At 70.0% G+C, this 225,408-nt stretch carries 206 protein-coding genes, 2 tRNA genes, 3 pseudogenes and 3 riboswitches (2 of these 214 running past the window's edge); of the genes and pseudogenes, 122 read left to right on the top strand and 89 right to left on the bottom strand.

What is annotated here, in order from left to right:
- The 4 genes from B0A89_RS04935 to pdeM form a co-directional block, all read left to right on the top strand.
- Window positions 1-696 carry the 3' portion of a ligase-associated DNA damage response exonuclease gene (locus tag B0A89_RS04935; protein WP_085377184.1) on the top strand. Its footprint begins 300 nt before the window's first position, so the window shows 696 of its 996 coding nt (coding positions 301-996); the start codon falls outside the window, past its left edge; the stop codon is at window positions 694-696.
- A gap of 79 nt (window positions 697-775) precedes the next feature.
- Entirely contained in the window at window positions 776-2,476 is a 1,701-nt protein-coding gene (locus B0A89_RS04930; RefSeq protein WP_085377183.1) for a cisplatin damage response ATP-dependent DNA ligase, read from the top strand.
- A gap of 39 nt (window positions 2,477-2,515) precedes the next feature.
- On the top strand, window positions 2,516-5,092 hold the full coding sequence (locus tag B0A89_RS04925; RefSeq protein ID WP_240558643.1) for a ligase-associated DNA damage response DEXH box helicase: 2,577 nt from the start codon (window positions 2,516-2,518) through the stop codon (window positions 5,090-5,092).
- Entirely contained in the window at window positions 5,089-5,745 is a 657-nt protein-coding gene (gene pdeM / locus B0A89_RS04920) for a ligase-associated DNA damage response endonuclease PdeM (RefSeq protein ID WP_085377182.1), read from the top strand. The genes B0A89_RS04925 and pdeM overlap by 4 nt, the downstream gene beginning before the upstream one ends.
- 56 nt (window positions 5,746-5,801) lie before the next feature.
- On the opposite strand, the gene B0A89_RS04915 is transcribed toward pdeM, so the two are convergent.
- The 7 genes from B0A89_RS04915 to B0A89_RS04890 form a co-directional block, all read right to left on the bottom strand.
- On the bottom strand, window positions 5,802-6,488 hold the full coding sequence (locus B0A89_RS04915) for an outer membrane protein (RefSeq protein WP_240558642.1): 687 nt from the start codon (window positions 6,486-6,488) through the stop codon (window positions 5,802-5,804).
- Between the two features lie 269 nt (window positions 6,489-6,757).
- Window positions 6,758-9,196 (bottom strand): DNA topoisomerase (ATP-hydrolyzing) subunit B, encoded by a 2,439-nt coding sequence (gene gyrB, locus B0A89_RS04910; protein ID WP_085377180.1) that lies wholly within the window; start codon window positions 9,194-9,196, stop codon window positions 6,758-6,760.
- A 128-nt stretch (window positions 9,197-9,324) separates the two neighbouring features.
- Window positions 9,325-10,290 (bottom strand): ABC transporter permease, encoded by a 966-nt coding sequence (locus tag B0A89_RS04905; protein WP_085377179.1) that lies wholly within the window; start codon window positions 10,288-10,290, stop codon window positions 9,325-9,327.
- Entirely contained in the window at window positions 10,290-11,375 is a 1,086-nt protein-coding gene (locus B0A89_RS04900) for an ABC transporter permease (protein ID WP_085377178.1), read from the bottom strand. The genes B0A89_RS04905 and B0A89_RS04900 overlap by 1 nt, the downstream gene beginning before the upstream one ends.
- Window positions 11,372-11,653 (bottom strand): hypothetical protein, encoded by a 282-nt coding sequence (locus tag B0A89_RS14560; RefSeq protein ID WP_157115244.1) that lies wholly within the window; start codon window positions 11,651-11,653, stop codon window positions 11,372-11,374. Before B0A89_RS14560 ends, B0A89_RS04900 begins: the two co-directional genes overlap by 4 nt.
- Entirely contained in the window at window positions 11,650-13,260 is a 1,611-nt protein-coding gene (locus B0A89_RS04895) for an ABC transporter ATP-binding protein (protein WP_240558641.1), read from the bottom strand. The genes B0A89_RS14560 and B0A89_RS04895 overlap by 4 nt, the downstream gene beginning before the upstream one ends.
- 1 nt (window position 13,261) lies before the next feature.
- Entirely contained in the window at window positions 13,262-14,251 is a 990-nt protein-coding gene (locus B0A89_RS04890; RefSeq protein WP_085377176.1) for a BMP family lipoprotein, read from the bottom strand.
- Window positions 14,252-14,406: 155 nt separating this feature from the next.
- Here B0A89_RS04890 and bioB point away from each other — a divergent pair, with 155 nt between their 5' ends.
- From bioB to B0A89_RS04850, 8 genes are all read left to right on the top strand, one after another.
- Window positions 14,407-15,498 (top strand): biotin synthase BioB, encoded by a 1,092-nt coding sequence (bioB, locus tag B0A89_RS04885; protein WP_085377175.1) that lies wholly within the window; start codon window positions 14,407-14,409, stop codon window positions 15,496-15,498.
- Window positions 15,495-16,640: an 8-amino-7-oxononanoate synthase gene (locus B0A89_RS04880; protein WP_085377174.1), complete on the top strand. Its 1,146-nt coding sequence runs from the start codon at window positions 15,495-15,497 to the stop codon at window positions 16,638-16,640. Before bioB ends, B0A89_RS04880 begins: the two co-directional genes overlap by 4 nt.
- Entirely contained in the window at window positions 16,625-17,305 is a 681-nt protein-coding gene (gene bioD, locus B0A89_RS04875; RefSeq protein WP_085377173.1) for an ATP-dependent dethiobiotin synthetase BioD, read from the top strand. The genes B0A89_RS04880 and bioD overlap by 16 nt, the downstream gene beginning before the upstream one ends.
- Before the next feature lie 56 nt (window positions 17,306-17,361).
- Entirely contained in the window at window positions 17,362-18,603 is a 1,242-nt protein-coding gene (locus B0A89_RS04870) for an adenosylmethionine--8-amino-7-oxononanoate transaminase (RefSeq protein ID WP_085377172.1), read from the top strand.
- Window positions 18,604-18,767: 164 nt separating this feature from the next.
- Window positions 18,768-19,121 (top strand): hypothetical protein, encoded by a 354-nt coding sequence (locus B0A89_RS04865; protein WP_157115242.1) that lies wholly within the window; start codon window positions 18,768-18,770, stop codon window positions 19,119-19,121.
- Window positions 19,122-19,129: 8 nt separating this feature from the next.
- The gene (locus B0A89_RS04860) at window positions 19,130-19,399 is read left to right on the top strand and encodes an I78 family peptidase inhibitor (protein ID WP_085377171.1); all 270 of its coding nucleotides are present in this window, start codon (window positions 19,130-19,132) and stop codon (window positions 19,397-19,399) included.
- Window positions 19,400-19,495: 96 nt separating this feature from the next.
- Window positions 19,496-19,831 carry a DUF2794 domain-containing protein gene (locus B0A89_RS04855; protein WP_085377170.1) on the top strand — a complete coding sequence of 112 codons (336 nt, stop codon included), beginning with the start codon at window positions 19,496-19,498 and terminating at the stop codon, window positions 19,829-19,831.
- An 80-nt stretch (window positions 19,832-19,911) separates the two neighbouring features.
- Window positions 19,912-20,262 (top strand): hypothetical protein, encoded by a 351-nt coding sequence (locus tag B0A89_RS04850; RefSeq protein WP_085377169.1) that lies wholly within the window; start codon window positions 19,912-19,914, stop codon window positions 20,260-20,262.
- On the opposite strand, the gene B0A89_RS04845 is transcribed toward B0A89_RS04850, so the two are convergent.
- A complete protein-coding gene (locus B0A89_RS04845; protein ID WP_085378758.1) occupies window positions 20,259-22,118 on the bottom strand; it encodes an extracellular solute-binding protein in 1,860 nt (619 codons plus the stop codon). The two genes, B0A89_RS04850 and B0A89_RS04845, sit on opposite strands and share 4 nt — an antisense overlap.
- Window positions 22,119-22,462: 344 nt before the next feature.
- Here B0A89_RS04845 and B0A89_RS04840 point away from each other — a divergent pair, with 344 nt between their 5' ends.
- The 15 genes from B0A89_RS04840 (at window position 22,463) to B0A89_RS04770 (ending at window position 36,755) form a co-directional block, all read left to right on the top strand.
- On the top strand, window positions 22,463-23,245 hold the full coding sequence (locus B0A89_RS04840; RefSeq protein WP_085377168.1) for a 3-hydroxybutyrate dehydrogenase: 783 nt from the start codon (window positions 22,463-22,465) through the stop codon (window positions 23,243-23,245).
- 259 nt (window positions 23,246-23,504) lie between these two features.
- Window positions 23,505-24,224, top strand: a complete 720-nt coding sequence (locus tag B0A89_RS04835; RefSeq protein WP_085377167.1) for a response regulator transcription factor — start codon at window positions 23,505-23,507, stop codon at window positions 24,222-24,224.
- Between the two features lie 4 nt (window positions 24,225-24,228).
- Window positions 24,229-25,359 carry an FIST N-terminal domain-containing protein gene (locus tag B0A89_RS04830; RefSeq protein ID WP_085377166.1) on the top strand — a complete coding sequence of 377 codons (1,131 nt, stop codon included), beginning with the start codon at window positions 24,229-24,231 and terminating at the stop codon, window positions 25,357-25,359.
- Window positions 25,356-26,702 carry an ATP-binding response regulator gene (locus tag B0A89_RS04825; protein WP_085377165.1) on the top strand — a complete coding sequence of 449 codons (1,347 nt, stop codon included), beginning with the start codon at window positions 25,356-25,358 and terminating at the stop codon, window positions 26,700-26,702. Before B0A89_RS04830 ends, B0A89_RS04825 begins: the two co-directional genes overlap by 4 nt.
- A gap of 125 nt (window positions 26,703-26,827) precedes the next feature.
- Window positions 26,828-27,496 carry a hypothetical protein gene (locus B0A89_RS04820; RefSeq protein WP_205949775.1) on the top strand — a complete coding sequence of 223 codons (669 nt, stop codon included), beginning with the start codon at window positions 26,828-26,830 and terminating at the stop codon, window positions 27,494-27,496.
- Entirely contained in the window at window positions 27,493-27,825 is a 333-nt protein-coding gene (locus B0A89_RS04815) for a hypothetical protein (protein ID WP_085377164.1), read from the top strand. The genes B0A89_RS04820 and B0A89_RS04815 overlap by 4 nt, the downstream gene beginning before the upstream one ends.
- A 66-nt stretch (window positions 27,826-27,891) precedes the next feature.
- On the top strand, window positions 27,892-28,674 hold the full coding sequence (locus B0A89_RS04810; RefSeq protein WP_085378756.1) for an SDR family oxidoreductase: 783 nt from the start codon (window positions 27,892-27,894) through the stop codon (window positions 28,672-28,674).
- Window positions 28,675-28,756: 82 nt separating this feature from the next.
- Window positions 28,757-28,847: riboswitch (glycine riboswitch) on the top strand.
- A gap of 118 nt (window positions 28,848-28,965) precedes the next feature.
- Complete coding sequence (gene gcvT / locus B0A89_RS04805; protein WP_085378755.1) at window positions 28,966-30,066, top strand: glycine cleavage system aminomethyltransferase GcvT; 1,101 nt, start codon at window positions 28,966-28,968, stop codon at window positions 30,064-30,066.
- 9 nt (window positions 30,067-30,075) lie between these two features.
- A complete protein-coding gene (gcvH, locus tag B0A89_RS04800) occupies window positions 30,076-30,435 on the top strand; it encodes a glycine cleavage system protein GcvH (RefSeq protein WP_085377163.1) in 360 nt (119 codons plus the stop codon).
- Window positions 30,436-30,543: 108 nt separating this feature from the next.
- Entirely contained in the window at window positions 30,544-33,390 is a 2,847-nt protein-coding gene (gene gcvP / locus B0A89_RS04795) for an aminomethyl-transferring glycine dehydrogenase (protein WP_085377162.1), read from the top strand.
- A gap of 64 nt (window positions 33,391-33,454) precedes the next feature.
- Window positions 33,455-33,787 carry an excalibur calcium-binding domain-containing protein gene (locus tag B0A89_RS04790; RefSeq protein WP_240558640.1) on the top strand — a complete coding sequence of 111 codons (333 nt, stop codon included), beginning with the start codon at window positions 33,455-33,457 and terminating at the stop codon, window positions 33,785-33,787.
- Between the two features lie 79 nt (window positions 33,788-33,866).
- Window positions 33,867-34,310 (top strand): thioredoxin family protein, encoded by a 444-nt coding sequence (locus tag B0A89_RS04785; protein WP_085377161.1) that lies wholly within the window; start codon window positions 33,867-33,869, stop codon window positions 34,308-34,310.
- A 35-nt stretch (window positions 34,311-34,345) separates the two neighbouring features.
- Window positions 34,346-34,421, top strand: a tRNA-Ala gene (locus tag B0A89_RS04780).
- 131 nt (window positions 34,422-34,552) lie between these two features.
- Complete coding sequence (locus tag B0A89_RS04775; RefSeq protein ID WP_085377160.1) at window positions 34,553-35,995, top strand: aldehyde dehydrogenase family protein; 1,443 nt, start codon at window positions 34,553-34,555, stop codon at window positions 35,993-35,995.
- A 10-nt stretch (window positions 35,996-36,005) separates the two neighbouring features.
- A complete protein-coding gene (locus B0A89_RS04770) occupies window positions 36,006-36,755 on the top strand; it encodes an SDR family oxidoreductase (protein ID WP_085377159.1) in 750 nt (249 codons plus the stop codon).
- Between the two features lie 16 nt (window positions 36,756-36,771).
- On the opposite strand, the gene B0A89_RS04765 is transcribed toward B0A89_RS04770, so the two are convergent.
- Together B0A89_RS04765 and B0A89_RS04760 are read right to left on the bottom strand one after the other, a co-directional pair.
- Entirely contained in the window at window positions 36,772-38,022 is a 1,251-nt protein-coding gene (locus B0A89_RS04765) for an extracellular catalytic domain type 1 short-chain-length polyhydroxyalkanoate depolymerase (protein WP_240558639.1), read from the bottom strand.
- Between the two features lie 95 nt (window positions 38,023-38,117).
- Window positions 38,118-38,819, bottom strand: coding sequence for a glutathione binding-like protein (locus B0A89_RS04760; RefSeq protein ID WP_420814432.1), 702 nt, complete (start codon window positions 38,817-38,819; stop codon window positions 38,118-38,120).
- 106 nt (window positions 38,820-38,925) lie between these two features.
- On the opposite strand from B0A89_RS04760, the gene mscL reads away from it, so the two are divergent.
- Both mscL and B0A89_RS04750 read left to right on the top strand, forming a co-directional pair.
- A complete protein-coding gene (gene mscL, locus B0A89_RS04755; protein WP_205949801.1) occupies window positions 38,926-39,369 on the top strand; it encodes a large conductance mechanosensitive channel protein MscL in 444 nt (147 codons plus the stop codon).
- An 89-nt stretch (window positions 39,370-39,458) separates the two neighbouring features.
- Window positions 39,459-39,923 carry an Lrp/AsnC family transcriptional regulator gene (locus tag B0A89_RS04750; protein ID WP_085377156.1) on the top strand — a complete coding sequence of 155 codons (465 nt, stop codon included), beginning with the start codon at window positions 39,459-39,461 and terminating at the stop codon, window positions 39,921-39,923.
- A gap of 73 nt (window positions 39,924-39,996) precedes the next feature.
- On the opposite strand, the gene pncB is transcribed toward B0A89_RS04750, so the two are convergent.
- Together pncB and pncA are read right to left on the bottom strand one after the other, a co-directional pair.
- On the bottom strand, window positions 39,997-41,304 hold the full coding sequence (gene pncB, locus B0A89_RS04745) for a nicotinate phosphoribosyltransferase (RefSeq protein ID WP_085377155.1): 1,308 nt from the start codon (window positions 41,302-41,304) through the stop codon (window positions 39,997-39,999).
- Entirely contained in the window at window positions 41,301-41,894 is a 594-nt protein-coding gene (gene pncA, locus B0A89_RS04740; protein WP_085378752.1) for a bifunctional nicotinamidase/pyrazinamidase, read from the bottom strand. The genes pncB and pncA overlap by 4 nt, the downstream gene beginning before the upstream one ends.
- 82 nt (window positions 41,895-41,976) lie before the next feature.
- On the opposite strand from pncA, the gene trhO reads away from it, so the two are divergent.
- Both trhO and mutS read left to right on the top strand, forming a co-directional pair.
- Window positions 41,977-42,885 (top strand): oxygen-dependent tRNA uridine(34) hydroxylase TrhO, encoded by a 909-nt coding sequence (gene trhO, locus B0A89_RS04735; RefSeq protein ID WP_085377154.1) that lies wholly within the window; start codon window positions 41,977-41,979, stop codon window positions 42,883-42,885.
- Between the two features lie 200 nt (window positions 42,886-43,085).
- Window positions 43,086-45,751: pseudogene (gene mutS / locus B0A89_RS04730) on the top strand (DNA mismatch repair protein MutS).
- Here the strand turns inward: mutS and B0A89_RS04725 are convergent.
- From B0A89_RS04725 to B0A89_RS04715, 3 genes are all read right to left on the bottom strand, one after another.
- Window positions 45,740-46,624: a glycosyltransferase gene (locus tag B0A89_RS04725; protein ID WP_085378751.1), complete on the bottom strand. Its 885-nt coding sequence runs from the start codon at window positions 46,622-46,624 to the stop codon at window positions 45,740-45,742. The pseudogene mutS and the gene B0A89_RS04725 overlap by 12 nt on opposite strands.
- 165 nt (window positions 46,625-46,789) lie before the next feature.
- Window positions 46,790-48,181, bottom strand: coding sequence for a glycosyltransferase 61 family protein (locus B0A89_RS04720; protein ID WP_085377153.1), 1,392 nt, complete (start codon window positions 48,179-48,181; stop codon window positions 46,790-46,792).
- 30 nt (window positions 48,182-48,211) lie between these two features.
- Entirely contained in the window at window positions 48,212-48,949 is a 738-nt protein-coding gene (locus tag B0A89_RS04715) for a DUF1013 domain-containing protein (protein WP_085377152.1), read from the bottom strand.
- Between the two features lie 158 nt (window positions 48,950-49,107).
- On the opposite strand from B0A89_RS04715, the gene B0A89_RS04710 reads away from it, so the two are divergent.
- Window positions 49,108-49,752 (top strand): ribonuclease T2 family protein, encoded by a 645-nt coding sequence (locus tag B0A89_RS04710; protein ID WP_085377151.1) that lies wholly within the window; start codon window positions 49,108-49,110, stop codon window positions 49,750-49,752.
- Window positions 49,753-49,955: 203 nt separating this feature from the next.
- On the opposite strand, the gene B0A89_RS04705 is transcribed toward B0A89_RS04710, so the two are convergent.
- Entirely contained in the window at window positions 49,956-50,987 is a 1,032-nt protein-coding gene (locus B0A89_RS04705) for an NAD(P)H-quinone oxidoreductase (RefSeq protein ID WP_085377150.1), read from the bottom strand.
- On the bottom strand, window positions 50,984-51,673 hold the full coding sequence (locus B0A89_RS04700) for a COQ9 family protein (RefSeq protein ID WP_085377149.1): 690 nt from the start codon (window positions 51,671-51,673) through the stop codon (window positions 50,984-50,986). The genes B0A89_RS04705 and B0A89_RS04700 overlap by 4 nt, the downstream gene beginning before the upstream one ends.
- A gap of 101 nt (window positions 51,674-51,774) precedes the next feature.
- Between B0A89_RS04700 and rpsU the strand changes: the two genes are divergently transcribed.
- Complete coding sequence (gene rpsU / locus B0A89_RS04695) at window positions 51,775-51,981, top strand: 30S ribosomal protein S21 (protein WP_011748553.1); 207 nt, start codon at window positions 51,775-51,777, stop codon at window positions 51,979-51,981.
- A gap of 152 nt (window positions 51,982-52,133) precedes the next feature.
- Window positions 52,134-52,424 (top strand): GNAT family N-acetyltransferase, encoded by a 291-nt coding sequence (locus B0A89_RS04690; protein WP_085377148.1) that lies wholly within the window; start codon window positions 52,134-52,136, stop codon window positions 52,422-52,424.
- Window positions 52,425-52,463: 39 nt separating this feature from the next.
- Here the strand turns inward: B0A89_RS04690 and B0A89_RS04685 are convergent, their stop codons facing one another.
- Window positions 52,464-54,122: an NAD+ synthase gene (locus B0A89_RS04685; RefSeq protein ID WP_085377147.1), complete on the bottom strand. Its 1,659-nt coding sequence runs from the start codon at window positions 54,120-54,122 to the stop codon at window positions 52,464-52,466.
- Window positions 54,123-54,297: 175 nt separating this feature from the next.
- On the opposite strand from B0A89_RS04685, the gene B0A89_RS04680 reads away from it, so the two are divergent.
- From B0A89_RS04680 to uvrC, 7 genes are all read left to right on the top strand, one after another.
- On the top strand, window positions 54,298-55,938 hold the full coding sequence (locus tag B0A89_RS04680; protein ID WP_085377146.1) for an MORN repeat-containing protein: 1,641 nt from the start codon (window positions 54,298-54,300) through the stop codon (window positions 55,936-55,938).
- 531 nt (window positions 55,939-56,469) lie between these two features.
- Entirely contained in the window at window positions 56,470-57,042 is a 573-nt protein-coding gene (gene petA, locus B0A89_RS04675; RefSeq protein WP_085377145.1) for a ubiquinol-cytochrome c reductase iron-sulfur subunit, read from the top strand.
- A gap of 10 nt (window positions 57,043-57,052) precedes the next feature.
- Window positions 57,053-58,378, top strand: a complete 1,326-nt coding sequence (petB, locus tag B0A89_RS04670) for a cytochrome b (protein ID WP_085377144.1) — start codon at window positions 57,053-57,055, stop codon at window positions 58,376-58,378.
- Between the two features lie 749 nt (window positions 58,379-59,127).
- The gene (locus tag B0A89_RS15100) at window positions 59,128-59,955 is read left to right on the top strand and encodes a cytochrome c1 (protein ID WP_240558678.1); all 828 of its coding nucleotides are present in this window, start codon (window positions 59,128-59,130) and stop codon (window positions 59,953-59,955) included.
- Window positions 59,956-60,055: 100 nt separating this feature from the next.
- On the top strand, window positions 60,056-60,874 hold the full coding sequence (locus tag B0A89_RS04660; RefSeq protein ID WP_085377142.1) for a S49 family peptidase: 819 nt from the start codon (window positions 60,056-60,058) through the stop codon (window positions 60,872-60,874).
- Window positions 60,875-61,044: 170 nt separating this feature from the next.
- A complete protein-coding gene (locus B0A89_RS04655; protein ID WP_240558677.1) occupies window positions 61,045-61,782 on the top strand; it encodes an SDR family oxidoreductase in 738 nt (245 codons plus the stop codon).
- Window positions 61,783-62,085: 303 nt separating this feature from the next.
- Window positions 62,086-63,975 (top strand): excinuclease ABC subunit UvrC, encoded by a 1,890-nt coding sequence (uvrC, locus tag B0A89_RS04650; protein ID WP_085377140.1) that lies wholly within the window; start codon window positions 62,086-62,088, stop codon window positions 63,973-63,975.
- Window positions 63,976-64,120: 145 nt separating this feature from the next.
- On the opposite strand, the gene B0A89_RS04645 is transcribed toward uvrC, so the two are convergent.
- Together B0A89_RS04645 and B0A89_RS04640 are read right to left on the bottom strand one after the other, a co-directional pair.
- Window positions 64,121-64,987, bottom strand: coding sequence for an SDR family oxidoreductase (locus B0A89_RS04645; protein ID WP_085377139.1), 867 nt, complete (start codon window positions 64,985-64,987; stop codon window positions 64,121-64,123).
- Window positions 64,984-65,973 carry an LLM class flavin-dependent oxidoreductase gene (locus tag B0A89_RS04640; protein ID WP_085377138.1) on the bottom strand — a complete coding sequence of 330 codons (990 nt, stop codon included), beginning with the start codon at window positions 65,971-65,973 and terminating at the stop codon, window positions 64,984-64,986. Before B0A89_RS04640 ends, B0A89_RS04645 begins: the two co-directional genes overlap by 4 nt.
- 80 nt (window positions 65,974-66,053) lie before the next feature.
- On the opposite strand from B0A89_RS04640, the gene B0A89_RS04635 reads away from it, so the two are divergent.
- From B0A89_RS04635 to B0A89_RS04625, 3 genes are all read left to right on the top strand, one after another.
- Entirely contained in the window at window positions 66,054-67,538 is a 1,485-nt protein-coding gene (locus tag B0A89_RS04635; RefSeq protein WP_085377137.1) for an AMP nucleosidase, read from the top strand.
- Window positions 67,539-67,749: 211 nt separating this feature from the next.
- The gene (locus B0A89_RS04630) at window positions 67,750-68,055 is read left to right on the top strand and encodes an HU family DNA-binding protein (protein WP_085377136.1); all 306 of its coding nucleotides are present in this window, start codon (window positions 67,750-67,752) and stop codon (window positions 68,053-68,055) included.
- A 76-nt stretch (window positions 68,056-68,131) separates the two neighbouring features.
- The gene (locus B0A89_RS04625; protein ID WP_085377135.1) at window positions 68,132-69,448 is read left to right on the top strand and encodes an MFS transporter; all 1,317 of its coding nucleotides are present in this window, start codon (window positions 68,132-68,134) and stop codon (window positions 69,446-69,448) included.
- 36 nt (window positions 69,449-69,484) lie between these two features.
- On the opposite strand, the gene truB is transcribed toward B0A89_RS04625, so the two are convergent.
- From truB to rbfA, 3 genes are read right to left on the bottom strand one after another with little or no spacing between them, the layout of a single operon-like run.
- Window positions 69,485-70,381, bottom strand: coding sequence for a tRNA pseudouridine(55) synthase TruB (gene truB / locus B0A89_RS04620; protein ID WP_085377134.1), 897 nt, complete (start codon window positions 70,379-70,381; stop codon window positions 69,485-69,487).
- On the bottom strand, window positions 70,381-71,139 hold the full coding sequence (locus tag B0A89_RS04615) for a phosphodiester glycosidase family protein (RefSeq protein WP_085377133.1): 759 nt from the start codon (window positions 71,137-71,139) through the stop codon (window positions 70,381-70,383). The genes truB and B0A89_RS04615 overlap by 1 nt, the downstream gene beginning before the upstream one ends.
- Window positions 71,126-71,584 carry a 30S ribosome-binding factor RbfA gene (gene rbfA, locus B0A89_RS04610; RefSeq protein WP_205949774.1) on the bottom strand — a complete coding sequence of 153 codons (459 nt, stop codon included), beginning with the start codon at window positions 71,582-71,584 and terminating at the stop codon, window positions 71,126-71,128. Before rbfA ends, B0A89_RS04615 begins: the two co-directional genes overlap by 14 nt.
- A 75-nt stretch (window positions 71,585-71,659) precedes the next feature.
- Between rbfA and dapB the strand changes: the two genes are divergently transcribed.
- Together dapB and B0A89_RS04600 are read left to right on the top strand one after the other, a co-directional pair.
- Window positions 71,660-72,466 carry a 4-hydroxy-tetrahydrodipicolinate reductase gene (dapB, locus tag B0A89_RS04605; RefSeq protein WP_085377131.1) on the top strand — a complete coding sequence of 269 codons (807 nt, stop codon included), beginning with the start codon at window positions 71,660-71,662 and terminating at the stop codon, window positions 72,464-72,466.
- Between the two features lie 195 nt (window positions 72,467-72,661).
- The gene (locus B0A89_RS04600) at window positions 72,662-73,942 is read left to right on the top strand and encodes a D-amino acid dehydrogenase (protein ID WP_085377130.1); all 1,281 of its coding nucleotides are present in this window, start codon (window positions 72,662-72,664) and stop codon (window positions 73,940-73,942) included.
- On the opposite strand, the gene B0A89_RS04595 is transcribed toward B0A89_RS04600, so the two are convergent.
- On the bottom strand, window positions 73,939-74,154 hold the full coding sequence (locus B0A89_RS04595; RefSeq protein ID WP_085377129.1) for a DUF1674 domain-containing protein: 216 nt from the start codon (window positions 74,152-74,154) through the stop codon (window positions 73,939-73,941). The genes B0A89_RS04600 and B0A89_RS04595 overlap by 4 nt on opposite strands.
- 57 nt (window positions 74,155-74,211) lie before the next feature.
- Here B0A89_RS04595 and B0A89_RS04590 point away from each other — a divergent pair, with 57 nt between their 5' ends.
- From B0A89_RS04590 to B0A89_RS04555, 7 genes are all read left to right on the top strand, one after another.
- Window positions 74,212-75,747, top strand: a complete 1,536-nt coding sequence (locus B0A89_RS04590) for an RsmB/NOP family class I SAM-dependent RNA methyltransferase (protein WP_205949773.1) — start codon at window positions 74,212-74,214, stop codon at window positions 75,745-75,747.
- A gap of 150 nt (window positions 75,748-75,897) precedes the next feature.
- Complete coding sequence (locus tag B0A89_RS04585) at window positions 75,898-77,328, top strand: peptidoglycan-binding domain-containing protein (protein ID WP_157115241.1); 1,431 nt, start codon at window positions 75,898-75,900, stop codon at window positions 77,326-77,328.
- Between the two features lie 528 nt (window positions 77,329-77,856).
- Complete coding sequence (phnC, locus tag B0A89_RS04575) at window positions 77,857-78,687, top strand: phosphonate ABC transporter ATP-binding protein (RefSeq protein ID WP_085377126.1); 831 nt, start codon at window positions 77,857-77,859, stop codon at window positions 78,685-78,687.
- Between the two features lie 27 nt (window positions 78,688-78,714).
- Window positions 78,715-79,626: a phosphonate ABC transporter substrate-binding protein gene (phnD, locus tag B0A89_RS04570; RefSeq protein ID WP_085378749.1), complete on the top strand. Its 912-nt coding sequence runs from the start codon at window positions 78,715-78,717 to the stop codon at window positions 79,624-79,626.
- Between the two features lie 54 nt (window positions 79,627-79,680).
- On the top strand, window positions 79,681-80,541 hold the full coding sequence (phnE, locus tag B0A89_RS04565) for a phosphonate ABC transporter, permease protein PhnE (protein WP_085377125.1): 861 nt from the start codon (window positions 79,681-79,683) through the stop codon (window positions 80,539-80,541).
- Window positions 80,542-80,543: 2 nt separating this feature from the next.
- A complete protein-coding gene (phnE, locus tag B0A89_RS04560; RefSeq protein WP_085378748.1) occupies window positions 80,544-81,899 on the top strand; it encodes a phosphonate ABC transporter, permease protein PhnE in 1,356 nt (451 codons plus the stop codon).
- Entirely contained in the window at window positions 81,896-82,507 is a 612-nt protein-coding gene (locus B0A89_RS04555; protein WP_085377124.1) for an LbetaH domain-containing protein, read from the top strand. The genes phnE (B0A89_RS04560) and B0A89_RS04555 overlap by 4 nt, the downstream gene beginning before the upstream one ends.
- Here the strand turns inward: B0A89_RS04555 and phnF are convergent.
- Window positions 82,498-83,199 (bottom strand): phosphonate metabolism transcriptional regulator PhnF, encoded by a 702-nt coding sequence (phnF, locus tag B0A89_RS04550; protein WP_085377123.1) that lies wholly within the window; start codon window positions 83,197-83,199, stop codon window positions 82,498-82,500. The two genes, B0A89_RS04555 and phnF, sit on opposite strands and share 10 nt — an antisense overlap.
- 150 nt (window positions 83,200-83,349) lie before the next feature.
- Here phnF and phnG point away from each other — a divergent pair, with 150 nt between their 5' ends.
- From phnG to B0A89_RS04510, 8 genes are all read left to right on the top strand, one after another.
- The gene (gene phnG / locus B0A89_RS04545; protein WP_338045742.1) at window positions 83,350-83,745 is read left to right on the top strand and encodes a phosphonate C-P lyase system protein PhnG; all 396 of its coding nucleotides are present in this window, start codon (window positions 83,350-83,352) and stop codon (window positions 83,743-83,745) included.
- Window positions 83,742-84,311 carry a phosphonate C-P lyase system protein PhnH gene (gene phnH, locus B0A89_RS04540; RefSeq protein ID WP_085377121.1) on the top strand — a complete coding sequence of 190 codons (570 nt, stop codon included), beginning with the start codon at window positions 83,742-83,744 and terminating at the stop codon, window positions 84,309-84,311. Before phnG ends, phnH begins: the two co-directional genes overlap by 4 nt.
- Window positions 84,311-85,453: a carbon-phosphorus lyase complex subunit gene (locus B0A89_RS04535; RefSeq protein WP_085377120.1), complete on the top strand. Its 1,143-nt coding sequence runs from the start codon at window positions 84,311-84,313 to the stop codon at window positions 85,451-85,453. The genes phnH and B0A89_RS04535 overlap by 1 nt, the downstream gene beginning before the upstream one ends.
- Before the next feature lie 125 nt (window positions 85,454-85,578).
- Entirely contained in the window at window positions 85,579-86,412 is an 834-nt protein-coding gene (locus B0A89_RS04530; protein ID WP_085378747.1) for an alpha-D-ribose 1-methylphosphonate 5-phosphate C-P-lyase PhnJ, read from the top strand.
- Complete coding sequence (gene phnK, locus B0A89_RS04525; protein ID WP_085377119.1) at window positions 86,412-87,227, top strand: phosphonate C-P lyase system protein PhnK; 816 nt, start codon at window positions 86,412-86,414, stop codon at window positions 87,225-87,227. Before B0A89_RS04530 ends, phnK begins: the two co-directional genes overlap by 1 nt.
- Before the next feature lie 2 nt (window positions 87,228-87,229).
- Entirely contained in the window at window positions 87,230-87,913 is a 684-nt protein-coding gene (gene phnL / locus B0A89_RS04520) for a phosphonate C-P lyase system protein PhnL (protein ID WP_085377118.1), read from the top strand.
- Window positions 87,910-88,431 carry a phosphonate metabolism protein/1,5-bisphosphokinase (PRPP-forming) PhnN gene (gene phnN, locus B0A89_RS04515; RefSeq protein ID WP_085377117.1) on the top strand — a complete coding sequence of 174 codons (522 nt, stop codon included), beginning with the start codon at window positions 87,910-87,912 and terminating at the stop codon, window positions 88,429-88,431. The genes phnL and phnN overlap by 4 nt, the downstream gene beginning before the upstream one ends.
- The gene (locus tag B0A89_RS04510; RefSeq protein WP_085377116.1) at window positions 88,428-89,558 is read left to right on the top strand and encodes an alpha-D-ribose 1-methylphosphonate 5-triphosphate diphosphatase; all 1,131 of its coding nucleotides are present in this window, start codon (window positions 88,428-88,430) and stop codon (window positions 89,556-89,558) included. The genes phnN and B0A89_RS04510 overlap by 4 nt, the downstream gene beginning before the upstream one ends.
- 152 nt (window positions 89,559-89,710) lie before the next feature.
- Here the strand turns inward: B0A89_RS04510 and B0A89_RS04505 are convergent, their stop codons facing one another.
- Window positions 89,711-90,637, bottom strand: coding sequence for a LysR family transcriptional regulator (locus B0A89_RS04505; protein ID WP_085377115.1), 927 nt, complete (start codon window positions 90,635-90,637; stop codon window positions 89,711-89,713).
- A gap of 81 nt (window positions 90,638-90,718) precedes the next feature.
- Here B0A89_RS04505 and B0A89_RS04500 point away from each other — a divergent pair, with 81 nt between their 5' ends.
- Window positions 90,719-91,873 carry a CaiB/BaiF CoA transferase family protein gene (locus B0A89_RS04500; protein WP_085377114.1) on the top strand — a complete coding sequence of 385 codons (1,155 nt, stop codon included), beginning with the start codon at window positions 90,719-90,721 and terminating at the stop codon, window positions 91,871-91,873.
- Complete coding sequence (locus B0A89_RS04495; RefSeq protein ID WP_085377113.1) at window positions 91,870-93,009, top strand: acyl-CoA dehydrogenase family protein; 1,140 nt, start codon at window positions 91,870-91,872, stop codon at window positions 93,007-93,009. Before B0A89_RS04500 ends, B0A89_RS04495 begins: the two co-directional genes overlap by 4 nt.
- A 67-nt stretch (window positions 93,010-93,076) precedes the next feature.
- Here B0A89_RS04495 and cobS read toward each other — a convergent pair whose 3' ends face one another.
- Genes cobS through cobU form a run of 3 tightly spaced genes read right to left on the bottom strand, consistent with a single transcriptional unit; the run spans window position 93,077 to window position 95,345 of the window.
- The gene (gene cobS / locus B0A89_RS04490; RefSeq protein ID WP_085377112.1) at window positions 93,077-93,826 is read right to left on the bottom strand and encodes an adenosylcobinamide-GDP ribazoletransferase; all 750 of its coding nucleotides are present in this window, start codon (window positions 93,824-93,826) and stop codon (window positions 93,077-93,079) included.
- Window positions 93,823-94,824 (bottom strand): nicotinate-nucleotide--dimethylbenzimidazole phosphoribosyltransferase, encoded by a 1,002-nt coding sequence (cobT, locus tag B0A89_RS04485; RefSeq protein WP_085377111.1) that lies wholly within the window; start codon window positions 94,822-94,824, stop codon window positions 93,823-93,825. Before cobT ends, cobS begins: the two co-directional genes overlap by 4 nt.
- Window positions 94,825-94,838: 14 nt before the next feature.
- Complete coding sequence (cobU, locus tag B0A89_RS04480; RefSeq protein WP_085377110.1) at window positions 94,839-95,345, bottom strand: bifunctional adenosylcobinamide kinase/adenosylcobinamide-phosphate guanylyltransferase; 507 nt, start codon at window positions 95,343-95,345, stop codon at window positions 94,839-94,841.
- A 263-nt stretch (window positions 95,346-95,608) separates the two neighbouring features.
- Here cobU and B0A89_RS04475 point away from each other — a divergent pair, with 263 nt between their 5' ends.
- On the top strand, window positions 95,609-96,376 hold the full coding sequence (locus B0A89_RS04475; RefSeq protein WP_085377109.1) for a hypothetical protein: 768 nt from the start codon (window positions 95,609-95,611) through the stop codon (window positions 96,374-96,376).
- A 3-nt stretch (window positions 96,377-96,379) separates the two neighbouring features.
- Here the strand turns inward: B0A89_RS04475 and cobF are convergent, their stop codons facing one another.
- The 5 genes from cobF to cbiE all read right to left on the bottom strand — a co-directional run bounded on the left by cobF (window position 96,380) and on the right by cbiE (window position 101,297).
- Window positions 96,380-97,132, bottom strand: coding sequence for a precorrin-6A synthase (deacetylating) (cobF, locus tag B0A89_RS04470; protein WP_085377108.1), 753 nt, complete (start codon window positions 97,130-97,132; stop codon window positions 96,380-96,382).
- Window positions 97,133-97,166: 34 nt separating this feature from the next.
- A complete protein-coding gene (locus tag B0A89_RS04465; RefSeq protein WP_205949772.1) occupies window positions 97,167-98,678 on the bottom strand; it encodes a cobyrinic acid a,c-diamide synthase CobB in 1,512 nt (503 codons plus the stop codon).
- Between the two features lie 131 nt (window positions 98,679-98,809).
- Window positions 98,810-99,583 (bottom strand): precorrin-4 C(11)-methyltransferase, encoded by a 774-nt coding sequence (gene cobM / locus B0A89_RS04460; RefSeq protein ID WP_085377107.1) that lies wholly within the window; start codon window positions 99,581-99,583, stop codon window positions 98,810-98,812.
- Window positions 99,580-99,996: a cobalamin biosynthesis protein gene (locus B0A89_RS04455; protein WP_085377106.1), complete on the bottom strand. Its 417-nt coding sequence runs from the start codon at window positions 99,994-99,996 to the stop codon at window positions 99,580-99,582. The genes cobM and B0A89_RS04455 overlap by 4 nt, the downstream gene beginning before the upstream one ends.
- A complete protein-coding gene (gene cbiE / locus B0A89_RS04450; RefSeq protein WP_240558638.1) occupies window positions 99,993-101,297 on the bottom strand; it encodes a precorrin-6y C5,15-methyltransferase (decarboxylating) subunit CbiE in 1,305 nt (434 codons plus the stop codon). Before cbiE ends, B0A89_RS04455 begins: the two co-directional genes overlap by 4 nt.
- Here cbiE and B0A89_RS04445 point away from each other — a divergent pair.
- Window positions 101,296-102,033, top strand: a complete 738-nt coding sequence (locus B0A89_RS04445; RefSeq protein ID WP_085377105.1) for a cobalt-precorrin-6A reductase — start codon at window positions 101,296-101,298, stop codon at window positions 102,031-102,033. The genes cbiE and B0A89_RS04445 overlap by 2 nt on opposite strands.
- Here B0A89_RS04445 and cobJ read toward each other — a convergent pair.
- From cobJ to B0A89_RS04410, 7 genes are read right to left on the bottom strand one after another with little or no spacing between them, the layout of a single operon-like run.
- Window positions 102,006-102,752: a precorrin-3B C(17)-methyltransferase gene (gene cobJ, locus B0A89_RS04440; protein ID WP_085377104.1), complete on the bottom strand. Its 747-nt coding sequence runs from the start codon at window positions 102,750-102,752 to the stop codon at window positions 102,006-102,008. The genes B0A89_RS04445 and cobJ overlap by 28 nt on opposite strands.
- Window positions 102,749-103,483, bottom strand: a complete 735-nt coding sequence (locus B0A89_RS04435; protein WP_205949800.1) for a precorrin-2 C(20)-methyltransferase — start codon at window positions 103,481-103,483, stop codon at window positions 102,749-102,751. Before B0A89_RS04435 ends, cobJ begins: the two co-directional genes overlap by 4 nt.
- A gap of 23 nt (window positions 103,484-103,506) precedes the next feature.
- Window positions 103,507-104,133: a precorrin-8X methylmutase gene (locus tag B0A89_RS04430; RefSeq protein WP_085377102.1), complete on the bottom strand. Its 627-nt coding sequence runs from the start codon at window positions 104,131-104,133 to the stop codon at window positions 103,507-103,509.
- A complete protein-coding gene (gene cobG, locus B0A89_RS04425; protein WP_085377101.1) occupies window positions 104,120-105,262 on the bottom strand; it encodes a precorrin-3B synthase in 1,143 nt (380 codons plus the stop codon). The genes B0A89_RS04430 and cobG overlap by 14 nt, the downstream gene beginning before the upstream one ends.
- A complete protein-coding gene (gene cobN, locus B0A89_RS04420; protein ID WP_085377100.1) occupies window positions 105,259-108,531 on the bottom strand; it encodes a cobaltochelatase subunit CobN in 3,273 nt (1,090 codons plus the stop codon). The genes cobG and cobN overlap by 4 nt, the downstream gene beginning before the upstream one ends.
- Window positions 108,531-109,565 carry a cobalamin biosynthesis protein CobW gene (gene cobW, locus B0A89_RS04415; protein ID WP_085377099.1) on the bottom strand — a complete coding sequence of 345 codons (1,035 nt, stop codon included), beginning with the start codon at window positions 109,563-109,565 and terminating at the stop codon, window positions 108,531-108,533. Before cobW ends, cobN begins: the two co-directional genes overlap by 1 nt.
- A gap of 4 nt (window positions 109,566-109,569) precedes the next feature.
- Entirely contained in the window at window positions 109,570-109,911 is a 342-nt protein-coding gene (locus B0A89_RS04410) for a DUF1636 family protein (RefSeq protein ID WP_085377098.1), read from the bottom strand.
- An 83-nt stretch (window positions 109,912-109,994) separates the two neighbouring features.
- Window positions 109,995-110,202, bottom strand: a riboswitch (cobalamin riboswitch).
- A 49-nt stretch (window positions 110,203-110,251) separates the two neighbouring features.
- Here B0A89_RS04410 and cobO point away from each other — a divergent pair.
- On the top strand, window positions 110,252-110,878 hold the full coding sequence (cobO, locus tag B0A89_RS04405) for a cob(I)yrinic acid a,c-diamide adenosyltransferase (protein WP_085377097.1): 627 nt from the start codon (window positions 110,252-110,254) through the stop codon (window positions 110,876-110,878).
- On the opposite strand, the gene B0A89_RS04400 is transcribed toward cobO, so the two are convergent.
- Window positions 110,875-111,423, bottom strand: coding sequence for a histidine phosphatase family protein (locus B0A89_RS04400; RefSeq protein ID WP_085377096.1), 549 nt, complete (start codon window positions 111,421-111,423; stop codon window positions 110,875-110,877). The genes cobO and B0A89_RS04400 overlap by 4 nt on opposite strands.
- 69 nt (window positions 111,424-111,492) lie before the next feature.
- Window positions 111,493-111,579: riboswitch (adenosylcobalamin (AdoCbl) riboswitch) on the top strand.
- A 42-nt stretch (window positions 111,580-111,621) separates the two neighbouring features.
- Here B0A89_RS04400 and B0A89_RS04395 point away from each other — a divergent pair.
- The 4 genes from B0A89_RS04395 to cobD are packed head-to-tail and all read left to right on the top strand — an operon-like array spanning window position 111,622 to window position 114,656.
- Entirely contained in the window at window positions 111,622-111,840 is a 219-nt protein-coding gene (locus B0A89_RS04395; RefSeq protein ID WP_085377095.1) for a CbtB domain-containing protein, read from the top strand.
- Window positions 111,841-111,849: 9 nt separating this feature from the next.
- Window positions 111,850-112,767: a CbtA family protein gene (locus tag B0A89_RS04390; protein ID WP_085377094.1), complete on the top strand. Its 918-nt coding sequence runs from the start codon at window positions 111,850-111,852 to the stop codon at window positions 112,765-112,767.
- Between the two features lie 3 nt (window positions 112,768-112,770).
- Entirely contained in the window at window positions 112,771-113,703 is a 933-nt protein-coding gene (gene cbiB, locus B0A89_RS04385) for an adenosylcobinamide-phosphate synthase CbiB (protein ID WP_085377093.1), read from the top strand.
- Window positions 113,700-114,656, top strand: a complete 957-nt coding sequence (gene cobD, locus B0A89_RS04380) for a threonine-phosphate decarboxylase CobD (protein ID WP_085377092.1) — start codon at window positions 113,700-113,702, stop codon at window positions 114,654-114,656. The genes cbiB and cobD overlap by 4 nt, the downstream gene beginning before the upstream one ends.
- Here the strand turns inward: cobD and B0A89_RS04375 are convergent.
- The 4 genes from B0A89_RS04375 to B0A89_RS04360 all read right to left on the bottom strand — a co-directional run bounded on the left by B0A89_RS04375 (window position 114,653) and on the right by B0A89_RS04360 (window position 118,837).
- On the bottom strand, window positions 114,653-116,098 hold the full coding sequence (locus tag B0A89_RS04375; RefSeq protein ID WP_205949771.1) for a cobyric acid synthase: 1,446 nt from the start codon (window positions 116,096-116,098) through the stop codon (window positions 114,653-114,655). The genes cobD and B0A89_RS04375 overlap by 4 nt on opposite strands.
- A gap of 109 nt (window positions 116,099-116,207) precedes the next feature.
- The gene (locus B0A89_RS04370) at window positions 116,208-117,032 is read right to left on the bottom strand and encodes an ABC transporter permease (protein WP_085377091.1); all 825 of its coding nucleotides are present in this window, start codon (window positions 117,030-117,032) and stop codon (window positions 116,208-116,210) included.
- Window positions 117,025-117,792: an ABC transporter ATP-binding protein gene (locus B0A89_RS04365; protein WP_085377090.1), complete on the bottom strand. Its 768-nt coding sequence runs from the start codon at window positions 117,790-117,792 to the stop codon at window positions 117,025-117,027. Before B0A89_RS04365 ends, B0A89_RS04370 begins: the two co-directional genes overlap by 8 nt.
- A gap of 16 nt (window positions 117,793-117,808) precedes the next feature.
- Window positions 117,809-118,837, bottom strand: a complete 1,029-nt coding sequence (locus tag B0A89_RS04360; RefSeq protein WP_085377089.1) for an ABC transporter substrate-binding protein — start codon at window positions 118,835-118,837, stop codon at window positions 117,809-117,811.
- Between the two features lie 621 nt (window positions 118,838-119,458).
- On the opposite strand from B0A89_RS04360, the gene B0A89_RS04355 reads away from it, so the two are divergent.
- From B0A89_RS04355 to B0A89_RS04345, 3 genes are all read left to right on the top strand, one after another.
- Entirely contained in the window at window positions 119,459-119,848 is a 390-nt protein-coding gene (locus tag B0A89_RS04355) for a cytochrome P450 family protein (protein ID WP_085377088.1), read from the top strand.
- 112 nt (window positions 119,849-119,960) lie between these two features.
- On the top strand, window positions 119,961-120,278 hold the full coding sequence (locus tag B0A89_RS04350) for a 2Fe-2S iron-sulfur cluster-binding family protein (RefSeq protein ID WP_085377087.1): 318 nt from the start codon (window positions 119,961-119,963) through the stop codon (window positions 120,276-120,278).
- Window positions 120,275-121,435, top strand: a complete 1,161-nt coding sequence (locus B0A89_RS04345) for an NAD(P)/FAD-dependent oxidoreductase (protein ID WP_085377086.1) — start codon at window positions 120,275-120,277, stop codon at window positions 121,433-121,435. Before B0A89_RS04350 ends, B0A89_RS04345 begins: the two co-directional genes overlap by 4 nt.
- Before the next feature lie 591 nt (window positions 121,436-122,026).
- Here B0A89_RS04345 and B0A89_RS04335 read toward each other — a convergent pair.
- From B0A89_RS04335 to B0A89_RS04325, 3 genes are read right to left on the bottom strand one after another with little or no spacing between them, the layout of a single operon-like run.
- Window positions 122,027-122,917, bottom strand: a complete 891-nt coding sequence (locus B0A89_RS04335) for a polysaccharide pyruvyl transferase family protein (RefSeq protein WP_085377084.1) — start codon at window positions 122,915-122,917, stop codon at window positions 122,027-122,029.
- A complete protein-coding gene (locus B0A89_RS04330; RefSeq protein ID WP_085377083.1) occupies window positions 122,914-123,792 on the bottom strand; it encodes a hypothetical protein in 879 nt (292 codons plus the stop codon). Before B0A89_RS04330 ends, B0A89_RS04335 begins: the two co-directional genes overlap by 4 nt.
- 13 nt (window positions 123,793-123,805) lie before the next feature.
- Complete coding sequence (locus B0A89_RS04325; RefSeq protein WP_085377082.1) at window positions 123,806-125,290, bottom strand: lipopolysaccharide biosynthesis protein; 1,485 nt, start codon at window positions 125,288-125,290, stop codon at window positions 123,806-123,808.
- Between the two features lie 327 nt (window positions 125,291-125,617).
- On the opposite strand from B0A89_RS04325, the gene B0A89_RS04320 reads away from it, so the two are divergent.
- The 4 genes from B0A89_RS04320 to B0A89_RS04305 all read left to right on the top strand — a co-directional run bounded on the left by B0A89_RS04320 (window position 125,618) and on the right by B0A89_RS04305 (window position 129,504).
- Window positions 125,618-125,962, top strand: a complete 345-nt coding sequence (locus B0A89_RS04320) for a hypothetical protein (RefSeq protein ID WP_085377081.1) — start codon at window positions 125,618-125,620, stop codon at window positions 125,960-125,962.
- A 540-nt stretch (window positions 125,963-126,502) separates the two neighbouring features.
- Window positions 126,503-127,441 carry a glycosyltransferase gene (locus tag B0A89_RS04315; protein WP_169712134.1) on the top strand — a complete coding sequence of 313 codons (939 nt, stop codon included), beginning with the start codon at window positions 126,503-126,505 and terminating at the stop codon, window positions 127,439-127,441.
- 222 nt (window positions 127,442-127,663) lie between these two features.
- The gene (locus B0A89_RS04310) at window positions 127,664-128,356 is read left to right on the top strand and encodes a family 16 glycosylhydrolase (protein WP_240558637.1); all 693 of its coding nucleotides are present in this window, start codon (window positions 127,664-127,666) and stop codon (window positions 128,354-128,356) included.
- A gap of 47 nt (window positions 128,357-128,403) precedes the next feature.
- Window positions 128,404-129,504, top strand: coding sequence for an acyltransferase family protein (locus tag B0A89_RS04305; RefSeq protein ID WP_169712133.1), 1,101 nt, complete (start codon window positions 128,404-128,406; stop codon window positions 129,502-129,504).
- 38 nt (window positions 129,505-129,542) lie between these two features.
- Here the strand turns inward: B0A89_RS04305 and B0A89_RS04300 are convergent, their stop codons facing one another.
- On the bottom strand, window positions 129,543-130,787 hold the full coding sequence (locus B0A89_RS04300) for an O-antigen ligase family protein (RefSeq protein WP_169712132.1): 1,245 nt from the start codon (window positions 130,785-130,787) through the stop codon (window positions 129,543-129,545).
- A gap of 209 nt (window positions 130,788-130,996) precedes the next feature.
- Complete coding sequence (locus tag B0A89_RS04295) at window positions 130,997-131,716, bottom strand: sugar transferase (protein ID WP_085377076.1); 720 nt, start codon at window positions 131,714-131,716, stop codon at window positions 130,997-130,999.
- A 295-nt stretch (window positions 131,717-132,011) separates the two neighbouring features.
- Between B0A89_RS04295 and B0A89_RS15305 the strand changes: the two genes are divergently transcribed.
- The 6 genes from B0A89_RS15305 (at window position 132,012) to B0A89_RS04270 (ending at window position 137,733) form a co-directional block, all read left to right on the top strand.
- Window positions 132,012-132,146 (top strand): hypothetical protein, encoded by a 135-nt coding sequence (locus B0A89_RS15305; RefSeq protein WP_276207444.1) that lies wholly within the window; start codon window positions 132,012-132,014, stop codon window positions 132,144-132,146.
- Window positions 132,147-132,271: 125 nt separating this feature from the next.
- Window positions 132,272-132,496 carry a PqqD family protein gene (locus B0A89_RS04290; RefSeq protein ID WP_169712131.1) on the top strand — a complete coding sequence of 75 codons (225 nt, stop codon included), beginning with the start codon at window positions 132,272-132,274 and terminating at the stop codon, window positions 132,494-132,496.
- 3 nt (window positions 132,497-132,499) lie between these two features.
- Window positions 132,500-132,958: a lasso peptide biosynthesis B2 protein gene (locus tag B0A89_RS04285; RefSeq protein WP_085377074.1), complete on the top strand. Its 459-nt coding sequence runs from the start codon at window positions 132,500-132,502 to the stop codon at window positions 132,956-132,958.
- Window positions 132,955-134,922 (top strand): asparagine synthase-related protein, encoded by a 1,968-nt coding sequence (locus B0A89_RS04280; RefSeq protein WP_157115239.1) that lies wholly within the window; start codon window positions 132,955-132,957, stop codon window positions 134,920-134,922. The genes B0A89_RS04285 and B0A89_RS04280 overlap by 4 nt, the downstream gene beginning before the upstream one ends.
- Window positions 134,923-134,944: 22 nt before the next feature.
- The gene (locus B0A89_RS04275) at window positions 134,945-135,862 is read left to right on the top strand and encodes a hypothetical protein (RefSeq protein WP_085377072.1); all 918 of its coding nucleotides are present in this window, start codon (window positions 134,945-134,947) and stop codon (window positions 135,860-135,862) included.
- A gap of 11 nt (window positions 135,863-135,873) precedes the next feature.
- Window positions 135,874-137,733 (top strand): ABC transporter ATP-binding protein, encoded by a 1,860-nt coding sequence (locus B0A89_RS04270; RefSeq protein ID WP_085377071.1) that lies wholly within the window; start codon window positions 135,874-135,876, stop codon window positions 137,731-137,733.
- Here B0A89_RS04270 and B0A89_RS04265 read toward each other — a convergent pair.
- The 4 genes from B0A89_RS04265 to B0A89_RS15095 form a co-directional block, all read right to left on the bottom strand.
- Entirely contained in the window at window positions 137,709-137,948 is a 240-nt protein-coding gene (locus B0A89_RS04265; protein ID WP_085377070.1) for a hypothetical protein, read from the bottom strand. The genes B0A89_RS04270 and B0A89_RS04265 overlap by 25 nt on opposite strands.
- 85 nt (window positions 137,949-138,033) lie before the next feature.
- Window positions 138,034-140,439: a GNVR domain-containing protein gene (locus B0A89_RS04260; RefSeq protein WP_085377069.1), complete on the bottom strand. Its 2,406-nt coding sequence runs from the start codon at window positions 140,437-140,439 to the stop codon at window positions 138,034-138,036.
- Window positions 140,439-141,419, bottom strand: a complete 981-nt coding sequence (locus tag B0A89_RS04255) for a glycosyltransferase family 2 protein (RefSeq protein WP_085377068.1) — start codon at window positions 141,417-141,419, stop codon at window positions 140,439-140,441. The genes B0A89_RS04260 and B0A89_RS04255 overlap by 1 nt, the downstream gene beginning before the upstream one ends.
- A complete protein-coding gene (locus B0A89_RS15095) occupies window positions 141,416-143,791 on the bottom strand; it encodes a glycosyltransferase (protein ID WP_240558636.1) in 2,376 nt (791 codons plus the stop codon). Before B0A89_RS15095 ends, B0A89_RS04255 begins: the two co-directional genes overlap by 4 nt.
- Window positions 143,792-144,118: 327 nt before the next feature.
- Between B0A89_RS15095 and B0A89_RS15300 the strand changes: the two genes are divergently transcribed.
- The gene (locus B0A89_RS15300; protein ID WP_085377067.1) at window positions 144,119-147,529 is read left to right on the top strand and encodes a family 16 glycosylhydrolase; all 3,411 of its coding nucleotides are present in this window, start codon (window positions 144,119-144,121) and stop codon (window positions 147,527-147,529) included.
- Between the two features lie 18 nt (window positions 147,530-147,547).
- Here the strand turns inward: B0A89_RS15300 and B0A89_RS04240 are convergent, their stop codons facing one another.
- The 3 genes from B0A89_RS04240 to B0A89_RS04230 form a co-directional block, all read right to left on the bottom strand.
- Window positions 147,548-148,552: a glycosyltransferase gene (locus B0A89_RS04240; RefSeq protein WP_085377066.1), complete on the bottom strand. Its 1,005-nt coding sequence runs from the start codon at window positions 148,550-148,552 to the stop codon at window positions 147,548-147,550.
- A gap of 349 nt (window positions 148,553-148,901) precedes the next feature.
- On the bottom strand, window positions 148,902-150,089 hold the full coding sequence (locus B0A89_RS04235; RefSeq protein WP_085377065.1) for a nucleotidyltransferase family protein: 1,188 nt from the start codon (window positions 150,087-150,089) through the stop codon (window positions 148,902-148,904).
- A 453-nt stretch (window positions 150,090-150,542) separates the two neighbouring features.
- Window positions 150,543-159,074, bottom strand: a complete 8,532-nt coding sequence (locus tag B0A89_RS04230; protein ID WP_085377064.1) for a GH36-type glycosyl hydrolase domain-containing protein — start codon at window positions 159,072-159,074, stop codon at window positions 150,543-150,545.
- Window positions 159,075-159,230: 156 nt separating this feature from the next.
- Between B0A89_RS04230 and B0A89_RS04225 the strand changes: the two are divergent.
- From B0A89_RS04225 to B0A89_RS04205, 5 genes and pseudogenes are all read left to right on the top strand, one after another.
- A pseudogene (locus B0A89_RS04225) lies at window positions 159,231-160,867 on the top strand (alpha-D-glucose phosphate-specific phosphoglucomutase).
- A 169-nt stretch (window positions 160,868-161,036) separates the two neighbouring features.
- Entirely contained in the window at window positions 161,037-162,251 is a 1,215-nt protein-coding gene (locus B0A89_RS04220; protein WP_085377063.1) for an NAD-dependent epimerase/dehydratase family protein, read from the top strand.
- A complete protein-coding gene (locus B0A89_RS04215; protein WP_085377062.1) occupies window positions 162,251-162,613 on the top strand; it encodes a hypothetical protein in 363 nt (120 codons plus the stop codon). The genes B0A89_RS04220 and B0A89_RS04215 overlap by 1 nt, the downstream gene beginning before the upstream one ends.
- Window positions 162,610-163,437 (top strand): glycosyltransferase, encoded by an 828-nt coding sequence (locus tag B0A89_RS04210; RefSeq protein ID WP_157115238.1) that lies wholly within the window; start codon window positions 162,610-162,612, stop codon window positions 163,435-163,437. Before B0A89_RS04215 ends, B0A89_RS04210 begins: the two co-directional genes overlap by 4 nt.
- Entirely contained in the window at window positions 163,434-164,246 is an 813-nt protein-coding gene (locus tag B0A89_RS04205) for an NAD-dependent epimerase/dehydratase family protein (protein WP_085377060.1), read from the top strand. Before B0A89_RS04210 ends, B0A89_RS04205 begins: the two co-directional genes overlap by 4 nt.
- Window positions 164,247-164,277: 31 nt before the next feature.
- Here the strand turns inward: B0A89_RS04205 and B0A89_RS04200 are convergent, their stop codons facing one another.
- From B0A89_RS04200 to B0A89_RS04165, 9 genes are all read right to left on the bottom strand, one after another.
- Window positions 164,278-167,340 carry an efflux RND transporter permease subunit gene (locus tag B0A89_RS04200; protein WP_085377059.1) on the bottom strand — a complete coding sequence of 1,021 codons (3,063 nt, stop codon included), beginning with the start codon at window positions 167,338-167,340 and terminating at the stop codon, window positions 164,278-164,280.
- Window positions 167,337-168,311 (bottom strand): efflux RND transporter periplasmic adaptor subunit, encoded by a 975-nt coding sequence (locus tag B0A89_RS04195; protein ID WP_240558635.1) that lies wholly within the window; start codon window positions 168,309-168,311, stop codon window positions 167,337-167,339. The genes B0A89_RS04200 and B0A89_RS04195 overlap by 4 nt, the downstream gene beginning before the upstream one ends.
- Window positions 168,308-168,436: a hypothetical protein gene (locus tag B0A89_RS15295; RefSeq protein WP_276207443.1), complete on the bottom strand. Its 129-nt coding sequence runs from the start codon at window positions 168,434-168,436 to the stop codon at window positions 168,308-168,310. Before B0A89_RS15295 ends, B0A89_RS04195 begins: the two co-directional genes overlap by 4 nt.
- A gap of 29 nt (window positions 168,437-168,465) precedes the next feature.
- Window positions 168,466-169,500, bottom strand: a complete 1,035-nt coding sequence (locus B0A89_RS04190) for an efflux RND transporter periplasmic adaptor subunit (protein ID WP_169712130.1) — start codon at window positions 169,498-169,500, stop codon at window positions 168,466-168,468.
- A gap of 105 nt (window positions 169,501-169,605) precedes the next feature.
- The gene (gene kynU, locus B0A89_RS04185; RefSeq protein WP_085377058.1) at window positions 169,606-170,793 is read right to left on the bottom strand and encodes a kynureninase; all 1,188 of its coding nucleotides are present in this window, start codon (window positions 170,791-170,793) and stop codon (window positions 169,606-169,608) included.
- Between the two features lie 43 nt (window positions 170,794-170,836).
- Window positions 170,837-172,420, bottom strand: a complete 1,584-nt coding sequence (locus B0A89_RS04180) for a Na+/H+ antiporter (protein ID WP_085377057.1) — start codon at window positions 172,418-172,420, stop codon at window positions 170,837-170,839.
- A gap of 54 nt (window positions 172,421-172,474) precedes the next feature.
- The gene (gene glyS, locus B0A89_RS04175; protein WP_085377056.1) at window positions 172,475-174,787 is read right to left on the bottom strand and encodes a glycine--tRNA ligase subunit beta; all 2,313 of its coding nucleotides are present in this window, start codon (window positions 174,785-174,787) and stop codon (window positions 172,475-172,477) included.
- Window positions 174,784-175,263: a DUF6446 family protein gene (locus B0A89_RS04170; RefSeq protein ID WP_240558634.1), complete on the bottom strand. Its 480-nt coding sequence runs from the start codon at window positions 175,261-175,263 to the stop codon at window positions 174,784-174,786. The genes glyS and B0A89_RS04170 overlap by 4 nt, the downstream gene beginning before the upstream one ends.
- A complete protein-coding gene (locus B0A89_RS04165; RefSeq protein WP_085377054.1) occupies window positions 175,260-176,201 on the bottom strand; it encodes a glycine--tRNA ligase subunit alpha in 942 nt (313 codons plus the stop codon). The genes B0A89_RS04170 and B0A89_RS04165 overlap by 4 nt, the downstream gene beginning before the upstream one ends.
- A gap of 95 nt (window positions 176,202-176,296) precedes the next feature.
- On the opposite strand from B0A89_RS04165, the gene B0A89_RS04160 reads away from it, so the two are divergent.
- Entirely contained in the window at window positions 176,297-178,150 is a 1,854-nt protein-coding gene (locus tag B0A89_RS04160) for a peptidoglycan-binding domain-containing protein (RefSeq protein WP_085377053.1), read from the top strand.
- A gap of 211 nt (window positions 178,151-178,361) precedes the next feature.
- Here B0A89_RS04160 and B0A89_RS04155 read toward each other — a convergent pair whose 3' ends face one another.
- A complete protein-coding gene (locus B0A89_RS04155) occupies window positions 178,362-179,810 on the bottom strand; it encodes a TrkH family potassium uptake protein (RefSeq protein WP_085377052.1) in 1,449 nt (482 codons plus the stop codon).
- An 83-nt stretch (window positions 179,811-179,893) separates the two neighbouring features.
- Between B0A89_RS04155 and B0A89_RS04150 the strand changes: the two genes are divergently transcribed.
- Window positions 179,894-179,967, top strand: a tRNA-Gly gene (locus B0A89_RS04150).
- Window positions 179,968-180,223: 256 nt separating this feature from the next.
- On the opposite strand, the gene B0A89_RS04145 is transcribed toward B0A89_RS04150, so the two are convergent.
- From B0A89_RS04145 to B0A89_RS04135, 3 genes are read right to left on the bottom strand one after another with little or no spacing between them, the layout of a single operon-like run.
- Entirely contained in the window at window positions 180,224-181,681 is a 1,458-nt protein-coding gene (locus tag B0A89_RS04145; protein WP_085377051.1) for a PhnE/PtxC family ABC transporter permease, read from the bottom strand.
- On the bottom strand, window positions 181,671-182,336 hold the full coding sequence (locus B0A89_RS04140; protein ID WP_085377050.1) for an ATP-binding cassette domain-containing protein: 666 nt from the start codon (window positions 182,334-182,336) through the stop codon (window positions 181,671-181,673). Before B0A89_RS04140 ends, B0A89_RS04145 begins: the two co-directional genes overlap by 11 nt.
- Complete coding sequence (locus B0A89_RS04135) at window positions 182,333-183,193, bottom strand: putative selenate ABC transporter substrate-binding protein (RefSeq protein ID WP_085377049.1); 861 nt, start codon at window positions 183,191-183,193, stop codon at window positions 182,333-182,335. The genes B0A89_RS04140 and B0A89_RS04135 overlap by 4 nt, the downstream gene beginning before the upstream one ends.
- 751 nt (window positions 183,194-183,944) lie before the next feature.
- On the opposite strand from B0A89_RS04135, the gene B0A89_RS04130 reads away from it, so the two are divergent.
- Together B0A89_RS04130 and truA are read left to right on the top strand one after the other, a co-directional pair.
- Window positions 183,945-184,943 carry a 5-bromo-4-chloroindolyl phosphate hydrolysis family protein gene (locus tag B0A89_RS04130; protein WP_085377048.1) on the top strand — a complete coding sequence of 333 codons (999 nt, stop codon included), beginning with the start codon at window positions 183,945-183,947 and terminating at the stop codon, window positions 184,941-184,943.
- On the top strand, window positions 184,943-185,761 hold the full coding sequence (gene truA / locus B0A89_RS04125; protein ID WP_085377047.1) for a tRNA pseudouridine(38-40) synthase TruA: 819 nt from the start codon (window positions 184,943-184,945) through the stop codon (window positions 185,759-185,761). The genes B0A89_RS04130 and truA overlap by 1 nt, the downstream gene beginning before the upstream one ends.
- On the opposite strand, the gene B0A89_RS04120 is transcribed toward truA, so the two are convergent.
- The gene (locus B0A89_RS04120) at window positions 185,721-186,347 is read right to left on the bottom strand and encodes a sugar transferase (protein ID WP_085378742.1); all 627 of its coding nucleotides are present in this window, start codon (window positions 186,345-186,347) and stop codon (window positions 185,721-185,723) included. The genes truA and B0A89_RS04120 overlap by 41 nt on opposite strands.
- Before the next feature lie 240 nt (window positions 186,348-186,587).
- Between B0A89_RS04120 and B0A89_RS04115 the strand changes: the two genes are divergently transcribed.
- The 4 genes and pseudogenes from B0A89_RS04115 to B0A89_RS04100 all read left to right on the top strand — a co-directional run bounded on the left by B0A89_RS04115 (window position 186,588) and on the right by B0A89_RS04100 (window position 189,116).
- A complete protein-coding gene (locus B0A89_RS04115) occupies window positions 186,588-187,043 on the top strand; it encodes a universal stress protein (RefSeq protein ID WP_085377046.1) in 456 nt (151 codons plus the stop codon).
- A gap of 87 nt (window positions 187,044-187,130) precedes the next feature.
- Window positions 187,131-187,694 (top strand): NifU family protein, encoded by a 564-nt coding sequence (locus B0A89_RS04110; RefSeq protein WP_085377045.1) that lies wholly within the window; start codon window positions 187,131-187,133, stop codon window positions 187,692-187,694.
- A gap of 7 nt (window positions 187,695-187,701) precedes the next feature.
- Window positions 187,702-188,205, top strand: a pseudogene (gene tsaB, locus B0A89_RS15440) (tRNA (adenosine(37)-N6)-threonylcarbamoyltransferase complex dimerization subunit type 1 TsaB); the annotation flags it as partial.
- Between the two features lie 467 nt (window positions 188,206-188,672).
- Window positions 188,673-189,116, top strand: coding sequence for a GNAT family N-acetyltransferase (locus B0A89_RS04100; RefSeq protein ID WP_085377044.1), 444 nt, complete (start codon window positions 188,673-188,675; stop codon window positions 189,114-189,116).
- 223 nt (window positions 189,117-189,339) lie between these two features.
- Here B0A89_RS04100 and B0A89_RS04095 read toward each other — a convergent pair whose 3' ends face one another.
- The 10 genes from B0A89_RS04095 to B0A89_RS04055 all read right to left on the bottom strand — a co-directional run bounded on the left by B0A89_RS04095 (window position 189,340) and on the right by B0A89_RS04055 (window position 196,197).
- Window positions 189,340-189,702 (bottom strand): hypothetical protein, encoded by a 363-nt coding sequence (locus tag B0A89_RS04095; RefSeq protein ID WP_157115236.1) that lies wholly within the window; start codon window positions 189,700-189,702, stop codon window positions 189,340-189,342.
- Window positions 189,703-189,790: 88 nt separating this feature from the next.
- Complete coding sequence (gene flhB / locus B0A89_RS04090; RefSeq protein ID WP_085377042.1) at window positions 189,791-190,885, bottom strand: flagellar type III secretion system protein FlhB; 1,095 nt, start codon at window positions 190,883-190,885, stop codon at window positions 189,791-189,793.
- Window positions 190,882-191,403 (bottom strand): flagellar biosynthetic protein FliR, encoded by a 522-nt coding sequence (locus B0A89_RS04085; protein ID WP_240558632.1) that lies wholly within the window; start codon window positions 191,401-191,403, stop codon window positions 190,882-190,884. Before B0A89_RS04085 ends, flhB begins: the two co-directional genes overlap by 4 nt.
- Window positions 191,400-191,633 (bottom strand): hypothetical protein, encoded by a 234-nt coding sequence (locus B0A89_RS15075; RefSeq protein WP_240558631.1) that lies wholly within the window; start codon window positions 191,631-191,633, stop codon window positions 191,400-191,402. Before B0A89_RS15075 ends, B0A89_RS04085 begins: the two co-directional genes overlap by 4 nt.
- Entirely contained in the window at window positions 191,630-193,711 is a 2,082-nt protein-coding gene (locus B0A89_RS04080) for an FHIPEP family type III secretion protein (protein WP_085377041.1), read from the bottom strand. The genes B0A89_RS15075 and B0A89_RS04080 overlap by 4 nt, the downstream gene beginning before the upstream one ends.
- Window positions 193,708-193,977 carry a hypothetical protein gene (locus tag B0A89_RS04075; protein ID WP_085377040.1) on the bottom strand — a complete coding sequence of 90 codons (270 nt, stop codon included), beginning with the start codon at window positions 193,975-193,977 and terminating at the stop codon, window positions 193,708-193,710. The genes B0A89_RS04080 and B0A89_RS04075 overlap by 4 nt, the downstream gene beginning before the upstream one ends.
- Complete coding sequence (gene motA / locus B0A89_RS04070) at window positions 193,974-194,840, bottom strand: flagellar motor stator protein MotA (RefSeq protein ID WP_085377039.1); 867 nt, start codon at window positions 194,838-194,840, stop codon at window positions 193,974-193,976. The genes B0A89_RS04075 and motA overlap by 4 nt, the downstream gene beginning before the upstream one ends.
- Before the next feature lies 1 nt (window position 194,841).
- Window positions 194,842-195,381: a MotE family protein gene (locus tag B0A89_RS04065; protein WP_085377038.1), complete on the bottom strand. Its 540-nt coding sequence runs from the start codon at window positions 195,379-195,381 to the stop codon at window positions 194,842-194,844.
- Complete coding sequence (locus tag B0A89_RS04060; protein ID WP_085377037.1) at window positions 195,374-195,718, bottom strand: hypothetical protein; 345 nt, start codon at window positions 195,716-195,718, stop codon at window positions 195,374-195,376. The genes B0A89_RS04065 and B0A89_RS04060 overlap by 8 nt, the downstream gene beginning before the upstream one ends.
- Window positions 195,715-196,197, bottom strand: coding sequence for a flagellar basal body-associated FliL family protein (locus B0A89_RS04055; protein ID WP_085377036.1), 483 nt, complete (start codon window positions 196,195-196,197; stop codon window positions 195,715-195,717). The genes B0A89_RS04060 and B0A89_RS04055 overlap by 4 nt, the downstream gene beginning before the upstream one ends.
- A gap of 118 nt (window positions 196,198-196,315) precedes the next feature.
- Here B0A89_RS04055 and fliF point away from each other — a divergent pair, with 118 nt between their 5' ends.
- The 4 genes from fliF to fliP are packed head-to-tail and all read left to right on the top strand — an operon-like array spanning window position 196,316 to window position 199,501.
- Window positions 196,316-197,911 carry a flagellar basal-body MS-ring/collar protein FliF gene (fliF, locus tag B0A89_RS04050; protein WP_085377035.1) on the top strand — a complete coding sequence of 532 codons (1,596 nt, stop codon included), beginning with the start codon at window positions 196,316-196,318 and terminating at the stop codon, window positions 197,909-197,911.
- Between the two features lie 2 nt (window positions 197,912-197,913).
- Window positions 197,914-198,471: a hypothetical protein gene (locus tag B0A89_RS04045; protein WP_085377034.1), complete on the top strand. Its 558-nt coding sequence runs from the start codon at window positions 197,914-197,916 to the stop codon at window positions 198,469-198,471.
- Window positions 198,472-198,473: 2 nt separating this feature from the next.
- Entirely contained in the window at window positions 198,474-198,725 is a 252-nt protein-coding gene (locus B0A89_RS04040; protein WP_085377033.1) for a FliM/FliN family flagellar motor C-terminal domain-containing protein, read from the top strand.
- Entirely contained in the window at window positions 198,725-199,501 is a 777-nt protein-coding gene (fliP, locus tag B0A89_RS04035) for a flagellar type III secretion system pore protein FliP (RefSeq protein WP_085378741.1), read from the top strand. The genes B0A89_RS04040 and fliP overlap by 1 nt, the downstream gene beginning before the upstream one ends.
- Window positions 199,502-200,095: 594 nt before the next feature.
- Here fliP and B0A89_RS04030 read toward each other — a convergent pair.
- Window positions 200,096-201,055 carry an acetyl-CoA carboxylase carboxyltransferase subunit alpha gene (locus tag B0A89_RS04030; protein ID WP_085377032.1) on the bottom strand — a complete coding sequence of 320 codons (960 nt, stop codon included), beginning with the start codon at window positions 201,053-201,055 and terminating at the stop codon, window positions 200,096-200,098.
- Window positions 201,056-201,303: 248 nt separating this feature from the next.
- Between B0A89_RS04030 and B0A89_RS04025 the strand changes: the two genes are divergently transcribed.
- The 20 genes from B0A89_RS04025 (at window position 201,304) to B0A89_RS03930 (ending at window position 218,928) form a co-directional block, all read left to right on the top strand.
- Window positions 201,304-201,948, top strand: coding sequence for a histidine phosphatase family protein (locus B0A89_RS04025; RefSeq protein WP_085377031.1), 645 nt, complete (start codon window positions 201,304-201,306; stop codon window positions 201,946-201,948).
- Between the two features lie 183 nt (window positions 201,949-202,131).
- Window positions 202,132-202,632: a 50S ribosomal protein L15 gene (gene rplO, locus B0A89_RS04020; protein WP_085377030.1), complete on the top strand. Its 501-nt coding sequence runs from the start codon at window positions 202,132-202,134 to the stop codon at window positions 202,630-202,632.
- Between the two features lie 122 nt (window positions 202,633-202,754).
- The gene (gene secY, locus B0A89_RS04015; protein WP_085377029.1) at window positions 202,755-204,125 is read left to right on the top strand and encodes a preprotein translocase subunit SecY; all 1,371 of its coding nucleotides are present in this window, start codon (window positions 202,755-202,757) and stop codon (window positions 204,123-204,125) included.
- Window positions 204,126-204,162: 37 nt separating this feature from the next.
- Entirely contained in the window at window positions 204,163-204,843 is a 681-nt protein-coding gene (locus B0A89_RS04010) for an adenylate kinase (RefSeq protein WP_157115235.1), read from the top strand.
- Window positions 204,844-205,025: 182 nt separating this feature from the next.
- Window positions 205,026-205,394: a 30S ribosomal protein S13 gene (rpsM, locus tag B0A89_RS04005; protein ID WP_085377028.1), complete on the top strand. Its 369-nt coding sequence runs from the start codon at window positions 205,026-205,028 to the stop codon at window positions 205,392-205,394.
- Window positions 205,395-205,406: 12 nt separating this feature from the next.
- Entirely contained in the window at window positions 205,407-205,796 is a 390-nt protein-coding gene (gene rpsK, locus B0A89_RS04000; protein WP_085377027.1) for a 30S ribosomal protein S11, read from the top strand.
- A gap of 113 nt (window positions 205,797-205,909) precedes the next feature.
- A complete protein-coding gene (locus B0A89_RS03995) occupies window positions 205,910-206,926 on the top strand; it encodes a DNA-directed RNA polymerase subunit alpha (protein WP_085377026.1) in 1,017 nt (338 codons plus the stop codon).
- Between the two features lie 116 nt (window positions 206,927-207,042).
- Window positions 207,043-207,468, top strand: a complete 426-nt coding sequence (rplQ, locus tag B0A89_RS03990) for a 50S ribosomal protein L17 (RefSeq protein WP_085377025.1) — start codon at window positions 207,043-207,045, stop codon at window positions 207,466-207,468.
- Window positions 207,469-207,672: 204 nt separating this feature from the next.
- On the top strand, window positions 207,673-208,284 hold the full coding sequence (locus tag B0A89_RS03985; RefSeq protein ID WP_085377024.1) for an autoinducer binding domain-containing protein: 612 nt from the start codon (window positions 207,673-207,675) through the stop codon (window positions 208,282-208,284).
- 60 nt (window positions 208,285-208,344) lie between these two features.
- Entirely contained in the window at window positions 208,345-208,935 is a 591-nt protein-coding gene (locus B0A89_RS03980) for an acyl-homoserine-lactone synthase (protein WP_085377023.1), read from the top strand.
- Between the two features lie 56 nt (window positions 208,936-208,991).
- Window positions 208,992-210,323 (top strand): replication-associated recombination protein A, encoded by a 1,332-nt coding sequence (locus tag B0A89_RS03975; RefSeq protein ID WP_085377022.1) that lies wholly within the window; start codon window positions 208,992-208,994, stop codon window positions 210,321-210,323.
- 179 nt (window positions 210,324-210,502) lie between these two features.
- Window positions 210,503-210,859 carry a fluoride efflux transporter CrcB gene (gene crcB / locus B0A89_RS03970; RefSeq protein ID WP_085377021.1) on the top strand — a complete coding sequence of 119 codons (357 nt, stop codon included), beginning with the start codon at window positions 210,503-210,505 and terminating at the stop codon, window positions 210,857-210,859.
- Window positions 210,856-211,902, top strand: a complete 1,047-nt coding sequence (locus B0A89_RS03965; protein WP_085377020.1) for an RluA family pseudouridine synthase — start codon at window positions 210,856-210,858, stop codon at window positions 211,900-211,902. Before crcB ends, B0A89_RS03965 begins: the two co-directional genes overlap by 4 nt.
- Window positions 211,899-212,555 (top strand): HAD-IA family hydrolase, encoded by a 657-nt coding sequence (locus B0A89_RS03960; RefSeq protein ID WP_085377019.1) that lies wholly within the window; start codon window positions 211,899-211,901, stop codon window positions 212,553-212,555. The genes B0A89_RS03965 and B0A89_RS03960 overlap by 4 nt, the downstream gene beginning before the upstream one ends.
- Window positions 212,552-213,262 carry an ATP12 family chaperone protein gene (locus B0A89_RS03955; RefSeq protein WP_085377018.1) on the top strand — a complete coding sequence of 237 codons (711 nt, stop codon included), beginning with the start codon at window positions 212,552-212,554 and terminating at the stop codon, window positions 213,260-213,262. The genes B0A89_RS03960 and B0A89_RS03955 overlap by 4 nt, the downstream gene beginning before the upstream one ends.
- Window positions 213,263-213,408: 146 nt before the next feature.
- Window positions 213,409-214,434, top strand: coding sequence for an amino acid ABC transporter substrate-binding protein (locus B0A89_RS03950; RefSeq protein WP_085378739.1), 1,026 nt, complete (start codon window positions 213,409-213,411; stop codon window positions 214,432-214,434).
- 116 nt (window positions 214,435-214,550) lie between these two features.
- Complete coding sequence (locus B0A89_RS03945) at window positions 214,551-215,810, top strand: amino acid ABC transporter permease (RefSeq protein WP_085377017.1); 1,260 nt, start codon at window positions 214,551-214,553, stop codon at window positions 215,808-215,810.
- 1 nt (window position 215,811) lies between these two features.
- Window positions 215,812-217,263, top strand: coding sequence for an amino acid ABC transporter permease (locus B0A89_RS03940; RefSeq protein ID WP_085377016.1), 1,452 nt, complete (start codon window positions 215,812-215,814; stop codon window positions 217,261-217,263).
- A gap of 10 nt (window positions 217,264-217,273) precedes the next feature.
- Window positions 217,274-218,044, top strand: a complete 771-nt coding sequence (locus B0A89_RS03935) for an amino acid ABC transporter ATP-binding protein (protein WP_085377015.1) — start codon at window positions 217,274-217,276, stop codon at window positions 218,042-218,044.
- A gap of 26 nt (window positions 218,045-218,070) precedes the next feature.
- The gene (locus B0A89_RS03930; protein ID WP_085377014.1) at window positions 218,071-218,928 is read left to right on the top strand and encodes a calcium-binding protein; all 858 of its coding nucleotides are present in this window, start codon (window positions 218,071-218,073) and stop codon (window positions 218,926-218,928) included.
- A gap of 131 nt (window positions 218,929-219,059) precedes the next feature.
- Here the strand turns inward: B0A89_RS03930 and B0A89_RS03925 are convergent, their stop codons facing one another.
- Window positions 219,060-219,920 carry a D-amino-acid transaminase gene (locus tag B0A89_RS03925; RefSeq protein ID WP_085377013.1) on the bottom strand — a complete coding sequence of 287 codons (861 nt, stop codon included), beginning with the start codon at window positions 219,918-219,920 and terminating at the stop codon, window positions 219,060-219,062.
- Window positions 219,921-220,066: 146 nt separating this feature from the next.
- Here B0A89_RS03925 and B0A89_RS03920 point away from each other — a divergent pair, with 146 nt between their 5' ends.
- Window positions 220,067-221,029, top strand: a complete 963-nt coding sequence (locus B0A89_RS03920; protein ID WP_085377012.1) for an L-malyl-CoA/beta-methylmalyl-CoA lyase — start codon at window positions 220,067-220,069, stop codon at window positions 221,027-221,029.
- 217 nt (window positions 221,030-221,246) lie between these two features.
- Here B0A89_RS03920 and B0A89_RS03915 read toward each other — a convergent pair whose 3' ends face one another.
- The 5 genes in view from B0A89_RS03915 to B0A89_RS03895 are tightly spaced (at most 10 nt apart) and all read right to left on the bottom strand, a layout consistent with a single transcriptional unit that may run on beyond the window.
- Window positions 221,247-222,824, bottom strand: coding sequence for an ABC transporter ATP-binding protein (locus B0A89_RS03915; protein ID WP_085377011.1), 1,578 nt, complete (start codon window positions 222,822-222,824; stop codon window positions 221,247-221,249).
- Complete coding sequence (locus tag B0A89_RS03910) at window positions 222,821-223,639, bottom strand: ABC transporter permease (protein ID WP_085377010.1); 819 nt, start codon at window positions 223,637-223,639, stop codon at window positions 222,821-222,823. The genes B0A89_RS03915 and B0A89_RS03910 overlap by 4 nt, the downstream gene beginning before the upstream one ends.
- Window positions 223,636-224,574 carry an ABC transporter permease gene (locus B0A89_RS03905; RefSeq protein ID WP_085377009.1) on the bottom strand — a complete coding sequence of 313 codons (939 nt, stop codon included), beginning with the start codon at window positions 224,572-224,574 and terminating at the stop codon, window positions 223,636-223,638. Before B0A89_RS03905 ends, B0A89_RS03910 begins: the two co-directional genes overlap by 4 nt.
- A 10-nt stretch (window positions 224,575-224,584) precedes the next feature.
- Window positions 224,585-225,067, bottom strand: coding sequence for a GNAT family N-acetyltransferase (locus B0A89_RS03900; RefSeq protein ID WP_205949770.1), 483 nt, complete (start codon window positions 225,065-225,067; stop codon window positions 224,585-224,587).
- On the bottom strand, window positions 225,064-225,408 hold the final stretch of the coding sequence (locus B0A89_RS03895; RefSeq protein WP_085377008.1) for an MFS transporter. 1,287 nt of this gene lie beyond the right edge of the window; only the last 345 of its 1,632 coding nucleotides appear in the window; the start codon falls outside the window, past its right edge; its stop codon occupies window positions 225,064-225,066. Before B0A89_RS03895 ends, B0A89_RS03900 begins: the two co-directional genes overlap by 4 nt.

Below are 225,408 nucleotides of genomic sequence, written 5' to 3'. Positions count from 1 at the left end.
CTGGCCTGCGATGGCGGGCCGGTGATCGTTGTCTCGGGCGATTACTGCCGCACCCCCAATCCCGTCTGCCAGCCATGGGAGCCGGTCGCCTGCGACGTGTTCGTGACCGAGGCGACTTTCGGCCTGCCGGTGTTCAGACATCCGCCCCCCGCGGCGGAAACGGCAAGGCTGCTGTCCAGCATGGCCGAGTTTCCCGGCCGCAAGCATCTTGTCGGCGCCTATGCGCTGGGCAAGGCCCAGCGGGTCATCGCCCTGCTCCGCCAGGCGGGCTATGATGCGCCGATCCACCTGCACGGGGCCATGCAGCGCCTGACCGATTACCATGTCGCGCAAGGCATCCCCCTGGGCGATCTGCGCCCCGCCACCACCCCGAAGGAGATCGAGGGCCAGGTCGTGATCGCCCCCCCTTCGGCCTTTGCCAGCCCCTGGGTGCAGCGGTTCCGCGACCCGGTGATCGCCTTCGCCTCGGGCTGGATGGCCGTGCGTGCCCGCGCCCGCCAGCGCGGGGTCGAACTGCCGCTGGTCATCAGCGATCACGTCGATTGGCCCCAGTTGACGCAGACCCTGCAGGATCTGCGCCCCGAGGAAGTCTGGGTCACCCATGGCGCCGAGGATGCCGTGATCCGCTGGTGCGACCTGAACCAGCTGCGCGCCCGCCCCCTGCGGCTGGTCGGATATGAGGAGGAGGAAGAATGATCCGTTCTTCTGCACGGCAATATCCTCGGGCGATCAGGGAGGCCGGCGGCCCCCCGGCCCGGCTGCGCGGGGGCGCCCCGTGAAAGCCTTTGCCGCCCTGCTCGAACGCCTTGCCTTCACCCCGGCGCGCAATGCCAAGTTGCAGATCCTGCGCCATTACCTGGAACGCACGCCCGATCCCGACCGGGGCTATGCCCTCGCGGCGCTGACCGGCGATCTCAAGCTGCGGGCGGTGACGCCCGTGTTGCTGCGCGGGCTGGCCGAACAGCGCTTTGACGCCGAACTGTTCCGCCTCTCCTATGACTTCGTGGGCGATCTGGCGGAAACCATCGCGCTGATCTGGGAGGGCGATCCGCAGGGCGATCTGGCCCTTTCGGATGCCGTGCATCTGCTGGAGCGCACCGGCAAGGCCGGGCTGCCCGCTGTGATCGGGGCCACGCTGGACCGCCTCGGCCCGTCCGAGCGGCTGGCCTTCCTCAAGCTGGCCACCGGCAATCTGCGGATCGGGCTGTCGGCCCGCCTGGCGCGCACGGCGCTGGCGCAGATGGGCGGGCCGACGCTGGACCAGATCGAGGAGGTCTGGCACAGCCTCGTGCCCCCCTATCCCGAGGTCTTTGCCTGGATCGCGGGGGGGCCGCGCCCCGACCACGCGGCGCGCGCGCCATTCCGCCCGGTCATGCTGTCCACCGCGACCGATCTGGATGAGCTGCGCGCGCTGGACCCGGCCGAGCATGCGGCGGAATGGAAATGGGACGGCATCCGCGTGCAGGCGGTCAGCGAGGGCGGCCTCAGGCGGCTGTATTCCCGCAGCGGCGAGGACATCTCGGCCGCCTTCCCCGACCTTGTCGAGCAGATGAACTTCGAGGGAACGGCCGATGGCGAGCTGCTGGTGCGCCGCGCCGGCGGCGTTGCGACCTTCAACGACCTGCAGCAGCGCCTGAACCGCAAGACCATCGGGCGCGCCCTGCTGGCGAGCCACCCGGCCGGGCTGCGCGTCTATGACCTGCTGACCTGGCAGGGCGAGGACCTGCGCGCGCGGCCTTGGACCGAGCGCCGGCAGGTGCTGGAGGCGGCCGATTTCGGCAGCGAGGCCATCGACGTCTCGCCCCTGCTGGCGTTTCGCAGCTGGGACGAGCTTGCCGCGCTGCGCGCCGACCCCCCCGATCCCGTCATCGAGGGCGTGATGATCAAGCGCCGCGATTCGGCCTATGTGGGCGGGCGTCCGCGCGGGCCGTGGTTCAAGTGGAAGCGCGATCCGCGTGTGGTCGACGCGGTGCTGATGTATGCCCAGCGCGGGCACGGAAAGCGCTCGGGCTTCTATTCCGACTTCACTTTCGGCCTGTGGGACGGCGAGGCGCTGGTGCCGGTCGGCAAGGCCTATTTCGGCTTTACCGACGAGGAACTGCGCGAGCTGGACCGTTTCGTGCGAAACAACACCGCCGAGCGCTTCGGCCCGGTCCGCGCGCTTGTGCCGAGGCTGGTGGTCGAGGTTGCCTTCGAGGGGGTGGGCCGTTCTGCGCGCCACCGATCGGGCGTCGCCATGCGCTTTCCCCGCATCAGCCGCATCCGCTGGGACAAGCCCGCGGCCGAGGCAGACCACCTCGCCACGCTGGAATCGATGATCGACGATCCCAACGCCTTCGGCTCGGACGCCGCGCGGGCGGGCGTGCGCCACGGCCGCAAGAAGCGGCGCGAGGCGGGCGAAGACGGTGCCGGCGAGCCGGGGGTTTCGCACCCCCGGACCCCCGCGGGATATTTGCCGACCGAAGATGAGGGCTGAGGCTGGCGCTGCGGGCCGGGCGGGGTTAGATCGGCGGGAATGGAACAGGCCGCGAACATCCTGCCGCCCGCCTTTGCCGGCTGGTTTGCCGCGCAGGGCTGGGCGCCCCATCCGCACCAACTGGCGCTGCTGGCGGCGGCCGGGGACAGCCTGCTGATCGCGCCCACGGGCGGGGGCAAGACGCTGGCGGGGTTCCTGCCCTCGCTGGTCGAACTGGCGGGGGGCTGGCAGGGGCTGCACACGGTCTATGTCTCGCCGCTCAAGGCGCTGACGGCGGATATCGGGCGCAACCTCGCCCGGCCCGTGGGCGATCTGGGCCTGCCCATCCGCATCGAGGACCGGACCGGCGATACCAAAGCCGCCGCGCGGGCGCGCCAGCGCACCGATCCGCCGCAGATCCTGCTGACGACGCCCGAGAGCCTCGCGCTGATGCTGTCCTATCCCGAGGCGCCGCGCATCTTCGGCAGCGTGCGGCGGGTGGTGCTGGACGAGCTGCACGCCCTGTCGGAAAGCAAGCGGGGCGATCAGCTGATGCTGGGGCTGGCGCGGCTGCGCAGCCTGTCGCCGGGCCTGCGGGCGACAGGGCTGAGCGCCACGGTCGAGGATCCGCAGGCGCTGGCCGATTTCATGGGCGGGGCGCAGGTGATCCATGCCGATCCCGGCCCCGATCCCGACATCGCCATGCTGGCGACCCGGCGCCCCGCGCCCTGGTCGGGCGGTGGGGGGCATTACGCGGTGCCCGACGTTCTGGATGCAGTGCGGGCCGCAAACACGACGATCATCTTCATCAACACCCGCGCGCAGGCCGAGCTGTTCTTTCAGGCGATCTGGGCCGCGAACGAGGACAACCTGCCCATCGGCCTGCATCACGGATCGCTGTCGCGCGAGGCGCGGGCCCGGGTCGAGGCGGCGATGGCGGCCGGCGCGCTGCGCGCCGTGGTGGCGACCGGCAGCCTCGATCTGGGGATCGACTGGGGCAATGTCGATCTGGTGATCCAGGTCGGGGCGCCCAAGAACGTCAAGCGGCTGGTCCAGCGGATCGGGCGGGCCAACCACCGTTACAATGCGCCGTCGCGTGCCCGCATCGTGCCGGCCAACCGCTTTGAGGTGATCGAGTGCGAGGCCGCGTTGGAGGCGGTGCGCGAGCATGATCTGGACGGGGATGATCGGGGCGCGGGGCCGCTGGACGTGCTGTGCCAGCATATCCTGCTGACCGCCTGTGCGGGGCCGTTCGACGCAGAGGCGCTCTATGCCGAGGTACGGACCGCCGGCCCCTATGCGGGCTTGGCGCGCGCGGATTTCGACGACTGCCTGAATTTCTGCGCCACCGGCGGCTATGCGCTGCGCGCCTATGACCGCTGGCAGCGGCTGATGCAGCGGGGGGGGCTGTGGGGGCTGCGCGATCCGCGCGCCGCGCGCGATCTGCGCATGAACATCGGCACCATCGTCGAGGCCGAGATGACCAAGGTCCGCTGGAAGCGGGGCGGCGGCCTGCTGGGCGAGGTCGAGGAAGCCTTTGCCGCCACCCTTGTTCCCGGCGACACCTTCCTGACCGGCGGGCAGGTGGTGCGCTATGAATCCCTGCGCGAGATGGTGATCGAGGTCGCGCCCGACCCCTCGCGCGAGCCGAAGATCGCGGTGTTCAGCGGGCTGAAGCTGGCCATGTCCACCGAATTGTCGCACCGGGTGCTGGCCCTGATCGGCGATCCGGCGCGCTGGGATGCGCTGCCGCCGGACACCCGCGACTGGCTGGCCTTGCAGGCCGAGGTGTCGGCCCTGCCGCGCCCCGGCGTGCTGGTGGCCGAAACCTTCCCGCATATGGGCCGCTGGCACCTGGCCGTCTATGGCTTTGCCGGGCGCAACGCCTTGCAGACGCTGGGCCTGTTGCTGACGCGGATGATGGAACAGGCGGGGCTTGGCCCGCTGGGTTTTCTGGCAACCGATTATGCGCTGCTGATCTGGTCGATCGATCCGGTCGAGGATCTGGGCCCCCTGCTGGACCGGGCCGCGCTGCGCGAGGGGCTTGGCGACTGGCTGGCGGACAATGCGGTGATGAAGCGCACCTTCAAGAACGTCGCCATCGTATCGGGCCTTGTCCATCGCAACGTGCCGGGCGGGCGGCGGTCGGGCAAGCAGGCGACGTTTTCCACCGACATCCTCTATGACACGCTGCGCCGGCATGATCCGGGCCACCTGCTGCTGCGCATCACCGCGGCCGAGGCCGGGCGCGGCCTGGTCGATTTCGGCCGGATCGAGGAGATGCTGGACCGCAGCCCCCGGCTTGACCACCGCAGGCTTGACCGCCTGTCCCCCCTTGCCGCGCCGCTGATGCTGGAAATGGGGCGCGTCAGGATCGAGGGGCAGGGCAGGATGCGGCTGGCCGAAGCCGAGGCAGAGGCGATGATGCATGCCGCGGGTCTGACCCTGGCCGGTGCGGTGGCAGGGTCTGGCGCGCTGCCTGATCTATCGGTGGCACCTTGCATCCCCGCCGCCGCGCCCGACATTGCGCCTGCGCCTGCGCCTGCGCCTGCGCCTGCGCCTGCGCCTGCGCCTGCGCCTGCGCCTGCGCCGCGCAGCGGCAAGGGGCGCCCGCGCACCGTGCCCGTGCCGCGATGACCGGCTTTGCGTTCCGCTGGCAGGGCCTGCTGCTCGAGGCGCGCCGTTCGGGTGCGCTGTGGTGGCCCGAGGGGCGCTGGCTGGTCGTTGCAGACCTGCATCTGGGCAAGGCCGCGCGCATGGCGCGCCGGGGCGGGGCGCTGCTGCCGCCCTATGAAGGCGCGGAGACCCTGCGGCGCCTGCGCGCCGAGATCGCGGCGCTTGATCCCGCTTGCGTGGTCAGCCTGGGCGACGGCTTTGACGATGATCGCGCCGCCGCCGAAATCGACGCGGAGGTGGCGGCAGGAATTGCGGAACTGGCCGCGGGCCGGGACTGGGTATGGATCGCCGGAAACCACGACGCCGCGATGCAGGGCGAGCTGCCCGGACGGCGGTTTGACACATTGATGATGGGCGCGGCGGTGCTGCGTCACCAGCCCGCGGGCGAGGGGCCGGACATCGCCGGGCATTTCCACCCGGTCGTGCGCCTGGCGGGGGCGCGGCGGCGCGCCATGCTGATCGGGCCCGGGCATCTGATCCTGCCGGCCTTCGGGCAGTATACCGGCGGGCTGGATGCGGCAGACCCGGCGATCACGGCCTGGGTGCCGCGTGGGCTGGCGGTGGCCTGCCTGCACAAGGCGCTGCCCATTCCCTTGCCGGTGCGCGCCGCCTGACGCATGCAAAAGGCCGCCCGGTCGCCCGGACGGCCCATGATTAGCATGGCTGCCGATCAGAAGCGGAAGTTCAGGCCCATCTTGACGTTGCTGAAGGACGGCGTCGCCTTGCTGACCACATCGCTGAAAATCTCGACATCCGTCCTGCCGAAATCGGAATATTCATATTCGCCGGTCAGCGACAGGCGCTCGGTCAGCTTCTTTTCGACGCCGAGGCCGACGACATAGCCATCAGCGTCATAATCCCGCTCGACCCCGTCCAGGTCATAGGTGAAATCGCCCTTCTGCCAGCCGGCAATGCCATAGACCAGCATGTCCGGACGCATGAGATAGCCGGTCTTCAGCTTGAGCGCGATCGTGTGGTTCACCTGGGATTCGAAACGGCGGCCGGTTGCGTAATCCAGCTCGTCCTTGATGTCGCCGGCGGTATAGGACAGTTCGGGTCCGACGACCCAGCGGTCGCGCTGCCAGCGGTAACCGGCCCGCACGCTCAGGTTGGCGCCGCTGATTTCCGCCTTGCCCAGACTGGTGGCGCGGCCCGTCATGTTCAGGCCGATCTCGTCGTCGCCGCCGAAGGCATAGCCCAGCGCCGCGCCCGCATATCCGCCCTGCCAGGCCGCGGGGGGCGGCGTGACCGAGACGGGCAGGGGTTCGGCTTCGACCACCGGGGCGGCATAGCCGCCGGCCTGGGCGGCAGGAACGGCGAGGAGGGCAATGCCCGTTGCAAACAGCAAGCTGCGCATCGTTAATTCCTTGATCGTTAACTGCATGCGGGCACCAAGCCCGCTCTGCTGCGCCATGTTCCATAATCGGCCTAGCCGAAAAAGAGGCAGTGCCCCGTTTGGTCAAGGCCAGTCCGGCCCCGCGGCCTTGCCACGCGCGGATGCGGCATGCCCCGCGCAGGCACCGGCGGCGGCTAAGTATGGCGCTTTTCAGCGGATCGTGCATGGCCCTGGCCCCCTGATCCCGCCGGCAGGTTTCTGCCTGCCGGATCAGGGGTGTTGCACAGCGGTCACGTATCGAGATTTTCGACGTTCAGGGCATTCTGCTGGATGAACTCGCGCCGCGGCTCGACCACGTCGCCCATCAGCTTGGTGAAGATGTCATCCGCTTCGGCCACGTCCTCGACCCGCACCTGCAGCATGGTGCGCGCCACCGGGTCCAGTGTCGTTTCCCACAGCTGTTCGGGGTTCATCTCGCCCAGGCCCTTGTAGCGCTGCAGGTTGAGGCCCTTTTCACCTTCGGCAAAGATGGCATCGAGCAGCGACAGCGGGCCGGTGATCGGCACCGTGCGATCCTTGCGGACCAGCGCAGCGGGGCCGGCATAGATCTCGCGCAGGGCATCGGTCATCTGGCCCAGGCGCCGGCTTTCCCCCGATCGCAGCATCGGTCCGTCCAGCAGGCGGCTTTCCTCGACCCCGCGCAGCAGGCGCGACAGGCGGATGCCCCCGTCCTGCGTGGGCCGGGCGCTCCAGCCGCGTTCATATTCCTCGGCCACCATGTCCAGCCGTTCGGCGATGGCTTGCCCCACGCCTGCAGCGTCTGCATCGATCGCCCCCGCGACCATCGCCCCGGCGATCGCGGCCTGTTCGGTGATGTGGGGGGGATAATGCGTCGGATAGGACCGCAGGACGCGGCGCGCGGCGCGCGCCTCGTCCACCACGCGGGCCAGGTCGGCGCCGATGATCTCCTCGCCCGATCCCAGGCGCAGCGCCGCCTCGGCGATGCCCTGCTGGATCAGGTAATCCTCAAGCGCGCCCTGGTCCTTGAGATAGACCTCCGACCGCCCCCGCGCGACTTTGTAGAGCGGGGGCTGCGCGATATAGAGATGGCCGGCGTCGATCAGCTCGGGCATCTGCCGGAAGAAGAATGTCAGCAGCAGCGTGCGGATATGCGCGCCGTCCACATCGGCATCGGTCATGATGACGATCTTGTGGTAACGCAGCTTGGACAGGTTGAACTCGTCCCGGCCGATCCCGGTGCCCAGCGCGGTGATCAGCGTGCCGATCATTTCCGACGACAGCATCCGGTCGAAACGCGCCCGCTCGACGTTCAGGATCTTGCCGCGCAGCGGCAGGACGGCCTGGTTCTGGCGGCTGCGGCCCTGCTTGGCCGATCCGCCGGCGCTGTCGCCCTCGACGATGAACAGCTCGGCAAGCGCCGGATCCTTTTCCTGGCAGTCGGCCAGCTTGCCGGGCAGGCTGGCCACATCCATCGCCGTCTTGCGCCGCGTCAGCTCGCGCGCCTTGCGGGCCGCCTCGCGGGCCAGCGCCGCCTCGATGATCTTGCCGATGATGGCCTTGGCCTCGGCAGGATGTTCCTCGAACCACTCGGACAGCTTTTCGCTGACCAGGTTCTCGACCGCGGGGCGCACCTCGGACGAGACAAGCTTGTCCTTGGTCTGGCTGGAAAACTTGGGGTCTGGCACCTTGACCGACAGCACGCAGGTCAGCCCCTCGCGCGCGTCATCGCCGGTGAAATCGACCTTCTCGCGCTTGGCGATGCCGCTGGACTGGGCATAGCTGTTGATCACCCGCGTCAGCGCGCCGCGGAAACCGGCCATGTGGGTGCCGCCGTCGCGCTGGGGAATGTTGTTGGTGAATGGCAGGACGGTTTCGTGATAGCTGTCGTTCCACCACATCGCGACCTCGACCCCGATGCCGCCCCGTTCGCCGGTGATGAAGATGGGATCGGGCATGACCGCGTTCTTGGAACGGTCGAGATAGCGCACGAATTCGCGCACCCCGCCCTCATAGAACAGCTCGGTCCGCAGCGGCTCGGCGGGACGTTCGTCCTCAAGCACGATGCGCACGCCCGAATTCAGGAAGGCCAGTTCCCGCAGGCGGTTTTCCAGCGTCTTGAAGCTGTAATCGAGATTCGAGAACGTCCCGCCCTGCGGGTTTTCGCGGCTCGAGGCGAGAAAGCGCACCTCGGTGCCCCGTTCATGGGGGGGGGCGTCGCCCAGGACGCGCAGATGTTCCACCGTGTCGCCGTGTTCGAACCGGGCGAAATGTTCCTTGCCGTTGCGCCAGATGCGCAATTCCAGCCAGTCTGACAGGGCATTGACGACCGACACGCCCACGCCGTGCAGGCCGCCCGACACCTTGTAGCTGTTCTGGTCGAACTTTCCGCCGGCATGCAGCTGGGTCATGATGACCTCGGCCGCGCTCACGCCCTCGCTCGGATGCATGTCCACGGGGATGCCGCGGCCGTTGTCGCGCACCGAAACGCTGCTGTCGGCGTGGATCCTGACCACGACGGAATCCGCATGTCCCGCCAGCGCCTCGTCGATGCCGTTGTCCACGACCTCGTAGACCATGTGGTGCAGGCCAGAGCCGTCATCGGTATCCCCGATATACATGCCCGGCCGCTTTCGCACGGCCTCGAGTCCCTTGAGAACCTTGATCGATTCGGCGCCGTATTCGGCCTGCGCCGCAGTGGCTGCGCTCATGCGTCCGTTATCCTGCCATTGACCACCATCATATAGCGGGCAACTGACCCAATGTCACGGCAAACACACAAGATTTTGCGCGCAAACGGTGCCGTGGCAAGATAAGGGCGGCCAAGGCCGGGCCCCTGTCAGCGTTCCTTGACATAAGGCTGGCCCCCGGCCCGCGGCGGGGTGGCCCGGCCGATGAAGCCGGCCAGGATCACCACCGTCAGCAGATAGGGCAGGGCCGCCATGACCATGGACGGGATCATCACCGGGCCGAGGTCGATTTCGGGATAGCGGTTGGCGACAGCCTCCATCAGGCCGAACAGGAACGTCGCCCCCAGGGCGCGCCACGGCCGCCAGTTGGCAAAGATCAGCGCCGCCAGCGCGATATAGCCGCGGCCGGCCGTCATTTCCTTGACAAAGCCCGCCGAGAGCCCCGCGGCCAGATAGGCGCCGGCCAGCCCGCACAGCACCCCCGTGATCGCCACCGCCGCCCATCGCAGCCCCATCACCGACACGCCCGCCGTATCGACCGAGGCCGGGTTGTCACCCACCGCCCTGAGCCGCAGCCCGAAGCGGGTGCGATACAGCAGCCACCAGCTTGCCGGCACCAGCAGGATGGCCGCATAGACCAGCAGCGTGTGTCCCGAGACGACCTCGGCATAGGCCGGGCCGATCAGCGGCACATCGCCCAGGCTCGCGCTGCCCGGCAGGGCCAGGGCGGGAAAGCGTGCCGTTCCCTCAAGCGCCGGGGTCCGGCCCCCCAGCCCGAACCAGCTCTGCCCCAGCAGCACCGTCAGCCCCGAGGCCAGAAAGTTGATGGCGACCCCGGAAATCAGCTGGTTGCCGCGAAAGGTGATCGAGGCCAGACCGTGGATAATCGCCAATGCGCAGGATGCCAGGATCGCCGCGCCCAGCGCGGCCCAGACGCTGCCCGACCAGGCGCCGGCCGCGCCGGCCGCAAAGGCGGCGATCAGCATCTTGCCTTCCAGTCCGATGTCGAAGATGCCCGCCCGTTCGGAAAACAGCCCCGCCAGGCAGGCCAGCAGCAGCGGCGTCATCAGCCGGATGGCGCTGTCGAGGATCTGCAGGATCGTGGCGTAATCCATCATGCGGCCCTGCGGGCAAGCAGCCGTTCCAGCGGCAGCCGCACCATGTTGTCCAGCGCGCCCGTGAACAGGATGACCAGCGCCTGGATGACGGTGATCAGCTCGCGCGGTATGCTGGAAAACAGCGCAAGCTCGCCCCCGCCCTGATAAAGAAAGCCGAACAGAAGCGAGGCCAGCAGGATGCCGAAGGGATGGTTGCGACCCATCAGCGCGACGGCGATCCCGATGAAGCCGGCCCCCTCGACATTGTTCAGGACCAGCCGCCCGGCCTCGCCCATCACGTTGTTGACCGCCATCATCCCCGCCAGCGCGCCCGAGATCAGCATGGCGATGACGGTGATGCGCACCGGCGCGATGCCGGCATAGCGCGCCGCCCGTTCGGACTTGCCGAAGGCGCGGATTTCGTATCCCAAAGGCGTGCGCCAGATCAGCAGCCAGACCAGCGCGCAGGCCGCCAGCGCCAGCAGGAAGCTGACATTGGCCGGGGTGGACTTGCCCCAGGCGATGCCGGCAGAGGCGGCCATATCGCTCAGCGTCGGCAGATGGGCGCCGGGGGGGAAATCGGCCGAGGCAGGGTCCATGCTGCCCACCGGGCGCATGACGTTCACGAGCAGCCAGTTCAGCAGCGCCGCGCCGATGAAGTTGAGCATGATCGTGGTGATGACGATATGGCTGCCCCGCTTCGCCTGCAGCCAGGCGGGGATCAGCGCCCAGCCCGCCCCCAGCAGCGCCGCGCCGATGATCGCCGCGGGCAGGGCCAGCCCCCAATGCGGCCAGGGCAGCGCAAGGCAGACCAGCGCGACGCCGAGGCCCCCCAGCGAGGCCTGCCCCTCGGCCCCGATGTTGAACAGGCCCGCATGCGCCGCCACCGCCACCGCCAGCCCGGTAAAGACGAAGTTGGTGGCGTAATACAGCGTATAGCCCCAGCCATAGGACGACCCCAGCGCCCCGGCCACCATGACCCGCAGCGCCTCGACCGGGTTCTGCCCGATCGCCAGGATCACCAGCGCCGAGATGGCAAAGGCCAGCAGCAGCGAGATCAGCGGCGCCAGCACCAGATCGGCCCAGCGGGGCAGGGGGGTCATCGGGACGGCCTCCCGGACCGTTTCACCCTGGCGATCGCCGCCTTCCTTGCCTCTGCCGGGTCAAGGCGATCTACATCACAGGCATAATAGAGCCACCCGCAGTCCGGGATGCCGCTGACCACCAATCTGCCCGAAAAGCCTGCCTGCCCGAGAGCGTTGGTCAAAGCGGGTTCGTTCGCGGCAACGGACAGCGGCAGGCTCAAGTCATCTTCGGTGAAAAACCCGTCCTCTCGCAGCAAACTGACAAGACCGGGGGCTTGCGGGACATCGGCACTCATGCGCGCCACCCTCGTGGTTGAGCCGAGGGGGCGCGCTCGCCCCCGACGCCTGCCATCAGCATCCCCAGTTCGCGCGCGCTGGCCGCATCGGGCGCGCGCTCGCCCATGATGCGGCCGTCGAACATCACCGCGATGCGGTCGGACAGGGCCATGATCTCGTCCAGCTCGACGCTGACCAGCAGGATCGCGGCGCCTGCATCGCGCAGCGCGATCAGGCGGCGGTGGATGAACTCGATGGCGCCGATGTCCACCCCGCGCGTCGGCTGGCCGACCAGCAGCAGGGCGGGATGTTGCTCGATCTCGCGGGCGATGACGATCTTCTGCTGGTTGCCCCCCGAAAAATGGCGGGCGGCCAGGCCGGGGTCGGGCGGGCGCACGTCGAAGGCCTTGATCAGCTGCGTGGCGCGGGCACGGATGGCCGCGCCATCCATCAAGGGGCCCGACCGATATGCGGCGGCCCGGTGATGGCCGAACACCGTGTTTTCCCAGGCGGCGAAATCCATCACCAGTCCTTCGGCCTGCCGGTCCTCGGGGATGTTGCCGATACCGGCGCGGCGGCGCGCGGCGGCATCCGTGCCGGCCAGCGGCAGCGCCGCGCCCTTCAGCCGGGCCGTGCCGGTGATGCGGGCGCCCGGCTCGGCATAGCCGCCCAGGATCTCCATCAGCTGGGTCTGGCCGTTGCCGCTGACCCCCGCGATGCCGACGATCTCGCCCGCGCGCGCGGTCAGGTCGATCCCGCGCAGCCGTTCCACACCGGCGCGGTCCACCATCCGCAGGCCGGCCAGTTCCAGCACCGGCTCGCCCGGCCGGGCCGGGGCCTTGTCCACGCGCAGCAGCACCTTGCGCCCGACCATCAGTTCCGCCAGCGCCTCGGGCGAGGTCTCGGCGGTGCGCAGGCTCGCCACCACCTCGCCGCGCCGCATGACGCTGACATTGTCGGTCGTCTCCATGATCTCGCGCAGCTTGTGGGTAATCAGGATGACGGTCTTTCCCTCGTCCCTCAGGCCGCGCAGGATGCGGAACAGGTGGTCCGCCTCGGCCGGGGTCAGAACGCCCGTCGGCTCGTCAAGGATCAGGATGTCGGCGCGGCGATACAGCGCCTTGAGGATCTCGACCCGCTGCTGATGGCCGACGGAGAGGGTTTCCACCACGGCGTCGGGATCGACCTGCAGTTCGTATTCGGCCGCAAGCCGGCGCAGCTCGCGCCGCGCCCGCGCCAGCGAGGGGCCCAGCAGGGCGCTGTCCTCGGCCCCCAGAATGACGTTTTCAAGGACGGTCATGTTGGGGACCAGCTTGAAATGCTGGAACACCATGCCGATGCCGGCGCGGATCGCGGACAGGCTGTCGGTGATGCCGGCATCGCGCCCGCCCACCAGGATCTGCCCCGCATCGGGCCGGTAAAAGCCGTAGAGGATCGACATCAGCGTCGATTTGCCCGCCCCGTTTTCCCCGACGATCCCATGGATCGTGCCGCGCGGGACGATCATGGAAATGGCGCGGTTGGCCTGCACCGCGCCGAAGGATTTGGAAATCCCGCGCAGCTCGATCGCGGGCGGGGTGCCGGAAGCGGCCGCCTGCCGCGCCGCCGGGATCGCGCGCGCGGTCAATTCACTGGGCCGGGCAGCTGTTGTCCGACATGTAGTCATGGACCTTGACCTCGCCCGAGGCGATGCGAGCCGAGGCGTCGGCCACCGCCTTGGCCACGGCCTCGGTCATCAGGGGCTTGTTGTTGTCGTCCATCGCCAGGCTGACGCCACCGGATTTCAGGTCCATCACGCGGGTGCCGGGCTGGACGGCGGGGCCTGCCTTGAAGGCGTCATAGACGGCCCCGTCCACGTTCTTGACGACCGAGGTCAGCACCTTGCCGGGATGCAGGTGGTTCTGGTTCGAATCGACCCCGATCGACAGGATGCCCTCGTCCGCCGCCGTCTGCAGAACGCCGATCCCGGTGCCGCCGGCGGCGGCATAGATCACGTCAGCGCCCTGCGCCTTCTGGGCGCGGGCCAGCTCGCCCCCCTTCACGGGGTCGTTCCAGGCGGCGGGGGTGGTGCCGGTCATGTTCTGGATCACCCTGGCATTCGGGTTCGCGGCCTTGACGCCCTGGGCATAGCCGCAACCGAACTTGCGGATCAGCGGGATGTCCATGCCCCCGATAAATCCGACCGTGCCGGTTTTCGATGCCGTGGCGGCCGCCACCCCGGCCAGATAGCTGCCCTCGCCTTCGTTGAAGACAACCGACTGGATGTTGGGGCCATCCACGGCGGTGTCGATGATGACAAAGCGGGTATCGGGATAATCGGGGGCGACCTTGGCCAGCACCTCGCCAAAGGCAAAGCCGGTCATCACGATCGGGTTGGCCCCGGTTTCGGCCAGCCGCCGCAGCGCCTGTTCGCGCTGGGCCTCGGACTGCATCTCGAGTTCCTTGTAGCTGCCGCCGGTCTCGGCCTTCCACTTCTCGGCGCCGGTATAGGCGGATTCGTTGAAAGACTTGTCGAACTTTCCGCCCAGATCAAAGATCAGCGCAGGGTCCGCCGCCGCTGCCGCGGCCGAAAGGGCAAGCGCCGCCGCGCCGGCGGCCAGACGGAACAGCATGGTCATCAAGGGTCTCCCGTTGGTCTGGCCGGATTGAACGGAAGCCGCGCCCCCGCGTCAATCGGAAACGCTGCGGCAGGGGTGCCGCGCGGGCCGGGTTGAAGGGGGCGGCGCAATGCTGCTAACCCGCTGGGCAGTCCCGTCCGCACACGAGGTCGCCCATGAACGCCCACGCCCCGCAGCCGCCGGCCCTGCCGCGCCGGCACTGGACCGCCGCCGAGGCGCGGGCCGTGATGGACATGCCGTTCATGGACCTGCTGTTTCAGGCCCAGACCGTGCACCGCCGTCATTTCGACCCCAACCGCATCCAGCTGAGCCGCCTGTTGTCGATCAAGACGGGGGGCTGCCCCGAGGATTGCGGCTATTGCAGCCAGTCGGCGCGGCACGATTCGGGCCTGTCCGCATCCAAGCTGATGGAGGTCGAGCGCGTCATCGCCGAGGCGCGGCGCGCCAAGGCGGCGGGGGCGACGCGCTATTGCATGGGCGCGGCCTGGCGCAGCCCCAAGGAACGCGACATGCCCCAGGTCCTGGCCATGATCGAAGGGGTCAAGGCGCTGGGCATGGAAACCTGCATGACGCTGGGGATGCTGGATGCCGGCCAGGCCGCGCGGCTGAAGGACGCGGGGCTGGATTACTACAACCACAATGTCGACACCTCGGAGTCCCATTACGGCAATGTCATCACCACGCGGAGCTATGCCGACCGGCTGGACACGCTGGCGGTGGTGCGGGGCAGCGGGATCAAGGTCTGCTCGGGCGGCATCCTGGGGCTGGGCGAGGGCACGCAGGACCGCGTGGACATGCTGGTCACGCTGGCCAACCTGCCCGAGCCGCCTGAATCGGTGCCCGTCAACATGCTGATCCCGATGCCCGGCACGCCGATGGAAAATGCCGATCCGGTGGACCCCATCGACTTTGTGCGCACCATCGCGCTGGCGCGGATCATGATGCCGCAAAGCCATGTCCGCATCGCCGCCGGTCGCACCGCCATGTCGGACGAGTTGCAGGCGATGTGCTTTTTCGCGGGCGCGAACTCGATCTTCATGGGCGACAGGCTGCTGACGGCGGCCAATCCGGGCGACGATCACGACATGCGGTTGCTGGGCAAGCTGGGCATGGCGCCCATGATGGCATGGGAACATGCGCCCGAGGAGGGGGACGGCAAGGCCGATGACCTGCCCGAGGGCGCCCCTGCCGAATGTCCGCGCCGCGCGGCCGAGCGCCACGAGATGCCCGTCCCGATCCTGCGGTGAACACCGTCGAGGACAGGCTCTCGCCCTTTCGCGACGATTTGGCGCGGCTGGCGGCGGCGGATCGCACGCGCCGGCTGATCCCGCGCGCCGGCATTGATTTCGCCTCGAACGACTATCTGGGGCTGGCGGGGCATCCGCGGCTTGCCGGGGCGGTGCGGGCGGCGCTTGATGCGGGTGTGCCCGTCGGGGCGGCAGGCTCGCGCCTGCTGCGCGGCAACACCGAATGGCACGAGGCCTTCGAGGACAAGGCGGCAGCGTTCTTCGGCGCCGGCAGCGCGCTGCTGTTCGGCGGCGGCTATCAGGCCAATGCGGCGGCCATCGCCACCCTGCCGCAGCGGGGCGATCTGCTGGTGATGGATGCGCTGTCCCATGCCTCGACCCATGAGGGCGCGCGCCTGACGCGGGCCGAGGTGGCCAGCTTCCGGCACAACGATGCCGATCATGCCGGCGCGGTGATCGCCGACTGGCGCCGGCGGGGCGGCAGCGGCGCGGCCTGGATCGCGGTCGAAAGCCTTTACAGCATGGACGGCGACCGCGCCCCGCTGGATGCGCTGGCCCCGATCGCCGACCGCGAGGGCTTCCTCATCATCGACGAGGCGCATGCCACCGGGGTCTGGGGGCCGGGTGGCCGGGGGCTGGCCCACGCGCTGGAAGGGCGCGGCAATGTGATCACGCTGCACACCCTGGGCAAGGCGCTGGGCGGGTCGGGCGCGCTGCTGTGCCTGCCGGGGGTGCTGCGCGATTTTGTGGTCAACCGGGCGCGGCCGTTCATCTTTGCCACCGCGCCCTCGCCCCTGATGGCGGTGGCGGGGGCCGAGGCGCTGGACATCCTGCGCGATGAGCCATGGCGGCAACAGGCGCTGCATGACCGGGTCGCGCTGTTTGCCCGCCGCATGGCCCGGGCCCTGCCGCATCTGCCCCCGTCCGGCAGCCAGATCGTGCCGCTGGTCGTGGGGGCCGATGCGGCGGCGATGGCGCTGGCGGCGCGCGCGCAGCAGGCGGGGTTCGACCTGCGGGGCATCCGTCCCCCCACCGTGCCCCCCGGCACCGCGCGGCTGCGGGTATCGCTGACGCTGAACGCGGCAGAGCGGGACATCGAACGACTGGTTGAAACACTGGAGGCAGCATGGCCCGCTTCGTGATCACGGGAACCGGGACGGATATCGGCAAGACGGTCTTTGCCGCGGGCCTGACCGGGCTGCTGGGTGCCAGCTATTGGAAGCCGGTGCAGACCGGGGTCGTCTTGAACCCGTCCGACGGCCGTGCGGCCCTCGTGCAGGGAACGGACGGGGCTGATGCAAAAGGATATGTGCCCCCGCCGGGGGGCGATTCGGCCTTTGTCCGGGCGATGACCGGCGCGCCTGTCATCCCCGAGGCGGCCATCCTGCCCGATCCGCTGTCACCGCATCGCGCCGCCGAACTGGCAGGCGTCGCCATTCCCGAGCTGACCCCGCCCGATGCCGACCCGCTGGTGATCGAGGGTGCGGGCGGGGCGCTGGTGCCGGTCACGCGCGATCTGCTGTCGGCCGATCTGTTCGCGCGCTGGGGCATCCCGGTGATCGTGGTCGCCGCGACCGGGCTGGGGACGATCAGCCACACGCTGAGCGCGCTGGAATCCCTGCGCGCGCGGGGCGCCCCCGTCCACGGAGTCGCCTTTGTGGGCGAGGACGACCCCGACAACATCGCAACGATTGCCGCCATCGGCTGCGTCCGGGTGCTGGGCCGCCTGCCGCGGCTGGACCCGCTGACGCCCGAAACGCTGGCCGCCGCGATGCGCCGGCACTTCGATCCCGCCGATTTCGCGTAAGACCGCCGGGTTCCTTGGCCCCCGATACCCCGCCGCAGGCACGAGGCAGAGCCACCATGACCGATTCCCCCGTCTGGCACCCCTTCACGCAGCACGGGGCCGAGCCGCCGCCCCCGCGCGCCCTGCGCGCCGAGGGCGCTGTGATCGACACCGATCACGGCCCGCTGGTCGATGCGATCTCCAGCTGGTGGGTCATCACCCATGGCCATCGCCACCCGCCCATCATGCAGGCGATCCGGGACGCGTCCGAGCGGCTCGATCAGGTGATCTTTGCCGGCCTGACCCATCATCCGGCCGAGGATCTGGCCCGCGCGCTGGTTGACCTGGCCCCCGCCGGGCTGACGCGCGTGTTCTATTCCGACAGCGGCTCGACCAGTGTCGAGGTCGCGCTGAAGATGGCGCTGGGGTTCTGGAAGAACAGCGGGCGGCCCCGCCACCGCATCGCGGTGCTCGAGCAGGGCTATCACGGCGACACCATCGGCACGATGAGCGTGGGCGCGCGCGGTGTCTTCAACGCCGCCTACGAGCCGCTGCTGTTCGCGGTGGACCGCCTGCCCTTCCCGGTGGATGGCGGTTCGCAGATGCTGGCCGCGCTGGAATCCGTGGCCGCCACGGGCGAGCTGGCAGCCCTGATCGTCGAGCCGCTGGTGCTGGGCGCGGGCGGGATGCTGGTCTATCGCCCCGAGGTGCTGGCGGCGATGCGCGCGGTCTGCGACAGGCATGGCGTGCTGATGATCGCGGATGAGGTGATGACCGGCTGGGGCCGCACGGGGCGGCTGTGGGCCTGCGATCATGCCGGGATCGCCCCCGACATCCTGTGCACGTCCAAGGGGCTGACAGGCGGGGCCGTCCCGCTCGCGGCGACGCTGGCGACCGAGGCGATCTTTGCCGCCCACCGCTCGCCCGATCGCAGCCGCATGTTCTTTCATTCGTCCAGCTATACCGCCAACCCCATCGCCTGCGCCGCCGGGCTGGCCAATGTGCGCATCTGGCAGGGCGGGGGGATGCAGGCGCGGCTGGATGCCGTGAGCGCGATGCAGGCCGACCGGCTGTCGGCCCTGGCGGGGGACGGGCGCTTTTCCGGGGCGCGCCGGATCGGGACGATCGCGGCGCTGGACATGACGGCCGGGGGCGCAGGCTATCTTGCCGCCGCGGGCCAGCATCTGCGCGCCCATGCGCTGGAACGCGGGGTGTTCCTGCGGCCATTGGGCAGCACCGTCTATGTCATGCCGCCCTATTGCATCGGCGCGGCCGAGCTGGACCGCGTCTGGGCCGTCATCGCCGGCTTTGGCGGATGAACCCGGCCTGTCTGATGCGGCGTGGTGACAGGGGCGGGCGATGGGAGCGCGCCGCCCGCGCGGGCGCTGGTCCGGGGCCGGCCCCGCGCCTATACTGGCGCGCATGGCCGCAGCCGGGCGACAGACCGCGGTGCCGGCCGGGACAGAAGACAGGACCGACCCAGATGATGAAACCGACCGCTGTTCTTTTCGCCGCCCTTGGCGTTGCTGCCCTGGCGGGATGCGTGGCCCGCCCCGCCCCGCCCCCGCCGGTCGCTGTGGCCGCGGTCGAGCCCGTGCCCGCGCTCGCCCCGGTCACCCAGATCGCCGGCCTGCAATCGCGAGAGCCCGACGCCTGCCACGCGGCCGATTACCGCAAGCATATCGGCCAGCCCGCATCGGTCGTGCAGACGCTGGGGATCACGCGGCCCTATCGCATCGCCGAATATCGCGGGATCGAACCCGAGGAATACAATGCCCTGCGGCTGGCCTTCCAGCTTGATGCCGCGGGAATGATCCAGTCCGTCACCTGCGGTTGAGCCATCCCATGCGCGCCCTTGCCATCCTGCCCCTGCTTGTCCTGGCCGCCTGCGAGCAGCCCGCACCCCCCGGCCCCGCGCCCGACCGCGACCTGTGCAAGGCGTCCGGTTATCAGGGGCTGGTCGGCCAGCCCGAAACGGTGGTGAAGACGATGATGCTGCCTGCCGGCAGCCGCCTCATCGGTCCGGGCGACGCGGTGACGATGGATTTCCGCCCCGACCGCCTGAACATCGAGATCGGCACCGACCGGCGCATCGCCAGGATCGGCTGTTACTGAGCGGGAGCGTCCCCGAAGGGCGGACAGGCAGGAGGGCGGGGTTTTTTCATCCCGCCTGCCGTTGATCGGGGCGGGCAGGGGTGCCACCTTGGGGGCATGACGCTGAACCCGTTACTGCCGCCGCAACCCGCGCCCGATGTCGTGGCCTTCGACCGGCACGAGCTTGGCACGATCCTGTCGCTTTATGGGCGCATGGTCGCGGCGGGCGAGTGGCGTGATTACGGCCTGTCCTTCCTGCGGGACGTGGCGGTGTTTTCGGTGTTCCGCCGGGCGGCCGAGAACCCCCTCTACCGCATCGAGAAGCGTCCCCGCCTGAGGGCGGCGCAGGGGATGTATGCCGTGATCGGCATGAACGGACAGGTGCTGCGCCGCGGGCATGACCTGCGCGCCGTGCTGCGTGTTCTTGAACGCAAGCTGATCGGCCCGGTCTGAGCGGGCGCATCCGCCCCTTCCCGCGGGAACCCTGGGCGCGCTGCGCGGTTTGGCGTGCGGACCGAGCCGAGGAGATCGAGATGCGCTGGACGCATGTGCAGGAAAACTGGAACGCCTTCTACGAGGCCATCCTGGAAAAATGGGAAGACGCCGACGAGGGGATGCTGGACGAGATCGACGGCGATCAGCGCGCCTTCATCCGCTATATCGCCGAGATCACCGGGCTTGACGCGACCGAGGCGCGCGACGAGGTCAAGGAATGGCTGGCCGGCGAGATCCCTTCGGATGTCGTGATGAACCCCGGCCATGACAATCATTCGATCGCGCTGTCGGCGAAGTTCGTCGGCGAGGGCGAGGATGAATATTCCGACGACGCGCGGTTCGGGGACGATGACGATTACCCCGACGACGGCGACGACGAAGCGCGCTAGGGCGAGCGCGACCACCACAGGTCGGGCAGAAAGCCCGGCCAGTCGCCATAAAGCGTCTGGTGATCGGGAAAATGCAGCCGCGCTGCATGGGCGATGCGGCTGACCCGCGGATAGCTTACCGGAATCGCATATCGCCCCGCTGTCAGCAGCCTGTCCAGCGCCCTGACGGCGGCGACATGGTCATCGACGCTTGGCGCGTTCACCGCTTGGGCGATCATGGCGTCGACGGCTGGCGACCGGATGCCCGCCCAGTTCCGCGACCCCGGCTGCGCGGCGCTGGCGCTGCCCCAGTAAAGGGCCTGTTCGTTCCCCGGCGACAGCGACAGCCCGCGTTCATACCATGACATGTCGAAGGCAAAGCGGTTGGTGCGCTGGACGAACTGGGCGCTGTCCAGCAGCAGCACGCGCGGCATGATGCCCAGGGGGCGCAGCGCCTCGACATAGATGTTGACGATCTGCTGGACCTCGGCCCCGCTGCGCATGGCGCTGCCCGACTGGTTCAGCACAATCTCGGGCGCAAAGGGGCGCCCGTTCCCGTCGCGCAGCACCCCGTCGGGGCCGACCGTCCAGCCTGCCTCGGCCAGCAGCCCCGCCGCCTCGCGCAGCGCCTTGCGATCCAGCGCCCGGTCCGATCCCGGCGGCAGGACATAGCCTTCCATCGTGCCGGGCAGCAGCCCGGCGGCAAAGGGCGCCAGCAGCGCGGCCTCGCGCCCCGTGGCGGGACCGGGCTGCATGGCCAGCGCCGAGTTTGAAAAATAGCTGCTGATGCGCGGGTCGCTGCCGCCCGCCAGCGCCGCATCGATGAAGCGGTCGTTGAACGCCAGGATCATCGCCTGCCGTACCCGCCAATCGGCGAACAGGGGCGAGCGGGTGTTCATCACCAGCCCCATGATTCCCGAAGGCCGGCGGTGGGCGATCTCGGACTTGACGACCGCGCCCGCGGTCACGGCCGGAAAGCCGTATTCCGTCGCCCATCTGACGGCGTTCAGTTCGCGCCAGATGTCGGTCTCGCCGGCCTTGAAGGCCTGGAACATGGCGTTCGTGTCGGCGAAATAGTCATAGCGGATGCTGTCCAGGTTGAACATGCCGCGGGTCAGCGGCAGGTTTCTGCCCCAATAGTCGGGATTGCGGCGAAAGGTGATCGAGCGGCCGGGATCGACCGCCTCGATCACATAGGCGCCCGATCCGATGGGGCGTTCCAGCGACGAGGCGGCAAAGTCCTTGCCCGCCCATTGCGCCTTTTTCAGCACCGGCCGCATCGCCATCAGCAGGGGCAGCTCGCGATCCCTTTCCGAAAAGGTGATGCGCAGGCCGCGATCGCCCACCCGCTCGATCGAGCGGACCTTGCCCCAGGCGGCAGCATAGCGGGGATGGCCCTTGGTGCCCAATGTCTCGAAGGACCAGATCACATCCTCGACCGTGACGGGCGTGCCGTCCGAAAACCGCGCCTCGGGGCGCAGGGTGAATTCGACCCAGCTGCGATCGGGGTCGGTCTCGACCGTGGCGCATAGCAGGCAATAAAGGGTGAAGGGCTCGTCGAGCGAGCGCAGCATCAGGGGTTCGGCGACGTGGACCCCGACCGACCAGGCCGGGTTGCCCTTGAGCACCCAGGGCTTGAGCGAATCGAATCCCCCCGGCTCGCCTAGGCGAATCGTTCCGCCCTTTGGCGCATCCGCATTGACATAGGGCAAGGCGGAAAACCCTACCGGCAGGGCAGGTTCTCCATACATTGCAAGGGCATGAGACGGCGCGGCCGCGCTTGCCAGAGGCATTGCGGCAACAGCGGCAAGCGCCAGGATTGCCGTGCGCGCCATCGCGCCAATCGCGGATTTGCCAGAGATTTCGAGGATTCTCATGCTGCCCATTGTCCCGTGCCGCGTCATGCCCGCGCAGCCTTTGCGGGCAACCTAACGGCCCGTAAACCCTGTGGCAAACTCGACACTTGGACTCAGGTGCAGCAGCGAGTATATGAAATCCACTGCTCGATAGGTTTCTTGCCTGTATGAAACCTGCCTCAAGACTTGACGCCCGCCTTGTGCGGGCGTTTTTTTTGGTCCCGGCGGCGCCAAGGACCAGCAAGCCCGAGGCCCGCGCATCATCCGCCACGGGCTGCTCGCGGCGCCATCGCGCAGGGGCTGGCGACGGGCGTTTTCCCCGGTAAGCTTGTCCCCAAGGGTTGCGCAGCAAAGGGATGCGAGACATGGCAGACAGGGCACTGGCCGGCAGGGCCGCAGTGATCACGGGATCGAACAGCGGGATCGGGCTGGGCATCGCCGAGGCGCTGGCGGGCGCCGGGGCCGATCTGGTCATCAACAGCTTCACCGACCGCGAGGAGGATCACGCCCTTGCCCGCGATCTGGCCGCGCGCCACGGGGTCGAGGTGCGCTATGTCGCCGCCGACATGAGCAAGGGCGAGGATTGCCGCCGCCTGATCGAACAGGCCGGGCGCTGCGATATCCTGGTGAACAATGCCGGCATTCAGCATGTCGCCCCGATCACCGACTTTCCGGCGGACAAGTGGGATGCGATCATCGCGATCAACCTGTCCAGCGCCTTTCACACCACCGCCGCGGCGCTGCCGATGATGCGGGCGGCGGGATGGGGGCGGGTGGTCAACATCGCCTCGGCCCATGGGCTGACGGCCAGCCCCTTCAAGTCGGCCTATGTCGCCGCCAAGCACGGGATCATCGGGCTGACCAAGGTCACCGCGCTGGAAACGGCGGGCGAGGGCATCACCTGCAATGCGATCTGCCCTGGCTATGTCCTGACCCCCATCGTCGAGGCGCAGATCCCCGATCAGATGAAGACCCACAACATGAGCCGCGAGGACGTGATCGCCAAGGTCATGCTGGCACGCCAGCCCTCGGGCCAGTTCGCCACCGTCGAACAGATGGGCGGAACGGCGGTGTTCCTGTGTTCGGGCGCTGCGGACCAGATCACCGGGACCACGATTTCCGTGGATGGCGGCTGGACGGCCCTCTAGGCACGCCCCCCTCCGCCAAGGCCCAGGGCATCGTCAAGGCCAGGCCGGGCGACCGCCTGCAAGGGGGCGGCTGGCGCCTTGATCGCGGCGGGGGAAGCCTCGATCATGCAAAAGGCCCATCCCTGCCGGCACCAGGGGCTTGCGCCGCAGGGGGGCGCCCCTAGACTGGCCTTGCCCGATGCCGGCCGGGCGCGCCGGGGCCTTGCGCCCCGCGCACCGGGGCGCCGGGCCGGGCACCCAAGGGCAGGGGGGATCGTCCATGACAACCGCTACAGCCACCATCCGGGGCACCCCGGCAACAGCCGGGCAGCCGCACCGATCCGTGGAGCGCGTCCGCGACATCCTGATCGTGGACGACCATCCGCTGATGTGCGATGCGCTGGCCCTGACGCTGACCATCAGCTTCGGCCGCAAGCTGGTGCGCACCGCCCGCAGCCTTGCCGCCGCCCTGGAACAGATCCGCCTTCACGGCCCGCCCGACGCGGTGATACTCGACCTGAACCTGCCCGATGCCCGCGGCGCCGAGGGCATCGTGACGCTGCGCCGGCAGTTGCCGGACGTGCCGATCACGATGATCTCGGCCGATCTGGAAAACACCATGATCTCGGCGGCGATGGCGGCGGGCGCGCAGGGCTATGTGTCGAAATCGCTGGGGCGCGAGGCGCTGGTGGACAGCCTGCGCCGCATGTGGGCCGGCGAGCGGGTGACCCCCGAGGGGTATGAACCCCAGGCCGGCGGCACGGGCGACGCGGCGCGGGCGGAACTGGCGCGCCGCTTCGCCACGCTGACCCCCCAGCAGATGAAGATCCTGCGGCTGATCTGCCAGGGCAAGGCGAACAAGGAAATCAGCTACGAGTTGTCGATCGCCGAGGCGACGGTCAAGACGCACATCACCGCGATCATGTCCAAGATCAACGCCCGCCGCCGCACCCAGGCCGTGCTGCTGGCCAACAGCGCCCGCCTGTTCGAGCCGGGCTGACCCGATGGGCGCGCAGGCGGGCGGCCCCGTCAGCCTTGGCGTGCCTGCGGATGATCCGGCAGCCGCCGCGCGGCTGGCCGGCGGCCTTGCCCCGGCGGCCCCGGCGCTGGTGCTGCTGTTCGGATCGCCCCGCCCGGTGCTGCCGCCGGTCGCCCGCGCACTGTCGCGGGCCCTGCCGGGCGTGCGCATTGCGGGCTGTTCCTCGGCGGGCGAGATCGGCCCCTTCGGCTATCAGCGCGGCACGATCGTCGCCGTCGGGTTTCCGCGCGCCGCCTTCCGGGCCGAGGCGATCGCCCTGCCCGATCAGGGCGGCATTCCTGTATCGGGCTGGCTGACGGCCCTGCGCGGGCTGCGCGCGCGCTTTCCCGACCGGGCGGGCCGCTCGCTGTTCGGGGTGCTGCTGGCGGACGGCACCGCCTGCAACGAGGATGTCCTGGCCGCCGCGCTGGATGCTGCCCTGCCCGGCATCGCCGTGGTGGGCGGATCGGCGGGGGACGGGCTGGACTTCGGCGAAAGCGTGCAGATCCTGGACGGCGCGCCTGTCCGGGGGGCCGCGGTGTTCGTGATGGTCGAAACCGCCCTGGCCGTGGCCGAGGTCAGCTTTGCCCATTTCACCCCGACCGCAAGGCGCGCGGTCGTCACCCGTGCCGATCCCGCCGGGCGCGAGATCATCGAGTTGAACGCTGCACCTGCGGCCGAGGAATATGCCCGCCTCGCCGGGCTGGAGGCCGCGCGGATGGAGCGGGCGGATTTCGCCCGCTTTCCGCTGCTTCTGCGCACGGGCCGGCGCCATCATGTCCGCGCGATCAGCGGCGTCGGGCCGGGCGGAACGCTGCGGCTGATGTCGGCGGTCGAGCGGGGCGAGGTGCTGACGCTGGGCCGCGCGGGCGACGTGACGCAGGGCTTTGCCGATGCGCTGGAGGCGCTGCCCCGCCCGCCCTTGATGGTGCTGGGCTTCGACTGCATCCTGCGGCGCCTTGCGGTTGAACGCGCCGGCATGACCCACCGCATGGCCGAGCTGTTCGCCCGCTATCGCGTGGCCGGCTTCAACACCTATGGCGAACAGCACAGCGGGATGCATGTCAACCAGACCTTTGTCGGCCTTGCCCTGATGCCGGCAGGGGCCGGCCCATGATCCTGCCGCCCGGCGAGGATGCCCAGGGCCGGGCCGTGCGGCTGGAACGCATCGCCGAGGCGCTGATCGAGCGGGTGGACCGGCTTGAGGAAACCCGCGGCTCGGCCCGCTCGATGTTCCAGGCCGCCGTCGCGCTGGAACGCGAGGCGATCGCCCGCACGCGCGATCTGGAACGGGCGCTGGCCGACCTGTCGGAAAAGAACCGCGACCTTGCCGTCGCCCGCGCCGCCGCCGAAGAGGCGAACCGCTCGCGCACCCGCTTTCTGCGGGCGGCCAGCCATGATCTGCTGCAACCCCTCGCCGCTGCCCGGCTGTTCCTGTCGGCGCTGACCGATACCGGGCTGGACGAGACGCAGGCCGAGCTGGCCGCCCGGCTGGGCGCAGCCTTCGAATCGGTCGAGGAACTGATGCATGCCGTCCTCGACATCAGCCGCCTGGACAGCCAGCGCATCGAGTTTCACCGCAAGCCGGTCGCGCTTGACGCGCTGTTCCGGCGTCTGGCGGTCGAATACGCCCCCATGGCCGAGGCGGCGGGGCTGAGGCTGAGCTTCGTGCCGACGGCGGCGGTGGTGGACAGTGATCCGACCTTTCTGCGCCGAATCGCGCAGAACCTGATCTCCAACGCGCTGAAATACACCGCGCGCGGGGGGGTGGTGGTCGGCGTGCGGCGGCGGGGCGGGCTGGTCTGGCTGGAATGTCACGACAGCGGCCCCGGCATCGCCGCGGCGGACCGCGCCCGCATCTTCGACGAGTTTCAGCGCGCCGTTCCCGAGAGGGGCCCGCAGGGGATGGGGCTGGGCCTGTCGATCGTGCGGCGCGCCTGCCTCAAGCTGGGGCACCGACTTGAACTGGACAGCGCCGTGGGGCGCGGCACCGTGTTCCGGGTCGGGCTGGCGCCTGCGGATGCCGCCGCGGGTGCCGGTCAGGCGGCGCCCGATCCCTCGGCCGCGGCGCTGCGCGGGCGCGTGGTGCTGGTGGTCGAGAACGACGCCGCCATGCGCCGGGGCTATGAGCTGATGCTGGGCGGCCGGATGGGCATGATCGTACGCTGCGCGGGCGGCACGGCCGAGGCCCTGGCCGCCATGGGGCAGGACGATCCGCCCGATGTGATCCTGGCCGACTATAACCTCGACAATGGCGATACGGGCATCGCGGCGATCGGCGCCTTGCGGGCGGCGGCCGGGCAGGCGATTGCGGCGGTGATGGTGACGGCGCGCCGCGACGGCCATGTCGCCCGCGCCTGCGCCGCCTGCGCCGTGCCGCTGATCGAAAAGCCCGTGCGCCCGGCCGATCTTGCCGCCGCGCTGATGCAGGCGCTGGGCGCGGCCCCGCCTTTGGCATGAGGCGCGCGGGGCAGGGCTTGGCAAGCCCCGCGCGCCGCCCCATCGTCAGCCCGGTGAACGGACGGATGAGGGGCCGGAAGGTCTTTTGGCCCGGCGCCCGTCCCAAGGCGAGGAGGAGCAAGGCCATGGGCCATTTCCTGCGATGCGCGCTGGCCGCCGCCCTGCTGGCAGCAGGGGTGCCGGGGCAGCCCTGGGCGGGCGAGGCGGGCGACGTGATCCTGGCCCAGCGCGGCCCCTGGGCGCTCGAGGGCCGGTCGCTGACATGGGATCTGACGCGCGAGGGTCCGGCCCTGCCCGGTTTCCTGCCCATCGGGGCCGGCACCCTGACGATGGCCGAGGCGACGGACCCGGCGGATGGCAAGCGGGTGCTGCAACTGACCCAGAGGACCGATGCGGGCGAGCGGCGGATCGGTCCCTTTCCGCTGTCGGCAGGCGATCCGGTCGCGGTGTTCTTTCTGGAAAGCACGGTGCGCGACATGGCGGCGCTGACCGGGGGCAATCCCGACTATATCCGCAACCGCATCAAGGACGCGGTGTTCCGCGGCGGCAGCGTGGCGCATGCGGAGGGGCGCACCGTCGCCACGGTTCGGCCCTTTGCGGCCGACCCCGCCCGCGGCCGCATGGGCGCCTTTGCCGGCCTGACCCTGCGCGTCGAGGCGGGGGCGGACCCTGCGGCCCCCTTGCGCGAACTGGTTGCCGAAACCGCCGATCCGGTCGCGCCCGCCGCCCTGCGGGGCATGGCCGGGCGTCCCGTCGCCCCGGCGCGGTATCGCAACGCCCTGGTGCTGCGATGATCCGGCTGGCCGGGCTGTCGCTGCTGGTTCCTGCCGCGGCCATCGCGCAGGCGGTGAACGATTATCCCACCGCCACGCGGGCCGAATACGTGATGACCTGCATGGCCGTGAACGGCGAGAACCCCGACACGCTGGCGCGCTGTTCCTGCGCCATCGACGCGATTGCCGCGGTTCTGCCCCACGAACGCTATGTCGCGGCCGAAACCGTGCTGCGGATGCGCCAGACCTCGGGCGAGCGGTCGGGGCTGTTCCGCAGCGGCGCGGCCGCCGACGGGCCGGTCGCCGACCTGCGCCGCGCCGAGGCCGAGGCCGAGGTGCTGTGCTTCTGATGCGGGCCGCTTGACCTCGGCCATGCCGCGCCGTTTGCTGAACCGCAGGCAAACGGGGGAATGGCCATGGATCTGGGCATCAGGGGCAGGAAGGCGCTGGTCTGCGCGGCATCCAGGGGGCTGGGGCGCGGCTGCGCCGAGGCGCTGGCCGCCGAGGGGGTCAACCTGGTCATCAATGCCCGCGGGCGCGAGGCCCTGACCCGCACCGCCTGGGAGATCGCCGAGCGCCACGAGGTCACGGTCGAGCCGGTCGCGGCCGACATCACGACCGATGAGGGGCGCGCGGCGGTTCTGGGCGCGCTGGGCGGGCAGGCCGACATCCTGGTGACGAATGCGGGCGGGCCGCCGCCGGGCCGCTGGACCGATTGGGGGCGCGATGATTTCATCCGTGCCATCGACGCCAACATGCTGTCGGCCATCGCGCTGATGCAGGCGCTGGTGCCCGGCATGATGGACCGGGGCTGGGGCAGGGTCGTGAACATCACCTCGCAGTCGGTCCGCTCGCCCATCGCGGAGCTGGGGCTGTCGAACACGGCGCGCGCCGGGCTGACCGGCTTTGTCGCCGGCATGTCGCGGCAGGTGGCGGACAGGGGCGTGTGCGTGAACAACCTGCTGCCCGGCATCCACGACACCGACCGTGCCGCAGCCCTGGATGCGGGCGCGGCCGAACGCGGCGGCATCACCCGCGATGAGGCGCGCGCCCGCCGGCAGGCCGCGATCCCCACGCGCAGCTATGGCCGGGCCGAGGATTTCGGCGCGGCCTGCGCGTTCCTGTGTTCGCAGCAGGCCCGCTTCATCGTCGGGCAGAACCTGCTGCTGGACGGCGGGGCGCTGAACGTCGCGGTCTGACCCCCGCCCCGCGCTTTTTCGCCCATGACGGGGCGGTGCGAGGAATCTCTTGCCAGCGCGGGGTGGCTGCGGCTACGAGATTGCTTGCGTATCGGGAGACGCCGGCGGCAACGCCGGGGCCGAAGGAGCAGCCGCCCCGGCGAACTCTCAGGCAAAAGGACCGTTTCGCGCGTTGAACTCTGAAGAGTGGCCGATCCCGGCCCGCCGAAGGATGACGATCTCAGGCGCCCGTCAGCGGGCAGGGACAGAGGGGGCATCGGAACCGGCGCGTTGCGCCGTGAAAGGATGCTGATGGACGCGCTGAAACATACGCCGCTTTACGACCTGCATGTTGCGCTGGGTGCCCGGATGGTGCCCTTTGCCGGATGGGAAATGCCGGTCCAGTATCCGGCAGGGGTGCTGGCCGAGCACCTGCACACCCGCGCCGCCGCCGGGCTGTTCGATGTCTCGCATATGGGGCAGGTGATCTTGGGCGGGCGCGGCGCGGCCGCGGCGCTTGAATCGCTGGTGCCGGCGGACATTCTGGACCTGCCCGAGGGGCGGCAGCGATACGGGCTGTTCACCAATGAGGCGGGCGGCATCCTCGATGACCTGATGATCGCGAACAAGGGCGATCATCTGCTGCTGGTCGTCAATGCCGCCTGCGCGGCGCAGGACATCGCGCATCTGGAGGCCGCCGGGCTGGCGCCCGAGGTGGTGAGCGACCGTGCCCTGCTGGCATTGCAGGGCCCGGCGGCCGAAGCGGCGCTTGAATCGCTGGTGCCGGGCGTGGCGGCGATGCGCTTCATGGATGCGGCCGATTTCGACTGGCGGGGCGCGACGCTGTGGGTCAGCCGTTCGGGCTATACCGGCGAGGACGGGTTCGAGATCTCGGTGCCCGCGGGCCTGGCCGAGGATTTCGCCCGCGCGCTGCTGGAGCAGCCCGGCGTGGCGCCGATCGGGCTGGGCGCGCGCGATTCGCTGCGGCTCGAGGCAGGGCTGCCGCTCTATGGGCATGACATGGACGCGGGCGTGACCCCGGCGCAGGCGGGCCTTGGCTGGTCGATCCCCAAGGTCCGGCGCGCGGGCGGGGCACGGGCGGGCGGGTTTCCCGGCGCGGGCCGCATCCTGCCGGAACTGGGCCGCGCCGCCAGCATGCGCCGCGGCCTAATCCCGCAAGGCCGGGCGCCGCTTCGTGAAGGGGTGGAGATCTTTGCCGCAGCCGAGGGGGGCGCGCCGATCGGGCGCGTCACCTCGGGCGGGTTCGGCCCCTCGGTCGGCGGCCCGGTCGCCATGGCGGCCCTGCCGGCGGACCTGCCCGAGGGCGCAACCGTTCATGCCGAACTGCGCGGCAAGCGCCTGCCGGCGCGGATCGCGCCCATGCCCTTTGTCCAACCCACCTACAAACGCTGAGAGGCGATCATGCTGAAATATACCGAGGACCACGAATGGCTGCGCCCCGAGGGTGACGAGATCACCGTCGGCATCACCTCTCATGCCAGCGAACAGCTGGGCGATGTGGTGTTCATCGAAATGCCCGAGGTCGGCCGCGAGGTTGGTGCGGGCGAGGAGATCGTGGTGATCGAATCGGTCAAGGCCGCCTCCGACATCGTGGCGCCGGTGGCCGGCACCATCACCGCCGTGAATGACGCGCTGGCCGACGCGCCGGGCGATGTGAACGCCGATCCGATGGCGGCCTGGTTCTTTCGCATCCGCCCGGCGGACGGGGCGGACCTGTCGGGCTTCATGGACGAGGCGGCCTATCGGGCGCTGATCGGCTGAGCGGCGCGGCCCGGACCGGGGCGCTGCCCCGGACCCCGGGATATTTTCCTGCAGAAGAATGGGGCCGGGGCGTATGGCCGCGGGTCCCTCGTTGAGAGGCTGAGGACGATGACCCGCTGGACCCCCACCGATTACAACCCCGACGATTTCGCCAACCGCCGCCATATCGGCCCCTCCCCGGCCGAGATGGAGGAGATGCTGCGCGCCGTCGGCTGCGCGAGCCTTGACGAGCTGATCGACCAGACCGTGCCGCAGTCGATCCGCGACGAGGGCGGCATGGACTGGCCGGCGCTGTCGGAACGCGAGTTGCTGGCGCTGATGCGCGAGGTGGCGGGGCAGAACCGGGTGATGACCAGCCTGATCGGGCAGGGCTATTACGGCACCGTCACGCCCCCCGCGATCCAGCGCAACATCCTGGAAAACCCGGCCTGGTACACGGCCTATACCCCTTATCAGCCCGAGATCGCGCAGGGCCGGCTGGAAGCCTTGCTGAACTATCAGACCATGGTCGCCGATCTGACCGGCCTGCCGGTGGCCAATGCCAGCCTGCTGGACGAGGCGACTGCCGCCGCCGAGGCGATGGCGATGGCGCAGCGGGTGGCCAAATCCAGGGCGGGCGCGTTCTTCGTCAGCGAGACCCTGCATCCGCAGACCATTGCCGTGATCGAGACGCGCGCCGCGCCGCTGGGGATCGAGATCATCCGCGGCGCGCCCGAGGACTGCGATCCGGCCCGCGTGTTCGGCGCCATCTTCCAGTATCCGGGCACCTTCGGCCATATCGGCGACCTGAGCGCCGAATGCGAGGCGCTGCGCGCGGCCGGCGCCGTGGCGGTCGTGGCCACCGACCTGCTGGCGCTTTGCCTGCTGAAGGAACCGGGCGCGATGGGGGCCGACATCTGTGTCGGCTCGTCGCAGCGGTTCGGGGTGCCGATGGGCTATGGCGGGCCGCATGCGGCCTTCATGTCCTGCCGTGACGATTTCAAGCGCGCCATGCCGGGGCGGATCGTCGGCGTGTCCATCGACGCCGCCGGACGGCCGGCCTATCGGCTGGCGCTGCAGACGCGCGAGCAGCACATCCGGCGCGAAAAGGCGACAAGCAACGTCTGCACGGCGCAGGCGCTGCTGGCGGTGATGGCGTCGTTCTATGGCGTGTTCCACGGCCCCGTGGGCCTGAAGGCGATCGCCCAGCGGGTGCATCTGAACGCTGTGACGCTGGCGAACGCCCTGCGCGCGGCGGGGGCCGAGGTCGAACCTCAGGCGTTCTTTGACACCATCACCGTGCGGGTAGGCGTCGGGCAGGCGGGCATCTTGGCCGCCGCCGAACAGCGCGGCATCAACCTGCGCCGGGTGGGCCGCGACCGGGTGGGCATCTCGGTGGACGAGACGACCGATGCGGGCGTGATCGCGCGGGTGCTGGACGCCTTTGGCATCACCGACGCTGCCGAACCGGCGACGGCCCCGGCAATCCCCGATGCGCTGCTGCGCGAATCGGATTTCATGACCCACCCGGTGTTCCACATGAACCGGGCGGAATCGGAAATGATGCGCTATATGCGCCGCCTGTCGGACCGCGACCTGGCGCTGGACCGCGCGATGATCCCGCTGGGGTCTTGCACGATGAAGCTGAACGCCGCGGCCGAGATGATGCCCCTGACCTGGCCCGAATTCGGCGCCCTGCATCCCTTTGCGCCGCAATCGCAAGCGGCCGGTTATCACCGCGTCTTTGCCGACCTGACCGACAAGCTCTGCGCGATCACCGGCTATGACGCCTTTTCGCTGCAACCGAACAGCGGCGCGCAGGGGGAATATGCGGGGCTGCTTACCATCGCCGCATATCACCGCGCCAACGGGCAGGATCGCGACATCTGCCTGATCCCGACCAGCGCGCATGGCACCAACCCGGCCAGCGCCCAGATGGCGGGGATGAAGGTCGTTGTCGTGAAATCCGCGCCCAACGGCGATATCGACCTGGAGGATTTCGCGGACAAGGCCGCGCAGGCCGGGGACCGTCTGGCGGCGGTGATGATCACCTATCCGTCCACCCACGGCGTCTTCGAGGACACGGTGCGCGAGGTCTGCCGCATCACCCATGATCACGGCGGTCAGGTCTATATCGACGGGGCGAACATGAACGCGTTGGTCGGGCTGGTGAAGCCGGGCCAGATCGGCGGCGACGTCAGCCACCTGAACCTACACAAGACCTTTGCCATCCCGCATGGAGGCGGCGGCCCCGGCATGGGGCCGATCGGCGTCAAGGCGCATCTGGCACCGCATCTGCCGGCCGATCCGCGCACGGGCACCGGCGATATCGGCGGCGCGGTCAGCGCGGCGCCCTGGGGCTCGGCCTCGATCCTGCTGATTTCCTGGGCCTATATCCTGATGATGGGCGGGGCGGGGCTGACCCAGGCGACGCGGGTTGCGATCCTGAACGCCAATTACATCGCCGCGCGGCTGGCCGGGCGGTATCCGATCCTGTTCATGGGCAACCGCGGCCGCGTCGCGCATGAATGCATCATCGACACGCGCGTCTTTGCCCAGCACGGCGTGACCGTGGACGATATTGCCAAGCGCCTGATCGACAACGGCTTTCACGCCCCCACGATGAGCTGGCCCGTCCCCGGCACGCTGATGGTCGAGCCGACCGAGTCGGAAACCAGGGCCGAGATCGACCGCTTCATCACCGCAATGCTGGCGATCCGGGACGAGATCGAGGACGTGGCCGCGGGCCGGATCGAGGCGGCGCAAAGCCCCCTGCGCCACGCCCCCCACACGGTCGAGGATCTGGTCGCCGACTGGGACAGGCCCTATTCGCGCGAGCAGGGATGCTTCCCGCCGGGCGCCTTCCGCGTGGACAAATACTGGCCCCCCGTGGGGCGCGTGGACAATGTGCATGGCGATCGCAACCTGATCTGCACCTGTCCCCCGGTCGAGGATTACGCGCAGGCTGCCGAATAAGACAGCTCGCCAGGCTCGCCTGCCCTGTTAACGATCCTTAAGGATTGGTTAACGGGGCGGGCGGATGGCGGGCAAATTCGGGTGGACGGCTGCGGCGATGGTCGCGGCCTTGCTGACGACGCTGCCGGATGCGGGGCATGCCCATCCGGGCGGGCTGAATGCCGAGGGGTGCCACCGCAATCGCAAGACCGGCGATTTTCATTGTCATGGAGGCGGCACGCGCAAGGCTGCCTCGGGCAACGGAGCGGTGCCCCGGCTTTACGATGCTGCCTCGGGCGGCGGGGCGTTCAGGAACTGCGCCGAGGCGCGGCGGGCGGGGGCCGCTCCGGTCAGGCGGGGCGATCCGGGCTATGCGCCCCGCCTGGACCGCGACGGCGACGGGACAGGATGCGAATGATCCCGCCTCATGGCTCTTGCCGTTCCGGCATGGGCGGTCAGACTGCGGCCATCCCGAAGGCGTCTGCAGGAGCGGGGCGATGAGCGGAAGGAAACTGACCTGCCTGTCCTGCGGGCAGATGAACCGCGCTCCCGGGGACAAGCTGGCCGAGGGCCCGAGATGCGGCGTCTGCGGGGCGGCCCTGATGACGGGCAAGCCGGCATCCCTGGATGGGCCGATGCTGCAAAAGGCCGCGCGCAACGATGATGTGCCGCTGCTGGTCGATTACTGGGCGCCGTGGTGCGGCCCCTGCCGGATGATGGCGCCCGAGTTCGACAAGGCCGCGCAGCAATTGGCCGGGCAGGTGAGGCTGGCCAAGATCGACACCCAGGCCAACCCCGACGCGGCTTTGCGCTGGAACATTCAAGGCATCCCGGCCTTCATCCTGTTCTCGGGCGGGCACGAACGGGGGCGGCTGTCCGGCGCCCGTTCCGCCGGGCAGCTGGTCGATTGGGTGCGCCGGCAGGGCCGTGCGCCGGCTTGACAAGGCCAGGCGCTTGCGCGACATAACCCGCCTGTGGGGCCGTAGCTCAGTTGGTAGAGCGCATCGTTCGCAATGATGAGGCCAGGGGTTCGATTCCCCTCGGCTCCACCAATCACCCTTCACCACCAGATTGCAGCCCAGGCACCGTGGATTGCAGGGTCATCGCCCGGCCCTGACCCCGCTTGCGCCCGCCTCGCGCGCTGTTCACAGTAGCGCCGCCACCTGTCTGGAGAGAACCGCCGATGTCGCTGAACACCGCCCTGCCGCAACCGATGAACCTGATTGCCGGCACATGGGTGCCGCCGCAATCGGGACGGCAGATGGCGGTCGTCTCGCCCCTTGACGGAGAGGTGTTCGCGGCGATCGCCGATTCGGATGCCGCCGACATCGACGCGGCCGTTGCTGCTGCCCGTGCGGCCCTGGAGGGGCCATGGGGGGCGCTCAGCGCGGCCGAGCGGGGGCGGCTGCTGATGCGCTATGGGGCCGCGATCCTGGATCATGCGGACGAGCTGGCCGCGATCGAGACGCGCGACAACGGCAAGCCGCTGGCGCAGGCCCGCGCCGACATGGTGATGACGGCGCGCTATTTCGAATACTACGGCGGCGCCGCCGACAAGGTGCATGGCGAGGTGATTCCCTTCCAGCGCGGCTATTCCGTCCACATGACGCGCGAGCCGCATGGCGTCACCGGCCATATCGTGCCCTGGAACTATCCCGCGCAGATCTATGGCCGGTCCATCGGCGCGGCGCTGGCGATGGGCAATGCCTGCGTTCTGAAACCGGCCGAGGATGCCTGCCTGTCGATCCTGCGGCTGGCCGAGATCGCGGCCGGCATCCTGCCGCCCGGCGCGCTGAACGTCGTCACCGGGCGGGGCGAGGTCGCCGGGAAGGCGCTGTCCGAACATCCCGGGATCGACTTCATCAGCTTCACCGGCTCGCCCGAGGTGGGTCAGATGATCCAGATCGCGGCGGCAAGGAACTTCATCGGCTGCACGCTGGAACTGGGCGGCAAGTCGCCGCAGATCGTGTTCGAGGACGCCGATCTTGACGCCGCGCTGCCGGTGCTGGCCAACGCGATCATCCAGAACGGCGGGCAGACCTGTTCGGCCGGATCGCGCGTGCTGATCCAGCGCCCCATCTGGGACGCGCTGACCGCGCGGCTGGCCGAACGCTTTACGGCCGTCGAGGCATCCCCGGCCGACGGATCGCTGCTGGGGCCGCTGATCTCGGCCCGGCAGAAGGCGCGGGTGGAACGGTATATCGCCGAGGCGGGCGCCCCGGTTCTGGCCCAGGGCAAGGTCGCGGCGGACGCGCCTGCCGGCGGGTTCTACGTTGCCCCCGTGCTGTTCGGCCCGGTTGATCCCGCCAGCCCCATCGCGCAGGAGGAGGTGTTCGGCCCCGTCCTGTGCGCCATCCCCTTCGACACCGAGGCCGAGGCAATCGCCATCGCGAACGGCACGCAATACGGGCTGGTGGCATCCGTGTGGACGCGCGACGGCGCGCGGCAGGCGCGGGTGGCGAACGCCATGCGCTGCGGGCAGGTGTTCATCAACGGCTTCGGCGCGGGCGGCGGGGTCGAGCTGCCCTTCGGCGGCATCCGCAAGTCGGGGCATGGCCGCGAAAAGGGATTCGAGGCGCTTTACGAATTTTCCACGATCCGCACGATCGTGAACCATCATGGCTGAGGAGGGCAATATGAGGCTGCAAGGCAAGACGGCGCTGGTCACGGGCGCGGCATCGGGGTTCGGCAAGGGGATCGCGGAAACCTTCCTGCGCGAGGGGGCGCGTGTCGCGGTCGTTGACCTGAACGCCGAGGGCGCGCAGGCGGTGGCCGCCGAACTGGGCGACGGAGCCATTGCCATCACCTGCGACGTGTCCAGGGCCGAGGACGTGGCCCGCGCGGTTCAGCAGACGCGCGATGCCTTCGGCAGCCTCAACATCGCCGTCAACAACGCCGGCTGGTCGCATGCCAACGGGCCGCTGCTGGACGTGGACGAGGCGACCTTCCGCAAGGTGCTGGACATCAACGTGATGTCGATCTTTCACATGACCCATGCCTGCGTGCCGCACTGGCGCCAGGCGGGCGGGGGCGTGATGATCAATATCGGCTCGACCGCCGGCATCCGGCCGCGGCCGGGTCTGACATGGTACAACACCTCGAAAGGCGCGGTGAACCTGATGAGCCGCAGCCTGGCGGTGGACCTCGCCCCCGACAATATCCGCGTCAACTGCATCGCCCCGGTGATGGGGGCGACGGCGCTGCTGGGCCAGTTCATGGGGGTGCCGGACACGCCGGAAAACCGGGCCAAGTTCGTGTCCACCATCCCGCTGGGCCGGATGTCCACCCCCCGCGACATTGCCAATGCGGCGCTGTATCTGGCGTCGGACGAGGCCGATTTCATCACCGGCGTCGTGCTTGAGGTAGATGGCGGGCGCACCATCTGACGCCCGCCCGGCCCCCTCAGGCCAGGAAAAAGCGCACCATCTGGGCCGTGGCGTCAGGCCCCTGCGGGTCGGCATAGCTGCCGCGGGGATCGCCGCCCGACCAGGCATGGCCCAGCCCGTCGATTTCCCAATGCTCGGCGGCAGGGCGCCCCTGGGCGTCGGCCTTGCGGGTGACGCGCCACGGCCGCCCGGTCATGCCCGAGCGGTCCGCACCCTTTCGTCCGGTCGCCGAGGCAAAGACCGCGCGGCCGTTCGCCGGTGCCACCGTCGCATCGGCGGTGCCGTGAAACGAAATGCTCCGCGCCCGGATCGGGCGCCCTGCCGCGCCGCCCGACCGCATCGCGGCAAAGGCGCCCGCCACATCGCGCGCCGCCCCCGCAGGCAGGCCGGAATGAACGGCGATGGCGGAAAACACGTCAGGGCGCTCGGCCCCCAGAATGGCGGCCATCGCGCCCCCTGCCGACAGGCCGGCGGCAAAGATGCGATCCTGCGGGACGCCATGCGCCCGCGCCGTGTCGAGCGCCAGTTCGGCCAGCAGGGCGGCCTCGCCCCCGGTGCCGGCCTGATCGCCGGGGCGGAACCAGTTCCAGCACCCTTGCGCATTGTCCCCGCGCGTCTGTTCGGGCAGCACGACGATCAGGCCAGCCCGCTGCGCATGGTCAAGAATACGGGTGCCGGCGGCGAAATCCTCGGGCCCCTGGGTGCAGCCATGCAGCATCAGCACCAGCCCGGCCGGACGGGCGTCGGCGAGGGCCGGAACGAACAGGCGGTAATCACGCGCCCCGGCAGCGGCGGCAAAGCGCAGGCGTTCCCACCGCGCGCCCTGCGGCAGGTCGGGCCGGGCCGCCGGCTGTGCGGTGCCAGGCGACAGGCGTGCCGCGGCACCCTGCCGCAGCAGATCGACCGCCTCGCCCATCCGCATCCGCAATCCCTTGGCGGCCGGAGCGTCATGGGGCGCCACGCGCCGGGCGCTGCCCTCGATCGCCGGGCCGGGATGCGGGGCAGGGCGGGCGGCGCCTGCCGGGGGCGGCAGGGCAGCAGGGGGCGGCAGGATGGCCGAGGGCGGCGCGGCCTTGGATGCGGCCTGGCGCGCCGGGCTCCGCCCCGCATTGCCAAGGGCATCCTGAATGGCCCGTGTCGCGGCGGCAGGATCGCCGGCGCGGGTGTGTTCCAGCGCGCGGCGCATGGCAGAGGCGATCGGGCGGTCCATGATGATCCCTGTGTTGGTCAGCTGTCCGCGCGGCGTCTTGGCCGGCGGAGCGGTCACCTCCAATGTTTATGCTGCAGTGCAGCATGACAAGGACTGCCGTATGAAAATGCCCTCTGCCTTGCAGGCGCATCATGAAAACAAAGGAAAAGAAATCAGGCGGCCCCGACCTGCATCCCTCGCTGAACCGCCGGGCGCGCCATGAAACGGTCGAGCCAGGCCGACACGGCCCCGAATTCGTCAAACCGCACCAGCGCCCCGGCGTCGTATTTCGTCAGCAGATTGTTCACCCAGGGGGCCGTGGCGATGTCGGCGATGGAATAATCGCCCGTGATCCATTCCCTGCCCGCCAGCTGCCTGTCCAGAACCCCGAGCAGGCGGCGGGTTTCGGCCGCATAACGGTCGCGGGGGCGCTTGTCCTCGATCTCGCGGCCCTTGTAGGCGTGGAAAAAGCCAAGCTGGCCCATCATCGGCCCCACCCCGCCCATCTGGAACATCAGCCATTGCACCGTCTGCCAGCGCGCGGCCCCGTCCGCAGGCAGGAACCGGCTGGTCTTGCCCGCCAGATACAGCAGGATCGCCCCCGATTCCCACAGCCCCATGGGCCGTCCCCCCGGCCCGTCCGGATCGATGATCGCGGGGATCTTGTGGTTGGGGTTCAGCGACATGAATTCGGGCGTCAGCTGGTCGGCGGCCTCGCCGATGTCGATGCGGTGGGCGTCATAATCCAGCCCGCATTCCTCCAGCATGATGGACGCCTTGGCACCGTTGGGGGTGTTCAGGGTGTAAAGCTGGATCGCCTGCGGCCGGCGGGGCGGCCAGCGGCGCATGATGGGAAACTCATCGGGATCGACGATCATCGGTTACCTCAAGTCACACGCAATTGTAAGAAATGTTTAAGCCGTGATAGACTGGATCGGACAAGGCGGCCAGCCCGCCGGACAAGAACACCGGGACAGGTATATCAGCATGATCAAGGAATTCCGCGATTTCATCGCCAAGGGCAATGTCATGGACATGGCCGTCGGCATCATCATCGGCGCCGCCTTTACAGCGATCGTGACGTCGATGGTGGATGACCTCATCAACCCGATCCTCAGCATGGTGACGGGGAACACCGATTTCTCCAGCAACTACATCGTGCTGAAGGGCGTGGCGCCCGATGGTGCCTCGCTGACCGCCGCCAAGGACGCGGGCGCGACCGTATGGGCCTATGGCTCGTTCATCACGGCGGTGCTGAATTTCCTCATCATCGCCTTTGTCGTGTTCCTGCTGGTCAAGGGCGTGAACCGCATCAAGGAAGCGGCGGTGAAAAAGCAAGTCGCCGACGGATCGGCCGCCGGCCCCTCGCAGGAGGCGCTGCTGGCCGAGATCCGCGACCTGCTGGCGGCGCGCCCGCGCGTCTGAACGGACGGTCCCCGAGGCATTCTCAGCCGGGCGGTCCCTTGCGGGCCGCCCGTTTTCCTTGCAGGCTGGCCCTGTCCAGGAAAGCTGCAATGACCGATCATCTTGATCCTACCGACCGCCGCATCCTGACGGTGCTGCAAAGGGACGGGCGGATTTCCAACGCCGATCTGGCCCAGCGGGTCAACCTGTCGGCCAGCGCCTGCCATCGCCGCGTCCAGCGGCTTGAGGAAGCGGGCTTCATCGCCGCCTATGTCGCCCTGCTTGATCCGCGCAAGCTGGGGCAGACCACCACCGTCTTTGTCGAGATCACCCTGTCGGGCCAGGGCGACGCAACGCTCGAGGCGTTCGAGCGCGCCGTCCGCGCTGTCCCCGAGGTGCTGGAGTGCCACCTGATGGCCGGGTCCGCCGATTATCTGCTGAAGGTGCTGGCGGCCGATACCGACGATTTCGCCCGCATCCACCGCCAGCATCTGGCCCGCCTGCCAGGGGTGGCGCAGATGCAGTCGTCCTTTGCGCTGCGCGTCGTGCAGCAGACCACGGCAGTGCCGGTGTGACGGCAGGGCCGGCATCGCGGGCCCGCTGACAGACTGGCCCTGTTGAAAACCCGGGCGCGATCGGCGGGGGGATTTACACCCGCACCGCCTGCGCTGCCTGCTTGCCGACGTTGAAGACCTGCTTGTAATGCTCGATCAGGTCCGCCGGGCCGGTCGCCTTTTCGGGGTTGTCGGACAGCTTGACCGTGGGGTGCCCATCGGCGGCCACCGCCTTGCACACCAGGCTGAAGGGCGCCAGCCCGTCGCCCGGAACGAGGCCGCGGAAATCATTGGTCAGCAGCGTGCCCCAGCCGAAGCTGACCTTGACCTGTCCGTTGAAGCGGCGGAACAGCGCGGCCATCTCGGGCACGTCCAGCCCGTCGGAAAAGATGACCAGCTTTTCGCGCGGGTCCTCGCCACGGGCCTTCCACCAGTCGATGGCATATTCCGTGGTCGCCACCGGATCGCCGCTGTCGATCCGGATGCCCGTCCAGCCGGCCAGCCAGTCGGGCGCCCGGTCCAGAAAGCCGCGGGTGCCATAGGTATCGGGCAGCATGATGCGCAGGTTGCCATCATGTTCCTCGTGCCAGTCGGCCAGCACGCGGTAGGGTGCCTGCCGCAGGGCCTGATCGTTTCCGGCCAGCGCGGCATAGACCATCGGCAGCTCATGCGCATTGGTGCCGATCGCCTCGATGTCGCGGCGCATGGCGATCAGGCAGTTGGACGTGCCGGTGAACCGCTCGTGCAGCCCCTCGATCATCGCCTGCACGCACCAGTCCTGCCACAGGAAGGAATGGCGCCGACGGGTGCCGAAATCGGCGATGCGCAGGTCGGGGCCAAGGGCGCGCAGCGCCTCGATCTTTTCCCATAGCCGCGTCATCGCGCGGGCATACAGAACCTGCAGCTCGAACCGACCGAGATCCTTGAGCACCGCGCGCGAGCGCAGTTCCATGATGATGGCAAGGGCGGGGATCTCCCACAGCATCACCTCTGGCCAGCGCCCCTCGAAGGTCAGCTCATACTGGCCCTCGCGCTTTTCCAGGTAATAGGGCGGCAGGCGCAGCCCCTCGAGGAACTCCATGAAGTCGGGGCGGAACATCTGCCGCTTGCCATAGAAGGTGTTGCCCCGCAGCCAGGTGGATTCGCCGCGGGTCAGCGACAGGCTGCGCACATGGTCCAGCTGTTCGCGCAGCTCGCCCTCGTCGATCAGCTCGGCAAGGCGGATGGATCTGCTGCGATTGATCAGCTGGAAGGTGACGTTCACGTCCGGCCGATTGCGAAAGACCGACTGGCACATCAGCAGCTTGTAGAAGTCGGTGTCGATCAGGCTGCGGACGATCGGATCGATCTTCCATTTGTGGTTATAGACGCGGGTCGCAATATCGACAGTCGGGATCATCATGCCAGCCGCACCCCGGCCGCGCGCATCGCGTCCTGCGCCGCCCGGCGCGAGCCGTCGAGGTCGATGGCGCGGGTCGCATCCTCGATCACGGTGGTGCGAAAGCCCAGCCGGGCCGCGTCGATCGCCGACCAGGCGACGCAGAAATCATGGGCAAGGCCGACAAAGGTCACATCATCCAGCCCCCGTTCGCGCAGATAGCCGGCCAGCCCGGTGGGGGTGGCATGGTCGTTGTCGAAAAAGGCCGAATAGCTGTCCACCTGGGGGCGGAACCCCTTGCGGATCGTCATGTCGGCAACATCGACGGCCAGTGCGGGGTGAAAGGCCGCCCCGGGCGAGCCGATCACGCAATGCACCGGCCACAGCACCTGCGGACCATAGGGCATCTGCACGGTGGAAAACGGCTCGGCTGCCGGGTGGTTGGCGGCAAAGCTGGAATGATCGGGCGGATGCCAGTCCTGGGTCAGCACCACCGCGTCGAAATCGGGCATCAGGTCGTTGATGGCGGGAATGATGGCATCGCCGCCCGGAACGGCCAGGGCGCCGCCGGGGCAGAAATCCACCTGCATGTCGATCACCACCAGCGCCCGCATCCGCATCCCCCCAAAAAGACCGGGCAAAGCCTAGGGAGGGCATGGAGTTGCGTCAATGCTGCGGCGGGGCTAGGGCAGGGGGATGCTGACCGTCGCCGCGCTGTATCACTTTGCCCGCCTGCCCGACCCTGCCGCGCTCAGGCCGCCGCTGCTGGCGCTGGCCGAAGGGGCAGGGGTGCGCGGCACGCTGATCCTGGCGGCCGAGGGGGTCAACGGCACCATCGCCGGCCCGCGTGAGGGGGTCGAGGCGGTGCTGGCGCATCTGCGCGCGCTGCCGGGATGCGGGGGGCTGACCTGGAAGGAAAGCACCGCGCCGCAGATGCCCTTCGGCCGCATGAAGGTGCGCGTCAAGGCCGAGATCGTGACCATGGGCCAGCCGCAGGTGGACCCGGCCGCCCATGTGGGCCGCTATGTCGCCCCGGCCGACTGGAACGCGCTGATTTCGGCCCCCGATGTGGCGGTGATCGACACCCGCAACGATTATGAGGTCGCCATCGGCACCTTTCGCGGCGCCGTCGATCCCGGAACCCGCTCGTTCCGCGACTTTCCGGCCTGGTGGCGCGCCAATGCCCATCGCTTTGCCGGCAAGCGTATCGCCATGTTCTGCACCGGCGGCATCCGATGCGAGAAATCGACCAATTTCCTGCTGGGCGAGGGCGTGCCCGAGGTGTTCCACCTGCAGGGCGGCATCCTGAGCTATCTTGAACAGATGCCGACCGCCGAAAGCCTGTGGGACGGGGCCTGCTTTGTCTTTGACCGGCGCGTCAGCCTGACCCATGGGCTGGCGCCCGGCGGCCATGTCCTGTGCCATGCCTGCCGCCGCCCGCTTGCGCCGGCCGACACCCTGCGCCCCGAATACGAGGAAGGCGCCGGCTGCCACCACTGCGCGGACGAATACACGCCCGCCGACCGCGCCCGGTTCCGCGAACGGCACCGGCAGGTCATGCGGGGCGAGCTGTTTGCCGGCGAGGGGCCCGGACCGGCGGCCTGATGGCCCCCGATCAAGGCCAGCCAGGGGCACCGCGCAGCCCGGCCGGGGTCGGCGGCCGCTTTCAGGGGGACGCAGGGCACATCCCCCGGCCGGGGCCATTGCCGCCATGCGGGCCTGCGCCGCCAGCTGCCCTGACCGGCAGCGCGGTTCCCATCGCCCGCCCCGCGGCCTAGAAGGGCAGGTGCTTTGAAAGGCCCGCGATGACTGAACTGCCCGCCCCCCAGCCCACCCCGATGATGGCCCAGTATCTGGCCATCCGCGCGGCCAATCCCGGCACGCTGCTGTTCTATCGGATGGGCGATTTCTACGAGATGTTCTTTGACGACGCGGTGGCCGCCGCGGCCGCGCTGGACATCGCGCTGACAAGGCGCGGCACGCATCTGGGTGAGCCGATCCCGATGTGCGGGGTGCCGGTCCACGCGGCCGAATCCTATCTGCTGACGCTGATCCGCAAGGGCTTTCGCGTCGCCATCGCCGAGCAGACCGAGGACCCGGCCGAGGCCAGGAAGCGCGGGTCGAAATCGGTCGTGGCGCGCGATGTGGTGCGGGTGGTCACACCCGGCACCCTGACCGAGGAATCGCTGCTCGAGGCGCGGCGGCACAACTTTCTGGCCGCCTGGGCCATGGTGCGGGATGATGGCGCGCTTGCCTGGGTGGACATCTCGACCGGCGCGCTGCGGGTGGCGCCCTGTCCGCCGGCGCGGCTGGGGCCGGAGCTTGCCCGCCATGCCCCGCGCGAGCTGCTGGCCCTGGATGGCACGGGGCTGGGCGATCTGGCGGCCGATGCGGGCGCGGCGCTGACCGAGATGTCGGCGGCCAGTTTCGATTCGACCGCGGCGGTGCGGCGGCTATGCGCGCTTTACGGGGTCGAGACGCTGGACGGCTTTGGCCAGTTCTCGCGTGCCGAGCTTTCGGCGATGGGGGCGATCGCCGATTATCTGGCGCTGACCCAGCGCGGCCATATGCCGCGGTTGCTGCCCCCCGTCCGGGAAAGCGGCAGCGGGGTGATGAGCATCGACGCGGCGACCCGGCGCAACCTGGAACTGACGCAGGCGCTGTCGGGGGGCGCGAGGGGTCGCTGCTGGGGGCGATCGACCGGACCGTCACGGCTGCCGGGGCGCGGCTGCTGGAACGGCGCATCAGCGCGCCGTCGCGCGATCTTGCGCTGATCCATCGCCGCCAGGCGGCCGTGGCGGCGCTGGCCGAGGACCCGCGCCTGGTCGCCGAGCTGCGCGAGGCGCTGGCGCAGGTGCCCGACATCGACCGCGCGCTCTCGCGCCTTGGCCTCGACCGGGGCGGGCCGCGCGATCTGGGGGCGATCAGGGCGGGGCTGGCGGCGGCGGCGCGCATTGCCGCGCTGCTGGAAAACGCCGATCCGCTGCTTGCCGAGGCGGCAGCGGATCTCACGGGGCAGGAGCCGCTTGCCGCCCTGCTAGAGGATGCGCTGGTGGCCGAGCCGCCGCTGCTGACGCGCGACGGCGGCTTTGTCGCGGCCGGACATGACGCCGAACTGGATGAAACCCGCGCACTGCGGGACGAGGGGCGCGGCGTCATCGCCCGCATGCAGGCCGATTATGTCGCCGAAACGGGGGTGCAGAGCCTCAAGATCCGGCACAACAACGTGCTGGGCTATTTCATCGAAACAACCGCCATCCATGCCGAACGGATGCTGGCCCCGCCCCTGTCGGGGCGGTTCATCCACCGCCAGACCACGGCCAACCAGATCCGCTTCACCACGCTGGCGCTGTCGGAACTGGAAACGCGCATCCTCAATGCCCGCGACCGCGCGCTTGAAATCGAGCGGGGCATTTTTGCCCGCCTGGCCCGGTCGGTGCTGGATGCGGGGGCGCGGATCGGCCAGATCGCGCGCGCGCTGGCCGAAATCGACCTGGCCGCGGCATGGGCCGATCTGGCCACGGGCGAGGGCTGGGTGCGGCCCCTCGTGGATGACAGCCGCGCCTTTGTGGTCGAGGGTGGCCGCCACCCGGTCGTCGAACAGGCGCTCAGGCGCAGGGGCGAGCCCTTCGTGGCCAATGACTGCGCTCTGACGGCGGGAGACACCCCGGCGATCTGGCTGCTGACCGGGCCGAACATGGCCGGGAAATCGACCTTTCTGCGCCAGAACGCGCTGATCGCCGTTCTGGCGCAGGCCGGCGCCTTCGTCCCGGCCGCGCGGGCGCATGTCGGGCTGGTATCGCAGCTGTTCAGCCGGGTGGGGGCCGCGGACGATCTGGCGCGCGGGCGATCCACCTTCATGGTCGAGATGGTCGAGACGGCCGCGATCCTGAACCAGGCGGATGCCGGCGCGCTGGTGATCCTGGACGAGATCGGGCGCGGCACGGCCACCTGGGACGGGTTGTCGATCGCCTGGGCGGTGCTGGAACATCTGCATGCCGCCAATCGCTGCCGTGCGCTGTTCGCCACCCATTACCACGAGATGACACGCCTGGCTGCCACGCTGCCGGGCGTCGAGAACGCAACCGTCACGGTGCGCGAATGGGAAGGCGACGTGATCTTCCTGCACGAGGTCCGCAAGGGTGCGGCGGACCGGTCCTATGGCGTGCAGGTGGCGCGGCTGGCGGGGCTGCCGGCGGCGGTGGTGGACCGTGCGCGCACGATCCTGTCGGCGCTGGAACAGGGCGCGCGCGAGGGCGGCACCCGCCCCGCCGCCCTGATCGACGACCTGCCGCTGTTCCGGGCCGCCCTGCCGCCGTCCCCGCCCCCGCCTGCGCCCAAGGCCCCCGCGCCACCGCCCTCGGCGGCCGAACAAAGGCTGCGGGCGCTCCGCCCCGATGAGCTGACCCCGCGTGCCGCCCTTGACCTGATCTATGAGCTGAGCGCCCTTGTCGGCCGCTCAGGCGATTAGCCTGCTTGCCTCGGGCAGGGGCTCGGCGGGTTGCGCCTCGGGCAGGGAAAAAAGGCCGCTCAGTTGGCAGGCGACCATCCCCTGCCGGGTCAGGAAGCTGAAATGCCGTTCGACCGCCTTGCGCATTTCCTCTGCCGAGGCGGGCACCATGCCACGCTTTTTCAGGATCGCGGCCTCGTGGCGGGGCGTGTCATTGTCGCCCCGATGCGTGACGAGGTTGGGGAAATGGGGATCGGTGACGGCGAACATGCGGTGGGGGATCTGATAATGCCCAAAGCCGAACACCGTCTCGCGCGGGTGGCGCACCGCGGCCCCGGCGCTGAAGAAGGGGCTGTACCAGTTGTAGACGCCCTTGGTCGGCCCGTCGGTGACGCAGTAATACTGCTGGCTGAAGCTGACGCCGAAGATCGCCTGCCGGCGGTTCATCTGCCCCACCCGGCGCAGGCGGCGCACATAATCGCGCGACACGCAGTCGTCGTCGTCCAGCCGGAATTGCAGGCAATCGGCAAGGGGCAGTGACAATTCCTCCATGATCGCGCGCTGCGCATCGCCGATATGCATGGGCGGCACAAAGCGCAGCACGACCTGGGGAATGCCCGCGCACAAGACCCGCAGCCGGTCCTGGTAGACGCGCGGCATCCGGTCGGAGGACACGACGATGAAGACGAAATCCTGATCCGTCTGCGCCGCCATCGAGGCAAGCGTCAGGTAGCGGAATGTTGCCAGCCGCGCCTCGAGCCGGTCGGGGGCGAACAGCTCCAGCGCCTTTTCGTCATAGATCCGCTCGAGCGCCTCGTCGGGCTGCCCCCGATAGGCTTTCCAATCGCCCCGACCCAGCATGGAAAACCGGCAGACGCCCACGATATGTTTCATCCGATCCACAGCCCCGTCCAAATCGCCCCAGGCGCCCCCCTTTGCCATCGGCAATCTGTCCGAAGGGCCGGGACGTTTGTGCGGCCCTGTTGCTTAAGATAAGGTTAACAACAGGGCGCCAGGAGGCGTCTTGTCCTTGTTTCCTGCAAAAGGCAGGCGCCTGGCTCAGAAATCCGCAGGGGGGCCGGCCTCGCCGGACGACATGGCCGCGACACGCGCCTCGACCGCCTCGACAAGCCGGTTCGAATACCGGATGCCCAGATGTCCCGCAGCGATGGGCGGCACGGCCATCTTGCGATATTCGGGGTCTACTCCCGCCCGGCTCACATCCGCGAAGATGGTCGTATAGCGGCAGCGCGAGACATGCGCGTTCTGCAGGAAATCGCCCCAGCGATGCGCCTGTGTCTGGGGCGTGCCGATCTCGATCGCCTCGGTCGTGGGTGAGGCAAAGAACATGTGGGCAAAGGCCGCGCCATGGGGGGCCAGCACCATCCTGGCCCCCGCCCACAGCGCCATCTGGTCCACCGGGGAAAGCCGTTCGAGATAGACGGGCCTGAAACCCAGATCCTTCATGGTCTGCTCGAACCATGCCGATCTTTGATTCTTGCGATCTCGCGCGCCTCGCGCCGGGTCGCGCAGCACCAGCGCGCGTTCGGGAATATCGTCCATCGCCACCCCGGCAAGGCGGGCGCGCACATCGGCGGCAAGCAGATCCTGCCCCTCGTCGATCGTGCTTTTGGCCACGAAGGAACGGGACGCAGGCGAGGCCGACAGGTGGCGCCAAGGGTCATCGGCGGGCGTCAGGCCGACCGCCGCCTCAACCGACGGATCGGACACCTGATAAAGATAATGCCGGTGCTGATAGACGGCCTGCACCATGTCATATCTTGTCCGGCTGTCGATGAAGACGATCCGCCCGACGAGCTGCGGATAGATCGCCTGGATGAATCCGTGAACAAAGCCCCGGATGCCAGCCACGCTGGGCAGGTGGACATGGATGGGCGCCGTGCTGGCGGCACGGGCGATCACCGCAAGCTGCGGCATCCCCTCGGTCATGAAATGATAGAAATTATAGCCATTGCGAAGATCGACGGCAATGGGGACATGGTCTGGAACCCGCCCCTGTCCGCCCCGGATGCCGATCGGGTCGGGCGATTTCAACGCATCGACCTCGGCCACCGCTGCGGCCATCTCCTCGGCCGAAGCCTTGCGCGCGTGCCGCGTCCAGATTCGCGTGCCGCCCGCCCCGCTGAGCAGCCATTTGCCGTCAACCGAGACCCGGTTGTCGCGGTATTCCGCGTCCTTCAGCACGACCAGGGACGAGGCGAGCCGAAAGACGGCCGGATTGACCGGCCGGCGCCAGCGCGCCTCGATCCGCTGGTGGACACGGGCGTTCGTCTCGTCATCGTCGCAGGCTGCGATCTGGCGGATCTTGGCCGGCCGGACGGGGCGCATGACGGGGCCGGGGTCCGCTTGATAAAGCAGATGCGCATCGGCCCCGGGACGGAACAGCGTCTGGGCAAACATGGGCGCTTTCTCGTTGGTGACGGGCGCCATGATAGCAGATGGGCGCCGCGGCGGCGAGTATCAGCGGTCCTCGTCGTCCTGCTCGTCCTCGCCGCCTGCCGGCAGGTTGAAGAAGCTTTCCGCATCCACCGCCGGTTCGGCACGCTCCTCGTCCCGGCGCAGGCTGAAGTTTTCAAGACCTGCGATCGACGAGGGCAGGCGCGGCTCGTCCGGCATGGACAGGCTGGACTGGGTGGATACCAGCTTGCGCCGTTCGTCGTCGCTCATCACCTCGGGCTTGGACCGGGCCGCCTTCTGCACGGCGGCATCCAGCTCCGACTGGCGGCACAGCCCGAGGGCGACCGGGTCGATGGGCTGGATGTTCTGGATGTTCCAATGGGTGCGCTCGCGGATCGCGGCGATGGTCGGCTTGGTGGTGCCCACCAGGCGGCTGATCTGGGCATCGGCAAGCTCGGGGTGGAACTTGACCAGCCACAGGATCGCGGCCGGGCGGTCCTGCCGCTTGGACAGCGGGGTATAGCGCGGGCCGCGGCGCAGCTCCTCGCCCTCGGCGGCGGGGTTGTGCTTGAGCCTGAGCCGGTAGGCAGGGTCTTTCTGGCCCTTCTCGATCTCGCCCGCATCAAGCTGGTTCGAGCCGACCGGGTCAAAGCCCTTGACGCCCGCCGCCACGTCGCCGTCGGCGATGCCCTGCACCTCAAGCTCGTGCATGCCGCAGAAATCGGCGATCTGCTTGAAGCTGAGGGTGGTGTTGTCCACCAGCCAGACGGCGGTGGCCTTGGCCATCAGCGGCTTGTTCATGGGGCGCTCCTTCGCATTCGTCATCGTCCGGGGAAACCGGGTCGGCCGCGGGACGGCCATTCCGCAATTTCGGGGGAATTGGGGCTGCATATAGGGTTTCCGGCGCCGGGTTTGAACCCCTCTTTTTCGCGGCCGCCGCGCGTCCTAGGGTCGGGGCCATGACCGCTCGCCTCGCCGCGCTTCTGCTTTCGCTTGCCTTCATGCCCTGGACCGCGCCGGCCCGCGCGGACGGGACAGCGGGCGCGTTCGACTATTTCATCCTGTCGCTGAGCTGGTCGCCAAGCTGGTGCGCCGCCGAAGGACAGGGCCGGGCCGAGCCGCAATGCGACCCCCGCCGGCGCACCGGCTTTGTGGTCCACGGGCTGTGGCCGCAATATGAACGGGGCTGGCCCGCCGACTGCGCGACCGGCGCCCGCGATCCCACGCGCCGCGAAACCCAGGGCATGGCGGATGTCATGGGTTCGGGCGGGCTGGCCTGGCACCAGTGGCGCAAGCACGGGCGCTGTTCGGGGCTGACGGCGGCGGACTATTACCGCGCGATCCGCCAGGCCCGCGAGCGCCTGGCCATTCCCCCCGTCTTTCGGATGCTGCCGCGCGATGTGCGCCTGCCGGCAAATGTGGTCGAGGACGCCTTTATCCAGGCCAACCCGGACCTGACGCGCGACGCCATCACCGTCACCTGCACCAGCGAGCGGCTGGACGAGGTCCGCATCTGCCTGACCCGCGACCTGACACCCCGGCCCTGCGCCCCCGATTCGCGCCGCGACTGCCGCGCGCCGATGCTGGTCGCGGCGCCCGGCTGATCCGCCGCAAGCGGGGGTTTTCCGCCCCCGCACCCCCGGAGGATATTTGCAGACCGAAGATGCCGCTTACCGATTCTTAACCGCTCGCGTGGCAAGTGACGGGGGCGGTACAGGCGGGGACGCCGATGACCGCGACCGGAGATGCCACATCCCTGCGGGACGGGTGCCCGGCAGGGGTGTGTGCGCCGGTCATCTTCGGTCCTTCAAATATCCCCGCCGGAGGCTCCGGCCGCGACAGGGGCGCTGCATTCGCCTACATGCAGCACGATCTTTCCGATGTGATGGCCGCTTTCCATGCGGGCATGGGCGGCCTCGGCCTCGGCCAGGGGGAAGGCTGCGTCCATTACCGGCCGCAGGCGGCCCGCCTCGATCATCGGCCAGACATGGGCGGCAAGCGCGGCGGCGATGCGCGCTTTGGCAAGGTCCGATTGCGGCCGCAGGGTCGATCCCGTGATCGTCAGGCGGCGGGACATCACCGGCACAAGGTTCAGCGTTGCCTTCGCGCCCCCCAGGAAGGCGATGAACACCAGCCGCCCGTCATCGGCCAGCGCCTTGATGTTGCGCGCCACATAGTCGCCCCCGACCATGTCTAGGATCAGGTCGGCGCCGCCTTCGTCGGCCAGCACGCGGGTGAAATCATCGCGCCGATAGTTGATCGCGGTTGCGCCCAGGGCGGTGCAGGCGGCGCATTTCTCATCCGTTCCGGCCGTGGCCCAGACGCGCGCGCCCAGCGCCGCGGCGATCTGGATCGCCGTCGTGCCGATCCCGGACGAGCCGCCATGCACCAGGAACCGTTCGCCCGCCTGCAGACCGCCCCGCATGACGATGTTGGACCAGACGGTGAAGCAGGTCTCGGGCAGGCAGGCGGCCTCGGCCATGGACAGCCCCTGCGGGACGGGCAGGGCGTGATCGGCATGGGTCACGGCATATTCCGCATAGCCGCCACCGGGCAGCAAGGCGCAGACCGCATCCCCCGGCTGCCAGCGCGTGACGCCCGGACCGACCGCCGCGACATGGCCCGAACATTCCAGCCCCGGCAGGTCCGAGGCGCCGGGCGGGGGGGCATAGGCGCCCATGCGCTGCAGCACGTCGGGGCGGTTCACCCCCGCGCAGGCGACGCGGATCAGGATCTGCCCGTATCCGGGCGCGGGCACCGGGCGGCGACGCAGATCCAGCACCCCCGGCCCGCCGGGCTGGGCGATGGCGATCACATCCATCTCATGGGGCAGGCTCATGCGCCCTTCTCCGGCAGGGGGGGCAGGGGCAGGGCCGGGCGGCGGCCGGGCGCGGGGCCAGGATTGGGCCTGCGGATCCAGCCCGTGGCAAGGCCGGCCAGGGTCTCTGCCCCCGGCAGCCTGCGCGCCCCGGCCTTGAGCTTTTCGATCCGCATCACATCCTCGATCCGCCGGTCGATGAAGGCGCGGGTGTCTTCGCGGCCTTCGGATGCATCGCCCAGCCAGTACAGCACCACCGCCCCCCAGACCGAGGCGAGCGTGGCTCGCTTCGTCCACCAGCTCACATCCTCCGAACGGTCGCCAAGGCCCGTCCAGATCGTGTCGGCGGTTTCCCAGACCAGCCGCGCCCCCAGTGCCGCGTTCTGCGGCAGCGCAAGGGTTGCCGCCCCGGCCCGGACCAGTTCAGGGTCCGACAGGGCCAGGCGCTGCCACAGGGCAGAGGCGATTCGGTCGCGGATGCGCCCTTGCGCCGGCTGCCCCGCAGCCATCGCCCTGGCCAGCCGTTCATCCCCGCGGCGGTGATAGGCCGCCGCCAGCCCCGCGCCCCCATCCGGAAAATAGACCCGCGCGAGATCCGCGCTCAGGCCGATGTCGCGCGCACCGGCGATCAGGGCGCGCTCGTTCATGCCCTCGAAGGGCACGTGGCTCAGCGCTGCGTCCAGCAGGCGATCGCGGTCTGGGGTCATCGGACATCTCCGGTCAGGGTGGACAAGCGGGACGTGCCGGGATAAGGCGCGTGGGTCCTGCAATCATATCAACTCTAACCTAGGAAGGTGGTGACAACCACATGCAGGTGAGCGTTCGCGACAACAACGTCGAACAGGCGCTTCGTGCCCTGAAGAAAAAACTTCAGCGCGAAGGGGTCTTTCGTGAAATGAAGCTGAAGCAGCATTTCGAGAAGCCCTCGGTCAAGAAGGCCCGTGAAAAGGCCGAGGCCGTCCGCCGCGCCCGCAAGCTGGCCCGTAAAAAGGCACAGCGCGAAGGCGCCCTGTAAGGCGTCAGCGGAAGCTGTTGAATCAGGGAACCCCTGTTGCCGTCCGGCAGCGGGGGTTTTCTTGTGCCGAAGGCGGGATGCCGCCTTCGGCCCGTCCGTCGGGGAACGGACGGGCCGCGGCTGTCGTTGGGGGCCAGCAGAAAGGCAGGATCATGGACATCACGATCGAAAGGCAGGACGGCCCGGATGGCGGGCGCTATGTCGCGCAGGTTGACGGCAGCGGTCCGCGGGCCGAGCTGATCTATACCCGTCCGCGGCCCGGGATCGTCAGCGCCGATCATACGCTGGTTCCCGATGCGCTGGGCGGAAGGGGGGTCGGATCGGCGCTGGTCAAGGCGCTGGTCAGCGACTGCCTGGAAAGCGGCGAACGGATCGTGCCGGCCTGTTCGTTCGTCCATGTGCAGCAGCGCCGCCACCCCGAATGGGCCGCGGCCTTCGCCTGACTGCCCGCGCCCAAGGGGCGCTGCCGGGGCAATGGCCGTTCAGCCATCGTCACGCCAGCGGTTGACCAGCGGATAGCGCCGGTCCAGCCAGAAGGCCCGCGGCGACAGGCGCGGCCCCGGTGCGGCCTGATAGCGTTTCCATTCGCTGCCATAGACCAGCCGCTCGACCGACTTGACGGTGGCGCGGTCAAACCCTTGCGCGACCAGTTCGGCAACCGACTGGTCGCGTTCGATCAGCCCATAAAGGATGGTGTCCAGAATGTCGTAAGGGGGCAGGCTGTCCTGATCGGTCTGGTCGGGGCGCAGTTCGGCCGATGGCGGCTTGGCGATCACGCCCGGCGGGATCACCTCGCCCGCGGGGGCGCGCATCCATGGACGGTGGTTGGTGTTGCGCCAGCGGCAGGTTTCAAAGACACGCGTCTTGTACAGATCCTTCAAGGGGTTATAGCCGCCCGCCATGTCGCCGTAGATGGTCGCATAGCCCACCGCGACCTCGGACTTGTTTCCTGTGGACAGCAGCAATTCGCCGAACTTGTTGGACAGCGCCATCAGCAGAAGGCCGCGCAGGCGCGACTGGATGTTTTCCTCGGTCAGGTCGGGCTGGGTGCCGGCCATGACGCCCGACAGCGCCTCGGTTACGGCGGCGCGGGGGCCCTCGATCGGAATGGTGTCAAGCCGGATGCCCAGCCGCGCGGCAAGGTCGGCCGCATCCTCCAGCGAATGCCCGCTGGAATAGACCGAGGGCAGGCGCACCCCGCGCACGTTTTCCGGCCCCAGGGTATCGGCGGCAATGGTGGCGACCAGCGCCGAATCAATCCCGCCCGACAGGCCCAGCACGACCTTTCGGAACCCCGACTTGCGCATGTAGTCGCCAAGGCCGACGCACATGGCGCGATAGTCCTGTTCCCAGGCATCGGGTTGGGGGATCATCTCGCCTCGTTCCGCCCGCCAGCCGTCCGCGGTGCGGGTGAAATCGACATGGATCAGCCCTTCGTCAAAGGGCGCCATCTGCACGACCTTGTGCCCGCCGGGGTTCAGCACGAAGGACGCGCCGTCATAGACCTGGTCGTCCTGCCCGCCCACCATGTTGACATAGGCCAGCGGCAGGCCGCTTTCGTGAACGCGGGCGACCATGTGGCCCATGCGCAGGTCCAGCTTGTCGCGGTGATAGGGGCTGCCGTTCGGCACGATCAGGATTTCGGCCCCTGTCTCGGCCAGGGTTTCGGTCACCGGCTGCCACCAGGCATCCTCGCAGATCGGGGATCCGATGCGCACGCCGTTCACCGCATAGGGGCCGCTGATCGGGCCGGGGTCGAACAGGCGCAATTCGTCGAACAGCTGCTTGTGGGGCAGCTCGTGCTTGAACACCCTGGCCGCAATGCGCCCGCCCTGCAGGACCAGCCAGGCGTTGTAGAGCTTGCCATCCTCGGCCCAAGGCGCGCCGATGCCGACCGCCGGGCCGTCCGCGCAATCGGCCGCCAGCGCCTCGATCGCGGCGCGGCAGTCGCGCTGGAAGGCGGGCTTCAGCACCAGATCCTGCGTCTGGTATCCGGTCAGGAACATCTCGGGCAGGGCCAGCATGTCGGCGCCCGCCGCCCTTGCCGCCGCAAAGGCCTCGCGCGCCTTGAGGGCGTTGCCGGGCAGGTCGCCGACAGTGGCGTTCAGCTGCGCCATGGTCAGGCGGAAACGGTCGGTCATCGGGCAGGCTCCTGCAGCGTCGGCGGCGACGATAGGACCGGCGCGCGCCAAGGGAAAGCCCGTCCCCGCCCCTGCTGCAGGCGGATGCCCCCGGCCTTTGCGTCGCGCCGCGCGCTGGGCTAACGTCCGCCACGCAGCGGGGCGTGGTTCCGCGACGATGAAAGGCTTTCTGGCGATGAAACCGGCATTGCTTGCAGCCGCGGCGGCCATGGGGCTGGCCGTGTCCGGCCCGGCCCCGGCGCCCGCGCAGAACGCGGCGGTCGTGACCAAGCAGTATGACGATGGCGGCGTTTACGAGGGCACGTTCCGCGGCGGCCGCCAGCACGGCCGCGGCAGCTACACGCTGCCTTCGGGCTATCGCTACGAGGGCGACTGGGTGGATGGCGAGATCCTGGGCCAGGGCCGCGCGGCCTATCCCAACGGCTCGGTCTATGAGGGCGCCTTTGCCAAGGGCAAGCCGAACGGCAAGGGCAAGATCACCTATGCCGACGGCGGCACCTATGAGGGCGACTGGGTTGACGGCGAGATCACCGGCCAGGGGCGCGCCGTCTATGCCAACGGTTCCACCTACGAGGGCGGGTTCCGCAAGGCGCTGCACCACGGCAAGGGCGCGCTGATCCAGAAGAACGGCTATCGCTATGACGGCGACTGGGTGGACGGGGCCAAGGAAGGCAAGGGCCGCATCACCTATCCCGACGGCTCCGTCTATGAGGGCGGGATGCTGGCCGACCTGCGCGCGGGGCAGGGCAGGCTGACCATGCCGGACGGGCTGGTCTATGAAGGCTCATGGGCCGCCGGACAGATGTCGGGGCCGGGCAAGCTGGTCCAGGCCAATGGCGATGCCTACGAGGGCACGATGGTCGCCAACCGGCGCGAGGGGCAGGGCCGCGCCACCTATGCCAATGGCGATGTCTACGAGGGCGGCTTTCGCGCCGACAGGCGCCACGGCAAGGGCGTATTCACCGGCACCGACGGCTATTCCTATGACGGCGACTGGGTCGATGGCCGGATGGAGGGCGAGGGCCGCATCCGCTATCCCGACGGCTCGGTCTATGAGGGCACGCTCAGGGCCGACCAGCCGGACGGCAAGGGCAGGATCACCTATCCCGATGGCGCAAGCTATCAGGGCGACTGGGCGGCCGGCGTGATCGAGGGGCAGGGCAAGGCCACCTATGCCAACGGGATCACCTATGAAGGCGGCTTCCGGGACGGCAGGAACGATGGGCTGGGCCGCATGGCCCACCCCGACGGCTATGTCTACAACGGCCAGTGGAAGGCGGGCGAGCGCGACGGCGACGGCCATGCGACCTATGCCGACGGCACCGTCTACAAGGGCCAGTTCCGCCATGGCCAGCGCGAGGGGAAGGGCCTGCTGACCACCACGGACGGCTTTCGCTATGAAGGCAGCTGGAAAGCGGGCGAAATAGATGGCGAGGGCACCGCGACCTATACCAACGGCGATGTCTATGTCGGCCATTTCGTCGCCGGCAAGCGGCAGGGGCAGGGCCGGATGACCTATGCATCGGGCCGGGTGGCCGAGGGCGAATGGCGCGCCGACGCGCTGGCCCCGCAGGACGGCGGCGCGCCCGCCGAAGGCCAGGGCGCAGAGCAAAGCGACGGGGCGACCCCGGCACCCGCCAGCGAGCCGGGCGGCCCCGTATCCTCGGCCCCGCGCAGCGCCGCCGGCCGAACCGGCGGGTCCGATGGCACCCCCGCGCTGCCCGCCGACGGCGAGGGGGGCATGGATGCCCCGCCCGCTGCTGCCCCGGCCACCCCGCCTGCGGGCGCATCGCCGGCCGAGGATCCGCGCGGCTGATCCTGCCCCCGTCCGCTTGCGGGGAATAAGGCAGGCCGCGCCGGCCCCTCGCATCGCCGACCTTGTGTGGAACAAGCCCGGCCCGCGGGTGCGCCAGGGCCTGCAAGGTTCTTTCCCCCATCGGCCGCTGCCGCTTCGTGATGCCCGGGCTCCGCGGCGCAGGTCCCGGGCAGCCGGCCCATCGCCTGGGGGAGGAGGGGCTGCGCATCCGTCCCTCCCATGCGCAGCCTCAACGCGCGAGGGAAGGACAGGCCGCCCCGCGCGATCGCCCTTGGCGCGTCATCGGCCGGCCTGCTGGCATGCGCGCCTTTGCGCATCGGCGCGCCCGCGCTTGTGCGCAGGCTGCCGGACGCGCCGTGCACGCGTCTCAAATCCCACACATGCCGGCAAATGAGGTGCCTCCGACCCCCGAGGCCGCTGGACGGGCACAATGGACAAGGCTAGAAGCGCGGCTGCGAGTGTTGTCCGTCTGGACTGCCCCGCCTGTCGTACCGGCCTGACCACCACCGGGCCACGAATTGGAGAAGACCCGTGTCCCACGCAGACGATCACGCAGGAGACCACGGCGCCACCCGGAGGGACTTCCTCTATTACGCGACCGCCGGTGCCGGCGCGATTGCGGCGGGGGCAGCCGGCTGGACCCTCATCAACCAGATGAATCCCTCGGCCGACGTGCAGGCCCTGTCCTCGATCCAGGTCGATGTCAGCGCGGTCGCCGAAGGAACCCAGCTGACCGTCAAGTGGCTGGGCAAGCCCGTCTTCATCCGTCACCGCTCGGCCGCCGACATCGAGCGGGCGCGCGCCGACGACACCGCCGCGCTGATCGACCACGATGCCGAGAATGCCAACAAGCCCGGCGAGCCGGCGACCGACGCCAACCGCACGCTGGACGAGGAAGGCAAGTGGCTGGTGATGATCGGCGTGTGCACGCATCTGGGCTGCGTGCCGATCGGCGACGGCGCGGGCGATTTCGGCGGCTGGTTCTGCCCCTGCCACGGCTCGCACTATGATGCCGCGGGCCGCATCCGCAAGGGTCCCGCCCCGCAGAACCTGCACATCCCCGTCGCATCCTTCGTGAACGACACCACCATCAAGCTGGGCTGAGGAGCGACAGATGTCCGCCGGTATCCCCACCGATCACTACGAGCCGAGGACCGGGATCGAGCGCTGGCTCGACCGCCGGCTGCCGATCGTCCGCCTGATCGTCGATTTCACCACCCTGCCCACGCCCAAGAACCTGAACTGGATGTGGATCTGGGGGATCATCCTCACCTTCTGCCTGGCGCTGCAGATCGTCACCGGCATCGTGCTGGCGATGCACTACACGCCGCATGTCAGCCTGGCGTTCCATTCGGTCGAACACATCATGCGCGACGTGAATGGCGGGCATTTCCTGCGCTATCTGCATGCGAACGGCGCCTCGCTGTTCTTCTTTGCCGTCTACATGCACATCTTCCGCAACCTGTATTACGGCAGCTACAAGGCCCCGCGCGAGATCACCTGGATCGTCGGGATGCTGATCTATCTGTGCATGATGGGCACCGCCTTCATGGGCTATGTGCTGCCCTGGGGTCAGATGTCCTTCTGGGGCGCCACGGTCATCACCGGCCTGTTCGGGGCCATCCCCGGTATCGGGCCGTCGATCCAGACCTGGCTGCTGGGCGGGCCGGCGGTGGACAACGCCACGCTGAACCGCTTCTTCTCGCTGCACTATCTGCTGCCCTTCGTAATCGCGGCGCTGGTCGTCGTCCATTTCTGGGCGTTCCACACCACCGGCAACAACAACCCCACGGGGATCGAGGTGCGCCGCACCTCGCGCGAGGAAGCTGACCGCGACACCGTCCCGTTCTTCCCCTATTTCGTCATCAAGGACCTGCTGGCGCTGGCGGTCATCCTGCTGGTGTTCTTCGCCGTGGTCGGGTTCATGCCCAACTATCTCGGCCACCCCGACAACTATGTCGAGGCGAACCCGCTGGCGACGCCCGCGCATATCGTGCCGGAATGGTATTTCCTGCCCTTCTACGCCATCCTGCGCGCCTTCACCGCCGATGTGTGGGTCGTTCAGGCGGTCAACTGGCTGTCCTTCGGCATCATCGACGCCAAGTTCTTCGGCGTGCTGGCGATGTTCGGCGCGATCATCGTCATGGCGCTGGTGCCCTGGCTGGATACCAGCCGCATCCGTTCGGGCCGCTTCCGTCCGCAGTTCAAGTGGTGGTTCTGGCTGCTCGCGATCGACTTCGTCGTGCTGACCTGGGTGGGGGCGCAGCCCGCCGAGGGGATCTATCCCTATATCGCCCTGGCCGGGGCGGCCTACTGGTTCGCCTATTTCCTGGTGATCATGCCCCTTCTGGGGGTTGTCGAGCGGCCCAGCCCGATGCCCTCGACGATCGAGCAGGATTTCGACGCCCATTACAGCCCTGCCGCTCACCCCGCCGAATAAGGAGAAGGCGCGAGATGTCCCTGAGAAATGTCACACTCACGGCGGTCGCGGCCCTGTCCTTCGGGATGGCGGCGAACGCGCAGACGACCAGAATCACCGTGCCGGTAACCGAACCCGGCGCGGCGGCAACGGCGCCGGCAGCGGCACCCGCCCCGGCGGCAACGGCCGCGCCCGCCCCGGCGGCCGCGCCTACCCCGGCTGCTGCGGCAGGCGAGGCCACCCCGGCGAACCCGGCCGCCCTGAATGATGCCGGCACGGCCGCCAGCGCCGACCAGCCCGCCAAGGCTGCCGAACCAGGCGAGGCGGCTGCCGCGGCCCAGACCGGAACGGCGGCGGCGGGAATGGATGCGACCACGCCCACCCCGGCCCCAAGCGCCGGCGAGCCGCCTGCCGCCCCGAAGGAGGGCCTGCCGGCGAGCGCGACCGAGGCCCAGGTCAATGCACCCGTGCCCGCCGCCGAGGGCGCGGCCGAGGCCGATGCGCCCGGTTCGGACAAGGCCCCCGCACCCGCGGGCGGCGAGGCCCCGGCCGCATCCGAACCCGCTGCAACCGCCACACCCTCACCGGCCGAAATGTCGCAGGGGCAAGCCCCTGTCCAGCCCGTTCCGGCCGAGGGTGCGACGGCACCCGAGGCAGCGGCACCCCAGACGGCTCCTGCCGGCGCTGATGCGGCCGCAGCCCCGGCCGCCGATGCCGCGGCCCCGGCCCCGGCGGCAAGCGTTCCGGCCAATGCCCAGAACCCGGACCAGGTGAATACCGACACTGCCGCCGCCGATGCCGGTGCCGCCACCGAGCCCGCCGCCGCGGCCGATGGCGAACACGAGGCGCCCGCCGCCCATGCGGCGCATCAGGAAATCCACGACGTGGCCTTCAGCTTTGAAGGGCCGTTCGGCAAATATGAGCAGTTCCAGCTGCAGCGCGGCCTGCAGATCTATACCGAGGTCTGTTCGGCCTGCCACGGGCTCAAGCAGGTGCCCCTGCGCACCCTGCATGACGCCGGCGGGCCGGGCCTGCCCGAGGATCAGATGCGCGCCTATGCGCAGGCCCTGACCATCCCCGATCCGGCGACCGGCGAGGATCGTCCGCGCGAGCCGACGGATTATTTCCCCACCATCACGGGCGAGGGGATGGGGCCGGACCTGTCGCTGATGGCCAAGGCGCGGGCGGGCTTTCACGGCCCCTATGGCACCGGCATCAGCCAGCTTTTCAACGGCATCGGCGGGCCTGAATACATCTATTCGATCCTGACCGGCTATACCGGCAAGACCAAGGAACAGGCCGGCGCGACCTTCTATGAAAACAAGGCCTTCCCCGGCGGCTGGATCGGCATGCCCCCGCCGCTGAGCGACGAGCAGGTGACGTTCGAGGACGGCTCGCCCAATGATCTGCACAGCGAGGCCAAGGACATCGCGGCCTTCCTGATGTGGACGGCCGAACCCAAGATGATGGCGCGCAAGCAGGCGGGCCTCGTCTCGGTGCTGTTCCTCGTGGTGCTGTCGGCGCTGCTGTACCTGACCAACAAGCGCCTCTGGTGGCCGCTCAAGCACCGGCGCGACGTGATCGGCGACGGTCGCTGACGCACTGATCCCCGATGGCGCGCCCCCTGATGCGGGGCGCGTTGTCTTTCAGGGCGGCGCTTGCGCTTGCTGCCTGGCGGGGGGCGGCTTATCACGGGGCATGCAGCTTCCGTTCCTTTCACGGCTCCGCCCGGCCCCGCTTGTCTCGATCGTCCGCCTGCAAGGCGCGATCGGCATCCCCGCGCGGCACGGGGCGGCGGGCCTGTCGGACGCGGGGCTTGCGCCCGTCCTGGCCCGCGCCTTCCGACAGGGCAGGCCCGTCGCGGTCGCCATCGCCCTGAACTCGCCCGGCGGATCGCCGGTGCAGTCCTCGCTCATCGCCGCGCGCGTCCGCCGGCTGGCCGAGGAAACGCATCTGCCGGTTCATGTCTTTGTCGAGGATGTGGCCGCGTCGGGCGGATACTGGCTGGCCACCGCGGGCGACGTGATCTGGGCCGATGAATCGTCGGTTCTGGGGTCGATCGGGGTCATTTCAGCCGGCTTCGGCTTTGCCGAGCTGATCCGCCGTCACGGGATCGAGCGGCGCGTCCACAGCGCGGGGGCGGCCAAGTCGTGGCTGGACCCGTTCCGACCCGAAACCCCCGAGGATGTCGCCCGGCTGCACCGCCTGCTGGCGCCCATCCACGAGAGTTTCAAGGCCCAGGTCGTGGCCCGCCGGGGCGACCGGCTGCCCCCCGGCCAGGATCTTTTCACAGGCGAGGTCTGGACGGGCCGGCAGGCGGTCGCGCTTGGCCTGGCCGACGGGATCGGGCATCTGGAACCGACGATGCGCGGGCTTTTCGGCGAACGGCTGCGGTTCCGCAGCTATGGCCAGCGGGTGCCGTTCCTGCGGCGCTTTGGCCTGTCCGCTGCCGATCTTGTCGATGCCGCGGCCGATCGGGCCGCGGCGTCACGGCTGACCCCCCAGGCATGGATGTAAGGCGCGTGCAATGATCCGGACTGTTCTGCTGTTTCTGCTGATCATGGTGGCGATGGCCCTTGCCTTCGGGCCGGGGTTCCGCCGCGTGGTGGCGCGCCTGCTGGGGCTGCGCCGTGGCCGCTAGGGGCGCGGCGCTGGTCACGGGCGCGGCGCGCCGGCTTGGCCGCGCGATGGCGCTGGCCCTTGCACAGCGGGGCCATGACGTGGCGATCCACTATCACGGCTCGGCCGGCGAGGCGGAGGAGACCGCGGCGGCGGCACGCGCCTTTGGCGTGCGGGCCGAGATCTTTGCCGCCGACCTGCTGGACGAGGCTGCAACCGAGGCGCTGATACCAGCCGTCGTCTCGCGCCTTGGCTCGCTGACGGTCCTGGTGAACAATGCCTCGATCTTTGAACATGACAGCCTGGCCACGGCCACGCGTGCCAGCTGGGACCGGCATATCGGATCGAATCTGCGCGCGCCCTTTGTCCTGACCCAGCAGTTCGCCGCCCAGCTGCCCTGCGCCCCGCAGGCCCCTGTTTCGCAGCCTCGCCCCGAACCCGAGGCTCATGGCCTGATCGTCAACATGATCGACCAGCGCGTGCTCAAGCCTACCCCGGCCTTCATGACCTATTCGCTGGCCAAGGCCGGCCTGTGGGCGCTGACGCGCACCTCGGCCCAGGCGCTTGCGCCCGCGATCCGCGTCAATGCCATCGGTCCAGGCCCGACGATGCAGGGCGCGCGGCAAAGCGCCGCGCATTTCGCCCGCCAACGCGCCGCCACGATCCTGGAACGGGGCGCAGACCCGTCCGACATCGTGGCGGCGCTGCTGTATCTGCTGGATGCGCGGGCAGTGACGGGCCAGCTGATCTGCGTTGACGGGGGCCAGCATCTTGCCTGGCGCACGCCTGACATCCTGGGCGACTGAACGGACGCCCGCGAGGGTGATGGGCGGCTCTTGTCCACCTGGCCCGAGGCTGTCGCATAACGGTCAAGAATCTTTCCGATGATTCAGGGACTTGCAGCGGGAAGAAAAATTACCGTTTCAAACCAACAGCTTATTTTTATGCACAAAAATTGTGCAGATCGTCTGGCGCCTTTGTTTTGCTGGCACTTGCCTCAGCCACCCTCACCGGTTCCACAGACTTATCCCCAGAAACCGTGGAAGGTTGCGGGCTTGCAATTTCGGGGTGGTTTGCACTCGGGCGCAGGAATCACCACATGAGCCGTCATGACTGCTGAAGCGCCCTCCCAGGCCCCGCATCCCCCCGCCCTGACCGGGCATGCGCTGATCGCCGATTATTGCCGCCGGCTGGATTCCAGCCCGGGGGTCTACCGGATGCTCGATGCGCAGGGGGGCGTGCTGTATGTGGGCAAGGCCCGCAATCTCAGGGCGCGGGTGTCGAACTATGCCCGTCCCTCGGGCCATTCGGGGCGGATCGCGCGGATGATCCGCGAAACCGCCTCGATGATGTTCCTGACGACGCGCACGGAAACCGAGGCGCTGCTGCTTGAGCAGAACCTCATCAAGCAGCTCAAGCCGCGCTATAATGTGCTGCTGCGCGACGACAAATCCTTTCCGAACATCCTGGTGTCCAAGGCCCATCCCTTTCCGCAGATCAAGAAGCACCGCGGCGCCAAGACCGAAAAGGGCAGCTATTACGGCCCTTTCGCCAGCGCCGGGGCGGTCAACCGGACGCTGAACCAGTTGCAGAGGGTGTTCCTGCTGCGCTCCTGCACGGATGCGACGTTCTCGGCACGCACGCGGCCATGCCTGCTGCACCAGATCAAGCGGTGCAGCGCGCCTTGCGTCCAGCGGATCGACGCTGAACACTATGGCGCGCTGGTGGCCGATGCCGAGCGTTTCCTGCAGGGCCGGTCGACCGCCGTGCAGGGGCGGCTTGCGGCCGAGATGGCCGAGGCGGCCGAGGCCATGGAATATGAGCGCGCCGCGGCGCTGCGCGACCGGATCAAGGCGCTGACGGCGGTGCAATCCGTGCAGGCGATCAACCCCAGGGGCGTGCCCGAGGCCGATGTGATCGCGCTGCACCTGGATGGGGGGCAGGCCTGTGTTCAGGTCTTCTTCATCCGCGGCAACCAGAGCTGGGGCAACCGCGATTTCTACCCCCGGACCGGGGGATCGGAATCGCCGGCCGAGATCATGCAGGCCTTCGTGGCCCAGTTCTATGACGACAAGGTGCCCCCGCGCCTCGTGCTGCTGAGCCATCCGGTCGAGGATCTGGACCTGCTGGCGCAGCTGTTGTCCGAACGGGCGGGGCGGCGCGTGGCGATGGGCGTTCCCCAGCGCGGCGAAAAGGCCGAGCTGGTCGCCAATGCCGCCCGCAATGCGCGCGAGAGCCTGTCGCGCCGGCTGGCGGAAAGCGCGACCCAGCGCGCCCTGCTGGAGGGGCTTGCCGAGGCCTTCGAGCTGCCGGTCGTGCCGCGCCGGATCGAGATCTATGACAACTCGCATATCCAGGGGACCGCGCCGGTCGGCGGCATGGTGGTTTCCGGTCCCGACGGCTGGATGAAAAGCCAGTATCGCAAGTTCAACATCAAGGGCACCGAGATCACCCCCGGCGACGATTTCGGCATGATGCGCGAGGTGCTGACGCGCCGCTTTGCGCGCCTGCTGAAAGAAGATCCCGACCGGCAGACCGAGGCCTGGCCCGACCTGCTGCTGATCGACGGGGGCGCGGGGCAGGTTTCGGCCGTCGAGGGCATCCTGGCCGAGCTGGGGGTCGAGGATATCCCCCTGATCGGCGTCGCCAAGGGGCAGGACCGCGACCATGGCAAGGAGGAATTCCACCGCCCCGGCAGGCGGCCCCATGCCTTGCCGATGAACCATCCGGTTCTGTATTTCATCCAGCGCCTGCGCGACGAGGCGCATCGCTGGGCGATCGGCACCCACCGCGCCCGGCGCACCAAGCAGGCGATGGCCAATCCCCTGGACGAGATCGCCGGCATCGGCGCGGCCCGCAAGCGCGCGTTGCTGGCGCATTTCGGATCGGCCAAGGCGGTGGCGCGCGCGGGGCTGGAGGATCTGCAGGCCGCGCCCGGCATTTCGGCAGCGATGGCGCGCACCATCCACGATCATTTCCACCCCGACGCGGCCGGCTAGCGCGGGCCGAAAGGGGCAGGGCGCCATCCGCCGCATCCGCGCGGGCGCAGGATCGCGCATCCGCCTGCGGCCCGGCGCGCGGCTGGGGCATCTGCCCGCCGCCTCTCTGCCCGCCCGGATTGGCCGGATGCGTCCGCCTGCCGCCTTACAGCAGCGGCCCGGCGGCTTCCGCGCGGTAAAGGGCGGCCAGCCCGCTGCGGTAATCGGGGTGGATCAGGCTTATCCCGAGGTCGCGCTTGATCCTGTCGTTCGAGACGCGCTTGCTTTCGGCGTAAAAGCTGCGCGCCATCTCGCTCATCTGGGTGCTGGCAAAATCTTCGGCAGGGGGCGGGGGCAGGCCCAGCAGGCGGGCAGCGTAATCCAGCACGTCCTGCGGCGGGGCCGGATCATCGTCGCAGACGTTGTAGATCGCGCCGGGACTGGGCCTGGCGATGGATGCGGCCAGCACCTGGGCGATGTCCTCGGCATGGATGCGCGAGAACACCTGCCCCGGCTTGACGATGCGTCGCGCGGTGCCGCTGCGCAGCTTGGCAAAGGGGCCGCGGCCCGGCCCGTATATCCCCGCCAGCCGAAAGATGTGCAGCGGCAGGCCATGGGCGGCGGCCAGCGCCTGCCATTCCGCCTCGGCGGCCACGCGCTCGGCCCCGCGCCGGGTCGAGGGGGTGAGGGCGCTGCCTTCATCCACCCAGCCGCCGCCCCGGTCGCCATAGACGCCGGTCGTGGACAGATAGCCCATCCAGCGGGCCGGTGCCGCCGCCAGCGCCGCCGCGAAATCCCGCAGCGCCGGATCGCCCCCCGGCGCGGGCGCGGCGCTGGCAAGGATCGCATCGGCGCGCGCGATCTCGGCCGTGGTGGCGCGCTCGTCCCCCGGCCAGCGCAGCGGCAGCGCGCCCGCAGCGGCCAGGCGGGCCGTGTCGTTGCGGGTCGTGCCGGTGACGGTCCAGCCCTGCGGCACCAGCAGGCGCGTCAGGAACCCGGCGCAATAGCCATGCCCCAGGACCAGCAGCCTCACCGCGGGGACAGTCCCATGACCTCGGCCCCGATGGCGAACGAGCGCAGCCGCGCCTCGGGATCCCAGATATTGCCCGTCAGGATCAGCTCGTCGGGCTGATACCGGGCGATCAGGGCATCCAGCTGGTCCTTGACCGCCTCCGGCCCGCCGACCGCGGCCACCCGCAGGGCGGCGTCGATCGTGGGCTGATATTGGGGCGGGACCACCGCATCCAGATCATCCACCGGCGGCGGCAGCAGGCCCGGCCTGCCGGTCCTGAGCCGGTAGAAGCTCTGCTGCTGGCTGGTGCGCAGCCGGTGCGCGGCCGCGTCCGTGTCCGCCGCGATCAGGTTGGCCGCCAGCATGAAGCGCGGCGCCTCGCCCCAGGGACCGGGCTGAAAGCGGCTGCGGTAAAGCCGCACCGCCTCGTCCAGATCATTGGGCGCGAAATGCGAGGCAAAGGCATAGGGCAGCCCCAGCGCCGCCGCCATGCTGGCCCCGTAAAGGGACGAGCCGAGGATCCAGACCGGCACATCGGTGCCCTGTCCGGGATGGGCGGCGACCGGCGCGCCCTCCCGCTCGGGGCCCAGATAGGTCAGCAGCTCGACCACGTCGCCGGGAAAATCGTCGTTGCGGCCCATGCCCCGGCGCAGGGCATGCATCACCGCCCCGTCGCCCCCCGGTGCCCGGCCGAGGCCAAGGTCGATGCGCGGGCCGTGGATCGTGGCGAGCGTTCCGAACGCCTCGGCCACGGCAAGCGGCGCATGGTTGGGCAGCATGATGCCGCCCGCCCCCACGCGGATGGTGCTGGTATGGCCTGCGACATGGCCGATCAGCACCGCGGTGGCGGCGCTGGCGATGCCGGGCATGTTGTGATGCTCGGCCAGCCAGTAACGGGCATAGCCCTGCCTTTCGGCGGCCTGGGCCAGCCGGACGCCATTGGCGATGGCGGTGCGCGCATCGGACCCTTCGGGCACCGGCGCAAGATCGAGGATCGAGATGTCCATGCCGCGCACATAGGAAGCCGGCGGCCGTCTTGCCAGTGTCAGGCGGCCCTGACACTGTGCGCGGCAAAGGAAACTTGCCGATGGATCAGACGCCCCGCCTTTTGCCCGTGGAAACGCCCGGCGCCGTCGAGCGGGCTTATTTCAGCGATCCGGCCGAGGCGGTCGAGCGGCTGGTCCAGCTTTATGCCCGCGCGACCGAATGGCTGAGCGGGCGTTTCGTGGGCAGCCTGGGCGGCGGGGCGCCGCAGGCGCGCTATCGCGCCTTTTACCCCGAGGTGCGGCTGACCACGGCCAGCCATACGATCGGCGATTCGCGGCTGTCGTTCGGCCATGTGGCGCTGCCGGGCAGCTATGCCGCCACCGTGACCCGGCCGGCGCTGTTCCGCAGCTATCTGACCCAGCAGCTCGGCCTGCTGATCCGCAACCATCAGGTGCCCGTCAGCATCGGCGACAGCGATACGCCCATCCCGGTGCATTTCGCCGTCGCCGCGCAGGGAAACCTGAACGTCCCCCAGGAAGGGGTGCTGGATTTCTCGCTGCGAGACGTGTTCGACGTGCCCGACCTCGACACGATGAACGACGACATCGTGAACGGAACGGCCATGCCGGCGGCGGACGGCACGCGCCATCTGGCGCCCTTCACCGCGCAGCGGGTGGATTATTCGCTGGCGCGGCTGGCCCATTACACGGCGACGGCGCCCGAACATTTCCAGACCTTCGTTCTGTTCACCAACTATCAGTTCTATGTGGACGAGTTCGAGGCCTTCGCCCGCCGCGCGCTGGCCGATCCTGCCTCGGGCTACAGCGCCTTTGTCGCGCCGGGCGATCAGGTGCTGGAACGCCCGGGCGATGTTCTGGCAGCAAGCCCGCGCATCCCGCAGATGCCGGCCTATCACCTCAAGCGGCCCGACGGGCAGGGGATCACGCTGGTCAATATCGGGGTCGGCCCCTCGAACGCCAAGACGGCGACCGACCATATCGCGGTGCTGCGCCCGCATGCCTGGCTGATGGTCGGCCATTGCGCGGGGCTGCGCAACAGCCAGCGTCTTGGCGATTACGTCCTGGCCCATGCCTATCTGCGCGAGGATCACGTCCTTGACGACGACCTGCCCGTGTGGGTGCCCGTCCCCGCCCTGGCCGAGGTGCAGGTGGCGCTCGAGGAAGCGGTGGCCGAGATCACCCGCCTCGAAGGGTTCGAGCTCAAGCGGATCATGCGCACCGGCACGGTCGCCACCATCGACAACCGCAACTGGGAATTGCGCGACCAGTCCGGCCCCGTCCAGCGCCTGTCGCAATCGCGCGCCGTCGCGCTCGACATGGAAAGCGCGACCATTGCCGCCAACGGATTCCGCTTTCGCGTTCCCTACGGCACGCTGCTGTGCGTCAGCGACCGCCCCCTGCACGGAGAGCTGAAGCTGCCCGGCATGGCGACCGATTTCTATCGCACCCAGGTGGCCAGCCACCTGCTGATCGGGATCAGGGCGATGGAAAAGCTGCGCGAGATGCCGCTGGAACGGATCCATTCGCGCAAGCTGCGGTCCTTTGACGAAACGGCGTTCCTCTAGCAGGGCGCGGCCGGCCTGCCGGGGGCGGGGCTGCGGCGGTATCGGGGGCGCGGCGGCTTGCCGGTTTGCGCCGCCGCGCCCGCCTTTGCGGGGCCGCCGCATGAAAAGGGCTTGAAATGCAGGGTGAAACCGGCTGTAGCAGGCGCATTGCCAGCATGACTGGCGCTTACCAGCCCGCAAAAGGGCAAGACAGACGAGGAGACAGCTTCCGATGGCGCAAGCCCCTGCGAATGCCAAGCCCATGACCAAAACGCAGCTGGTCGCTGCCCTGGCCGAAGAAATGGGCGGCGACAAGAAAGCCGCGACCGCCGCGCTTGACGCGATCCAGGCCGTCGTGGCGCGCACCGTGACCGAAGGCGGATCGCTGACCCTGCCGGGGATCGGCAAGGTGGGCGTGCGCGCGCGGCCCGAACGCCAGGTGCGCAACCCGCAGACGCAGGAAATGATGACCAAGCCTGCCGACAAGGTCGTCAAGATCACGATCGCCAAGTCGCTCAAGGACAGCGTGAACGCCTGAGCGGGCCTGCTCGGCGATATGCTGACGACAAGGGTCGCGCTTGCCGCGGCCCTTTTTGCAAAAGGGACGGTGCATCATGGAGAGCACGGTTGACGAGGCGCTTGCCAGGGCGGGGGCGGGCCGCTTTCAGCGCCGCCTGATCGCGATCTTCGGCCTCGTCTGGGCCGCGGATGCGATGCAGGTTCTGGCCGTGGGCTTTGCCGCGCCCTCGATCGCGGCGCGGTTCGGCGTGACGCCTGCCGCGGCCCTGCAGACCGGGACGCTGTTCTTTCTGGGGATGTTCTGCGGGGCGGCGCTGTTCGGGCGGCTTGCCGACCGGATCGGCCGGCGCAACGTGCTGCTGGCGACGGTGGTTCTTGATGCGCTGTTCGGCATCGCCTCGGTCTTTGCGCCCAGCCTTGCGGTGCTGCTGGGCCTGCGCTTTCTGACCGGCGCGGCCGTGGGGGGCACGCTGCCCGTCGATTACGCCATGATGGCCGAGTTCCTGCCGCCCCGCAGCCGGGGCCGCTGGCTGGTGTGGCTGGAAGGGTTCTGGGCGCTGGGCACGCTGGCCGTTGCGCTGACGGCCTGGCATGCGGCCCGCGCCGGCTTGGCCGAGCCGTGGCGCCTGATCTATCTGGCCGCGGCGCTGCCGGCCTGCATCGGCATCGTGCTGCGCCTGTGGGTGCCGGAATCGCCGATGTTCCTGCTGCGCCGCGGCCGCGCGGCCGAGGCGCAGGCCATCCTCAACCGCATCTGCCGCACCAATGGCGCACCGCCCCTGCCGCCGCAGACCCGTCTGGTGATCCCCGCCGACGCCCCCCAGCCCCGCGGCGGCATCCTTGCGCCGGCGCTGCGCGGGACGACGCTGGCGATCCTGGCGGTATGGCTGCTCGTCTCGCTGTCCTATTACGGCGTGTTCGTCTGGCTGCCGGGACAGCTGGCGCGGGACGGGCTGGGCTTTGTCAGGGGCCATGGCTTTCTTGTCCTGCTGGCGCTGGCGCAGCTGCCCGGCTATGCGCTGGCCGCCTGGGGGGTGGAACGCTGGGGGCGCATCGCGACGCTGAGGGTCTTTCTGCTGCTGTCGGCGGCGGGCTGCGCGCTGTTCGTGATGGCGGCCTCGGGGGCCGCGCTGGCCGGGGCGCTGCTGCTGATGAGCTTTGCCCTGCTGGGGACATGGGGGGCGCTTTATGCGATCACGCCCGAGCTGTATCCCACGACGCTGCGCGCCACCGGCATGGGCACGGCGGGCGCGGTGGCGCGGCTGGGCGGGCTGGCCGCGCCCTCGCTGATGGCGGCCATGGCCACCGGCAACTTTGCCGCGATGATCGGGCTGTTCGCGGGATTGCTGCTGCTGGCGGCGGCGGCCTCGCTGCTGATCGGGCGGGAAACGCGCGCGGCCTCCATCGCCTGAACGCGGCGGGCTTTCCCGCAGCCCTCGGTTCGTTCCTCAGCCCGCCTGGGCAAAGACGCGGGCGGGGTGGACCTCGCCGCCCATATAGCGGCCGATGGCGATGGCGCGCCCGTTATGGCTGACCCAGACCTCGGCCCCGTAATCGGCGATTCCCAGCACCTGCCCGGGGTTGCCGTTGCGGATGCGCAGCGCGCCCAGGTCGGTGGCCGGCATCTCGGGCAGGTCAAGCGCCGACTGGATCGGCAGCAGCGCCGCATCGAGGGCGGCCTGGCTGGCGCGGTCGATGCCGGAAAGTGCCAGCGCGTCGGCGACATCGAAGGGGCCGGACCAGATGCGCCGCAGGGATGCGACATGGCCCAGGCAGCCAAGTGCCCGCCCCAGATCGCGGGCGATCGCGCGCACATAGCCGCCCTTGCCGCAGACCATGCGGAAATCGGCGCCGTCCGCCCGCGCCGCCGTCAGCGTCAGTTCCTCGACCCACAGCGGCCGGGAGGCGAGCGTCACCGCCTCGCCCTCGCGCGCCAGGTCATAGGCGCGCGCGCCGTCCACCCGCACGGCCGAGACGGCCGGCGGAACCTGCATGATCGCGCCCCGAAAGGCCGGCAGCGCCGCCTCGATCGCCTGCGGATCGGGGCGTGCGTCCGACCGGCGCGTCACTGCCCCCGCCGCGTCGTCGCTGGCCGTCTCGGTCCCCCAGGTGACGGTGAAATCATAGGCCTTGAGCGCATCCGCCAGATAGGGGACCGTCTTGGTCGCCTCGCCCAGCGCGATGGCCAGCAGCCCGGTGGCATCAGGGTCAAGCGTTCCGGCATGGCCCGCCTTGCGCGCATCCAGCGCCCAGCGCACCTTGCCCACGATATCGGTCGATCCGATGCCCGCCGGCTTGTCCACCAACAGCCAGCCCGAGATGTCCCGCCCCTTCCTGCGCGCCATCAGGGTTTGCCCACATAGCCGATGATCGGCCCCATCGACCGGCCCCAGTCGGCCCGGTTGATGCCGGGGGCATAAAGCCGGCTGATCGAGCCGTCGAGATACAGCGCGTTGCGCGCGCCCAAGGCGTCGCGGAAGAACCGCGCGAATTCGTGGAACGTCACCGCCCGGTCCGAAATGACGAACCAGGCCATGTCCATGTCGCGCGACACGCCCACCCCGTTGCGGATATAGCGGCTGGTCGAGCCAGGATCGAAGCGCGGATGCAGCGCCCCGTCGATCACCAGCATCGGCCCCGATTGCGTCGCCAGGCGGCATTGCGGCTGCCTCTTGGCAAAGCGGCGGCTTTCGATCACCTGAAAGGGGGCCTTCGCGCCGACGCAGAATACCCCGTTGGGCCGCATCCCGAAATTGCCGCCGCCCCCCGACAGCACCAGCGCGCCGCCCTGGACCTCGCCCGAACGATACAGCCCTACGGGGGCGTAATCGGCATGGAACATGCCCGCATTCATGGCAAAGCCCAGCACCTCGCCTGCGCCGAGGGTGCCCCTGACGGCCGAGAAATCGCCCAGCGGCCTGCCATCCGGCCCGTCCAGCCACAGGCGCAGCTTGTCCTGCTGCGTGCCGTCCACCGTGCAGACGGCGTAATCCGTGCCCTCGAACCGGCGCGTCTCGCACAGGTCGGCCAGGGCCGGCAGCGTCAGGGCGACCAGCGCCCCGACCGCCAGCCCCAGCCGCCGTTTGAGATCAGCGAGGCCCATCGTCGCGGGCGTCCTGGTCCCGGTCCTCGTCCGGGTCTTCCTCGTCCTCGCCCGCTTCCACATCGCGGCGCACCCGTTCATCGGCGAACAGGCGGCGGGTGTCGTCCATGCGGTCGAACGTCTCGTCCAGGACAAAGCGCAGGTCGGGGGCGTATTTCAGCGTCATCTCGCGGGCGACATGGTGGCGCAGCTCGCGCGTGTTGCGGCGCAGCGCGGCCAGCGCGTCCTGGGCATCATGCCCGCCCAGCGGCAGGACATAGACCGTCGCGACCTTGAGATCGGGGGAGGCCCTGACCTCGCCCACCGTGATCGAATGGCGGTTCAGGTCGGGATCGTGCACCTCGGCGCGCAGCAGCACGTCCGACAGCGTGCGCCGGATCAGTTCGCCCACGCGCAACTGGCGCTGCGATGGGCCGGGACCGTGGTTGAAGCGATTGGATGCCATGCGTCCCATCTAGGGGGTCGCGGCCCGGCCCGCAACGGGCTAGGACGAACCCCGGATCAGGCAGCGGAGGCACCCATGGACAAACCCGGCATCGTCGTCACCGGAGCGTCGGGCCGCATGGGGCAGATGCTGGTCCGCACGGTCCTTGCCTCGCCCGCCTGCCGGCTGGTGGGCGCGCTGGAACGGCCCGGCCATGACTGGATCGGTCGCGATCTGGGGCAGGCGATGGGCGGACCTGCGCTGGGGATCGCGGTCAGCGACGATGCGGTGGGCGTCATCGCGGGGGCGCAGGCGGTGATCGACTTCACCAGCCCGGCGGCGACGGTGGCCTTTGCCGAACTGACCGCGCAGGCACGCGCCGTCCATGTCATCGGAACGACGGGCCTGTGCGCCGATGATCTGCGCGCCATCGCCGCCGCGGCGCGGCACGCGCCGATCATCCGCGCCGGCAACATGAGCCTTGGCGTCAACCTGCTGCTTGGCCTGACGCGCCGCATCGCCGCGGCGCTGGACGAGGATTGGGACATCGAGATCGTCGAGGCCCATCACCGCCACAAGGTCGATGCGCCCTCGGGCACGGCGCTGATGCTGGGCGAGGCCGCGGCCGAGGGGCGCGGCGCGCCCCTGGACGATCTGCGCATCCCCGCGCGCGACGGGGTGACGGGCGCGCGGCCGCGCGGCGGCATCGGCTTTGCCGCCGTCCGGGGCGGGGATGTGGTGGGCGAACATGACGTGATCTTTGCCGCCGAGGGCGAGCGCGTGGTGCTGCGCCACCTGGCCACCGACCGCGCCATCTTTGCCCGCGGGGCACTGCGCGCGGCGCTGTGGGGCCAGGACAAGGGGCCGGGCGAATACGACATGATGGACGTGCTGGGCCTTTAGGTGATTCGTCCCGAACGCCGAGGCAACGGCGGGACATGCTGCGGCGCAGAATTGAGAAGCCGCAAGATCCTGGCGTGAATCGGGCTTTCCGGTTCAGGATCTTCTGATCTCTCCGGCCCTGGCCAGCGGCTTGCGCAGCACATTCCGTCCTGCCGGGCCGATCATGTGCGCAATATTTGCCAGCAGGGTCCGGCCATGAAGATCATCGTTCTGGGTGCAGGCGTCATCGGGGTGACAAGCGCATGGGCGCTGGCGCGCGCGGGCCATCAGGTCACGGTGGTTGACCGCCAGCCCGCTGCCGCCATGGAAACCTCCTTTGCCAATGCGGGCGAGATCTCGCCGGGCTATTCGACGCCCTGGGCCGCGCCGGGCATTCCCGGCAAGGCGCTGCGCTGGATGTTCCAGCGCCATGCGCCGCTGGTGCTGCATGCCACGGCCGATCCGGTGCGGGCTACCTGGATGGCACGGATGCTGGGCAACTGCACCGCCAGCGCCTATGTGCTGAACAAGTCGCGGATGATGCGGGTCGCCGAATATTCGCGCCAGTGCCTCGGCGCGCTGCGGGCGGAAACGGGCATCCATTACGACGAACGCACCCGCGGCACCTTGCAGGTGTTCCGCACCGATCTGCAGCTTGCGGCGGTGCAGAAGGACATCAAGGTTCTCAAGGCCGATGGCGTCCCCTACCGGGAACTGGATGTCGAGGGCTGCATCGCGGCCGAACCGGGGCTGGCCCATGCCCGCCATCTGCTGGCCGGGGGGCTGCAACTGCCCGATGACGAGACGGGCGATTGTCACATGTTCACGCAGGCGCTGGCCGCACTGGCCGAGGCCGAGGGCGTGCGCTTTCTCTATGGCACCACCATAGCCGGGCTGGAGGGGACGCGCGCGCGGATCGAGGCGGTGCGGACCGCGGCCGGGCGGCTGACGGCGGATGCCTTTGTCGTGGCGCTGGGCAGCCATTCCCCGGCGCTGGTCGCGCCCTTCGGCATCAGGCTGCCGGTGCATCCGGTCAAGGGCTATTCGCTGACCCTGCCCATCGTGGACGAATCGCGTGCGCCCGTCTCGACCGTCATGGACGAAACCTACAAGGTCGCGATCACGCGGCTGGGCAACCGCATCCGCGTGGGGGGGCTGGCGGAACTGGCGGGGTTCGACCTGTCGCTGTCCCCGCGCCGCCGCGCCACGCTGGCCAAGTCGGTGGGCGAGCTGTTCGGGGGCGCGGGCGATCTGGATCGTGCCAGCTTCTGGGCCGGGCTGCGCCCGATGACGCCCGACGGCACCCCTGTCATCGGGCCGACGCCGGCGGCGAACCTGTGGTTGAACACCGGCCACGGCACGCTGGGCTGGACGATGGCGGCAGGCTCGGCGCAACTGCTGGCCGATCTGGTCAGCGGCAGGACGCCGCAGATCAGGGCTGACGATCTGGCGGTATCGCGTTATGGCCGCGGGGCCGAGGGCCGCGCCGCCGCCTAGAAATCGACGGCCAGACCCTTGCGTTCATAATCGCCGTAGCGGACAGGCTCGGGCCCCTCGCGCCCGCCCAGTTCGGGCGGCAGCTCAAGCGGCGCGGCGGCCTTGCGCCGTGCCTCTGCCTCGGCCAGGGCGCGGCGCGCGGGGGGCGGAAGATGGGCCCATTCGGGCCGGTCCTGTGGCTCGGCCCCGGCGGGGATATCGGCTTCGGTCATGGCAAAACCCGTGCTGCTTCGGTATGGCTCGGGTTTCAGCTAGGACGCGGGGACGCGATGGACAAGGACAAGGATGCAGGCGCCCTGCGCGGCGGGGACCAGCGGACCGGCGCAGAGGCGCGCCCCCGCCGGCAGCCGCCCGCCCCCACGGCATCCCCCCCGGCGCCGCCAGCACCCTTGCCGCAGGACAGGGCGGCACCGGAACCGGCCAGGGCGCCGCCGCCGCCCGTCACCCCGCAGCGCAGCGCCCGCAAGGAACGCGCCGGCCGTCCGGCCGCGCCCCCCAGCGGCCGCCCCCGACCCGATGCCGGCGCCCGTTCCGCCGCCCGTCCGGCCCGCGGCCAGCCCGCCGATGCCCGCGGCGGCGCCCTTGCGCTGCTGGCGGCGCTGCGCGAGGGGGCGACGCTGGCCGAGGCGGCGGCAGGGGCGGGGCTGGGACAGCTTGCCCCGGCCGAACGGGCGCGCGCGCAGCGGCTCGCGGCCGCGACGATACGCTGGCGCGGCCGGTCCGATGCGGTTCTGGCGCCCCTGCTTGGCCGTCAGCCGCGGGCCGAGATGTCGGACATCCTGCGGCTGGCGGTGACGGAACTGCTGGGTTTGGGCGAGGCGCCCCATGGCGTGGTGAATGCCGCCGTCGCGCTGGCCCGCGGGGCGGGGCCGGGGGGCAGGGCGGCCGCGGGCATGGTGAACGCGGTGCTGCGCCGCGCCGCGGGGGCGCAGGCCCAATGGGACGGCGCGGCCCCCGCCCGGTTGCCCGACTGGCTGCGCGGCCCCGTCGCGCGGCAATGGGGCGAGGGCGTTGCCGCCGCCATCGAGGCGGCGCATGAGACCGCCCCCGGCGTCGATCTGACCGGCAAGCCCGGCGCCGCGGTGCCGGGCGAGCCGCTGCCCACCGGCAGCCGCCGCCTGCCGCCCGGCACGCAGGTGACGGCCCTGCCGGGATACGAGGCAGGCGCATGGTGGGTGCAGGACGCGGCCGCGGCGCTGCCCGTGCGTCTGCTGGACCCGCGCGCGGGGGAAAGGGTGGCCGATCTGTGCTGCGCGCCCGGCGGCAAGACGATGCAGCTGGCCGCCGCCGGGGCCGCGGTCATCGCCGTTGACCTGTCCGAGGCCCGCCTGTCGCGCGTGCGGGCCAACCTGGAGCGCACGCGCCTTGACGCCGCGCTGGTTGCCGCCGACGCGCTGGCCTGGCGGCCCGATTGCGCGCTGGATGCGGTGCTGCTGGATGCGCCCTGTTCTGCGACCGGGACGATCCGCCGGCACCCCGAGCTGCCGCTGATCCGCGACGGGGCGATGATCCCCGATCTGGTGCGCCTGCAGGCCGCGATGATCGACCATGCGCTGGCCCTGCTGGGGCCGGGGGGGCGGCTGGTCTATGCGGTCTGCTCGATCCACCCGGCCGAGGGCGAGGCGCAGCTTGCCGCCGCGCTGGACCGCCATCCGGGCCTGACGGTCGAAAGGCCGCGGATGCCGGGGCTGGACCCTGCCTGGATCACGCCCGAGGGCGCGATCCGCACCCGGCCGGATCATTGGGGGCATCTCGGCGGGCTGGACGGCTTTTTCGCCGTCAGGCTGCGCAGGCCGGGCGGGTGATGATGCCGATGAAGTGAACGTGACGGCCGCGCAACGTGAATCCGTGGCACGGCCCGTCAGGATAGGACTGGAACAAGGATCGCCGCGCTGATGCAGCGCAGGTGCAGGAATGTGGGAATCAGGATGATCGCAAGGGGAATGTCCGCGGCCATGGCCGCAGTGATCGGCGCCGCCATGCTGGCAGGCGCGGCAACGGCGCAGCAGGCGCCCGTGGTGGTCGGCGGGGCCGCAGCCCCGGACGGGGCGGCGCCATCGCTGTCGGACGAACAGCAGCGTTGGGATCTGGTTTCGCGTCAGGGCACGGCCGAGGCCTATCGCGGCTATCTGGCCGCCTATCCCGCCGGCCCCCATGCCGCCGAGGCGCGGGCGATGCTGGGCCAGCTTCAGGCCGGCGCCCCGGTCGGGGGAACGCTTCCCGTGACGGTCGTTCCCTCGCCGGCCGCGGCCCCCGCCGCGCCGCCCGCGCCCGCCCCCGCCGCGCCCCCCGCGGCGTCGCCGGCTGCGCCCGAACTGCCGCCCGGCACCTCGCCCGCGCAGGCGGCGCAGGCCGAGGCGGCCGGTTCCGGCGGCGGGGCGGCGGCCGAAAGCGCCCTGGGGCTGAGCACGGATACTCGCCGCCGCGTGCAGTTGCGGCTGAATGCGCTGGGCCATGACACGCGCGGCGCCGATGGCGTCTTCGGGTCGGGCACCCGCCGGGCGATCACGGCATGGCAGCGTGAGCGGGGCTATGCCGCCACCGGCTATCTGGATGCCGCCCAGCTGCGCCTGCTGCAGCAGGACGGCGCCTCGGTGCCCGCGCCGCCGCCCGCCGCCGTCCCGGCCGGCGATGCCGCGGCCGAAACGGCGCTGGATCTGACGATGACGCAGCGGCGGATCATCCAGTCCCGCCTGACCCAGCTGGGGCATGACACGAAGGGCGTGGACGGCCGCTTCGGCGCCGGCACCCGCGCCGCGATCAGCGCCTGGCAGCGCGCGAGCGGCGTTCCCGCGACGGGCTATCTGACCCGCGCCGATGCCGATGCGATCCTGAACGCCGGCACGACCCCCGTTGTCACCCCGGCCGCCCCCGCCCCCGCGGACGAAAGCGGCGCCGCAGCCGGCGAACTCGCGCTGAACCTGACGCGCGAGGATCGCACCGCCATGCAGCGCAAGCTGGTCGCGGCGGGATACGACACGCGCGGCGTGGACGGGCAGTTCGGTTCCGGCTCGCGCCGGGCGATCCGCGCCTGGCAGACCGCGCGCGGCGAGCCGGCGACCGGATACCTGACGCGGGCGCAGGCCGCGGCGCTGCGCGGCGCATCTGCCGGCCCGGCGGACAAGGCGCCTCAGGACAAGGCCCCGCAGGATGGCGCAGGCGCCAGCGCGGTGGATGAGATCCGCCTCAACCTCAGCTCGGTCGAGCGGGTCGAGGTTCAGACCCGGCTTGACGCGCTGGGCTATGACACCCGCGGGATCGACGGCGCCTTCGGCTCGGGCACCCGCGCCGCCATCCGCAAGTGGCAGGGCGACAACGCGCTGCCGGTCACGGGCTTTCTGAACCGGGACCAGTTGCAGCAATTGCGGGTCCGCCGGCGCGACTGAGCGCCGGAGCCTGAAAGGCGCGGCAGGGCGGCCCCCCGCCGCGGCCCCCTTGCGGCAAGGCCGATTGCGCCCGGATGATCCCGGCCCCCTGCCGGCTGCCGGGCGCGCCGCCCCCCCCCAGGCTCCAATGCCGTGCGGGAAGGCGCTTGGCCGCACCCGTCCCGACAGATGCGGCCTATGCGGGGCGCGAGGAGGGATGCTGACGGTCGCCGCCAGCCTTGCAGGCCGCGCCGCTTGCAGCAGAACCGTTGCCGCGTGGCGGCAGGCATGTTCGCCGCCCGCGCGCCCATCGCCGCCCCAAAGAACCGCGGCAGGCATCAGGTCAGCCGCGGGCCGTCGTTCGGGCCTTGCCGCGGCGATCATCTCCGCACGCCTTGGCACCGGCCGGCGCATGGCAGGCGCATGACGCGCCATGCCCTGCATCCAACCGAGATTTAGCCCTCTGTTCATCTGAGCGTCATGCAGTTGTCGTCTGCGGCCCTCAAGGGAACCGCAACGCTTTCTTGCGCGAACCGAGGCGGACGACATATGCGAATCGAGGCCCGCGGCCTGACCCGGATCTTCGGCGCCACCCGCGCGGTGGACGACGCCAGTTTCGTGATCGAGCGGCCCTGCATGATCGGGATCATCGGCAGTTCGGGCGCGGGCAAATCCACGCTGCTGCGGATGATGAACCGCCTGACCGATGCCAGCGCCGGACGGCTGATCGTGGACGGGCGCGATGTGCTGGCGCTGCGCGGCGCCGCCCGCCGGGCCTGGCAGTCGGACTGCGCCATGATCTTCCAGCAGTTCAACCTGGTCCCGCGGCTGGACGTGGTCCAGAACGTGCTGCACGGGCTGTTGAACAAGCGGGGCACGCTGACGGCCCTGTTCGGCCTGTGGCCGGCTGCCGACATCGAGCGGGCGGTCGCGATCCTGGACCGGCTGGGCATCGCGGAACAGGCCCCCAAGCGGGCCGAGGCCCTGTCCGGCGGCCAGCAGCAGCGTGTCGCCATCGCCCGCGCGCTGATGCAGGATCCCGCGATCATCCTGGCGGATGAACCGATCGCCAGTCTCGATCCGATGAACGCGCAGGTGGTGATGGACAGCCTGCGCGCCATCCATGACGAGGATGGCCGCACCGTCATCGCCAACCTGCACACGCTGGACACGGCGCGGCGCTATTGCGACCGCATCATCGGCATGCGCAAGGGCCGCATCGTCTTTGACGGAACGCCCGCGCAACTGACCACGGCGGCCGCCCGCGACATCTATGGCGCGGGCGCCGGCTTTTCCGAGGCCGCGACCTCGACCGCATTGGAACCCCAGCACGCCCCGGCCCGCGATCCCGCCTATGCCGCGCGGCTGCTGGCCGACTGACCCCCATCCTCACAGGAGCCTGAGATGATGAAGACCGCCCTTTCCCTGACCCTGGCCGTGCTGGCCGCGACCCCGGCCCTGGCACAAGAGCCCATCACCCGCTTCAATATCGGCGTGCTGGGCGGCGAGAACGCGCAGGACCGCATGACCTCGAACGAATGCCTGCGCAAATATGCCGAAGAGGCGCTGGGCGTTCCGGTCAAGCTGTTCACGCCGGCCGATTACGACGGGGTGATCCAGGGCCTGCTGGGCGGGACGCTGGACGCCGCGATCCTGGGCGCCTCGGGCTATGCCAAGGCCTATCTGACCGATCCCGAGGCGGTCGAGCCGGTGCTGGTCAAGACCAATCTCGACGGCGCCGCGAACTATTTCTCGATCGGCATCGCGCGCAAGGATCACGCCATCGCCAGCATGGACGACATGAAGGGCAAGGTGCTGGGCTTTGGCGACCCGAACTCGACCTCGGGCTATCTCATCCCGGCGGTCGAACTGCCCAAGCAGGGCTATTCGATGAAGCCGGGCGAGTATTTCAAGGACATCAAGTTCACCGGCGGGCATGAACAGACCATCGTCGCGGTCAAGAACGGCGACGTGGACGGGGGCGTGACCTGGGCCGACGGCCTTGGCAACTGGGAAGACGGCTACAATTCGGGCGCGCTGCGCAAGGCGGTCGATGCGGGGCTGGTGGACATGAACGACCTCGTCCAGATCTGGAAATCCGAGCCGATCCCCGAAGGCCCCCTGGTGGTCCGCAAGGCGCTGCCCGCCGATGTGAAGGAAAAGTTCACCGCGCTGGTCGCGGGCCTGATCGACAAGGACAAGGAATGCGCCTACGGCGTCGCCTCGGGCGAGACGGGCGGCTTCAAGCCGGTGGCGCATGACGCCTATGCCACCATCATCGAAGTGCGCAAGCTCGAAGAGCAGAAGAAGGCCAACTGAGGCCCCCTGCCGCCCGCGTTCCCGGCAACGGGGCGCGGGCGGCGCTGACCGACCATGACCCAGCGCCCAATCCACAACCGCATCGCCGCCGATTACCGCGCCCTGGCCGCCCGCCGGCGCAGCTATTCGGCGATCCTGTGGGGCATCTTCATCGCCCTGATGGTGGCCGGCTTCCGCCTGGCCAACGCGCGCAGCGCGGGCGGTTTCCGGGCCGGGCTGCCGCAGATCCTCGACTATCCCGCCGAACTCGTCGCCGAGGCCTGGTCCAAGGCGGCCGGCCTGCCCGGCCTGATGGCGGGCTTCCTGCCCGCGCTGGTCGAGACGATCGACATCGCCGCGGTGTCCACGATCCTGGGCGCCTTGGGCGGCGCGGTTGGCGCGCTGCTGTCCACGCGCGGGCTTGCCCCTTGGCCGCGGCTGGTGCCGCTGTTCCGCCGGCTCATGGACATCACCCGCGCCATTCCCGACATCGTCATCGCGCTGCTGCTGATCTTTGTCCTGGGCGGCGGGCCGATCCCCGCGGCGCTGGCGATTTCGTTCCACACCGCCGGGGCGCTGGGCAAGATGTTTTCCGAGGTGGCCGAGAATGCCAGCCTGGCGCCGGTCGAAGGGCTGGAATCGGTCGGCGCGAACTGGCTGCAGCGGATGATGCTGGGGGTGCTGCCGCAGGTTGCCCCCGACTGGCTGAGCTATGCGGCGCTGCGGTTCGAGATCAATATCCGCGCCAGCGCGATCCTCGGCTTTGTGGGGGCGGGCGGGATTGGCTATGAACTGCGCAACGCGATTTCCTGGGGCCAGGGCCGCTATGATGCGGCGGCGGCGGTGTTCCTGCTGCTGTTCCTGACCATCGTCGCGGTCGATCAGGCCAGTTCCGCGATCCGCAACCGGCTGACCGGCGGAAGGGCCGCGCGATGAGCATGACCCCCCAGATCCCTGTCACGCCGGCTCCGGCCCTGCCGGCTCCCGCGCCGCTGGATGCGGCCCGCCGGGCCATCGCCCGGCAACGGCGGATCGCGCTGGCGCTGCCGGTGCTGCTGCTGGCCTATCTGTTCCATGCGGCGATCGCGTTTGATCTGGCCGGGGTGGCGGGCCGGGCGCGCTGGGACAATGCCGTGACGCTGATGGGGGATTTCTGGTCCTACAAGGTTCACGTCACCCGCCAGAACCGCGACGGCGCCCGCCCCGAGGTTTCCATCGAGGGGATGCGGCAGGCCCGCTTCGCCCCCGATCAGGAACCGGGCTGGGTGACGCGCCGGCCCGATGGCGGTGTCGATGTGGCGCTGCCCGCTGGCAACGAGGTCCATATCGCGGCGGACGGGGCGGCGCGGCTGGTCGTGGACGGGACCGCCTATGACGTGGCCCCGCGCGGCGACGGCATCGCCTTTGACATTCCCGGCCCGCCCGCCTGGATGAACGCCTCGGACCGGCGCCTGACGGCAACCCTGCCGGGCGCGCGGGTGACCTTTACCCGCGCCCGGACCGAGATCCTGCGCCGCCAGGCGGGATGGGAGCTGTTCTTCTTTGACCTGCAAAGCCCGTTCTACGGCCGCTCGCTGCCCGAACTGGCCCGTCTGGCCGTGGCGGGGCCGCAGCTGCGCCCCGGCACCCCCAATATCGCGGCGATGGGGCAGGATTTCTGGCGCAACGGCATCTGGCACCACGGCGATGTCGCCTGGGCGATGTTCGAAACCGTGCTGATGGCCTTTCTGGGCACCATGGGCGCGGGACTGGTTGCGCTGCCGCTGGCCTTCCTGGCGGCGTCCAACTTCACCCCCGCGCGCCTGGTGCGGCAGGTGGCGCGGCGGGGGTTCGACTTCCTTCGGGGGGTGGATGCGCTGATCTGGACCATCGTTTTGTCGCGCGCCTTCGGCCCCGGCCCGCTGACCGGCAGCCTGGCCATCCTGCTGACCGACACCGGCAGCTTCGGCAAGCTGTTTTCCGAGGCGCTCGAGAATGTGGACGGCAAGCCCATCGAGGGGCTGCGGTCCACCGGCGCGGGCGCGCTGGCGCGCAACCGCTGGGCGGTGATGCCCCAGATCAGCCCGGTGATCCTCTCGCAGCTGCTGTATTTCCTTGAATCCAACACCCGCAGCGCCACGGTGATCGGCGCGATCACCGGCGGGGGGATCGGCCTGCTGCTGGTGCAGGCGATCCAGACCCAGAAAGACTGGGAACATGTCGCCTATTACATCGTGCTGATCGTGCTGGTGGTCATGCTGATGGACTGGCTGTCGGGCCGCCTGCGCGCCCGCCTGATCGGAGAGCGCGCATGAAGCTTCATCCCGACCGCCCCCGGATCGGCGAGGGCGCGATCGTCGAGAATTCCACCTTCGGCGCATGGTGCGAGGTGGGGCAGGGCGCGCGCATCATCAACAGCCGGTTCGGCGATTACAGCTATTGCGACCGGCTGGCCGACATCGCCAACACTACGGTGGGCAAGTTCGCCAACATCGCCGCCATGACCCGCATCGGCCCGACCGATCATCCGATGACGACGGCCAGCCTGCATCATTTCCTGTATCGCAGCAGCTATTACTGGGACGATGCCGAGGATGACGCCGATTTCTTTGCCGCCCGCGCGGCACGGCGCACCGTCATCGGGCATGATAGCTGGATCGGGCATGGCGCCATCGTCAAGCCGGAGGTGACCGTCGGTCTGGGCGCCATCGTGGCGGCGGGGGCGGTTGTCACGCGCGATGTGCCCGACTGGACCATCGTCGCGGGCTGTCCCGCGGCCCCGCTGCGGCGGCGCTTTTCCGAGGCGGTGGGCGCGCGTCTTGCCCGTCTTGCCTGGTGGGACTGGGATCACGCGCGCCTGCGCGCGGCGCTGCCCGATTTCCGGCGCCTGACGGCCGAGGCGTTTCTCGACCGCTACGAATGATCCTGCAGCGTCAGCGTCACCCGGCCGGCCGCCCACCAGGTGCGGCCGCGCTCGACCGGGATGCCGGCGGCGGCGTTCAGCGTCTCGGTCCGCAGCAGCGCCTCGCCCGGGTCGATCTGCAACTGCGCGGCCTGCGCGGCATCGGCGACCTGGGCGGCGATGCGGGTATGGACGCGGCAGTAATCCTCGATGCCGCAGGCCGCCAGCGCGCGGGTGATCGATCCCGTCTCGCGCAGGGCCGCCGGCAGGCCGGGCAGGCGCGCCGCCGGAAAGACCGAGCGGAACAGCGCGACGGGGCGGAAATCGACCGTGGACAGGCCCTCGGCGGCGTGAACCTCGGCGCCCGCGGGCAGGTCAAGGGCCGCGGCTTCGGAGGGGCTGGCGGGGCGGGTCATCACCGCGTCGATGCGCCGCCCCGGCACCTTGCCGGCCAGCTCGATGTTGCGATGGAAGCGGACCCTCTGCCCCAGCGGGTAATCGACCGGGGCGGCCGCGACAAAGACCCCGGCCCCGCGGCGGGCATAGAGCAGCCCCTCATCGGCCAGCGTCCGGGCGGCATGGCGCAGGGTGTGGCGGTTCACGCCAAAGCGCGCGGCCAGCACCGCCTCGGGCGGCAGGCGCTGGCCAGGGCGCCATTGCCCGCTGGCGATTTCAGCCCGCAACGTGTCCGCGATCGCACGCCAAAGCGCCATGGCCGACCCTTTCTTCATCCAAAATTCACGCAGGCCGGCTGGACGGGACAGCCGCGCACCGCTATCAAATGTCTAGTTGTATAGTATCGCTGAGCCGCCATGTCACGCCCTCTTTCAGATCATGACCTGCGACGGGACGCGCTTGGGCAGATGGCCCGCGCGCCTGCCGCGCTGATGGCCGAAGCCCTGCCCGATCTGCCACCGCATGATCTGCTGCGCGCGCCCCAGACGGGGACGGTGATGGTGCGCGGGCGGATCGGCGGCACCGGGGCGCCCTTCAACCTGGGCGAGATGACGGTGACGCGGGCCTCGGTCCGGCTGACGGCGACGGGGACGGTCGGGCACGGTTATGTGCAGGGCCGCAGCCGCGAACACGCGCTGCGCGCGGCCTGCGCCGATGCGCTGGGGCAGGACGATCCGGCGGCGCTGCGCGCGATCATCGCCCCCTTGGCGCGTGCCGAGGCGGCCGCCCGCGCGGCTGCCGCTGCCGCCGCGGCCTCGACGAAGGTCGAGTTCTTCACCCTGGTGCGCGGAGAGGATGAATGAGCGTTCTGGACGGCGGCTTTGCCGACCCCGCGCGCGACGGCGCGCGCAGCTTTCGCGCGGTGCTTGAGGCGATGGCCCGGCCGGGCACCGAGGTGATGCCCGAGCCCGCCCGCGGCCCGGCGCCGCTGTCCCCGGCGGCGGCGGCCGTGCTGCTGACGCTGGTGGACGGGGATACGCCGCTGCATCTTGCCGGCGCCCATGATTGCGAGGCAGTGCGCCGCTGGATCGCCTTCCACTGCGCCGCGCCCCTGGTCGCTGCCGAGGAGGCGGTGTTTGCGCTGGGCTGCTGGGATGCCCTGCTGCCGCTGGATCGCTTTGCCATCGGCACGCCCGATTATCCTGACCGCAGCGCGACGCTGATCGTGGATGACCCCGCCGCGGGGCGGCCCGTCACCCTGTCCGGTCCGGGCATCCGCGGCACGGCCGCGGCCCGCCTGCCGGACCCGGCCGCCTTTGCCGCCAATCACGACCGCTTTCCCTTGGGCTGGGACGCGATCCTGGCCTGCGGCGCGCGCCTGATGGCCGTGCCCCGTTCGACCGCGGTGCTGCCGCAGGAGGCTGTCTGATGTATGTCGCCGTGAAAGGGGGCGAGCGCGCCATCGATGCGGCCCATGACTGGCTGGCGCGCGAACGCCGCGGCCCCGCCGACCAGCCCGCGCTGGACACGGACCAGATCCGCGATCAGCTGTCGCTGGGCGTCGCCCGCGTGATGGCCGAAGGCTCGCTCTATGATCCCGACCTTGCGGCGCTGGCGATCAAGCAGGCGCGGGGCGATCTGATCGAGGCGATCTTCCTGATCCGCGCCTATCGCACGACGCTGCCCCGGTTCGGCGGCTCGGTCCCGGTGGACACCGCGGCCATGGCGATCAAGCGGCGCATCAGCGCCACCTTCAAGGACGCGCCGGGCGGGCAGGTGCTGGGGCCGACCTTCGACTATACGCACCGGCTGCTGGATTTCCGCCTGATGGCGGATGGCGCGCTGCCTGAAACCGATGCGCCCGCCGGGCAGGCCGCAGCTGCCGCCGGTGCCGCCGGTGCCCCTGCCGCCGATCTTCCTGCCGGCGCGGGTGCAGGCCCGCAGGCGGTGCCCCATATCCTGGATTTCCTCGGCCGCGACGGGATGATCGAAACCGCCGCTCCGGATGACACCCTGCCCCCCGACCTGACGCGCGCGCCGCTGGAACTGCCGGCCGGCCGCCCGCTGCGCCTGCAGGCGCTGGCCCGCGGGGATGAAGGGTTCCTGCTGGGCCTCGCCTATTCGACCCAGCGCGGCTATGCGCGCAACCATGCCTTTGTCGGCGAGCTGCGCATCGGCACGGTCGAGGTCGAGATGGAGATCCCGGAGCTGGGCTTTGCCATCGGCATCGGCGAAATCGAGCTGACCGAATGCGAGACGGTCAACCAGTTCAAGGGCTCGCGGACCGAGCCGCCGCAGTTCACCCGCGGCTATGGCCTGACCTTCGGCCAGACCGAGCGCAAGGCGCTGGCCGTGGCGCTGGTCGATCGCGCGCTGCGCTGGCAGGAACTGGACGAGGACGACCAGGGCGCCCCGGCCCAGGATACCGAATTCGTCCTGTCCCATTGCGACAACATCCAGGCGACGGGTTTTCTGGAACATATCAAGCTGCCCCATTACGTCGATTTCCAGGCTGAACTGGAACTGGTGCGTCGCCTGCGCGCCGCCGCCCACAAGGGGGAACAGCCATGATCCCCGCCGATGATCCCCGCCCGCCTGCCGTGCAGGCCCGTCCCGCCCCCACCCACGCCCCCGCCCCTGCCGGGGCCGCCGCGTCTGGGGCCGCCTTGCCGCCCCCCGTGCCCGCGGATGCCGCCATGACCGACTACAACTTCGCCTATCTGGACGAGGACACCAAGAGGATGATCCGCCGCGCGATCCTCAAGGGGATCGCGGTGCCGGGCTATCAGGTGCCCTTTGCCAGCCGCGAGATGCCGATGCCCTATGGCTGGGGCACCGGCGGGGTGCAGGTGACGGCCGCGGTGCTGGTGCCGGACGACGTGCTCAAGGTCATCGACCAGGGCGCCGATGACACCACCAACGCCGTCAGCATCCGCAAGTTCTTTCAGCGCACCGCCGGCGTCGCCGTGACCGAGCGCACGAGCGAGGCGACGGTGATCCAGACCCGCCACCGCATCCCCGAAACGCCCCTGACCGAAGGGCAGATCCTCGTCTATCAGGTGCCCATCCCCGAACCGATGCGGTTCCTCGAGCCGCGCGAGGTCGAGACCCGCCGCATCCACGCCCTGGCCGATTACGGGCTGATGCAGGTGCGGCTTTACGAGGACATCGCCCGCCATGGCGAGATCGCCACATCCTATGCCTATCCGGTCGAGGTCGCCGGGCGCTATGTCATGGACCCCTCGCCCATTCCCAAGTTCGACAACCCCAAGCTGAACGACTGCCCGGCGATCCAGCTGTTCGGGGCGGGGCGCGAACAGCGCATCTATGCGCTGCCCCCCCATACGCGGGTGGTCAGCCTTGATTTCGAGGATCATCCCTTCGTGGCTGCCAAGGCCGATCATGCCTGCGCCATCTGCGGATCGACCGCCAGCTATCTGGACGAGGTCATCACCGATGATGCGGGGGGGCGGATGTTCGTCTGCTCGGACACGGATTACTGCGCCCACCGGGCGAAGGAGGGCGCGTGATGGACGGGGCAGCCGCCTTTGGCGAAAAGGCCGGCCGGGCCGAAGGGGCCGGGCCGCTTCTGTCCGTGCGCGGGATAACCCGGCATTACGGCGCGCGCATCGGCTGCGCCGATGTCAGCTTCGATCTGTGGCCGGGCGAGGTGATGGGCATTGTCGGCGAAAGCGGTTCGGGCAAATCGACGCTGCTGGCCTGCCTGTCGGGGCAGATGGCGCCGGATGCGGGCGCGGTGATCTATGATGGGCCGGACGGCCCGGTCGATACCGTCACGATGAACGAACCCGCCCGCCGGCATCTGGCGCGCACGGAATGGGCCTTCGTCCACCAGAACCCGCGCGACGGGCTGCGCATGGGGGTCAGCGCGGGCGGCAATGTCGGCGAACGGCTGATGGCCACCGGCGCGCGCCATTACGGCCGCATCCGCGCCGCCGCCGCGGGCTGGCTGGAGCGGGTGGAAATCGACCCCGCCCGCATCGACGACCGCCCGCGGCAGTTCTCGGGCGGGATGCAGCAGCGTTTGCAGATCGCGCGCAACCTGGTCAGCGGCCCGCGCCTTGCCTTCATGGACGAGCCGACGGGCGGGCTGGATGTCAGCGTGCAGGCGCGGCTGCTGGATCTGCTGCGGGGGCTTGTGCGCGACATGGGCCTGTCGGCGGTGCTGGTGACGCATGACCTGGCGGTGGTGCGGCTGCTGGCCGACCGGCTGCTGGTGATGAAGGACGGGCGCGTGGTCGAACAGGGCCTGACCGATCAGGTGCTGGACGATCCCCAGCATGCCTATACACAGCTCCTCGTATCCTCGGTCCTGCAGGTGTGATGATGATTTCGGTCGAGAATGTCGGCAAGGCGTTCACGCTGCACAACCAGGGCGGCGCGGTGCTGCGGGTGATGGAGGGCGCCACCCTGTCGGTGGCGCCGGGCGAATGCGTGGCGCTGACAGGCGCATCGGGCGCGGGAAAATCGACGCTGATGCGGATGATCTGGGGGAACTATCGCACCGACCATGGGGTGATCCGGGTCGGGGACACGGTGATATCGGGCGCCGCCCCGCGGGCGGTGATCGCGCTGCGCAAGGGGACGCTGGGCCATGTCAGCCAGTTCCTGCGCGTGCTGCCCCGCGTTCCCACCCTGCGCGTGGTGGCCGAGCCGCTGCTGACGCTGGGCGTGCCGGCAGGCGAGGCCGAGGCGCGCGCCGCCGGGCTGCTGGCGCGCCTGCGCATCGCAGAGCGGCTCTGGGGGCTGTCGCCCACCACCTTTTCGGGGGGCGAGCAGCAGCGCGTGAACATCGCCCGCGGCTTTGTCCATCCCTATCCCGCCCTGCTGCTGGACGAGCCGACCGCCAGCCTCGATCCCGCCAACCGCGAAACCGTCATGACCATGATCGAGGAGGCCAAGGCCCGCGGTGCGGCGATCCTGGGCATCTTTCATGACGAGGCCGCCCGTGCCCGTCTGTGCGACCGCGCGGTGGATGTGACCGGCTTTACCCCGCAGGCCGCGGCATGAGGCTGTTTGCCGTGGTCGGCCCTTCGGGCGCGGGCAAGGACACGCTGATGGCGGCCGCCGCCGCCGCCCGGCCCGGCGTGGCGCTGGTGCGCCGCGTGATCACCCGTCCGGCAGAGGCGGGGGGCGAGGATTTCGAGCCCGTCACCCCGGCCGAGTTCGCCCGCCGCAAGGCCGCGGGCGCCTTTGCGCTGGACTGGACGGCGCATGGCCTGTCCTATGCCATCCCCCACGCGCTGCCGCAGGCCGAAGCGGTGCTGATGAACCTGTCGCGCCGCATCCTGGACGACGCCGCGCGCGTCTTTCCCGGCATCGCCATCCTGAATGTCACGGCCCGCCCCGAGGTTCTGGCGGCCCGGCTTGCCGCCCGCGGGCGCGAGGATGCGGCCGGCATCGCCGCCCGGCTGGACCGGGGCGCCCCGCAGGCCCCCTGCGGGGCCGAGGTCACGACCATCGACAATTCCGGCCCGCTCGCCGACGCGACGGCGGCCTTTCTTGCAGCCATTGGACAAACGCCATGATCCTTGCCAATGCCAACCTGATCCTGCCCGGCCGCGTGATGCGGGGCGCCGTTCATGTCGAGGGCGACCGGATCGCCGGCATCACCGAAGGGACGGAGGTGCCGCCGGGCGCGATCGACTGCGCGGGCGATCACGTCGCGCCGGGGCTGGTCGAGCTGCACACCGACAACCTGGAACGCCATATCCGCCCCCGCCCCGGCGTGGACTGGCCCCATGCCGCCGCGATCCTGGCCCATGACGGAGAACTGGCCAGCGCCGGGATCACGACGGTGTTCGACGCGCTGCGCGTCGGCTCCATTGGCGGGGCCAAGTCGAACTATGCGCCCTATGCCCTGCCGCTGGCCGAGGAGATCAACACCCTCGCCGCCGCCCATGAAACCCGCATCAGCCATTTCATCCATCTGCGCGCCGAGATCTGTTCCGAAACCATGCTGGAGGAGATGGAGGCTTTCGGCAGCGATCACCGGGTCCGGCTGGTCAGCCTGATGGATCACACGCCGGGCTTTCGGCAGTTCCGCGACATGGACAAGCTGAAGGAATACGAACAGGGCAAATACGGCATGTCCGATGACCAGTTCGCCGATCACGTGGCGCTGCTGACCGGAATCCGCGCCCGCCATGGCGATGCCCATGAGGAGGCGGCTGTCCGCCTTGCGGCGCGGATGGGCGCGGTCATGGCCAGCCATGACGACACCACGCGCGCCCATGTCGAGCAAAGCGCCGCCCACGGCATCCGCCTGGCCGAGTTTCCCACCACGATCGAGGCGGCGCGCGCCTGCCGCGAGCATGGGATCCTGACGATCATGGGCGCGCCCAACCTGATCCGCGGGGGCAGCCATTCGGGCAATGTCGCCGCCGAAACGCTGGCGCGCGAAGGGCTGCTGGACATCATGTCCTCGGATTACATTCCCTCCAGCCTGATGCTCGCGGCAGCCCGGCTGGCCTCGATCTGGGGCGATGTGCCGCGCGCCTTTGCCACGGTCACCGCCACCCCCGCCGCGGCGACGGGGCTTGACGACCGGGGCCGGATCGAAACCGGCCTGCGCGCCGACCTGATCCGCATCGCCTCGCTGGACCGCACCCCCCGCATCCGCGGCGTGTGGTGCCGCGGCCGGCAGGTGGGCTGACGCCCTTTCGCGCGGGCCGCCGGGGGCCTGCCCTTCATCCTGCCCGTCAGGGGCGGCCCGCGCCGCGGACGGCGCCAGGGCCTGCCGGCAATGCGCGGGGAGGGTGTCGTCCTTGGCTCGACAGGCGCGCGGGCCGGCAGGCAAGCCCCCGCTCAGCCGCCGGCGGGTCGGCGGGCGGGGGTGCCACCGTCCCCCAGCGCCTGCGCCGCAAAATCCGCAAAGGCCGCCGCCGTTTCCGAAGGGTGCAGGGCCGACGCGCGCGCCAGGGCGATGCGGCTGGGGGGCAGGGGATCGGTCAGGGCCAGGCGCACCACGCAGCCGCCGTCATAGCACAGGTCATGGGGCAGGTCCGTCGCCAGCAGGCCGGTGCCCATGCCATTGGCGACCATGGCGCGCAGCATCTCGATCGAGCCCGTCTCGGCGATGATGCGGGGGGCCGCGCCGATGATCTGGAACAGCGACAGGAAATAGCCCCGGCTGTGGGGCAGGTTGATCAGCACCATCGGATCACCCGCCAGATCGCGCAGCGAAACGGCCCCCGCCCCCGCCAGAGGGTGGCCCGGACCGACCAGCGCATGGGGCGGAACGGCCCCTAGCGGGCTGAGGCCAAGATCGGCCGGCAGATCCGCGTCATAGACGAGGGCCAGGTCGATCCGGCCGCTGCGCAGGCCGCGGACCAGTTCGGCCAGATCGCCTTCGGCCAGGGTGATGCGCGCGGCCGGATGGCGGGCGGTAAAGCCGCGCACCAGCCGCGGGGCATAGCGCGGACCAAGCGTCGAATAGACGCCCAGGACAAGTTCCCCCGCCGGCCCGGTTGCGGGCGACAAGGCGGTGCGGGCATGGCCCAGCAGCGATGCCAGGGCGGCCAGCTTCTGACGGCCGAAGGGGGTCGGGCGCATCCCCTGTCCCGGAAGGCGCAGGAACAGGGGATGGCCGAAATGCGCCTCGATCCGGGATACGGCCTGCGACACCGAGGGCTGCGAGACATGGCAGGCCCGCGCCGCGGCGGCGGTCGAGCCGGTTTCGGCCACGGCCATCACATAGGCGATCTGCCGCAGGCTGATGGGAATAGGCTGCATTGATCCAGTCTATCACAAAGCAGTATTTCTGCCTATAGGCACCGCGCGCCTATCCTGGCCCACGCAAGGCAGGGGAACAGGATGACCGAGGATCGAAGACCGCTCGAGGGCGTCAGGGTGCTGGATTTCACGCGGGTGCTGGCCGGGCCCTATGCCACCGCGCTGATGGCCGATCTGGGCGCCGACATCATCAAGGTCGAGGGACCGGGGGGCGACGAATACCGCCATATCGGCCCGTTCCGGGACGGCGAGAGCGCGCTGTTCCAGACAGCCAACCGCGGCAAGCGATCCATCGTTCTGGACCTGCGCGCGCCCGCCGACCTGGCGGTGGCGCGGGATCTGGCAGCGCGCGCGGATGTGCTGGTCGAAAACTTCCGCCCCGGCGTGATGGCGCGGCTGGGGCTGGATGCGGCAAGCCTTCAGGCCGCCAATCCGGGGCTGGTCTATGCCTCGATCTCGGGCTTCGGGCAGAGCGGGCCTTTTGCCGACCGCCCGGCCTATGACATCATCGTGCAGGCCATGTCCGGCCTGATGGACATGACCGGAGAGCCGGGCACGCCCCCCACGATGGTGGGCGAGGCCATCGCCGATGTTGCGGGCGGGCTGTTTGCCGCCTGGGGGATCATGGTGGCGCTGTTCGACCGCAGCCGGACCGGGCGGGGCCGGGTGGTCGATCTGGCGCTGTTCGATGCGCTGCTCTCGATGATGCCGTCCGCCGGGGCACGGGTGCTGGTCTGCGACGGCGATCCCGTGCGCACCGGCAACCGCCATGCGCTGTCCGCGCCCTTCGGCGTCTATCCGGCGGGGCAGGGGCATTTCGCCGTCGCGGTGCTGAACGACAAGCTGTTCGCGGCCTTCTGCACGGTGATCGGCCAGCCCGCTCTGGCCGGCGATCCGCGCATGGCCAGCGATGAAAGCCGGCGCGCACATGAACCCGTCCTGGCGCAGGCCATCGCGGGATGGGCCGGGGGGCTGAGCGCGGCGCAGGCAGTGGCGGCGCTGACGGCGGCGGGGGTGCCCGCCTCGGAGCTGTCCTCGGCCCGGCAGGCATGGCGCTCCGAACAGGCGCAGGCGCGCGGGCTGTGGTCGGATGTCGTCCATCCGGCGCTGGGCCGGATCAGCCTGCCCGAACAGCCGGTGCATTTCTCGGGCAGCCCGCGCGGGGGGCGGGCGGGGGCGCCGGCACAGGATGAACATGGCGCCGCGATCCGCGCCGAACTGGGGATGAAGCCATGACCGACTGGAACGACGAAGAAGCCGCCATCCTGGACCAGATCGCCCGCTTTGCCGAAGGCGTGCTGGCCCCCCGCGCGGCCGAACTGGACGAAACCGCGACCTTTGCGACCTGCCACCTGCCCGCCATGGCCGAGCTGGGCCTGATGGGCCTGAACCTGCCCGAGGACGATGGCGGGCTGGGCCTGTCCGGCCCCGCGCTGTACCGCGCGGTCGAACTGGTCGCGGGGGCCTGCGGCGCGACCGCCTCGATGCTGACGGCGCATTACCTGGCGACCGATTCGCTTCATCTGGGCGGGGACGAGGCGCTGCGCCGCAGGTTTCTGCCGGGGGCGGCGGCGGGCCGCCTGGGCGCCTTTGCGCTGACCGAGCCGCAGGCAGGCTCGAACCCTGCCGACATGAGGACTCTGGCCGTGCGCGACGGCGAGGGATACCGGCTGCGCGGAACCAAATGCTTCATCTCGAATGCGGGCGCGGCCGATTTCATGGTGGTCTATGCCAAGACCGACCCTGATGCAGGCGCAAGGGGCGTGTCGGCCTTTGTCGTCGAGCCCAAGGGCGCGGCCGGCATCGCCTTTGGCCCGGCCGAGCGCACGATGGGCCTGCGCGGCGGGCATGTCTTTACCGTCAGCCTCGATGGCTGCTTCGTGCCGGCCGAAAACCGGATCGGTCCCGAAGGCACCGGCTTTCGCACCGCGATGAAGGTCTTGGACAACGGCCGGATCGAGGTCGCGGCCCAGGCCACCGGCATCGCCGATGCGGCGCTGCGGGCGGCAGTTGCCTATGCCAGGGAACGGCAGGTCGGCGGCCACCCGATCGCGGATTTCCAGGGCTTGCAATGGATGCTGGCCGATTGCGCCAATGATCTGGCCGCCGCCCGCGCGCTGGGCCTGGCGGCGGCGCGGTTGCGGGGCACGGGGGCGCGCTATTCCAGCGAAAGCGCCCATGCCAAGCTGTTCGCTTCCGAGGCGGCATGGCGGATTGCCGACCGGGCGTTGCAGATCCACGGGGGCTACGGCTATTGCCGGGATTTCCCCGTGGAACGCCATCTGCGCGACCTGCGCATCTTCCGCATCTATGAAGGCAGCTCCGAGATTCAGCGCAGCATCATCGCCCGCGGCCTGCTGGCCGAACGCTAGGCGGGCAGGGCCGCGTCGGTCGGCGCGGGGCAGGGGGCGGGCTTTCCAGCACCCACCGCCCGGCCGGTCAGGCGCGGCACAGGGCCAGCAGCACGGCGGTTTCCGCCGCGATCTGGGCCGCGCCCAGAACATCGCCGCTGTATCCGCCCAGCCGCGCCCGCGCGAGCAGGGCAACCCCCGCCGTCGCGATCGCCCCGGCGGCCAGCGCAAGGATCGCGGGGGCGGCGCCCAGCAACGCAAGGGCGGCGGCGGCGGCGATCACTGCCCCGGCTGCCGCGCGCGCCAGCGATGATCCCCGCGCCGCGCTGTCGCCCAGGCCGCCGGGCCGGGCGGGCGGCAGCGCCCGCATCACCGGCCCCAGCCCGGCCCGCGATAGCATCGCGGCCGCCAGCGGCACCGTCAGCACCGCCCCGCCCTGCAGCGCCCCCAGCGCCGCGGCGCGCAGCCCCGTCGCCAGGATCAGCGCCAGCGCCCCGTGGCTGCCGATGCGGCTGTCGCGCATGATCTCAAGCCGCCGCTCCCGCGTCCGCCCGCCCGACAGCCCGTCGGTCAGGTCGGCCAGCCCGTCCTCGTGCAGCCCGCCCGTGACCAGCGCCCCCGCCGCCAGCGCCAGCAGCGCGGCGGCGGCGGCCGGCAGCCCGGCCGCGCCGCCCGCCCACAGCGCCAGCGCCGCGGCAAGCCCCGGCGCGATGCCCGCCAGCGGATAGGCCCAGACCGCCGCGCCCATCGGCGGGCAGGGCGTGATCGTCCCTGCCGGCAGGCGCGTCAGCAGGCCTAGCGCCAGCCGCAGTTCGGCCCATCGCCGGCGCAGGCTCATCCGATGCCCGCCTCGGCAAAGGTGGCCATGCCGTCATGGGCGGCCAGCGCGTGGCGCAGCACCGACAGCGCCACCGCCGCCCCCGTCCCCTCGCCCAGGCGCATGCCCAGATCCAGCAGCGGCACCTTGCCCATCGCCGCCAGCAGCGCGCGGTGACCGGCCTCGGCGCTGCAATGGCTGACGATGCAGTGATCCAGCAGGGCCGGATCGGCCGCATGCAGCGGTGCGACGGCGGCGGTGCAGATGAACCCGTCCAGCAGCACCGCGATGCGTGCCGCCCGCGCCGCCAGCACCGCCCCGCAGATCGCGGCCTGCTCGCGCCCCCCCAGGGCCGCCAGCGTCGCGCCCGGCCCCAGGCCCGCATGCCGCGCCGCCGCCGCCGCGACCGCGCGCGTCTTGCGATCCATCAGCGCCGCATCGGCCCCCGCGCCGTGCCCGGTCCAGTCCTGCGCCGTCCCGCCAAAGACGGCCAGCGCCAGCGCCGCCGAGATGGTGGAATTGCCGATCCCCATTTCCCCCAGCAGCAGCACGTCGGCCTGCGGATCGACCGCCGCCGCCCCCCGGTTCAGCGCCTCCAGCGTCTCATCGGCGCTCATCGCCGGGCCTTGGGTGAAATCCGCGGTCGGCCGGTCAAGGTCAAGCGCGACCACCTTCAGATCGGCCCCTGCGACACGGCACAGCTGGTTGATCGCCGCCCCGCCGGCGGCGAAATTGGCAACCATGCCCGTCGTCACCTCTTGCGGAAAGACGTTGATCCCCTGGGCGCAGACGCCGTGATTGCCGGCAAAGACCAGGGCCTGCGCGCGCTCGATGCGCGGGCGGTCGGTGCCGCGCCAGCCGGCCATGAAGACGGCCAGATCCTCCAGCCGCCCAAGCGAGCCGGGCGGCTTGGTCAGCTGCGCCTGCCGCTCGCGGGCCTGCGCGGCGGCCCCCTTGTCCAGCTGCGGCAGCCGGGCCGCCAGCCCTTGCAGATCATCCAGCGTATCCAGTCGGAACATCCGTTCTCTCCTTTTCATCCCTTGAGCATCAGGGGCAGCCCGCAGGCCACCAGGCAGACTTCGTCGGCGATGGCGGCGACGCGCTGGCCCAGCAGGCCCGCCTCGTCCCGAAAGCGCCGGCCAAGCGGGTTGTCGGGCACGATGCCCCAGCCGACCTCGTTGGTCACCAGCACCACGGGCGAGCGTGCCGCGCCCAGCGCGGCGGCCAGCGCCTGCCGCGCCTGCGCCGTATCGCGGCCGGCCAGCATCAGGTTGGACAGCCACAGCGTCAGGCAATCGACAAGGCGCGGCGCGCCTTCGGTCGCGGCCAGCGCGCCGGGCAGGTCAAGCGGCGCGGCGACGGTCTGCCATTGCGGTCCGCGCCGCGCCCTGTGGGCGGCAATGCGTTCGGCCATTTCGGCATCATGGGCCTCGGCGGTGGCGATATAGACGGCCGGGCTGCCAAGGCGCAGCGTCCGCTCCTCGGCGACGGCGCTTTTGCCCGACCGTGCGCCCCCGGTGACCAGCACGATCCGGCTCATGGCTTGAGCTTTGCCATCGGGGGCGCCACAGCTTGGCCCGACCTGCACCGAGGCGCCGCCCTGGACCACGCGAGACGATCCGGCCCGACCTGCCCCGCCGCTGCCCCCGCGCGGAGGCAAGGGCGCGCGCCGGCGCGGGCCAGAGGGCAGGCACGCCGCCGGGCCGGCGGGCTGGCCTTCGGCCCGGGCGCGACGGCCCGCGCCCCTCTGCCCGCCCGCCATGCGCCGGCATCGGGCGCGCCGGGCAAAGGCGGGGTTTCGGGATGAGGATGCTGTCGGTTCCGGGTCATTTCGGTGAACTCCTGCAAGGGCGGCTGGGGCCGGAGGGGCCTGTCGCGCTGATGACCCTGCCCTTGCCGCTGCCGGTGATCGCGGCGCAGGTGACGGGGCCGGGCGCGGCGGTGGCGGGGCCGCTGCCGCCGCCGCTGGCGCGGGGGCTGCTGCGCCGGCTGGGGCTGGGTTTTCCCGGCCGGGTGCTGATCCGCGCGCGCCTGCCGGTCGGGGGCGGGGCGGGCTGTTCGACGGCGGCGCTGGTGGCGCTGGCGCGGCTGGCCGGCTGGCGCGGCGATCCGATGGATCTGGCCCGCGCCTGCGTCGCTGTGGAAGGCGCGTCCGATCCGCTGATGCTGCCAGGGGCGGGGCGGCTGCTGTGGGCCTCGCGCGAGGGGCGGGTGCTGGGGGCCATGCCGCCGCTGGCCCGCTGCGAGATCGTCGGCGGCTTTTTCGGCCCGCCGCAGGCCACGCGGGATGCAGGCGCCTTTGCCGACATTTCCGACCTGATCGCCGGATGGCGCGCGGCCGACCTGCCGCGGCAGGCGGCGCTGGCCAGCGAATCGGCGGCGCGGCGCTGGGGCGATGACCGCGCGGCGCAGGCCGCGCGCGCGCTGGGGGCGCTGGGCTGGACGGCAGCGCATACAGGCTCGGCCCGCGGGCTGATCTTCCGCCGCGGCGCGGTGCCGCCCTGCTGGCGCGCCGCGCTGCTGGCGGCGGGGGGGCGCAGCCTGCTGCGCTTCCGGGTCGGGGGGGAATGACGCTCAGCCATCGACGCGCCGCATCAGATAGATGTCCATGATCCAGCCATGGGCCGCCCGCGCCGCCGCGCGGCTGCGCATGATGCGCCCGCCCGCCTCGGCCAGCGGGCCGGCATCCAGGATCTGTTCGGGCATTCCCAGGAAGGCGCCCCACCAGATCGTCACCCCTTGCGGGGGCACTGACAGGAAGGCGCCCCCCGCATCCAGCATCACGACCACCGTATCTGCGCCTTCCGGCCAGCCCTGCCGCAGGCGGCGCCCCGTGGTGATCGTCACCGGCGCGCCCAGGCGGTTCAGCGGGATGGCATGGGCCGCGCACAGCGCCTGGATGGCTGTGATCCCCGCGATCACCCGCACCGACAGGGGCAGCATCCGCCCGACCCGTTCGGCAATGCGCAGGCTGCTGTCGTAAAGCGAGGGATCGCCCCAGACCATCAGCGCCACCCGCGGCCCCCCGCCCGCGTCCAGATGGGCGGCGATGCGCGCAGCCCACAGCGCGGCGATCGCATCATGCCATGCCTCGACCCCGGCCAGATAGTCGCCGCCCTGCCCGCGGCTGGGCAGGTCGAATTCCTCGATCCGCGCGCCTGTCGTCCAGCGCGCGGCGATATGGCGGCGCAGCCCGGCCAGGTCGGCCTTGTCCGCGCCTTTCAGCGGCACCAGCAGCAGATCGGCCGCGGCGATGGCGCGCGTGGCCTCGATCGTCAGATGGTCGGGATTGCCGGTCCCGATGCCGATCAGGGTCAGCTCGATCATGGCCGACGCGCCCTGGGCCGGGGGTGACGCGCGCTCATGCATCCTCGGCCGGGGCGATGAGGTGAAAGAAGCTGCCCGTGCTCGCCCCGCCGCCGGGCTGGATGCGGAAGGATCCGGTTTCCGGCACGGCGGCGCCGGCGGCGTCGGTGACATGGGCAAGCGCCGGGTCGGGCTGGGACAGGATCGCGGCATAGTGGAATTCATGGCCCCGCGCCGCGGCGAAGGGGGCCGGTCCGATCGCCCGGGCCAGGCGATAGCCCAGATGCATGCGCCGCGCGGCAAAGCTGGTTTCCAGCCCCAGCAGCCCCGCCATCGCGTGCCGCGTGCCGTCCGCCGCGACCAGCCCCGCCCCCAGAACCATATACCCCCCGCATTCGCCATGGACGGGGCGCGTGTCGGCAAAGCGGCGCAGCCCCGCCAGAAAGCGGCCGCAGGCCGCCAGCCGCCCGGCATGCAGTTCGGGATAGCCGCCGGGCAGCCAGCAGGCGCCGGCCGAGGGATCGGGCGGTTCGTCCATCAAGGGCGAGAAGGGCAGCACCGTCGCCCCCTGCGCCCGCCAGGCCGCAAGGACATGGGGATAGAGGAACGAGAACGCCTCGTCCCGGGCAAGGGCGATGCGCTCTGCCGGGGCGGGGATGGGCGCGGGGTCCATGGCGGCGACGGGGCGGGCCTCAGGGCGCGGCGCGGCGGCCGAGCGCGGTCCGGCGCCGGGATGCGGCGCGGCTTGCCGGGCCGCGGCGGATGGGGCGCCCCCTGTTCCGCCCGCAGCGGCGGCGGGCGCTGTCGCGGACCCGGCGCGGCCCCCGGCGGCGCCGGCCATGCCTTGCGTGCCGCACAAGGGCGGCCGCGCGGCGGCAATGATTGCCTCAAGGTCGCAATGCTGCGCGACAAAGCGGCCCAGCTCGTCAAGCAGCGCGCCCAGCCGCGGCAGCTCGGCCGCCTGCACAAGGCCCAGATGCCGTTCGGGCAGCTTTACCCCTTGCCGCGGCAGCGCCCCCAGGACGGGCAGCCCCGCCGCCTCGATCCCGGCGCGGGCCAGCGCCAGGTGGCGGGCCGAGGCGACGCGGTTCACGATCACCCCCGCCACGCTGACATCGGTCCGAAAGCGGGCCAGCCCCAGCGCCACGGCCCCCGCGGTCTGCGCCTGTCCCCCCGCGTCGAGGACCAGCACGACCGGCCAGCCCGTCAGCGCGGCGATGTCGGCCGTCGCCCCGGTCCCGGCCGCGCCCGCCTGCGCCACCCCGTCGAAAAGGCCCATCGACCCTTCGGCCAGGATCAGGTCGGCCGGCTCGGCCCCGGCGATCAGCCGGGCGATCCGGCCCGCGCCCATGGCCCAGCTGTCAAGATTGGGCGAAACCCTGCCCGTGGCCGCGGCGTGAAAGGCGGGGTCGATATAGTCCGGCCCGTTCTTGAAGCTCTGCACGCTGATGCCACGCGCGCGCAGCGCCGCCAGCAGGCCCAGCATCACCGTCGTCTTGCCGCAGCCCGAGGCAGGCGCCGCGATCATCAGGCCGGGGGCTGCGGCAGGGGCAGGGCCGTCAGCCATGGCTGCGGGCCCTGCGGCGGCCGGCGGCCGGGACGCGGCGGGGGCCGTCGCCGGGGACATCGCCGCCACCGGGCGGGCCGGGGCGCCTGGCAGGGCGGCGGGCAGGGCGGGCAGGGCGGGCATGGCGCGGCTCAGCCGGGAAACCGCGGGGCGGTGCCGACCGGGCGGAAGCGGCGGTCATAATCCGCGGCGTAAAGGCGGCTGTCATCAAAGCCCTCGGCCGCCAGGGCCGGGCCGACAAGGATCAGCGCGGTGCGCTCGTCCTTTCCGATCGCGGGGTCCAGCGTGCCCAGCGTGGCGCGCAGGATGCGCTGATCGGGCCAGCTGGCGCGAAAGACGACCGCCACCGGGCAGTCCGCGCCATAACAGGGGGCAAGGCGGGCCTGCATCTCGGCCAACATATGCACTGACAGGTGAATGGCCAGGGTCGCGCCGGTGGCGGCAAAGGCTTCCAGCGTCTCGCCGTCCGGCATTGCCGAGGCGCGGCCCGCCATGCGCGTCAGCACCACCGACTGCGCAATGCCGGGCAGTGTCAGTTCCGTTCCCAGCGCCGCGGCAGCGGCGGCAAAGGATGGCACCCCCGGCGTCACGTCATGGGGGATGCCGAGGGCACGCAGGCGGCGCAGCTGCTCGCCCATCGCCGACCAGACCGACAGATCGCCCGAATGCAGCCGTGCGACATCGAGGCCGCGTTCATGGGCGCCTGCCATCTCGGCGATGATCTCGTCGAGGCTCAGCGCGGCGGTGTTCACGATGCGCGCGCCGGGCGGGCAATGGGCCAGCAGCGCCTGCGGCACCAGGCTGCCGGCGTAAAGACAGACCGGGCAGGCGGCGATCAGGTCGCGCCCGCGCAGGGTGATGAGATCGGGCGCGCCGGGACCGGCGCCGATGAAATGGACGGTCATGGTTCTTCCTTGTCGGGGATGGCGCCCCCGGCCCCGGCCCGCCCTGCTGGGGGCTGGGGGCCGGGATCGGATTGGGCCATGGCGCAGGTGGCGGCGCCCGCGATCAGGCGCGGCGTCAGCAGCCGGGCAGGGGGCCGGGCCGCGGCCAGCGCGGCGGCCTCGGCCACGCTGCCTGTGCCGCGGGCGGCAAGGGATGCGGGCGATTGCGTGGGCGTGGCGCGGCCCGCGACCGCAACGGCGATGATGGGCAGCCCGCGTTCGGCCGCCAGCGCCAGCAGCGCGGGCGCATCCGCCTTGGCCGCAGCGGTGGCCAGCGCCTGTGCCGGCCCGGCGCGATCCTCGGCCAGGCGCAGCGCGGCGCGCAGGTCAGCCAGCGTGGCTGCGGATCGGAACCCCATCCCCGCGACCCTCATGGCCAGATCCATTGCACCAGCGGGCGCGCGGGCTGCCAGCCGCGATAGCGGCCCAGCGGCGCGGCCTCGGCCAGGTCGATGCGCAGCAGCCGCCCGCCCCGCGCGGCATGCAGCCCGGCCAGCCGCGCCTCGCTTTCCAGCGTGACCGCATTGGCGACCAGCCGCGGCGCGCCCGCCCCCACCTGCCAGCGCCCGGCCTGCGCCGCCGCGCCGCCTGCGGCGCCCCTAGCCGCGGCCGTCACGCCCGGTTTCTCGCCCGATGCGTCGCCCCCGTCCCGTCCCCTTTCGGGCGCTGGCCCGTGGTCGTGGCCACTTGCGGCCAGACGGTCGAGGACAGCATCGCCGCCCCCCCCGACAAAGACGGCATCGGGTTCGTCCAGATCGTCCAGCACCCCAGCGGCGTCCCCCTGAACGATCTTCAGCCTGTGGGCGATGCCGAAGGCGTCGGCATTGCGGCGGATATTGGCGATACGGTCGGCCCGCCGCTCGATCGCGATGGCGCGCCCACCGGCCAGGCACCATTCGACCGAAACCGATCCCGATCCCGCGCCGATGTCCCACAGCAGCTCGCCCGGCCGGGGGGCCAGCGCGGCCAGCGTCAGCGCGCGCACCGGCGCCTTTGTGATCTGCCCGTCATGGGCGAACAGCGCATCGGGCAGGCCGGCCGCGCGCGCCAGACCCGCCCCCCGGGGCAGCGCCGCCCCGTCCAGCGCCACCGCCACCGGCCCGGCGATGTCGGGCCAGTGCGCGCCCTCGCGGATGCGCTCGCGCGGGCCGCCCAGCGCCTCGCAGACGGTGATCCGGGTCGCGCCCAGGCCGTGGGCGGCCAGCCAGTCGGCCAGCGCGGGCACCGCCGCCGCGTCGCGCAGCGTGCAGATCGCGCGCACCCCCCGGCCCATGACCGGGCGCAGCCGGGCAAGCGGCGCGGCGTGCAGCCCCAGGCAGCGCGTCTCCTCGATCCGCCAGCCGAGGCGCGCGGCCACCAGCGAGAATGTCCCCGGCGCGGGAAAGGCGCGCCATTCGGCGGCCGGCAGGCGCGCCGCCAGCAGCCCGCCCGCCCCGTGCCAGAACGGATCGCCCGATACCAGCATCGCCGCCCGCGTCCCGCGCAGCGCCAGCAAAGGCCCCAGGTCGAAGGGCACGGGCCATTCCCGCCCCCGCGCCCCGACCTGCGCCAGCGACAGATGGCGCGGCCCGCCGAACACGATCGCCGCCGCGTCCAGCGCCTCGCGGCTTGCACAGGGCAGGCCGGCCAGGCCATCCTCGCCGATGCCGATGATCGACAGCCACGGGTCAGCCATGCGCATTCTCCTGCTGGGCGGCACCGCCGAGGCCGCGGCGCTGGCCGGGCGGCTGGCCGCGGCGGGGCTGGACGCCGTCTATTCCTATGCCGGCCGCACCGCCGCGCCCGCGGCCCAGCCGCTGCCGCTGCGCATCGGCGGCTTTGGCGGGGCGGCGGGGCTGGCCCGCTATCTGGCGGACGAACGGATCAGCCATGTGGTCGACGCCACCCACCCCTTTGCGGCGCAGATCAGCTGCAATGCCGCCGCCGCCTGCGCGGCGCAGGGTGCGGCGCTGCTGGGCTTGCAGCGGCCGCCCTGGCAGCCGGGGCCGGGCGACCGCTGGACCCGCGTGGCGGACATCGCCGGTGCCGTCGCCGCCCTGCCGCAGCGCCCCGCGACCGTGTTCCTGGCGATCGGCCGCCAGTCGCTTGGCGGCTTTGCCGGCCTGCCCCACGCCTGGGTGCTGCGGCTGGTTGATCCCGCGCCCCAGCCGCTGGCCGGGGCAAGGGTCATCGTGGATCGCGGCCCCTTCACGGTCGCGGGCGATCTGGCGCTGATGCGCGATCATGGCGTGACCCATGTGGTCGCCAAGAATGCCGGCGGCGCCGGCGCATCCGCCAAGATCGCGGCGGCGCGGATGCTGGGCCTGCCCGTCGTCATGATCGACCGCCCCGCCCCGCCCCCCCGCGCCGAGGCCGCGACGGTGGACGCGGTGATGGCCTGGCTTCATCGCGCGGCGCCCCGCGGCGTATAGACCCAGCGCCCGACCCGCCGTGTCGCCTCGTTGCCGACGATCACGACGGTGCGCATGTCGGCCATCTGCGGCTCGGCCTCGGCCAGTGTCACGGTCAGCAGGCGTTCGTCGGGGGTGGTGACGGCGCGGGCAAAGACCAGCAGGCGCGCCGGCTCGCATTCCTCGCGCAGCAGGTCCAGCACGCGCGCGAACTGGTGCGGGCGCGCGGCCGAGCGGGGGTTGTAGAACGCCATGGCAAAGCCGCCTTGCGCGGCATGGCGGATGCGGTGTTCGATCACCGCCATGGGCTTGAGATTGTCCGACAGGTTGATGGCGCAGAAATCATGCCCCAGCGGCGCCCCCGCGCGCGCCGCCGCCGCCAGCATCGCGGTGATGCCGGGCAGGATGCGGATGTCGGGCAGCATGGCGCGCCCCTCGGCCGCCTCGAACAGGGCCGAGGCCATCGCAAAGACCCCCGGATCGCCCGAGGACACGACGACCACCCGCCGCCCCGCCGCCGCCAGATCCAGCGCCAGCGCCGCGCGGTCCAGCTCGACCCGGTTGTCCGAGGGGTGGCGCGCCAGCCCCGCGCGCAGGGGAACGCGCGCGACATAGGGGGCATAGCCGACCACATCGCTCGCCTGCGCGAGCGCCGCCGCGACCTCGGGCGTGACCAGCGCCGCGTTGCCGGGGCCGAGGCCCGCGACCGCCACCCAGCCCGGGGCGCGCGCGCCGGTCATTCCGGCGCCTCGGGGCGCCGGCCGGTCCCATGGACCAGCACCATGGCGAAATAGGGGCAGTCGGCGGCCTCGATCTCGGCCAGGCGGGCGACACGCTGGCCGGGCATGGTGCCCCGTTCGACCAGCCATGCCTGATCCAGACGGCCCGCCCGTTCCAGCGCCCGGCGCACGCGCGGCAGGTTGCGCCCGGTTTTCAGCACCGCCAGCGCATCTGCCCCGGCCATGTGGCGCACCAGCTCATCCTCGGGCAGGGTGCCGGGCAGCACGGTCAGCACATCGTCGCCCCAGGTGATCGGCACCCCCGTCGCGTGCCAGCACCCTGTCATGCCGGGGATGCCGGGGATCACCTCGACCGCGGCGCGGTCCTGCAGGCGGCTGTGCAGATGCATGAACGAGCCATAGAGGAACGGATCGCCCTCGCAAAGCACGACAACCTCGTGCCCCGCATCGGCCAGCCCCGCAAGCCGCGCCGCCCAGTCGTCATAGAACGCCGCCAGCGCCGCGCCATAGGCGGGGCTGTCGAAGGGCAGCTCGGTCGTGACGGGGTATTCCATCGCCCATTCGACCGCGCCGGGGGCCAGCATCCCCTCGACGATCCGCCGCGCCTGGCCCAGCCGGCCGCGCTTGCGGAAATAGGCCACATGGCGCGCGGCGCGGATCGCCCGGTCGGCGCGGACCGAGATCAGGCCCGGATCGCCCGGACCCAGCCCGGCGCAGAGGATGCGCCCCACCGGCATCGCGGCCTGCGCCCCGCTCATTCCGCGCGGCTCGCCAGCGCGTTGACGGCGGCGGCGGTGATGGCCGATCCGCCCAGCCGGCCTTCGACGATCAGGGCCGGGGCGGGCGGGGCGGCCATCAGCGCGTCCTTGGATTCGGCCGCGCCGACAAAACCCACGGGGCAGCCGATGATCGCCGCCGGGCGCGGGCAGGCGGGATCGGCCAGCATGTCGAGCAGGTGGAACAATGCCGTCGGCGCATTGCCGATGGCGACGAGCGCGCCTCCCAGATGCGGGCGCCACAGCTCGAGCGCCGCGGCCGAGCGTGTGTTGCCCATCCGCGCCGCGAGCGCGGGCACGGCGGGATCGGGCAGGGTGCAGATGACCGCGTTGCCGGCGGGCAGGCGGGCGCGGGTGATGCCTTCGCTGACCATGCGGGCATCGCACAGGATCGGCGCCCCCGCCGCCAGCGCCGCGCGCGCCGCCGCGGCCATGCCGGGGGTGAAGCGGACATGGCCCGCCAGCCCGACCATGCCCGCGGCATGGATCATGCGGGCGACCACGGGCTCCTCGTCCGCGTCAAAGCGGGTCAGGTCGGCCTCGGCCCGAATGATGGAAAAGGACTGGCGATAGATCGCCGCGCCGTCGGTTTCATAGTGGGGCATCGGGATCCTCAAGGAAAAGCATCGCAGGGTCCAGCCCGCGGCGGATGGGGGCATCGCCCGCCTTCCCGCGCCGGATCAGGTCAAAGCCGCAGGCCGTCGCGGTCAGGGTCAGGTCGGCGGGGGCGGGATGGGCGCAACCCTTGGCGCAGCCCGAGACATGCAGCACCGCCCCCGCAGGCAGGCCGGCCGCAAGGCGGCGGGCCAGGGGCCGTGTCGGTTGCAGCGCCTGTCCGCAGCCGGGCGCGCCGGTGCAGGCATGTACGCGGCGCAGCGGATCGCCCGCGCGCACCAGGCCCGGCAGGTCGGGCACCGCCGCCGCGCCCTCGACCAGCAGCATCCGCCACGGGGTCGGGCGCAGCGGGCCCAGCGCGGCCAGCGCCGCCAGCGTCTCGGCCGGCAGCTGGCCGAAGGCGATCGCGGCCAGCACCCCTTGCGGAACCGGGCCGGGCTGGGGTTCGGGCAGCGCGGCGGCGGGGGCATCGGTGGGCGCCAGCGCAGCGGGGGGGCGCGCGCCGCGGGCCATCAGCGCCGCCATGCGGCCCCGCCCGCCGCTGGCCCCGCCGGCCTCCAGGAACCACTGCGCCAGCGCGGCCGCGGCGGCAGGGGCGGTGTCGGGCGTCACCCGCGCGCCCAGCGCGCAGCCGTCGGCCCGCAGGATCAGCCCGCCATCCGCCGCCCGTTCCAGCCGGATATCGGCCGATGTCTGTGCCAGCACCCGCACCGGGCCGCAATCCACCGCAAAGCCGAACTTGGCCGGCAGCAGCGGACCTTGCGCCAGCGCCCCGGCCAGCCGCGCGGCCAGCGCATCGGTCGGGGCATCGGCAAAGGGGGTGATGATGATGTTGCGCCGCGCCTCGGCGGCCGGGCCCTCATCGACCAGCCCGGCCGCGCGCAGGTCGGCGATCAGGGCGGCATGGCCCGCGGCGCTGGCCCCGCGCAGCTGCAGGCTGGCGCGGGCGGTCAGGTCGATCAACCCGTTGCCATGGATGCGCGCCGCCGCAGCCAGCGCGCGGCCCTGCGCCGGGCTGAGGCGCCCGCCCGGCGGGCGCACGCGCACCACCAGCCCGTCGCCCGATTCCATCGGCCGCAGCGCGCCCGGGCACCATCCGCGGATCACCGGGGCCGTCATGGCGCGGCCCGGCCCGGCGGGGCGGCCTGCGCCTTGTCCCCTGGGGGGGCAAGCGCCGCATGGGTCGAATTGCGGCGCGTCGCCCACAGCCCGGCCGCCCGCAGCGCGGCAAAGCGATCGCGCAGGGCGGCCAGCGCGGCGGGGTTCTCGCGCGCCATGAAGGCCGCGACCTCGGGCCGGCCCAGGGTGGCGGCGTGATACAGGTCGAACAGATGCGCCGGCACCGCCCCGGCCAGATGGGCAAAGGCGGCCATATGGTCCAGCGTCGCCGCGATTTCGGCCGCCCCGCGAAAGCCGTGGCGCATCATCCCGTCCGCCCAGGCGGGGTTGGCGGCGCGGGCGCGCACGACGCGGGCGATCTCCTCGGGCAGCGCGCGGGCGCGGGGGGTTCCAGGGCGCGTGGAATCAAGATGATAGATGGCCGGCGCGTCGGCCCCCAGATGGGTCATGGCGGCGGCGAAGCCCCCCAGATGGGCGGGATAGTCGGCGGCCACCAGCAGATCGGTTTCGGCCAGATCCTGTGCGTGAACCAGGCTGTCCGCGCCCCGCAGACGCTTTTCCAGCGCCGCGCGGTCAGGGGCTGCGCTGCCATCGGCCGCAATGGCCCAAGCCGAGGCCGACAGCCACGCGGCCCCCGCCGCATCGCGCGCCGCCGGGGCCAGATCGCCCTGCGCGATCCCCATGCCGTATCGGCCGGGCTGGGGTCCGAAGATGCGGGGGGCGCTGTCGCGATAGGGGTTGTCGGCGGCGCTTTCCTCACGCGCGGCCAGCATCGCCGTGCCGGTGTGGAACAGCGCCGCCAGCGACGGGAACACGTCGCGGAACAGCCCCGAGACGCGCAGCGTCACGTCGATGCGCGGCCGGCCCAGCAGCGCCAGCGGAATCGCCTCGACGCCCGAGACGCGCTCGGCCCCCGCGTCCCACACGGGCGCCAGCCCGGCCAGGTGCAGGGCCATGGCGATCTCCTCGCCCGCCGTCCGCATCGTGGCGCTGCCCCACAGATTCACGACCAGGCCGCGTGGCCAGTCGCCGTGGTCCTGCAGGTGGCGGCGCAGCAGCTCTTCGGCCAGCTTGACCCCCTGCGCATGGGCAGACCGGGACGGCACGGCGCGAGGATCGACGGAAAACAGGTTGCGCCCGGTGGGCAGCACGTCCGCCCGCCCCCGCGCCGGAGAGCCGGACGGCCCCGGCGCGACCCGCAGCCCGGACAGGGCGCGGGCCAGCCCCGCGCGCTCGGCGTTTCCGCAAGCGCCGCGGCCCAGCACGTGCAGGCCGTCGCCAAAGCGGCTGTCCTTGAGGTCGCAGACAAAGCGGTCGATGCGGGTGATCGCCTCGGCCATGCCGGCGTCGGGGGGCAGGCCAAGGTCCGCCTCGATCCCGCGGCCCTGCGCCTCGGCGCGGATATCGGCGATCAGCCGGGCGCGGCGGGCCGGGTCCAGCCCGTCGGCGGTCGAATATTCGTCCAGCAGCGATTCCAGCCGCCGCAATTCGTCCGGCGTGTCGCTGGCGATCAGCGGCGGGGGCAGGTGGCCCAGCGTCAGTGCCCCGATCCGGCGGCGGGCCTGCGCGGCCTCGCCGGGGTCGTTGACAATGAAGGGATAGATGACCGGCGCCGGGCCGATCAGCGCCTCGGGCCAGCAGGCACCCGACAGCGCGGCGGCCTTGCCGGGCAGCCATTCCAGCGTGCCATGCGCCCCCATGTGGACGATCGCGTGCAGCCCTTGCGATCGCAGCCACAGGTAGAAGGCCACGTAACCGTGGCGGGGCACGCGGGACAGATCGTGGTAATCCTCGGCGCGCCGGGCCGGATCGCTGCGTTCCGGCTGCAGCGCGATCAAGGCGTTGCCCCGGCGCAGGGCGGCGAAGCTGAAGGCGCCGCGGGACACCGCCGGGTCATCCGCGGGCGCGCCCCAAGTCGCTGCCAGCTCGTCCCGCAGCGCCGCCGGCAGGGCGGCCAGCGCGGCGGCGTAGTCTTCCAGCGGCCAGCTGATGCGCTGTTCTGCCAGCGCGGCGGGCTGGGCCGCGCCGGGCGCCACGGCCCAGCCCTCGGCCGACAGGTCCGCCAGCAGCGCCTCGGTCGAGGCGAGCGCGTCCAGCCCGACCGCATGGGCGATCTGGTCCGGGCGGCCGGGATATGAGGACAGGATGACCGCCAGCCTGCGCTCGGCCGCCGGGGTCTGCCCCAGGCGGTGCCAGGCCGCGATGCGGTCGGCGGCGGCGGCCAGCCGGTCCGCGTCGGGATGGTGGGCAAATCGGGAATATTGCAGCGCAGGGTCACGCCGGGCCGGGGATTTGTGCGACACGAGCCCGGCGTTCAGGCGGCCGTCCACCTCGGGCAGCACGACCTGCATGGCAAGGTCTGCGGGCGACAGGCCGCGTTCGGACCCGGCCCAGTCGCGGCGGCGCGCGGTGGACAGGACCACCTGATGCACCGGGCAATCCCAGCGGTCGAAGGGGGTCGCCCCATCGTCCCCCCGCGCCGAAAAGCAGGTGGCGCTGATGATGGCCTGCACCGGCCGCGCGCCGACTGCCTCGGCCAGCCAATCGGCAAAGCCCGGTGTCTTGAGCGAGGCCGCGAACACCCCCATCGCCGCCAGCCCCCGCGCCCGCAGCGCCGCGATCAGGGCATCGACCGCGGCGGTGTCGGCCGCAGCCAGATAGGATCGGTAAAAACAGACCAGCGTCACCGGCCCCTGCGGCAGCGCGGCGATCACCCCGGCATCCGGATCGTAAAGACCCATCTGCGGCACCGTCGCCGCGCCTGCGACCGGGGCGGCGTCCAGCCCCGCGGCGCGGGCCAGTTCGGCCAGCGCCATCTGCGCCGCGACCGCCCCGCCCGCATCGCACAGCGCCGCCAGCCGCCGCAGCACGGGCCTGTCCAGCGTCGAGGCCGCTTCGAGCGCGGCATCCTCGGCCCCGTCGGCGGGCAGCACCGCCAGCGCGATGCCGCGGCGCCGGGCCATATCCTGCACCACCGCCAGCCCGTGCGGCCAATAGGCCGCCCCGCCGATCAGCCGGATCAGGATGGCCCGCGCCCCGGCCAGCGTCCGCTCGGCATAAGCATCCACCGACAGCGGATGGCGCAGCGCCACAAGATTTTGCAGCCGCAGCGCCGGCAGCCCCCCATCCGCCCGCCGCCAGCCTGCCGCAAAGGCCCCCAGGTCGCTGTCGGAAAACGACAGCACCACCAGATCGGCGGCGTCCTGCCCCGGATCAAATGGCGCCTCGGCATCCTCGAGGCCGCGGGTTTCGCGGAAGACGACGTGCATCAGGCCCCCAGCACCTGCCGGATCAGGGCCGGGTCGATGTCGTCATGCTGGGCGATCACCACCAGCCGCGAGGCGCGCGGCGCGTCGCCCCAGAGGCGGTCATACTGGTGGCGCACCCGCGCGCCGACCGCCTGCACCAGCAGGCGCATGGGCTTGCCCGCGACGGCGACGTGGCCCTTGACGCGCAGGATGCGATGGTCGCGCGCCAGCGTCTCGATGCGCGCGGTCAGGTCGGCGGGGTCGGCGATCTCGGGCAGCTCGATCACGGCGGAATCAAAGTCGTCATGTTCGTGATCGTCCGCGCCGTCATGGTGGCTGGGGCGGGCGTCAAGGTCATCCTCGGCGGCGGCGTTCAGGCCCAGCACGACGCGCGGATCGACTGCGCCTTCGGATACCACGATGACAGGCAGCGGGCGCGGCGCCTCGGCGGCGATCACCGCGCGGGCGGCGGCGAGGCCGTCCGCGCCGGCCAGGTCGGGCTTGGTCAGCAGCACAAGGTCGGCGCAGGCGATCTGATCCTCGAACACCTCGGACAGCGGCGTTTCGTGGTCAAGGCTGTCGTCCGCGGCACGCTGGGCGTCGACCGCAGCCTCGTCGGGGGCAAAGCGGCCCGCCGCCACCGCCTCGGCATCGGCGACGGCGATCACCCCGTCCACCGTGATGCGCGAACGGATCGCCGGCCAGTCAAAGGCCCGCAACAGCGGCTTGGGCAGCGCCAGCCCCGAGGTTTCGATCAGGATGTGATCGGGCCGCCGTGGCAGGGCCATCAGCGCCTCGATCGTGGGGATGAAATCATCGGCAACGGTGCAGCAGATGCAGCCATTGGCCAGCTCGACGATGTTCTCGGCCGGGCAGTTCTCGTCGGCGCAGGATTTCAGGATGTCGCCATCGACGCCGACGGTGCCGAATTCGTTGACCAGCACGGCCAGCCGGCGGCCCTGAGGGTTGGCCATCAGGTGGCGGATCAGCGTGGTCTTGCCGGCGCCCAGAAAGCCCGTGATGACGGTCACGGGGATCTTGGTCAGGTCGTTCATGGCGTCACTCCTGCGGGGGGATGCGGGCAAGCGACTGCTTGCGGAAGATCGCGGGCCGGTCGCGCCAAGGCACGATGCCGTCGGCGCTGTCGGCATAGAGCGCGGCACCCGACAGGATCGCCGGCGCGTCGGCGGGCGTCAGGCGGCCATAGACATAGGTCCACTTGCCGGGGCCGGACAGCGCAACGGCGCAGCCCTGGCCGCAGGCCGACAGGCATTCGACCGGGCGCAGCGTGACGCCGGGCGGGGCCGGCTCCAGCGCGCGGGCCAGCGCGGCACCGGGCGGTTCGCCCTCGGCGGGCTGTCCGGCCCGGCAGGTGATGCAGACGTGCAGCGTCGCGGTCATCGGCCACTCGCCCGGCGGTCGCAAACTGTCCGAAGGACGCCGCCGCCAGCGGTCGCCATCCGGTCGCGGAACACCCCGTCCGCCCGTCATCCGTTGCGCTGGCAGGTCTCCCGGCTTGCGGATTCTGGGTTTCCCCAACGGGCGCCCGCCTTCCCGGATTGCTCCAGTGGCACAAGGGCGACCTTTCCGGTCACGGTCGCGGGGGCGGCTGCGCTTTGGCTTGCCTTTCGGGGCCTTGCGCGATTCCCTCTTGGCCTGCCATGCGGCAGGACCAGCGCAGCGCCTTGGTGCGCCAGCCCGGCCGCGCTTGTCAAGGAACGTGCAACTGGAAAGAGCGCCGATGACCGACAGCAGCCCAGCCCCCGGTGCCGATGCGCGGCACGCCGAAAAGATGGCCCGCATCAAGGCGGCGCGCGATCGCATGATGGCGACCAAATCGGGCGAAAAGGGGCTGGTGATCGTCCATACCGGGGCGGGCAAGGGGAAATCCTCGTCCGGCTTCGGCATGATCCTGCGCTGCATCGCCCATGGGATGCCCTGCGCGGTGGTGCAGTTCATCAAGGGCGCCTGGGATACCGGCGAGCGGCGGCTGCTGACCGAACGGTTCGGCGATCTGTGCCAGTTTCATGCGATGGGCGAGGGCTTCACCTGGGAGACGCAGGACCGCGAGCGCGACATCGCCGCGGCGCAGGCGGGCTGGGCCAAGGCCAGGGCGCTGATCCGCGACCCTGCCATCCGCTTCGTCCTGCTGGACGAGATCAACATCGCGCTGCGCTATGGCTATCTGGACGCGGCCGAGGTCGCGGCCTTCCTGCGGGATGAAAAGCCCCCCATGACGCATGTGTGCCTGACCGGCCGCAACGCCCCGGCCGAGCTGGTCGAGCTGGCCGATCTGGTGACCGAGATGACGCTGGTCAGGCACCCCTTCCGGGCTGGGATCAAGGCCCAGCCGGGGGTGGAGTTCTAGCTGCCCGCCCGCCAGGCCCAGCGGCGGCCGTCATGGGTCAGCCGCACGAGGGACAGCGCCGGCACGTCGATGCGCAGGGCCATCGCGGCTGGCCCGCCCAGCGCCGACAGGATCGCGGCGCGCAGGCTCATGGCCGGCGCGATGGCGGCGGCCCTGCCGCCCAGGGCGGCCTGCTCCTCCATCCAGGCGCCCACCCGCGCCGTCACCGCGCCCAGGCCCTCGCCCCCCGGCGGGGCCAGCGCGGGATCGGCCAGCCATGCGGCCAGCGCCTGCGGGTCACGGGCCGCCGCTTCCTGCGGGCTCAGCCCGGCCCAGCGGCCAAAGGCCCCTTCCGCCAGCGCGGGATCGACGGTTCCGCAAAGCCCTGCGGCCCGCGCCGTGTCGGCGCTCGCGCGGCAGGGCGCCAGGAACACCCGCGCCCCCTGCGGCACCTGCCGCGCAAGGCCCGCCGCCCCCGCCAGCAGGCGGGCGGCCGCCGGCCTGCCCGAGGGAAAGCGCCCCGATCCGTCATGGGCTGCGCAGATCAGCAGAAGCTGGGCGGTCATCCGTCTTTCTCCTCGGCGGGGCGATTGCGCTTTGACTTCGCGCCGGCGCCGTGAAAGGGTGCCGCTGTCGTCATCGCGGCGGAAGTCCGGTGCAAATCCGGCACGGTCGCGCCACTGTAATCGCCGCTACGGCGAAAGTCAGACCCTCGCGGTGACAGCATCGTCTCAACCCGGACGCCGTATCCGCAGGAGATCCGCATGGCACAAGCCGCCGCACCGACCCCGTTCGCCCCGCCGCTGGCGCAACCCATCCCCCTGCGCGAGATCGCCCCCTGGGCGGTCCTTGCCGGGCTGGTGCTGTTGCTGGCGATGTATTTCGTCAGCACCGAACAGGGCGCGATCGCGCTTCTGGATGGCACGGGCGTGCATGAATTCGTGCATGACGCCCGCCATCTGCTGGGCTTTCCCTGCCACTGAGAGGCTGACATGACCGGACGTTTGCTGCTGCTCGGCATGATTGCCGGGCTGGTCGCGGGCATTCTGGCCTTCGGGACAGCCCGCATTTGGGGCGAGCCGCCGCTGGCCGAAGCCATCGCCCTTGAAACGGCGGCGCAGACGGGCGCCGCCAATGCCCTTGCGGCCGGGGGCCACGCTGCCGACCATGACCATGACCATGACCATGACCATGACCATGACGATGACCATGACCATGACCATGAACACGGGCAGGGCCATGGCGGCGCCTTTGGCGGGGGCCATGATGCCGCCCCGGCCGGGCAGGGGGCGGCGCAAGGCCATGCCGGCGCTCATGCCCACGGCCATGGGGCAGGCGAGGGGATCAGCCGCGCCGTGCAGGCCGGGATCGGGCTGCTGACCGGAACGGCGGTCTATGGCGCGGCGCTGGGCGGGCTGCTGGCCCTGGTCTTCGCCGCCGTGCAGGGCCGCGCCTGGAGCCTGGACCCCAGGGCGAGTGCCGGGCTGATCGCGCTGGCGGGGTTCATCGCCGCGGTGGTCGTTCCTCAACTGAAATATCCCGCCAACCCGCCTGCTGTCGGCCATGCCGAAACGATCGGCCTTCGCACCGCGCTGTTCTTTCTGATGCTGGCGATCTCGCTTGCGGCGATGGTGCTGGCGGCCACGGTGGGGGCGGCCCGCGCCCGGCTGGCGGGCGATGGCTGGAACGGGGCGCTGACGGGCGCGGCGATCTATGGCGGCGTGGTGCTGGCCGCCGGGCTGCTGCTGCCGCGCATCGACGAGGTGCCGGCGGATTTTCCCGCCGACCTGCTGTGGCGTTTCCGCATGGCGGGGCTGGCGGTGCAGGCAGTGCTGTGGGGCGCGACCGGGCTGATCTTCGGCTGGCTGGCCGCGCGCCCGGCTCGGCCCCTTGTGCGGGCTGCTGCCTGACGGATGAGCCATGCGGGCGCGATGCTGCTGGCCTTCGGCCTTGATGTCGCGGTCGGCTGGCCCGCGCCGCTTCATGCGCGGATCGGTCATCCGGTCACCTGGGCGGGGGCGCTGATCGCGGCAGGGGATGCGCGGCTTAACCGCGGGGGCGCGCGGCGCGCGCGCGGCGCGGCGCTGGCGCTGTCGGTGATCGGGCTGGCCGCGCTGGCGGGCTGGGCGGTGCAGCGGCTGGCCGGCGAGGGGCTTGCCGGCGCCGCCCTCTGCGCGGTCGCGGCCTGGCCGCTGCTGGCGGTGCGCTCGATGCACGATCATGTGCAGGCCGTGGCCCGGCCCCTTGCGCAAGGTGATCTGCCGGCGGCGCGCGCCGCCGTGGCGATGATCGTGGGCCGCGATCCGGCGGCGCTGGACGGCGCGGGGATCACCCGCGCGGCGATCGAAAGCCTGGCCGAGAATACCTCTGACGGCATCATCGCGCCCCTTTTCTGGGGGCTGGTCGCCGGCCTGCCGGGGATCGCGGCCTACAAGGCCGTCAATACGCTCGATTCGATGATAGGCCACCGCACGCCCCGGCACGAGGCGTTCGGCTGGGCCGCGGCCCGCATCGACGATGCCGCGAACCTGATCCCCGCACGGGCGACGGGGCTGCTGTTCGCGCTGGTATCGGGGCGCCGGGGGGCCGCGCTGGCCTGCATGGCGCGCGATGCCCGCCATCACCGTTCGCCCAATGCCGGCTGGCCCGAGGCGGCGATGGCCGGCGCGCTGGGCGTGCGGCTGTCCGGCCCGCGCATCTATGGCGCGCGCCGTGTCGATGAACCCTGGGTGAACGGCGCCTGCCGCGATCCGGGCGCGGCCGATCTGGGGGCGGCGCTGGCGCTGTATCGGCGCGCCATGGCGGCCGCGGCCGCCGGTCTGGCGCTGGCGGCGCTGTTGGCATGAGGCGCGATCACGGCGGCGATGTCGACGCGGCGCGCGCCCGCTTTGGCGGCGAGGACTGGATCGACCTGTCAACCGGCATCAATCGCTGCCCCTGGCCGGTGCCGGCGCTGCCCCCCGCGGTCTGGACCGCGCTGCCCACCGCGGCGGCGGGCAGGGCGCTGATGCAGGCTGCCGCGCGCGCCTTTGCCACCGACGCGCCGGGGCTGGCGCTGAACGGCGCGCAGGCGGCGATCCAGCTGCTGCCGCGGCTGGACGCGCCGGGGCTGGCCCGCGTGCTTGCCCCCACCTACAACGAACATGCCGCCTGCCTGCGATCGGCAGGCTGGCGCGTCGAGGAGGCGGCCCGCCTCGAGGATCTGCCGGGCGCCGATCTGGCCGTGGTGGTCAACCCCAACAACCCCGACGGGCGGCGGCACGATCCGGCGCGGCTGCTGGATCTGTCGCGCAGCGTCGGGCGGCTGGTCGTCGATGAAAGCTTTGCCGATGCCGACCCGGCCTTGTCGGTCGCCGCCCATGCCGGGGCGCGCCTGACGGTGCTGCGGTCCTTCGGCAAGTTCTGGGGGCTTGCCGGGCTGCGGCTGGGCTTTGCCTTTGCCGATGCCGGCACCATCGCCCGGATCGGCGCGATGGCCGGCCCCTGGCCCGTCAGCGGCCCCGCGCTGGAAATCGGGCGGCTGGCGCTGGCCGATGCCGCCTGGGCCGGGGCCACGGCCGCGCGGCTGGCGCAGGAGGGCCCCCGGCTGGACGCGCTGGCACAGGCGGCGGGCTGGAGGCTGGTCGGCGGGACGGCCCTGTTCCGGACCTATGCGGTGCCCGGCGCCGCGCAGGCGCAGGAACGGCTGGCGCGCCACCACATCTGGTCGCGCATCTTTCCCTATTCCCCGCATTGGCTGCGGCTGGGCCTGCCGGGCAGCCCGGCCGAATGGGCGCGCCTTGCCGGGGCGCTGGCCTAGCGCGCCAGGCCCAGCAGGGCATCCATGTCCAGATGCCGTTCCAGATGCGCGGCCAGCGCATCCAGCGTATCCTCGACCAGCGCGGCGTGATCCAGACCGCCCGCGGCGATGCCCAGCCCGGCCAGATAGGCGGCGCGAAAGCGGTCGGCCGCGAACAGCCCGTGCAGATAGCTGCCGGCAACGCGGCCCGAGGCCGAGACCGCGCCCTCGGGCCGCCCGTCCACATGGGCAAAGGGCCGCAGGCGGTCGGGGCCGTCCGTCTCGCCAAGGTGAATCTCGTAGCCCTCGACCGGCAGCCCGCTGGCGGCGTGGATGGCAAGGCTGCGCCTGACGCGCTTGTGCGGGCCCATCACGGTCGTCACGTCCAGAAGGCCCAGCCCCGCGGTTTCGCCGGGCGCGCCCTCGATCCCGTCCGGGTCGGCGATGCGGCGGCCCAGCATCTGATAGCCCCCGCACAGGCCCAGCACATGCCCGCCGCGGCGCATATGGGCGGCAAGGTCGATGTCCCATCCCTCGGCGCGCAGGAAATCGAGATCGGCGCGGGTGGACTTGCTGCCCGGAACGATGACCAGCCGCGCCCCGGCCGGGATCACCTGCCCGGGCCAAACCATGACCAGGCGCACCCCCGGTTCGGCGGCAAGGGGGTCGAGGTCGTCGAAATTGGCGATGCGGGGCAGGGCCAGGCAGGCGATGGTGACGCCCGCGCCGCCGCTGCCCGTGCGCAGGTCCAGCGCATCTTCGGCCGGCAGGCGCGCGGCGGCGGGAAACCACGGCACCACGCCCAGGCCCCGCCAGCCGGTCCGCGCCTCGATCATCCGGTGGCCGTCCTCGAACAGCGCCGGATCGCCGCGGAACTTGTTGACGACGAAACCGGCGATCATCGCGGCATCGGCGGGGTCCAGCACCGCCTGCGTGCCGACGACCTGCGCGATCACGCCGCCGCGGTCGATGTCGGCGGCCAGCACGACAGGCACATCCGCCGCCCGCGCAAAGCCCATATTGGCGATGTCGTTCGCCCGCAGGTTGATCTCGGCGGGGCTGCCGGCCCCTTCGACGATCACCAGATCATGCGCCGCGCTCAGCCGGGCAAAGCTGTCCAGCACCGCGCCCATCAGCTGCGGCTTGAGCGCGGCATACTCGCGCGCCCGCAGCGTCGCGTGGCGGCGCCCCTGCACGATCACTTGCGCCCCGCTATCGGTTTCGGGCTTGAGCAGCACGGGATTCATGTCGGCATGGGGCGCGATCCCCGCCGCCAGCGCCTGCAACGCCTGCGCGCGGCCGATCTCGGCCCCTTCGGGGGTGACGGCGGCGTTGTTGGACATGTTCTGCGGCTTGAAGGGCGCGACCCTCATCCCGCGCCGCCGCGCCGCCCGGCACAGCCCCGCCACCAGCAGCGACTTGCCGACATTCGAGCCGCAGCCCTGGATCATCAGCGCGGGCACAGGTGTTTCCCTGCCTGCCGCGCCCCCGTCAGCCGCCCCGCCCGAAGGGCGGACCGGCGGCCCGGCCCGGTTCGCCCAAGGCGCGGGGCGGCGGGGCAATCTGCCGCTGTCATTCCCGCCAGCCCAGCAGGCGGCGTTCCAGCCAGCCGATGGCGGCGCCGACGACAAGGCCGACCGCCGACAGGATGGCGACACCGGCAAACAGCCGTTCGAGGTTATAAAGCGACCCCGCTTCCAGGATATAGGCGCCGATGCCGTATTCTGCCCCCAGCATTTCCGCCGCGACCAGCAGGATGATGGCGATGGCCGATGACACGCGCAGGCCCGACAGGATGCCCGGCAGGGCACCCGGCAGCACGATCTTGCGCAGGATGGAAAGCCAGGGCAGGCCGAAGCTCTGCCCCATGCGGATCAGAGACCGATCGACATTGTCCACCGCGCCGAAGGTCGCGACGACCGTTGGCGTGAAGGTGCCAAAGGCGATCAGCGCGTATTTCGATGTCTCGCCGATCCCGAACCAGATCACGAACAGCGGCAGCAGCGCGATCTTGGGGATCGGGAACAGGGCCGAAACCAGCGGCACCATGACCGACCGCGCCAGGCTGAACAGCCCGATCATCAGTCCGGCCGCGATCCCCAGCACCGCGCCCATCGCCCCGCCCACCGCAAGCCGTTCCAGCGATGGCGCCAGATGCCGCCACAGCAGGCCCGAGCGTGCCATGTCCGCCAGCGTGGCCAGCACTGCCGAGGGCCGGGGCAGGGTGATCGAGGATATGACGTCGCTGCGGGTGCCAAGTTCGATCAGGGCGATGATGACCGCGAAACTGGCCAGCCCGGCAAAGCGGACGGGCCTGGGGTCGAATCCGCCCCCCCGGAAGGTGACTGGCCGGCCCGGCTGCGCAGGGCCGGGGCGCGGCGCGGATGGGTCAGGCATCGATCAGCTCCCTGTCCGCGGCGGCGGCCTCGTCGCGCATCATCGTCCACAGCAGGTCATGCACCCCGTCCAGATCGGGATCGGCGGTGCGCCGTTCGGCCAGCGGCTTGTCGATCCCGACGATGTCGCGGATGCGGCCGGGACGGCGCGACATCACCACGATGCGGTGGCCCAGGCGCACCGCCTCGGCCAGGTTGTGGGTGACATAGACGGCCGTGAAGGGCTGGCGCGTCCACAGATCGACCAGGTCGGCCATCAGCAGCTCGCGGGTCTGGCTGTCCAGCGCGGACAGCGGCTCGTCCATCAGCAGCGCGGCCGGGCGGACGGCCAGGGCGCGGGCGATGGCCACGCGCTGCTTCATCCCGCCCGAGATCTGGCGCGGCAGCGCGCGGGCAAAATCGCTCAGCCGGGTGCGGGCCAGCACGTCGGTGACGATGGCATCGCGTTCGCGCGCGGGGATCGGATGATCCTCAAGCACGAGGCGCACATTCCCCGCGACCGTGCGCCAGGGCAGCAGGGCAAAATGCTGGAACACATAGGTCAGGGGGTTGAGCGTGCCGGGCGGCGGCGCGCCGATCTGCAGCGCCGCGCCGGCCTCGGGCCGTTCCAGCCCGCCCAGGATGCGCAGCAGCGTGGACTTGCCGCATCCCGACGGGCCGACCAGGCAGACGATCTGCCCCTGCGGGATGTCCAGTGTCACGTCGCGCAGCACCTCGACCCCGCCATAGCAGTGCGAGACGCGCTCCAGTCTCAGATCCATGAGGCGTCCCTGCCGCTCACCGGCTCTGCACGAACGAGCTGTCCACCAGCGTTTCGCTGGTGATGTCCGGGCTGACCATGCCTTCGCGCTTGAACCATTCAAGCTGGTCGGTGATCGAGCCCATCGACAGCGCCAGCCCGTCATTGATCCGCATCGAGGTGGTCGCCATCATCTGGGCGAAATCGGCATCGGGCAGGTCTTCCTGCACGTATTTGTGCACGATCCCGTCCAGGGCCGCGATTTCGGCGGCATCGGCGCTGTGATCGACGAAGGCGGCGTTATAATCATGCGCGCCCCGTGCCAGTGCCCGCAGGAAGGCCTCGGTCGTGGCGCGCTGGTCCTTGGCCATCGCCGCCGACGAGAACACGACGGTCACCTGATAGTTCGGGTCGATCGCATTGAAATCGCCGATCTTTTTGGCATGCCCTTCGGCGACCAGGCCGTTGCCGATGCTGGGCTGGATGATCCAGCCGTCGATCTGCCCCGAGGTCAGCGCCCCCACGATGGCGCCCACCTTCTGCAGCGGGCGCATGCGGATATCGGCCATGGGGATGTGGTTGGCCTCGGCAACCTTGTTCAGCATGTAGTGGAAGGACGATCCCGCCGTCGTCGTGCCGAACGAGCGGCCAGCAATCTTCGATGGATCGGTCAGCCCGTCCGCATAGGCCGCGTTCGATGCCAGGATCATCGCCCCCGGCACACCGGGCGATTCAGACAGCGCCCCCCCGATCACCTTGAGCGCGCCTTTTTCCGCAAGGCTGATGAGACCGCCGGTGATCGCCGTCATGCCGTAATCGACATCCCCCGCCGCCACCGCCACCGACATCGGTTGCGCCGCCTCGAAGAACTGCATCGTCACGTCCAGCCCCTCGTCGCGGAAATAGCCGCGCTCATAGGCGATGAAACTGGGGGCGTGGCTGGTCAGGCGCAGCACGCCCAGGTCAACCGCCTCGGCCGCGGATGCGCCTGCAGGGATGGCCGCGGCAAGCGTCGCCGCGGCAAGGGCGGTCATCAGGGCGCGGCGGCGCAGGGGTCGATGGATCATGGCTTTCCTCCCAAACGTTCAGGCATGGGCGCATTGCGCGCGCCAGCGCGGCGCATCCTTAGCACGGCCCGCGCGGCGCCGTCACGGACCCCCGGCACCTTTCCGCATCCCGCCCGCCAGGACGCAGCCGGGGCGGCGCGCCCTGATCGGGAACAAGACGGCCGCGCCCCGCCGGGCGGCGCACAGCCATCATCCTCAGCGCGCGCATGGCCCCCGCCTTGGGCGCAATCGTAAGGGCCGATCATCATGTCCGCCCTTGGGGCGGGCAGCCGTTCGACCGCGCGCCCGCGCGAATCGATGACGCCGCCGCGCATCCGGCGCATCAGCGGCGGGGCGAGCAGCAGACATTCGTGATGATTGCAGCTCAGCGTGAACTGGCCCTCCGCCTTGGGCCGGATCGACCTGCTGCGGCCCTGCCAGGCTGTCCAGCCGTTCGAGCATCGGCCCGATCTCGGCGCGGGGGTATCACCTCTGACCAGCAGGCGCGGCGCCGCGATCGGGATGGCCGGGCAAGGCCATGGCGCGCCCATCCAGGATTTCGATGACGCCCATCCAGAGCGGCCGATGGATCATGCCCACGCGGTCTTTAACCTGCCTGCGGGGAAGACGAAGAGGGGACCAATGCCGCCGCCGCTTGACGATGCGACCAGGATCAAGCAGCTGATGCCGGACCCCGATCCGATCCAGCGCCGGATGCGGGCGCAGACGCGGGTGATCCGCGTTGCCTCTGCCCGGCGAAGTTTCGTGGCGCAATATGACGGCACCAGGACGGTCAGTGACGATCCCGAACCGTTCAGCTCGCACGATCCGCGCATGCCGATGCAGCCCGCCTTGGCCCATAGGCTGATGCGCAAGGACGGGGCCGAACACAGGCGCGAGCGCATGGCGATGAACCCGGCGCGGGCGCCCGGCCCGCACCGCGCCTTTGTCATCCGGCCCCGTCACGGTCATCCTGCCGATGCCGTTCGAGCGGTTCCCGAACATGCGCCGGCACGGCCTTGGGGGCGGTGAAATGGCGCGGCTTCGGCTTGCGCGGGCCGATCGACATGCCGGTTGTTCTGGGCTGATGCCCCCGGCCCCCCTATACGCCAACCCAACCGATCAGCCAGAGCGAGAACCCCCCATGGCCACTCTCACCCATGTCGCCGCCGAGGGCGCCCGCACCACCCTTCGGGATGATGCCGGCGCCGATGTCGTGCACACTCCCCTTGCCCATGACGCTGGGGGCATCGTCGGCCGATGGCGCGGCGCGATGACATGCGCGACCAGCCATGGCCATCTGGACGCGGCCTGGGCCGGCCGCACCGGCGCGCGGCGCGCGGGCGGGCATGACATGCTGGAGGGCGCCGAATGGGCGCCCGCCTCGCGCCCGTTTAGCCAGATCCGGCCGACGCCCGAACCGGACGGGCTGGCCGTCCACCTGCCGGGTGAACAGCTTTGAGCGGCGTCGTCGTCATCATCGGCGCAGGCCAGGGCGGGTTGCAGGCGGCGATCTCGCTGCGCCAGAACGGCCATGAGGGGCCGGTGATCCTGCTGGGGGACGAACCGGGCCTGCCCTATCAGCGCCCGCCGTTGTCCAAGGCCTATATGTTCGACGGCAACGAAGAGGCGCTGGCCCTGCGGCCCGAAAGCTTCCTTGCCGCCAAGCAGATCGATTATCGTCCCGCAACCGCTGCGCGGGCGATCGACCGCGCCGCCCGGCAGGTCGTGACCGATGCGGGGCGGATCGCCTATGACCACCTGATCCTGGCCACCGGGGCGCGCAACCTGCGCCCGCCGCTCCCGGGGATCGAGCGGACGGTCGATCTGCGGACCCTGGCCGATGCGCGGGTGCTGCGCCGGCGCCTGGCCGCGCCGCGCCGCTTTGCGGTGATCGGGGGCGGCTTCATCGGGCTGGAATTCGCCGCCGTCGCCCGCAAGCTGGGGCACGAGGTGGTGCTGGCCGAGGCAGGGCCGCGCCTGATGGCCCGCGCCGTGTCGCCCCAGATGTCGCAGGATTTCGCCGACATGCACCGGGCGCTGGGCACCGACCTGCGGCTGGCCGATCCCGTTGCCGCCGTGACAGGGGAAGGGATGGTCCTGACCAGCGGCGCGGTGGTCGAGGCTGATGACGTGCTGCTGGCCGCAGGCGTGCGCCCCAACACCGAGCTGGCCGAGGATGCGGGGCTTGAGGCCGCGAACGGCATCTGGGTGGACGGGCAGCTGACGACCGCCGATCCGGCGATCTCGGCCCTGGGCGATTGCGCCGCCTTTCCCGATGCGCGGTCGGGCCGCCGGGTGCGGCTGGAAAGCGTGCAGGCGGCGACCGACCATGCCCGCCACATCGCCGCCCGCCTGACCGGGGGCAATCTGCCCGGCTATGCCGCGGTGCCGTGGTTCTGGTCCGATCAGGCCGACTGGAAGCTGCAGATCGCGGGCCTTGCCATGCCCGAGGACCGGGCCGAACAGCCTGCGCCCCATGTCGTGTTCCGCTTTGACGGCCATGACCGCCTGACGGCGGTCGAGACGATCAACGGCCCCCGCATCCACATGAAGGCGCGCAAGGCGATGGCCGCCGGTCCTGTCGATGCCGCGCAGGCGCGGGATCTGCTGTCGTGACCGGATGCCCGCCTGCTTGCCGTCCCCCAGCTTGCCGGCCGCAACGCCCCGCGCCGCGGGCACAAGGCCATGCGGCCGGGCGAGAGGCGACAGAGCCATGCGCAGCCGCCCATCACGCATCCGCCGGTCCGGCGCATCGCGCAGAAGATGGCGGTGGTTGAGATCGGCCGCATGCCGGCGCAAGGCCGCGCATTCGCCATGCGGCAGCCGCGGCAGGGCAACATGCGCCCGCGCGGCGGCATGCAGCCCCTTGAGATCGGCGGTGCGGTGCTGCGAACTGAACGAAGCATCCCGCCAGCGCGCCGCATATCCCGGCCTGAGGCTGACCTTGAGGCGCGCCCCCGGCATGAAGCATGCGGACAAAATGATCGTAATCCTGTCCCTGCCGCAGCGCCTCATCATAGGAAAGCCCGTGTCTGCGCAGGAAATCAGGCCGCGTCAGCAGCTTGAAAAAGACCCATTCCCCGCGCTGGCTGACCCGGCGGGCTTTGCGCGGCGCCGGCGATCGTCGCCCCGGCCTTAAGGGCGGTGATGACGATCCAGACGCAAGGGGGGCGTCAGGTTTGCCAGATGCGCCCCCCTCAGGGCCATTCAGGCTTTGCGCGCGGACACGAACCGCTCCAGCGCCGCATGGGCGCGCTCGGTCGCGCGTTCGATATTCGCATCGCTGCTGAGCTGCGGCTCTTGCCGGGCGATCTGGCGCAGCCGCTGCGCCGCCATGTAGGTAAGAGCCTTGTTGAAGGGTGCTGCAAGAAGGCTTTTGTTCAATCTGTTCCCATTGGGTCCATGCATCTTTCCCGGCCGGACAAGCGTCATGTCCACCTCGAGCAGGCTGGATGGCCGCAGGGCGTGCATCCGCAGATCGATCCCCAAGGCCTCGGACCAGTCCAGCCATTTGGTATGATGGCTGGAATGCAGGGGCCGCACCCCGACCCATGGCGTGCGGACGGCATCGGCCACGATGGCGCCGTGCATCGCCTCGGTCACGAGCATCCGGCAGCCGCGGATTTCCGACAGCACCGTTTCCACATCGCCGCGCGGGTCGATCAGCCGGATCCCGGCGAGCCTGCACGCCTCGGCCCAGAAACCACGCTGAAGGCTTTCGAAATGCGGCATGAACCCGATGTCGATCCCTCCCGCCGGTTCGGGCAGGTCGGTCGTCCGCAGCAGGATCGCGCTGTCGCAGATGGCCGTCTGCGGCGGCAGCCCCAGACGTTCGGCGGTACGGGGACCGCGCACGAAAACCACATTCCAGCTGCCATCGTGAAGATCGGGCGCGGCCGTATAGCCGCCATAGCCAGACCCGATGACATGCTTGAGCGAGGTGCGCGGCCAGGTATTCCACAGGATCGAGCCGATGCCGATGAAAAGTTCGGACGGGTCGTCGTCCAGAAACCCTGCCGGCAGCAGCCGGTCCCAAAGCCAGGGGTTCAGTTCGTCACCAAAGTTCGGAACCTCCTCCTTGTAATAACTCAGCTTCATGTGCGGCTCCTGTCTTTGCGGGCCTTTGTGCCGGTCTGGCGCATGGCCGCAACGGCCCGGCTGTCTGACGGCGCGGCGGGCAGCGAAAACTCTCGGCGTATGGCATCGGTCACGCGCCGGAAATGACGCAGCCGGGACAAGGCACGATGCGGTTGCGTCAGAATGCTGCGGGGCGGGATCATCGCCGACAGCAAGCCGCCGGTTCCGCTGGTCGAACCGGGATTTCCGATCCGGTAGACAGCCCCCGGAAAGGGAAGCGGCATCAAGGGCGTTCCTGCGCGGGCGAGGTCGTCATGGATGAAGATGTGGCTGCCCAGCCAGCGTTTGATCGCGCCCATGTCGGGGCGGCCGCCGCGTTCGAGGCTGCCGTAAAGATCGCGCCGCACGATATGGGATGTTCCGCACAGCCGGTGAAAGTCGCGATGCAGAAACAGCAGGTTTCCCCCTGACCAGACATAGCCCCGCTCCACGCTCCAGCCAGGGGCGTCCGGGCGGGCGGCTACGATCTGGGCCAGCCGGCAACTGACGAAGTCGTCGAAATCGACCACCATGACATGATGATCGGGCGAAATGTCGCGCACGCCATGATAAAGGCGCAGCCCCTTGTCATGCCGGACAGCGTCATAATACGCCTCAAGGTCATGCATGCGGTCCGGCATCTGTGGCAAAGGCAGATCGACATGGCGGACGGTGCAGCCCGCAGGCATGGTCGGCAGCGGGGCGCCGGTGTTCGCCACCACGATGCATTCCCAGTTGGGTGCCGTCTGCGCGCTGACAGATTGCAGCGTCGCCGCAAGGTTTCGCTGCACCACCGTCCAGTCCGCAACCGACCGATGGTGGCGCACAGGTATGACAAAGACAAGCCGCGCAGTCATGGGTGATGTCTCCTCATCCGCGCCGCCGGCCTGCGCCGATCACCGCCCGAAGCTCGAGCAGGCGTTTGCGGCCCAACAGCACCAGCACCGCCGCATAGACCGCCGCGCCGACTGCGATCTTCGTGCAGAGCAGGGCGGCCCCCGACAGGGCGGTGCCGTGATCGAGCGCGCTTGTTGCCGCCGCCATGGCGGCACATCCCGCCAAGGGCAATGCGAACTGAGCCATGTAGCTGCGGATATCCAGATCCAGCAGCCGCCCGACAAAGCGGGCCACGAAGGGCCAGACAAGCCAGGTCTTGATCGCGATGCCGGCAATTGCCGCGACGATTCCCATTCGGGCCAGCAGCACGATCACGGCGCCTGTCAGGATCTGCTGGACAAGCTGGTACCACATCCACCAGTCGGCGCGGCCCTTGGCGCGGATCAGCGCGGCCTGCAGGATGCCGATGCAGCTGAGCAGCCCGATCGCGCAGAACCATTGCAGCACCGGCACTGCCCCCGTCCACTGAGGGCCGAACAGCAGCGGGATCAGGTCTTCCGCGATCAGCGCCAGCCCGACGAAACACGGAAAGGCCAGCACCGAGGACAGGAACGTCGTGGCAAGATAGGCCTCGCGCAGCTTGTCCGGCTCGTTCTGCATCGACGACAGCAGCGGATAGGCGACCCCGGCCAGCGCGCCGGTCAGCACGTCGTTCAGCATCTGGAAGATGCGCCGCGCGAACGAGAACAGGCCCAGGCCCGTGCTGCCGATCAGCGGGCCGATCAGAAGCTGATCCACATTGATCGTGCTGATCAGCCGGCTGCCCGACGCAAAGCCCCCGAAATGAGACAGATCGCGCAGGGCCGCGCGATCCATCCCGCGGCCTGGCCGCCAGGCGACCGCCATCCAGCTGACCACGCAGACCACGATCGCCCCCACCAGCTGCGATGCCACCAGCGCCCACATTCCGTATCCGGCCTGCAGGACCGCAAGGCAGACGATCATGGACATGACCGAGGCAATCAGCGTGCGCAAAGCAAGGGAGCGGAACTGCATGCTGCGGCTCAGCAGGGCCGAGGGGACGACCGCCGCTTGATCCAGGATCAGGCGCAGGCCGACCACCGGCAGAAGGCTGTTGAGCATCGGCTCGCGCATCAGGGCGGCGATGGGGCCGGCAAGCAGGACCGTGCCGAGGTAAAGCGCGCCCCCCCAGACCAGGCACAGCCAGAAGGTCGTGTCGAGGTGGCGCCCGTCCAGCGCCGATCGCTGCACCAGCGCATCGCCGAAGCCCGCGGGCGAAAACGCCCCCAAGGTGCCCACGACCGCGACGGCAAGCGACACATAGCCCAGTTCCGCCGGTTCCAGGATGCGCGAGACGAACAGGAACACGACCAGTCCCGAAATCGTCGGCACCAGCGCATTGACCCCCGACCACAGCACGCCGGTAAAGGCCCGCCGCGCGCGGCCGCTGCTGAAATGGGCCAGATCTTCGGGGGCGGGGGGCGGCGGGCTGGGCATGGCTGGCGGCGGCACACTCGGATCGGGGCAAAAACGGGTCGGCCGATGACGCGGCTTGCAGGAACCCGGCCATCATGAAGGGGCGACAGCTTTTTTCCCGCTGCTCATGCGACAGCAGGCCAGGAGGGTCAAGCAAACTGATTGCGAGGATGCATTGCAGGCGCCGCCCTGTCCATTTTGCCAGCTCGATGAAAGCGGACATGCGCCGATGCTGGCAGGATCAACTGCTATCCCGTTGCGCAGTGCAGCCATGCGCTTTGCGCAAGGGCGGCCCGTCATCCATGAGGCCTTTTCGAGAAGGCTGGCATTGTCATCCCCTTCAGCAGTGTGAAGGGCGAATTCTCGCGGGCGCTGGAGCCCATCACTGCCCGGCATCCGCCGCCGCGCGCGACCATCCGAACGGTCACCAAGGACGATGGCTCCGCCGTGCCTGCCCAAAGCAGACGCGTCGGCCGTGAGGACTGGGCCCGCATCTTGTGGACGGTGCTGGATCAGCCGGGCGCAGGTCCGGGCGCGGGCTGCCATACCGGCATCGACTGGATCGCGCAGCGCGGGGCCGATTGCGCGGCCTTTCCTGATTGCTGCAATCTGGACAGGGGCTGGCTGCGCCGAAGAAAGGCGCGGATTGATCGGCCAGACTTTTCCACCATGACGGCAACATTCAAAAGCTAATTCAATCAGTCTGGTCGATCCGATCCGCCGGGATCGGAGGGAAAGCTATTTCAAGTGTCCTTGCCCTTCGCCGGGGCAGCTCGGCCAGTGGCGCGCGGATCGAACCGCTTTTCTGCCTTTCTCTTTCTGAAGCGGCTGGCGCTTCGCGGGCCCCAAAAGAATTGGGTTGCACCGGGTCACGCAAGGCAGACCGCTTGCGGGTTTGAGGCCGGTGCCGGCAATGCGGCTCTGCTTGCCCGGCCCCGGGCGGGAATCGGACATCGCCTGAAAGCCGAGTTCCGCCCCCGAAATGCGCTGAGTGGTTGATTGCCTTGCGCGGCCCGCCCATGCCGGGCCTGCTGTGCCTCAGGTCTGTGGACGTCCCTTTGTCAAAAAGGCTGCCTGCCCCTTTCGGGCGCCGGATGGCGAGGGGCGCGATGAAGGGGCGCAAGAGTGGCGCGGCGTCCTGCCGAAAAGAACAGGATGCGGCATTGTGCTTTCCTCGTCACAAACAGGTATCGTCATCAGGTAGGATCCTCCATGCCGCTGGTTTTGGTGAGAATGCCCACTTATCGCCGCCCCGACCTGGTGCGGCGTGCCATGGCCTGCCTGCAGGCGCAGACACATTCGGACTGGATCTGCGAGGTGCGCGACGACTGTCCCGACAGCAGCGCGCAGGCCGTGGTCGAGGACATCGGCGATCCGCGCATCCGCTATGTCGCCAACCGTCCGCAGAAATTCATGGTGCGCAATCTCGACGACTGTTTTCTTCGTGAAAACCCCTATCGCGCCGACTATTTCTACATGCTCGAGGATGACAACCAGATCCGGCCGGGTTTCCTGTCGCTCGGCCGCGATATTCTGGAACAAGAGAAACTGGCCATCTGCCAGATCAACCAGGTTGTCGAACATGACAGCCGGACAGATCACAGCCGGATCGGCGATGTGGGCGTCTTTGACAATCTCTATGACCAACGCGCCTATGCGCCCGCCGAGATGCGCCTGGCCATCTTCGGTGCGATCGGCATTTCCAACGGTGCGGTGTTCTGGTCCCGCCGCATCAGGAACGAACTGGCCGTGCGCGTGGACACCGTTCCGACGCTCGAGGAATATCTGCGCACATGCCTTGTCGCCGAGCCTGTCTATATCGCCCATGACAAGCTGGCCATATGGGCCCAAGACGAACAGTCCACCACCCGCAACAATGGCCTGAACACAGGCTGGCTGCGGCGCGAGCTGAACCTCAAGGCTTCGCTTGGGGCCTTGCAGAGGACCGTGTGGAAAAACCTGCCGCCCGCACTGTGCGAAACCTTCCTGGCCGGGGGGGTCTTGCGCATTCCCATGGACAGGCGGCTTGAGGCGCTGCGCAAGGCCGGGATCGGCGCGGCGGGCGTTCCGCGCGATCCGGGCGCCAAGGCGCGCCTCAAGCGGCTGGCCGTCAGAAATCTGGGGCGCGTCCATCCGTCGGTCGGCGCCGTCCTGACGCGCATGGCGGCCTGAGCGGTGCACAGGCGCCTTGCGCGGGGCTGCGCCCAGGACAGCGCGTTCCCTTTCCCGCCCCGTCACCGCCCGCCCATTCCAGCCCAAGGGCCCATGCCCGCAGGGGCGCAAAAGCACAGGCCAGCCATGTTTCGTCCGTTTTTCCTGACCGCTGCGGCTTGCCTGGGATTTCTTTGCGCGCTGCCGGCCGCAGCGGCGGCGGCCGGGCCCGAGGCGCAACCGATGACCCAGGGCTTTCGCGACGATTTCGACCGGCTCGACCTCGGGCGGTGGTATGTCTCGGATGGCTGGACCAATGGTCCCCACCAGGATTGCACCTGGTCGCGGCGCGCCGTCCGGGTGCAGGGGGGGATGCTGCGCCTGACCCACCTGCCCGGCGGAGGGGAGAAGCCGCGTCCGCTTTGCAGCGAGATCCGCACGCGGGGATTTGTCCAATACGGGCTGATCGAGGCGCGCATCCGCACCCCGCGCGGATCGGGCAAGAACGCTGCGCTGTTCACCTTTTCCAAGCCATCCGGCAAGGGGCCGCATGACGAGATCGACATCGAGATCCTGACCCGCAACCCCGCCGAGGCGAGCTTCAACACCTTCGTGGATGGCAAGCCCGCGCAGGGCGGGGTCGTTCCCGTCGATCCGCCCTTCGACAAGGCGTTTCACATTGTTGCCATCGACTGGGCACCTGATCGCATCCGCTGGTTCGTCGATGGGCGGATCGTCCACGAAACCACCCCGGGGATCGAGCTGCCAACCCATCCCCAGCAACTGTTCCTGTCATTCTGGAGCACGACGACCCTGACCGACTGGATGGGCCGGCAGGATGCAAATGCCGGGCCGCTGGACTATGAGGTGGACTGGATCGCCTGGACCCCGCAAGGGGCGGACTGCCTGTTTCCCCAGTCGCTGGCCTGTCGGTGACGGCGAGCGTCATGGCGCCCGGCGGCCTTGCACAGGATCGCGCCGGCATGGCCGATAGGCCGCATTACGATTTCATCGACGTGATCCGGACCGTGGCCGCCTTTCTGGTGGTCATCTCGCATGTGCAGCAGCTGATCATCGATCGCCCCCTGACGCCGGGGTCTGTGCACCGGGCGCTCAGCATGCTGACCACCCAGGGGCACAACGCGGTGGTGGTGTTCTTTGTCCTTTCGGGCTTCTGGATCGTCCGGTCGGTGGTCCGGGCAGGGCCGGCCTTTTCCTTCAGGGACTACATGATCGCCCGCTGCGCCCGCCTGTGGGTCGTGCTGCTGCCCGCCCTTGTCATGGGCATCTGCCTCGACCTGGCGGGCAGCACGATCTTTCCCTCTCGGCTCTATGCCGGAACGCAGGGGGCGGTTTCGGTGGCCTATGACGTGTCCTCTCGCCTGTCATTCGGCACCTTCGCTGGAAATGTGTTGTTCCTGCAGGACATCGCGGTGCCTTCTTTCGGCTCGAACGGGGCGCTTTGGTCGATCGCCTGCGAATTCTGGTATTATGTCTATTTCCCGCTCGCCTATTGCGCGCTGCGCTCGCGCAACCTTGCAGGAATTCTGGCAGCTGCGGCTGCGTTGCCCTTTCTGCCGAGCCTGCCTCTGTTCGCCTGCTGGATGATGGGGGGCGGCGTCTATGTGCTGGCCGAGCGTTTCCGCGCTGCGGGCCATGTCCACTGGGCCTGGCCCGCAGCGGCCCTTGCGCTGCTTTGCCTTGCCATCGTCGCGTTGAAGCTGGTGCCGCTGCATCCTGCCCTGCGCGACCTCGCATTGGCGGCGTGTTTCGCGCTGTTTCTCGGGCTGGGGATGAATTCCTCGTTCGGGCGGGCCAGGGGGTTGGGCCTGCTGGCGCGTTTCGGGGCGCGGTCATCCTATTCGCTTTATGCCACGCATCTGCCCCTCATGGTGTTCCTGTGCAATTTCATCGTGCCCGAGGCAAGGCTGCCCGCCAGCCCCGGCGCATGGGCGCTGGTGCTGCTGCTTCCTGCGGTTGCCGTCGCATGGGCGGCGGTGTTCTCGCGCCTTACAGAGGATCGGACGACCGCAGTGCGCAACTGGGCCGCCGCGGCCTTGGGCATGAACCGGCAGGCTTCCTGAAAACCGCCGGGCACCGGGGGGGGCTGCCCCGGCCTGGTTCAGGCGGGGCCGGGCCGGCCTGCCGGCGCCCGGCGCAGGGCGGCGCGCGCGGCAGGAATGGGCGCCGGGCGGGCATGGCGGGGCAGGGCGCTGCGCCCGTTCCGCCTGGCTGCGCGCCCATAGCGCAGTGCCGCCATGATCGTGATGGTGACGGTGCCGAACTGATAGAAATACGCGACCTCGATCGACATCAGTATGACCAGCCGGACCATGAACAGGGCAAAGAAGATCGAAGCAGCCGAACGGCTGCGCAGCACCCAGACAACCGAAAGATAGACGCCCAGAAAGAAGGGAACCGTTTCCAGCGTCGTGCCGATCACGCCGATCTCGACGGTGTTCGACAGCAGCGTGTTGTGAAAGTGAAAGCCGGCGCGGCTGTTGATGCCGAACTGCGCCCAAAGCTGTTCGGCCATCGGCTGGCCATGCACCCAGAATGCCTGAAAGCCTACGCCCAGCAGGGGGTGGCGGGCGATCTGCTCCAGCGCGACGGCCCACAGGTCGGTCCTGCCGGTCAGCGTGATGTCCTTGCCGGTAAGCTCCAGAAAGCCCTGCGCCAGCTCGGCGCTCATTGACGAGATGACCAGCCCCACGAACACCGCCAGCACGAGCATCAGGGTAATGGCAATCAGGCGGACATAGGGCGCCAGGCGCTGCAGCAGCAGGATCAGCCCCAGGAACAGGACGAGGCCGAAGGTGCTGACCAGAGCGCCTGCCGACTTGCCCATCACCATCAGCATCGAACCCAGCAGCAGGCTGAACAGCGCCGGCAGGCGCCACCGGCGGGGCAGGTGCCTGTCGATCAGGACGGCTATCGCGACGATGATCAGCATGGCCATCGCGCTGGCGAGGGCGTTCTTGCTGGCATAGATGCCCAGATAGCCCATGCCGTCGGCGCGGGTCCGGCCGGACAGCAGGCTGGCAATGCCTTCAAGCGAGCTTGTGACGAACAGGATCTTGACGAAGGCCGTCGGTGTCAGGCGGCTGATGATCGCCGACCCGATCACCACCGTCAGGCAGAGCTGGATGCCATAGCGCAGCGAGAGCGAGGGATAGTCCGACCAGATAAAGGATATCAGGCACCAAAGGCCCATCAGCATGAACATCCAGTCCTCGCGCAGCCCTGCAAGGCTCGCGCCCGGGCGGGAAAGGACAAGGAGCGACCCGGCCACAAGGAACAGCAGCGCCCCGCGCCCGCCCAGCACCGGAATGAAGGCCAGAGCGAAGATCGCAACGAATGCCAGCACCACGTCGCGCGAATAATGCAGCCTCCAGCCCCGGCGGGCTGCCGGTCTGTTCCGCGGCGCCCGGGGGGCGGCAGGACGGATATCTGTCAGGGCCGCCGACATGCTGGGCTATGCTCACCGCTCGAAAGGCGCAGGCGCCTGCCCGGCATGATGGACCGGGCAGCCCCCGCCCGTCCAGCAGGAACGCCCTTGCCGCAGGGGGCAGGGGATCAGCGCGCGCCGCGCGACAAGGCCAGCGCGGGGATCGTCAGCAGGATGATGCGCAGATCGCCCCACAGCGTCCAGCGGCGCACATAGCGGCAATCAAGGCGGATGCGTTCGGCATAGGTGGTGTCGCTGCGCCCGCTGATCTGCCACAGCCCCGTCAGGCCGGGACGCGCGGACAGATAGGCCGATGCGGCGCTGCCGTAATGCTCGTCCAGCTCGGCCTGAACGACCGGGCGCGGGCCCACCAGGCTCATCTCTCCCGACAGCACGTTGAGCAACTGCGGAAGCTCGTCCAGGCTCAGCTTGCGCAGCACGGCGCCCACGCGGGTCACGCGCGGGTCGTTGTCCAGCTTGCGCTGGGCGGCCCATACGGCCGCTTCCTGGGGATGAGCCTGCAGGTAGCGATCCAGCACCCTGTCGCCATCGACCACCATGGTGCGGAATTTCCAGCAGCGGAAGGCGCGGCCCTGAAAACCGATCCGGCGGTGCCCGTAAAGCAGCGGTCCGGGGCTGGTCAGCTTGAGAAGGACGGCAATGCCGGCCATCAGCGGCAACAGCAGCGGCAGCGACAGGATCACCAGGAGGATGTCGAGAAGACGCTTTCCGGCCCCGCCCAGCGGCACGTCCGCGACCGCCGCGCTCCCGCGTGCCGACAGACCGGCCTGCGGCGCCCGTTCGACGAGGAAGTCCGGAACGGACTCGTTGGCACGTACAACTCGCATAAAATCATCCTGTCTGAATAAACACGCCCGCATGGAGCCGCCCGCCAGACCTGCGTGCGCCATGGCTGGTAAAATATACCTAAAACTTGAATTTTCCAACCGCACCTTTGGCGCGAGGCGATCACGAATGAGCCACCCCTTTTTGATCTCGACAGATAAGTAATTGATAAGTTTTAATAAATGTTAAAAAGCATACCAGACCTGTCTTTTTGAACAGGTTGATCCAACAGGCTTGTTTATACCATGTCAGTTTGCGGCGATTTCGCCGTGTTTTACACGTAAAGGTAGTGTAGCCATGAAAACCTATGTTTCGCCCGCCCTCCGGGTGCACGGCAAGGTTGAAGCCCTGACCCAGGGTGCCTCGACCGGTAACGCCCTGGACCGCCAGTTCCCCGTGGGCACTCCCAAGAGCCAGCTGACGTTCTCGTAAGCTATAACAAGGCAGGCGGAGGGCGACCACCGCCTGCCATGATCCTTCAGCTTGGATCGGTGGATTTCTGCCGGAAGGTACAAATTTTGGCCTATATCCCTTCACCTGACTGCGTTGCCTGCGACATGGAGGAGGGGATTGCCATCCTCGACCTTCACAGCAATACCTATTTCAGCCTTGATCCGGTCGGCGCCAGCGTCTGGCGTGCCATCGAGGCGTCCCCCTCGACATTGGACGATCTGGCCCGCGGCATTGCCGGCGAATATGACGTGACGCCTGAGGTCTGCCGGCCCGACATCGCCGGCCTGCTTGACGACATGATGCAGCACGGCCTGGTCAGGACGGCCTGACCAATGCCCGCCCTCGCGCGCCTTCGCCGCCTGAGTGGCCGCGACGCGGTGCTGCTGGGCGAGGCCCTGGCGGCGATCTTGCGGGTGCGCGTCTATCTGTTGCGCCGGCGCCATCATGCGCTGCGCCGGATGATCGAAGGCGTGCCCGTCCCGCATGGCCGTGCCGTGCCGAACAGTGAACTGGCCGCCGTCGCCTGGTCGGTCCGCAACGCCGCGCGGCTGGTGCCGGGGGCCACCTGCCTTACCCAAGCCAGCGCCGGCCAGCTGCTGCTGGCGCAGCGCGGCTATGCCACCACCGTTCGCCTTTCGGTGCCCGTCCGGGCCGGCGCGGGCAAGGGGCTGGCCCCTCATGCCTGGCTGATGGCCGGTGATACGATCGTGCTGGGCGGCACCCCTGCCGAATATGCCGGGCACCGCCCGCTGCATGATTTCGACATGCCGGGGATCGAGGCTTGGCCGTGAGCCATGCTCTGAACCGCTTTGCCGCGATCATCGGCCCGGATGCGGACCGGGGCATCGTGATGCGCGTCAAGGGCGATCTTGCGCGACGGCACGGCCCTGTCCTGCATGACGAACCTTGCGGGGGCGCGCTGCTGATGCAGGCCGGGCCGGGCCTTGCCGCACGGCTGGGGCCATTGACGCTGGTGGGCGATCTGGGGCTGACCGACCTGGCCGACCTGCGCCGCAGCCTGTCCGCCGCACCCGCGGCCGGGCCGGGCGATCTGGTGCTTGCCGCCTGGCTGCGCTGGGGCGAGGATGCGGCCCGGCGCCTTTGCGGCGCCTTTGCCTTTGCCGTCCATGACCGCAGGACTGGCGGGCTCACGCTGGTGCGCGACCGGTTCGGGGTCCGCCCGCTGGTTCATGCCAGCCGGGGCGGATGCATGATCGTGGCGCAGGATCTTTCCACCGTCCTGGCCGGGCTGGGCGCGCAGCCAGAGGTGGACCGGGCCTGGGTTGCCGATTTCCTTTGCGGCCGGCCGACCAGCACCGAGGCAACCGCCTATGAGGGCGTGACGCGTCTCGCTCCGGGGCATCTGGCCCGGATCGGGCCGGATGCGCGCCATGCGGTGCGCGCCTGGTACCGCCTGGCCGATGCGGCCCCGCCGGATGCGGGCGCGGACGGCGCGCAGGCCCTGCGCGCGGCGCTCGCCCATGCCACGGCCGAGGCCTGCGCCGCCGGTCCCGCCGCCACGATGCTCAGCGGGGGGCTGGATTCCAGCAGCCTGTCGTTGCTGTCGGTCGAGGGGGGCGGGGATGATGCGCCGCGCCCGGCGCTGTCGCTGCGCTATCGCGATCCTGCGATGGACGAGGGGTTCTTCATCGACGCGGTCCTTGAAAGGGCCGGCGGGCGGCTGGCCCCCGTTTCCCTGCCCGGAGAGGTGGGGGACGCGCTTTTCGACCTGGACCCGCAGCTGGACGCGCAGGACCAGCCCTTCTTTGCCCCCGGCATGGCAAGCAGCGCCCAGCTTTACCGCGCCACCCGTCAGGCCGGGGCGACGGGCGTTCTGGACGGCCATGGCGGTGACGAGGTCATCGGCGGCGCCTTTGCCGACATCGCCCGGCTGGCGGGCGAGGGGCGATGGGTGCAGGCGCTGGGCCTGGCGCGCGCCTATGCGCGCTTTACCGGCAGCGCGCCCCGCGAGACGCTGGGCCTGCTGCTGGCCTGGAAGGGGCGGCGGGGCTTTGCCCGGCTGGGCCGCCGGCTTGCGCCCGAGGGGGGCGGGGGCGATCCCTTCGCCTGGCGCAGCCTGGTCGATCGGGGGCTGGCCGTCGAAACGGGCTTGGTCGAGCGGGTCCGGGCGCAGGCCGAGGCGGGGGAGGGCGGCGATCCTGCGCTGCCCGCCTCTGTGCGCCATCATGCGGCGATGCTGTCGGCGCCGCTGATCGCGGGCGCCTTCGAGGTGCTGGACCGTGCGGCGCGCAGCGCCGGGGTGGTCCCGCTCTATCCCTTCTATGATCACCGCGTCGTCGAGCTTTGCCTGTGGCAGCCCGATGCCGCGCGTATCCGCCATGGCCAGCCCCGCGCGCTGCTGCGCGAGGCGATGCGCGGCGTGCTGCCCGAAGCGGTGCGCCTGCGCGCCGACAAGACCGATTTCATCGCCGATTTCCATGCCGCCCTGCGCCGCGATTGCGCGGGCCGCCTTGCCCGGTTGCGGGCCGGTCCGGCAATCCTGCAAGGATGGGTCGATGGCGCGACGCTGCGCGCCGACCTGGCGCAGCTGGACCATGACCCGGCCCCCGATGCGCAGGCCATCTTTCGCCTGTGGCGTGCCATCTGGCTGGCCGCCTGGCTTGAACGGCGCGCCTCTTGGGCGGCACCGCCGGCAGGCGCCGCGCCGCTGCCCGCCGCCCTTGCCCCCACTGCCCCGCAAGGGGCTGCATTCGCAACCGCGGCGCCTTTGTGCCCCGGTCCTCTTTTCGATTGACCAAGGCGATTTCCCTCCAGCCATGACCGACCTTTCCGCTGTCCATGCCTATTGTGCCTACGGGCTTGCCATCACCTCCGGCATCCCCCTGCCGGAACTTGCCGAAGGTGCGCCCGGCACGCCCGCCGATCTGGCCATTGCCGAAGCGCCCCAGATGCTGCCCTTCCGGGGCGAGGAATCGGCCTGCCGCTTTGGCCCCGAGGGCACGTGGTTCTGGTGGCCGGCTGTCGGGGCCTTTACCGTCTCGGCCGATGGGCGGCAGATCGGGATCGAGCGGGCGACCGGCGTTTCGGATGACCTGCTGGCCTTTCCGCTGCTCGGCCCGGTCCTGTTCGAGGCGTTGCGGCGGCAAGGGCTGTTCGTGCTGCATGCCAGCGCCGTCGTCTATCGCGGGCACGGGCTGGCCTTCCTGGCCGACAAGGGCACCGGCAAGTCCACCACGGCGACCGGGCTGCTGGCCCAGGGGGCGCAACTTCTGTCCGATGATCTGGTCGCGATCGACGCGCAGGGGCGGATGCTGCCCGGTTTCGGGCAGGTCAAGCTGTCGGCCGAGGCCGCGCGGCTGCTGCCGGGCGGGGCGGTGATCCGCGGCCATGTGCATGACCAGATCGACAAGGCCCGCGCGATGCTGGACCCGGGCCGCGTAGCGTCGCAGCCGGTGCCTGCCAGCCGCATCTATGTGCTGGAACGCGCGCCCGAAGGTGCCCCCGCCGCGGTCCAGCCCATCGCGCCCGCCGAGCGGCTGCCCGCCGTGATGCGCTTTTCCTATGGCCTGCGCTTTGGCGAGGATCTGTTGCAGGGGGATGCGGCGGCGACGCATTTCCGCGATGCCGCGCGCCTGGCCCGGCAATCGCCGCCGCGCCGGCTGCTGCTGGCCGCGGGGCTTGACCGCGCCGCCGAGATCCGGGCCGCCATCGACCGCGACCTGGACGAGGGCTGAGGGTGGCGAGCATGTCCGCGCAATCGCCCTCCTCCCCCCCTGCCGCGCCGCCCGAAGACGCCCCGCCGCCCCAGGCGGAGGCTGCGCCGAAAGGCGCGTCCGGCCGGGCGGATCTGGCATCCTTCTGGCAGGCGCTGAGGCATCTTGAAGGGCGGCGGCTGACCATCGGGCTGGTGCTGCTGATCCTGGGCACGCTGACCGAGGGGATGACCATCCTGATGTTCCTGCCGGTGCTGAAGCTGGTGGGCGCGGGCGGCACGGTCGTGGACATGTCGGGGGTCGATCTGCCCGGGCTGGGGTTCCTGCCAGAGCGGATTCCGCTTGGGGCGCTGCTTTTGGGGATCGTGGCGCTGACGGCGCTGCAGATGGCCTTCAACCGCACCAAGGCCGTCTATCTGTCAGACCTGATCCATGATTTTACCAATTTCTATCGCATCGCCCTGTTCCGCGACGTGGCCCATGCCCGCTGGGATCATGTGGCGCGCATCCCCCGCACACGCATCGAGCACGCCCTCAGCGGCGAGATCGAGCGGCTGTATCTTGCCGCCTATCTGGTGCTGACCATCCTGCAGAGCCTTGTCGGCCTGCTGCTGTATTTCGGGCTGAGCCTGATGATCTCGGCGCCCATGACGATCCTGTCCTATGGCTTCGGGGTTGTGGCGCTGCTGCTGATGCGGCCCTTCCGGCGGTTGGCGACCGTCTATGGCGACCGCCTGCAGGCACAGCGGCAGGCGCAGCTGCATGCCGTGTCCGAATTCGTGGGCAGCCTGAAGATGGCGCGCAGCATGAACCTGGAAAGCCGCTATCTGCGGCTGTTCGGCGGCATCCTCGACCAGACCAGGGACGATGCGCGCGAATTCACCCGCCAGACCACGCTGGGCGGCGGCCTGTTTCAGTTCGCCGTCGTGTCGGGCGCCTCGCTGTTCATCTGGGTGGCGCTGGGTTGGGCGCATCTGGACGTGGCGCGCATCGTCATCCTGCTGCTGCTGTTCATGCGGACAGCGCCGCGCTTTCTGGGGGTGCAGGCCTCGCTGCAGCAGTTGATGGTGGACCTGCCCGCCTGGGGCGCGATCAACCGCCTGCAGCAGGATCTGCGCGCCCATTCCGATGCGGCGATGGGGGGCAGCGCGCCGATCGCCGCGCCGCGCCGCGACATCCGGCTGGACCGCGTGACCTGGCGCTTTCCGGGCGAGGCGCGCAACGCCCTGACCGATTGTTCGCTGACGCTGCGTGTTGGCGAGATGACGGTTCTGGCCGGGCCATCCGGGGCGGGGAAAAGCACGGCGGCCGATATCATCCTGGGGCTGCTGCAACCCGAGCAGGGCCGGGTGCTGATCGACGGCGCGGTCCTGGCGACCGAGCAGCTGCGCGGCTGGCGCGACCGCACCGGCTATGTCGCGCAGGAACCGTTCATGCTGAACGACACGATTCGCGCCAATATCGCGATCGCCGCGGCCGCGGGCGATGCGGTGGATGACGGCCGGATCCTCGCGGCGCTGGATCTTGCCTCGGCCGGTTTCGTGCGCGCGCTGCCGCAGGGGCTGGATACCGAGATGGGCGACAGGGGCACGCTGCTGTCGGGGGGGGAACGCCAGCGGATCGCCATTGCCCGCGCGCTGCTGCGCCGCCCCGATGTGCTGATCCTCGACGAGGCGACAAGCGCGCTGGACTGGGAGAACGAAGAGGCGCTCGTCAAGGCGATCGAGGGATTGCGCGGGCAGATGACGATTCTGGCCATCACGCATCGGCCGGCGCTGATCCGTGCTGCCGATGCCGTCTATGTGATGGACGAGGGCCGCATCGTCGAGGCGAGCCGCCCGCGCGAGGGCGCGGCCCTGCCCGAAAGCTATTTGGGCAGAATGACCAGGTGAGAGTTATGCAGCCCGCTTTTGGCCGTGTCCCCACGCCAGGGGCGCGGACGGAAGGCAAGAAGGGCAACATAGCCGACCACGCCCGCCTGAAGGGCCAGGGCCACAAGGGCCATCAGCCCGGCTATCCGCCAGCCCCCCAGCCCCGCGCCAAGGCCAAAGGCAAGTGTTGCGGACAAAACCGCCAGCGCGACCATCAGGTAACGGATCACGAACATGGTTGACCCTCTTCAACTGAATCCTAGCAGAAACTAGGGGAAGGGGGATTAATCAATCGTTAAAATACGCGGCGCCGCAGCAATTCTAGCGTGCCTGTGAATAGGCCTTTGCCATCCCGACATAATTTTCTGCTGCCCCCGGCGGCAAATAGCGCCGCAGCCGGCGCAGGTTGACGCGGTCATACACGACCCCCACGCAGCGCGCCTCCAGCTCGGGATCATCGGCAAGGGCGATTTCGGGCATGTTGCGCGGCGTCTTGCCCCATTCGGCCACGATCGCGAAATGCGGCAGCTCGTGCAGGATCGCCCGGCCCTGGGCCACCGGGTAAAGCGGGGGCACGTCGATCACGATGGATCCGAACAGGCTCCGCGCCTCGTCCAGCAGGCGTGTCATGAAGGCCGCGGTGATCAGGTCGTCCGCCCGGCCGCCCGTGCCCAGCCCGCAGGGCAGCACGGTCACGTTGGTCTGCTCGATCGTGGCCAGCATGTCGCGCCAGTCGCCTTGGCCCGCGGCCGCGTCGCTGAGGCCCGGCACCGCATCCATGCCGATCATCCGGCTGAGCGCGCGGCCGCGGCTGTCGGCGTCGATCAGCAGGACCGAATCCTTGCCCAGCCCGAACTGTCCTGCAAAGTTCAGCGACACCGCCGCCCGGCCTTCATAGGGATGGAACGAGGTGATCCCCAGCAGCGGCACCTCCTCGTGCCGGGTTCCGACCGCCAGATGGATATGGCGCAAGGTTTCGGCATAGACCGAATTGGGAAAGCTGAGGATCGGCACCGTCGCCCTGATCGCCTTGTAGCGGCGCCCGATCGCGGGCAGCGTGCCCCCTGTGGGCGCGGGGGGCGCCGGCAACGGCTGCGCGGCGCGCTCGGCCCGGTTGCGGGTGCGGGGCAGCACCGGCAGATGCCCCAGAAAGCGCAGGGGCGAGTGATCCGTCACGTCGCTGGCGGTGCGCACGAAGCGTTCGCGCGCCTCGCGCAAGGCGGCCCGCAGGATCCCGAAGAACAGCCCCAGCACCAGCATCATCGACGCCGCCCGCATGGTCGAGGGGCCGGACGGGTGCAGCGGGGGCTGGGCATAGGACAGGATGCGAACATTGCTGACCGGGAAGGACTGCTGCTGTTCGATTTCCTGGGCCTTGGTCAGCGTCGCCTGGTAAAGCTCGGACAGGGTCGCCGCCTCTTTCTGCAGGGCGTCCAGCTTGACCATGTTGGCCGCCTGGGCGTTGTTGCGCCGTGTCGCCTCGTCAAGGCTGGCCTGCAGCGCATCGACGCGCGCCTTGGCCACGGCCAGGGCGCTGCGCGCTTCCTGCTGCTGGCCCTGAAGCTCGACGAACAGGCGCTGGGCCGTGGTGCTGAGCGTCTGGCGCAGCCCTGCGACCTGCGGCGCGCCGGGGCCGGCATTCGCGATCGTCCGCTGCAACCGGGCGCGCACATCGTTGTAGTTGCTGATCCGCCCGCTGAGCGCATCCGAAATCTCGCCCCCGATGGTCAGGTCGATCCCCGAGGTCAGCCCCTCGACCCCCGCGGCGACGGCCTTGTCATAGGTATCCAGCACGGCCTGCGCGCGCGCCATGTCCCCGACGGCTGTTGTCAGGCTGGTGTTCAGCTCGCTCACCGCCTGGCTGGTCAGCAGATCGCCCCCCGTCGTGCCGATTAGGCCATGTTCGGTGCTGAATTTTTCGGCGGCGGCGGCAGCGGCCTGGGCCTGACTGCGCAGTTCCTCGACCCGGCCGCGCATCCATGCGGTGGTCTGCCCCACGGCCGAGGCATTGGCCGTCAGCATGTCCTGAACATAGGCGTCGGCATAGGCATTCGCGACAGCGGCCGCGGTCGCCGGGTCATAGGCGGTATAGGCGACGGTGACGGCCGTGCTGCGCCCTTGGCGATAGACATCGATCCCGCCCTGCAGCATGGCGGCGGCCAGGCGGCGCATGGGGTCGATCGGCTGGGCGGTCCCGCCCGCCGGATCACCCGGCTGAGCGGTGGCCGTGCCCGGCTCCTGCGCGCCGGGTGTGGCCAGCATCCGTTCAAGCTGCGCGCGCGTCCAGGTGACCGGCTGCAGGATGGTTCCCATGACCTTGCCAACGGCGCGCGAAAAGCCCGAGACCGGCGGCTCCAGGAAGGCAGGATCGTTCTGCAGCCCGGTGCGGTCGAGCACGTCGAAGGCAAGCTTGTCCGATTCCAGCACGACCCGCGCGTTCTCGATCATGTCGTCGGGCAGGACTGTGCGGTCGATGCCGCCCACCTGGCGGATCGCGCCGCTCATGTTGCTGTCCAGCATCAGGCTGGCATAGCCCGAATAGGTGTCGGGCGCGGTCTTGGCATAGACGACGCCCAGCGCCCCCATCAGGATCGCAGGCAGCAGGATGGTCGTGCGCTGGCGCCGCAGCGCCGTCATCAGGCGGCTCAGGTCGATCGTCTCGACCGGAGGGCTGGAATGCGCGGCATAGACGTTCGACGGATCATAGGGCTGGAGTGCGCGGGCCATCAGTTTTCCTCGGGGGCGGCGCCGTCCGGGCTCTTCGTGCCGGCGGGGGTGCCATAGATTACGATCTGCCGCGCGCCGGCCAGATGGGCCACCGCGCCCATATGCAGGGCGGCGCGCATGATCTGGCGGTTGCGCCGCGCCGGGTCGGTAGCGGCCAGCAGCGCCAGCCCGGCGCAGGCCGCGGCCTTGGCGCCGGCCAGCCCTGCGGCTGCCGCCCGGCCCAGCGCACCGCGATCCTGGGCGATCAGGCTGGCATGGGTCTGGCCCATCCGATAGCGCCGCCGCATCAGCCATCCCAGCCGGGCGCGGTCGGCGGGCACGGTCTCGCGCACCAGCGCGTCGGGCGCAAAGGCGATGCGCCCTCCGGCAGCGCGAAAGGCGGCAAAGAAGGCGCTGTCCTCGCCCCCCGTGCGGCCGCGGCCAAGGTCGAAGCGCAGCCCAGCCGCCGCCGGATCGTTCAGGTCCAGCAGCATGTTGCAGGTATATCCCGAGGCGATGGCCCCGTCCTGCCCGATAACGGGCAGCGTGTCATGGGCGCGCGCGCGATCCATCCAGGCCGGTGCGCCGGGCAGATAATCCGCGCGCACCGGGCCCAGCACCGCGCCGGGCCGTCCATCCGGGCCGCAGGCGCGCCACATCCGGACCAGCGCGGCAAGCCAGGCGGGATCGGCGATCTCGTCATCGTCGATCCAGGCCATCAGCCTGATCCCGGTGCTGCGGGCGTGATCCAGCAAGGCATTGCGCGCAATCGAGATATTGGCCTGCGGGGCGTGCAGATAGGTGATGGGCAAGGGATGGGCGGCGGCGATCGCCTCGATCGCGGCGCGGGCGCTCGGGGCGGTGTCATTGTCGGCCACGGCGATCCGCACCGGCAGGCCGCAGGGTTGCAGCCGTGCCAGGGATTCCAGCGTCTCGGCAATGGCGGCGCGGCGAAAGGTGCAGACGGCGATCAGCAGCGCCTCGGGTTCGTCGGGGATCATGTCGCTGTCCTTCCGATCCGGGGCGCGGGGGCAAGCCGCTCGGACCAGTATCCGGCCGACCAGGCAAGATGCATCAGCCCCGCGATGAAGCCCGCAAGCACCCCGGCCGGGTTGCGCGTGGACCGGGCGATCATCAGCCCGCCTGCAAGGCAGGCCAGCAGCCATACCGCCAGCGGCAGGGCAAAGACGGGGCTGAGCGGCACCAGAAGGGTCAGCAGCAGCGCCGGGGCCAGCATCGCCACGGCCGCCTGCCGCAGGGCCGGGCGCGTGCCGTGCTTGGCAAGGTTGCGGGCGCGGCCCCGGCCGAAATTGAAATACTGCCGCATCAGCGGCGCCAGCCGCTTGCGCGGGAAATAGCCCAGCGCCGTGCGCCCGGTCAGCCGGATGCGGTATCCGGCCGCGCGCAGCCGGTGATCCAGCTCGGCGTCCTCGTTGTGGCTGAAGCGTTCGTCATAGCCCCCAACGGCGCGGAAGGCCGCCATCCGCATCAGGGCATGGTGGCCGTGATCGACCCATGCCCCGCGCCCGGCCAGCCGATGGGCCGATCCGCCATTGCCGATGCGCGAATTCTGCGCATCCGCGATCAGGCGTTGCAGGCCCCCTTCACCCTGTGCCTGCATCGACACGACCACGCTGTCGGCGCCGGTCTGGGCTGCCTCGGCCAGCAGGGCGTCGCCGTAATCGGGCGGATAGGCACTATGCGCATCCAGCCGCAGCAGCCACTCATGACCCTCGCCCCATGCCTCGACCGCCCGGTTGACCGCCGCAGCCTGCAGCCGCCCAGGGTTGTCCAGCAGCGCGATGCGCGGGTGGCGGGCGGCGTGCTTGCGAACGATGGCCGCCGTTGCATCGGCCGATCCGCCATCGACGACCACGATCCGCGCATCCGCGCGGTCTGCAAAGGGCAGCACGGCGTCCAGGACATCGGCGATATGCGCGGCCTCGTTCAGGGTCGGAATGACGATCAGAACCCGTCCCGCCACGGGGCCGGCCGGATCGGGCAAATCGAGCGCAGGGGCGCCGCCCATGGGTGCCGCGCCGGCACTGACCGGGGCGGCAGGGGCGGGGCCGCGTGGATCGGGGGCATCAGGGGCAGCAAAAGCAGCGGCAGGGGAAGCTGCGGCAGGGGTGCCCGTGGCGGCGGCCATGCCGGGGCCCGGGTTCCCGGCCGGCAGGGCGTCGCCTGCGCCTTCTTCGACCGCACCGCAGATCGCCTGTGTCAGGCGCCGGCATTCGGCATCGTCCATCTGCAGGGCCGCGCGCGGGATCGCGCCGACGGCCGCACGGCGCGCGGCCAGACGGGGCGCGTCGATTCCCCCCAGCGCGGCCGCGACAGCCTGGGATTCGGGGGCGGCCACCTCGAACCCGCAGCCCCATGCGTCGATGCGGCGCGCGACCTCGGTTCCTGCCAGCACCACGGGCACCGCCCCGTTCAGGCAGCCCTCGTAAAGGCGGTTCGGCAGCAGCCAGTCCGAATTCTGGCCCGCCTGATAGCGGTCGATGAGCCAGGCCACGTCGATCGCGCCATAGATCGCGCCCAGATCATCCGGCCAGCGATAGGGCCCCAGATAGTCCAGATCCGGGTTGGCCTTGATGACGGCATGGAAATCGGGCATCACGTCCAGCGCCGGCCTGCCGCGCAGCACCACCCGATAGCGGCCCGGATCGGCGCGGGTCACGCGGTCGAGCGTTTGCAGCGACCAGGCGCAGCGCAGCATCCCGAACCAGCCGACGACCAGCGGCCCGCCCTGGGCGAGGCCGCGCGGCGCGCCCTGCGCCGCGCCGTCGGAGAGGGCGGCGCGCGCGAAGGGCTTGTTCTCGACCAGCAGCGCGGGGATGGGGGGCTGGCCGAAGGCCCGCAGGTAATGCGCCGCAAAGGCCGGGGACGAGATCACCACCATGGATGCGCGGCGCATCAATCCCGCCTCGATCCGGCGCAGCAGGCGGTGAACGCCACCGTTCCCCAGCATCATCCCATGGATGTCGAGCAGTTCATAGACCAGCCGCGCAGCTGCCCCCCCCGCCTTGCGCGTCCGCAGCAGGGCGGCCCCCAGCGCCAGCATTTCCAGGTTGCGGGCAAGGATCGTCTCGCCCGGCGCGCTGCCGTCCGGCGCGCGGTGCGCCGTGCCGGGGGGCGGGATCAGGCGCGCGATGCGGGGCGCCGCGGCCATGATGGCGCGGACCCGCTGCACAAGCCGGCCGTTCGCCGTGCGCCCGAGGACAATCGCGGGTTCAGGCAGGGGGCCGTCGCCCCGCCGGAAGCCGGCGACGCGCACCCGGGCGCCGCCCCGGCGCAGCATGTCCACCCGGCGCCAGCATGACGGATCATCAAGATCATGGGCGAGGTAGGTCACCTGCATGGTCGTCTCCACCCGGTGCAATCGTCAAAGCCGCCCCCTTCCCCAAAAGCGGCCACAGCATGGCCGTGTCCGGCTTGTGCGGACGGGCGACCCTTCAGCGCGCTTACTCAACTTTCCCCATGCGCGAAACCGCTGATCGGCCCAACCTGTCCAAATAGTCATTCATCTTAGCGAGAGCGTCCTGCGAGGCGGGCCGGACCGCAAGGGGCCGAACCCCTTGGCCCCCTGCAACGCGCGCGCGGTTTTTCCGTCGTTAACCGGCCGTCAATATTGCTGTGCGCCGCGCATCCTGCCGCCATCCCCCGGCTGCGCCGCGTTCACACAAGATCGAGAAATGCCATGCCCGATACCGTCCTGCGCAACGTTCCCGGCACCATTGGCGGTGATGAATTCATGCCCCGCCCCGAAACCGGCCTTTGCCTGATGGGCAGGGCGGGCGACGATGTCTATCACGTCGGCCCCGGCCAGCTGGTCAGCGAGGCAGCCGACGCGGGGGTGGACACCATCATCACCGCCCAGGACACCGTCCTTCCGGCCAATGTCGAGAATCTGCGGCTGACGGCACCGGCGAGGGGGGCGGGCAATGCGCTGGACAACATGCTTGAGGGATCGCCCGGTCCCGACACGCTGGACGGCGGCGCGGGCAACGACATCCTGTCCGGCGGCGGTGGGAATGACGTCTTCATCCTGCGGGAAGGCGAGGGCGCGGACCGTATCCTGGATTTCGACCCCGCGACGGACAGGCTGGAGCTGCATGGGTATCGGCTGGCATCCCTCGCGCAGATGCTTGAACGGGCGGTTCAGGCAGGGCCAGACCTGGTCGTGGAACTGGAGCGCGGCGAGGTTGTGACCTTCGTCAACCTCACGCTCGAATCGCTGGCGGCCTGCGCCTCGATCCGCTTCGTCCCCGCGCCGCATGCCGATCCGGTGCCCGCGGCGACGGCGGCGCGCGCCGGCGCCCCGGCCGCCAGCCTGATCGGCACCGACCGCAATGACACCATGCGCAGGGCAGAGGGGCCGGCCGTCATTCTGGCCGGAGGCGGCGGGAACGATACCTATTACCCTCGCTCTGCTGCCGATACAGTGGCCGAAAAGCCCCGGCAGGGCACCGATTCGATCGTCGCCGCGTTCGACTTGGTCCTGCCCGACAATGTCGAGAACGGCTCTGTGATCGGCGAGGATGTGCATATCCTGGCCGGCAATGCGCTGAACAACCGCCTGACCGGCGGCGCGGGCGCGCAGACGATCGACGGTGGGGCGGGCGACGATACCCTGATCGGGGGCAAGGGCGCCGATGTCTTTGTCATCCGGGCGGGGCAGGGATCGGATGTGGTGATGGATTTCAACGGTGACGTGCTGAAGTTCGTGGGCCTGCCCTATGACAGGCCCGAGGCGGTGATCGCCGCGGCGCGCCCCTCGGGCGCCGATCTGGTTCTGCCGCTGACCGACGGTCAGACGCTGACGTTGAAGAACATGACGCCAGCGCGGCTGGCCGCCGCGGGCATGGTGTTCGAGGATGTCGTGGCGCCCGCCCCGTCCCAGCCGGTGCCCCAGCCCGTTCCCGAGCCGCTGGTCCTGACCGGCACGGCTGGCGCCGATACGCTGACGGGCGGTGCGGGCGCCGACACGCTGACCGGCCTTGGCGGGCAGGATACGCTGACCGGGGGTGCGGGCGCGGATCGTTTCGTCATTGCCCTGGGCGACAAGGGCGATGTCATCACCGATTTCAACGCCGCCGCCGGGGATCGGCTGGACCTGCGGAACTATGGCTTTGAAAGCGGCGCCGAGGTTCTGGCGCGGGCCGAGCAGCGCGGCGCCGATGTGCGCATCTGGATCGAGGAGCGCGACTTCGTCACCCTCAAGGACATCCCCCTTGCCAGCCTGACAGCCGACAGCTTCATCCTGGGCGGCACGGCGCCCGCCACCCTGAACGGAACCGCCGGCAAGGATGTCCTTTACCACAGCGGAGATGTCCAGAAGCTGGCGGGCGGGGCGGGTGACGACACCTATTACATCAAGAATTCGCGCGGCCGCGTGATCGAGGCGGCGGGCGGGGGCATCGACAGCGTCGTCACCTGGATGAACTATACCCTGCCCGACGAGGTCGAGAACGGCACCGTGTCGAACGAGGCCACGGGCGAGGCGCTTTATCTGCAGGGCAACAGGCTGGCCAACCAGCTGCGCGGGGGCGGCACCGGAACGCAGTTCCTGAACGGCGAGGGGGGCGACGACACCCTGACAGGGGGCGCGGGGCGCGACCATTTCATCGTCGATGCGGGCGAGGGCAACGATGTCATCACCGATTTCACCCCCGGCGCGGGGGGCGATGTCCTGCGCCTGACCGGCTTTGGCTTTCGCAGCTTTCTCGAGGTGATGGCGCTGGCCCGGCAGTCCGGCGCGGACCTGGTCTTTCAGCTGCGGCCGGGCCAGACGCTGACCCTGCGGGGCGTTGACCGGGCCGCGCTGGTGCCGGCCAACATGGCCAGCTTTGCGCCCGACCCTTCGGGGATGACCCTGCTGTTCGCCGAAAATTTCGACCGCCTGGATCTGCGCAGCAAGGCCAATCCGGCCGGGCTGTGGCGTCCGGTCTATTACTACGGCAACCGCACGCTCGATTCCAACGGCGAGCAGCAGCTTTACGTCGATCCCGACTACAAGGGGCTGGGCCTCGACCCCTTTGCCGTCAAGGACGGCGTGCTGTCGATCCACGTGTCGGAAACGCCCGAGGCGCTGCTGGGCCAGGTCGAGAACAAGCCCTATCTGTCGGGCGCACTGACCACCGAGCAGAGCTTTTCCGTCCAGTACGGGTATTTCGAGATGCGGGCCGAACTGCCCAGGGGCGACGGGCTGTGGCCGGCCTGGTGGCTGCTGTCGATCGACGGGCAGTGGCCGCCCGAGCTGGACATCTTCGAGGTGCTGTCGGTCAACACTAACGTGCTGCACAGCTCTGCCCACACCCAGGACAGCGGCAAGCATGTCGGCACCGGCCAGGGCACGCTGGTCGGCGATACGGCGGACGGCATGCATCTTTACGGCTTCGACTGGGGCCCCGAGGAAATGGTCTGGTATTTCGACGGGGTCGAGGTGTTCCGCACTGCCACCCCCGAGGACTGCAAGAAGCCGATGTACATGCTGGCCAATGTCGCGGTCGGCGGCTGGGGCGGCAGCACCGGGCGTCAGACCTTCAGCGATGCCGAGCATACCGACATGCGCATCGACCATGTGCGCGTCTGGCAGCGCCCGCGCGGGCACGATCTGGCGCCCATGCCCCAGGGCGATCCGGGATCGGCGCAGTTCTCGGACATGGACGGGGCAGGCGCGGCCGTGAAGTGGGACTGGTCCACCACGCTGAAGCCGGGCGAGCAGAAGGCCCGCCTGGGCGGGGACTGGAGCCGCTGGCTGACCGGCAACAGTGCCGACAACTATCTGGAAGGCAGCGCCGCGCAATATAACGAGCTGGACGGGCGCGAGGGGAACGATGTGCTCAAGGGCGGGGCCGGGGTCGATACCTTTGTCATCCGCCGCGGCATGGGCAATGACACCATCCTGGACCTGTCGGGTGACGACAAGGTGCATCTGGTCGGGTTTCACTTCCGCCATTTCGACGATGTGCTGGCCTGGTCGGTGCAGGCCGGAGCCGACGTGCTGATCCGCCTGGCGCGCGATCAGATGCTGCGGCTGAAGAATGTCAAGCTAGCGGCATTGAAGCCGACCAATTTCTATTTCACGCAGGTCACGGCACAGCCGTGAACGACCGGCGCGGCCGCGTCAGCGCGGCCCCCATTGCGCCGCACGATCCAGCAGCGCGAGGTAGATGCGCGCGCATTGCTGGGGGCTGAGAACCTCGGAGACGAATTCCCGCGGGCGGAACCGCTGGCGGGAATTCCAGAATTCGTCAAAGGATGTCTCGATGTCTGTCTCGGTGAACATCATGCCGCAGCGTTCGTCGAAATAGGGCGCCGATGACACCGCCGGGCTGATCCCTGTAGTCTGCTGATCCTGCGGATCCATGAATTTACCTTCGTTCCAGACAAATACCGGAAGCCCGGAGGCCATGGCTTCCTGATAGGCCAAGCCCTGAGTTTCATGATGTGAAAGGAATGCCACCGCGCGGGATGCCTTGAGGGCGGCCCGAAAGTCCCTGGATCTGTGGCTGCCATAGCGCAGGCCGTGAAAGCTGAGCCCCTTTTCCTTGAAATGCTGCTTCAGCCGGTCGCTGATCCGGGGGACCAGCTCATCCCTGTGCCAATGGATCTTGTCATAGATCAGCACATCATGCGTCTTTGGCGCCGCCGAGACATCCGGCCAGCGATCAAGGATGATGGGGGCGAACAATGGCTGGATCCGGTCGCCCAGGGCCGGGCGCAGGGCCGCGCAGGGCCATTCCGAAGGCTGGGTGAAGATCGCGATGTTGCATTTGCCGGTGACGGCTTCGATCTGGTCGGCAGGGGGCACGTAACCGGGGCCGAACACCGCCGGATTGGGCAGGGTGACCTTTTCGAATACCCCTGGAAAGCCGCAAATGCCGATCGGCATGCGCGGATTGCGCCGGGCATGGGAAAAATCGTTGATCCGGACATCGACGCCGACTGCTTCCAGCCCGCGGCGCAGGTTTGTGAAGGCCGTATAGAATCCCGTGTAAAGCTGGCGGCCCCGGACATGCCGGTAAATCGTGCGAGCCGCCAGATGCATGTTCGACTGCATCCGGCCCAATGGACGGTCCAGCGCCTTTATTTCATAGCCGTGATAGAAAAGATCGACCGTTCGGTTCATCGCACTTTCCCGCTACACACTGCTTAAAGGCAGAATGGCGGCCGGATGGTCAATCTGGTCTTATGGACAGGTTTTCAGAAAGCGCGATCCTATTTGTTGATTTGGGCGGGGCGCAATTCCCTCGGAGGTTGAATTACGTGGGTGCGGCAAGGCCGGTATCCTGCAATGATCTGGCAATGCCGCCCGGATGATTCGGGGCGGGGGGTGCGGGTGCCTTGCGCCCAAGGCCATCACAAGAAAGGCTGGGAGGTGGATGCGCGGGCTTGTTCCCGCCGCTAGCCGCCCTGTCCTGACGGGCAAGGGGGCATGCGGCCGTCATGCGGCCCTCGCCGGCGGGGCAGAGGGCTTGTCACGCCCCGGCGCCCGATTGGTCGCCTGCATCCCCGGCGGGCTGGCCGGCCGCGCCGCCCTGCCGCATGAGGCGGTTCAGAACCAGGGGCGAGGCGAGGGCGCGCGCGCTTTCGACCGCCGCCACATGCGGCCGACCCTGTGCCAGCATCAGCAGCATCTGCCGCCGGCGCAGCGCCTCCTGGGGGCGGCGCCAGGGCTGGAACACCAGGTCGCGCAGCAGCGCCGCATCGCGCGGCATCCCGCGCAGGACCGGAGCCCCCGGCTCGGCCGGGCTGCCATCCGCGCGGCGCAGCGGGCCGCAGCATGCCGCGGCAAGCGCCAGCCCCAGTGCCAGTGTCCGGTCCTGCCCCGCGCCTTTTGCCGCCTGCCACAGCCGCGGCCAGTCGGCTGGCGGCAGCTGCGCTATGGCATGCGCCAACTCGGCCGCGGCCCAGCCGCAAGGCTCATGCGCCAGCAGCGCCTTGGCCAGCGTCACGCCCAGAAGCAGGCAACCGTCAATCGCCGAGGGAACCGGAACCGCCTGACCGTCATGGGCCAGGCTAACCGCGCGCGCCAGCACCTCCCCCGACCGGCGCCAGGCGGGCAGGCCGACCTGCTGCAGGCGATGATGCAGGTCAACGACGGCCCCGTCGGCGGCGCGCTGAAAGTGCTGCTCGCCCAGAAAGCGGATCCACCACAGGGCGCGGTCCTCCTCGGTCGGGGCAAAGCCGTGATCGCGCAGCCGCGCAGCGGCGCGGGCGCGGTCCGCCGGTGCCACGAACAGATCGATGTCACCCGACGGCCGCCGCGCGGCATTGCCATGCAGCGCCTGCTGCTGGAACGGTCCTTTCAGGACCACCACCCTGATGCCGGCAAGGGCCTGCACCACCTCGGCCGTCACGGCCATGACCCGGCGGTTCATGGACATGGTCTGCAGATGAACCTGCAGCAGCCGGGGCGCCAGCCCGGCGCAGCCGGGCGGCAGGGCAGCCGGGGAAAGCGGCAGGACGCCCAGCATCTTGTTCAGCCGCGCCAGTTCGAACAGCAGGTCCGGATCGACTGGACGGGGCGCGCCGCCAGCCTGTCGGGGGATAGGATGGGGCGCGGGCGCGCGGTCTGCGGAGGGGCGGCTGGCGGCAAGCAGGACGGCCATCTCGGGGGAGGCGTCCTGGGTCATGGCCGCGATCGTCTCGCCGGTGAATGCCATATCGCTTGCCCTTCTGCTGTCACGCGCCCGACCTTTGGCGCGGTCTTATTGCACATCCGCAGCAAGGGCGTGAGCGGTTTTCTGCCATGTGGCAGGCGGAACCTCGCGGCCTGCCCCTGACAGGCCCCCTTTGGTCCAGGGAAAGGCCTTGCGGCCCCCGCCAAGCAAAATGCGCAAAGGCTTGCCTCGGCTCGGATCGCGGGGCAGGGGCAGCAGCCGGCCGCATCAGGGCGGGATCAGCCGGCCAGAGGGCGGCGCGCAGGGGCGGCGGGGCTGGGCGGCTGCCAGGGGCATGCCTTGAGGCGCGGGGCGTTCCAGCTCGGCCCCGGCAGTGCTGCATCCTGCGCTGCCGAGCGGCGCCTTGCCCCAATGCGCCCTGCCGGCCCTTTGCCAAGGCGCCCCGGCCGTCCGCCAAAGGCGCGGCGCGCCGCCCGCGCCGCGCCGATCCCGCGGTCAGAGCCTGACCAGACCGTCCTCGCCCAGCCTTTCGCCGTCGGCCAGGGCGACGACGCTTTCTCCCTCGCGCCGCACCTCGATCAGGACGGTGCGATCGCCCCGGCCCAGCCGGGCGGAAAAGCCCGGCCAGTCATCCGGCAGGGCAGGGGAAAGGACGACGCCCTCGGGATGGCGGGCAATGCCGAGCACACCTTCCACCGCCGCGCGATAGATCCACCCGGCCGAGCCGGTGTACCATGTCCACCCGCCCCGGCCGGTCTTGTCGCGCGCGGCATAGACATCGGCCGCCACCACGTAAGGCTCGACCCGGTACAACTCGGCCGAGCGGGCATCGAGCGCATGGTTGACCGGGTTGAGCGCCGACAGCAGCCGCTGCGCGCGGGTACGCTCGCCCCTGCGGGCCAGCGCGTAGACCATCCAGGCGGCGGCATGGGTATACTGGCCCCCATTCTCGCGCACGCCGGGCGGATAGGACTTGATGTATCCCGGCTCGGCCGGCGTGTCCTGGAAGGGCGGGGTGAACAGGCGCAGCAACTGCCCGTCGCGGTCGAACAGCTGCGCCAGCGCGGCGTTGACCGCGTCATGCGCCCGGTCGGCCCGGCCCGCGCCGGAAATCAGCGCCCAGCTTTGCGCGATGGAATCGATGCGGCATTCGGCACTGGCCGCCGATCCCAGCGGCGTCCCGTCGTCGAAATAGCCGCGCCGATACCAGGCGCCGTCCCAGCCCGCATCCTCCAGCGCCTCAAGCACGCGGGCGGCATGGGCCTCCCACGCGTCGGCATGGGCGTGATCGCCCCGCGCGCGCGCCAGCGGCGCAAAGGCGGCGATGGTGTCGCACAGGAACCAGCCCAGCCAGACGCTTTCGCCCCGGCCCGCCTCGCCCACGCGGTTCATCCCGTCGTTCCAGTCCCCGCCCAGGATCAGCGGCAGGCCGTGCGGCCCGGTCCGCGCCACCGCCAGATCGAGCGCCCGCGCGCAGTGATCGTAAAGGGGCGCCGTCTCGCCCGATGGCTGGGGGACATAGAAGCGGTCATGTTCGCCCGGATCGAGCGCGGGTCCGGCGATATAGGGCACCGGCTCGTCCAGGATCGCGCCGTCGCCGGTCGCCCGGACATAGAGCGCGGTGATGTGGCCCAGCCAGACCACGTCGTCCGAGATCATCGTCCGCACCCCGGCGCCCGAACCGGGCAGCCACCAGTGCTGCACGTCCCCTTCGGGGAACTGCCGCGCGGCGGCGTTCAGGATCTGCCGCCGGCACAGCGCCGGATCCTGCAGCAGCAGCGCGCTGGTGTCCTGCAACTGATCGCGGAACCCGAAGGCCCCCGACGCCTGATAGAAGGCCGTCCGCCCCCGGATGCGGCAGGCGAGCGCCTGATAGGGCAGCCAGGTGTTCACCATCAGGTTCAGCGGCTGGTCGGGCGTGTCGATCTGCAGGGTGCCCAGCACCTCGTCCCATTCGGCCTGCGCGGCCTTCAGCGCGCGGTCCACCGCCCCTTGCGCCGTCGCGGCCCCCAGCACCGTGCCCAGGCTTTCCTGCGGGGCGTTGGCCAGGACCAGCGTGGTCGTCGCCGTCTCGCCCGGCGCCAGGCGCAGCGGCCAGCGGATCGCGAGGCAGGGATCGCCCGCGGCCGCTTGCTGGGGCCAGTCGGCCAGCGCCGCAGGCCGCCCCGGCCTGCCCGCACGGCCCAAGAACGCCGTCCGGTCGCCGCACCACGCCTCGACCGGGCGGTCGCAGGCGAGGGCCGTCACCCGGTCCGCGAAGTCGGTCGAGAAGGGGTTGCGCGCCCCCAGCGCGTTCAGCGCGTCAAAGCCGGTCTGGATCATCGGCGCAGCACGCGCCCGTTCGGTGCCCAGCACCAGTTCGGCATAGGCGATGCCCTGCAGGTCCAGCGGGCGCGCCGTCCGGTTGGTCACGGACAGGCGCGTCAGCCGGGCGGGCTGCCCTTCGGCAAGGGTCATCACCGCCTCGACCCGGACCCAGCCGTAATCCGCCGTAAAGCGCGAATAGCCCAGGCCGTGGGCCGTCTCGTGGACCGCCCGCGGATCGTCCGACAGCGCCAGGAAGGGGGTCGCGACGCGGCCCGTCGCCGGATCGTGGATCAGCAGCGCCTCGCCCGGACGGTTGATGACCGGATCGTTCGACCATGGCGTGATCGGATAGTCGCGCGAATTGACCGCCCAGGTATAGGGCGCGCCCTCGGCCGAGACGTGAAAGCCGAAATCCTCGCGCGCGACCACGTTGATCCAGGGATGCGGCGTGTGCCGGTCGCGGGCCAGCCGCATGACATATTCCCGCCCCCCCGGCGCAAAGCCGCCAAAGCCGTTCCAGAAATCCAGCGGCGTGGCGGCCGGGGGCGCGGGGCGCGGATCGTCCGCGGGCACCGGCAGGCGCTGCGGGCGCGAGGGCGGGGCGGGCAGTTGCGGATCGGGCAGGCGGTCGAGCTGTTCGGACAGGCGGCCGTTGCGGGTGTGCAGCATGATCCGCGCCGCCGAGACGAGCGTGTCGAAGCTGGCCTTGCTGATCTGGTCGCGCCGCACCGCATGCACATGGCGCGGCGCCGAAGGGCCGGCCGCCTGCCAGGCCCCGTCCACCAGCGACTGGATGGCATGCTGCAGATCCTGCACATAGCTGGACGCGCGCTCGTTCAGGATCACCACGTCATGGGCCACGCCGCGGATGCGCAGGAACTGGTGCATCCGCAGCGCCTCGCGCAGGATCGGCAGGTCCGCCTCGTCGTCGATGCGCAGCAGCAGGATCGGATCGTCGCCCGAAATCCCCATCGCCCACAGATCGCCCTGGGGGCCAAGCTCGGTCCGCCGCTTGGGGGTGGCGGCCAGGCGCAGATCGGGCCAGACCAGCAGGCTGGCATAGCGGCGGAACAGCTTGGCGTCGTCGAGCGACACGTCCAGGTGGCGCAGCTGCACCTGCGAATAGGTCCAGGCGAGCCGCAATTCCTGTTCGAACACCGAGGGGCGGGCATAATGGGCGGCCATGCGGTCGCGCTCGGCCTCGCTGTCGGCGATCAGCGTCCAGTAGGTCAGCGAGACGGTCTTGCCCGCCGGCACCCGGACGCGGCGGCGGATGGCGAAGATCGGGTCGAGCGTGTGCCCCTGCGATCCGCCAAGGCCCGCCCCCTGGTCGAAGGCGGCCGCATCCCCCAGCGAGCGGCCGCGGCCGATGAAGGCGCGGCGGTCGGTCTCTGCCTCGGCCGCGGGGGTGATCGCGCCCTCGGGGCCGGCGACAAGATGGGCCAGATAGGCGGCCTTGCCGCGCGGGTCGCGCGGGCGGCGGCTGGCCACGATCAGCGCCCCGCCCTCTCGGATCTCGGTCTGGACGAACATCTTGGAAAAGGCCGGATGGGCCCGGTCGCTGGCCGGGTTGTCCAGCACGATCTCGCCATAGGACGTGACCTCGATGGTCTTGTCCGAGCCCGACCGGTTGCGCAGCGTCAGGCGGCGGCCGTCGGCATTCCCTTCGGTCGCGGCGATGACCTCCAGCCGGCTCTCGATGGCGTTGGCGGTCTTGAGGAATTCGGCCTTGTGGTCGGAAAAGACGACCGAGGACCGCTCGTCCGGGCCGGACCGGGGCGCATGGGTGGCCGACCACCATTCGCCCGACTGCACGTCGCGCATCATGATGAAGATGCCGCCGTCATCCAGCGCCGGATCGGGGGTCCAGCGGTTCAGCGCCGTCCCCCCCCGCATGGACCGGCCCGCCCCTGTCGAGGACAGGATCGTCGTGAAGGCCCCGCTCGAGATCAGGGCGACCTCGCGCGCGGCGCGGCCCGGTTCGGCCACGACGGTCTGGGTGTCGCCCACCACCGGCATCGCCCCCCGGCCCAGCCCCGCGGCCGAGGGCGCGCGGGTGACGGGCGTGATGTCGCGCGGGGATTTTTCCTGCAGCATCAGTTCGGATGCGCGCACCACCGCATCGGCGTGGAACCGTTCGCGGTGGATGCCGTCCATGACGGCATTGGCGATCGCCATGATCGACATGCCGTGGTGATGCGCCATGACGTTGCGCACGATCGCATGGCCCTGCCCGTCGCGCAGGCGGCTGGGGGCGAAATCCACCGCGTCGTAAAAGCCGAACGGCCCCTCGGCCCCCAGCTTGCGCAGCGCCGCCAGGTTGCGCGCGGCCGCCTGCGGGTCGATCTGCGCCGCCAGCATCGAGGCATAGGGCGCCACGACGTAATCGCCCCCCGTCCGCTTGATCGCCAGGGTCGGCACGCCGAAGGCGTAATACTGATAGTTCATGTCGCGGTCGCGCCCGTTGAAGGCGCTTTCCGAAATGCCCCAGGGCAGGCCGCGCGAGCGGCCCCAGTCCATCTGCACCTCGACCGCCATGGAGCTGGAATGGCTGAGGATGCCGCCCTGCCGTTCCTTGAGCAGCAGCGGCGGCATCAGGTATTCGAACATGCAGCCCGACCAGGACAGCAGCACCCCCTGATGCCCGAAGGTCGTGAAGGGGCGGCCCAGGCGCGTCCAGTGTTCCTTGCGGATGTCGCCCTTGGCGATGGCCAGAAAGCTGGTCAGGCGCGCCTCGGATGCCAGCAGGTCATAGCTGCTGTCGTCGAGCTGGTCGTCATTGGGCCGATAGCCGATCGACAGCAGCATCTTGTCGGTCTGCACCAGCATGGCGAAATCCATCTCGAACGCCAGCAGGCGCGCCCGTTCGGCCAGCAGGCGCACGCGTAGGGCAAAGCCTTCCAGCGCCTCGCGCCCCTCGGCGGCAGGGGTCAGCACGTCCGCCGCATCGCGGGCCAGCGCCTGCGCCCAGGCCAGCACCTCGGCCGCGCCGCCCTCGTCGGTGGCCGCGTCCAGATCGGTGGCAAGCCGCGCGATCTCGGCCGTGTACGAGACGAGCTGCCCGGCCGCGACCGAGGCCGCCGCCCCGCCCCCCCCGGTCTGCGCCAGCGCATCGGCGAACCCCTGCACCGCCCCGTCCAGCGCCGCGTTCAGATCGCGCAGCCCGCGGCGGTGGGGGGCCAGCGCCTCGATCTCGGCGCGCAGGTTGGCCAGCGTGTCGGCCAGCCCGGCCGTGCGGCGGCGGCGCACCGAGGGGGCATCGTCCGCCCAGCCCCGCAGCCCCCCCGCCAGCGCCACCAGCAGGCCCGCAAGGTTGCCGCTGTCCACCGTCGAGACATAGGGCGCGGGCAGGACGGCCAGCGTGCGCGTGTCGTACCAGTTGAAGAAATGGCCGCGAAAGCGCGCCATGCGTTCCATCGTCGTCAGCGTCGCCTCGATCCGTGCCAGCGCGGTGTCGAGGCCGATCCAGCCGAAGTCGTGCGCCGACATCACCGACATCAGGTAAAGCCCGATATTGGTGGGCGAGGTGCGTTCGGCCAGCTTGGGCGCGGGCGTCATCTGCCAGTTGTCGGGCGGCAGGTGATTGGTCTCCGGCCCCACGAAGGTTTCGAAATAGCGCCAGGTGCGCCGGGCGATGCGGCGCAGCTCGGCCTCGTCCGCGGGGTCGAGCGTCAGGCGGTCCCCTGTCGCCAGCGGCTGCGAGGCGCGGGCCATGATCCAGGGGGCGGCGATCCAGATGCCCCCGAACAGCAGCGCCAGCGGCAGCGCGGTCGGGTTCAGGGCCGCCGTCGCCAGGATGGCCGCCCCCCCGATCAGGGGCGAGGCGATCATGCGCCGGTATTCGGGGCGCATCCCGCCGCCGGCCCGGCCGGCATCGCGCGCGGTGGTCCATTCCAGCAGGTGCCGGCGGCTGACCGTCAGCCGCCACAGCGTGCGGGCGATTGCGTCGAGCGCCTGCCAGGCCTGATGCGCCGCCGTGGCCAGCCGCAGCGCCAGCTGCGTGACATAGGTCAGCGCATCGCGCAGCATGTGGCGCAGGTGATAATCCCACGAGACGCCGTATTGGGGATCGAGCACGCGCAGATCCACCTGCAGGATCGCGACCAGCGCCGTCACCAGGATCAGCCCGGCCTGCCACAGCATCGCATGATCGCCCCGCAGCAGCAGCCAGCCCGCGATCGAGGCCCCGACCCAGGCCGGCGCCACCAGCGAGCGGCGCAGGTTGTCCAGCATCTTGAACCGTGCCAGCCCGGTCAGCCCGTTGCCGGGCGCCGCGATCAGCGGCAGCAGCTGCCAGTCGCCGCGCATCCAGCGATGCTGGCGGCTGGCCTCGGTCGCATAGCGGATGGGGAAATCCTCGACCACCTCGACATCGGTGACGAGCGCCGCGCGCGCCAGGCTGCCTTCCAGCAGGTCATGCGACAGGATCGCGTTTTCCGGCATGCGCCCGGCCACGGCGCGTTCAAAGGCATCCACGTCATAGATGCCCTTGCCGGTGAAGCTGCCCTCGCCGGCGATGTCCTGATAAAGGTCGGACACGGTGAACACATAAGGGTCCAGCCCCCGGTTCACGGAAAAGATGCGCTGGAAGACCGACGCCTCGGCCCCGGTGGTCAGCGAGGGGGTCACGCGCGGCTGCATGATCGCATGGCCCTGCGCGACGGTGCCGTCGGCGCGGTGGACGGGGCGGTTGACCGGATGGGCCATCTTGCCGACCAGCGCCGAGACGGTGTCGCGCGGCAGGCGCGTGTCGCTGTCCAGCGTCACCACATAGCGGATGCCCTCGGGCGGGGTCGCGCCGGTGGGCACAAAGCTGGTGCCCGCATGGCCGCGCAGCAGCATGTTCAGTTCGGACAGCTTGCCGCGCTTGCGTTCCCAGCCCATCCAGACGCCTTCGGCGGGGTTCCACAGGCGCTTGCGGTGCAGCAGGAAAAAGCGCCGCACCCCGCCATGGTCATAGCGTTCGGCCAGCGCCTCGATCCGGGCGCGGGCATGGGCAAGCAGGCGCTGGTCGTCGGGCAGCGTCTCGCTGGGCGCGTCCTTCCAGTCGCTGAGCAGGGCAAAGCTGACATCGCCCAGCGGGTTGGCCAGGTAATGCGATTCCAGCATCTCGGCCAGCTCGTCGATCGCATCGACCGAGGTGATCATGCCGGGGATGACGACCAGCGTGCGCTGTTCGGGCGGCACGCCGGCGCGGAAATCATAGCTGGGCAGGCGCTGGGGGGGCACCGTGCGCGCGGCGATGAAGGCAAGCGCCTGCATCGCGGTATCCGAGGCCGGCACCGCCGCGAAGGCCAGCAGCAGCACCTGCCAGCCCGCCAGCCCGGCCGGCAGGATCATGCCCAGCGCCGCCGTCAGGACGGCGGTGATGGCGACCAGCGTGGCCAGCAGCGTCCACCAGCCGACCAGGCGGGGGGGCACGGCCAGCCGCTCACGCAGGCCGGGACGATAGCCGCAGGCGGCGCGAAAGGCGCGCGCCTGTGCCCCGACCAGCAGGTGCCCGACCTCGGCCGCCCCGCCCTGCCGGTCCCCGCCCTGCCGGTCCCCCTCCTGATGGCGTCCGCTCTCCTGCCCGCCCTCGTGTCGGCCGCCCGCGATGGCGCGCAGGGCGATTTCCGTCTCGGACAGGTCCGAACGGCGGGCGATGCGCTCGATGGCCGAGCGATAGCTGGCACGGGTGCCCTGGTCCAGGCGGCCGAACTCGCTGGCATCGGTCAGCAGCCTGTCAACATGGCTGACCCCCTCGAACCAGTCCAGCCAGTCGATCTCGCCGGTGCGGCGCAGGCTGCGGATGATGTTGCCGACCGTGACATTGCCCGAGGACTGGCGCGCATATTCCGACTGGACAGCCCGGTCGATCGCCTGCGTGCCGCCCAGCCGCCGTTCCAGCGCCACCAGCGCCCACTGGTTGTCCGGCCCGCTGTCGCGCAGGCGGTACAGCAGCTGCGCGGCCACCGTGTCGTCGGCGACCAGGCCGGCATTGGCCTCGATCACCGCGGTCGCCGCGGCGGCCCCGCCCGCGCCGGCAAGCTGGTCGGCCACCTCATTGGCCGCCTTGCGCCGCTCGCGCGCCAGCGACACCCGGTCGGACAGGCGGCGCAGATTCTCGACCAGCACATAGCGCAGGAAGGTCGGCACCGCCCACAGCTCGGCGATGGTCAGGGTATGGACCGACTGATAGCCGCGCAGGAAATCGGTCAGCCCCTCGGCCGTCACCTCGGAATTGGTGATGGCGATGAAATACCACGCGATCAGCAGCGCGCGCGGCACCTCGCCCCCGCCCGATAGCTGCACCCGCGGCAGGCGCGTCAGGAAGGCGGGCCCGAAGGCTTGGCGCAGCTGGCGCAGGTTTTCCTCGACCATGTGGTGGTTGTCGATCAGCCATTCGCCGGCCGGGGTGATCGTCTCGCCCCGTTCCTCGGCGGCGATGCCATCCAGATAGTTGCGCCGGATCGCAGCCTGGTTTTCGATCAGCCGCCGCACCGGACGGGCGGGCGCATCGGCAAGGTCGGGCCGGGGCGTGGCGGCAAGCTCGCGCCCCGCATCGTGCAGCGTGCGCCCTGTCCAGATGTCAAAGCGGATCGGCTGGGGCGGCACCTCCCATCCGGGGGGGCGGGGCGCGCCGGACCGGCCGAACAGGCGGGGCAGGCCCAGGCCCCCGGCGGGGGCCTTGCGGTCTGAGCGGCGTTGCGCGGTCGTCGGATGGATCGGCTGGCTCATGCTGTGTCCCGGACTGTCTTGCCCGAACCGTGCGGTGGCGGCGGGAAAAGCACAAGACCTGCCCCGCCGCGCGACAGGGCCGCCCGCACGCGCGGCCCTGTCGCGCGGCGTGCATCTGGGCTATGGCAGGGACGCCGCCGCCAAGGGAGCGTTCCGATGACCGACACCGCCCGCACCGTTCCGACCCAGCCGATCGAGGGGCAGAAGCCCGGAACCTCGGGACTGCGCAAGAAGACCCGTGTCTTCATGCAGCCGCATTATCTGGAAAACTTCACCCAGTCGGTGTTCGACGCCATCGGCGGCGTGCAGGGCAGGACGCTGGTTCTGGGGGGGACGGGCGGTTCTTCAACGACCGGGCCGTGCAGGTGATCCTGCGGATGGCCGCCGCCAATGGCGCGGCGCGGGTGATCGTGGGGCAGGGGGGGCTTTTGTCCACGCCCGCCGCCTCGAACCTGATCCGCGTCCGCGGGGCGGATGGCGGCATCATCCTGTCGGCCAGCCACAATCCCGGCGGCCAGGACGAGGATTTCGGGATGAAGTTCAACGGCCCCAATGGCGGGCCGGCGCCCGAATCGGTCACCGACGCGATCTTTGCGCGCAGTTGCGAGATCACCGGCTATCGCATTCTCGATGCGCAGGATATCGAGCTGTCGGCGCCGGGCGAGGCGTCGCTGGCCGGCATGGCGATCGAGATCGTCGATCCGGTCGCCGACTATGCCGCGCTGATGGAGCGGCTGTTCGATTTCGCCGCGATCCGGGATCTGTTCGCCTCGGGCTTTGCCATGCGCTTTGACGCCATGCATGCCGTCACCGGCCCCTATGCCCGCGAGATCCTTGAAAACCGCCTGGGCGCCGCGCCCGGCACCGTGGTCAATGCCGTGCCCAGCCCCGATTTCGGCGGCGGGCATCCCGACCCGAACCCGGTCTGGGCCAAGGATCTGCTCGACCTTATGATGGGCGAGGATGCGCCCGATTTCGGCGCCGCATCGGACGGCGACGGCGATCGCAACATGATCCTGGGCCGCGGCGTCTATGTCACGCCGTCGGACAGCCTTGCGGTGCTGGCGGCCAATGCAACCCACGCGCCGGCCTATGCGGGCGGGCTGGCGGGCATCGCCCGCTCGATGCCGACCAGCCGCGCCGCCGACCGGGTGGCCGAGCGGCTGGGCATCGAGATGCACGAGACGCCCACGGGGTGGAAGTTCTTCGGCAACCTGCTCGATGCCGGGCGCGTCACCATCTGCGGCGAGGAATCGGCCGGGACCGGGTCGGACCATGTGCGCGAAAAGGACGGGCTGTGGGCGGTTCTGCTGTGGCTGAACATCCTGGCCGCGCGCCGCCAGCCGGTCGCCGAGGTGATGGCGGCGCACTGGTCCGAATATGGCCGCAACTATTACAGCCGCCATGATTACGAGGCGGTGGCCGCCGACAGCGCCAACGCGCTGATGGACCGGCTGCGCTCGATGGCCGAGGGGCTGGCCGGCCAGTCCTTTGCCGGCATGACGATCGAGGCGGCGGATGATTTCGCCTATCACGACCCGGTGGACGGCTCGTCCTCGGCCCGGCAGGGGTTCCGGGTGATGTTCACGGATGGTAGCCGCGTCGTGTTCCGCCTGTCGGGCACCGGTACCGAGGGCGCGACGCTGCGCGTCTATCTGGAACGCTATGCCGGCCAGGGTCAGCGCCATGATCTGCCGGTGGACGAGGCGCTGGCCCCCGTGATCGCCGCGGCCGAGGAACTGGCGCAGATCGCCGCCCATACCGGCCGGCCGCGCCCCGATGTCATCACCTGATCGGCGCAAGGCGGGGCCGGGGCGCGGCGCATGGCCGCCGCCCGGCCCTGCCGCTGTGCCTTGGCCCGCGGCTTCGCAAAAGCGTCACCCTGCCGCCATATGTTCATTCGACAGCGCGCACCGGACAGGGTAACTGGCCGCAGGCGCCCGAAAGAAAGGAAGTCCAGAGATGCGGATCGCGGTTCTTGGCGGTGACGGCTTTGTGGGATGGCCCACTTCGCTGCACCTGTCTGCCTTGGGGCACGAGGTTCATATCCTCGACAACCTGTCGCGCCGCTGGATCGACACCGAACTGGGCGTGCAGTCGCTGACCCCGATGGATTCGATCCAGGAACGCTGCCGCATCTGGAAACAGGAAAGCGGCAACACGATCCATTTCCACCTGCTGAACCTTGCCAAGGAGTACGAGCGGGTGAAGCAGTGGTTCGCCGAATACCGCCCCGACGCCGTGATCCATTTCGCCGAACAGCGCGCCGCGCCCTATTCGATGAAGACCGACCGCCACAAGGTCTATACCGTCGATAACAACGTCAATGCGACGCACAACATCCTGGCGGCGCTGGTGGAAACCGGCATCGACGCGCATCTGGTCCATCTGGGGACGATGGGCGTCTATGGCTATTCCAGCGTCGGCGCGCCGATCCCCGAAGGCTATCTGGATGTCGAGATCGACACCCCTTCGGGCAAGAGGGCGCAGCAGATCCTCTATCCCACCCGCCCCGGTTCGGTCTATCACATGACCAAATCGCTCGATCAGATCCTGTTCCAGTTCTATGCCCAGAATGACGGGCTGCGCATCACCGACCTGCATCAGGGCATCGTCTGGGGCACCCATACCGACCAGACGCGCCGGCACGAACAGCTCATCAACCGCTTCGACTATGACGGCGATTACGGCACGGTGCTGAACCGTTTCCTCATCCAGGCGGCGATCGGCTATCCGCTGACCGTCCACGGCACGGGCGGGCAGACGCGCGCCTTCATCCACCTGCAGGACTGCGTGCGCTGCATCGAACTGGCGCTGGGCGATGCGCCCAAGGCCGGCGAGCGCGTGCGCATCTTCAACCAGATGACGGAAACCCACCGGGTGCGCGACCTGGCGCAGCTGGTTGCCCGCATGGCCGGGGCCGAGGTCAAGTTCCTGCCCAACCCCCGCAAGGAGGCCGACGAGAACGAGCTGATCGTGACCAACGACCAGTTCCTCTCGCTGGGGCTGAACCCTACCACCCTGCAGGAGGGCCTGCTGGCCGAGGTGGTGGACGTGGCGCGCAAATATGCCCACCGCATCGATCGCAGCCGCGTGCCTGCGGTGTCCGCCTGGACGCGCGACATCGCCCGCCGGGTCGATCACGACCCCGAGGGCAAGCGGCTCAAGGCGGTCTGATGGGGCGTGCCGGCCCTGATCATCGGGTGATCCATGGCGCCGGCCGGGCGCGGCCGGGCGCCCTGCATGGCGAGGCGCCCGAGGCCGGGGCGATCGCCTGCGGGGCGGGCCTTGCCGATCGCCCCGCCGATCGGCAGCCGGACAGGCACGGGACGGATGTCCGGGCGGCGCTGGCCCGCGATCCGGCAAGGCCAGGGCGCAGCGCCCTGTGCCTTGCCCGCACCGCCATCCCGGCCGCGGCCGCGGCGCATCCCGCCGCCCGTGGCTTCGCGGCGGCCCGCCACGGCGCGCCTGGCGCGGGCGAAAGCCCTGCTTGCCGCGATCCTGATGGCTCGCTGGCCGAACCGAGCGCCCGCCCGTGACCGGCTGGACCGCAGACCGACCCGCGCGGGGCGACCGGGCCTTCGTTACCCTCGTGACCAATGCGGATTATGCGCTGGGCGCAAGGGCGCTGGTGCGCTCCATCCTGTTGTCGGGGACGGATGCGGATATCTGCGTGCTGCACACCGATGTCGCGCCGGCCGATCTGGCCCCGCTGTCGGCACTGGGCGCGCGGCTGGTGCGCTGCGCGCTGCTGCCGACGAGCGAGGCGTTCAACACCGCCCATGCGCGGGACGCGCTGCATGGGCGGGCAGCCTTCACCAAGGGGGAAAAGCCGCCCTTCCACACGCCGCTGGACAATTTCGCCAAGCTGCGGCTGTGGCAGCTTGATTACGCGCGCGCCGTCTTCATCGACGCCGACGCGCTGGTGCTGCAGAACGTGGACAGGCTGTTCGATTACCCCCAGTTCTGCGCGGCCCCGAACGTCTATGAAAGCCTTGCCGATTTCCACCGCATGAATTCGGGCGTGTTCACGGCGCGCCCCGATCCGGCGACCTTTGCGGACATGCTGGCGCGGCTGGACGTGCCGGATGCGTTCTGGCGGCGCACCGACCAGACATTTCTGGAAAGCTATTTCCCCGACTGGCACGGCCTGCCGGTGTTCTGCAACATGCTGCAATATGTCTGGTTCAACCTGCCCGGCCTGTGGCGCTGGCAGGATGTGAAGATCCTGCATTTTCAATATGAAAAGCCCTGGCAGGACCATGCCAAGGCCGACCGCCTGCGCCCCCTGATCGATCTGTGGCGCGCCTATGCGGGGGATGGGCCGGTCCCGGACAGCCGCAGCCTGCCCGACCCGGCATGAGGATCGCGCTGACCGGCGCAAGCGGGCTGGTCGGGCGCTTTGTGGCGCAGGCCCTGGCGGCGGCCGGGCATCAGGTCGATCCGCTGCCCGGCTGGCGGCTGGGCCGCCCCGCGGCGCTGGACGGGGCGGATGCGCTGGTCCATGCCGCCTTCTCCCATGTCCCCGGCCGCTATCGCGGCGGCGAGGGCGATGACCCCGCCGGCTTTGTCGCACTGAACCGCGACGGCTCGTTGCAGCTGCTCCAGGAGGCGCGGGCCGCTGGGGTGGGGCAGGCGGTCTTTCTGTCCTCGCGCGCGGTCTATGACGCGCTGCCAGCCGGCACGCCCCTGCCCGACGGGACCGGGGCTGCCGCCGAAAGCCTTTACGGCCGCATCAAGGCCGAGGTCGAGGATGGGCTGGCGGCGCTGGTCGCCCCCGGTTTCGCCCCCGCCAGCATCCGCGCGACCGGCATCTATGGTCCGGGGCCGGGGCACAAATGGGCCGGCCTCTTTGCCGACTACCGCGCGGGCCGCCCCGTCCCGCCCTGCCGGGGGACGGAACTGCATGGCGGGGATCTGGCCGCGGCGGTGCTGCTGGTGCTGGGCGCGCGGGGGCAGGGCAGCTTCAACGCCTCGGACCTGCTGGTGGACCGGCACGACTTGCTGGCCGAGGTGCGGCGCCTGACGGGCAGCCCCCATCCCCTGCCGCCGCGCGCCGACACGCCCGTGTCGGTCATGTCCTGCGAGCGTCTGGCGGCGCTCGGCTGGCGGCCGCGCGGCATGGACGGCCTGCGCGCCGCGCTGCCCGCGATGCTGGATTCGGGCGGCTAGAAATATCCCGGGGTGCGGGGCAGAGCCCCGCTTACTTCGCCGGCCCCGGTTCCGGCCGCCTGACCCCGAACACCACGCAATACAGCGCCGGCACGAACAGCAGCGTGATCAGCGTGCCGGCGATGATCCCGCCCATCATGGCAAAGGCCATCGGACCCCAGAACACCTGCCGGGAAATGGGGATCAGCGCCAGGCTGGCCGCCGCCGCCGTCAGCAGGATCGGCCGGGCGCGGCTGTCGGATGCCTCGAACACCGCATCCCATTTGGACCGGCCCGCGGCGCGCAGCATCTCGATCTCGTGCACCAGGATGATCGAGTTTCGGATCAGGATGCCGATCAGGGCGAGAATCCCGAGGATGGCCACAAAGCCCATCGGCACCCGGAACGGCACCAGCGCGGCCACCACGCCGATCAGGCCCAGCGGCGCGGCCGCAAAGACAATCAGCGCCAGGCGGAAGCTTTGCATCTGGATCATCACCAGCGTCGCCATGATCAGCAGCATCAGCGGCACCACCGCCGCGATCGGCCGCTGGCTTTCGCCCGAGGTTTCGGCGGTGCCGCCCACGACGATGCGGGTGTCGGCGGGCAGCGTGCGGGCATAGGCCGCCACGCGGTCCGCCAGCGCCGCGACCAGCGTGGCGGGCTGGTCGCGGCCGGTGATGTCGGCCTTGACCGTCACGGTCGGCATCCCGTCGCGCTGCATGATGATGGGCTGCTCTGTCTCATAGCTGAGCCGCGCAAGGGCGGCCAGCGGGATGGGGGTGCCGGTCGTCGTGGACAGCTCGAGGTTCTGGATCGATTCGAGCGACTGGCGATCGGTCTCGATGCCGCGCGCGACCACGTCGATCAGGAAGATGCCGTCGCGCATCTGCGTGACGACCTTGCCCGAATACAGCGCCGCCAGCGCATTGGCGATGTCGGTGCTGGACAGGCCCAGCTTGCGCGCCCGGTCCTGATCCACCTCGACACGCACGACGCGGGCCGGCTCGCTCCAGTCCAGGGCGATGTCGCGCAGGCGCGGCTCGCCCGCCATGATCGAGGCGAGGCCCCGCGCCGCATCGCGGGCCGCATCCGGCCGGGGGGCGCTGACCCGATATTGCACCGGCTTGCCGACCGGCGGGCCGATTTCCAGGTTCTTGACATAGACATCGGTGCCGACCATCTCGGCCGCCGCAAAATCGGCCAGCCTGGCCTTGAGCGCGTCGCGCGCCGCGAGGTCGGCGGTCTGGATGACCATCTGCCCCATGAAGGGCCCCGGCGTCGGCACGTCCATCGCCAGCACGAAGCGCGGCGCCCCCTGTCCGACATAGCTGGTCCAGAACTGCGCCTCGGGCTGCTGGCGCAGGAAGGCGTCCAGCTGCGCGACCGAGGCGTCGGTCCGGGCGATCGAGGCATTGTGGCGTTCGGTCACGTCGATCAGCACCTCGGTCCGGTCCGAGGTGGGGAAGAACTGCTGCTCGACGAACTGCATGGCCCAGACCGAGCCGCCAAAGGCCGCCAGGGTCACGATCACCGTGATCCAGCGGAACCGCATCGCCAGCCGCAAAAGGCCGTTGAACATCCGGCGCAGCCAGCCGGCCCGCTGTTCGTGATGCGCCATCCGCGCGGGCAGGAACGTCACCCCCAGCAGCGGCGCGAACAGCACCGCCACGATCCATGACACCAGCAGCGACACGGCGATGACGACGAACAGCGAAAAGGTGAACTCGCCCGCGGCCGAGCTGTTCAGCCCGATCGGGATGAAGCCCGCCACCGTCACCAGCGTGCCCGACAGCATCGGAAAGGCGATCGAGGTCCAAGCATAGCTGGCCGCCTCGGTGATGCTGTCGCCCTGTTCCAGGCGCGAGATCATCGTCTCGATGGCGATCATCGCATCATCCACCAGCAGCCCCAGCGCGATGATCAGCGCCCCCAGCGAGATGCGCTGCAGGGTGATCCCGTAGATGTCGAGGATGATGAAGGTGATGGCCAGCACCAGCGGGATCGTCAGCGTCACGACAAAGCCGGCCCGCAGGCCCAGGCTGACGAAGCTGACGACCAGGACGATGCCCACCGCCTCGGCCAGGGCGCGGACGAAATGGCCCACCGCTTCCTTGACCACATGGGGCTGGTCGGCGAACTTGTGCATCTGGATTCCGACGGGCAGGTCGGCGGCGATCCTGTTCATCATCTCGTCGAGCTGCGCGCCATAGGTCTGGATGTTCTCGCCCTCGCGCATGGCGACCTGCAGGCCGATCGCCTCCTGCCCGTTATAGCGGAACAGGGTCGCGGGCGGGTCCGCATAGCCGCGCCGCACCGTCGCCACATCCCCAAGGCTGAAGAAGCGATCGCCGATCCGCAGGTTCACGGCCGCGATGGCATCCGCCGTGTCGAACTGGCCGCCCACCCGCACCAGCACCTGTTCCGGGCCTGCCTGCACGACGCCCGACTGGGCGATGGCGTTCTGCGCGGCCAGCGTTTCCACCACCTGGGCCTGGCTGATCCCCAGCGCGGCCAGCCGCACCGACGAGAATTCAAGATAGATCTGTTCCTCGCGCACGCCCAGCAGGCCCGTCTTGCCCGCGGCGGGCATCGCCTGCACCTGCTTGCGGATGTCCTCGACCCGGTCGCGCAGCTCGCGCTGGGAAAAGCCGTCGGCGGTGAAGGCATAGACATTGCCATACACGTCGCCGAAATTGTCGTTGAACTGAAAGCCGGCGAATTCCTGCGGAAACTCGGGCCGGATGTCGTTCATCATGTTGCGCACGCGCAGCCATGTCCGGGCCACCTCGTCGCCCCTGACGGTGGGCAGCAGCTCGACATAGACCACCGCCTGGCCCGGCCGCGTGACCGAACGCGTGAACTTGAGCGCGTCAAGCTCCTCAAGCTTTGTCTCGATCCGGTCAGTGACCTGGTCGATCGTGTCCTGAATGGTCGCGCCGGGCATCGAGGCCGAGATGACCATCACCTTGATGGTGAAGTTGGGATCTTCCTCGCGGCCGAGATTGCGATAGGCCATGAACCCGGCCAGCATCGACATGATCAGCAGGAACCACACCAGCGAACGGTGGTGCAGCGCCCAGTCGGACAGGTTGAATCGGTGCGTCTCGCTCATGGGTCCACCCTGCGGCCCACGGCCTGCCCTTCGCTCAGCGAATGAACGCCGCGCGTCACCACCTCGTCGCCCGCCTTCAGCCCGTCGAGGATCTGCGTGCGCCCGCCCGCCGTCTCGCCCGGCTGCACGGGGCGCAGCGCGACGCTTGCCGCCTCGCCCTGGCGCGTCACCTGCCAGACCGCGCTGCCCGCCGGCGTCACCACCAGCGCCCCGGCCGGAACCGTCAGGCGCGTGGCGCCCGATCCTTCCGCCCGCGCCCGCACCAGGCTGCCCAGCCTCAGATCGGTATCGTCGGGCAGGGTGATGAAGACGCGCCGCGTGCGCGTCTGCGGATCGGCGACGGGGTCGATGCGCGTGACCGTGCCCGCGACCGGGCGCTCGCCCTCGCTGTCGCGCCAGACGAGGAAGCGGGTGCCGGGCTTGACGCCGCGCAGCTGCGCCTCGATCAGGTCGATGCGCGCCTCGATCCGGTCCTCGCTGGACAGGGTCATGATCGGATCGCCCGCCGCCACCACCGCGCCCGGCGCCGCCTTGACGGCCGAGATCACCCCGGCGATCGGCGCGGTCATCACGGCAAAGCTCTGGGCATCGCGGGCGCTTTCAAGTTGGGCGCGGGCCTGCGCAACCGTCGATTGCGCCGCGGTCAGCGCCTGTTCGGCCGTTTCCAGCTGGGCGGTCGAGGCGACGTTGCGCCGCGCCAGGGCGCGGGCCCGTTCGGCCGTGTTCCGGGCGGTTTCAAGATTGACCTCGGCGGCGGCGACCGCGGCCTTGGCGGCGCGGGTGGTGCTGGCCAGATCCTCGGGGTCGAGCCGGGCCAGCAGGTCGCCCTGCCGCACCCGGTCCCCCACATCGACCGGCCGTTCGATCATCCGGCCCAGCGTCTGGAAGGCCATCTGCACCTCGGTCGCCGCGACGATGACGCCGGGGATGGTGCGTTCCTGCTGGGCGGTATCGGTGACGAATTCGGTCACGACAGGGCGGGGGGGGCGGCGGGGGCATCCGCCTGCGCGCGAGTGCCCGCAAAGGGCAGCGACAGGGCCGCCGCCGGCAGCGGCGCCGCAAGCGCCAGCATCAGCGCCGCGGCGAGTGCGGGCACAATGTCACGTCGGCCTATCGGTGGTGTCGTCATTTTCGTGCTTTTCCGGGGGCAACGGGACGACCGGGATACATCAGCTGCGATCCCTCGCCCACCACCACGTCACCCGGCGACAGCCCGGCGCTGACGACAAGCTGTTCGGTGCCATAGCGTTCAAGCGTCACCTGCGCGATGCTGACGGTGTTGTCGGGGCCGATTTTCCAGACGGCCGGCCCGTCGCCGGTGGCCGTCAGGGCGGTCCAGGGCAGCTCGATGCCGCTGCCGACCGGCAGGTGGACGGTGCCGACCACCGCCGCGCCCAGCAGCGAGGGATCGAGCGCGCCCTCGATCGCGACGCGGACGGTGACCGCCCCGGTGGCGGAATCGACCAGCGGCGATATCTCACTGACCCTGCCGGCAAGATGCCGGTCGGGATGATCGATCGGGCGCAGCTCGACCATGGCGCCGGGGGCCCGGCCCAGCAGGGGCGAATCGGGGATGTGGAACACGGCCTCGGACCCGGTCAGGGCGGCCAGCGACAAGATCGGCTGCGCCGCGCCCACGACCTGTCCCGGCTCGGCCATGCGGGCTGTCACCACGGCGTCCTGCGGGGCCTTCAGGATGGTATCCTCGGCCGCGCGGCGGGCCTGATCGGCCGCGGTGCGCGCGCCCTCAAGCTGGCCCTGTGCCGAAGACAGCGCCTGCTGCGCGGCATCGCGCGCGGCGCGCGTGCCCACCCCCCGGCCCAGCAGGGCCGCGGCCCGGTCGGCGGCCTGACGGGCCTGCAGCACGGCCGCCTGCGCCGCCGCCACGCCCGCCACGGTGCGGGCCAGCGCCTGCTGCTGCTGGACGCCGTCGGTGCGGGCAAGCGGCTCGCCGGCGCTGACGCGGTCGCCCGCCTCGACCATGATCTCGACGATCCGCCCCCCGCTGGGAAAGGACAGCTGGATGCTGTCCCTGGCCTCGACCGTGCCGGTCAGGCGGGCAGAGAATGTCAGCGGCTGGCGCACGACGTTCACATATTCCACCTTCAGCGGATCGACCGGGGCGGCGGCGTCCTGGGCCCGTGCCGGGGCAGCCAACATGGTTCCCAGCAGGAGCGCAGGCAGGATAAAGGGCTGCGTCGTCATGCGATTCACCATCTGTTCGCGCCATAAGATGACAGCCCGTGCCTGATGAAAAGACCATCCTCAGGTCACGGCGGCGCGCTGATGGTATTCGGGGCGATCCCAGCTGGCGCTGCGCAGGATGCCGGCCAGCCGGTCCACCGCGCCTTCGACATCGGACATGTCGTTGAACAGGGGCGCAAAGCCGAAGCGCAGCACGTCGGGCGCGCGGAAATCGCCGACCACGCCCTGGGCGATCAGCGCCTGCATGACGGCATGGGCCTGCGGATGGCGCAGGCCGACCTGGCTGCCGCGCCGGGCCGGATCGCGGGGCGAATGCAGCGTGACGCCGGGGCACGAGGCGTCGATGCCGGCGATGAAGGCCTCGGTCAGCGCGACCGAACGGGCGCGCAGATCGGCCATCTGCACGCCCTCCCACACGTCAAGCGCGGCGTCCAGCGCCGCCAGCGCGATGACAGGGGGCGTGCCGACGCGCATCCGCTCGATCCCCGCGCCGGGGCGATAGTCGCCGTCAAAGGCAAAGGGCGCGGCATGGCCCATCCAACCCTGTAGGCAGGGCTGCGCAGCCTCGGCATGGCGCGGATGCACCCAGATGAAGGCGGGCGAGCCGGGGCCGCCGTTCAGGTATTTGTAGGTGCAGCCGACCGCGAAATCGGCGCCCGCGCCCAGCAGGTCCACATCCACCGCCCCCGCCGAATGGGCCAGATCCCACACCGCCAGCGCGCCGGCCTCATGCGCCCGCGCGGTCAGGGCGGCCATGTCGTGACGCCGCCCGGTGCGGTAATCAACCTCGGTCAGCATCAGCACGGCAAGGTCGGGGCCGATGGCATCGGCCACATCCTCGGGGGCCACCACGCGCAGCTCGGCCCCGGTGACGCGCGCCAGCCCCTGCGCGACATAGAGGTCCGAGGGAAAGTTGCCGCTGTCGGACAGGATGACCCGGCGGCCGGGGTTGAGCGCCAGCGCCGCGGACAGGGCCTGGAACACCTTGATCGACAGCGTGTCGCCCATGACGACCTGCCCCTCGGCCGCGCCGATCAGGGGCGCGATGCGGTCGCCGACGCGGCGCGGCTGGACATACCAGCCGGCCCTGTTCCAGCCGCCGATCAGCATCTGCGCCCATTCGTCCCGCATCATCGCCGCCACGCGCTCGGCCGCCGCCACCGGCATCGGGCCCAGCGAATTGCCGTCCAGATAGATCACCCCCTGCGGCAGGTGAAAGGCGGCGCGGGTGCGGGCAAAGTCGGTCAAGGCAGGGTTTCTTCGTTGCAGGCGCAGGGGGGGGCGTGGGGTCTCAGCCGTTCAGCTGATAGGCCAGTCCCATCTGTTCGATGTCAAGGTCGCGTTCGAGATTGTGCAGGACCTCGTCCTCGATCTGCCCGGCCCGGTGCAGGCGGATCAGTTCGGCCCGCGCCGCGTCGATCGACCGGTTCAGCAGGTCGAAATGCCGGACCAGCCTTGGATAGGACTGTTCGTGATTGTGGACGAACTGTTCGGTCGCGGCCACCCGCATCTGCGCCTGGTCCAGCAAATGGGCGTGAACGAGGCTGCCGTTGGGGCCGTAGGCGTTCTGTTCGATCACCGCAAGGCGCACGCGGGCCAGGGCGGTTTCAGCCTCGGCCAGGCTCATCGGGGCGGGGGGCTCCAGATCCTGCGGCTTGACCCAGCCGATCAGCGCGGCAAGGCTGGTGCCCTGCACCACGACCGTGGCAAAGATCACCGCAAAGGCGGCGACCAGCATTAGATCGCGCCCCGGCATCGTTTCAGGCAGCGTCAGCGCGATCGCCAGCGTCACCCCGCCCCGCATGCCCGCCCAGCCAAGCACGGCTGCCTGCCGCATGCCCAGCGGGCGCGCCCCGCGCATCCCGGCGCGGCTGAGCAGCGCCCGCATCCCGTCGGTTGCGAAGATCCACACGAAGCGGGCAAGGATCACCGCCAGCACCACCCCCGCCAGCGGCACCGCCATGGTCGAGGCGACCGCCCCCATGCCTCCCATCCGGTCCACCACGTCGCGCAGTGAAAAGCCGATTAGGATGAACACCATCGCCTCGAGCACGAAGACCAGCACGCTGTTGAAGGCGATGCCGCGCAGCCTGACCGCGGCGGAAAAGATGACATGCTGATACCAGCCCATCACCAGGCCCGCCGTCACGGTCGAGATCACGCCCGATACGTGCAGCCGCTCTCCTGCCAGATAGGACAGCCAGGACAGCAGAAGGCTGACCAGCAGGGTCAGCGTCTCATCGCGCATCCGCCTTGCGACGACCACCCAGGCCGCGCCCGCGGCCAGGCCGACCAGCACGCCGCCGAGGAACAGGCGGGCGAAATCGGCCGCGACGGCGCCCGCGTCGAACACCCCGCTAAGCGCGGCGGCGACGGCAAAGCGGAACAGCACCAGCCCGGTGGCATCGTTGACCAGGCTTTCGCCCTCGATCAGGGCGGTCAGGCGGCGCGGCAGGGTGACGCTTTGCAGCACCGCCCGCGCCGAGACGGCATCGGGCGGCGAGACGATCGCCCCCAGCGCAAAGCAGGCCGCCCATGGCAGCGAGGGCACCAGCCAGTGCGTCACCACCCCCACGGCCAGGGTGGTGAAGACCACCATCCCGATCGCCAGCGACAGGATGCCCGGCAACTGCCGCCCGAACCGCCCCAGCGATGTGGAAAACGCCCCGTCCATCAGCAGCGGCGGCAGGAACAGCACCAGCACCAGATCGGGGTCGGCGACGAAATGCGGCAGGCCCGGCACAAAGGCCAGCGCCCCGCTGCCCACCAGCAGCGCCGCCGAAGGCGGCAGCCGCAATGTCAGCGCCAGCCAGTAAAGGCCGACGATGACCGTCAGCAGCGCAAGCGTCAGTTCAAAGGTGTCGGCAACGCTCATTCTGGTGCCCCTTGATGGTGCAGGCCGTGGCGAAGGGCCGGGGGGCGCTCGCGCCTAGCCCTCGATACGGGAAAAATCGGCGATGCGGCGGCCGGTTTCGCGGATGCGGTGCAGCAGGTTCAGGCGGTTTCGGCGCACCATCTGGTTGTCGGTGTTGACCTGCACCGAGCCGAAGAAGGCGTCGATGGGCGCGCGCAGGGCGGCGATGGCCGACATGGCGGCGGGGAAATCCTCGGCCTGCATGGCGGCCTCGATCCGCGGCTCGGCGGCATCGAGCGCGGCGAACAGGGCGCGTTCGGCATCGGTTTCGGCGAATTTGGGGTCGGCGCCGAACGAGTATTCCACGCCGTCCTTGTCCTCGGCCTGCGCCAGGATGTTGGCGGCGCGTTTCAGCCCTTGCAGCAGGTTGGTCCCGTCCTCGGTCGCCAGCATCGCGTTCAGCGCGGTGGCGCGGGCCACGACGAGCGTCAGGTCATCGCTGCCCGGCATCGCCAGCACCGCGTCGATCACGTCATGGCGGATGCCCTGTTCGCGCAGGTGGACCTTGAGGCGGTCATGGAGGAAGGCGAGGAGGTCGGAGTTGAGACGATGAAGTCGGTCATCACCGGAGACAATCCGGTTTTCGCCACCAGCACCGTCTGCGTCCAAGTCGTCAAAAACTGTGCCGTAAAAGTCCCGAACTCTATCTTCGAGCAGTGCTTGGCGGAAATCCTCAAAAGATAGACAATGCTCAACAACCCCAGTTTGTGGGTCTGGCACACCGAGCCGCCGCCAATCTTTCGCAGGCCCCGATTGGGAGGAGTGAACGGCAATACCCTCTGACAACGTGGAGTAATACCAGCACCCGGAAGAAGCAGATTGGACTATCTGATTCACCCCGACCCGCACCCCATTCCCCAGCACCAGCCGGATCACCCCCAGCGCCGCCCGGCGCAGCGCATAGGGGTCCTTGCTCCCGGTCGGCTTTTCGTCGATTGCCCAGAACCCGGTCAGCGTGTCCAGCTTGTCGGCCAGCGCGACCGCCACCGACACAGGGGCCGAGGGCACCGCGTCGCTTGGCCCCAGCGGCGAATAATGGTCGCGGGCGGCGTCGGCCACCGCCGCATCCAGCCCGGCCTCCAGCGCGTAATAGCGGCCCATCGTGCCCTGCAATTCGGGGAATTCGCCCACCATCGCGGAACGCAGGTCGAGTTTCGCGACCCGCGCGGCCTGTTCGGCCAGCGCGGGATCGGCGCCCACCGCCGGCGCGATCTCGCGGGCCAGGGCGGCGATGCGCTCGATCCGATCGTGCTGGGAACCCAGCTTGGCGTGGAAGGTCACGGCCTTCAGCCCCTCGGCCCAATCCTTCATCCCCGCCTTTGCCTCGCGCAGGTCGTTCGACCAGAAGAAAGCCGCGTCCGACAGCCGGGCGGCCAGCACGCGCTGGTTGCCGTGCAGGATCGTCGCGCCCTGGTCGGGCGTCTCGATATTGGCGACGGTGACATAGCCCTCGATCCGGCCCGTCGCCGGGTTGCGGGCCGACAGGAACTTCTGGTGTTCCTTCATCGAGGTCTGCAGCACCTCGGACGGCAGCGACAGGAAGCGCTCCTCGATCACGCCCATCAGCGGCACCGGCCATTCGACAAGGCCCGCCAGCTCGGTCATCAGCGCGTCGTCGGGCACGATCTCCCACCCGCGGGCAAAGGCGAGGTTCGCGGCCTCTTGCCGGATCGCGGCCTCGCGTTCGGCGGGGTCCAGCATGACACGCGCACGGCGCAGTTTCGCGGCATAATCGTCAAAGCCCGTCACGCTGAACGCATCGGGCGCCATGAAGCGGTGGCCGCGCGTGGTATCGCCCGCCGTGATGCCGTCAACCGTCAGCGGCACGACCTGCGCCCCCGCCTCGTCGGTCAGCAGCGCGATGATGGAATGCAGCGGGCGGACCCAGCGCAGGGTGCCGGAACCCCAGCGCATCGACTTGGGCCAGGGAAAGTCGCGGATGGTGCGTTCCAGCACCTCGGCCACGATCGCGGCGGCGGGGCGGCCGGGGCGGGTGATGACGGCGAAATACACCTCGGCCTTCTTGTCGGCGCGGCGTTCCAACTGATCGAGGGTCAGGCCGGTCGAGCGCAGGAAGCCCTGCAGCGCCGCATCGGGGGCGTCGGTGCGCGGGCCCTTGCGTTCCTCGCGCACGGGTTTGCTGGCCGCGTCCAGCCCCTCGACGGCCAGCGCCAGGCGGCGGGGCGTGGAAAAGGCCCCGGCGCTGCGATAGGTCAGGCCGGCATCGACCAGCCCCTCCGTCACCAGCCGTTGCAGATCCTGACGCGCGCGGGCCTGCATCCGGGCGGGGATCTCTTCGCTGAAAAGCTCGATCAGCAGGTCCATCAGTCCATCACTCCGCGTTCCGGGGTCTTGTCGTTGATCTGCTGCCAGCCAAAGGCGCGCCCGTCGGGATAGACGGCGATGATGCGGTCCACGTCGGGGCGCATCTCGGGCTGGACCAGCCGCGCGGTTGCCGCGCCGCTGGCCAGATCGGCGGTCAGGCGGCCTGCGTCATAACAGGAAAACCAGCCCGGCCCGATCAGCGGGGTCGGCTTGTCGAACACGGGCAGGGCTGCGGCCGCGGCGGGGTCGAGCGTCATGCAGGCGCGCCACTTGATCGGGGACGAGCTGCCGTCGATCCCCTGGAAATCGCGCAGCGCAAGGCTGACCGGCGCGCCATCCGCCGCCACCGCCGCCAGTTCCCCCTGCGGCGGCAGGCGGTCATAGAAGGCGTATTCCTGTGCATACCACATCCCCGCCCCGGCCCCCAGCGCCGACAGAACCAGGGCCGAGGCGAGCAGCTTGCCGGCGGTCACGCTCACGCCGGCATTCCCCCGGTGGCGGCGTCGGTCGTCATGAACAGGTCGGCGCAGCGTTTGGCCAGCGCCCGGACGCGTCCGATATAGGCCTGCCGTTCAGTGACCGAGATCACGCCGCGCGCGTCCAGCAGGTTGAACAGGTGGCTGGCCTTGATCGCCTGGTCATAGGCCGGATGCGCCATCGGGATACGCCGGCCCGCGCTGTCGGTTTCGGCGGCATCGAGGATGCGGGCGCATTCCGCCTCGGCGTCCTTGAAATGGGCCAGCAGCATGTCGGTGTCGGCCTGATCGAAGTTCCAGCGCGAATATTCGCGTTCCGTCTGGCGGAAGATGTCGCCATAGCTCAGCGGGATCGGCGCGTCGGGGCTGTTGAAGGGCATGTCCATGACATGCTCCACCCCCAGCACATACATGGCAAGGCGCTCGAGCCCGTAGGTCAGCTCGCCCGAGACGGGGCGGCAGTCATGGCCGCCGACCTGCTGGAAATAGGTGAACTGGCTCACCTCCATCCCGTCGCACCACACCTCCCATCCCAGGCCCCAGGCGCCGAGGGTCGGGGATTCCCAGTCATCCTCGACAAAGCGGACATCGTGGATCATCGGATCGAGGCCGATGGCCCGCAGGCTGCCCAGATACAGGTCCTGCAGGTTGGGCGGGCTGGGTTTGATGATGACCTGATACTGGTAATAGTGCTGCAACCGGTTCGGGTTCTCGCCATAGCGCCCGTCGGTCGGGCGGCGCGAGGGCTGGACATAGGCCGCCGCCCAGGGGCGCGAGCCCAGCGAGCGCAGGGTGGTCGCGGGATGAAAGGTGCCGGCCCCGACCTCCATGTCATAGGGCTGCAGCACCGCGCAGCCGGTCGCCGCCCAATAGGATTGCAGCCGCAGGATCACATCCTGAAAACAGCGCGGGCGGTCGTCGTGGGTCTGGGGGCTGGTCATCAGGCGCGGCCTTTCGCATAACTGACGCGAATTGAGGCCGCTGATAGGTCAGGGCCGGGTGCGGGTCAATCTGCCCCCCCAGGAAAGGGACGCCGATGCGCAAGCTTGTCACTCTGATCGCCGCCGCGCTGCCCGCTGCCGCCGCCGTCCCGGCATGGGCCGAACAGGTCGTGCTGCGGATCGAGGCGCGGCGCGCCGCGCAGAGCCAGGCGGTGGCGGATGACTGGGCCGGCCGGCTGCCGGGCGTTGTGACCTTTCCGCTGCCCGGCGGCTGGACGGGCATCGGCATCGGCCCCATGGAACGGGATGCAGCCGAGGCCGAGCTGGCGCGGCTGAAGGCGGCGGGCGCGATCCCGGCCGACAGCTTCATCGCGCCCGCGCCGGACGGCGTGGCGCCGGCCGGGAACAGCGCGTCCGGTCAGCCCGAGGCGGCGCAGACGGATGCGGCCGGTCAGGACGGGGCCGGTCAGGACGGGGCCGGTCAGGATGGGGCGGGGGCGGCCGCGCCGGTTGCCGCCAACCCCGCCGCCGCGGCATCGACTTTCGTGCCGCCCCGCGCCGCGCCCGATCCTGCCCCCGAGGCAGGCGCGCAGGGCGGTGATGGTGATGGCGCGGCTGTGCAAAAGGCCGGCGATGGGGCCGAGGGGAACAGGGCCGATGCCGATGCGCCCGCCGCCGCCCCGGCTGGCGCCGAACCTGTTGCCGCTGCATCGGGTGACGGCGCATCGGGTGACGGCTCATCGGGTGACGGCGCCGCCCCCGCCGCGCAGCTGGCCGAGGGCGATTATCTGCGCCTGCAGCGCTTTGAGACGCGCGAGGCCGCGGATGAGGCGCTGGCCCGCTGGCGCGCCGATTTCCCCGAAACGGGCCTGACGCGGCAGGCGGACGGCGCCTATGCGGTCACGCTGGGGCCGCTGCCGGCCGACATCGCCGCCGCATGGCTGGGCGCCCTGCGCGCCGCCGAACGGGTGGGCAAGCCGGGCGCGGTCGTGCCCGCCGCCGATCTGGGCACCGTGATCGTCCCCGGATCGGCCATCGATCTGCCCGGTCCCGGCACCGCGGCGATGCCGCCGCTCGACGAGGTACAGCGGGCGCTGCGCTGGGCAGGCCATTATGACGGGCGCATCGACGGCAAGGACGGCCCCCAGACCCGCGCCGCCATCGCCGCCGAGGTGCTGGCCCTGCGCGCCGCGCCCGATGCGGGCAGCGCCATGCAGGCGCTGATCGACCGCCGGGCGGCCTGGCGCGCCGGCATGGGGCTGGCGCGGCTGGACGATCCGCAAAGCGGGCTGTCGGTCACCGCCCCGATGGACCGCCTGCAATTCGACCGTAACGAACAGGGCCTGTCGATCTATGGCCCCAAGGACGGCTCGGGCGCGGCGCTGATCCTGTATTCTGCGCCCGGCGGACAGCAGGAGATGCTGGACTTTGCCGGCCTTGTCACGGCGCTGGGCTGGGTGCCCTCGCCCCAGCGGCGCGTCGATCCGGGCCAGGCCAGCCTCAAGGGGCGCAACGCCACGCATATCGGCCAAGCCGAGGCGCGCGTCGTCGATGGCCGGGTCGAGGGACTGGTGCTGATCTGGCCGGTGATGGACGAGGCCGACCAGCCTCGCATCGCCGCCGAGCTGATCGACAGCCTCTCGCGCACGCCCGCTGCGGCCCCCGCCGAAACCGGGTCCGAAGCCGGAGCAGCAACGGATGCGGCCGCCGCGGCGGGGGGCGACATCCAGGGGAACGATGCGCCGGCGGGCGATACGGCCGCAGCCGGCGAGGCCGCCAAGAGCGGCGGGGCCGTCAGTGATGCCGCCCCCGGCGGCAGCGCGGGGAGCAGTGCCGACACCGATGCCGGCGGCGGGCAAGGAACCGATCCCGCCGCCAGCAACGCGCAAGGGACCGCCCCCGCCGACACCGCCCCCGCCAGCGACACGCCCGGCCCCGCAGCCAACTGAGCGGCCCGCCGCCGCGCAAAGGCATGGCCGGGGGCCGCTTGCCCGATCGTCCGCCTCCTTGCAAAAAAAGGGCCGCGCGCGGCCTGATCGGCGGCGATCCTTGCCGATCTGCCGCGCCGAGCGCGGATCTTGTGCCCTTTGGCCTGCATGCGCGCCGCGCATCCTGCCTTCCAGGGCGCTGCCATGGGCACGCGGGGCCGGTGCCCCGCCGCTATTGCCGCCAGAAGCGGGGCATCAGCACCACGAGGACCGTGATCAGCTCAAGCCGGCCCAGATACATCCCCCCGATCATCAGCCACTTGGCCGGGGCTGGAAAGGCCGCCACGCTGCCATTCGCCGTCACCTCGGGCCCCCAGGCGGGGCCGACATTGGCGATCGCCGTCCAGGCGGCCGTCAGGGCCGTGCGCGCGTGCAGCCCCGTCAGCGCCAGCGCCACGATCAGCACCCCGAAGGTGATCACGAACAGCGTGAAGAACGCCATGACCGAGTTCACCACCTCGGGGTCGAGCCGCCGGCCCTGCAGGCGCAGCAGGCTGACCCGGCTGGGCGATTGCAGCTGGGCAAGCTGCGCGCGCAGCGCCTGGAACAGCACCTGATAGCGGAACACCTTGATCGAACAGACGGTCGATCCGGTGCAGCCCCCGATCAGGCCGGCCGCGATCAGCAGCACGAAGGGCAGGTGCCCCCACATCGTCACGTCGACCGAGGCATAGCCCGTGCCCGACATGATCGTGACCACGTTGAACGACACCTCGCGCAGCAGCCCCGGCGAGGGCGGCACGCCCTGCCACAGCGCCAGATACAGCATGATCAGCACGCATAGCACCAGGGCCGTGCCCAGATAGCCGCGGATCTGGCTGTCGCGCAGCAGCGGCCCCACATCGCCATGCAGCGCCTGCAGCATCCGCATGAACGGGATCGAGGCGAGCAGCATGAACACCGTCGAGGCCACCTGCGGGCTGCCCGTGAAGGGGCCGAAGCTGGCATCGTAGCGCCCGAACCCGCCGGTCGAACAGGTGGTCAGCGCATGCATCACCGCGTCAAAGCCGCCCATCCCCAGGGCCGCATAAGTCGCCGCGCAGGCCACGGTGATGGCAAGGTAAAGCTGGGTCATCTCGGCGGCGATGGCATTGGCGCGGGGCATGGCCTTGCCCATGGTGTCAAAGCCCTCGGAGCGGAAGAACTGCATCCCGCCGACCCGCATCACCGGCAAAAACACCATGGCGACCACGACGATCCCCAGCCCCCCCGACCATTGCAGGATGCCGCGCCACAGGTGCAGCCCCAGCGACAGCGCATCGAGCCGGGGATAGGCGGTGGCCCCGGTGGTGGACATGCCCGACATCGCCTCGAAGACGGCATCGGTCCAGCTTGTCCCGGGCAGGGCCGCCCGGATCGGCACGGCCCCGACCAGGGGCAGCACCAGCCACAGCCCCGCGGTCAGCAGGAAGGCCTGCTCGACGATCATCGTGGCGTCGTGATGGCGGGTGGCGATCGCCACCATGGTCCCCAGCGTGATGGTGGCCGCCGCTGTCACGGCGAAGACCTGCCAGGTCGGATCGCCATGCACCCAGTCGACCACGGCCGGCGCCAGCATCAGCGCGCCCATTCCGACTGCAAGTTTGGCTATCGCGTGGACGACGGGGCGCGTGTCGATCATGGCGCCTGAGTGCCCGCACCGGGCGAAGGGGTCAAGCCTGCCCGCTTGCGCGCGGCCGGCCGGTCGGGTAAGCGCAACAGGGCGCGGGTGTAGCTCAATGGTAGAGCAGCAGCCTTCCAAGCTGAATACGTGGGTTCGATTCCCATCACCCGCTCCATCCCCTTCCTCCGGGCCTTTCGCCCTGCCGCTCGGCGCGCGCCCGATGGGCTGATCGCCATGCGCGGCCATGTCGGCGGCAGGAACGCCGCCGTGGACATCTGCGCGCGGCCCGCGCCGCGCCTGCGGCGGCGCTGGTGCTTGGGCAGCAGAGGCAGGCCAGTCGCTATCCCGCCGCCCCGCCTTTATCCTTTGGTCCGCCCGCCTCCGGCAGCGGGAACAGGCGCGGGGAACCGGGCGGGGATGCGCCCGCGCGCTCAGCCCCGCATGCGGCGGCGGATCGCGCGCGAGACGGCGTCGGCCCCGGCGGTGATCGCCATGGCCCCGGCCAGCAGCACCAGTACCCGGTCCACCCGCAGCTCGGCCAGGGCGCTGTCGATGTAAAAGCCCAGCGTCGCCACCCCCAGCAGACCCATGACCGCCGTCTCGCGCAGGATGATTTCCCACCGATAAAGGCACAGCGCCACGAACCGCCCCGACAGGCGCGGCGCCAGTTCCCATGCCCACAGCACCAGCCCGCGCGGCGCATCCGGCCGCAGGGGCAGCAGCATCGCCTCGCGCCCCAGCAGATGGGCGATGATCGCCCCGTTGTGCAGCGCCAGCGCCAGGATCGCCGGCAGCATCGACGGACCCAGCAGCTGCAGGAACAGATAGGCCAGCATGTATTCGGGAAAGGACCGCAGCACGACCAGCAGCAGATGGCCCAGGGGACGGGCGCGGCCCGCCACCCGCGGCACGACGGCGGCAAAGCCGGCAAAGGCCAGCATCCCGGTCAGCGCCAGCGCGATCTGCCCCACGATCAGCGTGGCCAGCGTGCCGGGCAGCGCCTCGTGGCGCAGGATATTGCCCAGCCACGACAGGAATGCGCCCGCTCCCGCGCCCATGCGCAGGGGGGCGGGGATGATGTCCTGGGTCACAAAGCGCCACAGCGCCCCGCCGCCCATCGGGGGATGGGCGATCTGCGCCAGCCACAGCGCCGCCCCCCCGATCCACAGCGCCAGCGCGCGGGGCCGCAGCCACAGGCGCAGCGTGGCGATCAGCAGGATATAGATCGCCATGATCGCGCCGGCGGCGGAATAGGCGCCCTGCCGGAAGAATGTATCAAGCTGGAACCCCAGCGTCGGCAGCCCGATGAAGCCCAGCACCGCCGAGGATCGCAGCCCGCATTCCACGCGATAGAGCAGATAGGACAGCATCGCCGGCGCGACCAGCGGCAGCCGCGCCCACAGAAAGCGGCTGAGCGCATCGGTGCGGGGCGGCAGCAGCTGCGCAGGGCGGGGGTCGGCCTCCTCGATCTGTTCGGCAAAGACCTTGGCGAAGATCCCCGCATAGGGCAGGGCGATGGCCAGCACCCCGGCGGCCGGGCTGATGCCCAGCACCTGCATCAGCACCAGCGCCCAGAACAGCTCATGCACCGAGCGCAGCGCGGTGGACAGCGCGCGCACCCCTCGCCGGTGCCAGAACGGCGCCAGCGCAAAGCCCCCTGCCGCCCCCGCCGCGACCCCGGCCAGCGCGAAGGCGAGGGTCGAGGCAAGGGCGCCGCCCATGTCCTCGATCGCCGAGAAGTCCGGCGTCACGAAGCCCCTGAGCATCCGCAGCATCGCCGCGCCCGACTGCGGCACCGAGGATGCCAGGTCCGCAAAGGGCAGCGCCAGCAGCGCCAGCCCCAGGCAGCCGCCGATGACGGCCCCGCTGCCCAGCCGCTCAGGCCGCATACAGCGCCTCGATCGCGGCCGGATCGACCCTGGCGGGCGGGGCGTCGAACGCGATGCGGCCCGCCCGCAGGCCGATCAGCCGGGTCGCATGGGCGCGCGCGAGCGCCACGTCATGCAGCGCAAGGACGCTGGTGGGGAACCGCTCGCCCATCAGGGCCAGCAGCGCCTCGGCCTGGGTCTCGTCCACCGCCGACACCGGCTCGTCCGCGATCAGCACCGCGCCGCCGCGATAGAGGGCGCGGGCCAGCGCGGTGCGCTGGCGCTGGCCGCCCGACAGCGACTGCACCGGCCGGTCGATCAGCCCGTCAAGGCCCAGCCGGCCCAGCAGGGGCGCGGCCTCGGCCCGGCGCGCCCGTCCGGGGCGGATCAGCGTCACCAGATTGGCGATGGCGCCGTGATCGTCCAGCCGCCCCATCAGGGTGTTGCGCAGCACCGACAGCTGGGGAACCAGCGCATAATCCTGCGGGGCCAGCGCCACGCGGTGCCCGCCCGCCATCAGCCGTTCGTGCAGAGCGTTCAGCAGCGTGGTCTTGCCCGACCCCGACCGGCCCAGCAGCACCAGCCGCTCGCCCGCCGAAAGGCCGAGCCTGACATCAGGCAGCACCGCGGCGCCGCCATGGCCCAGCGTCTCGCCGTCAAGGCGGGCCAGCATCATTCCAGCAGGCCCAGCTCCTTCGCGGTCTGCTCGATGGGGGCGTATTCCTCGTTGGTGGCGGGGATGAACGCCTCGCGCGGGAAGGATGCCAGCAGATCGGGATCGGTCATGCCGACCAGCGCGTCCTGAACCTTCTGCGTAAAGCCTTCGCCGAAGCGCTTGTCCGCGTCGCCCCGGATCACCCAGTTGTAGTCGGGGAAGGGCGGGGTCTTCCAGATGACGCGGGCGGTCTCGATCTCGGGCGCCTTGTCGGCGGCGGCCTTGTCATAGACGGCATAGTTCAGGAAGCCCAGCTGATAGGCCCCGGAGGCGACCAGCCGCAGCGTCTGGCTGTGATCGCCCGAAAAGCCCACGGTGGAAAAGAACGCCTCGGGCGCCCCGCCGGTCGCCTTGCGGACATGGTATTCGGGCATCAGCCGCCCCGATGTCGAGGTCTTGGCGCCGAAGGTCAGGCTCATCCCCTTGGCATTCATCGGGAAATCGGCCGAAGGCTGCAGCCCCGTGGCGGTATTGGCGATCAGATAGGCGACGAAGTCCGTATCCTCGCGCCCCTGGGCGATCGACCGCGCGCCCGGATTCCTCAGCCGGGCCTGAACCGAGGTCAGCCCCCCGAACCAGGCCAGCTGGACCTGATCGTTGGTGAAGGCGGTGACGGCGGCAGGGTAGGACTTGACCGGCACGAACCGGACATCGACGCCCAGCTTGCCGGACAGATAATCGGCGATTTTGGAAAAGCGGGCCGTCAGGGCGGTCGCGTCCTCGTCGGGGATGGCCGAGAAATACAGCGTCTCGGCCGAGGCCGCGGCGGCGGACAGCAGGCAGGCGGCGGCAGCCGCGATGGTGCGCAGGAAACGCATGAACCCTCCGAAGGTTGAAAGATGATCGCGGACGATGAACCCCGGAACATGGTTCCCGGATGACTGCGCCAGCCCTTCGGCCCTCGGCAGGATCGGAGTGCGGACCGCGCATCGGATCGTCGGGGCGGACTATGTCGCAACGCGCGCGGCCTGGCAAGCAACCGGGCCGGGCAGGACCGGGGCGGCGCGGGCAGGGCGGCTTGCCAGGCGCGCCGGATGCTGAATGACACCCCCGGCCCTTGCCTTGGGCGCAGCATGGTGAAGGGCGTGGCGGCAAAGCAGGGGGCAGGGCAGCCTCGCCGCGCAGGCCGCCCCCGGCAAGGGGCGCGCCTGGCGGCGCGCAGTGCCCGCCCCGCTTCCGCCCGGCAGTCCCCGTGCCCGAGCCCGGCCCCGCCTGCGCCGATCTTGCCCCCTTTTGTCATCCAAGCGAAGCTGCCGCGCATCTGACGGCGCCCGGCGGCCCGCCGCGCGGCCGCCTGCCCGCTGCCAGGGCGGCCGGGCCAAGGCGGGGCCACCTGCGCCTGTTTGCCGCCCGCTGGTCACAAAGGCGCGGCGGAACGGCGCGGCGGGGCGATCCTGCCGGGCACGCCCTTCCCCCGGCGCCGATCGTGCCCCATATTCGCTGCGCGCCCCGGATGCGCGCAAGGAAAGGTCTTTCGATGTCCCGCCATGCCATGCAGCGCCTGTCGTTCTTCCTGCTGATGGGCGTGACGCTTTATGCCTCGCTGGGGCTGGGCTGAAGGGGGCGGGCATGGCAAGGCGTTTCGGGGGACGCTATTCGCCGGACGGGCGGGAGCCGGACGGGCCGGCAGCGGCCGGGGCGGGGGACAGGGCGGCGGGCACGCCGCCCCGGCCGGCCGCGGCGGCGCGGCACCCTCACGAATCCCGCACAGCCTGGGTGACGGCCATGGCGACGCCGTTCCTGCTCTCCGCCCCCTTTCACGATCCGTTCGGGATGGCGGCGAATCTGGGCGCCTTCGGCCTGACGGCGGGCGCCATGTGGCTGACGCGCGAGGGGCTGCGCGCCGAGGCGGCCTATGACGCCCGCCGCGTGGCGCGCCGCCCCGCCATCCCGCGCAAGCTGTTCGGCGGCATCCTGACCGGGCTGGGCCTTGCGGTGGGCACCGCTGAGCCGGCCGCCCTCGGCTCTGCGGCGGTCATGGGCGTGACGGGGGCGCTGCTGCACTGGCTGGCCTTTGGCCCCGATCCGATGCGCGACAAGGGCATGGAGGGCGTGGACAGCTTTCAGCAGGACCGCGCCGCCCGCATGGTCGAGGGGGCCGAGGCCCATCTGCGCGCCATGTCGGGCGCGATCCTGCGCACCGGCGATCGCCGGCTCGAGGCGCGCGTCGCCGGCTTTGCCGCGACCGCCCGCAGCCTGTTCGATCTGGTCGAACGCGATCCCGCCGGGCTGGGCGCGGCCCGCCGTTATCTGGGCGTCTATCTGCAGGGTGCGCGCGATGCGACGGCCAAGTTCGCCGATCTTTACGCCCAGACCCGCGACCCCCGCGCCCGCAGCGACTATGAGGCGCTGCTGGACGATCTGGAGCGCAGCTTTTCCGCGCTGGTGGGCCAGTTGCACCAGGGCGGGCGAACCGATCTGGACATCGAGATCGAGGTCCTGCGCGAGCGGCTGGCCCGCGAGGGCGTGACCGCCCCGCCCCTGGGGCTGGAAAACCGTCCCGAGCCGACGGCCGCCCAGACCTTCGGCGCAGCCCTGCGCGAGACGATCCGCGACCGCAGCCGCTGATGCCGCGCTATGCCTTCAAGGTCGAATATGACGGCGGGCCCTTTGCCGGCTGGCAGGCGCAGGCGAGCCAGCCCTCGGTGCAGGGCACGATCGAGGCCGCGCTGGCGCGGCTGGACCCGGGTTTTGCCGCCGGCGCCCGGATCGCGGCGGCGGGGCGCACCGATGCCGGGGTCCATGCGACGGGGCAGGTGGCCCATGCCGATCTGGCGCGCCCATGGGACCCGTTCCGCCTGACCGAGGCGCTGAACTGGCATCTGGGGCCGGCGCCCGTCGCCATCCTGGCGGCGGCAGAGGTGCCCGGCGATTTCCACGCCCGTTTTTCGGCCAGGGGGCGGCGCTATCTGTTCCGCCTGCTGGCGCGGCGCGCGCCCTCGGTGCTTGAACGCGGCCTCGTCTGGCAGGTCAGGCATCCGCTGGATGCCGGCGCGATGCGCGAGGGGGCGGCGCATCTGGTCGGGCGGCACGATTTCACCACCTTCCGTTCAACCATGTGCCAGGCGCGCAGCCCGCTCAAGACGCTGGACCGAATCGAGATCACCGAACATCCCGTGCCGCACGGAACCGAATACCGCTTTCACCTGGCCGCGCCGTCCTTCCTGCACAACCAGGTGCGCTCGATCGTCGGCACGCTGGAGCGGGTCGGGGCGGGCGCCTGGCCGCCGGGCCGGGTGGCCGATGCGCTGGCGGCGCGCGACCGGGCGGCCTGCGGCCCGGTCTGCCCGCCGCAGGGCCTCTATCTGGTGGGGGTGGATTATCCGGGTGATCCCTTCGCCGCGATCAGCGGCGGCGCACCCATCCGGGCCGGATCACCGTCATGACCGTATTGGCGATGATCCACAGATCCAGCGCCAGCGTCCGGCGGCGCTGATAGATGCGGTCCAGCCGCAGCTTGGTCGGCAGGCAGCGCCGGTAATAGGCCGCCTCGGTCGCCTCGGCGGTGTGGCAGCGGGCGAGGATGCGATCCTCATGCGCGTGATAGATCAGCGTGGCCAGCCCGGTGACGCCGGGACGGGTCCGCAGCACCTCGGCATAGCGGCGCGGAAAGCGTTCGACATATTCGCGCAAGGGGGGGCGCGGGCCGACAAAGCTCATGTCGCCCATGAGGATATTGAACAGCTGGGGCAATTCGTCGATGCGGCTGCGGCGCAGGAACCGCCCCATCCGGCTGATGCGCCAGGCCTTGTGCGCGCCGGTCGCGCCGCCATCATCGGCCACATGGCTCATGGTGCGGAACTTGATGAGCTTGAAGGGCTGGCCCGGCGCCCGCATCCGTTCGGACACGTAAAGGATCGGGCGCCCCTCGAACACGGCCAGCAGCCCGGCCACCACCAGCATGACCACCGACAACGGCAGCAGCAGCAGCAGCGCCAGGACCACATCGAACAGCCGCTTGCCCAGCGTCATGCGCGCACCCCGGTCAACCGCCGGATCGGCAAGCCTGATGGACGCGCGCACGGGGGTCAACCCGGGCGCACTGGCCGCTTCCCAATCGTGCTGGATGGTCACGCGTCTCGCACTCCTGACCGGATGGGGCGCGCATAGCATGCCGGCCGGGTGATGCAAACGCGCCATGCGGCGATTTTCCCCAGACTTGAGGAGTCGGCGCGCTTTTGCCACCCTTGGGCCCTGACGGGGAGTTGTGGGATGCGAAAGTTTCTGGTCGTGCTGGATGACAGCAACGAATGCCTGAACGCGGTCCGCTATGCCGCGATGCGCGCGGCCTCGACCGGGGGGGCGGTGCAGGCGCTGGGGGTCATCCCGGCCGATGACATCCAGCACGGCTTCGGCGTGGCCGAGGTGATGCGCGCCGAGGCGCGCGAGCGGATCGAGGCGCAATTCGAGGTTTACGCGAAATGGATGCGCGATCGGCCGCGCATCGAGCCCGAACTGGTTGTGCGCGAAGGCGACCCGGCGACCGAGCTGCTGGCGCAGATCGGCGCGGATGGCGATATCGGCGTTCTGGTGCTGGCCGCGGCGACCGGATCGGGCGGGCCGGGGCCGCTGATCACCCGCATGATGCGCGAGATCTCGGCGCTGCCCTGCCCGCTGACGATCGTGCCCGGCAGCATCTCGCGCGAACGGCTCGAACAGATCACCTGACCGGCCGCGCCGCGCCCCGCGCATGGCGCGACCTTGACGAAGCAGGGTGCGCGCAACCATATCGGCACCGCAGCAGGAGCGCGCCCCATGTTCATTCAGACCGAGACAACGCCGAACCCCGCCACGCTGAAATTCCTTCCCGGCGAGACGGTCCTGGCGGCAGGCACCGCCGATTTCCCAAGCCGCGAGGCCGCGGCGGCCAGCCCGCTGGCGGCGCGCATCTTTGCGCTGGGCAGCGTCAGCGGGGTCTTCCTGGGATCGGATTTCGTGACCGTGACCAAGACCGACGAGGCGATCTGGGACCAGATCAAGCCCTCGATCCTGGGCGCCATCATGGATCACTATCAATCCGGCCAGCCTGCGGTGTCGGAAACGGGCGCGGCCGTGGCGGGGGGACATGCCGATCAGGACGGCCCCGATTCCGCCATCGTCGGCCAGATCAAGGAACTGCTGGATACGCGCGTGCGCCCGGCCGTCGCCCAGGACGGCGGGGACATCACCTTTCACGGGTTTGATCGCGGGATCGTCTATCTGCACATGCAGGGCGCCTGCGCCGGCTGCCCCTCGTCCACGCTGACGCTGAAGATGGGTATCGAAAACCTGCTGCGCCATTACATCCCCGAGGTAGTCGAGGTGCGGCCCGTTGCCTGATCGGGCAATGCCGGCATCCGCGCCGTTCGTCCTTGGCTTCGACACATCGGCCGCGCATTGCGCGGCCGCCGTCGTCCTGGAGGGGCGCGTGCTGGCCAGCCGGACCGAGCCGATGGCCCGCGGCCAGGCCGAGCGGTTGTTTCCGCTGATCGAATCGGTGCTGTCCGAGGCGGGGATCGGCTGGTCCGATCTGGCGGCGATCGGTGTGGGCGTGGGGCCGGGGAACTTTACCGGGGTGCGCATCGCGGTTGCTGCGGCGCGCGGGCTCGCCCTTTCGCTGGGCGTGCCCGCCCATGGCGTCAGCGCCACCGAAAGCGCCGCTGCCGGCGCCCCGCGCCCCTGCCGCGCCGTCGTTCCTTTGCGCGGCGACGAGATCGCCTGGGAAGATTTTGCAGCCGGCAGCGCGCCGGAGCCTGCCGCAGGCGACGCGCCCTGGCCGCCCCTTGCCGGTTCGGGGGCAGCCGACGGGGCAAAGCCGAGTGCGGCAGGCGAGGACGCGGCTGAGGCGGCCATGGGCGGGCGCGCAGGCGCGGCAGAAGCCAGCATGGCCCAAGCCGCCATGGAAGGAACAGGCGCGCAAGCAGACGGCGCGGCAGGGGCCGGCGCGGCTGAAGCGGGCATGGCAGAGGCTGGCGCCGTTGCAGCAGACGCGGCAGAGGCCGGCCCGGCAGAGGCAGGCGCGGCTGCGGCGACCGCCCATCCCGCCGGTGCAGCGGGCGGGTCCGAGGCCGGCACGGCGGCGCGCCCGGCCCCACAGCCTGCGGCGGCAGCCTCGGCCGGGGGCCCGAGGATCGGGCGCATCGGCGGCCTGCCCCCAGGGCCCGCGCCGCTGGTGCCGCCCTGGCCGGCCGCCGTGGGGGTGGCCCTTGTCGCGGCCGGGCGGCTTGCCCGCGCGCTGCCCGCGCCCCGGCCGGCCCCGCTTTATCTGCGGCCCGCCGACGCAGCCCCGCCGCGCGATCCTGCGCCCGTGATCCTGCCGTGACACCCGAGGCGCTTGCGGCGCTGCACGCCGTCTGTTTTCGCCATCCCCGTCCCTGGTCGGCCCGTGAATTCGCCGATCTGGCCGCCGCCCCTGGGGCGCTGCTGCTGACGGCAGGTGGGGGATTTCTGCTCGGCCGCGTGATCGCGGACGAGGCCGAGCTGCTGACGATCGCCGTTCCCCCCGCCTGTCGGCGGAGCGGCGTCGGGCGGGCGCTGGTGAACCGCTTTCTTTCCCGCGCAGGGCAGGCCGGTGCGGCCGCGGCCTTTCTCGAGGTCGCCTCCGACAATGCGGCCGCCCTGTCGCTCTATGGCGCAACCGGCTGGACGCCCGCCGGACGGCGGCGCGATTACTATGCGCCGGGTCTGGATGCGGTGGTGATGCGGACCGGCCTGTGCGGCCCGGACGGGCCTGCATCCGCAGGCGGGGGCCTGGGGCCTTGAGGGGCAAGGCAGATCTTGCCTTGCGAAAGGGGGCGGGTGCGGCCCCCCTTTGAGCGGCTGCAAGGGCAAGACCTGCTGACCCAGGCGGCCAAGAACCCTGCCGGCGCGGTCATGGAGCAGCCGGTCATTCGTTGGCTCCGGCGTTGAGGCGTCAGTGGTCCAGCATTGCGGCAGGCCCCGAGCGGATGGGAGCGCGGACCGGCATGCCCGCCTGCGCCCGCTTTCACGATGTTCGCCGGGCCTTTTGTTCCTGTTCCTGCCGGGCGGTCAGGCGCCGCAGTTCGGCGATCGCTTCGGCCCGGCCGAAGGCGGTCGCGGCTGCGGCGCGCGCGGCGTCCAGGGCAGGCTGCATCCGCCGCAGGGCTTCCTCGGCCTGGTGCAGCTGGCCGGCGCGATAGCCCACAAGGGCCGTTGCAAGACGCCACTGGTCCAGCCTGTCCGAGGCCGGGGCCGCCATCGCCGCGGTCAGTTCCTCGCGCGTATCCTCGACATGGCGGCGCATGGCCTCGGCATGGCCGCGATAGCCGGCGTAACGGCGCAGTTCCAGATCGGCCTGCAGGCGGGCGATACGCGCAAGCTCGGCCATCTGCCGATCCCTGCTGCCCATCAGGCGCCCGCCCCCGCCCCGCGGGCCGGCGATGGGCCGCCGCGCCGCGCCGCCGCAGCCTGCCGGGTCATCCCGCGCCTCCCTCGAGGGCGCCTTCATAGCCTTGGCGGGCCCTGGCGCGCATTGCGCTGGCAAAGCGGATTGCCGCCGCAACCGGGCCGAACTGTTCGCGCGGCACCTCCTCGCCGATCCTGACCCCGGCATGCAGGGCGCGCGCGCAGGGCGGATCGGACCAGATCGGAACCCTGTGGTCGCGGGCGCGGTCGCGGATGCGGGCCGCAACCTCGTCAACCCCCTTGGCCAGACAGACCGGGGCCCGGCCGCTGCCCCGCTTCCATTCCAGCGCCACGGCATAATGGGTGGGGTTGACGATCACCACATCCGCACGTTCGACATCGGCCAGCATCGAGCCGAGCGCCAGATCCACGGCCCTCTGCCGCCGCGCCGCCTTGAGATGGGGATCGCCCTCGCTGTCCTTGTGCTCGTCCTGCATCTCCTGCCGGGTCATCCGGTTGCGCCGGCGAAAGTCGAGATGCTTCCACAGCAGGTCCACCGCGGCAAAGACGGCCGCGACCCCCAGCGCCAGCCTGAGCACCTGCCCCACCAGCAGCGGCAGCGCCTGCATCCAGGCCGCGGCCGTCATCGCAGCAGCCTGCGCGATCGTCGTGCCCAGCGTCCTGAACAGCAGCACGCCCCCCGTGGCGACCGCCGCGAGCTTGCCGAGCGAAATCGCAAAGCTGACAAGGCCGGTCCTGCCGAATTTCTGCGCGGCGTTGCGGAAGGGGTCGATGCGCTTGATGTCGGGGGCGATGCGCGAGGGGGTGAAGACCAGGCCCCGCTGCACCACCAGCCCCAGAAGGACCAGCATCGCCGGCAGCGCCGCGGCCGCCAGCACCAGCCCGGCCGACAGCAGCACCAGCGGCGCCGCCATTCCCGGATCGCCCCCGCGCGCCACCTCATCGCCCAGCATCCTTTCGGCCAGCGCCATCCAGCGCGGCACCAGAGCCGGCATCAGCACGGCAAAAGCGCCGTAAAAGCCCAGATAGGCCAGCGCCCCTGTCGCCTCGGCCGAGCGCGGGATGTCGCCCTGCTGGCGGGCCTTGCGCAGCTTGTGCTCGCTCGGCTCATACTGGCGATCGTCCTTGTCCTCGCCCCCGCTCATCGCAGGGCCGGCAGCTGGAATGACAGCAGGTCACTGGCCCATATCGAAAGGATGCCGGGGATCAGCAGCGCCATCGCGACCAGCGCCAGCATGATCGCACCGGGCGCCGCGACGAACACAACCGGCATCGCCGGCATGACCCGCGCGATGATCCCCGAAAGCATCTGGAACAGCAGCCCCCCCAGCACGAAGGGCGAGGCCAGCAACAGGGCCAGCACCAGCCCGTGCACGACCAGCGACAGCACCCCCGGCCACAGCACGGCAATGTCGGGCCACGCGCCTGCGGGCTTGATCGCGAAGCTGTCGGCGAGAAGCTGGCAGACCAGCACGGGCATCCCCATCGCCATCAGCACCGCAAGCCCGGCAAGATGCATGAGATTGCCCATGGGATGGGGCGGCATCTCCTCGGACATGCCCAGCAGGGCCGTCATCGAGGCGCTTTGCGCCAGCACCGTCGAGGCGACATCCAGCGCCATGGCGAGCAGGCGCACCATCAGGCCCATGGCAAGGCCCGTCACGACCTCGGCCGCGACCTGCGCAGCAAGGTCGGGCAGCGCCGGAGGGGGGCAGGGTCAAGCATCGGGGCGAACAGCGGCGTCACGGCCATCCCCAGCGCCGCACGCACCCGCACCGGCAGCAGGCGTTCGCCGGTCGCCGGCAGGGCCAGCAGGAACGCCTGCACGCGGCCATAGAGCGGCAGAAGCAGCAGCAGCCCTTCGATCGATCCGGCCAGTCCGGGCGCGTTCATGGCTCGACCGTTCCCAGCAGCCGCACCCTGGCCTGCGGGTCCACCTCCTCGATGCCCAGCACCGGCCAGCCCAGCCCGGCGGCCGCGACCATGGCGCGGACCATCCGGCGGCGATGGTCGGGGACGACCAGCGCAGGCTGCGCCTCGGGCGGCAGCGAAGCGGCCGTCACCCGCAGACGCTCGATCATCCGCTGCATCAGCGGCGGGGCGAGCGTCCCCCCGCCCCGCCCCGCCTCGGCGTCGGCGCGCTGGAACTCGGCCTCCCAGGCGGGTTGAAGCTGCACGATGTCGAGCCGGCCGTCAGCATCGCTGAGCTGTTCGGTGATCTGCCCGCGCAGCCGGCGGCGCACGAACTCGGCGGCGGTTTCGGGGTCGGGCGCGCGGGATTCGTGGATCGCCTCGACGATCAGGGGCAGGTTGCGGATCGAGATGCGGTCCTCGAGCAGGATGCGCAGCACCGAGAGCAGATGTTCGGGCGTGACCTTGTCGGGGATCATGTTGTCAAAGACCCGCTGATAGGCCTGGGCGCGGGTCTGGTCGCTGAGGTTGCGAAGCTCCTGCATGAGACGCTGCAGGGAGGCGAGGGTCAGCAGCGCGGGCAGCTGCGATTTCACCGTCTCCATCAGATGGGTGGACAGAACCTCCATCGGCGTGACCACGCTGGCGCCGGCAAGGGCGGCCTCGTCCTGCCGGGAAGGGGAAATCCACTTGGCGGGGCTGTCATAGACCGGCTCGCGGGTGCGTTCCCCGTCGATGCCGGCCAGGACATCCTCGCTGCCCAAGGCCAGGATCAGCGCCGGGTGCAGCTGTCCGCGCGCGCGCACGACGCCGTGAACGCGGATGACGTAATCGCCCCCGGCCGTGCCGACCGCATCCGTGATCCGGACCTCGGGCAGGATCACACCGAAGCTGCGGGCGATGTGGATGCGCAGGTTGTTGATGCGCCCGCCCAGGCCCCTGATCGGGTCCAGCGCCGCGGCGATCAGTTCGGGGCCGATCTCGACGCAGATCTCGTCGGTGTCGAGCACATCGCCGATCCGCGGCCGGTCCTCGGCGGGTGCTGCGGGGCCCGGCGGCGGTTCGGCCGCAGCCGCAGGCTGCCGGGCATTGCGCCAGGCGAACAGGCCGGCGATGCCGGCGATGGCAAGAAACACCAGCGTGGGCATGCCGGGCACGAAGCCCAGCACCACCATGCCCATCGCGACCAGGGCGGGCGCGTGCCATCCTTGCGTGAACTGCTGGGAAAGCAGATCGGCGGTCGAATCGGTCGAGCCCCCGCGCGAGAGCAGCAGCGCCGCCGCCATCGATGTGATCAGCGCCGGAACCTGGCTGACCAGCCCATCGCCGATCGTCAGCTGCGAATAGGTGGCCAGCGCCTCGCCGATCGGCAGGCCATGGCCCACGACACCGACGCCCAGCCCGACGAAGAAGTTGACCGCCGTGATGATGAGGCCCGCAACCGCGTCGCCCTTGACGAACTTGGATGCCCCGTCGAGCGAGCCGTAGAAGCTGATCTCGCGCTGATCCTGCAGGCGGCGCCGCTTTGCCTCGTCATGGGTGATGGCGCCCGAGTTCAGGTCGCCGTCGATCGCAAGCTGCTTGCCGGGCAGCGAATCGAGCGCGAAGCGCGCCGACACCTCGGCCATGCGCCCCGAACCCTTGGTGATGACCATGAAGTTGACGATCGAGATGACGGCAAAGACCGTGATCCCCACCATCAGCGACCCGCCGGCGACAAAGCGGGAAAAGCCGCTGATGACCTCGCCCGCCGCGTCCGGCCCGGTGTGGCCCTGCGTCAGGATGAGCCGCGTGGACGAGACGTTCAGCGACAGCCGCAGCAAAAGCGAGATCAGCAGCATCACCGGGAATGCCTGAAAGTCGGTCGGCCGGTGAACGACGCTGGCCATCACGAGGATCAGTGTTCCGGTCGCGATCGACAGCGCGATGCCGACATCCAGCAATGCGGCGGGCATCGGGATGACCATCGACATGACCACCAGCACCAGCCCGCCGGTGATGGCGAGCGGCTTGCCTGATGCGGCGATGCCGCCTGCGACGGGGGCGACCGCAGCGCTCATCGGCGCGGCTCTGCCGAAGGCGCGGGACGGGCGGGGGGCGAGAGGACCCAGTCCACCGGCATGACGATATCGCCCAGGAATCCGGCACGGCGCAGATGAACGATGACCATCAGCCGTTCGTCCGGGTCCAAGGCCTGCAGGCGGACGGGAAAGTCTGGGGCGAGATCCTCGCCCGCAATCAGCCGGTTCGTCGCGTCGTCGACAAAGGCCTGGGCGGCGGGGGTCAGGGCCTGCGCAAGAACCAGCATGGCAGCGGGGATCATCATGCGGCCTTCTTCATGTCGCGCAGGGCGTTCTCGACCTCGACGAAGCTCGGGCGCAGATGCTCGGGCGCCGCCTGCCGGCCGACCTCGACGCACAGGTTGGTGGCATGCTGGTGAAGGCCGGCGATCAGCACCGACTTGATGACATCATAGAAGGCCAGATCCTGCTTCATCACCGCGCCCAGACGCTGCGCCAGCGGCGCCACCAGGCCATAGGCCAGGAACACGCCCAGGAACGTCCCGACCAGCGCGCCGCCGATCATCCCGCCCAGCACCGCCGGCGGTTGGTCGATGGCGGCCATGGTCTTGATGACCCCCAGCACCGCAGCAACGATGCCAAGCGCAGGCAGCGCGTCGGCCATGTTCTGCAAGGCATGCGCGACATGCATCGCCTCGTCCTTCATCAGATTGATGCGGCGCGTCAGCATGTCCTCGACCTGGTAGGGATCGTCATAGTTGAGGCTGATCGAGCGCAGCGTGTCGGTGATCAGCGTGACCGCCTGATCATCCTTGAGGATGGCAGGATACTGCTGGAAAATCGCCGATGCTTGCGGGTTTTCGACATGTTCCTCCAGCTCGACGGGGTTGGCGCGGGCCAGTTTGAGCAGCTGGAACAGCAGGCACAGAACCTGCGTGTTGTCGGCCTCGTGCCAGCGCGCGCCCTTGAAGGCCCGCATGATCCCGGGAAGGGTGTGCTTGATCACCGAGCCGTCATTGGACAGCAGGAACGAGCCGACCGCAGCCCCCCCGATCATCATCATCTCGAAGGGCAGGGAATGCGTGATCACGCCCATCTTGCCGCCGGCAAGCACGTAGCCGCCGAAGACCATGGCAAAGGTCAGAACGATTCCGATGAGTCCGAACATCTCAGTCTCCGCCCAGCCGGCGCGAGCCCATGCGCGCGGTCAACACCGCCGCCTGGCCCGGCTCGATGCCTGCAATGATGCGCGCGCCTGTCTCAGGCTGCACCCGCGCCAGGATCTCGGCCGCGAAATCGGGGGGCAGGGCGGCCAGGATCGTGGCCGCATCCGCCGGCTTCATCGCGTCATAGACGGCGATCAGATGGTCGATGCCCTGAGCGGTGCCCGCCGCCCGCGCGCCCCTTGCATCGCCAAGCGCCGCCTTGGCCGCCTTGAGCGCGTCAAGGCGTGTCCTGATCCGCTGCTCGGCGGCCGCCAGTTCCTGCTTCTTGCGGTCCAGATCGGCCAGCGCCCGGTCCACCGCAATGCCGCGCTGGCGCAGCGTGTCGGCAAGGGCCACGGCCTCGGGGACATCGGTGCAGCCTTGCAGCAGCAAAGGCGGCGCGGCCTCGGCGCGCAGTTGCGCGGCGATCCCGTCCCCGCGGCTGGCCACGACCCCCAGGCCGAGCAGCGCCAAAGTGCCGCCCCAGATCAGCGCCTTATGCATCGCGCACCTCGCTGATCGCGCGGCGGCGGCGCAGGGTGCGGCGCGGTTCGGCCTGGGCGGGCAGGAACTGACGCTGCAACGCCCAGTAAGCGCGTTCGGACCGGGCCTTTTCGATTTCCTGCGCCAGCCCGTTCGTCGCGGTGGTCGCGCCTGCCTTGGCTGCCGCAAGCGCGGCCTCGAGGCGGGCGATCTCGGCCGCCATGACGGCGATGGCGCCGCCAAGGCCGGTTTCCAGATCGTTCAGCTTCTTCAGCCGGTGCGAGAGCATGAAGCAGAAGCCTGCGAGCGCCAGCCCTGCGGCGACCAGCGCCGCCTGAAGGATGAGAGCGATGGTCATTGGATGCGGAACTCCGTGATCAGCAGATCCCGGACCGCCTTGTCGCCCAGGACGAAACGGGTGCGGGTGGCCAGCTCGGCGCGCACGATTTCAAGAATGCCGCGCCGACCGAAGGCAGCGGCGTCGATCTCGGACAGAAAGCCGTTATAGCTGTCGAGGATGCGGGGCATGAGGGCGAGCGCCTGCGCCCTGTCCGCGGGCGCAACCTCGATCATGACGGTCATGGCGAGCGTCTGCGCACGCTCGCCCGGAATGGTCAGGATGATTCGCGGCACGTCCACAAAGGCCACGCCGGCGGTGGCGGGCTGCTCCTCGGCCGCATGTCCGCCCCCCGAAAACAGCGAGAGCGGGGACCAGAGGCCCATGAAGCTGCTGGCGAAACCGGCTGCGAGCGCGATCACGGTCAGCAGCATCGGAACGAGCCGGCCAAGGCGCGATCTGGGCGCGGCCGCGACGGGCGGGTCTGCGATCTCGGTCATCTGATTCTCCGTCCTGACGAGGCGGATGTAGCAGGCACGGGCTAACCGATTCTTAATCGCGCCCGTGCCATCACCCTCTCCATCGGACCCAGAACGATTCGAGAAACCGGAGAGCGGATTGCAGAAGCTGGCAGAATACTGGTCGGAACGGTCGGGCAGCCAGAAGCGGCTGATCATCGCCGCATTCGCCGCGACCTTCCTGGCAGTTGCGGGCTTTGCCTGGCTCGCGAATCGGACGCCCATGGCGCTGCTGTATTCCGGGCTCGACCCCGCGCAGGCGGGCGAGGTGATGGCCCAGCTCGACAAGAGCGCCGTCCGTTCCGAGATCCGGGGCGATGCCATCTGGGTCGATGCGGCCGAGCGCGACCGCCTGCGGATGACGCTGGCCGGCATGGGCCTGCCTTCGGCCGGCGCGGCGGGATACGAGATCCTGGACGGCATGTCCGGATTTGGAACCACATCGCAGATGTTCGATGCGGCCTATTGGCGCGCCAAGGAGGGCGAGCTGGCCCGCACCATCCTGGCCGTGCCCGGCGTCAAGGCGGCGCGCGTGCATATCGCCGCGCCCGCAACCCATGGCTATCGCCGCGATGCGGGTGGATCGGCCTCGGTCACGCTGACGATGGGCAGCGGCACCCTGGATGCCAAGCAGGCGCGCTCGCTTCAGTATCTTGTCGCATCGGGCGTGCCGGGCCTCGATCCCGAAAAGATCAAGGTCATCGACAGCGCGCGGGGCATCATCTCGACCGGGGAGGAGACGGTCGCTGCCGACCGGGCCGCCGAAATGAAGCGGAACGTCGAGCGCATCCTCGAGCCGCATGTCGGCGCCGGAAACGCCATTGTCGAACTGAACCTGGATCTGGTCACCGAAACCGAGCAGCTCTCGGAACAGAAGGTCGATCCCAACAACCGTGCGCTCGTCTCGCAGGAGAACGAGGAAGCCACCGATCAGTCCACCAACAGCGACAAGGGGGCAGTCACCGCCTCGTCCAACCTGCCGGAAGGCACCGGGACCAGTCAGGGCGATCAGAGCAAGTCCTCCAGTTCCGAAACGCGCCAGCGCCAGAACTATGAGGTCAGCAAGGTCACGCGCGACGTTGTCCGCCGGCCCGGCGCAACCCGCCGCCTGACCGTCGCCGTGCTGGTCAACGGCACGGCCCAGACCGCCCCCGACGGCACCCGGACCATCGTGCCGCGCAGCGAGGCAGAGCTTGAATCCCTGCGCGAGCTGGTCGCCTCGGCGGTCGGTTTCGACGAGGAGCGCGGCGACGTGATCACCGTCAAGTCCCTGCCCTTCGAGACCATCGCCGATCAGGGAACGGCGGCGGAGGCGGGCGGGCTGCTGTCGCGGCTGGCGCTGGATGACCTGGCGCGGCTGGCGCTGATCGGGATCTTCGCGCTGGCGATCGTCTTCACGGTGCTGCGCCCGGTGCTGAGGGCCCGCGCCGTAGCGGCGCTGCCGCCCGCGCCGGACGCGGGCGCCGTCGCAGCGGCAGAGCTCTTGCCGCCGATGGGAGTGCCTGCCGTCGCGGGGCAATCCCCGGCGGCCAGCGGGCTGGCACTGCCCGGGCTGGCGATGAGCGGGCCGGAGATCGACCTTGCCCCCCCTGTCCAGGCTGATCCGGTCGCCCGCCTGCGCGCGCTGATGCGCGAGCGGCAGGGGGAAAGCATGCGGCTGCTGTCGGGCTGGATCGACGCAAGGGAGGATGTGTGAGCATGGGCGCGGCCTTGCAGCTCGAGCGGTTCGATCCGCCCCCTCCTGCGCCGCTGCCGGCGCTGCATTCGGCAGAGGAGCTTCAGGATGCCTATCTTCACGGCATGATCGCCGGGCGCGAACAGGTCATGGCCGAGCAGGCCGGCCAGATGCAGGCGGCCCTGTCAGCGATATCTGCCGAACTGGCCGATCTGCACGCCGCGCTGGCTGAAGGGGGGCGCGCCCATGCGCGGGCGCTGGAGCCGCTGGTCAGCGCCCTGCTGGAGGGCCTGCTGCCGGCCGCGGCGCGGGCGCGGCTGCAGGCGGATGTGCGCGGCACCTTGGCGCATCTGGCCGGAGCCGTCATGCCCCTGGGCATCAAGATCCGCTGCGGCACTGATCTGGCCGCCTTCATGCGGAGCTGCGCCGGCGAGGCAGGGATCGGGGCGATCGAGATTGCGGCTGACGGCCCGGACGGGACGGTCACAGCCGAGCTTCTGGGCGGAACCATGGCGTGGGACGAGGCCCGCGTCGTCGCCCAGTTACGCGCCCTTGTCCAGGAAATCATGGAAGAGCAGTAGGAATGGACCCGGAAACGAGCCTTATACCCACCCAGCAGATACAGGTCGAGATCACCATCCGCCTGGGCCGCACGCGCCTATCGGTCGCCGAGCTGGCGCGCCTGCAGGCGGGGGATGTGCTGCCCCTTGATCAGGATGCGCTGGATGGGGTGGACATCTGCATCGGCGATCGTGTCGTCGCGCGGGGCGAGCTGGTGGACGAGGGGGCCGAGGGGCGCCTGTCGGTCCGCATCATCGGACCCGCCGCGGCATGATGCGCCGCGCCTGGCCTGGCCTGGCCATTCTGACGCTGGTTGCGGCGGCGATCCCCGCCGCTGCGCAGGACATCGCGCCGCTGTCGCCTGTGGCCGACCTGGCCAGCGCCGCGGCCGGCGGGGGCCTGGGCCGCAACGCGGTGATGCTGATGGCGGGGCTGACGCTGCTGTCGCTGGCGCCGGGGCTTGCCATCATGGTGACCTGCTTTCCCTTCGTCGTCACCGTCCTGTCGATCCTGCGCCAGTCGATCGGGCTTCAGCAGTCACCCCCGAACATGCTGATCGTCAGCCTTGCCATGTTCCTCAGCTGGTATGTCATGGATCCGGTGCTGCGCGATGCCTGGCAGGTCGCGGGCGCTCCGCTGCAACGGGGCGAGATCACGCTCGACACCGCCTTCGATCGGGGGATCGAGCCGTTCCGCCGGTTCATGGCGGACCGCATCGACCCCGACACGATGGCCGCCCTGGCCGAGGTCGCGCCGCGCCGCGCCGGCCAGCCCCTCCCGGCGGCGGCCGATCCCGAACAGGCGCCCCTGTCACTGATCCTGCCCTCGTTCATGCTGTCCGAGATCCAGCGCGCCTTCTCGATCGGGTTCCTGGTCGCCCTGCCTTTTCTCATCATCGACCTGGTCGTTTCGGCGATCCTGATGTCGATGGGGATGATGATGGTCCCCCCGACGGTGGTGGCGCTGCCTTTCAAGCTGGCCTTCTTCGTGGCCGTGGACGGCTGGGGGCTGATCGCCGCGGCACTGGTGCGGGGATACCAGAGCGGGTGAGGGAAGGCCGCCGCAGCCGGGGCGGCGCGCAGATGCAGATCCGGGACGCAAGCACAGGCATGCCGGGGGGCGCCGACGAGGCCAAGCGGAAGCGTTCTGCAAGCGAGCGCAGGCACACCTGCGCGGGGGGAGCGAGAGCGCGGGTCGCCCGCGCAGCCCAGGATGGGCCGAGGCGCGCGCAGGGGTGTGGGCGGGCAAGCTGGGCAGGTCAGTCAGGGAAAGGCCGGGCCGGGCCAAGGCAGGCCGGGGCGGCCCAGCAGGCCAAGCCGAGCGAGCCCAGCCAATCCAAGCCCAGCCAATCCAATCCAATCCAATCCAATCCAATCCAATCCAATCCAATCCAATCCAAGCCAAGCCAAGCCAAGCGGGCCAAGCCAAGCCAAGCGGGCCAAGCCAAGCGGGCCAAGCCAAGCCAAGCCGGGGTGCGGCAAGGCAGGCCCAACCCCAGGCCCTGCCTTTCATCCCGCGTCATCCAGCCGACACCGCGCAGCCGTTACTCTGCAGTCGTCACCGTGCACTTGGCCCCGCATAGCCGGCACCGCATAGCCGCCACCATGCAGCCGGCGCCATGAAGCCGGCATCGTGCGGCCGGTGCTATGCGGCCAGGCCGCGGGCGCCCATCTGGATGTATTTTTCCCGGCGCGCGCGGATCAGATCTGCCGGTTTGCGGGCCGACAGCTCGTCCAGGAAGGCGGCGATCTCGTCCCCCACATGGCCGATCGCGGCCGCAGGCTCGCGCTGGGCGCCGCCCACCGGCTCGGGGATGATCGCGTCGATGACACCCAGCTTCTTGAGATCCTGCGCGGTCAGGCGCAGCGCCTCGGCCGCCTCGCGCATCTTGTCGGCATCCTTCCACAGGATCGATGCGCAGCCTTCGGGCGAGATCACCGAATAGATGGAATGTTCCAGCATCGCCACCCGGTCGGCGGTGGCAAAGGCGACGGCCCCGCCCGAGCCGCCCTCGCCGATGATGACCCCGATCAGCGGCACGCCGATCTGCAGGCATTTCTCGGTCGAGCGGGCGATCGCCTCGGACTGGCCGCGCTCCTCGGCGCCTTTGCCCGGATAGGCGCCGGGGGTGTCGACCAGCGTGATGACCGGCAGGCCGAAGCGGTCCGCCATGTCCATCAGCCGGATCGCCTTGCGATAGCCCTCGGGCCGGGCCATGCCGAAGTTGCGGAAGATGCGCGACTTGGTGTCGTTGCCCTTTTCATGGCCGATCACCACCACCGGCCGGTCGCGGAACCGGGCCAGCCCGCCCATCACCGCATTGTCGTCGCCAAAGGTCCGGTCGCCCGCCAGCGGCGTCCACTCGCTGAACAGCGCGGCGATATAATCGGTGCAATGAGGCCGGTCGGGATGGCGCGCCACCAGCGTCTTGCGCCAGGGATCAAGCCCCCGATACAGCTCGCGCAGCAGATCCTCGGCCTTGCGGTCCAGCGCGGCGGCCTCTTTTTCCAGGTCCACGCCCTCGCCCTTGCGGGCAAGCGCGCGCAGTTCCTCGGCCTTGCCTTCGAGATCGGCGAGGGGCTTTTCGAACTCGAGATAGGTCATGCTGGGGCCTTTCCGCTGTTCCGGGGCTATATGATCCGCCGATCTGCCGATTGCAACGCAGCGATCAGGCCCCCCGCGCGGCGTCGCGAGGTGCCCTGCATCCGGCCGCAGGCTGCGCCTCATTGCCGGGGCCGCAAGGGGAAACGGCGCGCTGCGCTGATCGCGGCCCAAGCGGTGCTGCCTTGGGCTTGCCAAGGCGGGCGCTCGCCCGGCTTGCAGCCGCGGGGCGGGGCGGGCAAACCGACGGCATGCGCCCTGATGCCGCCCCGCCCCCTTCTGTCCCCGCCCCCGCACAGGGAGGCACGCTGCTGCTGATCCGCCATGCGCCGCTGGACGACCAGGGGCGCCTGACCGGGCGGCGCGACCTGACGGTCAGCATTGATCCCGCCGCCATTCAGGCGCTTGCCGCGCTGATCGGGCCGGTGGATCACATCGCGGTCAGCCCGGCGATCCGCTGCCGGCAGACCGCCGCGGCCCTTTGGCCCGTCCGCGATGCGGTTCAGGACGAGGCATTGTGGGAACAGGATTTCGGCGCATGGGAAGGGGTGTCCTATGCGCATCTGCCCGATCTTGGCCCGATGGCGCCGGACGATCTGGCCCGCACCGCGCCGCCCGGCGGCGAAAGCTTTGCCCAGGTCTGCGCCCGGATCGTCCCCGCGCTGGAGCGTCTGGCATCCCGGGGGGGACGGGTCGCGGTGGTCGCGCATGCCGGCACGGTGCGGGCAGGGCTGTCGCGGGCGCTGGGCAGCGTCGGGGCCGCGCTGGCCTTCCGGGTGGCCCCGCTGTCCCTGACCGAACTGGAGCCATCGCCCCTGGGCTGGGCGATCGGCTGCGTCAACCTGCGCGCGCAGGGCGGGGGCCAGCCGGAGGGGAGCCAGCCGGGCAGGGGCTGAGCGGCCCGCCCGTCACAGGGGCGCGGCCGCGCCGGCGCGCCGACGGAACGCTTGCGAAAGCGGGCGGGCCGGCCTATAGCCCGCCGATCGCTGCGGCCCTCGCCGGCGGCGATTCCCTTATCATCAGGCCGTGTCCGCCCCGTCATCGCTTCCGGGGGTGGTTCCGGCGACAGGAGAAGCGACATGAAACTGAACGAACTGCGCGACAACGAAGGCGCCAACCGCAAGAAAAAGCGCGTGGCGCGCGGCCCCGGCTCGGGCAAGGGGAAGACCGCCGGGCGCGGCATCAAGGGCCAGACCTCGCGCTCGGGCGTTGCGCTGAACGGCTATGAAGGCGGCCAGATGCCGCTGTATCGCCGCCTGCCCAAGCGCGGCTTTACCAAGCCGAACCGGCTGTCCTTTGCGGTGGTCAACCTGGGCCAACTGCAATCGCTGGTCGATGCGGGCAAGCTGGCCGCGGGCGCAGACGTGACCGAGGATGCGCTGATCGCGGCCGGCGCGACCAAGCGCAAGCTGGACGGCATCCGCCTGCTGGCCAAGGGCCAGCTGACCGCGGCGCTGAACCTGACCCTGGCCGGCGCGTCCAAGGCGGCGGCGCAGGCCGTCGAGCAGGCCGGCGGCACGCTGACGCTGACCCGTCCGGTGCGCGAAGCCGTCGCTGCGGATGCCGCGGACGCCGAATAAGCTGTTGAAGGGGCGGGCGCCGCCTCATAGATAGCAGTCGAGTTTTCCCAGCGCCGCCGACCGGAGAACGGTCCGGCGGCGCTGCCAAATCCGGCGGCGTGCCGGGATGATCGAGGGCAGTCATGGCGTCAGCCGCAGAACAGATGGCCGCGAATCTCAGCTGGGGACAGCTGGGCAAGGCCACCGAACTTCGCCAGCGGATCTGGTTCACCCTCGGGCTGCTGATCATCTATCGGCTGGGAACCTATATCCCCGTGCCCGGCATCGACGGCACGGCGCTGCGCCATTTCATGGATCAGGCGCAGGCCGGCATCGGCGGCATCCTGTCGATGTTCACTGGCGGCGCGCTGGGCCGGATGGGCGTTTTCGCGCTGGGCATCATGCCCTACATCTCGGCCTCGATCATCGTGCAGCTGCTGGCCTCGATGGTCCCCGCGCTCGAACAGCTCAAGAAAGAGGGCGAGCAGGGCCGCAAGAAGATCAACCAGTACACCCGCTACGGCACCGTTCTGCTGGCGCTGTTCCAAGCCTACGGCCTTGCCGTCAGCCTGGAGGCGGGCGGCATGGCGCATGAGGCAGGCTGGTTCTTCCGCGCCTCGGTCGTGATCACGCTGGTCGGCGGGACGATGTTCCTGATGTGGCTGGGCGAGCAGATCACCGCCCGCGGCATCGGCAACGGCATTTCGCTGATCATCTATGTCGGCATCCTGGCCGAGATTCCGGCCCATCTGGCCCAGTTCCTGGCGCAGGGGCGCACCGGCGCCATCTCGACCCCGGTCATCCTGGGGGTGGCCGTGCTGGTCGTGGCGGTCATGGCCTTTGTCGTGTTCATGGAACGGGCGCTGCGCAAGATCCGCATCCAGTATCCCCGCCGCCAGGTCGGGATGAAGGTCTATGACGGGCAGTCCAGCCACCTGCCGATCAAGGTCAACCCGGCGGGCGTGATCCCGGCGATCTTCGCCAGCTCGCTGCTGCTGCTGCCGGTGACGATCTCGACCTTCTCGGGCAACCAGACAGGCCCGGTCATGTCCACGATCCTGGCCTATTTCGGCCCCGGCCAGCCGCTGTATCTGCTGTTCTTCGCGGCGATGATCGTGTTCTTCAGCTATTTCTATACCCAGAACGTCGCCTTCAAGTCCGATGACGTGGCCGAGAACCTCAAGAATCAGGGCGGGTTCATCCCCGGTATCCGTCCGGGCAAGCGGACCGAGGAATATCTGGACTATGTGGTGAACCGGGTGCTGGTGATCGGCTCGCTCTACCTGGCGGCGGTCTGCATGCTGCCCGAGGTGATCCGCCACCAGCTGTCGGTGCCGTTCTATTTCGGCGGCACGTCGGTTCTGATCATCGTGTCGGTGACGATGGATACCATAAACCAGATCCAGAGCCACTTGCTTGCCCATCAATACGAGGCTCTGATCGAGCGGTCGCAGCTGCGCGGCAAGCGCAAGCCGGGCGCGGTCAAGCCGCGGCGCCTGCCGGCCCGCCGCTGACAGGGCGCGCCGTGAACCGCAAACGGGGGACGAGGCCATGACGATCAACATCATCCTGCTTGGGCCTCCGGGGGCGGGCAAGGGCACGCAGGCCCGCAGCCTGGTCGAAGAGCGCGGGCTGGTGCAGCTGTCCACCGGCGACATGCTGCGCGAGGCCCGCATATCGGGCACCGAAATGGGCAAGGTCGTGGCCGATGTGATGGACCGCGGCCAGCTGGTCACCGACGAGATCGTGATTGGCCTGATCCGCGAAAAGCTGGAGACGGTGAACGCGCCCGGCTTCATCTTCGACGGCTTTCCCCGGACGCTGCCGCAGGCCGACGCGCTGGATGCGCTGCTGTCCGCCATGGGCCGGCATGTCGATGCCGTGATCGAGATTCGCGTGGATGATGCCGCCCTGGTCGATCGGATCAGCGGCCGCTATACCTGCGGCAGCTGCGGCGAGGTCTATCACGACACCACCCGGCCGACTGTCCAGGCAGGGCGCTGCGACATCTGCGGATCGTCTGATCTGAAGCGGCGCGCCGATGACAATGCCGATTCGCTCAGGACGCGGCTTCTGGAATATTACAAGAAGACCTCGCCGCTGATCGGCTATTACTATGCCAAGAAGCAGCTGCATCCGGTGGATGGCATGGCCGGGATGGACGAGGTCGGCGGCGAGATCGCCGCCGTGCTGGACGGGGCCGCCCGTGCAGAGGCTCCGGGCGCAGGCTGACAGACTTAAGGGTTGAAGGGCGGCAGGGTTGACGCCGCCCGGCACATACCCTAAAGACCTCTATCTCATTCGAGAATCACCCATCCGGGGTGAGGCACTGGCCCGACGGCGCCTGCCGCGGGCCATTGGTTGTGAAAAAAGGGTCTGGCGCTACGGACCCGCAACGAAAAGGAAGACCGGACTTGGCCCGTATCGCTGGCGTCAACATCCCGACCGGCAAGCGCGTTCCGATCGCGCTGCAATATATCCACGGCATCGGCCCCATGCATGCCGAACAGATCTGCGAGGCCGTCGGCATCGACCGCGCCCGCCGCGTCAATGACCTGTCCGACGCCGAAGTGCTGCAGATCCGCGAATATATCGACGCGAACCTGACCGTCGAGGGCGATCTGCGCCGTGAAAACCAGATGAACATCAAGCGGATGATGGACCTGGGTTCCTATCGCGGCCTGCGTCACCGCCGCGGCCTGCCGGTGCGCGGTCAGCGGACCCACACCAATGCCCGCACCCGCAAGGGCCCCGCGAAGCCCATTGCCGGCAAGAAGAAGTAAGGAGAGCGCAGCATGGCACGCGACAAGACGCGCATGAAGCGCAAGGAACGCAAGAACATCGCCACCGGCGTGGCGCATGTGAACAGCTCGTTCAACAACACCAAGATCCTGATTTCCGACGTGCAGGGCAACGCCATCGCCTGGTCTTCGGCCGGCACGATGGGCTTCAAGGGCTCGCGCAAGTCCACGCCCTATGCGGCGCAGATGGCCGCCGAGGATGCGGGCCGCAAGGCCCAGGAACACGGGATGCGCACCATCGAGGTCGAGGTGCAGGGCCCCGGTTCGGGCCGCGAATCGGCGCTGCGCGCGCTGGCGGCGGTCGGCTTCAACATCACCGGCATCCGCGACGTGACCCCGATCGCGCATAACGGCGTCCGCCCGCCCAAGCGCCGGCGCGTCTGACCCGACCCGATCCCGCAGGCCCGCGCCCATCCGGCGCGGGCCTGCCTTGGCTTTTTACCTCGGGCGTTTCCGGCCGCTGGACATGGGCCGGGAACTGGAATGGAGGCAATCGCATGATCCACAAAAACTGGGCCGAGCTGATAAAGCCCGCGCAGCTTGATGTCCGCCCCGGCGCCGATGCCTCGCGCGTGGCGACGGTTGTGGCCGAACCGCTCGAGCGGGGCTTCGGCCTGACGCTGGGCAACGCGCTGCGCCGCGTGCTGATGTCCTCGCTGCAGGGGGCGGCGATCACCAGCGTGCAGATCGACAATGTCCTGCACGAGTTCTCCTCGGTCGCCGGGGTGCGCGAGGATGTCACCGACATCGTCCTGAACCTCAAGGGCGTGACCTTGCGGATGGACGTGGACGGGCCCAAGCGGCTGACGTTGTCGGCCAAGGGGCCGGGCGCCGTTACCGCCGGGCAGATTGCCGAGACGTCGGGCATCACGGTGCTGAACCGCGACCACGTGATCTGTCACCTCGACGAGGGGGCGGATCTGAACATGGAACTGACCGTCGCCGGCGGCAAGGGCTATGTCGCGGCCGATCGCAACCGGCCCGAGGATGCGCCCATCGGCCTCATTCCGATCGACGCCATCTTCTCGCCCGTCAAGCGTGTCAGCTATGAAGTCACCCCCACCCGCGAGGGGCAGGTGCTGGACTATGACAAGCTGACCATGCGGGTCGAAACCGACGGCAGCCTGTCGCCCGAGGACGCCGTCGCCTATGCGGCGCGCATCCTTCAGGACCAGCTGGCGGTGTTCGTCAACTTCGAGGAAACCGAAACCTCGCAGAGCGCCGATGCCGAGGACGGGCTGGAGTTTGATCCCCGCCTGCTCAAGAAGGTCGATGAGCTGGAGCTGTCGGTCCGTTCGGCCAACTGCCTCAAGAATGACAACATCGTCTATATCGGCGACCTCATCCAGAAGACCGAGGCCGAGATGCTGCGGACGCCGAATTTCGGCCGCAAGTCCTTGAACGAAATCAAGGAAGTGTTGTCGGGCATGGGCCTGCATCTGGGCATGGATGTCGTGGACTGGCCGCCCGAGAACATCGAGGATCTGGCCAAGCGTTTCGACGACCAGTTCTGAGGCTTTCGCGGGGGCGCAAGCGCCCCTGCGCGACGACCGGGCATGACCTGCCCCAAGGAGAGTCCCTCGCACGCAGGGGGGCCGGACAAAGCAAAAAGACGACATAGGAGACAATCATGCGTCACGCCCGCGGCTATCGCCGCCTGAACCGCACCCATGAACACCGCAAGGCCCTGTTTTCCAACATGGCCGGCAGCCTGATCGAGCATGAGCAGATCAAGACGACGCTGCCCAAGGCCAAGGAACTGCGCCCGATCATCGAAAAGCTGATCACGCTGGCCAAGCGCGGTGACCTGCATGCCCGCCGCCTGGCGGCTGCCCAGCTCAAGCAGGACCAACATGTCGCACGGCTGTTCGACATCCTCGGCCCGCGCTATGCCAATCGCCAGGGCGGTTATGTCCGCGTTCTCAAGGCCGGCTTCCGCTACGGGGACATGGCGCCCATGGCGATCATCGAATTCGTCGAGCGTGACGTGACCGCAAAAGGGGCGGCCGACCGCGCCCGGACCGAGGCCGAAGCCGGCGCCGACTTCGAAGCCTGAGCCTGCCAAAGTCTTGTGACGTAACGTCACAAAATCGAAGATGCCCGTGCAGCCCCGCTGCGCGGGCTTTTTCGTTTTGAATTCATGGAAAATTTACTGCTGGCCGTGCAGGGTGAGGTGCGGCGTCGGTCAGGGGGCTGTTGGCGCGAACTTAATCAATCCCCTAATTATTGACGCAACCACCGGCAATCTATCTAAAAAGACATGTCCTCACGCGCCGAAATCAACGCTGTCCTCGCCCGCCTCCGAAAGGTGGCCCCGATGGGATATTACGTGGCGCTTCATATCCGCTACGCCGCCCCCATCATGCAGTTCCAGGCCTATCCCGTCGCCTGGACCGAGCGATATGCCGAGAATGGCTATGCCTTGCGTGATCCGACGATTGCCTGGGGGTTTTCCGCCTCGGGGGCGATTCGCTGGTCCGCGCTGCCCATTCCCGATCCTTTCGGAATCATGAAAGAGGCGGCGAATCACGGGCTGAACTACGGTGTCATCGTTGCCTGCGGGCTGCTGAAATCGCGCACCATCGCCGGCTGCGCCCATGACACGCGAGAATTCACGAATGACGAGATCGAGGTGATCTCGACAATGGTACGGCGGCTTCACGACATGACAGAGCCACCGGAGAGCCTGACAAAGGCTCAGCAAGAAGCCCTTCGGTGCATCGCGGAAGGGGATCGTCACGCTGCGGCGGCCGCCAAGCTGGGAATCACGGAAAGTGCGTTCAAGGCCCGTCTCATATCGGCCCGCGAACGGCTGATGGCCAAGACCACTGCCGAGGCATTGCAGCGCGCCAAGGATTACCGCCTGCTGTAGGATCATATCACCGTTCGCGGTCGCTCCGCAGGGTTGGCCCCCACCAACCAGGAGAAGACCATGCAGACCACCACGCTTTCCTTCACCAACCTTCACAATTTCGGCGAACTGTTCGCCAATTTCTTCCGTGCCCGCCGTCAGAGCTTCATCATCCAGCGCAACTGGGATCTTCCGCAGGCCGACGGGATGGAGTTCGACCAGTATGACACCCCGCAAAGCCGCTGGGTGGCTGTCCATGACGGCGCAACGGTCCTGGCCGGGATGCGGCTGACCCCCACCACGGCAAGCTGCGGGATCTATTCCTACATGATCCGCGATGCGCAGCGCGGCGTGCTGGGCGGATCGATTCCCCAGGATCTGCTGTATGACGAGGCGCCCGTGGACGAACACACATGGGAAGCAACCCGCCTGTTCGTCAGCCACGACACCCCCCAGGCGATCCGCCGCAAGGTGCATGGCGAGCTGGTGCGCACCATGATCGCCTGCGCGCGCGATGTCGGGGCGACGCGGCTGCTGTCGCTCAACGGCGAATGCTGGCCGCGCATGTTCAGCCGCTGCAAGATCGAGGCAGAGGCGATCGGCCGCCTGTGCTGGATCGATGACGGCTATTACCAGTGCACTGCCATCAACCTGGCCGGCAAGATGCACTGATCTGGCCGCCGCCGGCGGGGATACACTCCGCCGGCGGGAAAGCTTAGCCTCGTGTCATGGCCGATCTGTTCGACTCGCTTCCCCCCGATCCTGTTCCCTCCTCGGTCAAGGCCGGGGCCTCGGCGCATCGTCCCCTGGCGGATCGCCTGCGCCCCCGGCTGCTTGCCGAGGTGATCGGCCAGTCCGCGGTGCTGGGCGAGAACGGGCCCCTGGGCGCGATGCTGGCGGCGGGCAGCCTGTCCTCCGTGATCCTGTGGGGTCCGCCGGGGGTGGGCAAGACAACCATCGCGCGGCTGCTGGCCGACCGGACCGACCGCGCCTTTGTCCAGATTTCGGCCATCTTTTCCGGCGTGCCCGAGCTGCGCAAGGTTTTCGATGCCGCAAGGCTGCGCAACGAGGCGGGGCAGGGAACGCTGCTGTTCGTGGACGAGATCCACCGCTTCAACAAGGCGCAGCAGGACAGTTTCCTGCCGCATATGGAGGATGGGACGATCCTGCTGGTCGGGGCCACGACCGAAAACCCCAGCTTCGAACTGAACGCCGCGCTTCTGTCGCGCGCGCAGGTGGTGGTGCTCAAGCGACTTGAGCTTGCCGATCTCGAACTGCTGGCGCAGCGGGCCGAACGGGAACTGGGCCGCCCCTTGCCGCTGGACGGGCATGCGCGCGAGGCGCTGCTGGCGATGGCCGATGGCGACGGGCGCGCGGCGCTGAACCTGATCGAGCAGGTGATGGCCTGGAAAACCGACCGTCCGCTGAGCGCGGAGGCGCTGTCCCAGCGCCTGATGCGCCGCGCGGCGAAATACGACAAGGCGGGGGACGAGCATTTCAACCTGATTTCCGCCCTGCACAAATCCGTGCGCGGCAGCGATCCCGACGCGGCGCTCTATTGGCTTGCCCGGATGCTGGAGGGGGGCGAGGATCCGCGCTATCTGGCCCGCCGCATCACCCGCATGGCGGTCGAGGATATCGGCCTTGCCGACCCCGCCGCGCAGCGCCACTGCCTGGATGCCTGGGCGCTTTATGAACGGCTGGGCTCGCCCGAGGGCGAGCTGGCGCTGGCGCAGGCGGTGATCTATCTCGCGCTCGCCCCGAAATCGAACGCCGGCTATGCCGCCTACAAGGCCGCGCGGGCCGAGGCCAAGCGGACCGGCAGCCTGATGCCCCCGGCGCATATCCTGAACGCCCCCACCCGGCTGATGAAGGAACAGGGATACGGGGCCGGATATGCCTATGACCATGACGAGGAAAACGCCTTTTCCGGGCAGAACTACTTTCCCGAAGGGATGAAGCGCCCCGTCCTCTATCAGCCGGTCGAGCGGGGGTTCGAGCGGGAACTGAAGAAGCGGCTCGACTGGTTCGTTACCCAGCGGCTGAGGCGCGGGGGCTGATGCCAGGCGTGTTCGGGCGGCTGCGGATATCTGCCGGCGGTCCGGTGGGCAGCGCGCCCTTGGCCTTGCCGCCGGCCCGGCTCCGCCTCCTGGCCGCTGCCGGGCGGCGCAGCCCGATGGCGCCGTGGCCCCGGCGCTGCGGCATTGACTTTGCTCGCCGCCCCCTGCACCCAGCCGCCATGATGAACCCATTTCTTCAGGTCGCGCTGGGCGGGGCGGCGGGCTCGCTCGCGCGTTACGGCGTGAGCCGGGCGGCGCTGGCGGCCTTCGGTCCGGGCTTTCCGGCCGCGACACTGGCTGTCAACATCCTCGGCTCGTTCCTGATGGGGCTGGCCGCGTCGCGGGCGGGCCAGTTCGGCCCCTTGCTGATGACGGGCCTGCTTGGCGGCTTCACGACATTTTCGGCCTTTTCGCTGGACACGGTGACGCTGTGGACCCGTGGCCAGCACGGCGCGGCCGCGGCCTATGTCGCGGCTTCGGTCGCGCTGTCGCTGGGGGCGCTGGCCCTTGGCCTGTTTCTGGCGCGCCCGGCATGAGCGGGGTGCAGATCATCCGGGTCGGCGCTGAGGAGGGCGAGCAGAGGCTCGACCGCTGGCTGCGCAGGCGCTTTCCGCAGCTGAACCAGATCGCGGTCGAAAAGATGTGCCGCAAGGGCGAGCTGCGTGTCGATGGCGCCCGTGTCAAACCGGCCGCGCGGATCATCGCCGGGCAGGACATCCGCATCCCGCCTTTGCCCGATTCCGCGCCCGTCCCGGCCGCGCCCCGCCCCGCGCTGCGCGAAACCGACGCGCAGATGATCCAGTCGGCCGTTCTGTGGAAGGACGATCACGTCATCGCCCTGAACAAGCCGCCCGGCCTGCCCTCGCAAGGCGGCTCGGGGCAGGGCGAGCGGCACGTGGACGGGCTGTCGGCGGCGCTGATGTTCGGCTACAAGGAACGGCCCAAGCTGGTCCACCGGCTGGACAAGGATACCTCGGGCGTGCTGCTGCTGGCGCGCACCGACCGGGTGGCGCGGCGGCTGTCGGAATCCTTCCGTGCCCGCACGACGCGCAAGATCTATTGGGCCGCCGTGGCCGGTGTGCCCAGCCCCCGGATGGGGACGGTGCGCTTCGGCCTCGTCAAGGCGCCAGGCCATGGGCGCGGCGGCGAGGGCGAGCGGATGATGGCGATCCATCCCGCCAAGGTTGACCAGACCGAGGGCGCCCGGCGCGCCACCACCGATTACGCCGTGCTGGACAGCCTGGGCACCCGCGTCAGCTGGGCGGCGCTGGTGCCGATCACCGGCCGCACCCACCAGCTGCGCGCCCATATGGCGGAACTGGGGCATCCGATCATCGGGGATGGCAAATACGGCGGCTCGGGCCAGGAAAACCTGGGCGACGGCTGGGGCGCGCAGCTGGGCGGAGAGATCAGCCGCAAGCTGCACCTGCACGCCCGGTCCATCAGCTTTGATCACCCGGTCACGGGCAAGCGCATCACGCTGACGGCGCCGCTGCCCGACCACATGGCCCGGACATGGCAGACCCTCGGCTGGCACGAGAACGACGTGCCCGCCGATCCATTCGAGGATGCGCCGTGAAGCTGGTCATCTGGGACATTGATGGCACGCTGGTGGACAGCCACGCCGTCATCATGGACTCGATGGGGGCCGGGATGCGCGCGGCGGGGCTGCCCACGCTGCCCGACCGCGCGGTCAGCGCCATCGTCGGCCTGTCGCTGCCTGTTGCGGTGGAAACGCTGCTGCCGGATGCGGACGAGGCGACCCGCGCGCGCGTGGTGGATGGCTACCGCGCGGCTTATTCGGCCGCCCGCGTCAGAAACGAATCGCCCCTGTTCCCCGGCGCGCGCGATCTGCTGGGCCGGCTGGCCGCGCGGGACGACGTGCTGATGGCGGTGGCGACGGGCAAGTCGCGGCGCGGGCTGGATGCGCTGCTGGCCGCCCATGATCTGGGCGGGCTGTTCGTCACCACGCAATGCGCGGACGACCACCCGTCCAAGCCTGCGCCGGGCATGGTCATCGCCTGCCTGCGCGCGGCGGGGGCCGCGGCGGGCGACGCGGTGATGGTGGGCGATACCAGCTTTGACATGCAGATGGCCGCCAACGCGGGCGTGGCCGGGATCGGCGTTGCCTGGGGCCATCATGGGCCGGACGATCTGCGCGCAGCCGGCGCGCGGGCCGTGGCGGCCGACATGGCCGGGCTGGGCCGGCTGCTGGACGGGGTGCTGGGATGAGCGAATGGAAGGCCCGCCGGTTCTGGAAGGCCGCCAGCGTGGCGCCCGAGGGCGGGGGCTGGCAGATCCTGCTGGACGGCCGGCCGATCCGCACGCCGGGCAAGCTGGCGCTGGTCATGCCGAACCGTGCGCTGGCCGAGGCGATTGCCGGCGAATGGGACGCGCAGGCAGAGGTGATCGACCCCAACGCCATGCCTCTGACGCGGGCCGCGAATTCGGCCGTCGAAAAGGTCACGCCGCAGTTCGCGGCCGTGGCGGACATGCTGGCGGGCTATGGCGGGACGGATCTGCTGTCCTATCGCGCCAGCGGGCCGGCGGCGCTGGCCGAACGGCAGGCGGCGGGGTGGGACCCGCTGATCGACTGGGCGGCCCGCGCCTTGAAGGCGCCGCTGAGGATCACCGAAGGGGTCATGCCCGTCGCGCAGGATGCGGGCGCGCTGGCGCGGCTGCGGGACCGGCTGGACGCGCTGACGCCCTGGCAGCTGACCGCGCTGCACGATCTGGTGACGCTGCCCGGCTCGCTGATCCTGGGGCTGGCGGTGCTGGAAAGGCGGCTGGATGCGGACACGGCCCATGCGCTCTCGCGCATCGACGAGACGTTCCAGGCCGAGCAATGGGGCCGCGACGACGAGGCCGAGACAGCCGCCGCAGCGCGGCTGGAGGGGATGCGGGCCGCGGCGCGGCTGCTGGACCTGCTGGCGGGCTGAGCCGCCCGGCATCTGCCCCCCCCATGCGCGAGTCGCTTGACGCAGGGGGACCACGCGTCACAATGCCCCTGTTCCGTGGACGATGCGTCCGGGGCGACCAATCGCACTGCGCGGAACCAGCGCGGGCAGCAACAGAGAGGATGTTCATGCGAAACCTTGCTTTTCTTGCGACCGTTGGCGCAACCGCATTGATGGCGGGCGGCGCCCTGGCGGCCGAAGGCGACACGCTGGCCCAGGTCAAGTCGCGCGGCGTGCTGAACTGCGGCGTCAATGCCGGGCTGGTCGGCTTTGCCGCGCCCGATGCCAACGGCAACTGGTCGGGTTTCGACATCGCCATCTGCAAGGCCGTGGCCGCCGCCGTCCTGGGCGATGCGACCAAGGTCAAGTATGTGCCCACGACCGGGCAGACCCGCTTCACCGCCCTGTCCTCGGGCGAGGTGGACGTGCTGGCCCGCAACTCGACCTGGACGTTCCAGCGCGACACGGACCTCAAGCTCGATTTCGCCGGCGTCAACTATTACGACGGGCAGGGCTTCATGGTCCGCAAGGATCTGGGGGTGACTTCGGCCAAGGAACTGGAAGGCGCGACCATCTGCGTTCAGACCGGCACCTCGACCGAACTGAACCTGGCGGACTGGGCCAAGTCCAACAACGTCACCTACAAGGCCGTCAACATCGATTCGAACGCCGAGGGCGAACAGCAATACACCGCCGGCGCCTGCGATGCCTACACCACCGACGCCTCGGGCCTGGCCGCGACGCGGGCAGCCTTTGCCGACCCCGACAACCACATCATCCTGCCCGAGATCATCTCGAAGGAACCGCTCGGCCCGGTGGTGCGGCATGGCGACAACAACTGGGGCGACATCGTGCGCTGGACGCTGTTCGCGCTGATCTCGGCCGAGGAATACGGCATCACCTCGGCCAATCTCGAGGAGCAGTCCAAGTCCTCGACCAACCCCGACGTGCAGCGGATGCTGGGCACGACCGACGATTACGGCAAGATGCTGGGCCTGGACAAGGAATGGGCCAAGCGCGCCATCGCCGCCTCGGGCAACTACGGGGAAATCTTCGCCGCCAATATCGGCGAGCAGACCCCCATCGGCCTGGCCCGCGGGCTGAACGCCCTGTGGACGCAGGGCGGCCTGATGTATGCGATGCCGTTCCGCTGATCGCGGGCCCGCTTCTTTACGCGCATATCCTTGGCCGGCAGGCGTCTTGCGCCTGCCTGGCTGCCCCGGCGGAAGGCAGGCAACAGACCCGCCGCGCCGACAGGGAAGGTTGACCGATGACATCCGCTGCTCCTCAGGGACAGCCGTTCCGGCTGTCGATGCTGGTCCGCGATCGGCATTATCGTTCGCTGCTGATCCAGGCGGCGGTGTTCATCCTGGTGATGCTCGCCGCAGCCTGGCTGGTGAACAACACCGTCCAGAACCTTGCCCGGATGGGCAAGACCTTCGACTTTTCCTTCCTGCGCAACCGTGCGGGATATGACATTCCCTTCACCGTCATCCCCTATGATCCAGGGCGGTCGCATCTGCGCGCCGCCATGGTGGGGCTGGCGAACACGCTGCTGGTATCGGCGCTGGGCTGTCTTTTCGCCACCATCATCGGGGTTCTTGCCGGTGTCCTGCGGCTGTCGGGGAACTGGCTCGTCTCGCGGCTGGTCGGCACCTATGTCGAGATCGTCCGCAACGTGCCGCTGCTGCTGTGGATCCTGGTGGTACTGGCGGTCTTTACCGAGGTGCTGCCCGGCCCGCGAGAGTATCGGCCCGCCGGCCCTGACGGGACGGCCGCCGCCTCGATGCTGCTGGGCGCCGTGGCGCCAACCAACCGCTATACCGCGATACCGCGGCTGGCGATCGACAACGATCCGGGCGCGGTCGTTTTGGGCGGGCTGCGAATCGACGCGGTCCTGCTGGCCTTTGCCCTGGGGCTGGCGGCGGCCTTCTGCATCAATCACTGGGTGCGGGCACGGGCACGGGCGCGCCAGCAGGCCACCGGCCGCCGCCCTGCGACATGGTGGATCACCCTGCTGCTGTTCGCCGCCCCCATCCTGCTGCTGAGCCGCATCTTTGCCGTGCATCTGGTCCGGCCCGAGCTGAAGGGCTTCAACTTCGCCGGCGGGATCAATCTCGACAACGCCTTTGTCGTCCTGCTGCTGGCGCTGTCGATCTATACCGGCAGCTATGTGGCCGAGATCGTCCGCGCCGGCATCCTGTCGGTCAGCCGCGGCCAGGCCGAGGCGGCTGCCGCGCTGGGGCTGCGCCCGCGCTCGATCATGGGGCTGGTGGTGCTGCCGCAGGCGCTGCGCGTCATCATCCCGCCGCTGATCTCGCAATATCTCAACCTGACCAAGAACAGCAGCCTGGCGATCGCCGTCGGCTATCCCGACCTGCGCGCCACGCTGGGGGGCACGACGCTGAACCAGACGGGGCGCGAGATGGAATCCATGATCGTGATGATGGGCATCTATCTTGCCATCAGCCTGACCATCTCGGCCGTCCTGAATGTCTACAACGTCCGCATCAAGCTGAAGGAGCGGTGAGGTGAGCGAGCGTCACGCCGAGGCCGTCCCCTTCGTCCGCGCGGCCATGCTGCCCCCCGCGCTCCCGCCCGCGCGCCAGGCGGGCGCGTGGCGATGGCTGCGCCTCAACCTGTTCTCGGGGCCGCTGAACACGGCCTTGACCATCCTCAGTCTGGGCGCCCTGTGGTTTCTGGCCGCGCATTTCTGGCCCTGGTTCGCCCATGCGGTGTGGAAGGCGTCCAGCGTGGGCGAATGCCGCACGATCATCGCCGCCCGCTGGGGCGAGGGGGCGACGGGCGCCTGTTTCGCCGTCATCCGGGAACGGTGGAACCAGTTCCTGTTCGGCTTTTACCCGGCCGAGCTGTACTGGCGCCCGGCCGCGGCCTGCGGGCTGCTGCTGCTGGCCATTGCCCCGGTGCTGTTTTCGGAAACCCGGCCGCTGCGCTGGCTGGTCATCGTGCTGGGCGGGGTGGGCAGCTTTGCCGCATGCGCGGCGCTGGGCGCGCCGGACAGGGCGCTGGGGATGCTGGCGGCCGTGATCCTGGGCTGGGCCGCGCTGATCGAATATGCCCCGCGCCGGGCGCTTGCCGCCACCGCGCTGTTTCCCTTTCTGGCCGTCTGGCTGCTGTGGGGCGGATCGCTGTGGGGGCCGCTGACCGCCCTGGCGGGATTTGCGGTCGGGCTGGCGGTCTGGCGGCTGACCGCGCGGGCGGGCCTGCTGTCGGCGGCGCTGGGCGCGTTGGCGGCGGCGGGGTGGTGGCTGTATGTGCAGGCCGGCCTGGCCGCAAGCCTTGGCGGGTTCGTGCCGCTGTCCATCGCACCCGTGGAATCGACAGCCTTCGGCGGGTTTCTTCTGTCCTTTGTCATCGGCGTGTCGGGTATCACCCTGTCCTTGCCGCTGGGCATCCTGCTGGCGCTGGCGCGGCAATCGGCCATGCCGGTGGTGCGGATGCTGGCGGTGATGTTCATCGAATTCATCCGCGGCGTGCCGCTGATCACGCTGTTGTTCGTGGCCTCGATCCTGCTGAACTATTTCCTGCCGCCGGGGACGAATTTCGACATTATCCTGCGGGTCATCATCATGGTGACGCTGTTCGCCAGCGCCTATATGGCCGAGGTGATCCGGGGCGGCCTTGCCGCCCTGCCGCGCGGGCAATACGAGGCTGCGGATGCGCTGGGGCTGGATTACTGGAAGGCGCAGCGGCTGATCGTGCTGCCGCAGGCGCTCAAGATCTCGATCCCCGGCATCGTCGGCACCTTCATCGGGATGTTCAAGGATACCACGCTGGTCACTTTCGTCGGCCTGTTCGACCCGCTCAAGCAGATGTCCGACACGATCCGCGCCACCTTTGCCTGGAAGGGCGCCTATTGGGAACCTTACCTGTTCACGGGGGCGATCTTCTTTGTCCTGTGCTTTGCCATGTCGCGCTATGCCATGCATCTGGAACAGCGCCTGAAACGCGACCATCGTTGAGGGGTTCGCCATGACCGTGACCGACACGCCCGCATCCGCCCCGGCCACTGCCGCGATCCGCATCGAGCGGATGAACAAGTGGTACGGCGCCTTCCATGTCCTGCGCGACATCGACCTGACGGTGCGCACGGGCGAACGCATCGTCATCGCCGGGCCATCGGGTTCGGGCAAATCGACGCTGATCCGCTGCATCAACCGGCTTGAGGAACACCAGTCCGGCCGGATCGTGGTGGACGGCACCGAACTGACCAACGACCTGCGCAACATCGACAAGGTGCGCTCCGAGGTCGGCATGGTGTTCCAGCACTTCAACCTGTTCCCGCATCTGACGGTGCTGGAAAACTGCACCCTCGCCCCGATCTGGGTCCGCAGGACGCCCCGGCGCGAGGCCGAGGAAAGCGCGATGCATTTCCTGCGGCAGGTCCGCATCCCCGACCAGGCGCATAAATATCCGGGCCAGCTGTCGGGCGGCCAGCAGCAGCGCGTGGCGATCGCCCGCTCGCTGTGCATGCGCCCCCGGATCATGCTGTTCGACGAGCCGACCAGCGCCCTTGACCCCGAGATGATCAAGGAGGTTCTGGACACGATGATCGAGCTGGCCGAGGGCGGCATGACCATGCTGTGCGTCACCCATGAAATGGGCTTTGCCCAGGCGGTCGCCGACCGGGTCATCTTCATGGACCAAGGCCAGATCGTGGAAGAAAACGTGCCGGAGGCGTTTTTCAACAATCCGAAATCGGAACGCACCCGGCTGTTCCTCAGCCAGATTCTGGGGCACTGATCGGAAAACGGGACACGAGGGACGCGATGAACCAGATGTATCTGCTGCTGCTGGGGGTGCTTGGCGTTGCGGCCATCGGCAGCCTGCTGCACACCAGCGATGACGAGGAGTTCGACCAGGGCACCCCGCCCCCCGACCTGCCCATGGTCGAGGGAACGGACGGGGCCGACCAGGTCGACGGCACCGATGCGGGCGAGATCGTCCGGGGCTTTGACGGCAACGATACGATCAACGCAGCCGCCGGCGACGACTGGACCTATGGCGGCTATGGCGATGATACGATCATCGCCGATGCGGGCGACGATCACGTGTTCCTCGGCTCTGGCGACGATGTGTATGGCACCGACGACCCCCATGCGGCGGACGGGAACGACACGATCGAAGGCAACAGCGGCGAGGACACGATCCATGCCGGCGCCGGCGATGACCTGATCCTGCCGGGCGACGAGGACAAGGATGGCGACCTGCTGGATGGCGGCGCCGGCAAGGACACGATCGACGGCGGCAAGGGCAACGACACCATCACGGGGGGCGATGATGACGACGCCGATTCGCTGATGGGTGGCAAGGGCGATGACAGCCTGACCCTGGGCGCTGGCGATTACGCCGATGGCGGCGAGGGCGCGGACAACTATCTGCTGGCCGAAGGCACCGGCGCCTCGACCATCGCCTATGACAAGGGCGATACGCTGGTCATCACCTATGATGGCGGCAAGGCCGAACCCGATGTCGATGTCGTCCAGTCGGATACAGACGTGCAGGTCTTTGTCGGGGGCGAGCTGATCGCCACGCTCAAGGACACGAACGCCAGCGATGTGGCCTATACGCTGCGCGCGGCGACCGGCGCCCAGGGCGCCGATCCGGGCAACGGAACCGCCGGCTGAGCCGGGCAGGTGACTGCCCTGCGCCCGCAGCCATCGGCAGTGGGCGCCCGGTCAGGAACGCCATTCCGGCACAAGGGCGCCGTTGACCCCTGGCCCGCAGGGGCAGGGGCGGCAGCATGCCGCCCGCCCGGTCAGATCGCGGCCTTGCGGCTTTCCTCAAGATAGATCTCGCGCAGGCGCTGCGTGACGGGACCCGGCCGGCCCGCGCCGACCGGCACGCCGTCGATCTCGACCACGGGCATCACGAATTGCGATGCCGAGGTGATGAAGGCCTCGTCGGCCTGTTGCGCCTCGTCCACGGTGAAGGGGCGTTCCTCGATGGTGATCTGCGCCTCGCGGGCATAGCGCAGCAGGGATGCGCGGGTGATCCCGTGCAGGATGTCATGCGAGGTCGGCCGGGTGATGATGCGCCCGCCGGCGACGATATAGGCGTTGTTCGAGGTGCCTTCGGTCACGGTGCCCTCCTCGACGAACCAGGCGTCGTCCTTGCCCTGGGCCTTCGCCTCCATCTTGGCGAGCGAGGGGTAGAGCAGCTGCACCGTCTTGATGTCGCGGCGGGCCCAGCGCAGATCGGGCATGGTGATGATGCGCAGGCCTTCCCGCGCGGCCGGGTTGTCGGCCAGGCCCGGCTTGTCCCAGCCATACATGACCACCGTGGCCGGGGTATCGGCAGGCGGAAAGACGAAGTCGCGGTCACCGGCATTGCCGCGGCTGATCTGCAGATAGATCATCCCGTCGGTGATGCCGTTTTCCTCAACCAGCCGCCGATGGGCGGCCAGGATTTCCGCCTCGGCCAGGGGCATGGCCATCCTCAGCTCGCCCAGCGACCGTTTCAGGCGCGTCATGTGCCCGTCAAAATCGATGAGCCTGCCGCCCAGAACCGTCGTCACCTCATAGACGGCATCGCCCATGACGAATCCCCGGTCGAAGATCGAGACGGTGGCCTCGGTTTCGGGCACATAGCTGCCGTTCAGATAGACAATGCGGGTCATCAGCTTCTCCGGGGATCGTGGCCTTGCGCGTTCTGCGCCAAACCCCGGCCACCTTCAACAGCGACAGGCCGCTTGCCCAAGGTTGCGCAGCAATATACCACCCAGTCCAGCAATTCCGAAACATCATTGCTCAAGGTATCGTCTCCATGTCCTTCCGCCAGCAGCCGTCCCCCCCCGCACGATTGAACCGCTGCCAGCTGTTCGGGCCGGGATCGCGCGTGTCATTGTTCGAGAAGATGGCGGCCTCGGCGGCTGATGTGATCAATCTCGATCTCGAGGATTCGGTGGCGCCGGACGACAAGGATCAGGCGCGCCGCAATGTCGTGCAGGCGATCGGCGATGTGGACTGGGGCGGCAAGACGCTCTCGGTCCGCATCAACGGGCTGGACACGCCCTGGTGGTATCGCGACGTGGTGGACCTGCTGGAACAGGGGGGCGACCGGCTCGACCTCATCATGATCCCCAAGGTCGGGAACGCGATGGATGTCTATGCCGTCGATGCTCTTGTCACCGCGATCGAACGGGCCAAGGGGCGCAGCAAACCGATCGGTTTCGAGGTCATCATCGAATCGGCCGCCGGGATCAGCCATGTCGAGGACATCGCCGCCGCCAGCCCGCGGTTGCAGGCGATGAGCCTTGGCGCGGCCGATTTCGCCGCCTCGATGGGCATGGCGACCACCGGCATCGGGGGCACGCAGGAAAACTATTACATGGCCCGCGAGGGGCAGAAATACTGGGCCGATCCGTGGCACTGGGCGCAAGCCGCCATCGTCGCCGCCTGCCGGACGCATGGCATCCTGCCGGTCGATGGCCCCTTCGGCGATTTCAGCGATGCCGAGGGGTTCCGCGCCCAGGCGCTGCGGTCCGCCACGCTGGGGATGGTGGGCAAATGGGCGATCCATCCCAGCCAGATCGCACTCGCGAACGAAGTGTTCTCCCCAAGCGAGATAGCGGTAACAGAAGCAAAGCAGATCCTTGCTGCGATGGAACAAGCGCAAAAAACTGGGGCCGGAGCGACGGTATACAAAGGTCGACTGGTTGACATCGCGTCGATTCGTCAGGCACAAGTGATCGTGCGGCAGGCAGAGTTGATAAACGGTTCCATCTGACGGCGCGTCATACCCAGGCGGCACGGCGGGGAGGCCCAGCCGCCCTTCGGGGGAGGAGCGACAGGTCCCGCGCCTTGGCGGGGCCTGTCTCTTTTGGGCAGGCTGCTTGAGGCCATCACGCGCCGTCCGGCGCCTTCGCGATGACGCGCCGTCCACCGCCTTTTGCCCAGATGCCCCGTTTTGCCCAGATGCCCCGTTTCAGGCCGGCCAAGCGCCTTCAGGCGGGGGACAGATCGTCCGGCATGTGCGGGGCCGCCGCGATCAGCTGCTGCGTATAGGGGTGACGGGGCGCGGTCAGGATCGTTTCGGTCTCGCCTTCCTCGACGATCCGGCCCTTCTGCATCACCATCATGCGGTCGGTGATCGCGCGGACGACCGACAGATCATGGCTGATGAACAGCCAGCCCATCCCGTGCTGCGCGCGCAGCCGGGCCAGCAGATCGAGCACCTGCGCCCGCACCTGCACGTCAAGCGCGCTGACGGCCTCGTCCAGGATGATCAGGCGCGGACGGATGATGAGGGCGCGGGCAATCGCGATGCGCTGGCGCTGTCCGCCGGAAAACTGGTGGATGTGGCGGCCCATGGCGTCGGCGGGGATGCCCACCTCGTCCAGCGCCCGCGCCACCCGATCGCGCCAGTCCGAGGGACGGCCGGTCAGGTGGAACGGCTCGGCCACCAGCCGGTCCACGCGCCAGCGCGGGTCAAAGCTGGCATAGGGATCCTGGAACACGACCTGCACCCGGGCGCGCAGGGCTGCCGGCATCCGTGCGCCGACCGGCTGGCCGTCCAGCAGGATGCGCCCCCCCTGCAGGGGATCGAGGCCCAGGATGGCGCGGGTCAGGGTTGACTTGCCGCAACCCGATTCGCCCACCAGTCCGACCGATTCGCCCTCGCCCACCGTCAGGCTGACGCCATCGACGGCGCGCAGCGCCCCGTTCGGCGCGGCGGCCGTCATGCGCGGCAGGCGGTATTCGCGCACCGCGCGTTCGACCCGCAAAACCGGGGCGCTTGCGCTGCGGGGCGGGGAGCGTTCCGGCTGGTGGCGGGCCGCGGCGAACAGGCGGCGCGTATAGGGGTGCGACTGGGCGCGGAACACCGCCGCGGCCGGACCCTGCTCGACGATGCGGCCGGCCTGCATCACCGCCACATGATCCGCTGCCCCGGCCAGAAGGGCCAGATCATGGGTGATGAACAGCAGCGCCATCCCCTCGTCGCGGACCAGTTCGCGCAGCAGGTCCAGGATATGCGCCTGCGTCGTCACGTCCAGCGCGGTGGTCGGCTCGTCCGCGATCAGCAGGTCGGGCGCGGCGGCGATCGCCATGGCGATGGCGACACGCTGGCGCTGGCCGCCCGACAGCTCATGCGGGAACAGGGTCAGGGCAAAGCGCGGGGCAGGCAGGCCGACCCGGTCCAGCTTTTGCCGGGCCGCCGCCAGCGCGTCGCCCCGATCCATGCGGCGGTGGCGCATCAGCACCTCGGCCACCTGATCGCCGATCGTCATCAGCGGGTTCAGCGCCGTCATCGGTTCCTGAAAGATCATCCCGATGCGATGGCCCCGGATGTCGTTCATCGCCGCTTCGGGCAGGTCGAGCAGGTTGCGGCCGTCCATCAGAACCCGGCCCGTCGCGCTCGCGCCGTCCGGCAGCAGGCCCATGATGGCCAGCGAGGTCATGGACTTGCCCGACCCGCTTTCCCCCACCAGCCCCGTCACGCTGCCCGGCGCCAGATCAAGGCTCACCCCCGACAGCACCGGACGCCCGCCGATCATCACCGAAAGATCCTGCAGCGCGATCATGCGGTGCGCGCCTTCAGCCGCGGGTCCAGCGCGTCGCGCAGCGCATCGCCCAGAAGGTTGAGCCCCAGCACCGTCAGCACGATGGCGAGGCCCGGCACGATGGCGACATGCGGGGCGATGGTGACCATGGTCTGCGCCTCGGCCAGCATCCGGCCCCAGCTGGGGGTGGGGGGCTGCGCGCCAAGGCCCACATAGGAAAGCCCCGCCTCGGCCAGGATGCCCAGGCTGAACTGGATCGTGCCCTGCACGATCAGCAGGCTGGCGATGTTGGGCAGGATATGTTCGACGCTGATGCGCGCCGGCCCCTTGCCCGCGACCTGCGCCGCGCGGACGAAATCGAGCGTCCACAGCGGCAGCGCCCCCGCCCGCGTCACCCGCGCAAAGACCGGGATATTGAAGATGCCGATGGCCAGGATCGCGTTCAGCGCCGAAGGGCCGAGCGCCGCCGTGATGAGGATCGCGATCACCAGCGAGGGAAAGGCAAAGATCAGGTCATTGCCCCGCATGATCGCCTCGTCCGCCAAGCCGCCCCGGCCGGCGGCGGCGATCAGGCCCAGCGGCACGCCGACCCCCATCCCGATGCCCACCGCCACCAGCGCCACGGCCAGCGAGGTGCGCGCGCCCACCATGACCATCGACAGCAGGTCGCGCCCGAAATGGTCGGTGCCCAGCCAATGGTCGGGGCCGGGCGGCTTCAGCTTGTCGGCGATGCTGACGCCGGTGACGGAATAAGGGGTCCAGGCCCAGGACAGCAGGGCCGCAGCAAGGGCCAGCGCGGTCAGCGCGATACCCAAAGTCAGGGTGGCACGTCTCATCGTCTGCGCAGCCTCGGGTCCACGGCGACATAGGCCAGGTCAACCAGGAAGGTGACGATGATCACCGCCGCGACCAGCACCAGAACGGCGGATTGCACGACGATCAGGTCGCGCTGGGTGATCGCCTGAAAGATCAGCCGCCCAAGGCCCGGCAGGTAGAACACGTTCTCGATGATGATCGCCCCCGCCAGCAAAAAGCTGAACTGCATCCCCAGCACCGTCAGCACCGGGACAAGGGCATTGCGCAGCGCATGCCGGCGCAGCGCCTGACCGCGGCTGAGGCCCTTGGCCCGCGCGGTGCGGATGTAATCCTGCCCCAGCGTCTCGATCAGCGCCGAACGCAGCACGCGCGCCAGGATGGCCGCCTGCGGCAGGGCCAGCGACAGCGCCGGCAGCAACAGAGCCTTCAGCGCCGCCAGCGGATGCGCCCAGCCCGGAAAGCCGCCCGCCGGCAGCCAGCGCAGGCGGACCGCAAAGACCAGCACCAGCAGCATCGCGAACCAGAAGTTCGGCAGCGCGATGCCCAGTTGCGTTCCCCCCATCACGGCCGCATCCGCAAGGCTGCCGCGCCGCCGCGCCGCCAGCATGCCGACCGGAAAGGCCACTGCCGCAGCAATGGCCAGCGCCATCAACGCCAGCGGCAGCGATACCTGCACCCGGTCCCAGATCATCCCCGCAACAGGCGTCTTGTAGGCAAGGCTGGTGCCCAGATCGCCGTGCAGCACCCCGGCCAGCCAGCGGCCGTAACGCATGATCCACGGCAGATCGAGGCCCATCTGTTCACGCAGCGCCGCCACCGTGTCGGGGCGCGCGCCGGTGCCCAGCATGAAGCTGGCCGGATCGCCCGGCACCAGATCGACGACCGCAAAGATCACCGCGGATGCGATGATCAGGCTGAGCGTAAGGGAAACAATGCGTCGGATCGGCTGCGGCATGGGCGGCAAGCTAGAGCGCGTCCGCCGTCAGGTCCAGCGCCATGAACAGCGCGCCGGGCAACGGGTTGTCGTTGTAGCGCGCGGTTTCGATGAACCCGAGCGAGCGATACAACGCCACGGCGGCGGTGAAATCGCGCTGGGTATCCAGCCGCATGCACCGGTATCCGCCCGCGCGCGCCGCCGCGATCAGCCCTGCTGCCAGCAACCGCCCCCCGCCAAGGCCGCGGGCCGCGGGGCGGACATACATCCGCTTCATCTCGGCCCTGCCATCGGGCAGGGGGCGCATCGCGCCGATCCCGAAAGCCTGGCCATCCTGCTTGGCCAGCAGCAGCGCGCCCCGCGGCGGGGCATAGGCGCCGGGCAGGGCGTCCAGCTCGGCCTCGACGTTCTGGAACGACAGGTCCAGCCCGAGGCTGGCGATGTATTCGGTGAACAGCGCGCGCACAGTCTCCAGATCGTCGGGAAAGGCGGCGGGGCGGATCGCTGCCATCATGTCCCCGGCACCTGGATCTTGCCGATCAGCGGCAGGTCGTCGGCGGGGGTGACGCTGTGCCGCTCGATCATCCGGTGGACGGCCGGATCGCCCTCGCCTCGGTGCAGCCGCCGCAGGGCGACCGTCACCTCGGCATCGGTCTTGGTGCGGCGCAGGTTGTGGCGGACATAGTCGTCCCAGGTGGCGATGTGATAGGATTCGCTCCATTGCCCGGGGTTTTCCAGATCGCGCAGCAGTGCCCACTGGCGCGCGCCGTCACGGCGGCGGATGTCGCGGCGGCGGGCCATCAGCCTGAGGAACTCGGCCGTGTCCTCAAGGTCGATCTTATAGTCCACCATGAC

This window comes from Paracoccus contaminans (assembly GCF_002105555.1).
Lineage (GTDB): Bacteria > Pseudomonadota > Alphaproteobacteria > Rhodobacterales > Rhodobacteraceae > Paracoccus > Paracoccus contaminans.
The sequence above is the reverse complement of the archived record's forward strand: the minus strand, read 5'-3'. Positions and strand labels throughout refer to the sequence as shown.

Excerpts from the sequence above, each read along its gene's own strand:
- B0A89_RS04925 (WP_240558643.1), top strand. The coding sequence starts at position 2,516 with ATGGAACAGGCCGCGAACATCCTGCCGCCCGCCTTTGCCGGCTGGTTT.
- pdeM (WP_085377182.1), top strand. The coding sequence starts at position 5,089 with ATGACCGGCTTTGCGTTCCGCTGGCAGGGCCTGCTGCTCGAGGCGCGC.
- B0A89_RS04915 (WP_240558642.1), bottom strand. The coding sequence starts at position 6,488 with ATGCGCAGCTTGCTGTTTGCAACGGGCATTGCCCTCCTCGCCGTTCCT.
- gyrB (WP_085377180.1), bottom strand. The coding sequence starts at position 9,196 with ATGAGCGCAGCCACTGCGGCGCAGGCCGAATACGGCGCCGAATCGATC.
- B0A89_RS04905 (WP_085377179.1), bottom strand. The coding sequence starts at position 10,290 with ATGGATTACGCCACGATCCTGCAGATCCTCGACAGCGCCATCCGGCTG.
- B0A89_RS04900 (WP_085377178.1), bottom strand. The coding sequence starts at position 11,375 with ATGACCCCCCTGCCCCGCTGGGCCGATCTGGTGCTGGCGCCGCTGATC.
- B0A89_RS14560 (WP_157115244.1), bottom strand. The coding sequence starts at position 11,653 with ATGAGTGCCGATGTCCCGCAAGCCCCCGGTCTTGTCAGTTTGCTGCGA.
- B0A89_RS04890 (WP_085377176.1), bottom strand. The coding sequence starts at position 14,251 with ATGACCATGCTGTTCCGTCTGGCCGCCGGCGCGGCGGCGCTTGCCCTT.
- bioB (WP_085377175.1), top strand. The coding sequence starts at position 14,407 with ATGAACGCCCACGCCCCGCAGCCGCCGGCCCTGCCGCGCCGGCACTGG.
- bioD (WP_085377173.1), top strand. The coding sequence starts at position 16,625 with ATGGCCCGCTTCGTGATCACGGGAACCGGGACGGATATCGGCAAGACG.
- B0A89_RS04870 (WP_085377172.1), top strand. The coding sequence starts at position 17,362 with ATGACCGATTCCCCCGTCTGGCACCCCTTCACGCAGCACGGGGCCGAG.
- B0A89_RS04865 (WP_157115242.1), top strand. The coding sequence starts at position 18,768 with ATGATGAAACCGACCGCTGTTCTTTTCGCCGCCCTTGGCGTTGCTGCC.
- B0A89_RS04860 (WP_085377171.1), top strand. The coding sequence starts at position 19,130 with ATGCGCGCCCTTGCCATCCTGCCCCTGCTTGTCCTGGCCGCCTGCGAG.
- B0A89_RS04855 (WP_085377170.1), top strand. The coding sequence starts at position 19,496 with ATGACGCTGAACCCGTTACTGCCGCCGCAACCCGCGCCCGATGTCGTG.
- B0A89_RS04850 (WP_085377169.1), top strand. The coding sequence starts at position 19,912 with ATGCGCTGGACGCATGTGCAGGAAAACTGGAACGCCTTCTACGAGGCC.
- B0A89_RS04845 (WP_085378758.1), bottom strand. The coding sequence starts at position 22,118 with ATGAGAATCCTCGAAATCTCTGGCAAATCCGCGATTGGCGCGATGGCG.
- B0A89_RS04840 (WP_085377168.1), top strand. The coding sequence starts at position 22,463 with ATGGCAGACAGGGCACTGGCCGGCAGGGCCGCAGTGATCACGGGATCG.
- B0A89_RS04835 (WP_085377167.1), top strand. The coding sequence starts at position 23,505 with ATGACAACCGCTACAGCCACCATCCGGGGCACCCCGGCAACAGCCGGG.
- B0A89_RS04830 (WP_085377166.1), top strand. The coding sequence starts at position 24,229 with ATGGGCGCGCAGGCGGGCGGCCCCGTCAGCCTTGGCGTGCCTGCGGAT.
- B0A89_RS04825 (WP_085377165.1), top strand. The coding sequence starts at position 25,356 with ATGATCCTGCCGCCCGGCGAGGATGCCCAGGGCCGGGCCGTGCGGCTG.
- B0A89_RS04820 (WP_205949775.1), top strand. The coding sequence starts at position 26,828 with ATGGGCCATTTCCTGCGATGCGCGCTGGCCGCCGCCCTGCTGGCAGCA.
- B0A89_RS04815 (WP_085377164.1), top strand. The coding sequence starts at position 27,493 with ATGATCCGGCTGGCCGGGCTGTCGCTGCTGGTTCCTGCCGCGGCCATC.
- B0A89_RS04810 (WP_085378756.1), top strand. The coding sequence starts at position 27,892 with ATGGATCTGGGCATCAGGGGCAGGAAGGCGCTGGTCTGCGCGGCATCC.
- gcvT (WP_085378755.1), top strand. The coding sequence starts at position 28,966 with ATGGACGCGCTGAAACATACGCCGCTTTACGACCTGCATGTTGCGCTG.
- gcvH (WP_085377163.1), top strand. The coding sequence starts at position 30,076 with ATGCTGAAATATACCGAGGACCACGAATGGCTGCGCCCCGAGGGTGAC.
- gcvP (WP_085377162.1), top strand. The coding sequence starts at position 30,544 with ATGACCCGCTGGACCCCCACCGATTACAACCCCGACGATTTCGCCAAC.
- B0A89_RS04790 (WP_240558640.1), top strand. The coding sequence starts at position 33,455 with ATGGCGGGCAAATTCGGGTGGACGGCTGCGGCGATGGTCGCGGCCTTG.
- B0A89_RS04785 (WP_085377161.1), top strand. The coding sequence starts at position 33,867 with ATGAGCGGAAGGAAACTGACCTGCCTGTCCTGCGGGCAGATGAACCGC.
- B0A89_RS04775 (WP_085377160.1), top strand. The coding sequence starts at position 34,553 with ATGTCGCTGAACACCGCCCTGCCGCAACCGATGAACCTGATTGCCGGC.
- B0A89_RS04770 (WP_085377159.1), top strand. The coding sequence starts at position 36,006 with ATGAGGCTGCAAGGCAAGACGGCGCTGGTCACGGGCGCGGCATCGGGG.
- B0A89_RS04750 (WP_085377156.1), top strand. The coding sequence starts at position 39,459 with ATGACCGATCATCTTGATCCTACCGACCGCCGCATCCTGACGGTGCTG.
- pncB (WP_085377155.1), bottom strand. The coding sequence starts at position 41,304 with ATGATGATCCCGACTGTCGATATTGCGACCCGCGTCTATAACCACAAA.
- pncA (WP_085378752.1), bottom strand. The coding sequence starts at position 41,894 with ATGCGGGCGCTGGTGGTGATCGACATGCAGGTGGATTTCTGCCCCGGC.
- trhO (WP_085377154.1), top strand. The coding sequence starts at position 41,977 with ATGCTGACCGTCGCCGCGCTGTATCACTTTGCCCGCCTGCCCGACCCT.
- B0A89_RS04725 (WP_085378751.1), bottom strand. The coding sequence starts at position 46,624 with ATGAAACATATCGTGGGCGTCTGCCGGTTTTCCATGCTGGGTCGGGGC.
- B0A89_RS04720 (WP_085377153.1), bottom strand. The coding sequence starts at position 48,181 with ATGGCGCCCGTCACCAACGAGAAAGCGCCCATGTTTGCCCAGACGCTG.
- B0A89_RS04715 (WP_085377152.1), bottom strand. The coding sequence starts at position 48,949 with ATGAACAAGCCGCTGATGGCCAAGGCCACCGCCGTCTGGCTGGTGGAC.
- B0A89_RS04710 (WP_085377151.1), top strand. The coding sequence starts at position 49,108 with ATGACCGCTCGCCTCGCCGCGCTTCTGCTTTCGCTTGCCTTCATGCCC.
- B0A89_RS04705 (WP_085377150.1), bottom strand. The coding sequence starts at position 50,987 with ATGAGCCTGCCCCATGAGATGGATGTGATCGCCATCGCCCAGCCCGGC.
- B0A89_RS04700 (WP_085377149.1), bottom strand. The coding sequence starts at position 51,673 with ATGACCCCAGACCGCGATCGCCTGCTGGACGCAGCGCTGAGCCACGTG.
- rpsU (WP_011748553.1), top strand. The coding sequence starts at position 51,775 with ATGCAGGTGAGCGTTCGCGACAACAACGTCGAACAGGCGCTTCGTGCC.
- B0A89_RS04690 (WP_085377148.1), top strand. The coding sequence starts at position 52,134 with ATGGACATCACGATCGAAAGGCAGGACGGCCCGGATGGCGGGCGCTAT.
- B0A89_RS04685 (WP_085377147.1), bottom strand. The coding sequence starts at position 54,122 with ATGACCGACCGTTTCCGCCTGACCATGGCGCAGCTGAACGCCACTGTC.
- B0A89_RS04680 (WP_085377146.1), top strand. The coding sequence starts at position 54,298 with ATGAAACCGGCATTGCTTGCAGCCGCGGCGGCCATGGGGCTGGCCGTG.
- petB (WP_085377144.1), top strand. The coding sequence starts at position 57,053 with ATGTCCGCCGGTATCCCCACCGATCACTACGAGCCGAGGACCGGGATC.
- B0A89_RS04660 (WP_085377142.1), top strand. The coding sequence starts at position 60,056 with ATGCAGCTTCCGTTCCTTTCACGGCTCCGCCCGGCCCCGCTTGTCTCG.
- B0A89_RS04655 (WP_240558677.1), top strand. The coding sequence starts at position 61,045 with ATGGCGCTGGCCCTTGCACAGCGGGGCCATGACGTGGCGATCCACTAT.
- uvrC (WP_085377140.1), top strand. The coding sequence starts at position 62,086 with ATGACTGCTGAAGCGCCCTCCCAGGCCCCGCATCCCCCCGCCCTGACC.
- B0A89_RS04640 (WP_085377138.1), bottom strand. The coding sequence starts at position 65,973 with ATGGACATCTCGATCCTCGATCTTGCGCCGGTGCCCGAAGGGTCCGAT.
- B0A89_RS04635 (WP_085377137.1), top strand. The coding sequence starts at position 66,054 with ATGGATCAGACGCCCCGCCTTTTGCCCGTGGAAACGCCCGGCGCCGTC.
- B0A89_RS04630 (WP_085377136.1), top strand. The coding sequence starts at position 67,750 with ATGGCGCAAGCCCCTGCGAATGCCAAGCCCATGACCAAAACGCAGCTG.
- B0A89_RS04625 (WP_085377135.1), top strand. The coding sequence starts at position 68,132 with ATGGAGAGCACGGTTGACGAGGCGCTTGCCAGGGCGGGGGCGGGCCGC.
- truB (WP_085377134.1), bottom strand. The coding sequence starts at position 70,381 with ATGGCGCGCAGGAAGGGGCGGGACATCTCGGGCTGGCTGTTGGTGGAC.
- B0A89_RS04615 (WP_085377133.1), bottom strand. The coding sequence starts at position 71,139 with ATGGGCCTCGCTGATCTCAAACGGCGGCTGGGGCTGGCGGTCGGGGCG.
- rbfA (WP_205949774.1), bottom strand. The coding sequence starts at position 71,584 with ATGGCATCCAATCGCTTCAACCACGGTCCCGGCCCATCGCAGCGCCAG.
- dapB (WP_085377131.1), top strand. The coding sequence starts at position 71,660 with ATGGACAAACCCGGCATCGTCGTCACCGGAGCGTCGGGCCGCATGGGG.
- B0A89_RS04600 (WP_085377130.1), top strand. The coding sequence starts at position 72,662 with ATGAAGATCATCGTTCTGGGTGCAGGCGTCATCGGGGTGACAAGCGCA.
- B0A89_RS04595 (WP_085377129.1), bottom strand. The coding sequence starts at position 74,154 with ATGACCGAAGCCGATATCCCCGCCGGGGCCGAGCCACAGGACCGGCCC.
- B0A89_RS04590 (WP_205949773.1), top strand. The coding sequence starts at position 74,212 with ATGGACAAGGACAAGGATGCAGGCGCCCTGCGCGGCGGGGACCAGCGG.
- B0A89_RS04585 (WP_157115241.1), top strand. The coding sequence starts at position 75,898 with ATGGCCGCAGTGATCGGCGCCGCCATGCTGGCAGGCGCGGCAACGGCG.
- phnC (WP_085377126.1), top strand. The coding sequence starts at position 77,857 with ATGCGAATCGAGGCCCGCGGCCTGACCCGGATCTTCGGCGCCACCCGC.
- phnD (WP_085378749.1), top strand. The coding sequence starts at position 78,715 with ATGAAGACCGCCCTTTCCCTGACCCTGGCCGTGCTGGCCGCGACCCCG.
- phnE (WP_085377125.1), top strand. The coding sequence starts at position 79,681 with ATGACCCAGCGCCCAATCCACAACCGCATCGCCGCCGATTACCGCGCC.
- phnE (WP_085378748.1), top strand. The coding sequence starts at position 80,544 with ATGACCCCCCAGATCCCTGTCACGCCGGCTCCGGCCCTGCCGGCTCCC.
- B0A89_RS04555 (WP_085377124.1), top strand. The coding sequence starts at position 81,896 with ATGAAGCTTCATCCCGACCGCCCCCGGATCGGCGAGGGCGCGATCGTC.
- phnF (WP_085377123.1), bottom strand. The coding sequence starts at position 83,199 with ATGGCGCTTTGGCGTGCGATCGCGGACACGTTGCGGGCTGAAATCGCC.
- phnG (WP_338045742.1), top strand. The coding sequence starts at position 83,350 with ATGGCCCGCGCGCCTGCCGCGCTGATGGCCGAAGCCCTGCCCGATCTG.
- phnH (WP_085377121.1), top strand. The coding sequence starts at position 83,742 with ATGAGCGTTCTGGACGGCGGCTTTGCCGACCCCGCGCGCGACGGCGCG.
- B0A89_RS04535 (WP_085377120.1), top strand. The coding sequence starts at position 84,311 with ATGTATGTCGCCGTGAAAGGGGGCGAGCGCGCCATCGATGCGGCCCAT.
- B0A89_RS04530 (WP_085378747.1), top strand. The coding sequence starts at position 85,579 with ATGACCGACTACAACTTCGCCTATCTGGACGAGGACACCAAGAGGATG.
- phnK (WP_085377119.1), top strand. The coding sequence starts at position 86,412 with ATGGACGGGGCAGCCGCCTTTGGCGAAAAGGCCGGCCGGGCCGAAGGG.
- phnL (WP_085377118.1), top strand. The coding sequence starts at position 87,230 with ATGATTTCGGTCGAGAATGTCGGCAAGGCGTTCACGCTGCACAACCAG.
- phnN (WP_085377117.1), top strand. The coding sequence starts at position 87,910 with ATGAGGCTGTTTGCCGTGGTCGGCCCTTCGGGCGCGGGCAAGGACACG.
- B0A89_RS04510 (WP_085377116.1), top strand. The coding sequence starts at position 88,428 with ATGATCCTTGCCAATGCCAACCTGATCCTGCCCGGCCGCGTGATGCGG.
- B0A89_RS04505 (WP_085377115.1), bottom strand. The coding sequence starts at position 90,637 with ATGCAGCCTATTCCCATCAGCCTGCGGCAGATCGCCTATGTGATGGCC.
- B0A89_RS04500 (WP_085377114.1), top strand. The coding sequence starts at position 90,719 with ATGACCGAGGATCGAAGACCGCTCGAGGGCGTCAGGGTGCTGGATTTC.
- B0A89_RS04495 (WP_085377113.1), top strand. The coding sequence starts at position 91,870 with ATGACCGACTGGAACGACGAAGAAGCCGCCATCCTGGACCAGATCGCC.
- cobS (WP_085377112.1), bottom strand. The coding sequence starts at position 93,826 with ATGAGCCTGCGCCGGCGATGGGCCGAACTGCGGCTGGCGCTAGGCCTG.
- cobT (WP_085377111.1), bottom strand. The coding sequence starts at position 94,824 with ATGTTCCGACTGGATACGCTGGATGATCTGCAAGGGCTGGCGGCCCGG.
- cobU (WP_085377110.1), bottom strand. The coding sequence starts at position 95,345 with ATGAGCCGGATCGTGCTGGTCACCGGGGGCGCACGGTCGGGCAAAAGC.
- B0A89_RS04475 (WP_085377109.1), top strand. The coding sequence starts at position 95,609 with ATGAGGATGCTGTCGGTTCCGGGTCATTTCGGTGAACTCCTGCAAGGG.
- cobF (WP_085377108.1), bottom strand. The coding sequence starts at position 97,132 with ATGATCGAGCTGACCCTGATCGGCATCGGGACCGGCAATCCCGACCAT.
- B0A89_RS04465 (WP_205949772.1), bottom strand. The coding sequence starts at position 98,678 with ATGGCTGACGGCCCTGCCCCTGCCGCAGCCCCCGGCCTGATGATCGCG.
- cobM (WP_085377107.1), bottom strand. The coding sequence starts at position 99,583 with ATGACCGTCCATTTCATCGGCGCCGGTCCCGGCGCGCCCGATCTCATC.
- B0A89_RS04455 (WP_085377106.1), bottom strand. The coding sequence starts at position 99,996 with ATGAGGGTCGCGGGGATGGGGTTCCGATCCGCAGCCACGCTGGCTGAC.
- B0A89_RS04445 (WP_085377105.1), top strand. The coding sequence starts at position 101,296 with ATGCGCATTCTCCTGCTGGGCGGCACCGCCGAGGCCGCGGCGCTGGCC.
- cbiE (WP_240558638.1), bottom strand. The coding sequence starts at position 101,297 with ATGGCTGACCCGTGGCTGTCGATCATCGGCATCGGCGAGGATGGCCTG.
- cobJ (WP_085377104.1), bottom strand. The coding sequence starts at position 102,752 with ATGACCGGCGCGCGCGCCCCGGGCTGGGTGGCGGTCGCGGGCCTCGGC.
- B0A89_RS04430 (WP_085377102.1), bottom strand. The coding sequence starts at position 104,133 with ATGCCCCACTATGAAACCGACGGCGCGGCGATCTATCGCCAGTCCTTT.
- cobG (WP_085377101.1), bottom strand. The coding sequence starts at position 105,262 with ATGACGGCCCCGGTGATCCGCGGATGGTGCCCGGGCGCGCTGCGGCCG.
- cobN (WP_085377100.1), bottom strand. The coding sequence starts at position 108,531 with ATGCACGTCGTCTTCCGCGAAACCCGCGGCCTCGAGGATGCCGAGGCG.
- cobW (WP_085377099.1), bottom strand. The coding sequence starts at position 109,565 with ATGAACGACCTGACCAAGATCCCCGTGACCGTCATCACGGGCTTTCTG.
- B0A89_RS04410 (WP_085377098.1), bottom strand. The coding sequence starts at position 109,911 with ATGACCGCGACGCTGCACGTCTGCATCACCTGCCGGGCCGGACAGCCC.
- cobO (WP_085377097.1), top strand. The coding sequence starts at position 110,252 with ATGACCGACAGCAGCCCAGCCCCCGGTGCCGATGCGCGGCACGCCGAA.
- B0A89_RS04400 (WP_085377096.1), bottom strand. The coding sequence starts at position 111,423 with ATGACCGCCCAGCTTCTGCTGATCTGCGCAGCCCATGACGGATCGGGG.
- B0A89_RS04395 (WP_085377095.1), top strand. The coding sequence starts at position 111,622 with ATGGCACAAGCCGCCGCACCGACCCCGTTCGCCCCGCCGCTGGCGCAA.
- B0A89_RS04390 (WP_085377094.1), top strand. The coding sequence starts at position 111,850 with ATGACCGGACGTTTGCTGCTGCTCGGCATGATTGCCGGGCTGGTCGCG.
- cbiB (WP_085377093.1), top strand. The coding sequence starts at position 112,771 with ATGAGCCATGCGGGCGCGATGCTGCTGGCCTTCGGCCTTGATGTCGCG.
- cobD (WP_085377092.1), top strand. The coding sequence starts at position 113,700 with ATGAGGCGCGATCACGGCGGCGATGTCGACGCGGCGCGCGCCCGCTTT.
- B0A89_RS04370 (WP_085377091.1), bottom strand. The coding sequence starts at position 117,032 with ATGCCTGACCCATCCGCGCCGCGCCCCGGCCCTGCGCAGCCGGGCCGG.
- B0A89_RS04365 (WP_085377090.1), bottom strand. The coding sequence starts at position 117,792 with ATGGATCTGAGACTGGAGCGCGTCTCGCACTGCTATGGCGGGGTCGAG.
- B0A89_RS04360 (WP_085377089.1), bottom strand. The coding sequence starts at position 118,837 with ATGATCCATCGACCCCTGCGCCGCCGCGCCCTGATGACCGCCCTTGCC.
- B0A89_RS04355 (WP_085377088.1), top strand. The coding sequence starts at position 119,459 with ATGCCGCCGCCGCTTGACGATGCGACCAGGATCAAGCAGCTGATGCCG.
- B0A89_RS04350 (WP_085377087.1), top strand. The coding sequence starts at position 119,961 with ATGGCCACTCTCACCCATGTCGCCGCCGAGGGCGCCCGCACCACCCTT.
- B0A89_RS04335 (WP_085377084.1), bottom strand. The coding sequence starts at position 122,917 with ATGAAGCTGAGTTATTACAAGGAGGAGGTTCCGAACTTTGGTGACGAA.
- B0A89_RS04330 (WP_085377083.1), bottom strand. The coding sequence starts at position 123,792 with ATGACTGCGCGGCTTGTCTTTGTCATACCTGTGCGCCACCATCGGTCG.
- B0A89_RS04325 (WP_085377082.1), bottom strand. The coding sequence starts at position 125,290 with ATGCCCAGCCCGCCGCCCCCCGCCCCCGAAGATCTGGCCCATTTCAGC.
- B0A89_RS04315 (WP_169712134.1), top strand. The coding sequence starts at position 126,503 with ATGCCCACTTATCGCCGCCCCGACCTGGTGCGGCGTGCCATGGCCTGC.
- B0A89_RS04310 (WP_240558637.1), top strand. The coding sequence starts at position 127,664 with ATGACCCAGGGCTTTCGCGACGATTTCGACCGGCTCGACCTCGGGCGG.
- B0A89_RS04305 (WP_169712133.1), top strand. The coding sequence starts at position 128,404 with ATGGCCGATAGGCCGCATTACGATTTCATCGACGTGATCCGGACCGTG.
- B0A89_RS04295 (WP_085377076.1), bottom strand. The coding sequence starts at position 131,716 with ATGCGAGTTGTACGTGCCAACGAGTCCGTTCCGGACTTCCTCGTCGAA.
- B0A89_RS15305 (WP_276207444.1), top strand. The coding sequence starts at position 132,012 with ATGAAAACCTATGTTTCGCCCGCCCTCCGGGTGCACGGCAAGGTTGAA.
- B0A89_RS04290 (WP_169712131.1), top strand. The coding sequence starts at position 132,272 with ATGGAGGAGGGGATTGCCATCCTCGACCTTCACAGCAATACCTATTTC.
- B0A89_RS04285 (WP_085377074.1), top strand. The coding sequence starts at position 132,500 with ATGCCCGCCCTCGCGCGCCTTCGCCGCCTGAGTGGCCGCGACGCGGTG.
- B0A89_RS04275 (WP_085377072.1), top strand. The coding sequence starts at position 134,945 with ATGACCGACCTTTCCGCTGTCCATGCCTATTGTGCCTACGGGCTTGCC.
- B0A89_RS04270 (WP_085377071.1), top strand. The coding sequence starts at position 135,874 with ATGTCCGCGCAATCGCCCTCCTCCCCCCCTGCCGCGCCGCCCGAAGAC.
- B0A89_RS04265 (WP_085377070.1), bottom strand. The coding sequence starts at position 137,948 with ATGTTCGTGATCCGTTACCTGATGGTCGCGCTGGCGGTTTTGTCCGCA.
- B0A89_RS04260 (WP_085377069.1), bottom strand. The coding sequence starts at position 140,439 with ATGGCCCGCGCACTCCAGCCCTATGATCCGTCGAACGTCTATGCCGCG.
- B0A89_RS04255 (WP_085377068.1), bottom strand. The coding sequence starts at position 141,419 with ATGATCCCCGACGAACCCGAGGCGCTGCTGATCGCCGTCTGCACCTTT.
- B0A89_RS15300 (WP_085377067.1), top strand. The coding sequence starts at position 144,119 with ATGCCCGATACCGTCCTGCGCAACGTTCCCGGCACCATTGGCGGTGAT.
- B0A89_RS04240 (WP_085377066.1), bottom strand. The coding sequence starts at position 148,552 with ATGAACCGAACGGTCGATCTTTTCTATCACGGCTATGAAATAAAGGCG.
- B0A89_RS04235 (WP_085377065.1), bottom strand. The coding sequence starts at position 150,089 with ATGGCATTCACCGGCGAGACGATCGCGGCCATGACCCAGGACGCCTCC.
- B0A89_RS04230 (WP_085377064.1), bottom strand. The coding sequence starts at position 159,074 with ATGAGCCAGCCGATCCATCCGACGACCGCGCAACGCCGCTCAGACCGC.
- B0A89_RS04220 (WP_085377063.1), top strand. The coding sequence starts at position 161,037 with ATGCGGATCGCGGTTCTTGGCGGTGACGGCTTTGTGGGATGGCCCACT.
- B0A89_RS04215 (WP_085377062.1), top strand. The coding sequence starts at position 162,251 with ATGGGGCGTGCCGGCCCTGATCATCGGGTGATCCATGGCGCCGGCCGG.
- B0A89_RS04205 (WP_085377060.1), top strand. The coding sequence starts at position 163,434 with ATGAGGATCGCGCTGACCGGCGCAAGCGGGCTGGTCGGGCGCTTTGTG.
- B0A89_RS04200 (WP_085377059.1), bottom strand. The coding sequence starts at position 167,340 with ATGAGCGAGACGCACCGATTCAACCTGTCCGACTGGGCGCTGCACCAC.
- B0A89_RS04190 (WP_169712130.1), bottom strand. The coding sequence starts at position 169,500 with ATGTTGGCTGCCCCGGCACGGGCCCAGGACGCCGCCGCCCCGGTCGAT.
- B0A89_RS04180 (WP_085377057.1), bottom strand. The coding sequence starts at position 172,420 with ATGAGCGTTGCCGACACCTTTGAACTGACGCTTGCGCTGCTGACGGTC.
- B0A89_RS04165 (WP_085377054.1), bottom strand. The coding sequence starts at position 176,201 with ATGACCAGCCCCCAGACCCACGACGACCGCCCGCGCTGTTTTCAGGAT.
- B0A89_RS04160 (WP_085377053.1), top strand. The coding sequence starts at position 176,297 with ATGCGCAAGCTTGTCACTCTGATCGCCGCCGCGCTGCCCGCTGCCGCC.
- B0A89_RS04155 (WP_085377052.1), bottom strand. The coding sequence starts at position 179,810 with ATGATCGACACGCGCCCCGTCGTCCACGCGATAGCCAAACTTGCAGTC.
- B0A89_RS04145 (WP_085377051.1), bottom strand. The coding sequence starts at position 181,681 with ATGCGGCCTGAGCGGCTGGGCAGCGGGGCCGTCATCGGCGGCTGCCTG.
- B0A89_RS04140 (WP_085377050.1), bottom strand. The coding sequence starts at position 182,336 with ATGATGCTGGCCCGCCTTGACGGCGAGACGCTGGGCCATGGCGGCGCC.
- B0A89_RS04135 (WP_085377049.1), bottom strand. The coding sequence starts at position 183,193 with ATGCGTTTCCTGCGCACCATCGCGGCTGCCGCCGCCTGCCTGCTGTCC.
- B0A89_RS04130 (WP_085377048.1), top strand. The coding sequence starts at position 183,945 with ATGGCAAGGCGTTTCGGGGGACGCTATTCGCCGGACGGGCGGGAGCCG.
- truA (WP_085377047.1), top strand. The coding sequence starts at position 184,943 with ATGCCGCGCTATGCCTTCAAGGTCGAATATGACGGCGGGCCCTTTGCC.
- B0A89_RS04120 (WP_085378742.1), bottom strand. The coding sequence starts at position 186,347 with ATGACGCTGGGCAAGCGGCTGTTCGATGTGGTCCTGGCGCTGCTGCTG.
- B0A89_RS04115 (WP_085377046.1), top strand. The coding sequence starts at position 186,588 with ATGCGAAAGTTTCTGGTCGTGCTGGATGACAGCAACGAATGCCTGAAC.
- B0A89_RS04110 (WP_085377045.1), top strand. The coding sequence starts at position 187,131 with ATGTTCATTCAGACCGAGACAACGCCGAACCCCGCCACGCTGAAATTC.
- B0A89_RS04095 (WP_157115236.1), bottom strand. The coding sequence starts at position 189,702 with ATGGCCGAGCTTGCGCGTATCGCCCGCCTGCAGGCCGATCTGGAACTG.
- flhB (WP_085377042.1), bottom strand. The coding sequence starts at position 190,885 with ATGAGCGGGGGCGAGGACAAGGACGATCGCCAGTATGAGCCGAGCGAG.
- B0A89_RS15075 (WP_240558631.1), bottom strand. The coding sequence starts at position 191,633 with ATGAACGCGCCCGGACTGGCCGGATCGATCGAAGGGCTGCTGCTGCTT.
- B0A89_RS04080 (WP_085377041.1), bottom strand. The coding sequence starts at position 193,711 with ATGAGCGCTGCGGTCGCCCCCGTCGCAGGCGGCATCGCCGCATCAGGC.
- B0A89_RS04075 (WP_085377040.1), bottom strand. The coding sequence starts at position 193,977 with ATGATGATCCCCGCTGCCATGCTGGTTCTTGCGCAGGCCCTGACCCCC.
- motA (WP_085377039.1), bottom strand. The coding sequence starts at position 194,840 with ATGTTCGGACTCATCGGAATCGTTCTGACCTTTGCCATGGTCTTCGGC.
- B0A89_RS04065 (WP_085377038.1), bottom strand. The coding sequence starts at position 195,381 with ATGCATAAGGCGCTGATCTGGGGCGGCACTTTGGCGCTGCTCGGCCTG.
- B0A89_RS04060 (WP_085377037.1), bottom strand. The coding sequence starts at position 195,718 with ATGACCATCGCTCTCATCCTTCAGGCGGCGCTGGTCGCCGCAGGGCTG.
- B0A89_RS04055 (WP_085377036.1), bottom strand. The coding sequence starts at position 196,197 with ATGACCGAGATCGCAGACCCGCCCGTCGCGGCCGCGCCCAGATCGCGC.
- B0A89_RS04045 (WP_085377034.1), top strand. The coding sequence starts at position 197,914 with ATGGGCGCGGCCTTGCAGCTCGAGCGGTTCGATCCGCCCCCTCCTGCG.
- B0A89_RS04040 (WP_085377033.1), top strand. The coding sequence starts at position 198,474 with ATGGACCCGGAAACGAGCCTTATACCCACCCAGCAGATACAGGTCGAG.
- fliP (WP_085378741.1), top strand. The coding sequence starts at position 198,725 with ATGCGCCGCGCCTGGCCTGGCCTGGCCATTCTGACGCTGGTTGCGGCG.
- B0A89_RS04030 (WP_085377032.1), bottom strand. The coding sequence starts at position 201,055 with ATGACCTATCTCGAGTTCGAAAAGCCCCTCGCCGATCTCGAAGGCAAG.
- B0A89_RS04025 (WP_085377031.1), top strand. The coding sequence starts at position 201,304 with ATGCGCCCTGATGCCGCCCCGCCCCCTTCTGTCCCCGCCCCCGCACAG.
- rplO (WP_085377030.1), top strand. The coding sequence starts at position 202,132 with ATGAAACTGAACGAACTGCGCGACAACGAAGGCGCCAACCGCAAGAAA.
- secY (WP_085377029.1), top strand. The coding sequence starts at position 202,755 with ATGGCGTCAGCCGCAGAACAGATGGCCGCGAATCTCAGCTGGGGACAG.
- B0A89_RS04010 (WP_157115235.1), top strand. The coding sequence starts at position 204,163 with ATGACGATCAACATCATCCTGCTTGGGCCTCCGGGGGCGGGCAAGGGC.
- rpsK (WP_085377027.1), top strand. The coding sequence starts at position 205,407 with ATGGCACGCGACAAGACGCGCATGAAGCGCAAGGAACGCAAGAACATC.
- B0A89_RS03995 (WP_085377026.1), top strand. The coding sequence starts at position 205,910 with ATGATCCACAAAAACTGGGCCGAGCTGATAAAGCCCGCGCAGCTTGAT.
- rplQ (WP_085377025.1), top strand. The coding sequence starts at position 207,043 with ATGCGTCACGCCCGCGGCTATCGCCGCCTGAACCGCACCCATGAACAC.
- B0A89_RS03985 (WP_085377024.1), top strand. The coding sequence starts at position 207,673 with ATGTCCTCACGCGCCGAAATCAACGCTGTCCTCGCCCGCCTCCGAAAG.
- B0A89_RS03980 (WP_085377023.1), top strand. The coding sequence starts at position 208,345 with ATGCAGACCACCACGCTTTCCTTCACCAACCTTCACAATTTCGGCGAA.
- B0A89_RS03975 (WP_085377022.1), top strand. The coding sequence starts at position 208,992 with ATGGCCGATCTGTTCGACTCGCTTCCCCCCGATCCTGTTCCCTCCTCG.
- crcB (WP_085377021.1), top strand. The coding sequence starts at position 210,503 with ATGATGAACCCATTTCTTCAGGTCGCGCTGGGCGGGGCGGCGGGCTCG.
- B0A89_RS03965 (WP_085377020.1), top strand. The coding sequence starts at position 210,856 with ATGAGCGGGGTGCAGATCATCCGGGTCGGCGCTGAGGAGGGCGAGCAG.
- B0A89_RS03955 (WP_085377018.1), top strand. The coding sequence starts at position 212,552 with ATGAGCGAATGGAAGGCCCGCCGGTTCTGGAAGGCCGCCAGCGTGGCG.
- B0A89_RS03950 (WP_085378739.1), top strand. The coding sequence starts at position 213,409 with ATGCGAAACCTTGCTTTTCTTGCGACCGTTGGCGCAACCGCATTGATG.
- B0A89_RS03945 (WP_085377017.1), top strand. The coding sequence starts at position 214,551 with ATGACATCCGCTGCTCCTCAGGGACAGCCGTTCCGGCTGTCGATGCTG.
- B0A89_RS03935 (WP_085377015.1), top strand. The coding sequence starts at position 217,274 with ATGACCGTGACCGACACGCCCGCATCCGCCCCGGCCACTGCCGCGATC.
- B0A89_RS03930 (WP_085377014.1), top strand. The coding sequence starts at position 218,071 with ATGAACCAGATGTATCTGCTGCTGCTGGGGGTGCTTGGCGTTGCGGCC.
- B0A89_RS03925 (WP_085377013.1), bottom strand. The coding sequence starts at position 219,920 with ATGACCCGCATTGTCTATCTGAACGGCAGCTATGTGCCCGAAACCGAG.
- B0A89_RS03920 (WP_085377012.1), top strand. The coding sequence starts at position 220,067 with ATGTCCTTCCGCCAGCAGCCGTCCCCCCCCGCACGATTGAACCGCTGC.
- B0A89_RS03915 (WP_085377011.1), bottom strand. The coding sequence starts at position 222,824 with ATGATCGCGCTGCAGGATCTTTCGGTGATGATCGGCGGGCGTCCGGTG.
- B0A89_RS03910 (WP_085377010.1), bottom strand. The coding sequence starts at position 223,639 with ATGAGACGTGCCACCCTGACTTTGGGTATCGCGCTGACCGCGCTGGCC.
- B0A89_RS03905 (WP_085377009.1), bottom strand. The coding sequence starts at position 224,574 with ATGCCGCAGCCGATCCGACGCATTGTTTCCCTTACGCTCAGCCTGATC.
- B0A89_RS03900 (WP_205949770.1), bottom strand. The coding sequence starts at position 225,067 with ATGATGGCAGCGATCCGCCCCGCCGCCTTTCCCGACGATCTGGAGACT.